This is a genomic window from Micromonospora sp. NPDC005194 (genome assembly GCF_040608335.1).
Classification (GTDB): domain Bacteria; phylum Actinomycetota; class Actinomycetes; order Mycobacteriales; family Micromonosporaceae; genus Micromonospora.
The window spans coordinates 1-226517 of record NZ_JBEXIA010000003.1; the positions used below are offsets into that span (position 1 = coordinate 1).

Genomic DNA, 226517 nt, shown 5'->3' on the forward strand with positions numbered 1-226517 from the left:
CGGACCCGGGGGCGAGCCCACGGTCGTTCGGGGGTCTGCAACGACCCGGCCCGGCCGGCCATTCCCCCGCCGGTTGAGCGGGCGGGGCGGCTGGCCGTGGTCCTGCGATCGTCAGGGTATGTAACGACCCCCGGCCCGCCACGATTCCGCCTCACGGATGCGACCGGTCACACCCCGACGCCGCCCGGAAACGGACATCTCGCCCGGTCGACGCGATGGACACAGTCGACGGGGTGCGTCCGGGCGGTGATCGACTCGGGATCGCCGATGTCGGGGTGTCCGGGACGGGTCGATACCCCGACATCGCCGACCTCGTGTTGATCACGCCGAGACGGGTATCCGGCCCGAGCGCCGGGGCCAGCGCTGATCGTCAGGCGGACATATCGGGCCTCTGCAACCGACAAATGCCTAGAATCGCGACAAAAAGCCTAGAGGAGGTCAGCATGACCACAGCGATGGAGATGCCCCGAGTCCAGGAGTGTGTGGTCGCGGCGTGTGCGTACAACCAGGGCGGTGACTGCCACGCCTTCGCAATCACCATCGGCAGCATGGACCACGCGCACTGCCACACCTTCGTCGAGTCGCCCGTGCGGGGCGGGGTGGACGGCCTCACCGCCCAGGTGGGCGCCTGCCAGCGTTCCGACTGTCGGCACAACGAGCAGTTGGAGTGCCACGCGTCGTCGATCAAGGTCGGCCCGGACAACGACATGGCCGACTGCATGACGTACGCCGGTCGCTGACCCGCGAAGCGGGCTCAGGGCAGGTCGTTGGCCTGCCGGATGACCGTCACGAGGTCGTCGATGATGCCGGTGAGGGCGAAGTCCTTCGGGGTGAAGACCCGGGCCACCCCGGCGGCCCGCAGGGTGTCGGCGTCGCCGGCGGGGATGATGCCGCCCACCACCACCGGCAGGTCCGCCCGGCCGGCGGCACGCAGCCCGTCGAGGACGGCGGGTACGGCGGCCAGGTGCGAGCCGGACAGCACGGAGAGCCCGACCAGGTCGACGTCCTCCTCGACGGCGGCGGCCACGATCTGCCCGGCGGTCAGCCGGATGCCCTGGTAGACGACCTCGAAGCCGGCGTCGCGGGCGCGTACCGCGATCTGCTCCGCGCCGTTGGAGTGCCCGTCCAGGCCGGGCTTGCCGACCAGCAGCCGCAGCCGGCCGCTGCCCAGCTCGCGGGCGGTGGCGGTGACGCGCTCCCGCACCGCCGCGAGGCCCGGGTCGCCGCCGCTGCCGGTGGCGCCGGCCAGGCCGGTGGGTGCCCGGTACTCGCCGAAGACCTGGCGGAGCGCGCCGGCCCACTCCCCGGTGGTCACCCCGACGCGCACGCATTCCAGGGTGGCCGGCATGAGGTTGGCGGTGGTCGCGGCGTCCGCGCGGAGCCGGGCCAGCGCCGCGTCCACGGCGTCGTCGTCCCGACCGGCACGCCATTCGCGTACGGAGGCGACGGCGGCCGCCTCGACCGCGGGGTCGACCTGTTCGACGGCCTCGGCGCCGGCCGCGGTCAGCGGAGAGGGCTCGGTCTCGGCGTACCGGTTGACGCCGACCACCACGTCGGCGCCGGACTCCATCCGGCGGCGGCGTTCGGCCAGCGAGGCGACCAGCGCGCTCTTGAGGTAGCCGGTCTCCACGGCGGCGACCACGCCGCCCAGCTCCAGCACCTTGTCCAGCTCGACGCGCGCTCCGGTGACGATCTCGTCGACGAGTGCGGTCATCACGTGCGACCCGGCGAAGAGGTCGGGATATTCGAGCAGGTCCGACTCGTACGCCAGGACCTGCTGCATCCGCAGCGACCACTGCTGGTCCCAGGGGCGGGGCAGGCCGAGCGCCTCGTTCCAGGCGGGCAGTTGCACGGCGCGGGCGCGGGCGTCGCGGGACATCGTCACGCCGAGCATCTCCAGCACGATGCGCTGGATGTTGTTCTCCGGCTGCGCCTCGGTGAGGCCGAGCGAGTTGACCTGCACCCCGTAGCGGAACCGTCGCTGCCGGGCCTCGGTCACCCCGTACCGGTCCCGGGTGATCTCGTCCCAGAGCACGCCGAACACGCGCATCTTGGCGATCTCCTCGACGAAGCGCACCCCGGCGTTGACGAAGAACGAGACGCGCTGCACCACGTCACCCATCCGCTCGGCGGGCACCTGGCCGGAGTCGCGGACCGCGTCGAGGACGGCGACGGCGGTGGCCAGGGCGAAACCAACCTCCTGTACGGGCGTGGCGCCGGCTTCTTGGAGGTGGTACGAGCAGATGTTGACCGGGTTCCACCGGGGCATCTCCCGCAGCGTGTACGCCACCACGTCGGCGGTGAGCCGCAGGGAGGCCGCCGGCGGGAAGATGTACGTCCCCCGGGACAGGTACTCCTTGATGATGTCGTTCTGGGTGGTGCCGGCGCAGCGGGCCAGCTCCGCGTCCTGTTCGAGGCCGACGGTGCCGTAGAGGGCCAGCAGCCACATCGCCGGGGCGTTGATGGTCATCGAGGTGTTCATCTCGGCGAGCGGGATGCCGTCGAAGAGCGCCCGCATGTCCCCGAGGTGGGCCACCGGCACGCCGACCCGGCCGACCTCACCGGCGGCGAGTTCGTGGTCCGGGTCGTACCCCGTCTGGGTGGGCAGGTCGAAGGCGACCGACAGGCCGGTCTGCCCCTTGGCGAGGTTGCGGCGGAAGAGCGCGTTGGTGGCGGCGGCCGAGGAGTGGCCGGCGTACGTGCGCATCACCCACGGGCGGTCCCGCTCGGGCAACCGGCTCGCAGATGGGGTCTCATCCATGGCCGGAGTCTAAGTTACCGTTCAGTAAAACGGGTTGTGGAAAACCACACAGGTCCATGTCGCGGACGACCGGGTCCGAAGCGCTCGCGGTGGCGCTGACCGCCACACCCCGGGCAGCAGGGTGTGGCGGTCAGGACGCACACTGGACAGCATGGATGACGAGCTGGCCATCTCCGTCCGAGGGCTGCGCAAGGCGTACGGCGACAACGTGGCGGTGGCGGGCGTGGATCTCGACGTCCACCGCGGTGAGGTGTTCGCGTTGCTCGGCCCGAACGGCGCCGGCAAGACCACCACCGTCGAGATCCTGGAGGGCTACCGGCGCCGCGATGCCGGCGAGGTGGCCGTGCTCGGCGCGGACCCGGCCCATGCCGACGCCGGCTGGCGCTCCCGCGTCGGCATCGTGCTGCAGGGCACCGGCGAGTTCGACGAGCTGACCGTGGCCGAGGTGGTCCGGCACTTCTCCGGCTTCTATCCGGACGCCGACGACCCGGACAAGGTCATCGAGCGGGTCGGGCTGGCCGGCAAGGCGAAGGCTCGTACGCACACCCTCTCCGGGGGGCAGAAGCGCCGCCTAGATGTGGCGCTGGGCATCATCGGCCGCCCCGAACTGCTCTTTCTCGACGAGCCGACCACCGGTTTCGACCCGGAGGCCCGCCGCGAGTTCTGGGAGCTGATCCGCGACCTCGCCGCGGCCGGCACCACAATCGTGCTCACCACCCACTATCTGGACGAGGCGGAGGCGCTCGCCGACCGGGTCGGTGTGATCGCTGGCGGCCGGCTGGTCGAGGTGGCCGCCCCGAACCGGCTGGGCAACCGGCAGGAGGCTCTGGCCACGGTCTCCTGGCGTACCCCGGAAGGGACGCTGGAAAGCGCGCAGAGCGCGACGCCGACGGCCCTCGTGGCCGACCTGGCCGCGCGCTACGGCGGCGAGGTCCCCGGGCTCACCGTGACCCGGCCGACCCTGGAGGACGTCTACCTCACGATGATCGGACACTCGCGATGACGACCACGACGAGAACGGCTACCCCGCCTGCCGCGCGCTCAGGCCACCGGCCGAGCGCTGGCGCGCTCGCACTGCGGCAGGGCCGGCTGGAGATCACGCAGTTCCTGCGCAGCCGGGAGTCCGTGGTCTTCACGATGGGCTTCCCCATCATCATGATCCTGATCTTCGCGTCGATCTTCCACGGGACGATCGGCGGCGGGGTCAAGTTCACCCAGTACTTCATCACCGGCATGATCGCGACCGGCCTGATGACGGTGAGCTTCCAGAACCTCGGCATCTGGATCCCGATCGAGCGGGACCGGGGGGTGCTCAAGCGCTACCGGGGCACACCGATGCCGAAGTGGGTCTGGTTCGCCGGCAAAGTGATCATGGTGGTGGCGATCGGCATCGCCGAGACGGCGCTGCTGCTGGCGGTAGCGGTGGCGCTGTTCGACCTCGACCTGCCCGGCACCGCCGCGAAGTGGTTCACCTTCGGCTGGGTCGCGATGCTCGGGGTGACCGCGTGCACCCTGTGTGGCATCGCCATCTCGTCGCTGGCCCGCACGGCCCGCAGCGGCTCGGCGGTGGTCACCCCGGTCGCCCTGGTGCTCCAGTTCATCTCCGGGGTGTTCTTCGTCTTCACCGACCTGCCGACCTGGATGCAGCAGGTGGCGGCGCTGTTCCCGCTCAAGTGGATGTGCCAGGGGCTGCGCGCGGTCTTCCTGCCCGAGAGCTTCGGCGCCCAGGAGCCGGGTGGGTCGTTCGAGCTGGGCCGGGTGGCGCTGGTGCTCGCCCTGTGGTGCGTGATCGGCCTGGTGCTCTGCCTGACCACCTTCCGCTGGACCACCAAGCGCGACGGCTGAGCGGTCGACCGGGGCGGGCAGCCGCCCCGGTCGTCGCGACTCAGTACGTGTAGAAACCCTTGCCGGTCTTGCGGCCCAGGTCGCCGGCGGTGACCATGCGCTGGAGCAGCTCCGGCGGGAAGAACTTCTCGTCCGCCGTGTCGGTGTAGATGTTCTTCGAGGCGTGCAGCAGCACGTCCACGCCGGTCAGGTCGGTGGTGGCCAGCGGGCCCATCGCGTGCCCGAAGCCCAACCGGCAGGCGGTGTCCAGATCCTCCGCCGACACCACGCCGGACTCGACCAGCTTGACCGCCTCCACCACCAGGGCGGAGATCAGCCGCGTGGTGACGAAGCCGGCGATGTCCCGGTTGACCACCACGACCGTCTTGCCGATCTCCTCGGCGAAGGCCCGCACGGTGGCCAGCGTGTCGTCGCTGGTCTTGTAGCCGCGCACCAGCTCACAGAGCTGCATCATCGGCACCGGTGAGAAGAAGTGGGTGCCGACGACGGCCTCGGGCCGCTCGGTGACCGCGGCGATCTGGGTGACCGGAATGGCCGACGTGTTGGTGGCGAGCACCGCGTCGGACTTGCAGATCTTGTCCAGCGCACGGAACACCTCGTGCTTGATCTCCAGCCGCTCGAAGACCGCCTCGACCACGATGTCCGCGTCCGCCGCCGCCTCCAGGTCGGTGGTCGGGGTGATCCGCGCCAGCGTCGCCTCGACGTCGGACGCCTCGATCTTGCCCTTCTCGGCGAACTTCTCCAGCGACTTCCGGATGCCGCCGAGCCCCCGGGTGGTGGCCGCGTCGTCCAGGTCGCGCAGCGTCACCTGCCAGCCCGCCTGCGCCGCCACCTGGGCGATGCCGGAGCCCATCAGCCCGGCCCCGACGACCGCGAGTCGACCCGCCATCTGCTTCTCCCTCGCTGCGATTGAGTGCCTGCCTGCACCCTAGTCTGCGAGCCTGAACGATGACTAAGTGCTCCGGAGGGGCGGTGTCGGGGCGCCAGCCGCCGCGCCCGTGTGACGGATGCACGACTCGCCAGAGCGAACAAACTTCCGGTTGGGTGCATCGAACCCTATGACAACGCAACAGACGGACACAGCCAGGAGCTCATGATGCGCGCAACGTCCATGGTCGGAACCCTCACCTGCCTCCTGCTCGCAGCGGCGTGCTCGTCACCCGCACACCAGGGCGGCAACGCTGCGCCCGCAGGCTCGCCTGAGCCGACGACCAGCGCGGCCACCACCGGCACGCCCACCCCGTCCACCCCGTCCAGCCCGCCCCCGTCGTCCCCGTCGTCCGCCCGACCGCCAAGCGACCCGACCCGCGCGGCGTCGCTCGTCCTGGGCCCGGACGGCATCGGCTCGCTGAAGCTCGGCATGACCCGTCAGCAGGCCACCGGGACGGGACAGCTGCGGGCCTTCGGGAACAACGGGGGCGACTGCGCGCCGGCGCACCTGCGGGCCGCCCCGAGCGAGGACGGGGTCGTCCTCCTCTCGCCGACCCTGGGAATCGCCACCATCGACGCGTACGAGGGAATCAGGACGCCCGAGGGAGCGCGCATCGGCATGTCGAGCGCCGAGATGCTGCGGATCTACCCGACGTGGAAGGCAGCCGACGGAGACGCGACGAACGGTCGCGGCGTCGCGAAGACCCCCGGCAACAGCAAGGCCGTCTACCGCATCGGGACGAGGAACGGCAAGGTCACCCAGCTGACCCTCCAGTACGCGAACCAGAACTGCTACGAGTAGACGGACCCGAAACGGCCGGCCTGCGGCGCCAGCGCGCTGGACAACCGCAGGCCGGCCAGGATCTCGTCGGTCAGGTCCTCGTCACCGACCTGCTTGATCTGCAGGTAGACGCCACAGCCGCGCTGCGGCACGGCCAACACCACCTCGCTGAACGACACCGAAGCGCCACACGATGTCCACCGTCGTACCAACGCCCTGTCGCCCCCCACGTTCACGGTCCGGTCGGGCTGCCGGACGCAGGAGGGGTGGCCGGGTAACGCCGGTTCCGGGTCGCCGGCGAGCAGGGCCCTGCTCGCGCCGACGAACACACCGGCCATCCCACTCGCCGGGTCCGGCCAGACGGCGAGGTTCGGGGCGACCACGAGACCCGGCGCCTGGCCAGCGGGAAGGCGCAGTACCGAAGGGTCCCAGCCGGCGTCCTTCACCTGGCCGGCCCAGCTCGCCGGCACCGCCACCGAAAGGGCACCGGAGGCGTCGTCCACGCGAACCCACCCGGACCGTGCCGGCAGCGTGGAACTGGAACCAGTCATCGCCAGCAGCGCGGTCAGTGCGACCCCGACGCCGACGACCCGCCCCACCTGCCGCACGAACCGGCCACGGCCCGCGTCCCGCTCCAACGACGCGATGACCCGGTGCAGCTCCTCGCGCATCACGGCAGCGGACGCCCAGCGTTGCCGCGGGTCGGGATGCAGCGCGCGGCGCACCAGGTCGTCCACTTCGGAGGGAATTCCGGGCCGAAGCTCGGATGGCCGGAGCAGGGTGCGCCCGGCCCGGCCCGAACGGCTACCGGTCGACCGTGCCGGCTCGGGCGGGCGGCCGGTCACCATGTGGTAGGTCGTCGCGCCGATCGCGTACACGTCGGCGCGGATGTCCAGACCACCACCGGCGGTGGCCTGCTCGGGTGGCATGTAGCCGGGTGTGCCAGCCGCGATGGTGAAGCCGGACGCGTTGGCGAGCGCCTTGGCCAGACCGAGGTCGGCGACGAGCACCCGATCCCGGTCCGCAGCCGGCTGGAACAACACATTGGACGGCTTGAGATCCCGGTGCAGCACGCCGGCCTCGTGCAGCACCGTGACGGCGCTGGCGATGTCGGCCGCGATGAGCAGGGCCTCCCGTACCGGCAGCGGCCCCGAGACGAGCCGATCGGCGAGGGTGCCACCAGCCGCGTACGGCATCACCAGGTACGGCCGTCCGTCCGGCAGCTCACCGACGTCGAGCACACGCACGAGCAGACTGGAATCCGTCCGCCGCATGATCCGCGCTTCCTGCTCGAACCGCTCCCGCAGATCAGCGTGGTACGACCAGTTGTCCGCCAGCACCTTGATCGCTACGGAAGCGTCCAGAGCATCGTCGGCGCCGAGCCACACGGTGGCGAACGCTCCGGAACCGATACGCCGTACAACGCGGTATCGACCGATCTTGCCGGGTACTGACACGCCCGTATTATGGCCGACAAGACGCTGAGGAACGGGGCCTGAGCTTGTCAGACGATCTTGCTATCGAGGATCTCGCCGGTCGTGCCGCAAGGGGCGACGCCGCCGCACTGGACATGTTGCTGGTCAGGATCGGCCCGCAGGTCATGCGGCAGTGCCTGCGCCTCCTTCCCTGCCGGCAGGATGCCGAAGAGGCGTGCCAGGATGCCCTCCTGCAGGTCGCCCGCAAGATCGACAGCTTCGCGGGCCGGTCGAAGTTCTCCACCTGGCTGCACATCGTCACGGCCAACTGCGCCCGGCAGACGTACCGCAGCCTCAAGCGCCGGGCCGACGAGCAGTCCACGCCACAGCTCCCGCTCGACGCCGCCGACCCGCGCACCACAAGCGTGATCGCGGGTTCCCGACTCGACCTGCTGGACGCGCTGGAACGACTGGAGGCGCACCGACCCGAACTGGTCGCCCCGCTGGTGCTGCGTGACCTGTGCCAGTTGACCTACGACCAGATCGCCGACCATCTCGCCATTCCGGTCGGCACCCTGAAGTCACGTATCCACGACGCACGACGGCACGTGCGTGCCTCGCTGCAGGCCACCTGACACCGCGCGACCCACAGCGTTCGCGGGTGCCGACCCGGTGGGACGCCGGCCAGGGCGTCAGATCTCCAGCGACGGCTCGTCCGGCGCGGTGCCCCGCTCCACCGCCACACCGAGCGCGCGCAGGTCGGCCACGAAATCCGGGTACCCCCGGTCGACGTGGTGCACGTGGGAGACCTCCGTGGGCCCGTCCGCGCAGAGGCCGGCGATGATCAGCCCGGCGCCGGCGCGGATGTCGGTGGCCCGTACCGGCGCTCCGGACAGCCGCTCCCGCCCCCGGACCACCGCGTGGTGCCCGTCGGTCTTGATGTCCGCGCCGAGCCGCATCATCTCGTTGGCGAACATGAACCGGCCGTCGAAGATGTTCTCCGTGATCAGGGAGGCGCCGTCGCTGACCGCGGCCAGCCCGATCGCCATGGGCAGCAGGTCGGTGGCGAAGCCGGGGTACGGCAGCGTCACCACGTCCACCGCGCGGGGCCGGTCGTCCATGCGTACCCGGAAGCCGTCACCGTGCGTCTCGACCAGGCCGCCGGCCGCGACGACCTTGTCCAGCGCGACCTCCAGGTAGGCCGGGTCCAGCCCGGTCACCGTCACGTCGCCGCGCGTCATCGCGGCGCCGAAGGCCCAGGTGCCGGCGACGATCCGGTCCCCCACTGTGGCGTGCCGCACCGGACGCAGGCCGGCCACGCCGGTGATCCGCAGGGTGGATGTGCCGGCGCCGGAGATCCGCGCGCCCATCTGGTTGAGCATCGTGCAGATGTCGACGATCTCCGGCTCCCGGGCCGCGTTGTCGATCGTCGTGGTGCCCTGGGCCAGGACCGCCGCCATCACCAGGTTCTCGGTCGCGCCCACGCTGGGGAAGTCCAGCACGATGTCCGCGCCGCGCAGCCCGTGCGGGGCCTCGGCGATCACGAAGCCGTGCTCGCCGGAGATCTCCGCGCCCATCCGGGTCAGCCCGGAGATGTGCATGTCCAGGCCGCGCGAGCCGATCGCGTCGCCGCCGGGGTGGGCCACCCGCACGTACCCCCGACGGGCCAGCAGGGGGCCCAGCACGCAGATCGACGCGCGCAGCCGTCGGACCAGGTCGTAGTCGGCCTCCGCGCCGGGTTGCGCGGGTACGTCGATGGTCACCGAGCGGGACCGGGCGACCCCGCCGCGGGCCACCATGGGGTCAACGGGGTCGTCCGGGTCGAACTGGACGTCGCAGCCCAGCCGCCGCAGCACCTCCCCCATGATCGCGATGTCGGTGATCCGGGGAACATTGGTGATCACACTGCGGCCGGGGGCGAGCAGCGCGGCGGCCATCAACTTCAGCGCCGAGTTCTTGGCGCCGACGACGTGCACGGTGCCCGCCAGCCGGGCGGCACCGCAGACCCGGATGACGTCGACGTCGTTGACCGCCGGATCGCCGGCGTCGCCGGGACCCACCACCGCGGGCCAGCCGGCTGTCGCGTCCGGCCGTGCGGGGATCGTCAGGTCCGGTATCCGTAGGCTGTGCGTCATGGCCGTCCACCTCACGCGCATCTACACCAAGGCCGGCGACGCCGGCATGACCAGGCTGAGCAACAACGAGCAGGTCCCGAAGACCGATCCACGCATCGCCGCGTACGCGGATGTCGACGAGTGCAACGCGGCGATCGGTGTCGCGCTCGCTCTCGGCCAGCTCGACGAGGAACTGCGGGGCGTGCTGGCGTCGGTGCAGAACGACCTGTTCGACGTCGGCGCCGACCTGTCCACCCCGGTCGAGCCGGAGCCGAAGTACCCGCCGCTGCGGGTGACCGAGGAGTACGTCGAGCGCCTGGAGGGCTGGTGCGACGAGTACAACGCACGCCTGAGCAAGCTCGACTCCTTCATCCTCCCCGGCGGCACCGCGGGCGCGGCGCTGCTGCACGTGGCGCGGACCATCGCCCGGCGTGCCGAGCGGGCGGCGTGGGCGCTGGTCAGCCACGATCCGGACCGGACCAGCCCGCTCCCGGCAAAGTATCTCAACCGGCTCTCCGATCTGCTCTTTATCCTGTCAAGAACGGCAAATCCGGCGGGAGATGTGCTATGGGTGCCCGGCGGCAAGCGCTGAGGTCGGGCGCTGCGCGCGACGTCGAGGTGTGACTTCCCAATCTGATCGCCACCACGCCTCGCCGAGCCGACTCCTCAGCCCGGCCGCCCGACCAGCGCCTTGATCAACTCCGCTTCCTTGAAGTCGGGGTGTCCCGGCCACCAGGACACCCCCGACATCAGGAAAGTCGAGCCGATCAACCCGCGAGGCAGGACCCGTCTGCATCGGTAACGGCAGCTGACAGAAGCCCGCGCCAAAACGACGGACAGTGCCCGACGAAGGGTTTCCGGGGGAGCCCGCCCGGCGCAGGGATCAAGCCTGACCGCCCGGAGCCGGGCGGGCTCCCCCGGAAACCCCAAGGGCGACCACGGACGAGCCTCAGGCAGCCGGCCAGTCCTGGGAGGCCATACGCGGCGAGACCGCCCCCGGAGGGGCGGCCTCGAGCCAGGAGAGGAAACCGGTCACGGTCGACCGCGCCATGGCGATCTCCACCGGTGCGTGGTGACTCGTACAGCGGAGGATCACCCAGTCGGCTGGCATGGAGAGCCGTTCCTGCCCTTCGGGCAATCGGCGGCGCTCGACCGCGAGATCCTTGCGGGAGAGGACCCGCTTGGGACGGAGCGCGAAGCTGAACATTCGATACCAGCGCAGCTCGTCACCGGCGAACCGACCGAAGCCGGGTGACCAGCCACGCCCGTCGAGCACGGTGGTGACCCGGACGCTGAGCCGGATGATGCCACCGCTGCAGGTCACGACGGCCCGCCGGACGAAGAGCACGAGAAGCGCGACGAGGATGACGGCGACGCCGATCCCGATGCCTTCGACGATCTCCATCCGCGGGGTGACTCAGCGGCTCTGCGCGGAAACCGGGGTCGCGCTCTCGGCCAGCACGGTGACGCCCTCGGCGCTCACCGAGAGGAAGCCACCGGCCACGTCGTAGGAGACCTGCTGACCCCCGGCCAGCTTGATGCGGACCTGGCCGGGCTCGGCGAGCTGGCCGAGCAGCGGCGCGTGCCCCGGCAGGACACCGAGCTCACCCTCGGTGGTCCGGGCGACGACCATCTCGGCCTCACCGGACCAGACCTTCTCCTCGACGGCGACGAGCTCGACGTGAAGCTGCTGTGCCACGCTGTCTCCTTGCTGCGGCGACGGATTGCCGAAAGTCTAGTCGTGACGCCGAGCCACCCCCAACGCGGGTGGGGAGAGCTGCGCCACGCCTACTTCGTCTTGTTCTGGAATTCGGGGTGCTCGAGCAGGAACGGGTCCAGTTGTTCATTGTGCAGGGCGGTGAAGAAGTCCGGGACGCCTGCCTGGAACTGCTCACCCTTGTAGGTCTTGCCCTCGAAGACCGGACCGCCGGGGAGCTTGATCATCTGGATGGTGTTCGGGCGGATGTTCTTCAGGGCCAGCCCGAAGTCGACCACGCTGTTGCCCCGACCGTTGAAGATCAGCGACTGACCGGCGGCGCGAAGCACCTTGTCGAGCTTGATCGGGTTGGCGACCACGTCGGCGCTGAACGCCTGGCCGACCATCGCCTTGACGAACTGCTGCTGGTGGCGCTGCCGGCCGTAGTCGGCGTCCGGCACACCGTTCTTCGGGTAGCGCTGCCGGACGTAGTCCAGCGCCTGCCACCCGCTGAGGTGGTGGTTGCCCTTCTTGTAGATCGCCTGCGGGCCGACGTAGCCCTCGCCGCGCGTGTTGCCGGGCCGGGGCTTGCCGTCCGGCTGCTTGTGCTCGGACTTCACGTCCCGCTCGACGTACATGTCGACGCCGCCCATCGCGTCGACGATCTTCTGGAAGCCGGTGAAGTTGATGATCGCCCCGGCGTCGAACCGCTTGATGCCGGTCACGTTCTGCACGGTGGTGGCCAGCAACTCGAAGCCGCGCGCCGCGTCGGGGTTGCCGTCGGGCACCCGGCTGCCGAACGACATCGCCGCGTTGATCTTCGTCGTCTCGCCGGAGAAGTTGGCCTTCTTGAACGCCGGGATGTCGACGTAGAGGTCACGCGGCAGCGAGAAGAGGTAGGCCCGGTCCATCGACGCGGGCACGTGCAGCACCATGATCGAGTCGGCCAGCGGCGCCGCCGTCGGCGTACGCGGGTCGATGCCGACCAGCAGGAGGTTGAGCGGGCCCTTGATCTCGCTCTTCTTCTCCTTGGCGCCGGCCGCCTGGTCACCGAAGAGGTCGGCCTTGCCGACGGCGCCCTCGTAGCGGGCCATCAGCACCTCGGTGCCGACCAGCACCCCGCCGCTGAGCATGGTCAGCACCAGGCCGAACACGGTGCACACCTTGGCCCAGCGCGGCACGCCCCGCCAGATGGACGACTTGCGGCCACTCTTGCCGGCCTTACCCACGCGCATCTCCGTTCGTTACGCCCACGAAGAGGAGACGGGCGCACGTCGTCGAAAGGTTGCAGAAGTCAGCGCTCGTTCAGGTGAACGCGCGGACCGACCGTATCTCGCGCGCCGCCGGAGCGACGACCACGAGTAACGGACCGCGACGATGGTAAGGCGTCAAGATGAACAAAAGACTGCCCCGACATTGCCGGGGCAGTCTTTTGCGGTACGGATGAGCGGGCTGTCAGCCCTTCATCAGCTCCTCAGCCTTGCGCTCCAGGTCCTCGAGACCGCCGCACATGAAGAACGCCTGCTCGGGGAAGTGGTCGTACTCACCCTCGCTGATCTTGCGGAACGCCTCGATGGTCTCCTTGATCGGGACCGTCGAGCCCGGCACGCCGGTGAACTGCTCCGCCGCGTAGGTGTTCTGCGAGAGGAAGCGCTCGATCCGCCGCGCGCGCTGCACGGTGATCTTGTCTTCCTCGGAGAGCTCCTCGATACCGAGGATGGCGATGATGTCCTGCAGGTCGCGGTAGCGCTGCAGGATCCGCTTCACCTCGGTGGCGACCTGGAAGTGCTCCTGGCCGACGAACTCCGGGGCGAGGATCCGGGACGAGGACGCCAGCGGGTCCACGGCCGGGTAGATGCCCTTGTCGGAGATCGACCGCTCCAGGTTGGTGGTCGCGTCCAGGTGGGCGAACGTGGTGGCCGGAGCGGGGTCGGTGTAGTCGTCCGCCGGCACGTAGATCGCCTGCATGGAGGTGATGGCCTGGCCCCGGACGGAGGTGATCCGCTCCTGGAGCTCGCCCATCTCGTCGGCCAGGGTCGGCTGGTAACCCACGGCGCTCGGCATGCGGCCGAGCAGCGTGGAGACCTCGGAACCGGCCTGCGTGAAGCGGAAGATGTTGTCGATGAAGAGCAGCACCTCCTGCTTCTTCACGTCCCGGAAGTACTCCGCCATGGTCAGCGCGGAGAGCGCCACCCGCAGCCGGGTGCCCGGCGGCTCGTCCATCTGGCCGTAGACCAGCGCGGTCTTGTCGATGACGCCGGACTCGGTCATCTCGGCGATGAGGTCGTTGCCCTCACGGGTGCGCTCACCCACGCCGGCGAACACCGAGGTACCACCGAAGTTGCGGGCGACACGGGTGATCATCTCCTGGATGAGCACCGTCTTGCCCACACCCGCGCCGCCGAACAGGCCGATCTTGCCGCCCTTGACGTACGGGGCGAGCAGGTCGATGACCTTGATGCCGGTCTCCAGCATCTCGGTCTTCGGCTCCAGGTCGGCGAAGGCCGGGGCCTTGCGGTGGATGCCCCACCGGTCGTCGGCCTGGATCGTCTCACCCTCGGTGAGGTTGAGGCACTCGCCGATCGCGTTGAAGACGTGGCCCTTGACGGCGTCGCCCACCGGAACGGTGATCGGCTCGCCGCGGTCGGTCACCTCCGCGCCGCGGACCAGGCCGTCGGTCGGCTGCATCGAGATCGCGCGGACCAGGTTGTCACCCAGGTGCTGGGCGACCTCCAGGGTCAGCGTCTTCTCACCGCCGGACAGGTTCACGTTGACGTTGAGCGCGTTGAACAGGGCCGGCATGGCGTCGCGCGGGAACTCGGCGTCGACGACCGGGCCGATGACCCGGACCACGCGACCCGTGGCCGTCTTGGTCTCTACTGGGGCAGTCATCACACTTCACTTCCCGACGCGGCCAGCGCGTTCGCGCCGCCGACGATCTCGCTGATCTCCTGGGTGATCCCGGCCTGGCGGGCCGAGTTCATCTCACGCGTGTACTTGTCGATCATGTCTTCGGCGTTGTCGGTAGCGCTCTTCATCGCCCGCCGACGCGACGCCGACTCACTCGCCGCCGACTCGATCAACGCCGCGTAGATCCGCGTGTTGATGTACCTCGGCAGGAGCGCGTCGAGCAGCGCCTCCGCCTCCGGCTCGAACTCGTACGCCGGCAGCAGCCCCTCGGAGCGCGGCCGGTCCTCCACCTGCATCGGACCGATCACCTTGGTGACCGGGGTCTGCGTCATCAGCGAGTGGAACTCCGTGTAGACGATGTGCAGCTCGTCGACGCCGAGCACCCCGTCCGCTCCGGAACCGCCGTCGACGTCGTCCGCACCGGCGGTGAACGCCTTGATCAGCGTCTCACCCACGGTACGGGCGTCCTCGAACGACGGCTGCTCGCTGAACCCCGTCCAGTTCGCCTCGATCGGCCGGTCGCGGAACCGGTAGAACCCGACACCCTTACGCCCGATGACGTAGAGCACCGGCTCCTTGCCGTCCGCCTTCAACCGTGCGATCAGCGACTCGGCCATCCTGATCGCGTTGGAGCTGTAACCGCCGGCCAGGCCACGGTCACTGGTGACCAGCAGGACGCCCGCCCGCCGCACCCGCTCGCGCGGGGTGAGCAGCGGGTGGTCGATCCGCGCGTTGGACGCCAGCGCCGTGAGCACACTGGTGATGGCCTGGGCGTACGGCAGGGACGCCTGCACCCGGGCCTGGGCCTTGGCGATCCGGCTCGTCGCCACGAGCTCCATCGCCTTGGTGATCTTCTTCATCGACTTCGCCGAGCGGATCCGTTGACGAAGAACGCGTACCTGGGCCGCCATCGGATCAGCTCTCGGCCGGGCGGTCGGTCGTGCCGTCGCGGAAGCGGGTGACCGTCTCGCGGTTCTCGTCACCCTCCAGCGGCGCGGCCGGCGCGTCGTTGACCTTGCGCTCGTCCTCCTTGCCGAGGAAGACCTGCTTGAACTCGGTGATCGCCGCGTCCAGGGAGCTGACGATGTCGTCGCCCCACTGGTTGTCGGCGATACCGGCCAGCACGCCCTCGTGCTTGTGCCGCAGGTACTGGAGGAACTCGGCCTCGAAGCGCCGGATCTCACCCACCGGGATGTCGTCCAGCTTGCCCTCGACGCCGGCCCAGACCGAGACGACCTCGTCCTGCACCGGGTACGGCGAGTAGTTCGGCTGCTTGAGCAGCTCGACCAGCCGGACACCACGGTCGAGCTGGGCCCGGGAGGCCCGGTCCAGGTCGGAGGCGAAGGCGGCGAACGCCTCCAGCTCGCGGTACTGGGCCAGGTTGAGCCGCAGCGAACCGGCGACCTTGCGCATCGGCTTCACCTGCGCGGCGCCACCGACCCGGGAGACCGAGGTGCCGACGTTGATCGCCGGACGGACGCCCTGGTTGAACAGGTCGGTCTCCAGGAAGATCTGGCCGTCGGTGATCGAGATGACGTTGGTCGGGATGAAGGCCGAGATGTCGTTGGCCTTCGTCTCGATGATCGGCAGGCCGGTCATCGAGCCGCCACCCAGCTCGTCGGAGAGCTTCGCGCAGCGCTCCAGCAGGCGCGAGTGCAGGTAGAAGACGTCACCCGGGTACGCCTCACGGCCCGGCGGGCGACGCAGCAGCAGCGACACGGCCCGGTACGCCTCGGCCTGCTTGCTCAGGTCGTCGAAGACGATCAGGACGTGCTTGCCGCCGTACATCCAGTGCTGCCCGATGGATGAGCCGGTGTACGGGGCCAGGTACTTGAAGCCGGCCGGGTCGGAGGCCGGCGAGGCGACGATGGTCGTGTACTCCATCGCGCCCGCCTCCTCCAGCTGCCCCTTGATCGAGGCGATCGTGGAGGCCTTCTGGCCGATGGCGACGTAGATGCAGCGGACCTGCTTCTTCGGGTCGCCGGTGCGCCAGTTGTCCCGCTGGTTGAGGATGGCGTCCAGGGCGACCGTGGTCTTGCCGGTCTTGCGGTCACCGATGATCAGCTGACGCTGACCCCGACCGATCGGGGTCATCGCGTCGATGGCCTTGATGCCGGTCTGCAGCGGCTCGAACACCGACTGGCGGGCCATCACGTTCGGAGCCTGCAGCTCCAGCTCGCGGAAGCCCTCGTTGGCGATGTCACCGAGCCCGTCGATGGGCTGGCCGAGCGCGTCGACCACACGGCCGAGGAAGGCGTCGCCGACCGGAACGGAGAGAACCCGCTCGGTGCGCTTGACGCGCTGCCCCTCCTCCAACTTGGCGGAGTCACCGAGAACGACGACACCGATTTCCCGGACGTCGAGGTTCAACGCCACGCCGAGCGTGCCGTCCTCGAACTCCAGGAGCTCGTTGGTCATGGTCGAGGGCAGGCCCTCGACGTGGGCGATACCGTCACCGGTGTCGGCGACGGTGCCGACCTCCTCGCGGGAGACGTCGGACGAGTAGGAAGAGACGTAGCGCTCCAGGGCGCCGCGGATCTCCTCCGTCGAGATGGTCAGCTCGGCCATCCTCTGCTTCCTTAAAATTCAGGGGCCCGGGATACCTAGTACCAACCGGTCCGAATGGCGTCTGTCAATCCGGGCGCTGAGCGGCGAAGCCACCCCAACGCTGGGCGGCGGAGCCGCTCAGCCGCTGGGCGGCGAAGCCGATCAGCGCTTCGCGAGCGCGTTGCGGGTCTCGTTGAGGCGGCGCAGGATCGTGCCGTCGTACAGGTCGGAGCCGACCCGCACGCTCACGCCACCCAGGACGTGGGGGTCCACCGTCTGCTTGACGGAGACCTCTCGACCGTATATCGCGGCGAGGCTCGCACCCAGTCGGCGCTCGTCGGAGTCACTCAAGGGGGCGGCGACGGTCACGTAGGCCACCTGCCGGTCCCGCCGCTCGGCGGCGAGCTCCACCAGCCGGGTGAGCGCCCCGATGAAGGAGCGTCCGCCGAACCCGCTCAGCGCCACCTCGACGAGGCGGACGGTGACCGGGTGGGCCTTGTCGGCGAGCAGCTCACGGGCCAGGGTGGCCCGCCGCTCGACCGGGGCGGCCGGGTCGGCCAACGCGTTGTTCAGCGCCGACTGACCCGTCACGACCTGACCGAAGCGGAACAGCTCGTCCTCGACCTCGCCCAGCTCGCCGGCGGAGTCGGCGCTGGCCAGCAGCGCCTCCACCCCCAGGCGCTCGGCGCCGTCGAGCAGCTCCGACGGTGCCGACCAACGGCCGGACACCAGCACCACGAGCAGGTCGAGCGCGTCCGCGCCGATCCGCCCACCCAGCATGTCGCCGAGCAGAGCGCCGCGGTCCGTGCCGGAACGAGCCGGCTCGGACAGCGCGCGGCGCAGCCGCGGCTCACGCCGCAGCAGGGTCGCCACGGAGAGGATGGCGTCGGCGGTGGAGGCCACCGCCGACGGCTCCGCGCCGCGGACGTACGCGTCGAGGCGCTCGGCCGCGACCTTGTACGACTCCCGGCTGGCGGCCTGCATCAGCGGGCCCCCGTGCTCTCGAGGCCGCTCAGGAACCGGTCGACGGTGCCCTTGCGTCGCGCCTCGTCGGCCAGCGACTCACCGACGATCTTGCTGGCCAGGTCCACCGCGATGGTGCCGACCTCCGCGCGCAGCTCGCGCACGATGGTGGCCCGCTCGGCGGCGAGTGCGTCCTTGCCCGCCTGGATGACCCGGTCGGACTCTTCCCGCGCCTTGGCGAGGATGTCCTGCCGGATCCCCTCGGCGTCGGCCCGCGCGTCGTCACGGATCTTCGCGGCGTCGGTGCGGGCCTCAGCGAGCTGGGCCCGGTACTGCTCGAGCAGCTGGTTCGCCTCGGCCTGGGCGGCCTCGGCGCGCTTGATGCCGCCCTCGATCGCGTCGACCCGAGCCTGGAACGTCTGCTCCATCCGCGGGAAGACGAACTTCATCAGCACGAAGCAGAGCACGGCGAAGGCGATCGTGCCGACCACGATCTCCTGCCCGATCGGAATGATCGGGTTGTGGCTGGACTCACCACCCTCAGCGGCAAGGTTGAACATGGTGACCTCCCGGTCGAGGGGCGGGTACTACTTGGCCCAGATGAAGCCGAAGGCGATGCCGAACAGCGCGAGCGCCTCGATGACGGCGAAGCCGATCCAGACGTACGGCAGGGTCATCCGGGACGACTCCGGCTGCCGGGCGGTCGACTGGATGTAGGCGGCGAAGACCAGGCCGACGCCGATGCCCGGGCCGATGGCCGCGAGACCGTAGCCGATGGCGGCGGTGCTGCCATTTACCGCGGCGAGAACGTCCATTAGTGGTTCCTCCTGGTTATCACGCGTGACTCTCACGCGGGACGACAACGGTTGGTGCGTGGATCAGTGCTCTTCGGCGAGCGCGCCCTGGATGTAGCTGGCGCTCAGCACCGTGAAGACGTAGGCCTGCAGGACGATGACCAGTGCCTCGAGCAGGGTCAGCGCCACGGTCATCACCCAGGAGACCACCGAGACCGGTGCCAGCCAGGCGTTGGCGTTGAGCATCGCGAAGCCGCCGAGCGTGAAGACCAGCAGGAGCATGTGGCCGGCGAACATGTTCGCGAAGAGACGGACGGCCAGCGAGAACGGCCGGATGATGAAGGTCGAGAACGCCTCGATCGGAATCAGCAGCGGCAGGATGTACCAGGGTGCCGGCGGAATCAGGGCGTGCTTGAAGTATTTGCCGAACCCGTGGTGCCGGATGCCGATGTAGTTGAACAGCACGTAGCTGATCACCGCGAGGATCGCCGGGAAGGCGATGTGCGAGTTCGGTGAGATCTGGAACAACGGGATGATCGCGAACGCGTTCGTCACCAGCACGAAGCAGAACAGCGTGGTGAAGTACGGAGCGAACCGCACACCCTGGTGACCGATCATGTCGACCGAGATGTTGTTGCGCACGAAGCCGTAGATCGACTCGGCGAACCACTGCTTCTTGGTCGGGACCAGCTTCGGGTTCCGGTAGGTAGCCAGGAAGAAGATGATCAGCACACCGACCGCGATCCAGATCATCAAGGTGAACTTGGTGACCCAGTACGAGTCGTGTGCACCCCAGGGCAGGATGCTGGGCAGGTAGAAGTCCTCCACACTGGGTGGGAATTCCGCCTGGCCCGCTGCCAGGACGTTCGCCTGTCCGAACACCGCGTCCCTTCCTAAGTAGGCGTGCCGAGTCGGCGGATGACCAGGATGACTCCCCCGGCCATGCCGAGCACGAAGCCGATCCCGGTGGCGACGCCACCGGTGTCGAGCCACTGGTCGACCAGCCAGCCGATGAAACCCCACACGAGCATGCCTCCGACGAGGTAGCTGAGCGCGGTCCAACCCTGACCGGCGCCGGACGGATAGTCGTCCGGTTCACCGGCGGGGCGGGGGGTTTGGTCATCAGCCATGACGGGGCGAACGATATCAGCCGGGAAGACGAGGCTGTGCCTCACCCCCCGCACAACCATCGTTGTGTGGGCATCTCGTGGGCGCCGTCGTCTGTGGGCACGCTACTCCCCTTCCGCCCGTCGGAAAATGACCGGAGGCCGACACATTGCGGCGCGTCCGCTAGTTGGGACGGCGGGCCGGCCGATCGCCGGGTCAGTCCCGTGGCCGGCGGGCGTACACCCTGGTCAGCCACCAGAGGTGCACCGCTGTCCACACTGCCACCCCGGCGACGATGCCGAGGCAAAGAGGAATCAACCCGGGCCAGCCGGTTGCGGCCACCGCCACCAGCACGACACCCAACAGGGTGAACTTCAGCACGTACAGACCCACGCCGAGCGGCAGCAGCAACTGCGGGTTGACCTGGTCGGCCCGGGCCAGCACCACCGTGGTCAGCGTGTAGCTGAGCACCGTGACGCCCACCCCGACCGCCGCGCCGAACGCCGCCGTCGCGCCGCCGGTCACCGCACCGACGACAGCCGCGACCACGGCCAGCGCCAGCGACGCGCCCAGCAGCACCGGCAGGTGCCGCAACCGCCACCGCCGGTCGGCGGCGGGCTCGAGCACCCCGGGCTCAGCCACGGGGGTACGCCGGGAAGGCCGCGGCCAGCTCGGCCACCTCGGCGCCGAGCCGGGTCAGCGCGTCGGCGCCACCCGGTGCGCCCGGGTCCGTGCGCACCGCGCGGGCGATCAGGGCAGCCACCTGCCGCAGCTCACCCTCGCGCATCCCCTGGGTGGTGACGCTCGGCGTGCCCACCCGGATGCCGGAGGCCACCAGCGGCGGCTGCGGGTCGTACGGGATGGCGTTCTTGTTGAGCGTGATCGCGGCGGCGTCGCACCGGGCCTCGGCCTCCGCGCCGGTCACCCCCAGCTCCCGCAGGTCGATCAGGGCCAGGTGGGTGTCGGTGCCGCCGGACACCGGGCGCATCCCCTCGTCGGCCAGCCCGGCCGCGAGGGCCTGGGCGTTGCTGACCACCTGGCGGGCGTACGTCTGGAACTCGGGCTGGGCGGCCTCGCGCAGCGCGACCGCCTTGGCCGCCACCGCGTGCATGAGCGGGCCGCCCTGGGTGAACGGGAAGACCGCCTTGTCGATCCGCTGGGCCAGCGACTCGCGGCAGAGGATCATGCCGCCGCGCGGGCCGCGGAGCACCTTGTGGGTGGTCGCGCAGACGACGTCGGCGTACGGCACCGGGGACGGAATGGCCCGGCCGGCGACCAGGCCGATGAAGTGCGCGGCGTCGACCATCAGGTACGCGCCGACCTCGTCTGCGATCTCCCGGAACCGGGCGAAGTCGATCAGCCGGGGGTACGCGGTCGCGCCACAGATGATCAGCTTGGGCCGGTGCGCCCGGGCCAGGTCGCGTACCTCGTCGTAGTCGATCAGCTCGGTGTCCGGGCGGACCGGGTAACCGACCGGGTGGAACCACTTGCCGGAGAAGTTCACCCGGCTGCCGTGGGTGAGGTGCCCGCCGTGCGGCAGGTCCATCGCCAGCACCGTGTCCCCCGGCTGCACCAGCGCGGCGTACGCGGCCAGGTTGGCGCTCGCCCCCGAGTGCGGCTGGAGGTTGGCGTGCTCGGCCCCGAACAGCTCCTTGGCGCGGGCGATGCCGATCTCCTCGGCCCGGTCCACCTCGGCGCAGCCGCCGTAGTAGCGCCGGCCCGGGTAGCCCTCGGCGTACTTGTTGGTCAGCGTCGAGCCGAGCGCGGCCAGCACCGCCGGCGAGGTCAGGTTCTCGCTGGCGATGAGCTGCAGGCCACCGCGCAACCGGTCCAGCTCGCCGAGGACCACCCCGGCGATCTCCGGATCAGTGGCCCTGAGCTGCGCGAAATCCGGCCCCCAGAAGGTGCTCGTCTCGGTCTCCACAGCGAACGAGTCTAGGGGGCCGCAGACTGGGAGTCGTGAGATGCCTCGTCACCGGAGCCACCGGATACATCGGCGGGCGGCTGACACCGCTGCTGCTCGCCGACGGGCACACCGTGCGCTGCCTCGCCCGCAAGGCGGTGCGGCTGCGCGACGTGCCCTGGGCCGCGGCGGCCGAGATCGTCGAGGGCGACCTGAGCCGCCCGGAGACGCTGCCCGCCGCGTTCGCCGACGTCGACGTCGCGTACTTCCTGGTGCACTCGCTGGGCCGAGCGGACTTCGAGGCCGCCGACCGGGAGGCGGCGACCAACTTCGCGACTGCCGCCCGCGCGGCCGGCGTACGCCGGATCGTGTATCTGGGCGGCCCGGAGCCGGCGGCCGACGCCGAGGTCCCCTCCCCGCACCTGCGGTCCCGGGCCGAGGTGGGTCGGATCCTGCTGGCCAGCGGGGTGCCCACGGCGGTGCTCCGCGCCGCGGTGATCATCGGGTCCGGCTCGGCGTCGTTCGAGATGCTGCGCTACCTGACCGAGCGGCTGCCCGCCATGGTCACCCCCCGGTGGGTCCGCAACCGGATCCAGCCGATCGCGGTCCGCGACGTGCTGCGCTACCTGGCCGGCTGCACCACGCTGCCGCCCGAGGTCAGTCGCGGCTTCGACATCGGCGGGCCGGACGTGCTCACCTTCCGCGACATGATGCAGCGCTACGCCCGGGTGGCCGGCCTGCGCCGGCGGATCATCGTGCCGGTCCGCCCGCTCACCCCGTCGCTGTCCTCGCACTGGGTCGGGCTGATCACCCCGGTGCCGAACACGATCGCCCGCCCACTGGTGGAGAGCCTGATCCACGAGGCCGTGGCACACGAACACGACATCGCCCGGTACGTGCCCGACCCACCGGACGGCCTCACCGGCTTCGCCGACGCGGTGGCGTTGGCGCTGGCCAAGGTGCGCGACGCCCAGGTGGAGACCCGCTGGTCCACCGCGAGCGGTCCGGACGCGCCGGCCGAGCCGCTGCCCACCGACCCGGACTGGTCCGGTGGCACCGCGTACACCGACGTCCGGGAGCGCACGGTGGACGCGTCACCGGCGGCGCTCTGGCGGGTCATCGAGGGCGTCGGCGGCGAGCACGGCTGGTACTCGTTCCCCCTCGCCTGGTCGGTACGCGGCTGGCTGGACCGGCTGGTCGGCGGGGTGGGGCTGCGGCGGGGCCGGCGTGACCCGCACCGCCTCCAGGTCGGCGAGGCGCTGGACTTCTGGCGGGTGGAGGAGATCGTCCCGGGCGAGCTGCTGCGGCTGCGCGCGGAGATGCGACTGCCCGGCCGCGCCTGGCTGGAGATGCGGGCGCTGCCGGTCGACAACGGACGCAGCCGCTACCAGCAGCGCGCGGTCTTCCTGCCCCGCGGGCTGGCCGGACACGCCTACTGGGGGTCGGTGGCCCCGTTCCACGCCGTGGTCTTCGGCGGCATGGCCCGCAACATCGCCCGCAACGCCGAACAGGCCTCCTGACCACCCCGCCTCGGACGGGTCAGTTGCCGGTGCGGGCCCCGGTGACCTGGAACGCGGCGCGCTCGCTGGGCGGGACGAAGTCGCGTACCGGCTGGTCGCGGAGGGCGGCGCCGAGCACCTCCCCCACCGCGGTCGCCATCCGGGCCTGCACCGCCTGACCGACCGCGTCCCGCGGGTCGTCGGGGTTGGCCGCCATCGAGGCGACCGCCAACTGCGGGGTGAAGGCCACCACCGTCTCCGTCTCGTACCGCTCGGAGCTGCCGGTCTTGCCGGCCACCGGGCGGCCCAGCTGGGAACGCAGGTCGGGCGCGGTGGCGCCGTCGCACCGCCCGTACATCGACTGGTCGCCCACGGGGCAGCGGGCCGCGTCCGCCGCCGCCCGCGCCACGTCGGTGTCGAGCACCTGTCGACAGTCCGGCTTGGCGGCGTCCACCGGCCGGCCGGCCGAGTCGCTGATCGAGACCACCGGCAGCGGCGCGCACCAGGTCCCCTCGGCCGCCACCGTGGCGTACGCCGTCGCCAGGTCCAGCGGGGTCGTCGCGGCCACGCCCAGGGTGAACGGGCCCCAGTCCTTCGCGCCGTAGCGGGCCAGCCGCTCGTCGGAGTCGGCCCGCAGCACGATGCCCAGCCGCTCGGCCATCTCCACCACCCGGTCGGCGCCGACCCGCTCGGTCAGCCACGCGAAGTACGTGTTCACCGACCGGCCGAACGCGGTCCACATGGTGCGGGGGCCGTTCATCGACGAGGGACTGGCGTTCGACGGGCACCAGCGGCCGTCGCAGCTTCCCGCCCCCGTCACCGGGAACCGGGTGAGCAGTTGGGTCGGCGCCGTGAACTCGGTCGACAGCGGCAGGCCGGACTCCAGCGCGGCCAGCATGGCGAAGAGCTTGAACGTCGAGCCGCCCTGGTAGCCCTCGATGGCCCCGCCGCCGGCGACGAGCTGGTTGACCGTGTTCGGATGGTTCTTCTGCCCGACCGGGTTGGCCGCGACGCTGTAGGTGCGGTTCACCGACATCGCCAGCACCCGGCCGGTGCCGGGCTGCACCACGGCGGTGGGCACCGCCCGCGCGTCGGTCAGGCGGTAGATCTTCAGCACCTGCTCGGTGGTGGCCCGCTGCACCGCCGGGTCCAGCGACGAGACGATGGAGAAGCCGCCCCGGCGCAACGTGCGTCGCCGCTCGTCGGCACTCGACCCGAACGCCGACTGGCTGCTCCACCAGCGGGTGAACCAGTCGCAGAAGAAGCCCCAGTCGTTGTGCCCGTCGGGCACCCCCGTGCAGTCGTTCGGCGTCTCGCTGGGTCGCAGTTGCAACGGCTCGGCCTGCGCCGCCGCCGCCGCGTCGGCCGGCACCTGACCGGTCTCGACCAGCCGCTCGAGCACGTACGTCCGTCGGCCCAGGGCGCTGTCGGCGTCCCCGTTGATCGGGTCGTCGCTGTCCGGCGAGCGGACCAGCCCGGCCAGCAGCGCGGCCTGGGCCAGGGTCAACTCGGCCGGCGAGCGGGAGAAGTAGCGCTTGCTGGCCGCCCCGATCCCGTACGCCCCGGCCCCGAAGTAGGCGATGTTGAGATAGCGGGTGAGGATGTCCTCCTTGCTCAGCTCCCGCTCCAGCGCCAGCGCGTACCGCATCTCCTGGAGCTTGCGGGCGGTGGTGACCTCGGTGGCCGCCTGGCGCTGCCGCTCGGTCAGCCGGGGGTCGCTGCTGAGCACGTTGCGGACGTACTGCATGGTCAGGGTGGAGGCGCCCTGCCGGGTCCTGCCGTCACGCTTGTTCACCGTGAAGGCGCGCACCACACCGCGCAGGTCCACCCCGCTGTGCTGGTAGAACCGGACGTCCTCGGCGGCCACGATGGCCTGCCGCATCACCGGGGCGACCTCACGCAGCGGAACGTCCACCCGGTCCTCCTGGTAGAAGGACGTGATCAGGGTGGTGCCGTCGTTGGCGTAGAGGTTGGAGCGCTGGGCGGTGGGCGGCGTGCGCAGCGTGCTGGGCAGCTCCGAGTAGGGCGTGGACAGGGCGCTGAAGCCAATTCCGAAGACCAGGGCCGCGGGTAGGGCGGCTCCGGCCAGCACCAGTCCGGCCAGCACGCCGGCGATCACCACGGTCAGCAGTTTGTCGAGTCGGGCCCGGATCATCAGCTCTCCCCGCAGGAGCCGGTCACGCTAGGACCCGTTCAGAATGACCCGGGACACCCCTTTCGCCCCTGGTTTTCCCCAAACCCGGAGGAAACTCGCAGGTCGCTCAGGGCAGCAGCGCGGCGGCCAGCGGGTGGACCGTCTCCTCGATCTCGTCCGCGACCCGGGTGAAGCACTGGTCGCCGCGACCCCAGGGATCGTCGAGATCGTCGGTGGGCAGCGCGGAGGCGCCCAGCCGGTTGTCGTGCGCCGCCGCCACCAGGGCCACGCCCCGGGCGTACACCGCCTCCGGGGTGGCTTCGGCCGCCGGCAACGCGGCGGCGTCCACCGCGGCGAGCAGCCGGCCGAACTCACCCAGCACGAAGGTGCGGGCCGCCGCGTCCGGACGGAGCGCGACCACGTACTCCTGCTGGTCGGCCGTGGCCGTCAGGACCAGGTCGGCGGCGTCGATGTGGTCCGAGCGCAGCTTGCGCGCCGCGAACCCCTCGACGGCGCCGCCACGGTCGATGACCTGTCGCGCCGCCGGCGGGTTCATCTCCTCGCCCGCGTGCCAGCCGCCGGTGCCGGCGCTGTGGCTGTGCACCAGCTCCTCGGCGGCGGCCGGGTCCTGCGCACGCCGGGCCAACCGCTCCCGCACCGCGAGGGCGAGCAGTCGCTCGGCCATCGGCGAACGACAGATGTTGCCCATGCAGACGTGCAGGACGGTGAACGGGGGCACTCAGGCCCCCTGGACGTCGAGAAGATCCGGGACGACGTCGCGCAGCTTCTCCAGCGGGATCGCGCCGGCCCGCAGCAACTGCGGCACCTCGCCGGTCAGGTCCACGATCGTGCTCGGCACCGGATCCGGGCAGGGCCCGGCCTCCAGGTACGCGCGCACCGAGTAGCTGAGCTGGTCACGTGCCTCCTCGGCGGTCACCGCCGCCGGCTGGCCGGTCTTGTTGGCCGAGGAGACCGCCATCGGGCCGGTCTCCCGCAGCACCTCCAGGGCCACCGGGTGCAGCGGCATCCGCACCGCCACCGTGCCCGTCTTGTCGCCCAGGTCCCACTGGAGGCTCGGCGAGTGCTCGACCACGATGGTCAGCGCACCCGGCCAGAACGCCTCCACCAGGTCCCGTGCTGCCGTGGGCAGCGAGAAGACCAACCCGTCCAGGGTGTGGCGCGAACCGATCAACACCGGCGGCGGCATCTGCCGGCCCCGGCCCTTCGCGTCCAGCAGCGCCTTGACCGCGTAGGGCGTGAACGCGTCCGCGCCGATCCCGTAGACGGTGTCCGTCGGGAGGACGACCAGCTCGCCGTTCTTGACCGCCTCGATGGCCGCAGCGATGCCGCGGTCCCGATCGGCGGGCGATCGACAGTCGTAGAGCATCACGAGGAGTCAGTCTGCCACGCCGGCCCGGGCGCGGTGTGCTGGCCGTCCGCCCGTCGGGACGCGGTGGCGTAGCGAGGGCGGCCGGTGAGGTCCAGATGCTCCGTGACGTCCGCGAACCGGCCGTCGGAGGCGAACAACGCCGGGACCGCCACGTCGTGCGTGTCGTCGTGCTCGACCCCGATGACGCCGCCGGGGCGCAGCAGCGCCGCCGCCCGGATGATCACCGGTCGGATCACCGCCAGACCGTCCATGCCGCCGAAGACCGCCTCCGCCGGATCGTGCGCGGCCACCTCCGGCGGCACCACCACCTCCACCGGCACGTACGGCGGGTTGCAGAGCAGCACGTCCACCCGCCCCACCAGGTGCGCCAGCAGGTCCGGCGCCGTCACGTCGGCCTCGACCACCTCGATCGGCCGGTCGCCCGCGGCGGCCCGCTCGGCCGCGTTGCGGCGCAGCCACGCCAACGCCGCCGCGGACCGCTCGACCGCGATCACCCGCGCCCCGGGCAGCTCCTGCGCCACCGCCAGGGCGATCGCGCCGGTGCCGCTGCACAGATCCACGATCAGCGGCTCGGGTCTGCTCCGGCCCTGCTCGACACCCCAGCCCGCCAGCAGCTCCGTCTCCGGGCGGGGCACGAAGACGCCCGGACCGACCGCCAGCTCCAGATGCCGGAATCCGGCCCGACCGGTCAGGTGCTGCAACGGCTCCCGACCGGCGCGGCGGCCGACCAGCTCGTCGAGCCGGGCCAGCTGGGCGTCGTCCAGGTCGTCGGCGAGCGCCAGCCGACCCCGGGGCACCCCCAGCACGTACGCCGCCAGCAGCTCGGCCTCCACGCGCGCCGGGCCCACCCCGGCGGCGGCGAGCGCCCGCGCCGCGCGGGCGACCGCGGCGGACGGACGGGTACGTCCTGTCCCTTCGGGGGGGTGTTGCGGCAGAGTGGTCACGCGACAATCATGAGGCGTCACGGACGACGCGACGAACGGGTGCGGCAAGACGCACACGGCAGGAGGTTGTGGGTGGGCTGGCTCGACCGGGTCGATGACCAGGTTGACACCCTCACGCAGGCGCGGGCTTTGCAAGAAGCAAGTCGCTCGGCGGAGTCGTACGCGTTGCTGGAGCGGGTGATCGGCACCACCACCGACCCGGCCGCCCGTGCGGACGCCCTGGTGCAGCGCCTCTCCGCGCTGATCAATCTCGGTCGGACGGCGGAGTTCACCCGGGCGATCGAGGAGGCGTCGGCGGCCGTTCGCGATCTCGCCGAGCCCTACCTGCACGGGCACCTCAACGCGCTGGCCGCGCTCGCCGCGCACCATCAGGGCGCGCTGGACCGCTGCGTCACCCACCTCGTCAAGGCCGCCCGGGCGCTCGGCGCCGTGGAGGACCCGGACCGGGACACCGCGTGGGGCTGGCACGACCTCGCGATGGCCTACAGCTACCTCAGCTTCCACGGCTACGCCCTGGGCGCGATCGAACGCGCGCGGCAGCTCGGGTTGACCGCCGGCATCCCGGAGGAGACGTTCGCCGCACCGGGCATCCGGCTGCGCAACGCGGTGGCACTGGACCACAACGGGGACAGCGACGGCTGCCTGCGGGTGCTGCGGGACGTCGCGGCCGATCTGGCCCGGTTCGTCCGCAGTGGGCGGGCCGGCCGGCTGCGCCCGAGCAGCCTCGCCGCGTACGGATACTCGGCGGCACGTCAGGCCGCGCTCGGCGACCCGCTGGAGCCGACCGGCGAGACCCAGCCGTCCCACCTGCTCAGCCACGGCGGGGACAGCGCCCGGGCGCGGGACATGCGACAGCTCGGCATGGTCTGCCTGGCCGTCGCGGATGGTCGGCCCATCGAGGCGGTCGCCCGGCTGGACACCATCCGGGTGTCCACCGAGACGCTCGGCGCGGCCGAGCCGGCCCGGCTGCGCAGCATCGCGCTGGCCCGCGCTGGCGACCACCCGGCGGCGCACCGGGCGGACCGGCTGGCGTTCCGGCTCGCCGCGCAACGCAACGACCGGCTGCGCGACGTCTACATCGACGGCATCGCCGCCCGGATCGACCACGAGGAGATGCGTCGGGAGGCGGCCCGGTACGAGGGCGAGGCGCTGACCGACCCGCTCACCGGGCTACCCAACCGGCGCAGGCTGGAGCGGTACATCACCGCTGTGGTCACCCGGGGCGAGCGGGTGGTCATCGGCGTCTGCGACCTGGACGGCTTCAAGGCGGTCAACACCCGCCACGGGCACCACTCCGGCGACCTGGTGCTGCAACGCATCGCCGGGGTGATCAACCGGGTGATGCGCCGGGGTGACTTCGTGGCCCGCTACGGCGGGGACGAGTTCGTGGTGGTGCTCCCGGAGACCGGCATGACCGAGGCCGCCGAGGTGGCCCGCCGGATCGAGGCGGCGGTGCGCAACGAGGACTGGGAGTCCCTGGTGCCGGGCACCCCGGTCGGGGTGAGCATCGGCTTCGCGGAGGTCTCCGGCGGCGGCGGGCTGCGCGACGCGCTCAGCGTCGCATTCGAGCAGGCCGACCGGGAGATGCTGCGCGCGAAGTCACGCCCCCGCGCGAGCTGACCCCCCTTACGGGGTCGATCAAGGACTTGTGGTCCCCCACAAAAGGCCCACGACGCGACAATCTCCCCACCACAACTCCATGATCGACCGGGGTCGCGGCCGCGCAGGCCGGCGGTACGGTCAGCGGCGCGTCAGTTCGGTGTCGCCGGCCAGCCGGGCGGCGCGGTCGGCCTCGGCCAGGGCGTCCAGCACCCCGTCCAGGTCGCCGGCGAGCGCCAGATCCAGGTTGTAGGCGGTGTAGCCGATCCGGTGGTCGGTGATCCGGTTCTGCGGGAAGTTGTACGTGCGGATCCGCTCCGAGCGGTCCACGGTGCGTACCTGCGCCTTGCGGGCGTCCGAGGCGGCGGCGTCGGCCTGCTCCTGGGCGGCGGCGAGCAGCCGGGCCCGCAGGATCCGCATCGCCTGCTCCCGGTTCTGCAACTGGGACTTCTCGTTCTGGCAGGAGACGACGATGCCAGTCGGCAGGTGGGTGATCCGTACCGCCGAGTCGGTGGTGTTCACCGACTGGCCGCCCGGCCCGGACGACCGGAACACGTCGATGCGCAGCTCGTTGGCGTCGATGGTGACGTCGACGTCCTCGGCCTCGGGGAGCACCAGCACCCCGGCCGCGCTGGTGTGGATCCGGCCCTGCGACTCGGTGACCGGGACGCGCTGCACCCGGTGCACGCCGCCCTCCCACTTGAGCCGCGACCAGACGCCGTTCCCACCCTCGGGCACGCCCTTGGTCTTGATCGACAGCGACACGTCCTTGACGCCGCCGAGATCCGAGTCCTGCGCGTCGATCACCTCGGTGATCCAGCCGTGCCGCTCGGCGTACCGGGTGTACATCCGCAGCAGGTCGCCGGCGAACAGCGCCGACTCCTCGCCGCCCTCACCGGCCTTGATCTCGACGATCACGTCCTTGGCGTCGTGCGGGTCACGCGGGATGAGCAGCTCGGCGAGGCGCTCCTCCAGCACCGGCAGGGACGCCGCGATCGCCTCGGTCTCGGCCGCGAACGAGGGATCCTCGGCGGCCAGCTCGCGGGCCGCGGCCAGGTCGGCGCGCGCCTGCTCCAGCTCACCGGCGGCCTTGTGCAGCGGCACCAGCTCGGCGTACCGGCGGCCCACCCGGCGCGCGGTGGCCTGGTCGGCGTGGATGGCCGGGTCGGCCAGCCGCTTCTCCAGCTCCGCGTACTCGTCGAGGAGGCCGGCCAGACGCTCGCTGCTCATGCTGCGGATGCTCCTTCGACGGTGCGACACCGGGCCGGCCCCGAGAGCCGACCGCGCGTGGAAACAGGCGAAACGCGGACGGCGCCCGCGTCCGGTGGAAAACCGGACGCGGGCGCCGAACGGGGAGTTACTTGGCCTTCTTGGCCTGAACCTTGGCGTACTTCTGCTGGAACTTCGCGACCCGGCCGGCGGTGTCGAGAACGCGCTGCTTACCGGTGTAGAACGGGTGGCAGGCGCTGCAGGTCTCGACGTGGATCGCCCCGCCCTTGGCGGTGCTGCGGGTCGTGAACGTGTTGCCACAGGAGCAGCTGACCTCGGTGGTCACGTACTCCGGGTGGATGTTTGCCTTCATCTCGCCTCGGTCCTCTCGTTGGTGGTCGCCGGGTCGCCGTCATCGCTCGTCGCGCCGTACGCGACGGGCTCGGGCGTGAACCGGAACCGGTGGCCGATTGACCAGTGTGCCATGGGCCGGAGCCGACCCGGTAAGCGGGCCGCACACCTCGTCCGGCATCGTCAACACGTGCCTCCCCGTCCGCATTCCCACCGCCCGACAGGGCATTCGCCCACCCGGCGGACCACCGCCGGGGTACCCCGCCGGGGGTACGCACGCCGAGCCGAAGGTGCGCCGCCGATGACCCGCCTGATCGCCACCCGGGGACTGCCCGCCTCGGGCAAGACGACGTTCGCCCGCACGCTTCAGCCGTCCGTCGTCCGGGTCAACCGGGACGACCTGCGCCGGATGCTGCACGGCGAGCGGCTCTTCACCCAGTGGGCCGAGGCCCAGGTGACCGTCGTACAGCGGGCCCAGGTCGAGGCGCTGCTGCGGGCCCGGGCGGACGTCTGCGTGGACGACACCAACCTGCGCTCGCGGACGCTGCGCGACTGGGCCGAGCTGGCCGCCCGCCACGGCGCGGATTTCGAGGTGCACGACTTCACCGACGTGCCGCTTGCCGAATGCCTGCGCCGGGACGCCGCCCGCCCGGCTGCCGAACAGGTCGGGGCCGAGGCCATCCGTCGGCTGCACGAGCGGTACCTCGAGGGGCGGACCCTGCCGTTGCCGGTGCCGCAGGCCCGCACCGGGCGCCCCGCCGTCGTGCACCCGCCGTCGACCGAGCCACCCGAGATCGTCCTGGTGGACATCGACGGCACCGTCGCGCTGGCCGTGTCCCGCAGCCCGTACGACATGACCCGGGTGGGCGAGGACGAGCCGAACACGGCGGTGATCGCGGCGGTCCGGGCGATGCACGCCGCCGGGTACGGGGTGGTCTTCTGCTCGGGGCGGGACGCCTCCGCCCGCGCGGCCACCGAGGCGTGGCTGGCCCGGCACGTCCGGGTCCCCTACCTCGGCCTGCACCTGCGGGCCGTCGGCGACTCCCGGAAGGACTCGATCGTGAAGCGGGAGATCTACGACCGGGAGATCCGGGACCGTTACCGGGTGGCCGGCGTCTTCGACGACCGCGTCCAGGTGGTGCAGATGTGGCGAGCCCTCGGCCTGACCGTCTTCCAGGTGGCCGACGGCGACTTCTGAGCGCGAGCAGGGCCCTTCGGCGGGGAAGGGCCCTGCTAGGCGCTCACCGGATGAGCGAGATGGTGGCTTCGGCGCGGATGGTGTTGACGGTGACGCTCAGGCGTACGGGTGCGCCGGGGCGCAACGCGGTCAGGGTGCCGGTGGCGGGGTCGAAGCGGGCGGTGTGCCACGGGCGCACACCGGCCGCCGAGCCGATGTGCAGGTTCGGCGAGGCGGTCCAGTCGGCGCTGACGGGAGCGGCCACCGGGACCGTACGGCCGCCGGGCTGGGTGAGCGTGGCGGTGACCGCCGCCGGGGCGCCGACCGCGACGCTGGCCGGTGCGGCGAGCGTCAGCCGGTCGGTGTGCGCGTGGAACTCCGCGTCCACCCAGCGGGGCCCCTCGGCGAACGGGTCGCGACGGGCCCGGTCGGCCTCGGCCGGGGTGACCGGGTCCACACCGAACTCCGTCCAGCCGGTGAAGCCGCCCTGGTCGGCGGGGGTCGACGGCGTCTTGCCCGAGTTGCCGTTGATCACGTAGGGCACCCCGTCGACCCGGTCGGCGTGGAAGGTGCCGACGTGCCCGCCCACGAACAGCGCGCCCTTGCCGGTGCGGTGCTGGAAGTCGGCCAGCCACTGTTCCAGCAGCGCCGCCTCCTTGCGGTCGCCGAGCTGGCTGGCCTGCGCCGGGCTCGGGTCACGCGCCGGGTGGTGGTGCAGGACGACGACCGAGCCGACGCGCGGGTCGGCGGCCGCCGCGTCCAGCGTCTCGCGCAGCATCCGCACCTGGTCGAAGCCGCCACCACGCAGCGTCCCGCTGGACGAGTTCAGCGTGACGAACCGGGTGCCGGCGTGGTCGAACACCCGCGAGGTGGCGCCGAACGCGGCCTCGAAGTTGCTGATCGGGGCGCCCATGATCTCGTGGTTGCCGGGGACGTAGTACCAGGGCAGCGCGTCGCTCAGCTCCTCGTCGAGGATGCGCCGGGCCAGCGCGAAGTCGGCCGGATAGGCGGTGTCCACGAAGTCACCGTTGATCAGCAGGAAGTCCGGCCGGGCGGCCTTCACCTCGCGCAGCGTCCGCCGGGCCTGGGCGACCAGGTCGCTGTCCGGGTCGGCGGCGACGAACTGGGCGTCGGAGAGCACCGCGAACCGCCAGGGCGCGCCGTCCACCGTGCCGTCGCGGACCACCACCCGGTCGGTGCGCGGGGCCGCCGCCGGCACGTCGACCGTCGGCGGCACCTTCGCCACCAGGTCATCGATGATCACTTCGCTGGTGTACTGCGCGGCGGCGTTGGTCTCGGCCACGTAGAAGCGGCGCACCCGTACCGGGTACTGCACCCCGGCCGGCACCGCGAACTCCACGTACCGCCAGCCGGTCCAGGTGATCAGCGGGCCGCGCAGCACGTGCTGGGTGTCCTGCGCGTCGTGCAGGTGCAGGCTCGGCCACTCGCCGGTGCCGTTGCCGTGGATCCACATGCCGAAGGCCTGCGGCTGGCCGGGCACCTCGATCCAGGCCGGCGGGTCGGCGTACGCGGCCCGGGTGCCGGTGGACTGGCTGAAGTCGTACGACATCTTCAGGCCGGTGCCGGTGTGACCTGGCGCCGGCGCGACCGAGCCGCTGGCGCGGGCCTGGCTGAACCGCCAGGACGCCGCGTCGTCGAAGCCGGCGACCGGCACGTCGGTCAGCCCGACCGTGACCGGCAGGACGGTGCTCGTCCGTCCGACGCGGACGGTCACCAGGGCGGAGCCGGTGTCGCGCAGCGCGGTGACGGTGAGGTTGCCGTCCCGGCTCGGGGCGATCCGCAGCAGGTCGTGGTCGTAGTCGAGGGTGAGGTCCGCCGGCTCGATCGGCGCGGTGTTGCCCTCGGCGTCGTAGCCGACCACCCCGACCAGGGCGTTGCCGTCCTGGCCGGTCAGCCCGATCCGTGGCACCGTGGTGCCGAGCCGGGTCAGCGGGCCCAGGACGGTGAGGCCCAGCGAGCCCGTCGCCCGACCCCGTGCGGCGGTGACCGTGCTGGCTCCCGGCGTGCCGGCGTGGAAGACCCCGTCACGGTCGATGCGGCCCCGGGCCGCCGGGGTGGCCCGCCAGGTGGGCGCACCTGCGGCCGGGCCGTACGTCTCGTCGTAGCCGGCCGCAGTGAGGGTGCGGGTCAGCCCGGGGAAGACCCGGTCGGGCCGGCCACCGCGCACCGGCGAGACGCCCGGGGCGGCGGTGGGATCGCTGGACGTCTCGACCCAGTAGCCGGTGAGCCGGCCGCTGCCCTTCGGCGCGTAGATGGCCAGGCCGTTGGGCACCGCCCGTTCGCTGCCGTCGGAGGGGCCGTTCTCCACCTGCACGGCCGACGCGCCCGGCTCCCGGGCCAGCAGCGTCGACGATCCGCCACCGTCGAGGTTGAGCGCGTCCCGGGCGCCCAGCTCGGCCATCATCCGGCCCATCTCGGTCTGCGTCACGCCGCGGCTGTCGACCTGCCGGCCGTCCACGGTCAGCATGATCATTTTCTGGCCGTCGGCGCTGAACCCGACCGCCGTACGCGGGGCGAGGGTCGCATCGGCGATGCTCTGCACGACGCCGTCGCGGACCAGGACGTTGCCACCTCCGACCGCCGCGTGCAGGGCGCTCCCGTCGGACGACTTCGGCCGCCAGGTCACCGGGACCGGGTCACCGACGTGCACCCCGCCCAGCGCGTCCGCGCCGGCGTCGCGGCCGAGCAGCACCGTGCTGCCGGCGACGACCGGGCCGCTGCCGGCCACGCCGGCCACCGCGGCCACCCGGCCGCCGGTCACTGTCACCTCGACCACCCGGGCCGCGCCCTCCACGGCACGCTGCCGGGAGTACGTCCCCCACAGCTCGGTGAACGCGCCGATGCCGTCGGCCTGCACCATGTTGTTGAACTGGGTCAGCGCCACCGGCCCGGTGGGCAGGGTGGCGCTGCCGTCGAAGTTCACCTCGACCACGCGACCGATTCCGGTGGCGGTGACCGCCACGGCGTTGCGGTGACCGCCGACCGCCGACTGGATCAGCTCGCCGTCGCGGATGCCGACGCCCTGCGCGGCCCCGGAGTTGTTGATGTCGAAGAAGTCGCCGTTGACCGCGGCGACCGCCCGCGAGTCGTCCACCGCCTTGCGCAGCGGCTCGGCCCGGCTGACCGCGCCGGAGTTGACGTAGTCGACCGTGGACCCGCCGGCCAGGTCGGTGGTGAGCGCGTCGGCGCGCAGCCAACCATCGGCGTCGTACCTGTCGAAGGAGGTGAGCTGCACGCCCGGCGCGACCGGACGGGTGGCCTTCGTGGTCTCCAGGCCGCCGGCCGGCTCCAGTCCGCCAGCGGCGGCGGTCGGGGCGGTCGCGGCGGTCGGGTCGGCGGCGAGGCTGACCGAGTCGGCCGGGTGGGACGACGCGGCCGGTGCGTCCTCGGCGGCGGTGGCCGGGAGCGCGGGCGGCGACGCCACGGGCCGGGTGGCCACCGACGGTGCGGGCGGCGCGGCGGTGGCCGGCGGCGACACGGCCAGGGCGAGCAGCGGCGTCAGCAGCAGGACACCGGTGCGACGGGCGGATCGTCTGCGGGTACGCATGGACGACAGTCAACCCGGCAGTGAATAGAAGTTTCAAGACCTGTCGACTGAACCGAAGGAAAATTCCGCCAACCCCGGCTCCTGGCTCCCCGCCGAACCCCCTCTGGTGGCGTGCGAGCAGGGCCGGCCGCTCCCTCTCGTTCCCCTTTGCTCTGCTTCAACGGACGCAACACAAAGCGCCCCGAAGTGTTGCGCCGGTTGAAGCAGAGCAAAGGACGATGGGCGGACACGACGAAGGGGCACGGCCGCGATGGCCGTGCCCCTTCGTCGTCGGTCAACCGGGAACGGTTACTCCCCCGGCGTCGACTTCGCGATCTGCATCAGGAACTCGATGTTGGTGCGGGACTGCTTGAGCCGGTCCAGCAGGAGATCCATCGCCGCCTGCGAGTCCAGCGAGTGCAGCACCTTGCGGAGCTTGTGGATGATGGCCAGCTCCTCGGGCGCGAGCAGGACCTCTTCCTTCCGGGTGCCGGACGGGTTGATGTCGATGGCCGGGAAGGTGCGCTTGTCGGCGATCTTCCGGTCCAGCTTCAACTCGGCGTTGCCGGTGCCCTTGAACTCCTCGAAGATGACCGTGTCCGCCATGGACCCGGTCTCCACCAGCGCCGTGGCGATGATGGTCAGCGACCCGCCGTTCTCGATGTTGCGGGCCGCGCCGAGGAAGCGCTTCGGCGGGTAGAGCGCGGTGGAGTCGATACCACCCGACATGATCCGGCCGCTGGCCGGCGCCGCCAGGTTGTACGACCGACCGAGCCGGGTCACCGAGTCGAGCAGCACGACGACGTCGTGACCCAGCTCGACCAGGCGCTTGGCCCGCTCGATGGCCAGCTCCGCCACCGTCGTGTGGTCCTGCGGCGGACGGTCGAACGTGGCCGCGATGACCTCGCCCTTGATCGACCGCTGCATGTCGGTGACCTCTTCGGGCCGCTCGTCGACCAGCACCACCATGAGGTGGCACTCCGGGTTGTTCCGGGTGATCGCGTTCGCGATCGCCTGGAGCACCATCGTCTTACCCGCCTTCGGCGGCGACTGGATGAGCGCCCGCTGGCCCTTGCCGATCGGCATGACCAGGTCGATGACCCGGGTGGTCAGGATGTGCGGCTCGGTCTCCAGCCGCAGGCGCTCCTGCGGGTAGAGCGGCGTGAGCTTGTAGAACTCCGGCCGCCGCCGCGCCTCGTCCGGCTCCATCCCGTTGATCGTGTCCAGCCGCATCAGCGGGTTGTACTTGTCCCGCCGCTGGTCACCGGTGTTGCCGACCTCGCGGGCCGCACGCACCGCGCCGGTGATCGCGTCACCGCGGCGCAGACCGTACTTCTTGATCTGGGACATCGAGACGTACACGTCGTTCGGGCCGGCCAGGTAACCGGTCGTCCGCACGAAGGCGTAGTTGTCGAGCACGTCGATGATGCCGGCCACGGGGACGAGCACGTCGTCCTCGCCGACCTGCGGCTCACGGCCACCGGTGTCACCACCGGTCTCCGCCCGCTCGCCACGGCCACGCCGACGGTCCCGGAAGCGGCTGCGCCGGCCACGCCGACCGCCGCCCTCACCGTCGTCGTCGTCGTTGTCCCGCTCGACACGCTGGCCGCGGTCGTTGCGGTCGGCGCGCTCCGAACGGTCGGTGCGCTCGGTGCGCTCGCCCCGGTCGTTGCGGTCGCCCCGCTCGGCGCGCTCGCCCCGATCGTTGCGGTCGGCCCGCTCACCACGCTCGCCCCGATCGTTGCGCTCGGCCCGCTCACCGCGATCGTTGCGCTCACCGCGATCGTTGCGGTCACCCCGGTCGTTGCGCTCGGCCCGCTCACCGCGATCGTTGCGCTCACCGCGATCGTTGCGGTCACCCCGGTCGTTGCGCTCGGCCCGCTCGCCACGGTCGGCGCGCTCGCCCCGATCGTTGCGCTCGCCCCGATCGTTGCGCTCGGCCCGCTCGCCACGGTCGGCGCGCTCGGCACGGTCGCTGCGCTCGGCACGGTCGCGGCGGTTCTCGCCACGGTCGGACCGCTCGCCGGCCTCCACCTCGTCGGTGCGGGCCTCAGCGGAACGGACCTCAGAGGAACGGACCTCGGAGGAACGCGCCTCCGCGGCGCGCGGCTCAGAGGTGCCGGCCTCGGCGGTACGGGACTCGGCCGGGGCGGTCCGGCTGCGCCGGGTACGGCCACGGCCCTCGGTCGCGGCAGCCGGCTCGGCCGGCGTCTGGTCGGTGCTGCGGCTCTCGGCCGCCGGGCGATCCACGGTCTCCCGCACCTCCTCACGGGCCGGAGCGGCCGCAGCCGCGACCTCGGCTCGCGGTCGAGGGGTCCCGGCGGCGTTGCCGCCCTGCCGCTCGGAGATCGCGGCGATCAGCTCACCCTTGCGCATGCGAGCCGTGCCGGAGATGCCGAGCGACGCAGCCAGGCTCTGCAGCTCTGGCAGCAGCATCGCCGACAGACCGGTGCCGCTGCGCCGACGACGGGCGGGAGCGGCAGCGGTGGCATCGCCAGCGACGTTGGAAACATCCGACGTCACGTCGGTGGTGTCGCTCAATGGATTCCTTCCCTCGATAAGGCCGGGACTGCCCGGAGTCGGAGCTCAGGTGGCCGGGCGGCCTCGGTGCACCCGCCTCGCAAGGACGCGTCGCGGGAGTCTGTGACACAGCAGCCGGTGGTTTCCCGACCCACCAAACGTCGGTGAGCAGGTCTCGCCGTCTGCGGCGACCTGTGGAAACTGCGGTGCGGCGTGGGCCTTGGCAGGGGTGACGGGCTGACCGCCGAGAGCTTCGGGGGTGCGCCGCCCCGCAGGAGATCGCGTGCTTCGCGGCTGTGCTAGGTCTAGAGCGTAATCAACTCTTCCGACCTGCGGCAACAGGGTCCCGCTCGGCGTGTCCAAGTCTACCCCGGGCGACCCGGGCGCCGCTGACGTCTATCGGTAACTGCCAGATCTGCCAGTCTGTTCCCGGGTCGAGGCTCGGCGGAGGCGCGCTGAGCGCCAGCACGCTCGGCCCGGCCCCACTGACCACAGCCGCCACACCCGCCGCTCGCAACTCGCTGACCAGGGCCGATGTGCCCGGCATCCCGGCTGCCCGGTAATCCTGGTGGAGGCGGTCGACGGTGGCCGGCAGCAACAGCGCCGGGTCGGTGGTGAGCGCGTGCACCAGCAGCGCCGCCCGCCCCGCGGTCAACGCGGCGTCGGCGTGGGGCACGGTGGCCGGCAGCGCCGCCCGCGCGGTAGCGGTCAGGCCGCGCTCGGCCGGCACGAAAACCGTGGGTCGTACGCCGGCCGCGACCGGCAGGGACACCGCGCGAGCGCCGCCCGGCTCGGACCAGGCCACCGTGAAACCGCCGAGCAGACACGGAGCGACGTTGTCCGGATGGCCCTCGATGTCGGCGGCCAGCCGGAGCACGCCGGGCTCGTCCAGCCGGTGCTCGCCGTCGGCGACCAGGGCACGGGCCAGCAGCACCCCGGCGACGATGGCGGCCGACGACGAGCCCAGGCCGCGCGCCTGCGGGATCCGATTGACGCACTCGACGCTCAGGCCGGCGGGCTGCGCGCCGAGAACGTCGAAGGTGGCACGCATGGCCCGCACCACCAGGTGCCGATCGTCGTCCGGCAGCTCACCGGCGCCCTGGCCGGTGACCGTCACCCGGACCCCGGCGGCCGCGACCTCGGCGGCCAGGTCGTCGTAGAGCCCGAGGGCGAGCCCCAGCGCGTCGAAGCCCGGACCGAGGTTGGCACTGGTCGCGGGGACCCGGACCCGGACCGGCCCGGCGGTGAAGTTCGTCGGCACGCGCTCATGCTAGGGCGTGTGTCAAAGTCCTCGGTCGAGCCGAGGCGGAGTCCAGGCGGCGGTCCGGCAAGGCGGAGATTGGCTCGGATACCGGTGTCGTATCCGGGCCGATCTCCAACGCGGCCGGCCGCGGGTCTCAGCCGGCTGGGTCGCCGACCGGCTCGGCGACCGGGTTTGTCAGCGACAGCCGGCGGGTGGCGATCCGCCAGCCGACCGCGTACACGAGGGTGACCAGTCCGCAGCCGGCCAGCACCACCCGTTCGTCCACCACGTCCACCACCAGGGCCACCGCCAGTTGGCTCACCGAGATGGCCAGCGTCGCGAGCATCATGTCGGTGGCGAAGACACGCCCGCGCAGCCGGTCCGGCACCTCGCCCTGAAGGGCGAAGTTCGACATCACCCAGTTGCTGCCGCCCGCGAAGTGCGCCACGAAGACCAGCAGCAGCACCAGCGGGAACCAGCGCACCACCGACGTACCCAGGTAGGCCAGGCCGTAGAGCGACATGGACAGCGCGAGCCCGGGCAGCAGCCAGGACCGGTTGGTCAACACCCGCCGCATCAGGATCGGGCCGACCAGGGCGCCGGCTCCGCGGACCGCGAAGAGCAGGCCGGCACCCAGCGAACCGACCCCGTAGACGCCTGCGAGCAGCGGAAACACGGTCAGCACGCCGTTGCCCAGGCCGACCGCCGACTTGACCGTGACCAGCGCCAGCACCCGCGGCCGGTGCCCGATGTAGCCGAGCGCCTCGCGGACCGCCGACCAGGTCCGCTGCGCCGGCAGCTCCGGGTCGCGGGCCGCCTGCAACGGCCGGCGGATCCGGGTGGCGAGGCCCGCGGCCAGCGCCAGGCCGACCGCCGCCACCCAGAAGCAGGCGTACGGGCCGGCAGCCGAGCTGAGCACACCGCCCAGCGAGGCGCCCACCACAGTCATGGTGCCCCAGGCCGAGCCGGCCACGGCGTTACCGGCGGCCAGCTCGTGCGGCTCCAGCACGTTGGGGAGCGCGGCCTGGGCGGCCGGCGAGTAGAACGCCTTGGCGACCGCGACGGCACCGATCGCCACCAGCGCCAACCACGCCGTACCGCGGTCGCGCACGCCGAGGAGCAGCAGCACGCCGGCCAGCGCGGCCACGTTCGCGGTGATCATGATCTTCCGCCGGTCGAAGCGGTCGGCGATCGTGCCGGTGTACGGCAGCAGCAGCGCCACGATGCCGGTGTCCACCGCCAGCACCAGGGCACCCCAGACCCCGCTGCCGGTCAGCTGCGGCAGCAGCACCAGCAGCGGCACCATGACGAACCAGTCAGCACCGAAGACCACCAGCTCGGCGAGGAAGAGATTGCGAAAGCTCCGATTGCCGGTAAGGACCGCGAGGGTGGACGCCACGGAGCGGGACCCTACCCGGTCGGTGCGGGGGCTACACCGGGTCCCAGCAGCGCCGAGACGGTGACGAAGGTGTAGCCACGCGCCCGCAGCCCGGCGATCATGTCGGGGAGGCCGTGCAGCGCGACCAGACGTCTCCGGTCACCGACGTCGTGCCCGAGCACGATGGTCCCCGGCCGGACGGTGGCCACGATCCGCCGGGCGTGGCCGACCGGGTCGTCGGGAAACTCCCGCTCCACCATCTGCAACGACCAGAGCACCAGCCGGTAGTTCAACCGGGATGCCGCGTGCAGCACCGCACCACCCAGGTGGCCGTACGGCGGGCGGACCAGCCTCGGCGGCCTGCCGGTCACCTCGGCGATCGCGTCGTGGCTGCGGTGCAGGTCGTCGTACGCCGCGGCGGCGTCCAGCCGGGCGAGGTCCCGGTGCGCCCAGCTGTGGTTGCCCACCTCGTGCTCGCCGAGCCTGTCGCGTACGAGGTCGGCGTGTTTCCTGGCCTGGGCGCCGACCAGGAAGAACGTCGCGGGCACCCGGTGCTGGGCGAGGGTGTCCAGCACCATGGGCGTCCACTGTGGCGCCGGCCCGTCGTCGAAGGTGAGCGCGACCAGCCGCTGCGTGGTCGGCCCCGACCAGATGACCGGCACCGCGCCGGAGCCGACGTTCTGCGGCCCGTTGCCGACCGTGGCGCTGGCCGGGCCGCCGGCGAGCGGCAGCCGCCGATGGGTGAGCCAGGCGTCGGTGGCGCCCGCCCCGGCGGCCGCCCCGGTCACCACCAGAGCCCCCCGGCGCAGCAGATCGCGCCGGGACCACCCGTGCGCGCTCTCGGTCATCCACCCGCCCCGCTCGCCGACACCTCACCATGCCTACCTGGAGTATGCAAGATGTAACGCAAAGTGCAGCACCCGTCGGCCGATCGGAGTGTCCGCGGCGGCGCAGCAGAACGCCCCCGGCAGGCGAGCCTGCCGGGGGCGTTCCGGGTTGTCGTCCGACTACTCGGTCGGCTCGGACGGGGGCAGCGGCGAGGTGCGGCTGCGGGGCAGCCGCAGCACCTCGAACTGGTCCGTGCCGTCCACCAGCGCGCCCGATGGGGCGGGGCGTGCCGCCGCCGGCTGCGTGCCGTCGGCCGGCGTCGACACCGGTGCGCCCGTCGGCACGGCCACCTGGTTCGGGCCGTCCGGCTCGACGCCCTCCGACCCGGTCGGCCCGGTCACCGCCGGGTCACCGGATCGCCGCCGACGACGACGCTCCCGCAGCGACTCCTTGGTGCGCTCCACCATCGTGTAGAGCGTCGGCACCAGGATCAGCGTCAACAGCGTCGAGCTGAGCAGGCCACCGATCACCACGACCGCCAGGGGCTGCGAGATGAAGCCGCCCTCGCCGGTCAACCCGAGGGCCATCGGCAGCAACGCGAAGATCGTCGCGACCGCGGTCATCAGGATCGGGCGCAGCCGACGCCGGCCACCCTCGACCACCGCCTCCCGGATCCCCATGCCCTGCGCCCGGTACTGGTTGATCAGATCGAGCAGCACGATCGCGTTGGTCACCACGATGCCGACGAGCATCAGCACACCGATCAGCGCCGGCACGCCCAGCGGCGTCCCGGTGGCCAGCAGCAGACCGATCGCGCCGGTCGACGCGAACGGGATGGAGATCAGCAGGATCAACGCCTGGGTGAGGCTCCGGAACGTGGCCACCATGATCAGGAACACGATCGCGATGGCGGCCAGCACCGCCAGGCCCAGGTCGCCGAAGGCATCCGCCTGATCGGCGCTGACCCCACCGATGGTGAAGCTCGCCCCCGGCACGTCGATGCCGTCGAGCCGCTTCTGCAGCTCCTTGGTGGTCGCACCCAGGTTCGAGCCGGTCGCGGCGCCGGTCACCGAGACGCTGCGCTCACCGTCGATCCGCGTGACCTGCTGCGGCCCCTCGGCCTGGGTGACGTCCGCGATGTCGTCCAGCTTCACCGGCCCGACCGGAAGGGCCCGCAGCTCCTCCAGCGACACCGGGGCGGCGGCGCTCAGCCGCAGCACCACGTTCTGCTGGCGGCCGTCGAGCGCCACCTGCCCCAGCGGAGCGCCACGGAACGCCTGCGACACGAGCTGACCCACGGCGGCCTCGGTGAGGCCGACCCGGCCGGCGGCGACCCGGTCGACGGTCACGTCGACCCTCGGCACCCGCTCGGCGAGGCTCGTGGTGACGTCCTCGACGTCCGGGACACCGGCCATCGCCGTCCGGGCCGCCTCGGCGGCGCGGGTCAGCACCTCCGGGTCACTGGCCTGGACGACCACCTCCAGCTGGCTGGTCGACGCGTCCTGGCCACCGCCGAAGCTGACCTCACCCAGGCTGGTGCCGATCTTGTCAAACTCCCGGCGCAGCTCCTCACGGACCTGCTTGGCGTCGGTGTCGCCGTCGAGAGCCAACGACCAGCTCGCAACGTTGTTGCCCCCGCCGCCCGCCCACGGGTTGTCGCCGCCACCGGCGGTCACCTGGTAGGTCTCGACCCCGCCGACCCTCCCGAGGACCGCCTCGACCTGCTTCGCCGCCGCGTCGGTGGCGGCCAGGCCACTGCCGGCCGGCAGCTCCTGCCGGAAGCTGAGCGTGTCCTGACCGGAGTCGTCCAGGAAGTTCGTCTCCAGCTTCTGCGCCAACCCGAAGGTGCCGAAGAGCACCAGCAGGCCGAGCCCGACGGTGATCCAGCGGGTCGACCGCTTGCGGGTGGCGAACCCGATCACCGGCAGGTACGCCCGCTGCAACGGGCTGCGCAGCTCCTTCTCCTCGGCGTCGCGGCGCACCGCGTCGTCGTCGACGGTGCCGCCGCGCGGCTTGAGGAACCAGTACGCCAGCACCGGGATCACCGTCAGCGAGACGAGCAGCGAGGCGAGCAGCGCCACCGTCACCGTGATCGCGAACGGCGCGAAGAGCTGCCCGACGAACCCGCCGACCAGCGCGATCGGCGCGAACACCGCCACCGTCGTGAGCGTGGACGCGGTCACCGCGCCAGCCACCTCGCGGACGCCGGTGATGATCGCCTGGCGCTTCTCCTCGCCGTACTCCAGGTGTCGTTTGATGTTCTCCAACACCACGATCGAGTCGTCCACCACCCGGCCGACCGCGATGGTCAACGCGCCGAGGGTGAGCAGGTTGAGCGAGTAGTCGCCGATCCACAGGGCGAGCAGCGCCACCAGCACGGAGAGCGGGATGGAGACCGCGGTGACCACTGTCGAACGCACCGACAGCAGGAAGACCAGGATGACGATGACCGCCATCAGCAGGCCCAGCAGGCCCTCGGTGGTCAACGACTTGATCGACTTCTCCACGAACGGCGCCTGGTCGAAGACCACCGTCAGCTCCGCGCCGGACGCGTCCTTCAGCTCGGCCAGCCGGTCCTGGATCTCGTGGGAGATCTCCACCGCGTTGCCGTCCGGCGCCGCGGTGACGGCGATGCCGAGGCTGTCCTTGCCGTTGGTCCGGGTGATCGCGGTCGCCGGGGCGAGCTGCTGCTCGACCGTCGCCACGTCACCGAGACGAACCGGTGCCGCGCCGGGCGCGATGATGATGCCGCGCAGGTCGTCCAAAGTCGCGACCGGCGTCCCGACCTGCACCGGAAGGGCCAGGCCGCCGTCGGTCACCGCACCGGCCGGCACCGACACGCCGTTGGTCTTCAACGCCGCGCCGATCGCGGTCGGCTGGACCTTCGCCGCCGCCAGCTTCGCCGGATCCGGGGTGACCACCACGACGTCGTCGCGGGTCCCGGTCACCTCGACCGTGCGGACTCCCTCGATGCCCTCCAGCTCCGGCACCACCGTCGCGCGCAGCTTCTCGGCGAGCGCCCGCTCGTCGGCGCCGCCGGCCGCGGCCAGCACCACCGCCGGCAGGTCGTCGGTGCTCCCCGCGATGACCTGCGGGTCGACGCTCTCCGGCAGCTGGGCGTCGATCCGGCTCAGCGCGGTCTGCATCTTGTTGACCACGTCGTCCAGGTCGGTGCCGAACTCGTACTGCACCTGGATCGTGGCCGACCCCTCGCGGGACGTGGAGGTGACCTTGTCCAGCCCGGGGAGGCCCTGCAGGGCGTTCTCGATCGGCTCGGTCACCTGCGACTCGACGATCTCGGGACCGGCACCGGGGTAGGGCGCCACGATGAACGCGGCCGGGAACTCGAGCGACGGCAGCAGTTGCTGCTTCAGCGACGGCACGGCGAACGCTCCGAACGCCGTAATCACCACCGCGATGAGGGCGACCAGCCCTCGGTTGGCGAGGCTGAATCTGGCGAGCAGCGACATCGGCCTGGCTCACTCCTGAAAGAGAATGCGGGCGGGGATAGGTGAAAGTGTGCCGGACTCGATCACCTGGACCCCCGCCGCCCCCAGGGGCGGCCCACCGCCGTGGGCTGTGCCGCTCTCAGGCCAGGTCGAGGGCGCGGGCCGCGGCCAGCGGATCGTTGCCGATGGTCACCGGGGCGGGCGCGGTGGAGATCGCCCACTCCGGGTCCTTCAACCCGTGACCGGTCACCGTGCAGACCACCGTCGAGCCGGCCGGAACCACGCCCGCCGCGGCCTGCTGGAGCAGGCCTGCCACGCTGGCCGCGCTGCCGAGCTCGACGAAGACCCCCACCTCGCGGGCGAGCAGCCGGTACGCGGAGAGGATCTCCCGGTCGGTCACCGCCGCGATCAGGCCACCGGAGGCGTCCCGGGCGTCGAGCGCCTTGGTCCAGCTCGCCGGGTTGCCGATCCGGATGGCGGTGGCGATTGTCGACGGCTCCGGCACCACCTGGCCGGTCACGATCGGCGCCGCACCGGACGCCTGGAAGCCGTACATCTTCGGCGCCCGCGTGGTGGCGCCGGCGGCGTGCTCCTCCGAATATCCCATCCAGTACGCGGAGATGTTGCCGGCGTTACCGACGGGCAGGCAGTGGATGTCGGGGGCGTCGCCGAGCGCCTCGACGATCTCGAAGGCGGCGGTCTTCTGGCCGTGCAGCCGGTCGATGTTGACCGAGTTGACAAGCGCGACCGGGTGATCCTGGGCCAGCTTGGCGGCGAGCGCGAGGCAGTCGTCGAAGTTGCCGCTGACCTGGAGCAGCTTCGCCCCGTGCACAAGCGCCTGGGCCAGCTTGCCCAGCGCGATCTTGCCCTGCGGGACCAGCACCGCGCAGGTCAGCCCGGCCCGTGCCGCATACGCCGCGGCGGAGGCGCTGGTGTTGCCGGTGGAGGCGCAGATGATCGCCTTGTTGCCGGCCTCGACCGCCTTGGAGACCGCGAGGGTCATCCCCCGGTCCTTGAAGGAGCCGGTCGGGTTGGCGCCCTCCACCTTCAGGTAGACGTCGCAGCCGAGCCGGGCCGAGAGCACGGGCGCCGGCAGCAGCGGAGTGTCCCCCTCGTGCAACGTGACGACCGGCGTGGCCGCGGTGACCGGCAGCCGATCCCGGTACGCCTCGATCAGACCCCGCCACATGTCGCTCTCCTCGCCTCTACCCCTGCACCGACCCGAGCATCAGGCCACCCTGGACCACCCTGCCGCAGCCATCGATGGCACACCCCGGGTTACCCACCTGGCGGGACGGGCGAGCCGCCCCGGTGGCTCAACGACTCAGGCGCCGCCCTCGACCCGCAGCACACTCGTCACCGACCGGACGATGTCCAGGCCGCGCAGCTCGGCCACTGTCGCGGCGAGCGCGGCGTCCGGCGCCACGTGGGTGACGATGACCAGCTCGGCGTCGCCGTCCCGGCCGGGCGCCCCGCCCGCCGAGCCCTGTCGTACGGTCGCGATCGACACGTCGTGCCGGGCGAAGACGCCCGCCACCGCGGCCAGCACACCGGGACGGTCGGCCACGTCCAGGCTCACGTGGTAGCGGGTCAGCGCCTCGCCCATCGGCCGCACCGCCAGGGCCGCGTACGCGCTCTCGCTGGCCGCGCGCACCCCGGCGAGCCGGTTGCGGGACACCGCCACCACGTCGCCGAGCACGGCGCTGGCGGTCGGCGCGCCACCCGCGCCCCGGCCGTAGAACATCAGTTGCCCGGCCGCGTCCGCCTCGACGAAGACCGCGTTGAACGCGTCGCCGACGCTGGCCAGCGGGTGACTGCGCGGAATCATCGCCGGGTGGACGCGGACACTGACCGTCTCCTGACCGGCCGCGTCGACGCCCCGCGCCGCGATGCAGAGCAGCTTGATCGTGCAGCCCATCGCCTGGGCGCTGGCCATGTCCGCGGCGGTCACGTCGGTGATGCCCTCGCGGTGCACGTCGGCGGCGCCGACCCGGGTGTGGAACGCCAGCGAGGCGAGGATGGCCGCCTTCGCCGCCGCGTCGAAGCCCTCGACGTCGGCGGTCGGGTCGGCCTCCGCGTACCCCAGGGCGGTGGCCTGCTCCAGAGCCTCCGCGAACCCGGCGCCGGTCGCGTCCATCGCGGAGAGGATGAAGTTGGTGGTGCCGTTGACGATGCCGGTGACCCGGTTGATCCGATCACCGTGCAGCGACTCGCGCAGCGGGCGCAGCAGCGGGATCGCGCCGGCCACCGACGCCTCGTAGTAGAGGTCTCCACCGCCCTCGGCCGCCGCCTCGTGCAGGGCCACCCCGTCCTCGGCGAGCAGCGCCTTGTTGGCGGTGACCACGCTCTTGCCGGCACGCAGCGCCTCGACCAGCCAGCCCCGGGCCGGCTCGATGCCGCCGACCACCTCGATCACCACGTCGACGTCGTCCCGTTTGATCAGGCCGAGCGCGTCGGTGGTGAACAGGGCCTCGTCGACCGGCAGGTCACCGCGGTCGCGGCCGAGCCGGCGGACGGCGATACCGGCGATCTCCAGTGGAGCGCCGATGCGGGCGGCCAGGTCGGCCGACTGCTCGTGCAGCAGCCGGACCACCTCCTGGCCGACCGTGCCGCAGCCGAGCAGTGCCAAGCGCACAGGTGACGTCATCCCACATCCAATGCCAGCAGATCGTCTTCGGTCTCCCGCCGGACGATCAGACGCGCCTGGCCGTCACGCACCGCCACGACCGGCGGTCGGGGTACGTGGTTGTAGTTGCTGGCCATGCTCCGGCAGTAGGCGCCGGTGCCGGGCACTGCGACAAGATCTCCGGGCTGCACGTCGGCGGGCAGGAATTCATCCTTCACCACGATGTCCCCGGACTCACAGTGCTTTCCCACCACGCGGGCGAGCAACGGCTGGGCGCTCGACGCCCGGGAGGCCAGCGTCGCCGAGTAGGACGCGTCGTAGAGCGCGGTGCGGATGTTGTCGCTCATCCCGCCGTCGACGCTGACGTACGTGCGGATGCCGTCGAGGTCCTTGACCGTGCCGACCTCGTAGAGGGTGAACACGGCCGGCCCGACGATGGCCCGTCCCGGCTCGATCGACAGGTGCGGCACGGCCAGGTTCTCCGCCGCGCACTCCGAGTCGACGATCTTGCGCAGCCGCTTGGCCAGGTCCTGTGGGGTGGCCGGGTCGTCCTGGGTCGTGTACGCGATGCCGAACCCACCGCCCAGGTCCAGCTCGGGCAGCTCCACCCCGCGCGCGTCGCGGATCTGCGCCTGCAGGGCGAGCACCCGGCGGGCCGAGACCTCGAAGCCGCTGGCGTCGAAGATCTGCGAGCCGATGTGCGAGTGCAGACCGCGCAGCTCCAGCACACCCTCGTCGAGGATCTTGAACGCGGCCGCGGCGGCCATTCCGCCGGCCAGCGAGAAGCCGAACTTCTGGTCCTCGTGGGCGGTGGCGATGAACTCGTGGGTGTGCGCCTCGACGCCGACCGTGACCCGGACCAGCACCCGGGGCCGGACCCCGCGCTCGCGGGCCAGCGCGGTCAGCCGGTCGATCTCGGTGAACGAGTCGACGATGATCCGCCCCACCCCGGCGTCCAGCGCCCGGGACAGCTCGGCCGCCGACTTGTTGTTGCCGTGGAAGCCGATCCGCTCCGGCGGCATCCCCGCCGAGAGCGCGGTGGCCAGCTCGCCGCCGGTGCAGACGTCCAGGTACAGGCCCTCCTCGGCGATCATCCGGACCACCGCGCGGCAGAGGAACGCCTTGCCCGCGTAGAAGACGTCCTCGGTCGGGAAGGCCGCCCGGAAGTCGCGGCAGCGCGAGCGCAGGTCGGCCTCGTCGAGGACGTACACCGGGGTGCCGAACTCGGCCGCGATGTCGCGGACGCTCAGGCCCGCGACGGCGACCGCGCCGTCCGCGCCGCGCGTCACGCTGCGCGGCCACAGCGCCGGCACGAGGGCGTTGACGTCGGCCGGGGTACGCAGCCAGGCCGGCCCCTGGTTGCTGATGTCCGCGTGCAGCGCACCAGCCTCATGAGCCCTCATGTCACATCCTCTCGGGTGCGGAGACGCCGAGCAGGTGCAGGCCGTTGGCGATCACGGTGCGGGTGGCGTTGTTGAGCCAGAGCCGGGCGCGGTGCAGGTCGGTGACCTCCTCGTCGCCCATCGGCAGCACCCGGCAGTTGTCGTAGAACCGGTGGAAGGACGCCGCGACGCTCTCCTCCAGGTAGCGGGCCACCCGGTGCGGCTCGCGCAGCTCCGCCGCGGTGGCCACCACCGCCGGGAACTCGGCGAGCGCCTTGAGTAGCTCGTTCTCCTTCTCGTGGTCGAGCAGCTCGGGGCGGAACGCGTCGGCGTCACCCGGAACCACCAGCCCCACCTCGGCGGCGTTGCGGGCCACGCCCGCCGTCCGGGCGGCGACGTACTGCACGTAGTAGACCGGGTTGTCGCGGCTCGCCCGGGTCCACAGCTCGATGTCGATGTCGATGGGCGAGTCGCTGGAGTAGCGGGCCAGCGCGTACCGGGAGGCGTCCACGCCGATGGCGTCGACCAGGTCCTCCAGGGTGATCACGGTGCCGGCCCGCTTGCTCATCCGCATCGGGGCGCCGTCGCGCAGCAGGTTGACCAGCTGGCCGATGAGGATCTCCAGGTTGCGCTCCGGGTCGTCGCCGAAGCACGCCGCCATCGCCTTCATCCGGCCGATGTAGCCGTGGTGGTCGGCGCCCAGCATGATCACGACCCGCTCGAAGCCGCGCTCCCGCTTGTCCAGGTAGTAGGCGCAGTCCGCGGCGAAGTACGTCCACTCGCCGTTGGACTTGCGCAGCACCCGGTCCTTGTCGTCACCGAAGTCGGTGGTGCGCAGCCAGGTCGCGCCCTCGGACTCGTAGACCCGGCCCTGCTCGCGCAGCCGGGCCAGCGCGAGGTCCAGCTCGCCCCGGTCGTGCAGGTCCTTCTCGTTGAAGTAGGTGTCGAACTCCACCCCGAAGTCGCGCAGCGACGAGCGGATCTCGTCGAACATCAGCGCGACGCCCTCGACCCGGAACACCTCCTGGGCGGCGGCGTCGTCCAGGCCGAGCACCTCGGGCCGGCGGGCCTGCACCTCGGCGGCGATCTCGGCGATGTACGCGCCGCCGTAGCCGTCCTCCGGCGCGGGCTCGCCCTTGGCGGCGGCGAGCAGCGAGCGGGCGAACCTGTCGATCTGCGAACCGGCGTCGTTGAAGTAGTACTCCGTGCCGACGTCGGCGCCGGTGGCCCGCAGCAGCCGGCTCAGCGCGTCACCGACGGCCGCCCAGCGGACCCCGCCGATGTGCACCGGGCCGGTCGGGTTCGCCGAGACGAACTCCAAGTTGATCTTCTCGCCGGCGAGCCGGTCGCTGCGGCCGTACTCCGCGCCGGCCTCGACGATCACCCGGGCGAGCTGGCCGGCGGCGGCGGCGTCCAGCCGGATGTTCAGAAAGCCCGGCCCGGCGATCTCCACCGACTTGATCCCCGGCGCCCGGCCCAGCTCGTCGGCCAGGGCGGTGGCCAGCTCGCGCGGCGGGACGCCCACCTTCTTGCTCAACTGCAGAGCGAGCGTGGAGGCGTAGTCGCCGTGCTCGGGGTTGCGCGGTCGCTCCACCACCGTGCGCTCCGGCAGCGCGGCGTGATCCAGACCACGGTCGGTGAAGACGGCGTGGGCGGCGGTGAGGACGACCGAGGCTAGTTCTGCAGGAGTCACCCAACCATGTTATCGGGGGTAGACTCGGGCACTCGGCGGCTCCCCTGCGCGTCATCCGGCCCGCCACCTCCCCTGACCGACCGACTTGACGAGGCACGATGAGCATCAGCACCCCGGGTGGCCCTGAGCGCCGCCCGACCGTGGTCAGCACCGGCAAGAAGCCGGCCGCGGGCCGGCCGGCGTCCGGCGCCAAGGCCGGTTCCGGCAAGCCGGCGGGCTCCCCCCGGGCGGGTGGCAAGGGCCCCCGCAAGCCCGTCAGCCCGGTCAAGGTGAGTCAGGGCCGGGCCTGGGGCCCGATCGCGCTCTTCGTCGCCGTCGGCGTCCTCGCGGCCGGCATCATCGGCTACGGCGCCTGGGCGTCGTTCCAGGGCTCCAAGCCGTGGGACAAGAAGGCCAACGCCATCGACGGCATCGTCAACATCCGCAAGACCGACAAGACGAGCCTCGACTACGAGTCCCACAAGTCGGGCCCGCTGACCTACAAGTACTCGCCGCCGGTGGGCGGGGTGCACAACGCGGCCTGGCAGAACTGCATGGGTGACGTCTACGACGCCCCGATCGCCAACGAGCACGCGGTGCACAGCCTGGAGCACGGCGCGGTGTGGATCACCTACCGCCCGGACCTGCCGAAGGACCAGGTCGACAAGCTCGCCGGCAAGGTGCGTGGCGTCGAGAAGATGCTGATGAGCCCGTACGAGGGTCTGGACAAGCCGATCTCGCTCCAGGCGTGGGGCTACCAGCTCAAGGTCGACAACGCCGACGACAAGCGGATCGACGAGTTCATCAAGGACCTGCGGGTGAACGCCTCCGTCGAGGGCCCGACCGCGCTGTGCAACACGGGTATCACCGCCACCGGCACCACGCCGCGTGACCTCCAGCAGCAGCCCCCGACCCAGTAAGGACGGCGATGACAGCCCCCGCTACCACCGACACCGAGCACGACGACGTCGTGGCCGCCCCGGACGAGGGCGGCCCGGCACCGGCGCGGCGCTACGGCGTCGCGGCGCTCGCCATCATGGTGGTGGTGGGCCTGCTGCTCGGGTACGCCGGCGGCCTGCTCACCCCTCGCCTCACCCGGCCCGGTGACTCCTCGGTCGAGGCGGGTTTCGCGCGGGACATGACCACCCACCACGCCCAGGCCGTGGAGATGAGTCTGATCGCGTACCGGTCGGCGACGCTGCCCGAGGTGCGGCAGATCGCCGTCGACATCGCCACCGGTCAGCAGGGCGAGATCGGCGCCATGCAGACCTGGCTGCGCGAGTGGCAGCTGAGCCCGACCGGGTCGCAGCCGCCGATGTCGTGGATGTCCGACGGGGCCGCGGTCAAGGACGGGCTGATGCCGGGCATGGCCACCCCGCAGCAGATGGCCTCGTTGCGCGACGCCAAGGGCATCGAGGTGGACCGGCAGTTCCTGGCCCTGATGTACAACCACCACCTCGGCGGGATCCACATGATCGACGCGGCGCTCGCGGAGACCGACAACGCCGAGGTGGTACGCGTGGCCCAGACCATGAAGGCCACCCAGCAGTCCGAGCTGAACAACCTCCGGCAGCTCCAGGCGCAGGCCAAGGGCTGATCCTCCGCACGGGACACCGGGCCCGCGTTCCCGCCACTCATCGGCGGGACGCGGGCCCGCGTCATGTCCGGCACCGGACCGCCCCGTCCTGGGCACGGCGGGCACCCGCCTCTCGACCCGCATGATCCACACCAGGTCGGCGAGGTGGCGGTATCCAGGCGTTCGGACACCGCCACATCGGCGACCTGGCGCCGGACGCGACGAGTCGAAGGCGACCGGCGCCGCGCCCGCCGGCCGTACCCGCAGCTCCCGCACCCCTGTCGACCCACACTCGCCCCTTGTGGGCGTTTTGCGTCAGACAGGCGATTACGTTGCTTAGAGAGTTTTCTCCGCACATATCGTGACCAGTTGTGATTCGTGCTCGTTGCCCAAGACGTGGGGGTTGCACTCAGAGACGCACGGCGCTCGGTCACCAGTTGGTGCCGACGCCACACCATCGGCGGTGACGGGGCGGTGGCAGCCGTCCGTCGCGGACAGCGGCAGGGCGAGCCGGGAACGCTCAGCCGCGAACAGGAACTCGAACTGATCGACACACTCCGGGGCGTTCACCCCGACGAGTTCGGCCTGGACGAGGAGCTGTGGACGCGGCAGAGCCTCACCACGCTCATCCAGCGCCGGTTCGACCTCCCGCTGGACGCGGGAGCGGTCGGGGCGTACCTGCGGGCCTGGGGGTTGGGTCCGCGGGAACCGCGCGAGCGGGCCTGCGGGCTCTGCGTCAGCGCGGTCGAGCGCTGGGTACGCAGCGAGTACCCGGCGATCACCCGGACGGCCCAGGAGCATCTGGCCGAGGTCTACTGGATCGGCCGGGTGCGGCTGCGGGGCACGATGCCGGCGGCCGACGTGATCTCCGCCGTGTCGTCCCGGGGCCGGGTGCGCTTCATGATCACCACACCGACTGTCGACCCGCCGCTCCCCCGCGACTTCGTGCTGCGGCTCAGCGGCGAGGAGCAGCGCACGGTGCACCTGATCGTGGACGGGTCCTGGCCGCGCAACGAGTGGCCGCGCCGGCTGCCCCGACGGATCGTCCTGCACCCGCTGCCCAGTTGCGGGCGGGCGATCGCGGCCTGAGCACCGGGTGGGCCGGTCACCGACACGACCGGCTCACCCGATACCGATTCGGCGTACGCCCAGGAGGTTTGCTAGTCTTCTCCAGTCGCTGAGCCCCCGTAGCTCAGGGGATAGAGCACCGCCCTCCGGAGGCGGGGGCGCAGGTTCGAATCCTGCCGGGGGCACAAGCTTTCGCGCTCCATGTCCGCTGAGAAGCGCGGACCTGGGGCGCTTGTCATTTCTGCTCCGGGGCCGAGCCCCGGACCCCACGCCCCGGCGCCGGCTCGCGTCGAACCCCCACCGGCGACGCGCGGTGGATCAAGAACGGCGCCTGCGGGGTTCTCGCCGCCACGGCGGCCCGCCGCCGCCCAACCGACGGCCGGGTAGACAATCGGGCGACGGCGGACGGCACATGATCAGGTGCCGACGTACGCCGCCAGGTGCTCGCCGGTGAGGGTGGAGCGGGCGGCGACGAGATCGGCCGGGGTGCCCTCGAAGACGATCCGGCCGCCGTCGTGGCCGGCGCCCGGGCCGAGGTCGATGATCCAGTCGGCGTGCGCCATGACCGCCTGGTGATGCTCGACGACGATCACCGACTTGCCGGAGTCGACCAGTCGGTCCAGCAGGCCGAGCAGTTGCTCGACGTCGGCGAGGTGCAGGCCGGTGGTCGGCTCGTCCAGGACGTACACGCCGCCTTTCTCGGCCATCCGGGTGGCCAGCTTGAGCCGCTGCCGCTCGCCGCCGGACAGGGTGGTCAGCGGCTGGCCGAGGCTGAGGTAGCCGAGCCCGACGTCGACGAGCCGGTCGAGGATGGCGTGCGCGGCGGGCGTACGCGCCTCACCCGCGGAGAAGAACGCCTCGGCCTCGCGCACCGACATGGCGAGCACCTCGCTGATGTCACGGCCGCCGAACCGGTACTCCAGAACCGACGCCTGGAACCGCCTCCCCTCGCACTCCTCGCAGGTGGCGGCGACACCGGCCATCATCCCCAGGTCGGTGTAGATGACGCCGGCGCCGTTGCAGCCGGGGCAGGCCCCCTCGGAGTTGGCGCTGAACAGGGCCGGCTTCACACCGTTGGCCTTCGCGAACGCCTTGCGGATCGGGTCGAGCAGGCCCGTGTACGTCGCCGGGTTGCTCCGGCGGGAGCCGCGGATCGCGCTCTGGTCGACCGACACCACCCCGTCGCGGTCGGACACCGAGCCGTGGATCAGCGAACTCTTTCCCGAACCGGCCACACCGGTCACCACCACGAGCACGCCGAGCGGGATGTCGACGTCGACGTCGCGCAGGTTGTGGGTGTTCGCGCCCCGCACCTTCAGCACACCCGACGGCGTCCGTACGGATGTCTTCAGGCGTGCCCGGTCGTCCAGGTGCCGCCCGGTCAGCGTGTCGCTGGCGCGCAGCCCGTCGACGGTGCCCTCGAACACCACCTCGCCTCCGGCGGTGCCGGCGCCCGGCCCGAGATCGACGACGTGGTCGGCGATGGCGATCGCCTCCGGCTTGTGCTCCACCACCAGGACGGTGTTGCCCTTGTCCCGCAGGCGCAGCAGCAGGCCGTTCATCCGCGCGATGTCGTGCGGGTGCAGCCCGATCGTCGGTTCGTCGAAGACGTACGTGACGTCGGTGAGCGACGACCCGAGGTGGCGGATCATCTTGGTGCGCTGCGCCTCGCCACCGGAGAGCGTGCCCGAGGGCCGGTCGAGCGACAGGTAGCCCAACCCGATCTCCTCGAACGAGTCGAGGAGGTGTTGCAGCCCGGTGAGCAGCGGCGCCACCGACGGCTCCCTGATGCCCCGGACCCAGGCCGCCAGGTCGCTGATCTGCATCGCGCAGACGTCGGCGATGTTCTTGCCCTCGATCTTCGACGACCGGGCCTCCGCGCTGAGCCGGGTGCCGCCGCAGTCGGGGCAGGTCGTGAACGTCACCGCACGGTCGACGAAGGCGCGGATGTGCGGTTGCAGCGTGTCGATGTCCTTGGCGAGGAACGACTTCTGGATCTGCGGGATGAGGCCGACGTACGTCAGGTTGATGCCGTCGACCTTGATCTTGGTCGGCTCCCGGTGGAGCAGGTCCTGCAACTCCTTCTTCGTGTATTTGCGGATCGGCTTGTCCGGGTCGAAGTAGCCGCAGCCCCGGAAGATCCGGCCGTACCAGCCCTCCATGCTGTAGCCGGGGATCGTGATCGCGCCCTCGTTGAGCGACCTGCTGTCGTCGTACAGCGCCGACAGGTCGAAGTCGGTGACCGCGCCCATGCCCTCGCAGCGCGGACACATGCCGCCGAGACGGTTGAAGGTCGCCTTCTCGGTCTTCGTCCGGCCCGCGCCGCGCTCCACCGTGATCGCGCCGGTCGCCCGGACCGAGGGGACGTTGAAGGAGAACGCGTTCGGCGAGCCGATGTGCGGCTGCCCGAGCCGGCTGAAGAGGATGCGCAGCATCGCGTTGGCGTCGGTGGCGGTGCCGACCGTGGAGCGGGCGTTCGCGCCCATCCGCTCCTGGTCGACGATGATCGCGGTGGTCAGCCCGTCCAGCACGTCGACCTCGGGCCGGGTCAGCGTCGGCATGAAGCCCTGCACGAAGGCGCTGTAGGTCTCGTTGATCATCCGCTGCGACTCGGCCGCGATGGTGCCGAACACCAGCGAGCTCTTGCCGGAGCCGGAGACCCCGGTGAACACCGTCAGTCGGCGCTTCGGAAGCTCGACCGTGACGTCCTTGAGGTTGTTCACGCGCGCGCCCTGCACCCGGATCAGGTCGTGCCGGTCGGCGACGTGCGCCGCGGGCGGGTCCGTGGCCTTGCTCATGGTGTCTCCATCTTCTCGGGCGGGCGGGGCCCCGGGGTCACGGCCGACGCGGCTCGCCGCGCCGACCCGACCCGACCCGTGGCAGTCACGCTAGGGGTGGCGGCGTGACCTGCGCTTCTCGATTCCTGACCGGTCTGGTCACCTGCTTCGCCGTGCACGACGGCAGCCCGGCCGTCGCGAGCGCCGCCTCCCGCCGGTAGGTGCTGGGCGGCACACCGACCAGCTCGGTGAAGCGGGTGCTGAAGGTGCCGAGCGACGAGCAGCCGACCGCGAAACAGACATCGGTGACGCTCAGGTCGCCGCGACGCAGCAGCGCCATGGCGCGCTCCACGCGCCGGGTCATGAGATAGCTGTACGGAGATTCGCCGTAGGCGAGCCGGAACTCCCGACTGAGGTGCCCGGCCGACATGTGGACGCCCCGGGCGAGCGCCTCGACGTCCAACGGCTGCGCGTACTCCCGGTCGATGCGGTCGCGGACGCGGCGCAGCCGCGCGAGATCGCTCAGGCGCTGACTCTCGGCGGATCGGCTGGTCACCTGGAAAATCGTGCCACAGACCCCCGACGACATGGACCGTCGAGGACCGCGCGCCTCCGATGATCGTGCTCGATCAAGGAAACGGCGCGTACCGTCAGCCGGTCTCGCGGCGGGCGCGGGCCCGGCGCTTGCCCTCGTGCATGGCCTGCACCCGGGCCACCGGGATGGTCCGGCCCTCCGCGACGAGGTCGGCGGGGAGCGCCTGCGGCGCCGGCATCAGCGCGACCCACGGGTCGGTCCCGTCGACCAGTGGCGGCACCGTCCGGATGGTGAAGTCCGCCGGGGTCACCTCGGTCAGGTCGGACCAGTCGACCGGGAAGGAGACCGGCATTCCGGGCCGCAGTCGCGGGCTGTACGCGGCCACGACCGTCGCTCCGCCGGCTCGGGTGGCGTCCACGAAGACCTTCCCGCCGCGGTCTTCCTTGATGTACGCCGTGGTGGCCAGCGCCGGGTCCAGCCGCTCGGCGCGGACGGCGAGCGCCCGGGTGGCGGCGGCCAACTCCTCGGCGGTGGGGTCACCAGTCACCGGGACGAAGACGTGCACGCCCTTGGCGCCGCTGGTCTTGACGGCCCCGGCGAGGCCGGCGTCGGCGAGCGCCTGGCGGACCAGCAGGGCGGCGACGACGGCCGCGCGGAACCCGTCGCCCTCGGGCGGGTCCAGGTCGAGCACCAGGTGCGTCGGTCGGTGCAGATCCGCCACGGTGGCCAGCGTCGGGTGGTACTCGACGGCCCGCTGGTTGGCGAACCAGAGCAGGGTGCGCCGGTCGTCGCAGAGGGCGTACGAGATCTCCCGGTGCGACGCCTCGGCCCAGACCGGCACCCGGCGGACCCACTCCGGGGTGTAGCGGGGCAGGTTCTTCTGCATGAACGGCGGCTGGCCGGGGCGGACCCGGATCACCGACAGCGGACGGTCCCGCAGCTGCCCGATGATCGGCTCCCGGACCGCGTCGAGGTAATCGACCAGGTCGCGTTTGGTCGCGTCGTCCCGGTCGGACAGCGGCTGGTCCAGGTTGGTCAGGGCCACGCCGTCGCGGGTCTCGTCAGCCTCACTCACCCGATCACCCTCCCGGCCCCGGCGTCGTCGGTCAACCGGACGCGGCGCTTGGACACCGAACGATTCCGCTGCCCGCCGTCGTCGACCGGCGCTCCGACGTCGGGCCGCTGGCCGGCCGGGCGGCGGGGCAGCGTGCCCAGCGCCACCAGCAACGCGGCGAGCACCAGAGCGGCGGCCACGGCGTACGCGACCCGGTAGCCACCGGCCAGCGCCACCGCCTCGGCCCGACCGGCGGCCCGGAGGCCGTCGCTGCGGGCCGCGGCCAGGGTCGCCAGCGCGGCCAGGCCGACCGCCCCGCCGACCTGCTGGGTGGTGTTGGCCAACCCGGACGCCAGCCCGGCGTCGGCGTCGGTCGCGCCAACCATGGCCAGCGTGGTGACCGCCGGCAGGGTCAGGCCGCCGGCCACGCCGAAGACCACCAGCGCGGGGAGTACGTCGGCGAGGTAGCGACCGTCGGCGGGCAACCGGGCGAGCAGCAGGAAGCCGATGATCGCGAGGCTCAACCCGACCAGCAGCACGCTCCGGGCGCCCCACCGGCCGATCAGCCGACCGGCCAGGCCGAGCGACACCACCGCGATCACCACCGGGGTGGGCAGGAAGGCCCAGCCGGTGGTCGCCGCGTCCAGCCCGAGCACGAGTTGCAGCTCGACGGCGAGCAGGAACTGGAAGCCGAAGTACGCGGCGACCATGAGGAACTGCACCGCGTTGGCCGCGACCAGGCCCGGCACGCGCAGCACCCGCGCCGGCAGCAGCGGAGTCGCCGCCACCCGTTGGCGTACGGCGAAGCCGCCGAGCAGCAGCGCCGCGAGCACCGCCGCACCGAGGGTCCGCGGGCTGGTCCAGCCGTGCTCACCGGTCCCCACGATGCCCAGCACGGCGGCCATCAGGCCGGCGGTGGCCAGCAGGGCGCCGGGCACGTCGAGGCCGGCCCGCAGGCCGATGCCCCGTTCGGCGGGGAGTTGGCGGACGGCGGCGAGCAGGATCGCCGCCCCGATCGGCAGGTTCACCAGGAAGATCGAACGCCAACCGGCCAACTCGGTGAGCACCCCGCCGGCGACCGTGCCGATCGTGGCGCCGGCCGCCCCGGTGAAGCTGAAGACGGCGATGGCGCGGGCCCGCTCGACCGACTCGGGATAGAGCCGGACGATCATCCCGAGGCTGACCGCCATGGCGAGCGCGCCGCCGACGCCCTGGCCGAACCGCGCGCCGACGAGCAGGGCCGGTCCGGTGGCCGTCGCGCAGGCCAGCGAGGCCAGGGTGAACAGCACGACGCCGGCCAGGAAGACCCGACGCCGGCCGAGCAGGTCGCCGAGGCGGCCGGCGAGCAGCAGCAGCCCGCCGAACGCCACCAGGTAGGCGTTGACCACCCAGGCCAGTCCGGCGGCGGTGAAGCCCAGGTCGCGTTGCACGGAGGGCAGGGCCACCGACACGACACTGCCGTCCAGGATGATCATCAGGCTGCCGGCGCAGAGCACGAGCAGGGCCGGCCAGCGGGCCGGGACGGTACGGTCCATCGGATGCCTCCTTGGTGCACGGTTTGTTACCGAGGTCATCGTCTGTGACCATGAGCCGGAGCGGAAGGAGGCACTGTGATGTCCCAGAGGAACAGCGATGTGTCCGCGCAGGTCGAGGCGGAGTTCACCTGCGCCGCCGGGAACGTGCCGTTCACCCCCGGGCAGGCTCGGGCGTGCACCGTCCGCGAGGTGCTGGACCGGGTCGGCGGCAAGTGGAGCATCGGCATCCTGGTGGCCGCGTCGAACGGCCCGGTGCGCTTCACCGAGCTGGAGCGGCACATCGAGGGCATCAGCCGCCGGATGCTCACCCTGACCCTGCGCAACCTGGAGCGCGACGGCCTGCTGCACCGCACGGTCTATCCGACCGTTCCGCCGAAGGTGGAGTACACGGCCACGCCGATGGCGCTGGAGCTGTACGAGTCGCTGGTGGCGCTGACCAGTTGGGCCGAACGGCACCGCCGGGCCATCGCCGAGGCGCGGACCAGGTACGACGCCGAGCGCGCCGGCTAAACCAGACCCCGGTGTGGGGAACGCCACCACGTTCTTCTGACCGATCGGTCAGGGTCTGACCGATCGGTCAGGCATGCTGGTTCACGGAGGTGGACCGGTGATGGCCAGAGCGGTGTCCGAGACGCACGGCGAGATCCTCGCCGCGGCGGCGCGACGGTTCGCGGTGACCGGCTACCGGGGCACCTCGTTGCAGGACATCGCCCGCGAGGTCGGCTGCTCCAAGGCCACCGTGCTCTACCACTTCGCCAACAAGGAAGCCCTGCTCGCCGAGCTGATGGCACCCGCGATCGGCGTGCTGCGCGACCTCGACGACCAGCTCACCGGCCGGACCGGCGCGGCCGCCCAGGAGGTCGCCGCGGCGGGCTTCGTCGACCTCGCGGTCCGGTTCCGGCGGGAGATCGCGGTGCTGCGCGGTGAATTCCCCGAGCTGCTGTGCCAGCCGGCGTTCGCGCACATCCAGGAGATCTCCGACCGGCTGCGCGACGCGTTGGCCGGGCACTCCGATCGTCCGGGCGCCCGGATCGCCGCGCTGGTGCTGCTGGCCGGCATCTCCGAGGCGTGCGCCGAGTTCGCCGACATCCCCGACGACGAACTGCGCGCCGCCCTGCTCGCCCTCGTCCGGCGGGCCGTCGAACCCGTCGACGCACCCCTGACCCATCCACCCACGACCGAGGACAAGGACTCCTGATGGCCACCCTGCTCTACCGGCTCGGCCGGGGCGCGTTTCGCCGGCGACGGCTCGTCGTCGCGCTCTGGCTCGTCGTACTCGTCGGCGCCGGTCTGGCCGCGGCGACCCTGCGCGGCCCGACGGCGAGCAACTTCACCATGCCCGGCACCGAGAGCCAGCGCGCTCTCGACCTGCTCGCCGAGCAGTTCCCGGCGGCCAGCGGCGCGACCGGCACCATCGCGGTCAAGGCACCCGGAGACGGCCAACTCGGCACCCCACAGGGCCAGGCCGTGGTGCAGGAGCTGGTCCAGCAGGCCGGGACGCTGCCCGGCGTGGTCGGCGCGGTCAACCCGCTCCAGGTCGGCGCGGTCTCGCCCGACGGGCGGTACGCGCTGGTCCAGGTCCAGTTCGCCACCGGCGCGGACGAGGTGACCGACGACCAGAAGGCCGCGTACGAGCAGGTCGGCGCGGCGGCGAAGGCACAGGGTTGGCAGGTCGCCCCGGGCGGCGAGGTGCTGGGCGGGGAGCCGGAGATCGGCTCGACCGAGGCGCTCGGCGTCGTGGTCGCCGCGATCGTCCTGATCATCACCTTCGGCTCGCTGGTGGCCGCCGGGATGACCATGCTCAACGCGCTGATCGGCGTGGGCGCCGGCATGGCCGGGCTGTTCGCGCTGAGTGGCGTCGTCCAGTTGACCAGCACGGCGCCGATCCTGGCGCTGATGCTCGGCCTCGCCGTGGGCATCGACTACTCGCTGTTCATCACCTCCCGGCACCGGCAGAACCTGCTCGACGGTCTGCCCCCGGACGAGGCCGTCGGCCGGGCCGTGGGCACCGCCGGCTCCGCCGTTGTCTTCGCGGGCGCCACCGTCGTCATCGCGCTCGCCGGACTGGCCGTGGTGGACATCCCGTTCCTCACCGTGATGGGTCTCGCCGCCGCCGGCACCGTCACCGTGGCCGTGCTCGTCGCCATCACCCTCCAGCCGGCGCTGCTCGGCTTCGCCGGACGCCGGGTTCTCCCCCGCCGGCTGCGCGCCGTCCCCACCGACGAGACGGCCGCCACCGCCAGCGGAGCGGCCAACGAGACGAACGCGGCCACCGAGGACCGGTCCCGCTTCGGCTTCCGCTGGGCGCGGTTCGTCACCCGGTTCCGCGTACCTGTCATCCTGGTCGGCCTGCTCGGCCTGGGGCTGCTCGCGCTGCCCACGCCGGACATGCGGCTGGCGCTGCCGGACGCCTCGACGGCGGCCGTCGGCTCGCCGGCCCGGGTGTCGAACGACCTGATCACCGAGGGCTTCGGCGCGGGCTTCACCGGTCGACTGGCGGTCGTCGTCGCCGGTGACTCGCCGCAGGCCACCTCGGCCGCCGTACCGCAGGTCACCGCGCTGCTCCAGCGCACCGAGAACGTCCTCGCGGTGGCGCCCGCCCAACTCAGCCCGGACGGCCGGACGGCGCTGCTCGGCGTGGTGCCGAAGACCGGCCCGACCGACGAGGCCACCGAGACGGTGGTGCACGACATCCGGGACTCGGTGAGCGGGATCCGCGACGCGGACGTGCTGCTCACCGGCGTCACCGCGATCGGCATCGACGTCTCCGAGAAGCTCTCCGACGCGCTGCCGGTCTACCTGCTGCTGGTGGTCGGGCTCTCGGTCCTGCTGCTGATGCTGGTGTTCCGTTCGCTGCTGGTGCCGGTCAAGGCCGCGCTGGGCTTCCTGCTCACCGTCGCCGCCACGTTCGGCATCACGGTGGCGGTGTTCCAGCAGGGGCACCTCGCCGACCTGGTGGGCCTGGACACGCCCGGTCCGCTGATCAGCTTCCTGCCGATCCTGCTCATCGGCATCCTGTTCGGGCTCGCGATGGACTACGAGGTGTTCCTGGTGTCCCGGATGCGCGAGGACTTCGTGCACGGCGAGACCGCCCGCCAGGCCACGATCAGCGGCATGGGGCACGGCGCCCGCGTGGTCACCGCCGCCGCGTTGATCATGATCTCGGTGTTCGGGGGCTTCGTCTTCCTCGATGACCCGGTGATCAAGTCGATGGGCTTCGCGCTGGCCATCGGCGTGGCCATCGACGCCTTCGTGGTCCGCATGACCATCGTCCCGGCCGTGATGTCCCTGCTCGGTGACCGCGCCTGGTGGCTGCCCCGCTGGCTCTCCCGCGCCCTGCCGAACGTCGACATCGAGGGCGAGGGGCTCCGTACCCACCTGACGACCCAGACCCCCACCCGGGTCTGATCCGTCCCGACCACGAAAGGTGCGGCGCCCGCTCGGGCGCCGCACCTTTCGGCACTGCTCACACGCCGGCCGGGTACGTCTCCATCTCACCGGGCACGGCGGGGACCGCCAGCGGGTGCAGGGCAGTCGTCTCGTCGCACCAGATGAAGGCGTCGTAGCGTTCGCCCAGCCGGGTCGGCACGTAGTTGCCCCAGGACTCGAAGGACGGGTCGTAGACCACCCCGATCGCCCGGTGATCCACGGGTTCGGTGACCCAGCCCGGCTGGTCGTCGCCGCCGAAGACGAGCACCGCCCGCTCCGGCATCAGCTCGTGCAACCGCCGCTCCACCGAACCCTCCCGCGCCGGCGGCACCACCATCGCCTCGGCGGGCGAACCCCACCGGGGAGCGGCGATCACCGTGCCCCGGTAGGTGCCGAACCCGACCAACGCCACCGCGTCGTCGCCGTGCCGCTCGCGGGCCAACTGACCAATGTTGACCATGCCGTCCGCGGCCATGTCGGTGGCCCGCGCGTCGCCCACGTGCGTGTTGTGCGCCCAGACGATCCCGCGGGCGTCCGGGCCGTAGCGTTGCAGCAGCCGGTCCAGGGTGTCCTGCATGTGGGTGTCACGGATGTTCCACGAGTCCGGGCCGCCGGCCACCATCGCCCGGTAGTAACGCTCCGCGCCGGCCACCACCTCCGCGTTCTGCCAGGCCGAGAAGCGGTCCGGGCCGTCCGACATGGCCTGTTCCCGGGTACGCGCCAGCAGCCGGACGACCTCCTCCTCGCAGCGGGCCGAGACGAAGCGGCTGGCCGCGCCGTACTCCTCGACCCGCTTGCCGTACGGCTCGAAGCACCGGTACGCGTCCTGCGCCGCCTCCAACGAGGTCGGGTCCTCCTCCCCCAGGTAGTCGAAGATCGCCTGCATCGACTCCCAGAGGCTGTAGACGTCGAGCCCGTGGAAGCCCGCCCGCCCGTCCTCCGGCCGCTCCAGGTTCCACGCTCGCAGCCAGCGGCAGAAGCGCGCCACCTCGGCGTTCGCCCACATCCAGGTCGGCCACCGCTCGAAGCCCTCCAGCGCCAACTGTGGATCGTGGGCCCCGCCCGGCGCGGCGGTGACCGAGCGGTGCACCCGGTCGCAGTCCGGCCAGTCGCCCTCCACGGCCACGAACGAGAAGCCGCACTCCGCGATCAGCCGACGGGTGAGCTGCTCGCGCAGCCGGTAGTAGTCGTAGCTGCCGTGGGTGGACTCGCCGATCATCACCACCCGGGCGTCCCGGACGCGCTCCAGCAACGGGTCGAAGTCGCTCGGCGCGCCGAGCCGCTGAACCAGCATGGCAGCGGCTACCCGGCGGTCGCGCCGGCAAACCGTCGGCGCGTCGCCCACCGACACGCCGTGCGCGTGTACGGGGGCGGCGAGCGGGTAGCCGACCGGCATGACCGTCACCGGCGTGCAGTTGCAGGAGTACCTGGCCGGGCTCGACTACCCGGTCTCCCGCGAGGACCTCGTCCGTTGGGGGCAGGAGAACGGGGCCAGCACGGCCCTGTTGCAGATGTTGCAGGCGTTGCCGGCCGAACAGTTCGAGTCCCCGGCCGAGCTGAGCGAGGCGCTGATCACCCTCGCCTGACCGGCCGGTCACCGCGCGTGCAGCAGCCGGAACAGCACCAGCCACTGCTCCGGCCAGACGTACCCCACGGGGGTGTCCGACGCGATCCGCGTCGCGCGCAGGGCGGCCGCGACCCGGGCCGGCGGGTGGTGCCGGCGCAGGGTCGCGGCGAGCGAGCCGCCGACGCCCTCGAAACCCCACCCCACGAGCCTTCGGTACGCCGGCAGAGCCGCCACCGGCAGCAGCGGCTCCGGCCGCCGTTCGATGCGCAGGATCCCGGCGTCGACCGCCGGCACCGGCCGGAACGCGGTACGCGGCACCCGCCCCGCCAGCCGCCACCCGAACTCCGGCCAGGTCGAGACGGTGAGCCGGGTCCACCGGCCGTAGTCGCCACTGCGCCGGCGCGCGTACTCCAGCTGGGTGAGCAGGGTCGCGGACCGCAACCGGGGCGCGGCCAGGCACCACCGCACCACGGCGGAGGTCAGCGACCACGGGATGTTGCCGACCACCGCGAACGGTTCCGGTGGCGGCTCGGCGGCCAGGAAGTCCGCCTGCCGGTGCTCCACGTTGGACAGCTCCGCGCAGACGGCGGCCAACGCGCCGCGGACGGCCGGGTCCACCTCGTACGCCGTCAGCCGCCCACACCGGGCCGCGAGCGGACGGGTGAGCTGCCCCCGGCCCGCGCCGACCTCCAGCAGGAGCCCGGCCGGATCGGGGTCGGCGGCGCGGATGACCCGCTGGACGGCCGCACGGTCGACGAGAAAGTTCTGGCTGAGTACGCGACGGGACCGGTCGCGTTCGGTTGATCGAAACGGGCGAGGCGCCACGGGTCGTCGTCCTGTCTGTCGCCGCTCGGCGACGGGCTGGACAGGCAGCCGGAATTGCCGGACCTGTCCGAGTGGATCGGGACTCGGACGGCCCTGGACGATGCGCGGGTACGCGATGACGAGGCGACAGCCTCGTGCCGTGGCGAAGGATCAGCGGCGGCGGGGCGACAGCCCCAGCGCACCGCGAAGTGGACCGATCAGCGGCAGGTCACGTCCCAGCCCGTCAGGGCCGGACGCCGGACACGCGGACGGGACACCAGCAGGGCACCCCAGGCGGCCGACGTACCGACCCCCTCGATCAGGGCATGCGTGAACATGCCCACCACCCTACCGACCCCCACCCCAACCCCCCACCCATTTCCCCCCGCCCCCGCCCCGCCCGGCCTCCCCGCCGGCTCCCCGCCGACTTGCCGCGGTCTCCCCGCCGGCTTGCCGCGGTGATCAAGAGGTTTGGGTCACGCGGCACGGCGTGTCGTGACGCAAACCTCTTGATCACGAGGGTGTGGGGTGGGTGGGGTTACTGGAGGGGGATGGTGCGGGATTCGGCGCGGGCGGTTTCGGCGGCGGCGAGGATCGTGACGACCTCGCGGCCGAAGCGGACGTCGCAGCGGTGGTCGCGGGTGCCGGTGCGCACCTGCTCGACGAGCTGGTCGATCGCGACACCGAACGCCGTGGCAGCGTCGTTCTCGCCGACCGGGACGGTCTCGATCCCGTTCTCGCCGTAGAACACGAACTCCCGGGCCATCGCCTCACGCGGGGAATCCAGGGACAGCGAGGCGCTGCTGGTGGCGCCGCCCTCGTGGGTGAGCAGCAGGTGCACCATCCCGCTCGGTCCGTCCATCGCCGCCACCTGGGTCACCCGCCCCAGCACCGGCAGGAGGATGGAGAGCGCGTGCGGGGCGATGTCCCAGAGCGCGCCGTGCTCGCGACGCCACAGGGAGCCGCCGTACGGGCTGCCCTCCTGGAAGATCGACGCGAAGGCGGTGGTGCGGCCGTGCTGCCAGCCTCCGGCGGCGGCGGTCGCGGCGAGGAACGCGGTGACGTTGGGCTGGAACCGCTGGGTGAAGAACACGACCGAGGCGACCCCGGACGCCTCGGCGGCGGCGACCACCCGGTCGGCGTCCTCGACGGAGAGCGCCAGTGGCTTGTCCAGCAGCAGGTGACGGCCGGCGGTGGCGGCACGGACCGCGATGTCGGCCTGAATGTCCGGCGGCAGCGCGACAGCGATCGCTTCGCACTGTTCGATCAGCGCGTCGACCTCGGCGTAGGCGGGCACCCCGTACCGCTCGGCCAGCGCGGACGCCCGCTCGGGGTTACGCCCCCACACGCCGACCAGTTCCGCGTCCGGGTGTGCGTGCAGCGCCTTACCGTGCGTCTCGATCGCCCAGTGACCGGTACCGAACAAGCCGAACCGCAGCACGTGTACCTCCGCTGTTTCCCCCGCACCGTGACGACGCCACGGACGTGATCCACGCTAGTCGCCCCACCCGGCTCACCGGCGGCGGGTCGCCAACCACAGCAGCCCAACGCCCCTGTGACCAACGAACGACGCGCCCCAAGGCGGTCGGTCACGGGCCGCCGACCGCGGACGGCGCCCCATTCGTGGGGCAGCTCTACAGGGGCCGCGTGCACCTCGGTCGGCGACTCGCCGCGGGCGCGGCGGCCAGGCAGCGTGACCCGGGTACTACGACGGTTAGTAGGCTGTGCCGGTGACCGAGGCAACGACCAGGTTTGGCCGATGACGAGCGCGGCCGCCGACTCGCCGGTGGACGGGCTCCTCGCGACGGCGTCGATCGTGCTGTCGCTGCTCGTCGCCGTATGGGCGCTGGTCGCGGCGGTACGCCACCGGCCACCGGACCGGGTGCAGTTCACCGGTCTGGCCGTACTGGAGGTGGCGCTGCTCGCGTTGGGAGTGCTGGCCCTGGTCGCGGTCGGTGGCGGCGACCGGCCGGGCGAGCCCGGCGCGTTCTACGGCTACCTGGCCACGCTGGTCTGCCTGCCGCCGCTGGCCTGGGTGCTGGCCCGGATGGAGCCGACCCGCTGGGGGTCGGCGATCGTCTGCGCGGTCTGCCTGGTCGCGCCGGTCGTGGTGGTCCGGTTGCAGCAGACCTGGGAGGTCCTCGGTGGTTGAGACACGACCGGCCCGACGCGCCACGAACGCCGGTCCAGGCCGGTTGCTGATCGCGGTCTACCTGCTCTTCGCCATCGCGGCGACCAGCCGGGCGAGTCTGCAGATCGCCACCAAGTTCGACGAGGCGCCGGTGGCGTACCTGCTCTCCGCCCTGGCCGCGCTCATCTACATCGTGGCCGCGGTGGGTCTGGCCCGGGCCGGGCACACCGGCCGACGGGTGGCGCTGGCCTGCTGCTCGGTGGAGTTGGTCGGGGTCGTCGCCGTCGGCATCCTCAGCGTGGTCGACAAGGACCTGTTCCCCGACGAGACGGTGTGGTCGCAGTTCGGCAGCGGGTACGGCTACATCCCGCTGGTGCTGCCGGTGCTCGGCCTGTTCTGGCTCTGGCGCACCCGCCGCGACCCGGCCTGACCGGCCGGGCCGCGTGACGAGGGCGCGCGGGTCAGGCCCGGGGGCCGCCGGCGACGTAGATGACCTGGCCGGAGACGAAGCCGGCCCCCTCACTGGTCAGGAACGAGATGGTGTGCGCGACGTCCTCCGGGCGCCCCGGGCGGCGGACCGGGATCTCGGCGGCGGCGTGCTTCTGAAGGTCCTCGAAGTCGACCTTCATCCGGGCGGCGGTGGCCGCGGTCATGTCGGTGACGATGAAGCCCGGCGCGACCGCGTTGACGGTCACCCCGAACGGCCCCAGCTCGATGGCGAGCGTCTTGGTGAAGCCCTGTAGGCCCGCCTTGGCGGCGGCGTAGTTCGCCTGGCCCCGGTTGCCCAGGGCGGACGTGCTGGAGAGGTTGACGATCCGCCCCCACTTGCGGTCCACCATGTGCTTCTGGGTGGCCTGGCTGAACAGGAACGCACCGCGCAGGTGCACGCCCATGACCGTGTCCCAGTCGGCGTTGGTCATCTTGAACAGCAGGTTGTCGCGAAGCACACCGGCGTTGTTGACCAGCACGGTGGGCGCGCCCAACTCGGCGGCGACCCGCTCGACGGCGGCCTCGACCTGGTCCCGGTCGGACACGTCGGCGCCCACGCCGAGCGCACGGCCGCCCGCGCCGACGATGGCGTCAACCGTCTCCTTGGTGGCGGCCTCGTCGATGTCGACCACGGCGACGGCCATCCCGTCGGCGGCCAACCGCCGGGCGGTGGCCGCGCCGATACCGCGCGCGGCTCCGGTGACGATGGCGACGCGGGGCTCCTCCGACATGATTACCTCCCGGTAACGTGGGGTCGATCGGAGGAGCTTAACGTCAGAACCCCCGACCCCGGCATAGGCGAATCCACCGGTATCCGTGCCCGGAGACCTTCACCGCGCCGAGCTTGCCCAACTCGCCGTAGCCACGGTCGGCGAGCACGTCGATCGGCAGGTCGGCCTCCGGTTCGAGGCTGCTCAGGTCCACCTCGACGTCATCGGTGCCCAGGTTGTGCACGAAGACCATCGTCCCGGTCGGCCCGTCCGCCCGGTGCGCCAGCACCCCGGCCGGCATCGCCACGTCGATGTGGGTGGTCGAGCCGGAACCGATCTCCGGGGCCTCCCGCAGCGTACGGATCATGCGCTCGAACCAGGCGAGCAGCGACTTCGAGTCGCTGCGCTGGGCGGTGACGTTGACGTTCTGGTAGCCGAACTCACCCTTGTCGATGACCGGGCGGACCAGCTTCTCCGGGTCCGCGGTGGAGAAGCCGGCGTTCGGCTGGTACGACCACTGCATCGGGGTACGGATCGCCTCCCGGCCGGGCAGCGACAGGTCCTCGCCCATCCCGATCTCCTCGCCGTAGCGCAGCACCGGCGTGCCGCGCATCGAGAACTGCAGGGCGTACGCCAGCTCGATGCGCCGCCGGTCGTTGCCGAGCATCGGGGCGAGCCGGCGACGGATGCCCCGGTCGTAGATGCGCATGTTCTCGTCCGGGCCGAACTGCTCGTACACCTGGTTGCGCTGTTCGGTCGTCAACCGGGACAGGTCGATCTCGTCGTGGTTGCGCAGGAAGGTGGCCCACTGCCCACCGACGGGCAGCTTCGGGGTGTCGCGCAACGCCTCGATCAGCGACTCCGGGTCCTGCCGGGCCAGGGCGAGCATGAGTCGGCCGTTGAGCATGAAGTCGAAGAGCATGTGGATGCGGTTGCCGGAGCCGCTGGTGTCGCCGAAGAACGTCGGCAGTTGGTCGGGTTCGACGTTCGCCTCGGCCAGCAGGACGGCGTCGCCGCGCCGCCACTGCACGTGCTGGCGCATCTCGGTGAGGAACTCGAAGTCCTTCGGCGAGTTCGGGTTGCCCGGCTCGGTCAGCTCGATGATGAACGGCACGGCGTCCATCCGGAAACCGGAGACGCCGAGCTGGAGCCAGAACGACATGATCTTCTTGACCTCGGCCCGGACCTGCGGGTTGGCGAAGTTGAGGTCCGGCTGGAACTTGTAGAACCGGTGGTAGAACCACGCCTTGGCGGTCCGGTCGTAGCTCCAGGTCTCCTTCTGTTCGCCGGGGAAGACCATGCCCTGGTGCCGGTCGTCCGGCTCGGTGTCGGACCAGACGAACCAGTCGCGGTACGGCGAATCCGGCGACGAGCGGGCGGACTGGAACCACGGGTGCTCGTCGGAGGTGTGGTTGACCACCAGGTCGATGATCACGCGGATGCCCCGGTTCTGCGCCTGGTGCAGCAGCTCGGCGAAGTCACCGAGGGTGCCGAAGCGCGGGTCCACGTTGTAGAAGTCGGTGACGTCGTAGCCGTCGTCGCGGTTGGGCGACGGGTGGATCGGGTGCAGCCACAGGCAGGTCACGCCGAGCCGGGCCAGATAGTCCAGCCTTCCGATCAGCCCACGGATGTCACCGACCCCGTCGCCGTCCGAGTCGGCGTACGTGTCGATGTCGAGGCAGTAGACGACGGCTTCGGAATACCAACGGTCACCCATGCCGGAGGAACATCTCCGGTCGATCACCACGGCAAACCCGGTCGGCCAACCCGGGCGGCGGGGTCGAGCGCGGTTGGTTACCGTGCCGGTCATGGAGATCGACCTCGTACCGCCGAGCGAACCGCTGGACTGGGCCCGGGGCGCCTGGCTGCACCCGCCGGTCCGCGCCGAGGAGGGCCCGGCCGGCGAGCTGGTCGTCGAGGCCGGGGCGGAGACGGACTTCTGGCGGCGGACCAGCTACGGCTTCGTCCACGACAACGGGCCCGCCCTGCTGGCGCCGCTGCCGGTCGGCGCCGCCATGGAGGTGAGCTTCATCCTCGACTTCTCGGCGCAGTTCGACCAGGCCGGCGTGCTGGTCCGGGTCGACGAGGGGACGTGGGTCAAGGCGGGCGTCGAGGTCAGCGACGGCGAGTCCCAGCTCGGCGCGGTGGCGACCCGGGAGTTCTCCGACTGGTCGGTGTCCCCGGTCCCGGGGTGGACCGGCCAGGAGGTGACCGTGCGGGTCAGCCGGGCCGGCGACGCGCTGACCGTACGGGCCCGGGTCGCGGATGCGGCCTGGCGACTGGTCCGCCTCGCTCCGTTGGACCCGGCGGCCGAAGCGATGGCCGGCCCGTTCTGCTGCGCGCCGACGCGCGCCGGCCTCACCGTGGTGTTCACCGGCTGGCGGCAGGGCCCGGCCGACACCGCGCTGCACCCGGAGGGCTGACCCGGCCGGCGTGGCAGGGCTCACGCGCAGGTGTGTGCCGCCGGTCGCTGGGTATGACCTTCCGATCCCCGGTAGCCGGATCGGAAGGACGACCAATGGCGTACGCCCAGACTGGTGACCCGTCCGAGTTCACCGGCCTGACCGGGTGGGTGGCCTCGGTGATCGAGGCGACGGGCCCGGTCGGCGTGGCGCTGCTGGTCGCGTTGGAGAGCATCGTCCCGCCGATCCCGAGCGAGATCGTGCTGGCCATGGCCGGTTTCCTGGCCCACGAGGGTCGGTTCAACGTCGTGCTCGTGGTGCTGGCCGCGACGGTCGGCTCGCTCGTCGGCGCGCTGGTGCTCTACTGGCTCGGCGCGGCACTGAGCGAGGAGCGGCTCAAGCGCTGGCTGGACCGCATCCCGCTGGTGGACCGCGACGACTTGGAGAAGGCCGACCGCTGGTTCGAGCGGCACGGTCGGTGGGCGGTGCTGATCGGCCGGGTGGTGCCTGTGGTCCGCAGCCTGGTCTCCGTCCCGGCCGGGGCCAACCGGATGCCACTTGGCGAGTTCGTCCTGCTGACCACGATCGGCAGCGGGGTGTGGAACGCGCTCATCGTCGGCGCCGGCTACGCGCTCGGCAGCCGCTGGCAGGACGTCGGGCGGTACAGCGACTGGTTCAATTACGCGATCATCGCGGTCTTCGCCGTCATGCTGGTCAGCTGGGTGATCCGTAAGGTCCGCCGGCGCCGGGAGCGCGACGACCGGCGGTCGGTGACCGCCGGTCGCTGATCCGCGTCGCGCTCAGTTGAACTGCGCGCTGATCGACGTGAACTCCCACGTGTTCTGCGCGATGCCGGAGCAGTTGGAGACGACTCCCCCGCCCGGGCACGGCCGGTCCCGGTTGACCGACCAGAATGTGAACCGGCTCAGCCCGCGCGCCTTCGCCCAGTCCCGGATCTGGGTCCAGGTGGCCGGCGAGGTCAGCTCCTGCTGGTCGGAGAGCCCGTTCATCCCGGAGATGCCCATGTGGGCGTACGCCGTCGCGTCGGACCAGCCGAAGGCCGTCTTCAGCGTGTTCTTCAGCCCCTCGGCCGCGTTGACAGTGCTCTGGTACATGTTGGCTCCGCCGCCGAAGTCGAACGGCATGATGGTGAAGGTGTCGATGTTGGCGCCCAGCGCGGCGGCCTGGTTGATCAGGCGGGTGCCGTAGTACGACGGGCCGGTGGTCGACGTGCCGAACGTGATGATCGTCTTCAGGCCCGGGTTGTTCTGCTTGACGATCTTCAGCGCGCCGAGGATCCGGTCCTGTACGACCTCGTTCTCGAACTCGTCGCTGTTCTCGATGTCGATGTCAATCGCCTTGAGCCCGAACGCGTTGATCACCTGCTGGTACGCGCCGGCCAGGGCGCTGGCCGAGGAGCAGTTCGGGCCGAGCTTGTTGCCGCTCCAGCCGCCGATGGACGGGATCACGTCGCCGCCGGCCGCCCGGATGGCCGCGATGGTGCTGGCGTGCGCGCCGCCGGTGAGCGGGCCGCTGCCGTCCCAGGCCGGGGTGCAGCCGCCACCGGAGAGCACGAACGCGATGGTGAACCACTTCACGCCGGTCGCCGACATGACGGTCGCCGGGGCGGGCGGGTCACCCCAGCCCGGGTAGAGGTAGGGCGCGACGGCCATCGAACCGCCGCCACCGGTGCAGCCGGTGGTGCTCGCGGCGACCGCCGCCGACCGCGCCGACTCCCCCGCCGAGTTGTACGCGGCGACCGTGTAGCTGTGCGCCGAGCAGGCGGCCAGGCCGGAGACGGTCGTCGAGGTGCCGGTGACGGTGGCGCGCACCGTCGAGCCCTCGTACACCCGGTAGCCGGTCACCGTGCCACCGACCGCGTTCCAGGCCAGCGAGACCGCCGAGGCGGTAGTGCCGGTGACCCGCAGGCCGCCGGGCGTGCCGGGGGCTCCCGGTGGGGTGGTGGGGCCGCCCGAGCAGGACGCGCCGTTGACCGTGCAGTTGGTGGGGTCACCGGTGCCGGCGACGATGAAGCCGAACGACGTGCTCGCGCCGGCGGCCAACGCGCCGTTCCAGGACTGGTTGCGGGCGGTCACGTGCTGACCCGAGCTGGTCACCAGGGCGTCCCAGGCCGACCCGACCGTGCTGCCGGCCGGCAGGTCGAACTGCACGTCCCAGGAGGTGATCGCCGTGGACGTGTTGTTGGTGACGGTGAACTTCGCCTCGTACCCGCTGCTCCAGCTGCTGGTGCGGGCGAAGGCGGCGGTGGCGGCCGACGCGGCCGGCGGGGCCACGACGGTGGCCGCCACCAGTGCGGCGGCCAGCGCGACGGCGAACGTCGCCACGCGGGGGGATCGGAGTTTCACGGTGGCCTCCAGGGACCGGTGTGGTGGGGGATGTCGCCCGTCGTCGAGCGGCGCTCGGTCGTGCGGGCGGGTGGTGCCGATGCCCTGCGCGGCCGGGTGGTGTGCGGGCCGCGCAGGTGGTGCGCCGACGCCGGTACGGGCGTCGGCGCCGCTCAGGGCAGGGTGTCCAGGTGCGGGGCCACCGTGCGGGCGAAACCGTTGCCGTTGCTGACGTCCCAGTTCACCGACCAGGTCATCGCTCCCCGGATGCCGGGGTAGGTGCGCGGCGGCCGGAAGCTGCCGCAGTTGGTGCCCCGGGCCAGACAGTCCAGCGCGGCGTTGACCACGCTGGGCGCGACGATGCCGCCACCGGCCGCGCCCGGTCCGGCGGGCAGGCCGAGGCCGACCTGGTCGGGGCGCAACCCGGCCTCCAGTTGGATGCAGGCCAGCGCGACGATGAAGTTCACAGTGCCCTGGGCGTACGCGGCGTTCTGGTCGCAGCCGAGCATCGCCCCGGAGTTGTAGAACTGGGTGTTGACGACTGTGAGGATGTCCTTGATGTCGAGCGCCAGCTTGAAGTAGCCGCCGGCCGGGTTCTGCATGTCGATGGTCTGCGGCGCCATCGCGATGATCAGACCCGACCCGACCTTGGCCCGCAGCGCGCGCAGCGCCTGCGCCATGTACGTCGGGTTGAGCCCGTTCTCCAGGTCGATGTCGATCCCGTCGAAGCCGTAGCGGGCGATCAGCGCGGCGGCCGTGTCGGCGAAGACGGTGGCCGAGGCGGCGTCGTTGACCGTGACCCGCCCGGCCTCGCCGCCGACGGAGAGGATGACCCGTTGGCCGCGGCTGTGCAGGGTACGCACATCGGCGGTGAAGTCCGCGTCGGTGTACCCGCCCAGCGCGGCGGCGAGCCCGGGGTCGATGCCGAAGGTGAGCGCGCCGGGCGTCGTGGTCGCCTCGGCGAAGGCGACGGCGACCAGGTCGTACTCGATGGGGACGTCGCGCAGCCGCAGCTCGACGGCGGGGTTGTCGAAGTTGTGCCAGTAGCCGGTGAGCAGGTGCTTCGGCAGCCCGCCGGTGGGCGGTGGGGTCGTCGGGGGTGGGGTCGTCGGGGGTGCGGTGGTCGGCGGCGCCGTGGTCGGCGGAGGCGTGGTCGGTGGGGTGCCGCCGCCGCAGGGCGCCCCGTTCAGCTGGCAGCCGCTCGGCGAGCCGGAGCCGCTGGCCAGGAAGCCGAAGGAGACCGAGGCGCCCGGGGCGATGGTGCCGTTCCAGGACCGGTTGGTGAAGGTGTGCCGCTGCCCGGCGGAGGTGAGCAGAGCGTCCCAGTAGCTGCCCAGGGTGGTGCCGGCCGGCAGGTCGAAGGCGAGGCTCCACCCATTGATGGTCGAGCCTCCGCCGTTGGTGATGGTGTACTTCCCCTCCCAGCCGGAGCCCCACTCGGCGGTCTTGACGAAGCTGGCGGTGGCGCCGGCCGCGAGCGCGGGCAGCGCGACCCAGACCGCGCCGAGCGTCGCGGCGAGCGCGGTGACCAGGGACAGGACAAGGGATCTGGCAGGCTTCATGCGGCCCTCCGCGCCCGACTGGGCATCCATGGACGTCAACGTTGCCGCTAATTATTAAGACAGTTAACTGTTCCTGTCCAGGGGGTGCCGGGCAACGGGAGGGCCCCGGCGGTCACCAGGGCCCTCCCCGGGCCGTCAGCGGTGGGAGTTGTCGGCGGGCGACGGGGCGGCCTGGGGACGGCGCAGCACCGCCTGCTCCAGCGCCGACCAGGCGGTCGTCGTCACCAGATAGATCACTGCCGCGAGCGGCAGCACCAGCGCCACCAGCACGGTCGTGAACGGCAGCAGGGGCAGCAGCCGGCCGAGCGTGGCGGCGCCCGGCCCCTCGGTGGGCGTACCGGCCACCGTGCCGACCGCCGCCGACGCCCGGCGTGCCCGCCGCGACGACCACCAGGCCAGCACCAGCAGCGCGACAAGCAGGACGACGAAGAGCGGCCCGGCCGCCCCGGCCAACCCGTCGCTCACGTGATGGCCCAACGGCACCCCGGCCAGCCGTTCGTCCAGCAGCCCCGTGCCGCCCTCGTCGGTGGCGAACAGCCGGTACAGCACCAGCAGGAACGGCGCCTGGAGCAGCAACGGCAGGCAGCCGGCGACCGGGTTCGCGCCGGCCGAGCGGTACAGCGCGAACACCTCGCGCTGGAGGGTCGCCGGGTCCTCGGCGTACCGCTGCTGGAGATCGCGCACCCGGGGGGCGAGCGCCGCGCGGCGCCGTTCCCCGCGGACCTGCGCGACGGTCAGCGGTGCGATGAGCAACCGGACGGCGATGGTGAGCAGCACGATGGCGACGACTGTCGCCGTGCCATCGGCCAACGGTTCGAGCAGATCGGTGAGCCAGGACAACGCGGTGCCGGCGGCGCCGACGACGTCGTGCAGTGGTGCGAAGGCGAGCATGGGAAACCCCTCGGTCCGATTCCGGTGGGTCCTCCCCGGCGGTGGCCGCCGGCACGAAGGACCGGTGACGGTGGGATCGGCCGCGCGGCGGTGTGGCGCTACGCGGCGAAGGGGCGTCCGGGTGCGCGGGGGCGAGGTCGTCCGGCGGCGTCCGGGTCGATCTGGCGGGGAACCCGGCGACCTCGGGCGCGGGCGCGTAGCCCGGCCCAGCGTCGTGCGACGCCCGTTGCCCCCGCGTGGGCGGGCACGTGCGCGGCGAGCAGCGCGGCGAACAGGACCAGGGCGGTCAGGGCGGCCCCCGCCAGCAGGTCGGCCGGGCGGTCCGCCAGCATGGTGAGCTGGGCGAACGCGGACATCCACGCGACCCAGAGGAAGCCCAGCGGCACCGGCACGGGGCTCAGCATAGGACCGGCTGTCACGCCGCCCGGCCGAATCGAGATCGCCCCGACCGGCTGATCCGCGCGGCACCACGCGCCAGTTGTGGCCGACACGCGCGGGCAGCGCGCCGTCCCACGTTTCCGGGCGTTGCCACTGTGGGTAACCAAGCGGCCGACCGACGCGGACGGACCCGCGAGAGGCAGAAACGGACGGTGGTGTCGCGATGACGGGCCAGCTGGCGGAGGCACCCGGCGGGACGACCGCGGGGACCGATGTGCTCACCGTGGGTGTCGAGGAGGAGTTTCTGCTCGTCGACCCGCACACCGGAGCCGCGGTGCCCGCAGTGGACCTGGTGCTGGAGCAGGTGCCGGCGGAACTGCGCGGTCAGGTGGAGCGCGAGTTCCAGACCAGCCAGATCGAGATCGGCAGTCCACCCGGCCTTGAGCTGTCCTCGATCCGGCACTCCCTCGGCGTACTGCGTAAGGCCCTCGCCGACGCGGCCGAGCGGGCCGGCGTACGACTGCTGGCCATCGGCACCGGCCCGGTGGACGGCCCGGTGCCGCCGGTGGTCGACAAGCCCCGCTTCGACCGGATGATCGAACGTTTCCGGCTGCTCGTTCCCGGCCCCGGCAACAACGGCATGCACGTGCACGTGGGCGTCCCCGATCCGGAGACCGGCGTGCAGGTGCTCAACCACGTCCGGCCGTGGCTGCCGATGCTGCACGCCATCACCACCAACTCGCCGTTCGCCGGCGGCGAGGACACCGGCTACGCGAGCTGGCGCTCGGTGGAGTGGGAGCGCTGGCCGTCGGTGGCGCCGACGCCCTGGTTGGAGTCGCACGAGCACTACCAGCGGCTGATCCGTCAGTTGATCTCCAGCGGGGTGATGCTCGACGAGGGGATGCTCTACTGGTACGCCCGGCTGTCGGCGAAGTACCCGACCGTGGAGCTGCGGATCGGCGACGTCTGCCCGACGGTGGACGATGCGGTGCTGGTCGCCGCGCTGGTCCGGGCACTCGTGGCCACCGCCATGGCCGACGTCGAGGCCGGCCGGCCGGCCCTGCGCACGGACCACCACCTGCTGGTCGGCGCGCACTGGAGGGCCGCCCACGACGGCCTGGAGGGCGACGGCGTCGACGTCACCACCGGCGAGCTGCGCCCGGCCTGGGAGCTGCTGGACCGGTTCGTGGAGCGGGTGCGGCCGGCGTTGGAGCAGCACGGCGACTGGGCGGAGGTGTCCGACCTGTTGGGCGGGCTGCGCCGCCACGGCACCGGCGCGGCCCGGCAGCGTGCCGTGTACGCCCGTACCGGACGGCTCGTCGACGTGGTGCAGGACGTGGCGCGACAGACCCGCGGCTGAACACGCCCGTGACAGGATGATCCCGTGGCGCAACGACTGATCGTCATCGGCGGGGATGCCGCCGGCATGTCGGCGGCATCCCAGGCGCGACGCCGCCGCGGTCGTGACGACCTGGAGATCGTGGTCTTCGAGCGCGGTCACTTCACCTCCTACTCGTCGTGCGGCATCCCGTACTGGATCAGCGGGGTGGTGTCCGGCCCGGAGGAGCTGATCACGCGGACGCCGGAGACGTTCCGCACGCAGTTCGCCATGGACGTGCGGATGCGGCACGAGGTGACGGCCATCGACCTCGAACGGCGCGAGGTGGTCGCCCGGGACCTGGAGGGCGGCGGCGAGGTCCGCGAGCGCTTCGACGACCTGGTGTACGCCGCGGGCGCGGTGCCGGTGCAGCCACCGTGGGCGGACACCGACGCGGGCGGCGTGTTCGGGATGCAGACCCTCGACGACGGCGCGGCCCTGCGCGCCTGGCTGGACGCCGAGCCGCAGCCGCGCCGGGCCGTGGTGATCGGTGGCGGGTACATCGGCGTCGAGATGGCCGAGGCGCTGATCGAGCGCGGCCTCGCGGTGACCCTGATCGAGGCGAGCGAACAGCCCATGGCGACGGTCGACGGCGACATGGCCGAACTGGTCGCCGAGGCCATGCGCGGCCTCGGCGTCACGATCCGCACCAGCCTGCGGGTGACCGGCCTGGAGCAGCGGGACGGCCGGGTGTCCGCCGTGGTCACGGCCGAGGGGCCGATGCCGACCGACGTGGTCGTCCTGGGTCTGGGCGTACGCGCGAACACCGCGCTCGCCACGGCTGCCGGCTTTCCGATCGGGCCGACGGGTGGCATCCGGGTGGACCGCCGGATGCGGGTGCCGGGGCTGCCCGGGGTCTGGGCCGCGGGCGACGCCGTCGAGACGCTGCACCGGGTCAGCGGAATGCCGGTGCACGTGCCGCTGGGCACGCACGCCAACAAGCAGGGCCGGGCGGCCGGCATCAACATCGGCGGCGGGTACGCGACCTTCCCGGGCGTGATCGGCACGGCGGTGACCAAGGTCTGCGACCTGGAGGTGGGTCGCACGGGCCTGCGCGAGTCCGAGGCCGAGGCGGCCGGCTTCGAGTTCGTCTCGGTGGTCGCCGAGTCGACCAACCGGGCCGGCTACTACCCCGGCGCGCGGATGATGACCGTCAAGCTGATCGCCGAGCGACCCAGCGGCCGGCTGCTCGGCGCGCAGATCGTCGGCTGGTCCGAGGCGGCCAAACGGATCGACACGTTGGCCGTGGCACTGTGGAACGGCATGACGGTGGATGACATGACCGCGCTCGACCTCGGCTACGCTCCGCCGTACGCGCCGGTCTGGGATCCGGTGCTGATCGCCGCCCGAAAGGCGGTCGACGCGCTCGCCGCTCTCGACCGCTGACCCGCGCCCGCCGTGGAGGACCACCCCGTGACCCAGACTCCGACCAGGTCGGCCGCCCGCCGACGCCCGACCATGGTCGATGTCGCCCGGCACGCCGGGGTCAGCCTGAAGACGGTCTCCCGGGTGGTCAACGACGAGCCGGTGGGGCAGGAGCTGCTCGGCCGTGTGCTGGCCGCCATCGCCGAGCTGGGTTTCCGGCGCAACGACATCGCGCGCAACCTGCGCTCGCGGCAGCTCAACGCCACCGTCGGGCTGCTGATCGAGGAGATCGCCAACCCGTTCTACGCCACCATCGCGAGCGTCGCCGCCGAGATCGCCGCCGCGCACGGCACCATGTTGATCACCGCTTCCTCGGAGGAGGACCCGGAGCGGGAACGCGCCGTCCTCCAGGACTTCACCCAGCGTCGGGTCGACGGGCTGCTGGTGGTGCCGGCCGGTCCCGACCACTCGTTCCTGCGCCGCGAGGTCGAGCTGGGCATGCCGGTGGTCTTCCTGGACCGGCCGCCGCAGGGACTGGTCGCGGACGCCGTGCTGCTGGACAACCGAGGTGGCGGCCGGGCCGGGGTCGGCGCACTGCTCGACGAGGGGCACCGGCGGGTGGGTCTCCTGCTCGGCGCGCCGAGCGTCCCCACCATGCGTGAGCGGCTGGTCGGCGCGCGGGCCGCGCTGGCGGCGGCCGGAGTCGAGCCGGACGACTCGCTGGTCCGCGACCGCCTGATCGCTCCCGAGGACGCCGGCCGGGCGGTCGCCGCGCTGCTCGACCTTCCCGACCCGCCCACCGCGTTCTTCTGCGGCAACAACCGGCTCACCGTCGGCGCCCTCGCCGAGCTGCACCGCCGGGGCAGCGACGCGGCGTTGGTCGGCTTCGACGACTTCGAGCTGGCCCACCTGATGCCCCGGCCGTTGACGGTCGTCGGGTACGACACGCGGGAGCTGGCCCGCGTGGCGACGGAGCGCCTGTTCGAGCGGATCGCCGGAGACGACTCCCCACCGTCGACGACGGTCCTCCCCACCCGCCTCCTACACCGAGGCCTCTCCTAACCAACCCACCCCCGAGGCGATCATGGACTTGTGGTGCCTCGCGTATGCCGCGAAGTGGTGGTAAACGCCCACCACAAGTCCATGATCGCCCCGGGCAGGGCAGCGGGTCAGGTTGCCGTGGTCAGGAGGGCTTCGACTTCTGCTCGGGTCGGAGGGCTGGCGCCTCGGCGGGCGCAGGTCAGCGCGGCCACCGTGGCCGCCTGGCTTAGCACCGTCGTCCACTGCGACTCGGTCACGGCGGCGAGCCGGTCGGCCGGCCGGTCACCGAGCGCGTCGATGTCGGCCAGCGCGGCCAGCAGGCCACCGGTGAACGAGTCGCCGGCGCCGACGGTGTCGACCACTGTGGTGCGTACCGCCGGTTGTTCGTGCAGTGAACCGTTCGGGGCGAGCAACCACGCGCCCTCGCCGCCCCGGGTGACCACCGCACAGGACACCCCGGCCTCGCGCCATTCGGCAAGCACGTCGCTTACCGAGCGGTCCGGGTAGAGCCAGGTCAGATCCTCGTCGCTGGCCTTGACCAGGTGCGCGAGGCGGATCTGGCGGCGTGTCCTCTCCTGCTCCGCGGCCCGGTCCGTGACGATGCTCGGGCGGAGGTTGAGGTCGATCGAGATGGTCAACCCGTCACGGTCGCGTTCGCGGGAGAGCAGGCCCTCCAGCACCTGCGCGCCGGGCGCGAGCGCCAGCGCCAGCGACCCGGTGTGCAGGGCCGTCGCCGACGAGCCGGCCAGGTCGGGCAGCTCCTGCGGGGTCCACTGCCAGTCCGCCGCGCCGTCGAGTCGGAACTCGTAGCTGGCCTGCCCGGTGGTGTTCAGGGTGGCGACCGCCACCGAGGTGGGCTCCTCGGCGCGGACCGCCCACCGCAGGTCCACCCGGTTGGCCGCCAGGTACTCGGCGATCTGCCGGCCGTACTCGTCGGGGCCGATCCGGGCCAGCAGCCGCACCGGCTCGTCGAGCCGCGCCAGGGTGACCGCCACGTTCGCCGGGGACCCACCCGGCACCGCCCGCTGCCCCTCGGCGGTGACCACCAGGTCGATGAGGGCCTCGCCCGCCACCACGATCATGCGGTCACCGCGCCGGGGGCGAGCGGGCCGGGACCACCGAGCGCGCCGGCCGAGCGGGACAGCAGCACCGCCTGGTACGCGTGGTAGACGTCCGGCCGGCCGTGCCAGACCGTGTCGGTGGGCAGGTTCCGCTCGTCCAGCTCGTGCCGCCAGCCGGTGCCGTCGATCAGGTAGCGGCGCGCGTACGCCCAGAAGACCCGGTACCAGTCGGCGTAGACCGCGTCCCCGGTGCGGCGGTGCAGGGTGATCGCCGCGCCGATGGCCTCGGCCAGCACCCAGTGCATCCGGGAGCGGACCACCGGCCGGTCGTCCCAGTCGATCGTGTAGACGAAGCCGTCGGCGCCGTCGACCGCCCAGCCGCGCCGCACGGCGGCCGCGAAGAGGGTACGGGCGTCGGCGAGCAGCCAGCCCGGCGGCTGCGGCAGGACCGCCTCCAGCTCCAGCAGCAGCCGGGCCCACTCCAGCCAGTGACCCATCGTCGAGCCGTACGGCCGGAACGGGTCGGCGGGCTGGTCCCGGTTGTAGTCGAGCAGGGGCGTCCAGTCGGCCGTGAAGTGCTCGGGCAGCCGCCAGTCGTGCCGGGCGGCCTCGGTGTGCACCAGGTGGGTGGCGATCCGCAGGGCCCGGTCGGTCCAGCTCGCGTCGCCGGTGGCGGCGGCAGCGGCGAGGAACGCCTCGACCATGTGCATGCTGCTGTTGGCGCCGCGGTAGTCCTCGGTGACCGTCCAGTCCCGGTTCCACGATTCGCGGACCGCGCCCGCGTCGTCGTCCCAGAACCGGTCCCGCACCACGGCGAGCACGTCGGCGAGCAGGCGGTCCGCGCCGGGTCGCCCGGCCCGGGCGGCGCTGGACGCGGCGAGCAGCACGAACGCGTGGTCGTAGCCGGCCTTGCGCTCGTCGGTCGGCGTGCCCTGCTGGTCCACGGCACCGAACCAGCCGCCGTACCGGTCGTCGCGCAGCAGCGTGCTGAGCGCGGCGACGCCGTGGTCGACGAGGGCAGCGGCATCCGGGTCGCCGTTGCGGTGGGCGAGCGCGGCCACGTGGGTCATCCGGCAGGTGATCCACGTGTAGACAGGTTCGCCACGGTCCGGGGTGCGGTCGTCGGTGAGCCACCAGAACCCGCCCTCGGGGCGGACCGCGCGACGGGCGGTGTCGAGCAGCGTGTGGGTCTGGTCGGCGAGGAACCCGTCCAGGTCGGGCAGGTCGGGCGACCCTGCCGGGGCAGGGGTCGTTTCGGTGTCGGAGCGGGGCACGTCGGTCATCTCAGCTGGTCACCGTCGAGGAGCGAAGGGGCATACGGCAAGGATCGGCGGACGAACCGGGTCCGCGCCGGAAAACCCGCTTACGGTACGCCGGGAGCCGGCCGTCCGACCGCGGTGCGACACGGAGGGAATCATGAGGGGCCATTATCCCTTTTTGTCCGTTGACATCGTTGTCACTCATCAACCCTGCTCCGGCGGCCGGGCCACTGTCAACTTCCGGTGCGCTGCGGCTAGTAGTAGTTGTCGATCGGCTGGCGCGCCTCGTCGAACAGCGCCGGCCCCTCGTAGCGGACCTGAGGCAGCGCCGGGGTGGTGGCCGGCTTGACCTCCTCGAACTGCTCGCCGGACAGGGCGTACACCACCCGGCCGAGGCCGGACCGGTCGATCGCTGTCGCGCACATCGGGCAGGGCTGGCAACTGGTGAACATGGTGGTGCGGGCGGCCACGTCGCGCGAGAGTTCCCGAGCGGCCCAACGGGCCAGCTTCAGTTCCGGATGAGCCGTGATGTCCGCGTCCGAGACCACGGTGTTGTGATCCTCGATCAGAACGGTGCCGTCGGCGTCGACAAGCAACGAGCCGAACGGCCGTTCGCCGGAGGCCCCCGCCTGGCTGGCGAGTTCGACGGCGCGGCGGAGAAAGGTCTCGTCCTCGGGTGTCATCGGTCCTCCTGAGATGAGTGGTACGCGGCCACGGCCGCAAGGGTCCGCCAGGCACGTTCGGGCTCGGGACCGGTGCCCGGGGCGAAGTTCGGTACGGTCACGCCAATCCGCACGGGTCCCACGCTAGCCACAGTGGACCCGGCACGCGAACACCGTGGTGGCACGGTGGATGCCACGGGAGGCTGGGTGGATCTGCCGAAGGGACTGGGCTGGATACGGGGGTCAGCGGTCGGCCGGGCCTGGCTGGCCACACTTCCGACGCTGCTGGCGCAGTGCGCCGAGCGGTGGTCGCTGCGACTCGGCCCGCCCTTCCGGTACGCGTACGCCTCCCTGGCGCTCCCCGCCGACCTGCCCGACGGCACGGCGGCGGTGCTCAAGCTTCAGTTCCCGACCGAGGACAGCCAGCACGAGGCCGACGCGCTGGCCCACTGGGACGGCGACGGCGCGGTCCGGCTGCTCGCACACGACCCGCAACGGCACGCCCTGCTGGTGGAACGCTGCCAACCCGGCACGCCGCTGTACAAGCTGCCGCTGGACCGCGCACTGGACGCGGCGACCCACGTGCTGCCCCGGCTCTGGCGGCCGGCCGGCACGCCATTCACTCCGCTCGCCGAGGAGGCCGCCGGCTGGCTCGACCGGATTCCCCGGAGTTGGGAACGGACCGGCCGGCCGTACGAGCGGCGGCTGCTCGATGCGGCGTGCGCCCTGCTCGTCGACCTGGCGTCGAGCCAGGGCGAGCAGGTGCTCGTCAACCAGGACCTGCACGCCGGCAACGTGCTCGCCGCCGAGCGGGAGCCCTGGCTGGTCATCGACCCGAAGCCGCTGAGCGGCGAGCGGGAGTTCTCGGTCGTGCCGCTCGTGCGCGGTCCGGAGCTGGGCCACTCGCCGGCCGCCGTCCGGCACCGGCTGCACCGGCTCAGCACCGACCTCGGGCTGGACGCCGAGCGGGTCCGGGATTGGACGATCGGCCACACGATGGCCTGGAGCATCGACGGCGAGGTCGTCTTTCCGCACCAGATCGAGGTGGTCCGCTGGCTGCTCGACGGCGAGTGACGCCCGGCCGGCGGCCACGCTGGCCCCGCATCCCGCGATCAAGCGCGGGCGGCGGCCGGTCAGCCGGCCTGGCAGGTGCGGCACCAGTAGAGGTTGCGGCCGGCCAGTTCCCCGCGACTGACCTCGGTGCCGCAGATGTGGCAGGGCGCGCCGGGGCGGCGGTAGACGTACACCTCGCCGCCGTGGCGGTCGACCCGCGGCGGGCGGCCCATCGCCTCCGGCAGGTGCGCGTCGCGCACGGTGTCGATCCGCCCCTGCCGGAGGGCGAGGCGCATCAGCTCGACCAGGTCGACCCAGAGCGCGTCCCAGCCGGCGCGGGTCAGGTTGCGGCCCGGCATCGTCGGCGACAACCCGGCCCGGAACAGCGCCTCGGTCACGAAGATCAGCCCGGTGCCGGCCACCACCGACTGGTCCAGCAGCAGCGCCGCGAGGGGCGTGGGGCTGCGGGAGATCCGGGCGTACGCCCGCTCGGGGTCGGCGTCGGCGCGCAGCGGATCCGGCCCCAGGCGCTCGCGCAGGGCGGTGACCTCGGGCGGGGTGAACAGCTCGCAGGCGGTCGGCCCGCGCAGGTCGAGCCAGTGCCGGTCGCTGGCCAGCCGCAGTCGTACCTGGCCGACAGGCTCGGGCGGCTCCCCCGGCCCGTCGGTGAACTTCCCGTACAGGCCGAGGTGCACGTGCAGGGTCAGCTCGCCGGCGTAGTGGTGCAGGAGGTGCTTGCCGTACGCCTCGGTGCTCTCCAGCACCGTGCCGGACAGCCGGGCCGCGCCCTCGGCGAAGCGGCCCTGCGGGCTGGCGGCGTGCAGCTTGTCCCCGGCGAACAGCTCGGCGTGCCGGGCCGCCAGGCGATGAATCGTGTGTCCCTCTGGCACGGGACCCAAGGATAGTCAGCGGCAGCCGGCCGGGCCGAATGAGCAGTGCGGTCACGTCAGCCCAGGCACTGCTCCTTGACGTCGGCCACGAACGACGCCCAGGCGCGCGGAGGGAAGACCAGGGCGGCCCCGGACGGGGCCTTGCTGTCGCGTACGGCAACGACGCCGGGGAGGTTGTCGGCCACCTCGACGCAGTTGCCGCCGCTCCCGCCGCTGCGGGTGCTCTTGCGCCAGGTGGCACCGGCCAGGTCAGTCATGATGCTCCTCGATGATCGAAGTGATCATTTTCTCTGATTCTGCCTCAGTCGACGCCAGCGTCTCCAGATCAGACCAGACATGTTCGAAGGCGGCCACCTCGGCTGGCTTGTCGAGATAGAGCGCTCCGGTGATGTTCTCCAGGTAGACGGTGGTCGGCTCGGTCGACGCCCTCCCGAACGCCTTCGGGAAGCCCAGCAGGACGAACGTGCCCGTCTCGCTGGCCAGCGGCGGACCGGCGGCGAGCGGCAGCACCCGCAGGCTGACGTTCGGCAGCAGTGCCGCGTCGAGCAGGTGGCGCAACTGCCCCACCATCGCCCGCCGGTCGGGGATCGTGCGCCGCAGCACCGCTTCGCTCAGGACGACCCGCAGGACAGGCGCGGTGGGCAGCCGACGGACGAGGATGCCCTGCCGTTGCAACCGGACCTCGACCAGCTTCTCCCGATCCTGGGCGCTCATGGTCGGGTTCTTGCGGCGGAAAAGCTCGCTGGCGTATTCGCGGGTTTGCAGGAGGCCGGGGATCAACTCCGCGTCATATTGGCGCAGGGTCGAAGCCGACGATTCCAGGCCGACGTACAGCGAGAACCACGACGGGACGACATCGCCGTACGAATGCCACCACCCTTTGGCACGAGTTTCCTTCGCGAGCGCGGCGACGATCTCCCGCATATCGTCGGGCACCCGGTAGAGAGCGCACATCGCTCGGGCGTCCACCACGCGCACCGGGACCAGCCCCTTCTCGATGCGCCACACCTTCTGCCGCGAGCAGTCCAGCGCCGCGGCCGCGGCGTCCAGAGTCACCGAGGCGTCCTCGCGGAGCTGGGTGAGCAGCCGGCCGAGCTGTCGCCGAGGGACCGTGGACCCGCCTGTTTCATCCGTCATGCAACATCACCGCACCCTTCCTGCAACACCGATTGTTTCGCCCCGCACACATTTCTTTTCCATTCCTCGTGCGTCAATACGGCTTGAGAGTAGGACGGGGTGGAGTTGTTGCACAAGGGGGCCAGCGTGGAACAGGCTGTCACGTATCGGGGCCTCGAAAAGAACGCCGGGAATGGCGTCGGCAACAATTCGGCGGAAGGATGCCGCGGTGCGCGTGTCGTACAACGAATACCTCTTGGTCACCGCGCTGACCCTCGCCCGTCGGCATCGCCCGGTCTGGAGCTGGAGGCGCTGGCGCAGGGTGTGCCGCTGCGGCGCGGAGCTGCCCTGCCGGGCCCGCCACCGCATCCCGATCAACCGTGGGCACTGGCCGACGTGACCGAGCTCAGGCCCGGCGACCTCCTGCTGATCGGGGCGGCCTGCTCGGTGCAGTTCTCCGGCGACCGCGAGCTGCGGCTGCGACTGGTGAGCGTGGACGCGCGCCCCACGTACCACGGGTGGGTCTGGCTGACCGGCTACGTGCTGGACGCCAAGGGCCTGGCCGTCGACAAGCGGGAGCTGTACGTGCAGCGGGCCGGGCTGCGGGTGCTCCGCGCCGCCCCGGTGCCGGGCAGGTCGGTCCGCGCGTGATGGGCGTACCCGGAATTGGTGTCAGGAAACGCCCAACGGGGTAGTTGAGGGCGGTACCGCGTGGGTGCCACCCGTTTCGTCGGCCACCACGCATTCATCAGGAGGTGTGTAGTGGTCAGGATTCCTTCGCTGTCCCGCCGGTCCGAGCCGGCGCCGACGCGGGACGAGAACCTCGACGGGCGCGTCGACGGCAACGACACCCCGGTCGCCGACCGGGACAGCAGCACTGCGGTCACCGACACCGGCCGGTCCGACGACGTCACCGGCCGACCGGTGGCAACCGACCGGGACGCCGACCAGACGACGTACCGCAGCACGACGGCGACCGGCGACCAGGTCGGCGAGGCCGAGCGGCGTGCCGCGGAGCGCGCGGCCGTGGCCCGGGCCGCCACCGCACGCCCGGTTGAGGGCGACTCCCGGCCCGACGCGGTCCGGTCGGACGGCCCGACCCGGGCGAGCAGCGCCGCGGCGACCGCCCCGACCATCGAGCGTGCCACCGACCTCGACCGCGACCGCACGACCCGACGCCCCGAGAGCGACACGGACCTCGACCGGACGACCCCGCGACCCGACCCGACGGACCGCGTCGCGACCGACCGCCCGGTCGACCCCACCCCCGGCCACACCGAGCCGGAGCCGCCGGTGACGCGCGGCCCGAAGCCACGGGCCAGCCTGCTCGCCACCCTCGGCCTGATCGTCTCCGTCGCCGGTGCGCTGTTCGTGCTGACCGGCACCCTGGCCGGGTACGGCATCGGGCTCGGCGCGTTCGGCGCGGTGCTCTCGGTGCTCGGCCTGATGGCCACCCGCCGCCGGCACGTCGCCGGCAAGACCGACGCCCTGTTCGGTGTGCTCATCGGCCTCGCGGCGGTGGTGATCGGCGTGCTGGCGATGACCGGTCAGTTCGACTGGCCGACCACCGACGGCGACTGGGTGCAGCGCTTCCGCGAGTGGCTTGACTCACAGTTTGTCGACCGTTTCTAGCGGGCACTTTTCGGCTCGCCGGTGATGCACCGGCGCGGCCGGCGGTTCGCCGGCAGCCCGCAGGTGGTTCACCGATCGGGCAACACCCTTTCAGGGGCGGCGATTCGCCGCCCCTGAAGTGTGTCCGGGGTCCGCACAGGCCGTCTCCAAGAGGGGACAGCGCGCGCACCCGCGCCTCCCTCCGCTCCCTCTCTTGAGCCCCTCTCCGCCTCCTTCTTTCTCTTCCTCCTCGCTCCTGCCTTCCGGCTCACCTTCCTCCTCCTTTCGTCCTTTGCTCTGCTTCACCCCAGGCAACACGTTGCGTCCGATTACCGGACGGCAGGTGTTGCCTCCGCTGAAGCAGAGCAAAGGATGCGCCCACTGCCCCCGCAGCCGGCCCGCACGTTGACCCGCAGACGGACGGTGTCACGCACACGGACGGTGTCGTCGCACAGGCCACGTCGGGTGACGCGGAGCACCAGTCAGCCCTGACCGGCCTATCTACGCAACGAATCGCGGCCGCGCAGGCCTCACACGCAACGGATCTGCGGTCTGCGCAAGTTCTGGTGGTGGATCCTGCCGGTCGCGCCGCATACCGTTGAGCAACGGCGCCAGCCCGTGGGCCACGGTGGCCGGGCGCGCCCGACCCCTGGGAGCAGGACAATGACGATGGACGCCACCAGCCAGCGCCTGTTGATGTGCCGGCCGACGTACTTCGCCGTCGACTACGCGATCAACCCGTGGATGGACCCGAGCGCTCCGGTCGACGCCGCGCTGGCCGTCCGACAGTGGGAGCAGCTGCGCCAGACGTACCTTGACCTGGGCCACACCGTCGAGGAGATCACTCCGGTGCCCGGCCTGCCCGACATGGTCTTCGCCGCCAACGGCGGCACCGTGATCGACGGCAAGGCGATGGCCGTGCAGTTCCGCGACCCGCAGCGCGCCGACGAGGCGCCGGCCTACCGGGCCTGGTTCGAGGCCGCCGGCTTCGAGATGTACGACCCGAAGCACGTCAACGAGGGCGAGGGCGACGTCCTGCTGGCCGGTGACCACCTGCTCGCCGGCACCGGCTTCCGCACGGCGCACGCCTCGCACGCCCAGTTGCAGGAGGTCTTCGGCTACCCGGTGATCACCATGCAGCTCGTCGACCCGCGCTTCTACCACCTGGACACCGCGCTGACCGTGCTCGACGAGCGGACCGTGGCGTACCTGCCGGAGGCGTTCTCCCCCGGCAGCCAGGCCGTGCTGCGCCGGCTCTTCCCCGACGCGGTGCACGCCACCATGGCCGACGCCGAGGTGCTGGGCCTGAACGCGGTCAGCGACGGACGGCACGTCGTGCTGCCCGCGCAGGCCACCGACCTGGCCGCCAAGCTGCGCGACCGGGGCTACGAGACCATCGGTGTCGACCTGTCCGAGCTGCTCAAGGCCGGCGGCGGACCGAAGTGCTGCACGCTGCGACTCCGTCAGGGAAAGGCAAGCAAGTGATCGTGGATGACATCCTGCGTACGCCGGGAGCGGTCCGGGACGCCGAGCGCTGGACGGCGCACAACTACCACCCGCTGCCGGTGGTCATCTCGTCCGCCGAGGGCGCCTGGCTCACCGACGTGGACGGCCGCCGCTACCTGGACTGCCTGGCCGGCTACTCGGCGCTGAACTTCGGCCACCGGCACCCGCAGCTCATCGCCGCCGCGCACGCGCAACTGGATCGGCTGACGCTGACCAGCCGCGCGTTCATCCACGACCAGTTCGCCGACTTCTGCCGGGAACTGGCCGAGCTGTGCGGCAAGGACCTCGTGCTGCCGATGAACACCGGCGCGGAGGCGGTGGAGACCGGGATCAAGGTGGCCCGCAAGTGGGGCTACCAGGTCAAGGGCGTCACCCCGGGCCAGGCCAACATCGTGGTCGCCGAGGGCAACTTCCACGGCCGGACGACCACCATCGTGAGCTTCTCCACCGACGAGGACGCCCGCGCCGACTTCGGGCCGTACACCCCGGGCTTCACTGTCGTGCCGTACGGCGACCTGGAGGCGCTGACCGCCGCGATCGACGAGAACACCGTGGCCGTGCTGCTGGAGCCGATCCAGGGCGAGCAGGGCGTGGTGGTGCCGCCGGAGGGCTACCTGCCGGGCGTACGCCAGGTCTGCACCGAGCGGAACGTGCTCTTCATCGCCGACGAGATCCAGTCGGGTCTGGGGCGTACCGGCCGGACGTTCGCCTGTGACCACGAGGGCGTCGTGCCGGACATGTACCTGCTCGGCAAGGCGCTCGGCGGCGGCATCGTGCCCGTCTCCGCGGTGGCCGCGAACGCCGACGTGCTCGGCGTGCTCAAGCCCGGCCAGCACGGCTCCACCTTCGGCGGCAACCCCCTCGCGTGCGCGGTGGCGATCGAGGTCGTCCGGCTGCTGGCCACCGGCGAGTTCCAGCGCCGCTCGGCCGAGCTGGGCGAGCGGCTCCGGGCCGGCCTGGAAGGGCTGGTCGGCAAGGGCCTCGTCGAGGTACGCGTACGCGGCCTGTGGGCCGGTCTGGACATCGACCCGGCCCTGATGAGCGGCCGGGAGGCCTGCGAGCGCCTCGCCCAGCGCGGCATCCTCGCCAAGGACACCCACGGCTCCACCATTCGGCTCGCCCCACCCCTGGTCATCACCGAAGAAGAGATCGACCTCGCGGTGGCGCAGCTCGCGGAGGTACTGACCGCCTGACCCTCGTGTTGATCATGAAGTTGTTGCCCGCTGCCGCGGCGTGTCGTGGCAATAACTTCATGATCAACCGGGGTCGGCGCGCTGGGCGGCACTGGGCGGAGGGCGGGCGCCGGGAAACCCCCGGCGCCCGCCTTTGCGTTAGGGGCGGGGTAGGCGCATCGCCATCGTGGGGGCCTCGGCCATCACCGAGGTGGGGGTGAACGGGGCGCCCGTTGGCAACTCCTCGGCACGGCCGATCTGCACGCCGGGGTACAGCTCGATCATGTCGTTCTCGCCCAGCACCCGGGACTGCTGCGGGGCCAGGGGGATCCGGTCCGCCTCGTTCATCGACCCGGCCGGCCGGATGCCGGAGCCGTTGGTGCTGACGTCGGTCACGATGACCTCACCGACCCGCAGCTCGAAACGGACATGACCTCGGCTGATCCACCGCCGGGCCTCGTCGTTGAGCCACTGCCCGAGCATGATCCCGCCCTCCTGCTCGGGTGCCCGGCCGGCCACCACCGGCTGCTCCTCGCTCAGTACGAACCGCCGTCGCACCAGGCCACCCACGCGCACGGCCAACACCTCCGTACGCGGACGCGGGCCGCCGTCGCCGAGCCGCGCGCCGTGCCGCGGGCAGGTCGGCACGCCGTTGCGCAGCGAGGGCGGCGGCTGCGCGGCCGGGCTGCGGTCCGCTCCGCCGGCCAGGTCGGCGAACGCGCCACCCCCGGCGCCACCACCGCCGAACAGCGCGCAGCCCGACTCGGGGCAGCGCCACTGCCGGGCCAGCAGCTTCGCCCCGGTCGGCGAACGCTTGCCGGCCACCGGGGCGTGCCCGCCGCCGACGTGCGCGATGAACACCGGCCCACCGGCGCCCGGCACCGGGGCGACCACCCGGCCGGGCTGCTCGACCAGCCACGGGAACCGCCCGCGCAGCCCGTCGAAGCGCACCCGGCTGAGCACCGGAAGGCCGAGCAGGTCGGCGACCTCCAGCATCCGGTCCCCCGGGTTGTCGAGCACCTCGACGAGCCCGTCGTCGGCCCAGCGGCGAACCACCATCCGCTCGTTCGAGGTCAGGTCGGCGTCGGAGAGCAGCGCCCGGTGCACCACGGCGTACACCTGGACGCTGTCCTCCTCCAGCTCGCGGGAGAGCGCGTCGATGACCATGCCGAGGCGCAGCAGGCTCGCCGGCCGGCCACCGTCGATGTCCTGGTAGCGGATGATCTCGGCCAGGTCGAGCACCGCGCGGGCCAGCGACGGGTCGGTGCAGACCCGCCCCTCGATGGCGTCCAGAACCTTGCTGATCTCGAATCTCATGCCGCACTCCGGACGATGTCGTCAATCCGCCGGGCCAGCTCGATGTCCCGGTGGGTTACCCCGCCGGCCGAGTGCGTGACACAGCGGAAGGTCAGGGTCCGCCATCGGATGTCGATGTCGGGATGGTGGTCGAGCTCCTCGGCCACCGCCGCCACCCGGTCCACGACCGCGATGGCGTCCGGGAAACTGCCGAGCTGGACGGTGCGGCCGATGCCGGTCGGGTCACCCGACCAGTCGGCCAACCCGCCCAGCTCTTTCCGCACCGCGTCCGCGGTGAGCAGGTCTGCCATGACCAGACCCTACCGGTGGCGCGTCCAGCGAGCCGTAAGCGCCACCGCCAGTTGACGCACGCAGACGCCGGCGGGGCGGCATCACCCGATGCCGCCCCGCCTGTCGATCTCACGTCAGCCGCTCTGTTCAGCCGCGCAGCGGCCGGCCCACCTCGTGCAGGTGGCCGAGCGCCTGCCGGTACGACTCGATCAGCCCGGTCTCCGCGTACGGGATGCCCTGCTCGACGCAGTAGGCGCGGACGATCGGCTGCGCCCGGCGCAGGTTCGCCCGGGGCATGTTCGGGAACAGGTGGTGCTCGATCTGGTAGTTGAGCCCGCCCAGCGCGGTGTCGACCAGCCGGCTGCCCCGCACGTTGCGTGAGGTCAGCACCTGCTTGCGCAGGAAGTCCAGCTCGTCCTCGGCGGTCGGCATCGGCATGCCCTTGTGGTTCGGCGCGAACGCGCAGCCCATGTAGAGGCCCCACAGCCCCTGGTGCACGGCGGCGAAGAGCAGCGCCTTGCCCGGCGACATGACCGCCAGCAGCAGCGCCACGTAGCCGGCGGTGTGCGCGAGGAGGAGCCCCGCCTCGACCGCGCGGTGCCGCATCGGGGTCGCGTACCGGCCACTCTGCTCGCGGCCGATGATCGCCCGGATGCTCGCCACGTGCAGGCTCAGACCCTCGAGGAAGAGCAGCGGGAAGAAGAGGTACGCCTGCCGGCTGGCCATCCAGCGGTGTGCGCCCCGGGTCTCCAGCGCCTGTTCGGGAGTCCACGCCAGGGCGCCCGCGCCGACGTCCGGGTCCTCGTCCTCGTGGTTCGGGTTGGCGTGGTGCCGGTTGTGCTTGTCGACCCACCAGCCGTAGCTGATCCCCACCGCCGCGTTGCCGGCGACCAGCCCGACGACCTGGCTGGGACCGCGTCGACGGAACATCTGGCGGTGCCCGGCGTCGTGACCGAGGAACGCGACCTGGGTGGTGGCCACCGCCATCACGGCCGCGAGCGCCACCTGCCACCAGGAGTCGCCGACCAGGAACACGGCGACCCAACCGGCCACGAAGGCGCCGAGGGTGAGCACGAGGCGGGCAACGTAAGAGGCAGGTCGCCGCTCCAGCAGGCCGGCCTGACTGATCCGTCGGGACAACTGTGCGTAATCACTACCCCGCCGTCGTACCGGCGGTTCCGCCACCGCTCCGAGCGCCATTGGTGCTCCTGTTCCGCTTGCGCCCGAACCAGGATGGTTCGGGGTCAATGTCAGTCTCCCCGCATCGGTTGCGGTGAGTAACCCTGACAACCCCCGGATGGGGGGTAGGGCGGGCCCTACCCCCGGCCTCGGTTCAGCCCAGCCGGGCCACTGCGGCGCGCAGTCGGGCCAGGTCACGACGCCGCCGCTCGTAGCTGGCGGCCAGCCCGATCAGCGCCAGCCCGCCGGCGCCCAGGTAGATCCACCGGGGCAGCAGGTCCCAGCCACGGGCGATCTCGTGCAGCGCCAGGACGGCCAGCACCGCACCGCCGAGCAACACCGGGGCCTGCCAGCGGCGGCTGGCGCCGGCCAGCACCGCGCCCAGCGCCGCCGCGCCGAGCAGCAACCGTCGCCACGGCTGCGGATCCGGCCCGGCCATTACCGACACCAGGCTCGGCAGCAGCGCCGCGACCAGCCCCGGGCCGAGCGCCGGCCAACTCGTCAGCCCCGGCCGGGTACGCAACGCCAGCAGGCCCGCGCCGAGGGCGAGCCCCGCGGCCGGCAGGGTGTACGCCTCCAGCACGGTCACCCCGCCGGCGGCGAGCAGCACCCACGCACCGAGCAACTCGCTGCCCGCGGCGATGGCGGCGAACCGCCACCGTCGACCGGCCGGCTCCCCCCGGCGCAGCAGCCGCAGCGCGACGGCCGCACCCCACAGCACGCAGACGGTCGCGAGCTGCTGCGCCACCTCGACGGTGAGCGCCGCAGCCACCCCCGCCACCGCCTGCGCGGCGGCATCCAGCACGCGCCCGACCGGTGCCCGCCGCCGGCTGGACGTGGCCGCGGCGGCGAGGACCAGCACGGCCACCCCCAGCAGCGGGTACGCCGCCGCCCGCAACCCCAGCCCGTTGGCGAGCGGAGCTGTCACCGCCAGCGCGCACGCCGCTCCCACGGCGGCGACGCTTCCGACGACGCGCACCTCGACCATCCGCGCTCCGACGGCGACGACCACCGCCGTCACCAGAAGCGTGCCCTCGGCCGCGAGCGTGCCGGACCTGGTGGCCAGGAGCACCGCCACGCCCGCCGCGGCCAACACCGCTCCCACCGGCACGGCGATCGACGCGAGCCCCGGACGGGGCGCCACCAGGGCGGCGAGCAGCAGCGTGGACACCCCGACGAGCAGGGTGGCGGCCGGCAGCACCGGCCAGGGCACACCGATCGCGACGAGCAGCACCGGCAGCGCGGCGGCGGCGAACGGCAGGCCGGCCAGCAGCGCTGGGCGCACCCGCCGACCGGCCAGCGCCGCGGCCACCGCCAACCCGACAAGCGCCAGCCCGGTGGGGAACAGCCCCCGATCGGCGGTCGCGGTCGGCGCCCCGGACCAGACCGGTTCCCAGATGCCGTACGGAAAGACCAGCGCGATGAGGATCGTCGGCAGCGCGGCCAGCACCGCGACCCCCGCCAGCACGGCACCCGACGCCCTCAGCAGACCCCCGATCGCCGACGGCCCCCCGACAGCCGTCTGCTTTGCGGGATCGTCCGGCTCGTCGCCGAGCGCCGGCAGGCCCCAGCGGGCGACGAGCGCGACGCCCAGCGCCGCCAGCGCGGCGTACAGCGTCACGGGTTCGTTCCCCGCCGCCACCAGTGGCGCGACCCCGGCCGCGAGCACCGCGACCACGGCGCCCGGCACCGCGTACTCGATCAGGTCGACCCGGTGGCGACGCACCGCGAGCGTCGCGACCAGCGACAGCCCGGCGGCGATCAGCGCGGCCCGGGCCTGCCACCAGGGCTGCGCGCCGGCCGCGAAGAGCGCCACCGCGGCGATGGCGGGCAGCGCCAGGTGCGCGGCCAGCAGACCGACACCCGCCACCCATCGGTACGGCCCGTCGGCCGTCCGCACCGCCAGCGCCACCCCGAGCACGGTGCTGATGCCCAGCACCACCACGACGCCGAGCGGATCGGCCAGGGCCACCAGCAGCGCGTGCCCGATCAGAACGGCGCCGCCGGCCGCCCAGCCGAGCAGGGTGGCCGGTCGGGTCGTCGGGCGGGCCAGTACGGCGAGCACCAGGGCTACCCCGCCGGCCAGGTCCACGGCCACCACCGTCGCCCACGACGCTGTCCAGCCGATGGGCACGGCGAGCAGCACCACCACCGCGCCGGCCGTAGCCAGCCCCGCCCACCCGCGGCGGGGCAGCAACGACGCGGCCGCGCCCAGCGCCAGCGCCACGGCGGGCGCCACCTGCCAACCCCAGCTCAGATCCGGCCCCCACCCGGCCCCGTGCCAGGGCGGCAGCGACCGGGCGGCGGCGGCCACCGCCAACACACCGGCGATCGCCACGGCGACCTGCGCCGCACCGGCCGCGACCAGCAGCGCGCCGGCGCGCGGCCCGGGACGCCAGCCGGTCGGCAACAGCCGTACCGCCCCGGCCAGGACGAGCGCGACCGTCGCCACCGCGAGCAGCAGCAACGACGGCCGCAGCTCACCCACCGGGCGCAGCAGCGCGGCGGCGAGCACCGGCATCAGCAGGCCGGCGGCCACCGCCCGCGACGCCGTGCCGCCGACCAGCAACGCCGCGACGAGCCCGGTCACCGCGACCAGCAGCATCGGCACGCCGGCCAGCAACGGCGACCCCGCCGACCGCCCCAGCACCAACGGCACCAACGCACACGCGCCCGCGCCGACCAGCGCGCCGACGTGACCCAGCCCGGCGAGCACCCGACCGGCGAGCCGGCGTGCGTCGTCCCCATCGCGCAGCGCGACCAGCACCGCCAGATTCAGCACGGCCACCCCGAGCAGCACCAGCACCCAGCCGTCCGCGCCGGGCTCGGCCTGCGCCGCGAGCAACGGCAGCACCGGTTGCGCGACCACGAGGCCGGCGAACCAGGGCCCGGTCAACCCGCTCAACCGGCCGTACGCCACGAAGACCGCCGCGCTGGCCCCCCCGACCAGCGCGGCGTATCGGGTGCCCGGCCATCCGGCCACCTGGCCCAGGTTCACCGACCAGGCGGCGTACCCGTCCAGCAACACCAGCAGCAGCCCCACCGCGGCGAACGTCTCCGCCGTACCCCGCAACCCCCGGCGGACCGCCAGCAGCGGGCCGGCCAGGACGAGCGCCGTGACCGCCGCCAGGATCAGCGCCCGGCCACCGACCCCCACGGACGCCCAGGCCACCGCCGTGAAGACCACGGCCGCGGTGCCGAGCAGAAGTCCACCGAGGACGAACAGCAACCCCTGGACCGTCCGGGTCGAGGTCTCCGCCGCGCCGGGCCGCGCGTGCTCCCCCGCGCCACCGGGCGACGCCGACGCGACGACCTGCGCCGGCCCGACGACCGGTGCCCCCGCCGCCAGCCCCGCGCGGACGACCGCCGCCAGCTCGGCCCGCCGCCGCGAGGTGGCCGCCAACAGACCAGCCAACTCGGTGTACGTCCGGCGGGCCCGCTCCACCTCCGGACCGAGCCGATCCACCTCCCGCCCCAGTCGGACCACCTCGGCCGCGACCGGGTCCGGCGGGCGGCGGCAGCCGGCGCAACCGGCGGTCAGGTCGGCCGGGGCGCCGCAGGCGGGGCAGGGATAGCGGGTGTCGTCCACCCGGTCATCATCGAAAACCGACGGCGGACGGCCCAGAGTGCGCGTACCTAGGGTCGGGTGTGGTCGTGCACCCAGGCCGCGTACCCGGGATCACCACTGTCCACCCGCGACACCAGGATCTCCGGGACCTCGTACGGGTGGCTGGCCCGGATCTGGTCCACCAGCGCGGCCAACCGATCCGGCGCGGTCTTGAACTGCACGGACCACTCGGTGCTCGTCTCCACCCCGGAGCGCCACCAGTAGGTGCTGTCCACCTGACCGCCGACCTGGGCACAGGCGGCGAGCCGCCCGGCGACGGCCGCGGCCGCCAGCACGTCCGCAACCGAACGCGCATCCACCACCGTCGTCACCACGCAGATCTGGTCCACGAGCGCACCCTACGCGGCGCTGTCCCGATTGGCCGCGATCCACGTGTCAATCTGCGCCCACCAGTCGAAGAGCCAGTCGATGCGTTGCTGCCGGTCGGTCGGCACCTCCTCCGGGGGCACCGACCAGAACCGCATCACGATCTGCTTGTCCATGGGCAGCTCCCGCCACACGTCGGCGACGGTGCGCATCCGGTCGAGTCCGGTGTGGGCGACGAAGATGACCCCGGCGTCCGGGGCGGCGTCCAACGCGGCGAGCACCCCACCGGGCTGCGGGGCGAGCACGTGGCGCATCCGTTCCGCGCGCTGCGCCATCCGTTCCAGGCCGAGGGACCGCAGCCGGGCGATGGCCCGCAGTCGGCGCTTGGGGGTGAAGTTGCCGCCCTCCGGGAAGATCACGAAGGCGTCGTTGTCGTCAAGGCCGGTGGCGAGGTGCCCGACCTGGCGTACCGTCTCCTCGCCGCGCTCCGGTGTGGGCGCGATGAACCGGTTGGGCAGGCGGTTGAGCAGCACGTCGATCGCCGGATCCCACTGGAGACTGTCCTTGAGCACGATCCGCGGCTCCCGGTTGAACCAGTTGACCAGACCGTGGATCAGGATGAACGAGTCACCCGGCCCGGCGTGCCGGCAGAGCACCAGCTCGGGCCGACCGGGCAGCGCGGTGTCCGGGTCCGTGCCGACCACGTCGATGTGCAGCCGCAGCGACCAGCGGGCCTGCCAGAACAGCACCCGCAGGAACCAGCCGGCCAGCACGTAGTGCGCGCGCTGGAAGGCCGGGGACCGGCTGCGCCAGCCGAACCCGGACGCCAGCCACAGGACGAACAGCGCGAGCAGCGCGGCAGCGTCCCAGACCAGGTAGACGCAGCCGATCCAGAGCAGACGCAGGGGGCGTAGCCGGCCCGGGACCAGCGGCGAGACGGCCGCCGCGAGCAGCGCCCAGACCGGCAGCGTGGTCACCACGGCGATCGCGAGCAGCACCACGCCGGGGGCGATCAGCAGCCGCCGCAGCCACCTGGGGGGCAGCGGCATCAGCGCTCCACGTGGGTGGCGAGGTAGCGGCGCGAAGCGGTGTACGCCCGGCTGATCCGCCGTCCCACCGCCGCGATGTCCCGGTACGCCCACGGCGTGTCGTCGCGTGGGTTCAGCCCACCGGTCGGCAGGACGTGCACCTCCACCCCCTCGGGCAGCGCGGCCATCTCGCGGAAGAAGCGGTGCCGGCGGGATATCTCGAACGCGACCTGGGCGATCTCCCACGGTCGCCGGGGTGGCGTCAGCTCCCGTTCGATCCGGCCCACCTGGAGGACGAAGATCTGGCCGGCGCCCGCGGCCACCGCCTCGCCGATCGGGATGGAGTTGACGATGCCGCCGTCGACGTAGTGCGCGCCGTCAATCTCGGTGGGCGGGAGCAGGCCCGGCACCGAGGCCGACGCCAGCACGGCCGGCACCACCGGGCCGCTGGAGAACCAGTGCTCGGCGGCCCGCTCGATGTGCGCGGCGCAGCAGCGGAACGGCACCCGCAGGTCGGCGAAGGTGGTGTCGGCGCCCAGTTCGGATTCCAGCAGCCGGCGCAGCGGCCGGGGCGAGTGCAGGTGGGTGCGGGCGGCGAAGCGGCGCAGTTGCCGGGCGACCGAGTCGCCGTACACCTCGCTGGCCTCGGGTGAGGCCCAGAGCCGCACCAGCCGGTCGGTCACCGCCTCGGACGGGTCGGCGGCGACCAGCGCGCCGTTGACCGCGCCGATCGAGGTGCCGAGCACCATGTCGGGTTGGATGCCAGCGCGGAACAGGGCCCGCAACATGCCCACCTCGACTGCGCCGAGCACCCCTCCGCCACCGAGAACGAACGCCACCGGTCCCCCCGCCATGTCCTCATCCTGGCACGCGCCCGCCGCCACCAGTCGGCCGCCGCCCACCGGGCGGTGGGCGCACCCCGCCCGCCGTCCGCCACCATCGGGCACATCGGCCGTTGACAGGCAGGACACATTCGCGCAACCTGATACGGCTCCCACCCCCGAGGGCAGGTGCGATCCGTGAAGGCAGCGCTGCATCCGGGCCGATTGCTGGCCCGCAGGTACCGACTCATCGACCAGATCGGCTCCGGCGGCATGTCGGTGATCTGGCGGGCGCGGGACGAGGTGCTCGACCGCGTCGTGGCGCTCAAGGTGCTCGCGCCGTCACTCGCCGCCGACGCGCGGTTCCGCGACATGGTGCGGGAGGAGGCGCGCGCCGCCGCCCAGTTGGTGCACCCGCACGTGACGGCGGTGCACGACTACGGCGAGACGGTCGACCCGGACGGGACCATCACCTCGTTCGTGGTGATGGAGCTGCTCAGCGGCGAGGAGCTGGAGCTGCGGCTCACCGAGGGCCCGCTGCCGTGGCCGGAGGCGGTCGAGCTGGGCGCCCAGGTCGCGGACGCGCTGGCCGCCGCGCACCGGCTGGGCATCGTGCACCGCGACATCACCCCGGCCAACGTCATGATGACCGCGATGGGGGTGAAGGTCCTCGACTTCGGCATCGCCACCCGGATCGGCGCCCCGGACGAGGACGAGGACGGCGGCACCTTCGGCACCCCGGCGTACGTGGCCCCGGAACGGCTCCATGGCGCACCCGCCCAGCCGGCCACCGACGTCTACTCGCTCGGCGTGCTGCTGCACGAGGCGTTGACCGGCCGGGTGCCCTACCCGGCGGACACCTGGGAGCAGCTCAGCGCCGCGCTGGCCGGCGGCCCGGCGCCGACCCTGGCCGACGTGCCGGAGCTGCCCGCGGCGGTGGCCCGGATCTGCCTGCGGAGCCTCTCCCGGGACCCGGCGGACCGGCCGACGGCCCGGCAGCTCGCCACCGAGCTGCGCGGCCACCACCCGCCGCCCGACCCACCGACCGCCACGATCCGGGTGCCCACCCTGGCCCTGCCGCCGTCGACGACGACCCCGCCGCTGAGCGCCGCGGGGACGGCGCACGCGGGCGACGCGACGGCACCGCTGGCGGACGAGGTGACGGCGCTGTCCGGTGCGGGGCCCGGCCGGTCCCGCCGGCGGGTGGCGCTGCTGCTCCTGATCCCGGTGTTGCTGGCCGTCGGTGTGGCGCTGGCCGGTGCGGCACTGCTGCCCGACCGGCAGCCGGATCGCCGGGCCCAGCCGTCGGCCGGCCCGGCGACGCCCGTGCCGCCCGACCCGCCGACCGACCCGCCGGCCACCGAGCCGTCCCGGCCGACCCCGGCACCGTCGTCGCCACCGGCCACCCGCGCGCCCACCGGCGAGCCGGGCACCCTCGTGGAGGCCGCCAACCGTGTCGACGGGCTGATCGACGCCGGCCTACGCGACGGGGAGATCCGCGACGATGTCGGCCTCGACCTGCGCAACGAGCTGCGCAACCTGCTGGCCGCCGCCGGCTCCGGCCGGGACGAGCTGGCCCGACCGGTGGCCCGGCTGCGCGAGAAGGTCACGGTCCGGCTGGGCGAGGGGGCGATCAGCCCGGCGTACGCGCAGCGGCTGGACGCCGCCATCGCCGAGCTGGGCGCGGCCCGGGTCTGACCCGGGGCGACACCGTCAACGGACCGCGACGGGGGCCGTCTCGCGGGCAGCGGGCCGCCCGAGGGCGAAGCGCCGGTAGACGTCCTCATAGCCGTACGCCATCCGCTCGACCGAGAAGTTCTCGGCGACGTGCGCCACACAGTCCAGCGGGTCCAGCTCCCGAACGGCCAGCAGTGCGGCGGGCAGCTCGGCGGGCTGCCGACAGACCAGCCCGGTGATCCCGGGTCGAACCAGTTCGGGCACCGCGCCCCGGTCGAGCGCGACCACCGGCGTACCCGTCGCCATCGCCTCCACCATCACCATGCCGAACGGCTCCTCCCACTGGATCGGCATGATCAGGCAACGGGCGTCGACGAGCATCCGCAGGGTCTCGGCGCGGTCGGCGTTGAGCACGACGGACACGTCCTCGTCGACCAGCGGCGCGACCACCTGCTCGAAGTAGCGCCGCTCAGCCGGCTCGTTGCACTTGCCGGCCAGCAGCAGCGGCAGGCCGGCCTCCCGGCAGGCGCGGATGGCGATGTCCGGGCCCTTGTCCGGGCTGAACCGGGCCAACCACAGCACCGGCCCTGGGCCGGGCGCGGTCTTGCGCGGGAAGCCACGCAGGTCCAGTGCGTTGTGCACGGTGCCGGCCCAGGGCAGGCTCGGGTTGAGTCGGCGCTGCGCGTGCGAGATGGCCACCAGGGCGACGTCCTCGCCGGCCTCGCCGAGCACGTCGCCGTACTCCCCCACCGGGTTGCCGTGCACCGTCGCCACCGTCGGCACGGACCGGCGGCCGGCCACGAGCGGGCCGATCGTGGTGTGGTCGTGGATCACGTCGAAGTCGGCCGGCGTGATCATGCGGTTCACCCGGGCCAGGTGCGCAAGCTCCGGCAGCGACTCGCCGAGCCGCTCGTACTGGACCTCGGCGACGGTGGAGACGAAGCCGCTGGCGTCGGTGCCGTGCTGCTCGCCGGCACCGAACAGCGTCACCGCGTGGCCGTGCGCGGACAACTCGTCCACCAGGCAGGCCACCACCTGCTCCAGGCCGCCGTAACCGGGCGGCGGCACGGACAGCCATGGCGGGACCACCATCGCTATGCGCAACGGCCGCTGCGGCGAGCGGTCGGCGGGCGGGTGGTTCACGGCCACGAGTCCTCCCCGTTGATCCCCGATCGGGTATCGCCGTCGGTCGGCATGGTCCGCGCCGGTTTCCCCACCCGACCTCCGGTAAACCGGACAAGACGGGCGCCTACCCGCCGACCAGGAGTTGGTCGTGCACGGCTCGTACGCCCGGCGCCGACCACGCCACCCGATCCACCTGGTCCCGTTCCCACCACGAGCGGACCACCCCGGCGAGGACCAGCGTGTCGCCGTCCACCTCCACCGTCACCCGCTCGGCGCCGAGCGTGCGCGCCAGGGCACGTCGGACGTCCTGCCGCAGCCGCTCGCCGGCCGGTGGCGCGGACGGCCGCACCTCGACCAGGTTGGTGATTCCCCGTACCCCGTCCAGCCGGCGCAGCTCCCCCTCGGCGGCCCGGCGCTGCCACCCGAACTCGACCTCGCCGCGCAGCATCAACCAGCCGTTGGCGACGGTGACGTCCAGCCGTTCGGCGGGCACGAAACTGTCCCACTCCAGGGCCCGGGCCGCGGCGAGGGCGATATCGCCGTCGGTACGCCCCGGTGTCCCCGGCAGGCGTACCTCGATCTCGTCGGCCACCACGCGTACCCCCCGCACCCGTTGGGCGCAGCGGGTCGCCGCCCACGCACGGGCCGCGCCGTCCACGAAACCGGTCAGGGTGACCACTCCCTGGTCGACGGCCACCCCGATCTCGTTCGGTCGCAGCCGCGGATCCCAGGCCAGCTCGGCCAGGACCTCGCGCTGGATCCACTCGTCGTCGTCGACATCCACCCTGCTCACGGCCCACCCCCCGTACGCTCGCCGGCTCGCCTGCCGACCGTGCCGCTCGCACGGGTGACGGCGGTTCACCCCAAGAGGGTGAACCGCCGTCCGGGCGGAAAAAAGCGGCGGGTGACGGAGCCGACCCCCTCGGCCCCGCCACCCGCCGCCGGAGGGAGGAGGCAGGTTCAGTTGTCGGTCAGGACGTCTCGGCGAGCGTCACGGTCGCCGTCTTCTCGGCGCCGTTGCGCTTGAAGTGCACCTCGACCCGGTCGCCGACCTTGCCGGCCTGCACCGCGCCGACCAGGTCGTCGGAGTCGTTGATCACCTTGTCGCCGAAGCGGGTGACCACGTCGCCGCGCTGCAGGCCGGCCTTCTCGGCGGCGCTGCCCGCGGTGACCGAGGCGATCAGCGCGCCGCCGCCCTCGGCCTGGTTGACGCCGACCCCGAGCGACGGGTGGCTGACCTTCTCGCCGCGCTGGAGCTTGCCGGCGACGTCCTTGGCCTTGTTGCTGGGGATGGCGAAGCCGACGCCGATGTTGCCGGTGCTCTGCCCGGAGGTGGCGATGGCGGTGTTGACGCCGATCACCTCACCCCGGGTGTTGACCAGCGCGCCACCGGAGTTGCCGGGGTTGATCGGCGCGTCGGTCTGCAGCAGCCCGGAGATCGAGCTGACCGCCTGGCTCTGCTGGTTCGGGTCCTGCTGCTGGCCCTCGCCGGCCCGGATGGTGCGGTCCCGGGCGCTGAGGATGCCCGCGGTCACCGAGCCCTGGAGGCCGAGCGGGCTGCCCAGGGCGAGCACCTGGTCGCCGACCTGCATGGCGTCGCTGTCGCCGAACGTGGCCGGCTTGAGGTCGCTCACCCCGTTGGCCTTGACCACGGCCAGGTCGGTCTTCGGGTCGGTGCCGACGATCTTCGCCTGGGCGTTCTTGCCGTCGGCGAAGACGACCTGCACGGTGTCCCCGCTGGCGGAGGCGACCACGTGGTTGTTGGTGAGCACGTAACCGTCGGCGCTGAGCACCACGCCGGAGCCCTCGCCGCTGTCGGTGGCGATGGAGACGACGCTGTCCTGTACGGACGCGGCGATCTTCGGCAGGTCGGCGCTGTTGAGCACGGGAGCCGCGGAGTAGGTGCGGGTGACGCCGCCGTTGTCGCCGTCGAGGGCGAGCGCGAGCGCCCCACCGGCGACGCCGGAGCCGAGCATCAGGGCGAACACCGCGACGCCGGCGCCGGCGAACTTGGCGATCCGGCCCGGCCGGGGCCCGGCGCCGGGCGGCGTGGCCTGCGGACCCCAGGGCGGCACGGGCTGCCCCGGCTGGTGCTGCGGGTGCTGCTGGTGCTGGGCGTGCTGGGGGTAGGCCGCGCCCGGCTGGCCCCCGCCGGCCCAGCCGGACTGCTGGCCCGCGTGCCAGCCGGCGCCCGGGTACTGGCCGGCGGCCGGCTGCGGGTAACCGGAGTAGCCGGGCTGGCCCGGGTAGCCAGGCTGGCCGGAGTGGCCGGGCGCCGGGTGGCCGGAGACCGGGTACGGCGGCGCGGATCCACCGGCGGCGGCCGGCGTCTCGTACCCCGTGGGCTGGCCCACGGTCGGCGGCTCGTACCCGGTCGGTTGCCCGGTGTGGGGGGCGGACCCGATCGGTCCGTCGGGAGCGGCGGACACGGCCGGAGTGGCGACGGTGGGCGCGGTGTCCCCGTCGGTCGAGACGACCGGAACGGGGGTGGTCGGAGAGTCGGACTGCGCGCGCGCGTCGCGCGGCAGCTCGGCGGTGGGGTGCGACGGCTCGGCGTCGGTGGGGGCCGGCCGGCGCTGCGGGTCGGACTCGAACTCGGTCATGGGACTACCTTCTCCCCCGGCACTGCAACCAACCTGGAACCGTCCTGGAAGTTGGCTGAAAGTCACTCGCCCGGGTCGTCGCCCTTGGGCACCTGCGGCAGCCGGACCCGGAAGGTGGCTCCGCCACCGGGTGTCTCGAGCACCTCGACCGAGCCGTGGTGGGCGGCCACCAGCGCCGCCACGATGGCCAGGCCGAGGCCGGTGCCGGTGTTGCCGTCGGCCCGTCGGGTCCGGGCCGCGTCGGCCCGGTAGAACCGCTCGAAGACCCGCTCGGACTGTTCCCGGGAGAGACCGGGGCCGGTGTCTACCACCTCCACGACGGCGAGGTTGCCCGGCTCGGCGCGCAGGCGCACGCTGACGTCGGCTTCCGGCGGGGTGTGGGTCAGCGCGTTGGTCACCAGGTTGCCGATGATCTGCCGCAGCCGCGCGTCGTCGGCGTAGACGACGAGCGGGCCGGAACCGGGCTCGATCTCCAGCTCGATCCGCCGGTCCGGGGCGATCGCGCGCGCCGCCTGCACGGCGTCGGAGGCCAGCACCGGCAGCTCCACCGGGGCCAGCGAGAGCGGGCGTTCCCGGTCCAGCCGGGCGAGCAGCAGCAGGTCCTCCACCAGCAGACCCATCCGGGCGGCCTCGTCCTCGATGCGGCGCAGCAGCCCGGCGGTCTGCTCCGGCGCGCGGGCCGCGCCCTGGCGGTACAGCTCGGCGAAGCCACGGATGGTGGTCAGCGGGGTGCGCAGCTCGTGCGAGGCGTCCGCCACGAACTGCCGCATCCGCTCCTCGGAGCGTCGGGCCCGCGCCTCGGACGCCTGGGCGGCGGCGGCCGCGTCCCGGGCGGTGCTCTCCGCCGAGCGGGCCGCCGTCTCCGAGGCCGCCCGGGCGGTGAACGCCGCCTCGATCTGGGTGAGCATCGCGTTCAGCGCGCGGGAGAGCCGGCCCAGCTCGGAGGTGGGATGCTCGTGGCCCTCTTCGGGGTCGGGCACCCGGCGGGTCAGGTCGCCGCCGGCGATGGCGGCGGCGGTCCGTTCGATCTCCACGAGGGGCTTGAGGCTGGTCCGCACGATCGCCGCGCCGACCGACGCGAGCAGGATCAGCACCGCCCCGCCGACCAGCAGGTCGATCCAGGCCAGCCGCTTGACGGCGAGGTCGACGTCGGTCAGGTGCTCGCCGATCGCCGCCATCTGACCGCTGGGTAGCTCCGTGTAGAGCATCCGCCAGCGCACCGAGCTGTCCCGGGCGCGAACGGTGAACGGATCACCGTGGCTCTGCTCCTGCGTCTGGAACCCGGCGGCGTCGCTCGGCCACGGCGGCAGATCGCTCACCGAGAAGCGAGAATCGTCGTAGACGGAGATCTGCACCTTGCCGGTGGTCGGGCTGGTCAACACCACCAGGTAGTCGCTCGGCAGCGAGACACCTGTCGACTTCGGCGTGATGGACTGAATCCGGTTGGCCGAGTCCCGCAGTTCGAGGTCGATCTGGCCGACCAGATAGCTGTGCAGGAAGTACGCGGTCGAGACACTGATCACCACCAGGGCACCGGAGACCAGCGCGAGCACCGAGGCGACCAGCTTCACCCGCAGCGGTACGCCCCGCAGCCGCCCCTTGGCCTGCTGGACCGCGTTCACGCCGCCGGCTTGCGCAGCACGTACCCCACGCCGCGGAGGGTGTGGATCAGCCGAGGCTGGGTGGTGTCGACCTTGCGCCGCAGGTAGGAGATGTAGGACTCGACGATGTTGTCGTCACCACGGAAGTCGTAGTTCCAGACGTGGTCGAGGATCTGCGCCTTGGACAGCACCCGGTTGGCATTGAGCATCAAATAGCGCAGCAGCTTGAACTCGGTCGGCGAGAGCTGCACCCGCTGCCCGGCCCGGTGCACCTCGTGGGTCTCCTCGTCCAGCTCCAGGTCGGCGAAGGTGAGCCGGGACGGGGCCTGCTCGCCGGTGGTGGTGCGGCGCAGCACGGCGCGAATCCGGGCGGTCAACTCCTCCAGGCTGAACGGCTTGGTGACGTAGTCGTCGCCGCCCAGGGTGAGCCCGCGGATCTTGTCGTCGGTGGCGTCCCGGGCGGTCAGGAACACCACCGGGGTACGCGTGCCGCCCTCGCGCAGCATCCGGATGACCTCGAAGCCGTCCAGGTCCGGCAGCATGACGTCGAGCACGACCAGGTCGGGCCGGTGGTCCTTGGCGGCGTTGAGGGCCGCGCTGCCGCTGGTCGCGGTGGCCACGTCGAAGCCCGCGAAGCGCAGGCTCGCGGAGAGGAGTTCGAGGATGTTGGGGTCGTCCTCGACGACGAGAAGTCGCGCCTCGGTCTGGGTAGCGGGCATGGGCCCAATCATCGGTGACCTCACTGCACCGGCGCTGGACGCTCGCTGGAAAAAACCTGTGAGTCGCCGGGGCGGGCGGGCGGACGTCAGCGCAGCAGCCGGCGCAGCCCGTCCAGGGCGCCGTCGAGCAGCCGGATCGCCGTGCGCAGTTGAGTGTCGCTGAACTGCCGCGCCCGCGCCAGACGGCTCACCTCGGCGGTGAACGAGGCCAGCCGCTGATCGAACTCGTCGAGCAGGGCGGCGCGCGGCACGTCGGCCGACGGGGGCCGGTACGGCGACGCGGGCGGCTCCCACCGCGTACGCCGGGTCTGCCGGGTGGCCTCGCTCAGCTCCCGCTTGAGGTCGCGCGTCGAGCCGCGCACCTCGCTGCGGATCTCGCCGGCCAGGGTGGAGAGATCCGCCACCGAGGCCGCGATGTCCGCTTCCAACGCGGTCAGCTCACCGGCGCGCTGGCGCAGCTCGGCGAGGCCGGCGTCGGTGATGGCGTACGTCTTGCGGCCCCCGGCGGCGGTGTGGCTCACCAGCCCCTCGGCCTCCAGCCGTTGCAGTCGGGGGTAGATGGTGCCGGCGCTGGGCGCGTAGAGCCCGAGGAACCGGTCCTCCAGGAGGCGGATCAGCTCGTAGCCGTGCTTGGGGCCGTCGTCGAGGAGCTTGAGCAGGTAGAGCCGGAGCCGCCCGTGGCTGAACACGGCGGTCACGGCAACTCCTCCTCGTCGGCGGTCACCGGTCGGGCGAGGAGCGAAATGCTCCCCGACGTCGCGGAGGCCCAGAGCTTACCTTCGCCGGCGCCGAGCACCCCCTCGCTGCTCGGAAGCGGGAATCGCGAGTTGCGCACCTGCGGGAAGCCGCTGGTGATCCGACCGGAGGCGGTGTTCAGCCGGACGGCGAGGTCGCTGTCCTCGCGGACCCGGACGGTGATGCTGCCCGAGATGGTGGTGAGCCGGATCTCGCTGCGTCGGGGGTTGTCCAGGTCGCAGGTGATGGCGCCGGAGACGGTCTGCGCCCGTACCCGGTCGGCGGCGCTGTCGGCGAGGGTCACCTCCCCGGAGACGGTCTCCAGGGTGAGGTCACCGCGCACGCCGAGCGCCTCCACCGGCCCGGAGGTGATCTTCGCGGAGGTGCTGCCGCGCAGGCCCATCAGGGTGATCTGGCCGGAGACGACGTGGGCCGTGGTCTGCCGCCGCAGACCGGAGGCGACCAGCGACCCGGAGACCAGGTCCAGGTCGGCGAGGACATCGGCGGGCACGGCGACGGAGACGTCCACCCGCGGATAGCGGTGGATCATCTGGAACCACCGCAGGACCTCCGACCAGCCGTGGCCGCGTTCCTGACGGATGGTGAGCCGGCCGTCGGAGTGGTCGATCAGGACGGGCCGACGGCCGACCTGGGTGACGTCGATCCGGGTCGGGCCGTCGGTGGCGACCACGTTGAGTCGTCCACTGATCAGGCGGACGTCCAGCCGGGTGACCGGGCCGTCCACGGTGAGCCGCTGCGGGCTGCCGACCGTCCATCCGGCCATGACGTCCTCCCCTCGGCGACGCGCCCACGCGCGCCGACGAGGAAACCCTAACGCGATACATCGCGACACACAAGACTGTCGCGAGTCGTCACCGCGACCCTGACCACGGCGCCAGCCACCAGCCCCGGCCTTCCAACGACGAGGGGAAGGGATGCTCCGGTCGCCTCCTTTGCTCTGCTTCAACCCAGGCAACACAAGCGGGCCGCAAGTGTTGCGTGGGTTGAAGCAGAGCAAAGGGCGATCCGACCTACTCCGGCGCCGGAATCGGCGCGTGTTCAAGCGATGAATCCTCCTCTCAGGCCGCCAGGTCCAGGTCCCGGCCGGCAGGCACCTGCGGCACGGAACCCGCCGGGGTCATGGTGGGGACCGGCCGCAGCCGGGTCCGCGTCGGGACAACCGGCATCAGGTGTACGGCAGACTCGGCGGCCCGGGCCAGCAACCGCCGGTCGGCGTCGCCAGCCGGGTGCAGCGCGGCGGCGATCGTCACCGACACCACCAGTTGCCGCGCCGCGACCACCCGAGCGACCGAGCGCAGCAGGGTGTCCGCGCCGAGGAAGGCGGCGACCGTCGTGACCGCGCCGGTGGCGGCGCACCGGTACCCGAGCCGCAGCGGCACCACCGGGCTGCCCGCGTCGATGGCGGCCTGGAACATCGCGGGCCGGAAGCCGCCCCCGGGGCGGCACCCGTCCGCGCCGTCCCCGGCACACCAGGTCGTACCCTCGGGAAACACCGCGACCGACCGGCCGGCGCGCAGCGTGTCGGCGAGCCGGCGCACGGTTGCCGGCAGCGCCCGCGGCCGGGACCGGTCCACGAAGACCGTGCCCGCCGCCGCGGCGAGCAGCCCGACCACCGGCCAGGACCGGATCTCCCGCTTCGCCACCATGCGGGTGGGCGCGACCGCCAGGACGGCGAGGATGTCCAGCCACGAGACGTGGTTGGCGACCAGCAGCGCGCGCCGCCGGGGCAGCCGACCCCGGATCACCAGCCGGACGCCGAACGCGCGAACGGTGCCGCGGGCCCAGCCGCGCAGCACCGCCTGCCGCTCACGTGCCGGCAGCACGGGCAGCAGCACCGCCACTCCCACCCCGGCCAGCAGCATCCCGCTCGCCGCGACCAACCGGAGCACCCGGCGAACCACCGGCACCGTGGGCACCTCGCCGGCCGCCGGCAGGCAGTCGTCGTCGCAGCCCGAGAAGGGCCGCCACAGGTCCCGCGCTCCGAGGGTCACCGCTGGTCCCCGCCCAGGAAGTGCCGCAGGTAGCGCGGGTTCATCCGGTCCAGGGAGAAGAGCACGTAGAAGTCCGCGCACCCGAAGTCGGGGTCGTACGCGGGCTCACCGCAGATCCACGCGCTGAGCCGCAGGTAACCACGCAGCAGCGGCGGCGCCGCCACCCGAGCGGCCGGGTCGGTGGCGCAGGCCGGGGCAGCCGGGGCGGCGGCCGGCTCGGCGAACCACGGGCGCAGTGGGCGCACCCGCAACGGCGGGGGCGACAGGTGCCGGGCCTGGGCCTGGGCCCACACCCCGGCGACCGTCCGACCACCGTCGTCGACCGGCACCGAGGCGCAGCCGCCGAGCCAGCGGGAGCCGCGCAGGTGCAGGTAGCGGGTGAGCCCCGCCCACATCAGGTTGATCACCGCACCGGAGCGGTGGTCCGGGTGCACGCAGGACCGACCCGTCTCGACGAGGTCGTCGCGCAGTGGGTCCAGCGCGCCGAGGTCGAACTCGTCGTCGGCGTACCGCCGGCCGGTACGCCCCGGCGGCAACAACCGGTACGTGCCGACCACCTGCCCGGTGCTGTCCTCGCGGACGATGAGGTGGTCGCAGTGGACGTCGAAGGGGTCCACGTCCAACCCGGCGCCGCCGGGTGCGAGGGTGGCACCCAACTCGGTGGCGAACACCTCGTGACGCAGGCGTTGCGCGGCCGCGACCTGGGTGGGGTCGTCGGCGATCAGCAGGGTGTATCCGCTGGTCGTCAGGGGTGCGCCAGCGACATGCAGAACGGCCATGGGATCTGTGTAGGTGCCCCGGGTTGCCATCGGATCGCACCACTGGTGTCGATCGGATGAACGCCGGCCGGCGGATGCCTCCGACCCGGTCCGTGCGAGGCTGCCCAGCGGGCCGGCGACGGCGCCGCCCCACGCCACACGGAGGTCGCCCATGCGCATCGAGTCCCGCTACAACGGGCCCACCGGCTCGGGCAACGGCGGCTGGAGCGCCGGCCTCTTCGCCGCCGCCGCCGGTGGATCCGGACCGGTGGAGGTGACGCTGCGTCGGCCACCGCCGCTGGAGACGGCGCTGAGCCTGGTCGACGGCGAGGTCCGGGACCCGGCCGGCGAACTGGTGGCCGAGGTCCGCCCCGCCGGTGTCGTGGACGCCGTCGTGCCGCCGGTCGACCGGGAGACGGCGGTGCAGGCGTCGACCCGCTACCCCGGGTTCGTCGAGCATCCGTACCCCGAGTGTTTTGTCTGCGGTCCGAGCCGGAACGACGGGTTGCGGATCTTCCCCGGCCGGTTGCCGGACGGCCGGACCGCCGCGCCGTTCCGCGCACCCGAGCAGGTCAGCGATGCCACGGTCTGGGCCGCGCTGGACTGCCCCGGCGGCTGGACCGTGCTCGCGCCGGGCCGCCCGTACCTGCTCGGCCGGATCGCCGCGGTGGTCACCGCCCGGCCGGCGCCGGGCGACGAGTGCGTGGTGACCGGCGCGCTGATCGGTGTCGACGGCCGCAAGGCGCTTGTGCACACCAGCCTGTACGGCCCCGGCGGCGCGCTGCTCGGCTCGGCCCGGGCCACCTGGATCGCCCGCTGAGGACCCGCCGTCGTCCGCAGGGAGGAGACGACTCCACCCCAAGGGGGACCACGCCGTAGGGACCGAGCCTGATTGACCTTGTTGCTCGGTACCGTCACGCTGTGCCACGGCGTACCTCGACGCCACACGGGAGGAGAACGATGACTGACGGGCAGCGAAGCCCCACCAGCGACGGTCAGATCGTGGTGTCCGGTCTGACGAAGCAGTACAAGAACGTGCGGGCGGTGAACAACCTGTCCTTCACCGTGGCACCGGGGCGGGTGACCGGCTTCCTCGGCCCGAACGGCGCCGGTAAGACCACCACGCTGCGCATGCTGCTCAACCTGGTCACGCCGACCGGGGGCACCGCCACCATCAGCGGGCAGCGCTACGCCGATCTCGCCGACCCGCTGCGGCACGTCGGCGCGATCCTGGAGGCGTCCAGCGCGCACAAGGGCCGCACCGGCATCAACCACCTGCGGGTGATCTGCGCGGCGGCCGGCCTGCCCAAGTCCCGGGCCGACGAGGCGCTGGAGCTGGTCGGGTTGACCCCGGCGGCGAAGCGCAAGTTCAAGGGCTACTCGCTGGGCATGAAGCAGCGGCTCGGTATCGCCGCCGCGATGCTCGGTGACCCGCGGGTGCTGATCCTCGACGAGCCGGCCAACGGGCTGGACCCGGAGGGCATCCGGTGGATGCGCGGGTTCCTCAAGAACCTCGCCCACGAGGGCCGCACGGTGCTGGTCTCCAGCCACCTGCTGTCGGAGATGCAGCTGCTCGCCGACGACGTGGTGATCATCGCGGCGGGCCAGCTGGTCCGGCAGGGTCCGGTCGAGCAGGTGCTCGGGTCGATGGCGCAGGGCGCCCGGGTCCGGGTCCGCACCCCGCAGGCCGAGGCGCTGACCACCGCGTTGAAGGCGCAGTCGGCCACGGTCGACACCGACGAGCAGGGCATCCTGCTGGTCTCCGGGGTGGACGCCCCGACGATCGGCCGGGCCGCCCTGGCCGCCGGTGTGGAACTGCACGAACTGACCACCGAACGGCCCGACCTGGAACGGGTCTTCCTGGAGCTGACGGCCGGAAAGGCGGGCATCCGATGAACCTCGTCCGATCCGAGTTGCTCAAGATCCGTACCACCAACACCTGGTGGGTCTTCGCGCTGATCAGCCTGCCGCTGTGGGCGCTCACGCTGCTCATCAACTGGTTGCAGGCCGACGCGTTGACCAGCAACAACCTCGGCGAGGTGTCGGGCGAGCAGGCGGACCAGATCGCTGCGGCGGCCACCCCGGACGCGCTCTCGTCGAACCTGTTCACCACCGGGCAGTTCTTCGGCCTGCTGATCGTGATGCTGCTCGGCATCATCGTGGTGACGAGCGAGTTCTTCCACCAGACGGTCACCACCACGTTCCTGACCAACCCGCACCGCACCGCGGTGATGATCGCCAAGCTGGTCGCGGCGGGTGTGCTGGCGCTGCTGTTCTGGCTGGTCACCACCGTGTTCAACCTGATCGCCGGCTCGGCGGTGCTGAACGCCGTCGGGGTGGACTCACAGTTGGGCAACGACGCGGCCTGGCGGGCGATCGGGTTGAACCTGCTCGCGTACCTGCTCTGGGCGGTGTTCGGCGTCGGCATCGGCGTGCTGATCCGCAGCCAGATCGGCGCCACCGTGACCGGCATCCTGCTCTACCTGGGCGGCTCGATCGGCGCCATCCTGGTGATCACCATCCTGGCCAACCGGTGGGGTGACTGGATCAACAACCTGCAACTGCTGGTGCCGTCGCTGGCCTCGTCGCTGATGGTCACCGGGGCGGACATCCCGGGTAACCCGCCGCGCTGGGCGGGCGCCGCCGTGCTCATCGGGTACGCGGTGGTCACCGGCGTGGTCGGCACCCTGCTGATGCGTCGGCGCGACATCTCCTGACCGACGCGAGTTCCGGGGTGGCGGCGGCACGGCCGCCACCCCGGGCCGGCTCCGGCCCCGCCGGGCTGCCGGCACCTCACCCGCCCGGGCAGCCCCGGCCGCCGCTGATCGGAATGCACTGGGTGACCACCGGGTCGGGCTCCTGGTCGGCGGGAATGTGCCCGGTCAGCCCACTGGTGGTCAGGCTGGCGACCAGGGCGACCGCCACGTACAGCAGCACCGTCCCGCCGAGCGCCCCGGCGAAGTGCCGACGCCAGAGGGCCTCCCCCGCCAACCCGGCCAGCAGCAGGCCGAGCACCGGAAGCACCGCGTTGAGCACGAGCCCGGTCGTCAGCAGGGCGTCCGTGGTCGCGCCGAACGCCTGCGCCTCGTCCGCGGTCGGCGTGTACGGCCTGGCCAAGCGCCGGATCAGGCCCACCAGCAGCAGGAACGGCACCCCGTAGAGCCAGGCGAAGAAGAGCCCGCCGAGGCCGAGCCGCTTCACGAGCGACCCAGGTACACGGCGGCGCAGACCCCGACACTGAGCACCGCAGCCGTGGTGCCGGCGAGCACCGCCGAGGGGACGAGTCGGACGACCAGCGCGGTCACCAGCGCCGTCACGACCAGCAGCCCGAGGACCACCGGCGTGCCCCACACCAGAGCGACGAACACCAGCGACTCGCCCGGCGACAGGCAGCTGAACCAGGCCGCGCAGTCGTCGTGCGGCGCGCTCGGCACGCTCGTCGTGCCCACCGCCATGGCCGCGATCGCGGTGACGTACCAACCGGACGCCACCGCCATGCTCCGGCCGTAGCGCCCCCGTACCCCGTCATGATCCATGCGCCCGATCGTCGCGGACGGCGTTGGCCCGGGACATCCGTACCGGTACTCAATCTGGCGGTACCAGCCGTACCAGCCGGCGACGGGTCGCGCAGGGGTTGGTGAACTTCTGGCATCTTCTGTGAAACCGGCCACCCGACCGAGGCGGAAATGCCGCCGGGATCCTTACGGCGTAGCCTGGGAGTCGTCCTGTCCGTGGTCCATCAACTGGACGCGACGGACACCGCGTGACACATAAACCCGCGTGAAAGAGGCGATTACCGGCCGTGTCGACCCAGCAGACTTCGCAGGAGAACCCACTGGCGGGTTTCGGCCCGAACGAGTGGATCGTCGAGGAGATGTACCAGCGGTACCTCGCCGACCCAACGAGCGTCGATTCGGCCTGGCACGACTTCTTCGCCGACTACCGGCCGGCGCCCGGCGCCGGCACACCGCGCAGGGCTGAGACGTCGGGCAAGCCCGCCGCCGCGCCCGAGCCGGACGGCCAGCCGGAGCCGGCGGCCACGGTCAGCCAGCCCAGCGCCCCGGCGAAGCCGACCGCCGCCGCCAGCAAGACGGCCGCGGCGCCGTCGGCACCGGCCAAGGCCGCGCCCGCGAAGGCCACCCCGGAGAAGGCCGCACCGGCCAAGCCGGCCGCGAAGGCGGCCGCGCCGAGCGCCGACGGCCCGCAGACCACCCCGCTGCGGGGTGTCGCCGCGAAGATCGTGCAGAACATGGACGCCTCGCTGAGCGTGCCCACCGCGACCAGCGTCCGCGCGGTCCCGGCGAAGCTGCTGGTCGACAACCGCATCGTGATCAACAACCACCTCGCCCGGGGGCGCGGTGGCAAGGTCAGCTTCACCCACCTGGTCGGCTACGCGATGGTCCGCGCGCTGGTCCAGCACCCGGAGATGAACAACTCCTTCGCCGAGGCCAACGGCAAGCCGGCCGTGGTCCGCCCGGCGCACGTCAACCTCGGCATCGCGATCGACCTGGCCAAGCCGGACGGCAGCCGCAACCTGGTGGTCCCCTCCATCAAGGGCTGCGAGCAGATGGACTTCCGGCAGTTCTGGCAGGCGTACGAGGACGTGGTCCGGCGGGCGCGGCGCAACGAGCTGACCATGGAGGACTACTCCGGCACCACGATCTCGCTGACCAACCCGGGCGGCATCGGCACGGTGCACTCCATGCCGCGGCTCATGCAGGGGCAGAGCGCGATCATCGGCGTGGGCGCGATGGAGTACCCGGCCCCCTACCAGGGCATGTCCGAGGCGACTCTCGCCGAGCTGGCGGTCAGCAAGGTCATCACGCTGACCAGCACGTACGACCACCGCATCATCCAGGGCGCGCAGTCCGGCGAGTTCCTCAAGGTCATGCACGAGCTGATCCTGGGCGAGCACAGCTTCTACGACGAGATCTTCACCTCGCTGCGCATCCCGTACGAGCCGGTGCGCTGGGTGCGCGACGTGGCCGTCAACTCCGAGGGTCAGATCAACAAGACCGCCCGGGTGCACGAGCTGATCCACGCGTACCGCGTGCGCGGTCACCTGATGGCCGACACCGACCCGCTGGAATTCCACATCCGCAAGCACCCCGACCTGGACGTCCTCCAGCACGGGCTGACCCTGTGGGACCTGGACCGCGAGTTCCCGGTCAACGGCTTCGCCGGCCGCCAGCGGATGAAGCTGCGCGAGATCCTCGGCGTGCTGCGCGACTCGTACTGCCGGCGCGTCGGCATCGAGTACATGCACATCCAGGACCCGGAGGAGCGGCGCTGGATCCAGGAGCGGATCGAGCGCAAGTACGAGAAGCCGTCCCCCGACGAGCAGAAGCACGTGCTCAACCGGCTCAACGCCGCCGAGGCGTTCGAGACCTTCCTGCAGACCAAGTACGTCGGCCAGAAGCGCTTCTCGCTGGAGGGTGGCGAGTCGCTGATTCCGCTGCTGGGCGAGGTGCTCGAGTCCTCCGCCGAGAGCGGGCTGGACGAGGTCGTCATCGGCATGGCCCACCGGGGCCGGCTCAACGTGCTGGCCAACATCGTCGGCAAGCCGTACGAGAAGATCTTCTCGGAGTTCGAGGGTCACCTCGACCCGCGCTCGACGCAGGGCTCCGGCGACGTGAAGTACCACCTGGGTCAGAACGGCAAGTTCACCACCCCGGACGGCGAGCACGTCGTCAAGGTGTCCCTGGTGGCGAACCCGTCGCACCTGGAGGCCGTCGACCCCGTGCTGGAGGGCATCGTCCGGGCCAAGCAGGACCGGATCGACCTCAAGCTGGAGGGCTACACCGTGCTGCCGCTGGCGGTGCACGGCGACGCCGCGTTCGCCGGGCAGGGTGTGGTCGCCGAGACGCTCAACCTGTCGCAGCTGCGCGGCTACCGCACCGGCGGCACCGTGCACGTGGTGGTCAACAACCAGGTCGGCTTCACCACCGCCCCGGAGTACAGCCGGTCCAGCCTCTACAGCACCGACGTGGCCCGGATGATCCAGGCGCCGATCTTCCACGTGAACGGCGACGACCCGGAGGCCGTGGTCCGAGTGGCCCGGCTGGCCTTCGAGTACCGGCAGGCGTTCAACAAGGACGTCGTGATCGACATGGTCTGCTACCGCCGGCGCGGCCACAACGAGGGCGACGACCCGTCGATGTCCAACCCTCAGATGTACAAGATCATTGACTCGAAGCGTTCGGTGCGCAAGCTCTACACCGAGGAGCTGATCGGTCGCGGCGACATCACCGTGGAGGACGCGGAGGAGCTGCTGCGCGACTACCAGGCGCAACTGGAGAAGGTCTTCAAGGCCACCCGGGACGCCGCCGCCACGCCGCGCCAGCTCAACCGCCCCCGCCACGAGGAGGAGCCGGAGCCGGCGGTCGACACCGCCACCGACGCCGCCGTGGTGAAGGCGATCGGCGAGGCCCACGTCAACCTGCCCGAGGGCTTCACTCCGCACAAGCGGATCCAGCAGCTGCTCGACCGGCGGGCCAAGATGTCCGTCGAGGGCAACATCGACTGGGGCTTCGGCGAGATCATCGCGTTCGGGGCGCTGCTGCACGACGGGGTCACCGTCCGGCTCGCCGGGCAGGACTCGCGGCGCGGCACCTTCGTCCAGCGGCACGCGTCGGTGGTCGACCACCGCACCGGCGACGACTACCTGCCGTTGAAGTCGCTCACCGGCGACGGCGAGCGCTCCCGGTTCTTCGTGCACGACTCGCTGCTGAGCGAGTACGCGGCGATGGGCTTCGAGTACGGGTACTCGGTGGAGAACGTCAACGCGCTGGTCGCCTGGGAGGCCCAGTTCGGTGACTTCGTCAACGGCGCCCAGTCGGTGATCGACGAGTTCATCTCCTCCGGTGAGGTGAAGTGGGGTCAGCGCTCCGCGGTGACCCTGCTGCTGCCGCACGGCCACGAGGGCCAGGGCCCGGACCACACCTCCGGTCGCCCGGAGCGGTTCCTGCAGATGTGCGCCGAGGACAACATGCGGGTGTCCATTCCGACGACCCCGGCGAACTACTTCCACCTGCTGCGACGCCAGGCCCTGTCGCCGAAGCGCAAGCCGCTCGTGGTGTTCACGCCGAAGTCGCTGCTGCGGCACAAGCTCTGCGTCTCGTCGGTGGAGGACTTCACCACCGGCACCTTCCAGCCGGTGCTGCGCGACACCGCCGCCCCGGCACCGGAGTCGGTGAAGCGGGTGCTGCTCTGCTCGGGCAAGGTTTACTACGACCTGTTCCAGGCCCGGCAGGAGCGCGGCATCACCGACACGGCGATCATCCGGATCGAGCAGCTGTACCCGCTGCCGGTGGAGGAGATCCGGGCCGCCCTGGCGCAGTTCCCGAACGCGGAGGACTTCGCCTGGGTGCAGGAGGAGCCGGCCAACCAGGGCGCCTGGTCGTTCGTGGCGCTCAACCTGCTGGAGCACCTCACCGACGTCCGGCTGCGGCGGATCTCCCGCCCGGCCGCGGCGGCCCCGGCGGTCGGCTCGGCCAAGACCCACGAGGTCGAGCAGACCGCGCTCATCGAGGCGGCACTCCCCCGCCCGTGACCTGACCGCGCCACGCGAGCCGGGGCAGGGCCGTTTTCCCACGGTCCTGCCCCGGCTCGCGTCGGTCCATCCGAACCACCGACCCGCCCGGCCCGCGCCGGGCCGAGCACGAGGACGTACGCCGTGTACTTCACCGACCGTGGCATCGAGGAGCTGGTCGAGCGCCGGGGCGACGAGCAGGTGACCCTGGAGTGGCTGGGCGAGCGCCTGCGCGACTTCGTCGACCTCAACCCCGAGTTCGAGACCCCGATCGAGCGCCTGGCCACCTACCTGGCCCGCCTGGACGACCCCGACGACGAGTGACCCTCGGCGGTTGACCCGTCTCTCTGTGTGATGTGCACTGGTGGGGCGGCGTGCGCGGGTCTCCTCGACCCTCACCGGACGCCACCCCGGCGCCAGGAGACGACCATGAAACACCAGCCCGGCAACCCGCCGCAGGACACCGCGACCGTACGCCACCTGCGCCTCGGCATCGGCTCGGTCGGCTTGGCCCTGCCCGTCGCACTGGTGGTCGGCCACATGGTCGCCAGCCGTCGCGTCGTCGTCCTCGACTCGCTCAGCGCCTATTACCACACCGAGATGCGCAACATCTTCGTCGGCGCACTGTGCGCGATCGGGGTGTTCCTGATCGCCTACCGCTACCGCTGGCCGGACGACCTGTTAGGCACGATCGCCGGGACGCTCGCGATCCTGGTGGCCCTGTTTCCGGTACACGGGCCGACCGGAGGCGACAGCCGGCTGGTCGGTCTGGTGCACCAGGCCGCCGCCGGGTCGCTGTTCGTCCTGCTCGCCGCCTTCTGCCTGTTCCTGTTCACCCGACCCGACCGTGCTGGGGTGCCGCCCCGACGCGCCGCCAACCGCTGCTACCGCGCGTGCGGCCTGCTCATCCTGGCGGCGATCGCCGGCGCGCTGGCGAGCGGGGCGCTGCCCACCGACGTCCGCCACGCCCTCCAGCCGCTGCTGTGGTGCGAGACCCTCGCCGTGGCCGCCTTCGGCACCGCCTGGGTCGTCAAGAGCGACGCGATCTTCCGGATGGCCGGGCTGCCCGACGCGCCACCGTCCGCCGAGACGATCGGGCCGACGTCCGCGACAGCCGCGTCCTGAGCGGACGGGACTCGCCCTGACCCCCGACAGGAACAGGTCCGGGAGCGCAACCTCCAGCGGACACTCCGGCTGGCCCGCCAGGTCGATGTGCTGACGAGCGGTGACCGACGACGACCACCACGATCTTGTAGCGTGGGGCCGTGGCGCGCAGCGTGTATCTGACCAGCGTCGGTTCGGGCGGGGGCAAGTCGACCATCGCCCTCGGGCTGGCCGAGTTGCTGTCCCGCCAGGTCGGGCGGATCGGTGTGTTCCGGCCGCTGGTGGCCGACACCGGCCCGGACCCGATCCTCGCGCTGCTGAGCGAGCGGTACCGCGTCGAGGTGCCGCTCGCCGAGCTGGCCGGATCCACCTACGCCGAGGCGGCCAGGCTGGTCGCCGACGGCCGACGGGAAGAGCTGATCTCCGCTGTCGTCCAGCGGTACCGGGCGGTGGAGCGGCAGTGCCCGGCGGTGGTCGTGGTGGGCAGTGACTTCGACGAGCCGGGCGACCCGGCGCACCCCCGCGAGCTGGCCTTCAACGCCCGGCTGGCCACCGAGTTCGGCAGCGTGGTGGTGCCGGTGGTGGACGGCTACGAGCAGGAGCCGACGGCCGTCGCGGCGGCCATGCGCGGGGCGTACCACGATGTGGCCGACCTGGGCGCGACGGTGCTGGCGGTGATCGCCAACCGGGTGTCCGAGCCGATGACGCTGCCGGAGCTGCCCGTGCCGGCGTACGCCATCCCGGAGGTGCCGAGCGTGTCGGCGCCGACGGTGGCCGAGGTGGCGGCGGCGCTCGGCGCCACCCTGCTGGACGGGGACGACGCGGCGCTCGGCCGGGACGTGCTGGACTTCGTGGTCGGCGCGGCACACGTGCCGACCCTGCTGGGCCACCTCACCGAGGGCGCTCTGGTGATCACCCCCGGGGACCGGGCCGACCTGCTCGTCGCCGCCAGCGCCGCGCACGTGGCCGGGCAGGTGTCGGTGGCCGGGCTCGTGCTCACCCTCGGCGAGCAACCCGACCCCCGGGTGATGCGGCTGGTGGAGGGCCTCAACACCGGCCTGGCCGTGCTCTCCGTCAACAGCGACAGCTACGACACGGTGGCCGCGTCCAGCCGGATCGAGGGGCGGCCCAGCGTGGCCAACCCCCGCAAGGTGGAGGCCGCGCTCGGCGCGTTCGAACGCTGCGTGGACACCGACGACCTGGCCCGCCGGCTGCGGGTCAGCCGGTCGACGCGGGTCACCCCGCTGATGTTCGAGAACGAGCTGATCGACCGGGCCCGCTCGAAGCCCCGGCACCTGGTGCTGCCCGAGGGCGCCGAGGAGCGCATCCTGCGGGCGGCGGAGATCCTGCTGCGCCGGGGCGTGGCCGACCTGACGCTGCTCGGCCGCCCGGACGACATCGCCCGGCGCACCCGCGAGTTGGGCATCGATCTCGGCGACGCGCGGCTCGTCGACCCGGCCACCAGCGGGTGGCGCGACGAGTTCACGGCCGAGTACGCGCGGCTGCGCGCCCACCGGGGCGTCACCGCCGAGCTGGCGCACGACATCGTGGCCCAGCCCAACTACTTCGGGACGCTCATGGTGAACGCCGGGTACGCCGACGGCATGGTCTCGGGGGCCACGCACACCACCGCCGCCACCATCCTGCCCGCGTTCGAGATCATCCGTACCGTGCCGGAGGTCTCGGTGGCCTCCAGCGTCTTCTTCATGCTGCTCGCCGACCGGGTGCTGGTCTACGGCGACTGTGCGGTCAACCGCGACCCGGACGCCGCCCAGCTCGCCGACATCGCGATCTCGTCGGCCGACACCGCCGCCCGCTTCGGCATCGAACCCCGGGTGGCCATGCTGTCGTACTCCACCGGCAGCTCCGGCGCGGGCGAAGACGTGGAGAAGGTCGCCGCGGCCACCGCGCTGGTCCGGGAGCGTCGGCCCGACCTGCTGGTCGAGGGGCCGATCCAGTACGACGCGGCGATCGACCCCGCCGTGGCGGCGACGAAGCTGCCCGACAGCCCGGTCGCCGGCCAGGCCACGGTCTTCATCTTCCCGGACCTCAACACGGGCAACAACACGTACAAGGCGGTGCAGCGCTCGGCCGGGGCGGTCGCCGTCGGCCCGGTCATGCAGGGCCTGCGCCGGCCGGTGAACGACCTTTCCCGCGGCGCGACCGTGCCGGACATCGTCAACACGGTGGCGATCACCGCCATCCAGGCGGCCGCCGAGGAGGCGTCATGAGTCGGGTGCTGGTGCTCAACTGCGGGTCGTCGTCGGTGAAGTGGCGCCACTACGACGGGGACCGGCCCCTCGACCAGGGCACCGTCGAGCGGGTCGGTGAGCCCGGCGGCGGCCCGGCGGACCACGCCAGCGCCGTCCGGCAGATCCTGGCCGGTCTGGACCTGAACGGGCTCACCGCGGTCGGGCACCGGGTGGTGCACGGCGGACGGAAGTTCACCACCCCGGTCCTCATCGACGACGCGGTGCTGGCCGCGATCAAGGATCTGGTGCCGCTCGCCCCGCTGCACAACCCGGCCAACCTGGCCGGCATCGAGGTGACCCGGGCGGCGCTGCCGGACGTCCCGCAGGTCGCCGTCTTCGACACGGCGTTCCACCACACCCTGCCGGAGGCCGCCGCGACCTACGCGATCGACCTGGACACCGCGCAGCGGTACGGCATCCGCCGGTACGGCTTCCACGGCACCTCGCACGCGTACGTCTCCCGGCGTACCGCCGAGCTGCTGGGCCGCCCGTACGAGCAGCTCAACACCATCACCCTGCACCTGGGCAACGGGGCCAGCGCCTGCGCGGTCGCGAACGGCCGCAGCGTCGCCACCTCGATGGGGATGTCGCCCCTCCAGGGGCTGGTGATGGGCACACGCAGCGGCGACCTCGACCCGACCGTGATCTTCCACCTGCGGCGGGAGGGCGGGCTGTCGGTCGACGACATCGACGACCTGCTCAACCACCGCAGCGGGCTGCTGGGGTTGACCGGCGTCAACGACATGCGCGAGGTGCTGCAGCGCAGGGCGGCCGGGGACCGGGCAGCCGCGCTGGCCTTCGACGTGTACTGCCGGCGGATCACCGGGTACGTCGGCGCGTACTACGCGCTGCTCGGCCACGTGGACGCGATCGCGTTCACCGCCGGCGTGGGCGAGCACGCCGCGGCCGTCCGGGCCGCCGCGCTGGCCGGGCTGGCCCGGCTCGGCATCACCGTCGACGAGGCGCGCAACAACGGTGACGGCGACCGGCTGATCTCGCCGGACGACGCCGAGGTGAGCGTCTGTGTCATCCGCACCGATGAGGAACGGGAGATCGCCCGACAGACCCGGGATGTGGTCGGGGCGCACTGAAGCCCCCCGACCCGCCCGGTCAGCGCACTGCCGCGCCGGCTGGTCAGCGCATCGCCAGCCAGGCGACGAGGGCCACCAGCAGTACGACGACCACCGCCGCACCGACGATGAGCGGCAGGCGGGACGGCGCGTCGGCCGGGCCGGCGGCCTCCGGCGTCTGGGTGAAGGCGCGGAACGCCTCGGTGTTGCCGCTGGGGTCGGTGTAGTTCTCAGCCATGTCGGTGACCCTAGCGAAGCCGGTCGCCGAGCGCCGCCCCCGCCTCCGCCGTCCCACCGGGTCGAACCGGCCGGCGGAGGCGACCCGACCGGGTGGCGAGCAGAGCCGGGCCGGACGGCGGGGCCGCCGGACGTGCCCGGGCACCTACGGTGAAACGGTGGGGGCGGGACGGCTGGTCGCCGTACTGGTGACAGCGCTGCTGGCCGGTTGCGCGCCGGCCACCGCCGTGGCGGGCGGCTCCACCGGGCCGCCGTCCGCGCGCCGAGCGCCCGAGGGGTCGTACGTCGTCGGCGTGCGTACGCTCACCCTCGATCCGCGCTCGGCGCGCCCCCTGCCGGTGACCATCTGGTATCCGGCCGGGACCGACGGGGTGGCCGCCGGCCGCTTCCCGGTGGTGATCTACAGCCACGGGCTGCACAGTCGACCCGAGCTGCACGCCGGGCTGACCACCCGCTGGGCGGCGGCCGGTTTCGTGGTGGCGGCGCCCGCGTACCCGCACACCAGCGCGGGTGCCGCGCACTTCACCCGGGCCGACGTGCGCAACCAGCCCGCCGACGGTTGGCGGCTGATCCGGCACCTGGGCCGCCTCGACGGCGACCCGGGTGATCCGCTCGCCGGCCACCTGGACCTCACGTCGATCGCCGCCGCCGGTCACTCGGCGGGCGGCTTCACCACCTCCGGCATGTTCACCGAGGGCCACCCGGCCCGGCTGCGCGGGGGCATCGTGATCGCCGGCGGCGGGCTGCCGGGCAGCTTCGCCGGACCGACCGCACCGGTGCTCTTCGTGCACGGCACGGCCGACCCGGTGGTGCCGGTGACGGTCGGCCGGGCGGCGTACGCGCGTACCCCGGGACCGGCGGTGTTCGTCAGTGTGCTCGGCCAGGACCATGGCGCGTACCTCACGCCGGGCAACCCCGGATTCTCCGCCGTCCTCGCCACCACCACCGACTTCCTGCGCTGGACCCTCTACGGCGACCGGACCGCCGGCGCCCGCCTGCCCACCGACGCGCGCACGCCCGGCACCCACTACGAGTCCCGCCTCACCTAGCGGCGGTGGCGGTGGCCGCACACGACAAGCGCTTGCTGCCCACTGAGGCCCTCCCCCGTGCACTCGCAAGTGCCGCTAGGGTGCCCCGGTGGACGACCTCGCGCGCCGCCAGTTGGCGAGCATCGCCGAAGTGGTCGAGGTGGCCGGATCGGCCGGCATTCCGGTGTGGTTGCGTGGCGGCTGGGCGATGGACTTCCAGCTCGGCCAGGTGTCCCGACCGCACGTCGACGTCGACTGGTACTGCTGGCGCGAGGACGCGGCCCGGCTGGCAGCCCTGCTGCTGGCCCGGGGCTGGCGACCCGATCCTCGGATGCCGGTGGAGCTACAGCTCGACCTGTTCGCCGCCGACGTGGAGGTGAGCTTCGCGTACCTGGGTCGCGACGACGCCGGTCGACCGACGGTGGGTGCCGGGTCCTGGGCCGGCACGCCACTGCCGGTCGGGATGCTGGACGCACCACCCGGCCGGCTCGGCCCGTTGACCGTGCCGACGATCTCGGTGCCGGCCCAGATCGAGTTCAAGCAGATGTACCCGGTGTGGATGCCGGAGCGGCCCCGCCGTCCGAAGGACGCGGACGACCTGGCTCGACTGCGGGCTGGGCCCCGTCGAGAAGGTCCTCGTACACCCCGACCTTGAAGCCGATCAGGTCCAGGCACTGGGTGAACCTGCCGATCTGGCTGGTGACGCGCTCCCGGTGCTCGCGCAGGAGGGCGAGACGTTCCTCCTCGTTGCCGGCGCCCTCCCGGACGAGGTCGGTGTACCGGCGGAGCGCGGGCAACGGCATGCCCGAGGCGCGGAGAATGATGCAGACGGTCAGCCAGTCGACGTCGTCCTGGCTGTAGACACGACGCCCACCGGGCCCACGGCGTACGGGATCGACGAAGACGCCCTCCTGCTCGTAGAAGCGGAGGGCGTGCACGCTCAAGCCGGTGCGTTCGGCGACCTGCCCGATGCTCAGACTCACGGTGTCCTCGGCCATGTCGAGCAGGGTAACGAGGCTTGACCTAGAGCCGACTCCAGCTCCTAGGGTCCCCCGTGATCGTTACGACATCGCCAAGGGAGCATCGGCATGCGCTATCGCACACTCGGCGGCACCGGCATCGAGGTGAGCACCCACTGCCTCGGGACCATGATGTTCGGCGCCGTCGGAAACCCGGACCACGACGACTGCGTCCGCATCGTCCACGCGGCCCTGGACCAGGGCATCAACTGTGTCGACACCGCCGACATGTACGGCCGGGGCGAGTCCGAGCAGATCGTGGGCAAGGCGCTGCGGGGGCGTCGGGACGACGTCGTCCTCGCCACCAAGGTGCACTTTCCGATGGGTGAGGGGCCCAACCAGGGTGGCAACTCGCGGCGCTGGATCCTCAAGGCGGTCGAGGGGAGCCTGCGGCGCCTGGGCACCGACTGGATCGACCTCTACCAGGTCCACCGCCCCGACCCCTCGACCGACATCGAGGAGACGCTCTCGGTGCTCACCGACCTGGTGCGCGAGGGAAAGATCCGCGCCTTCGGGTGCTCGACGTTCCCCGCTGAGGAGATCGTCGAGGCGCACCAGGTCTCCGAGCGTCGCGGCCTCGGGCGGCTGCGCACCGAGCAGCCGCCGTACTCGATCCTGGCCCGCGGGGTCGAGGCGTCGACCCTGCCGGTCTGTCAGCGCTACGGCATGGGGGTGCTGGTCTGGAGTCCGCTCGCCTTCGGGTTCCTCAGCGGGAAGTACCGCAGGGACCGGCCCGTCGACCTGTCGACCGGGCGTGCCGTGCTCCGGCCGGCGCAGTTCGATCCCACGCTCGCCGAGAACGCCGCCAAGCTCGACATCGTCGAGCAGCTCGTCGACCTCGCGGCGGGCATCGGCTGCACGCTCCCACAGCTCGCCATCGCCTTCACCGTGGCCCATCCGGCGGTCACCTCGGCGATCATCGGACCGCGGACCATGGCGCACCTGGAGGACCTGCTCAAGGGCGCCACGCTCACCCTGGACGACGCGACCCTCGACCGGATCGACGAGATCGTGCCGCCCGGAACCAACCGGTACGACCCCAACGCCGCCTTCCCGCCACGCTCCCTGACCGACACCGCCCGGCGACGGCGCCCGCTCCCCGAACGCGCCGCGGCCTGAGCGAACCGGTCACGGCGTGGCCCGAGCGAGCCGGTCACGCCGCGGCCTGAGCGAACCGGTCACGCCGCGGCCACCGCGCGTCGAACCGCGCCGAGCCGGTCGGCGCGGCAGGGCACAATTGGCTTCATGTCGCGTCGCGTCACCTCCACGCTGCTGGCCAGCGTCCTGCTCATGGCCAGCCTGGTCGGCTGCTCCGCCGACGCCCGCAAGACCGAGAGCTGGCGGGCGCCGGCCGAGCCACCGCCCGCCGCCACGCCGACGCCGCAGGTACCCGCCGGGACCGCACCGAAAAGCGCCTTCGGCGTCGGCGTACGCCAGCTCAAGCTGAACCGCGACGGCCGCGCGCTGCCGGTGACGCTCTGGTATCCGGCGGCCGGGGAGGCCGGCGGCGCGGTCAAGCGGTCCGCGGCGGCGGCACAGGGCCGGTTTCCGGTGGTGATGTTCAGCCACGGCCTCACCGGGCGGCCGGAGGACTACGCCACCCTGCTGACCCGCTGGGCGGCGGCGGGCTTCGTGGTGGCCGCGCCGACCTTCCCGCACACCTCCCGGGGCAGCGACGGCAACATCCTCGACGTGCTCAACCAGCCGGCCGACGTGTCGTACGCGCTGACCCAGGTGCTGGCGCTCGACGGCAAGGCCGGCGACGGGCTGCGCGGCCGGCTGGCCACCGACCGGGTCGCCGCGGCCGGGCACTCGGCCGGCGGGGTGACCACCATCGGCCTCTTCACCGCCAGCCGGGACGAGCGGCTGGACGCCGGGGTGGTGTTCGCCGGCACGGCCGTCGGCGTGGGTACGGCGTTCGCAGGGGCGACCGCGCCGCAGCTGTTCGTGCACGGCGAGCTGGACGAGGTGGTCGACTACGCGGCGGGCAAGGCGGCGTACGACAAGGTGCCCTGGCCGAAGGCGCTGCTCAGCCTGCCCAAGGGCGACCACGGGCGGGCGTTGCTCAGCGACGCCGCGACGCTGCGGGTCGTCTCGGACACGTCCGTCGAGTTCCTGCGCTGGTCGCTGTACGGCGACGCGGAGGCCAAGAAGCGCATCCCCACCGACGCGACGCGCGGCGACATCGCCACCTTCGACGATCACCTCTGAGATCCCGACCGCTCCGACCGCTCAAGATCGCGCATTAACCAGGAAATAGTGGCCTCCCACGACGCGGAGGCCACTATTTCCATGATGTTGCGCGATCTTGGGGCGGGGCGGGGCGGGGCGGGGCGGGGCTGGGCCGGCCGGGCGGCGTCCGGCGGGGGCACGACGTGCGTCAGGCGGTGTGGTCGATGACGATCTTGCCGAAGGTGTCGCCGGAGTGCAGGCGGGCGAAGGCGTCCTCGACCCGGCTGAACGGGACCACGGTGTCGATCACCGGGCGGACCTCGTTCTCGGCGCAGAACGCCAGCAGCTCGTACAGCTCCTCCGGCGTGCCCATCGAGGTCCCCAGGATCTCCAGCTGCATGGCGAAGACCCGGCGGAGGTTGACCGACGGCTGGTGCCCGGCGGTGGCGCCGGAGACCACGATCCGGGCCATCGGCGCGGCCGACTTCAACGAGTGGTCGAACGTCGCCGCGCCGACCGTCTCGATCACCACGTCGACCCGCTCCGGCAGCCGGGCACCGGACTCCAGGGCAGTCGCCCCGAGGGCAGTGATCCGCTCCCGCTTGGCGGCGTCACGGCTGGTCGCGTACACCCGCTTGCCCATCGCGACAGCGAGCGCGACGGCCGCGGTCGCGACGCCGCCGCCCGCGCCCTGCACCAGCACACTGTCGGCGTCCGCGACGCGGCCCTTGGTGGTCAGCATCCGCCACGCGGTCAGCCAGGCCGTGGGCAGGCACGCCGCGTCGGTCGCCGCCATGCCGTCGGGCAGTGGGATCAGGTTCGACCGGGGTACGGCGACCCGCTCGGCGAGGGTCCCGGCGAAGTGCTCGGACAGGATCGAAACCCCGCGCGGGTCACCCGGGGTGACAACGACCGGGTAGACGACCATCTCGTTGCCATCGGCGTCCACGCCGACCGCGTCGCAGCCGAGGATCATCGGCAGCTGGGCCTCGGTGAGACCGACGCCGCGCAGCGACCAGAGGTCGTGGTGGTTGAGCGAGGTGGCCCGTACCTGCACGGTCACCCAGTCGTCCTCCGGGTGGGTCGGCTCGGGCCGCTCACCGACGGTGAGGGCGGCGAGCGGATCGGCATCGTCGAAGCGGGAGGCGAAGGCGGCACGCATGATCGGCACGGTAACAAGCTGAGCGCCCGTTAAGAAGGGCCCCGCCTACCGGCGGGCGACTCCGTCGCGGCGGGCCGCTTCGGCGACGGCCTCGGCGACGGCCGGGGCGACGCGCGGGTCGAGCGGCGACGGGACGATCGCGTCGGCGGTGAGCGACTCGGCCACCACGCCGGCGATGGCGTCCGCGGCGGCGACCTTCATCCCCTCGGTGATCCGGGTGGCCCGCGCGTCCAACGCGCCCCGGAACACCCCGGGGAAGGCCAGCACGTTGTTGATCTGGTTGGGAAAGTCGCTGCGGCCGGTGGCGACCACCGCGACGTGCCGGGTGGCCACCTCGGGGTGCACCTCCGGGGTCGGGTTGGCCAGCGCGAACACGATCCCGCCGGGTGCCATCTGGGCGACGGCCGCCTCGGGGATCTGCCCGCCGGAGACGCCGATCAGCACGTCCGCACCACGCAGCGCCTCGGTGATGTCGCCCTGGCGGCCGTCGGCGTTGGTGCTCGCCGCCAACTCGGCCTTGGTGCCGGTCAACTCGGTGCGGTGCCGGCCGATGATCCCCTTGGAGTCGCAGACCACCACCTGGTCGGGGTTGACCCCACCGGCGACCAGCATCTTCGTCACGGCCACGCCGGCCGCGCCCGCGCCACTCACCGCCACCCGCAGGTCACCGAGCTTGCGGTTGAGCAGGGTGGCGGCGTTGCGCAGCGCGGCGAGCACCACGATGGCGGTGCCGTGCTGGTCGTCGTGGAAGACCGGGATGTCCAGCGCCTCGTCGAGTCGGCGCTCCACCTCGAAGCAGCGCGGCGCGCTGATGTCCTCCAGGTTGATCCCGCCGAACGACGGGGCCAGTGCCCGCACCACCGCGACGATCTCGTCCACGTCCTGGGTGTCCAGGCAGACCGGAACCGCGTCCACCCCCGCGAACTGCTTGAACAGCACCGCCTTGCCCTCCATCACCGGCAGCGCGGCGCGCGGGCCGATGTTGCCGAGCCCGAGCACCGCCGAACCATCGGTGACCACCGCGACGGCGTGCGACGCCCAGGTGTAGTCGTCGGCCAGGTCGGGGTCGGCGGCGATCGCCTCACACACCCGGGCCACACCCGGGGTGTACGCGAGGGAGAGGTCCTCGCGGCTGGTGAGCGGGACCGTCGAGGCGACGGCCATCTTGCCGCCCAGGTGCAGTTGGAAGACGGGATCAGCAGGGTCCACGGTGGACGAAGACATGATGGTGACTCCAGGATCTGTCGAGCAGACGGGGCGGCCGGCCCGGCCGCGAGGTGGGCGGCGAGCAGTGGCACGCGGTGCGGGGGGTCACCCGGGCACTTTCCGAGCATAGTGTCGGTACCGTCACTCGGATGTGAGCAGGGTCATAACGTCCGACGGTGCACCCGTCCGGGGCGGGGCCAGTAGCGGAACAGCACCCTCCCGCGCACGTCGGCCACCCCGTACGCCCGGGAGTCGTCGGTGACCAGATCGTTGTCGCCGCGCAGCCACCAGCCGCCGTCCTGCGGTCGTACCGCCCGCTTCACGACCAGCAGCTCGGGACGCGTCCGGAAGACGGCGACCACCACGTCACCGGGTCGGATCGGGCGCCCCCCCGAGCGGACCAGCACCGCGTCGCCGTGCCGCAGCGTCGGCGCCATGGACGGGCCCGTCACCGAAACGGGCGTCAGCGGCCCGCGCAGGTGCGGTGCCTCCGCCGGGTGATCGGCTCGCACTGGTTTCACCTCCACCCGGTTCGGGGAGCATTCCCAGGAGTAATGTCGCCTTTGATCATCGCAAACTTCCCATGGAGGATCCCGATGCGACTTCCACGCATCCTTGCGCCCCGCGTCACCGCGAGCGCTCACTGCGACCTGCCGTGCGGCGTCTACGACCCGGCCCAGGCCCGGATCGAGGCCGAGTCGGTCAAAATGATCTGCGAGAAGTACCAGGCGAACACCGACCCGGAGTTCCGCACCCGGGCGGTCATCATCAAGGAGCAGCGCGCCGAGCTGGTCAAGCACCACCTGTGGGTGCTCTGGACCGACTACTTCAAGGCGCCGCACTTCGAGAAGTACCCGAACCTGCACACCCTGTTCAACGAGGCCACCAAGCTCGCCGGCGCCGGTGGCGTCAAGGGCAGCCTCGACCCGGCCACCGCCGACAAGCTCCTCGCGAAGATCGACGAGATCGCGAAGATCTTCTGGGAGACCAAGAAGGCGTGACCAACGCGGTCATCCCGACGATCCGGCCGGTACGTCCCGAGGACGTGCCGGCCGTCGTCGCCATGGTGCACGAGTTGGCGGAGTACGAACGCGCTCCCGACCAGTGCCACCTCACCACCGAGCAGCTCACCTCGGCGCTGTTCGCGACTGCTCCGGCGCTCTTCGGCCACGTCGCGGTCGACGAGCGCGACCAGCCGGTCGGCTTCGCCCTGTGGTTTCTCAACTTCTCCACCTGGGCTGGCGTGCACGGCATCTACCTGGAGGATCTCTACGTATCCCCGGCCGCCCGGGGCACCGGCGCGGGCCGGCTGCTGCTCGCCACGCTCGCCGACATCTGCGTACGACGGGGTTACCGGCGGCTGGAGTGGTGGATGATCGAGTGGAATCCGGCTGCCGGTTTCTACGCCTCCATCGGCGCCGAGCAGATGAGCGAGTGGGTCCCCTACCGGCTCAGCGGTGACGCGTTGCGCGACCTGGCCGCTCAGGCGGAGGCCGCCGACACGCGCCCGAACGACTGACCGGGTAGAGTCCCCGACCGGGGGGATGAGGCGTGACTCAACTGACCGGCCAGCCAGCGACCGACGACGACGTGGTGCACCTCACGGTGCCCGCCGACGGCGGTTACCTCGGCGTGCTCCGCACCGCCACCGCCGGCCTCGCGGCCCGGTTGCAGTTCGCGCTCGACGAGATCGAGGATCTGCGGATCGCCGTCGACGAGGCGTGCGCCATGCTGCTCGCCATCGCCACCCGCGACGCCGAGTTGGAGTGCCGGTTCTCGGTCACCAACGACGCGCTGACCGTCGAGGTGACCGTGCCGACCGTACGCGGGGCAACGTTGCCGGCCGAGTCGTCCTTCGCCTGGAAGGTGCTCACCGCCCTGACCACGTCGGCGTCCGCCACGGCCACCGACGGCCGGGCGACGATCTCGTTGCTCACCCGCCGCTCCGGCGGCTACTGACCGACGCACCCCGCCGACCCCGTACAGCCGGGGCCGCGGGCGAATCCGTTGCTCTCCGCCCGTGCGGCGGGGTCACTCGAAGCCGAGGGCCTTCGTCGTGGGCGGGCTGACGAGCAGCCAGCCGACGCCCAGGCCGAGCGCCATCAGCGGTACGCCCAGCCAGCCCAGCCCGGCCTGGATCATGAACCAGCCGATCGGCAGCAGCATGAGCTGAAGGACGATCGCGGGGGCCCGCGCGCCGGCCTGTCGGCGCAGCAGCGCGCGGCCCAACGCCCAGAGCGCGACGGCCGCCCCGACGGCGAACGCGGTCACCAGCAACGCCGACGCCAGGTCGGTGGTGGTGGCGGTGAGGTCGGCCCAGACCAGCCAGACCGCGATCAGCCCGACGGCGACCGCCTCCGCCCAGAGCAGCCGCACCGCCCAGCGGAGTGTGACGGGAACCGGGGCCGAGTCGATGGTCACGCGCGCCACGATACCCGGGCTATCGAGAGGTACAGTGCCGCCCATGCGGGCCGTCCTGGTGGTCAATCCGAAGGCCACCACCACCAGCGAACGCAGCCGGGACGTGCTTGTCCGGGCGCTGCGCAGCGAAGTCGACCTCAGTGTGCGCTACACCCGTCGCCGGGGGCACGCCATGGCGCTGGCCCGGGAGGCCGCCGTGGAGGGGGTCGATCTCGTCGTCACCCTGGGTGGTGACGGCACTGTGAACGAGGTGGTGAACGGCCTGATGGCGGCCGAACCGCCGGCCGGCGTCGAGGGCGCCTCGATGGCGGAGCGACTGCCCGCGTTGGCCACCGTTCCGGGCGGTTCGACAAACGTGTTCGCCCGCGCGTTGGGCCTGCCCCGGGAATGGCCGGAGGCGACCAGCATGATCCTCGAAGGGTTGCGCCTGGGCCGGCACCGCACGGTCGGGCTGGGCCGCGCGGACGACCGCTACTTCACCTTCTGCGCCGGGTTCGGCCTGGACGCTGCGGTGATCCACCGGGTGGAGCAGGCGCGGCGGAAGGGGCGGGTCTCGACTCCGGGGCTCTACCTGCGCTCGATCATGAACCAGTACTTCTTCGCCTCGGACCGGCGGCATCCGGCGATCAGCCTGGAGCGACCGGGTGAGCCGGCGGAGGACGAGCTGGCCACCGTCATCATCCAGAACACCGCTCCGTGGACGTACCTGGGCGACCGCGAGGTCAACCCGAACCCGGAGGCGTCGTTCGATCTCGGCCTCGACGTGCTGGCACTGCGTCAGCTCCGGGTGGCTAGCACAACACGGACAGTCACCCAGTTCCTGTCCCGGCGGCCGGATCCGAGCGGTCGTCAGGTGTTACGACTCCATGACACAGCGGAGTTCACCCTGCTCTCCAGCCGCCCGCAGGCGTTCCAGCTGGACGGCGACTATCTTGGCGAGCGGGAGAAAGTCAGATTCGCATCCATTCCGGCCGCACTCAGAGTAATCTGCTAGGTCTCGGGTACTGCCCTTGGTCGACGCGGCGCCGCAACCGCGCCGGCAGGTGCCGCCACACCGAGGGGCAGGTGCCGGAAATGTCAGCAATGTCACGCGGACTGTACTATATTGATCCTCGGCTGTGGCACGGCGGGTAACCAGGAACGCACTGGAACCCGGACAAATGGGTTGTGGGCTTGCTCACCGCTTGGAGTTTTTCCGAGCGTCACCCTTGACATCACGAGCGTTCGTGAAAGTATTCACAAGCGAACTTGAGTTACCGGGACATTGCCTGGATATGCTCGTCAGGTTGAGCTGTTCCAGCAGGTCTCCGAGGCTAACCGCCTGCTCACGCACTGCCGAATGGTCAGACGCGAACGGTCACCTTAGGCACTGCTGATGCATATAGGAAAAGCACTACCCGCAATAAATTGCCACCCATCCAGAATGAGGAGTGTTGCCGCCATGGACTGGCGTCACCATGCTGTCTGCCGCGACGAGGACCCGGAACTGTTCTTCCCGATTGGGACGTCCGGACCGGCTCTCCTGCAGGTCGAGCAGGCCAAGGCCGTCTGCCGGCGCTGCTCCGTGACCGACCAGTGCCTGCAGTGGGCGCTCGAGTCCGGTCAGGACGCCGGCGTCTGGGGCGGGATGAGCGAGGAGGAGCGGCGCGCTGTGAAGCGGCGCGGCGGCCTCCGGGTGCTGCGCGCTCACTCCGCCTGATCCCCAACGACACAGCTGCACGCCCCGGCAGGTCCGCCTGCCGGGGCGTACTGCTGTCCCGTGCCCGCGAACCCACCTGAGCCGCCGTCCGAGCCGTAGGGTCTGAGCCGCCTGAGCCGCCAGCGGCAGAGCCGCCCGAGCCGCTGAGCCGTCAACCCGTCGGCGCCAGCGCGCCCCGGTCGTCGACCCGGCGTAGCACCAGCTCGGCCAACTCCGGCGCATCCGTGAGCGGGGCCGCCACCGCCACCGCACCGGCCGCCCGAGCCGAGTCGGCCACCGCGTCGTGGAACAGGCCCGGCGCGAGGAAGTACGCGGACACCGCCACCCGGCGCGCGCCGGCCGCCCGCAGCCGGGCCACGGCCACACCGGTCGCCGGTGGGGCAGCCGAGGCGTACGACACCCGGCAGGGCACCCCGAACTCCGCGCCGAGCGCGTCCGCCACCCGGCCCACCGAACCGCGCGCCCGGGCGTCCCGGGTGCCCGCGGCGGCCAGCACCAGCGCGTCGAAGCGCCCCGGGCCAACCTCGACGAGCCGACGGCGCAGCCCCGCCAGCAACGCCGGCGACACCGTTCCGTCCGCCGGACCGAGCACGTCGGTCACCCGTACCGCCAGTGGGGGCCCGGCCTCCGTCGCGGCGGCGACGGCCGCCGGAATGTCCACCCGGTGGTGGTACGCGGCGGTCAGCAGCAGTGGCACGACCACCGCACGGGGATGCCCGGCCTCGGCCAGCCTGCGCAGCACCTCGGTCGGTCCCGGCTCGGTGTGGTCCAGCCAGCTCGCCCACACCGACAGGCCGGGCCGGGCGGCCGACACCGCCCGGGCCAGCGCCCGGGTGGCCTCGGCCGCTCGTGGATCCCGGCTGCCGTGTGCGACAAGCACCACCGGGGCCGCCCCGCCGGCCGCAACCGGGCCGGTCGGGGTCGTCGGTGACGGGGTCAGACGTGCAGCCCGCACTCGGTCTTCTCGAACATGGCCCACCGCCCGGCCCGCGGGTCCTCGCCGGCCTTCGTCCGTCGGGTGCACGGCCAGCAGCCGATCGAGCCGTAGCCCTGCTTGAACAGCTCGTTGACCGGGACGTTCCAGCGGGCGATGTAGGCGTCCACGTCCGCCTGCGACCAGGCCGCGATCGGGTTGACCTTGACCTTGCCGCGCCGCGCGTCGAACGTCACCACAGGCGTGTTGGCACGGGTCGGCGACTCGTCCCGGCGCAGGCCGGCGGCCCAGGCGTCGTACCCGGACAGCGCCCGCTCCAGCGGCTCCACCTTGCGCAGCTGGCAGCAGTCGTCCGGCGACTTGTTGAACAGTCGCGGACCGTACTGGCCGTCCTGCTGCCCCACGGTGAGCCGGGGCCGGATCGACCGGACGTTCACCGGCAGCGTCCGGGCCACCTCGTCGCGCACCCGCAGTGTCTCCGGGAAGTGCAGACCGGTGTCGAGGAAGACCACGTCCACCCCCGGGGCGACCCGGGACACCAGGTGGGCCAGGACGGCGTCGGCCATCGAGCTGGTGACGCAGAAGCGGTCACCAAAGGTCTGCGCCGCCCAGCGGGCGATCTCCAGGGCGGGGGCGCCCTCCAGGTCCTGAGCCGCCTGCTCGGCCAGCGTCCGCAGCTCGTCCGGGCTGCGCCCGGCCGGGTCGGTCGAGGTCTGAGCGCCCGGACCGACCAGGCGCAGGCTCGCGGCGGAGACGAGACTCATCGGGTCACCGCCTGCGAGAGCAGCCCGGTGAACTTCACCGAGAAGACCCGTGCGCAGGCGTGGCACTCCCAGGCGCCGTGCCCCGCCTCGTGCGGCCGTAGGTCCTCCTCGCCGCAGTACGGGCAGTACAGGGGTGCCGCTCGGTTCTCGCTGCTCATCGCAGTTCCTCCTCGTCGACTCTGATCACCCAGTTGGCGAACGTCTCGCCCTCGCTCCGCCCGGCCAGGTAGCGACGGGCCAGCCGTTCCACGTACTCCGGAAGCTCGTCGGCGGTGGTCTTCAGACCGCGCAGCTTGCGGCCGAAACCAGCCTTCTGCCCCTGCGCCATGCCCAGGCCACCGCCCAGGTGCACCTGGAAGCCCTCTACCTGGCGGCCGTCCGGGCCGACCACCAGCTGGCCCTTGAGCCCGATGTCGGCCACCTGGGTGCGGGCGCAGGCGTTCGGGCAGCCGTTGATGTGGATCGAGATGTCCGCGTCGAAGTCGCGCAGCCGCTGCTCCAGCCGGGCCACCAGCTCCTCGCCGCGGGCCTTCGTCTCGACGATGGCGAGCTTGCAGTACTCGATGCCGGTGCACGCCATCGTGCCGCGTCGCCAGGCCGACGGCCGGGCCTCCAGCCCGATCCCGCGAAGCGCGTCGACAAGCGACTCCGTCCGCTCCGACGGCACGTCGAGCACCAGCAGCTTCTGGTACGGGGTGAGCCGCACCCGGTCGCTGCCGTGCGCCTCGACCACGTCGGCCAGCTGGGCGAGCTGCCCACCGGAGACCCGCCCGACCACCGGGGCGGCCCCCACGTAGTGCCGCCCGTCGGCCTGCTCGTGCACGCCCACGTGGTCGACCGGCTTCGCCGGCAGCTCCGGGGCGGGACCGTCGAGCAGCGTACGGCCCAGGTACTCCTTCTCCAGGACCTCCCGGAAACGCTCCACGCCCCAGTCGGCCACCAGGAACTTCAGCCGGGCCCGGTTACGCAGCCGGCGGTAGCCGTAGTCGCGGAAGATCCCGACCACGCCGGCCCACACGTCCGGCACCTCGGCCAGCGGCACCCAGACGCCGAGCCGCTGGGCGAGCATCGGGTTGGTGGAGAGCCCGCCACCGACCCAGACGTCGAAGCCCGGCCCGTGCTCGGGGTGGTCGACGCCGAGGAAGGCGATGTCGTTCGACTCGTACGGGGTGTCGACCAGCCAGGAGATGGAGGTCTTGAACTTGCGGGGCAGGTTGGAGAACTGCTTGTCCCCCACGTACCGGGAGACGATCTCGTCGATCGCCGGGGTCGGGTCGACCAGCTCGTCGCGGGCCACCCCGGCGACCGGGCTGCCCAGCACGATCCGTGGGCAGTCGCCGCAGGCCTCGGTCGTCTGCAGGCCGACCGACTCCAGCCGACGCCAGATCTCCGGCATGTCCTCGACGCGGATCCAGTGGTACTGGATGTTCTGCCGGTCGGTGATGTCGGCGGTGTCCCTGGCGAACTCCCGGGAGATGTCCGCGATCACCCGCAACTGGGCCAGGCTGAGCTGGCCGCCGTCGATGCGGACCCGGAGCATGAAGAACTCGTCCTCCAGCTCGTGCGGCTCCAGCACGGCGGTGCGCCCGCCGTCGATGCCCGCCTTGCGCTGGGTGTAGAGGCCCCACCAGCGGAAACGGCCGCGCAGATCCTGCGGGTCGATGGAGGCGAAGCCGCGGTGCGCGTAGATGTTCTCGATGCGGGCCCGGACGTTGAGCGGGTCGTCGTCCTTCTTGATCCGCTCGTTGGGGTTGAGGGGCTCGCGGTGGCCGAGCGCCCACTGACCCTCACCCCGGGGCCGGCGTGGCGCCCGGGCCGGGCGGGCCGTCGGGTCCTCGGAACGGGCCGGGATGCTGCTGACCGCCATCGCGGCGTCCTCCGTTGTCTGCTGTGCCTCAGGCTACGCGGGGCGCGGCGGCCGGCCCGCATAGCGGGCGGGACAACGGTGTCTTCAGACAGCCGGCGCGGAGCGCGCCCGAGACGGATTGGTCGGGCGTCGTCAGTAGGCCGGACAGATCGCGCTGCGCACGCGGCCGTAATCAACGTGGCGACGAGCCACGAAGCGGCGGACGACTGCGGCGGTCATAGGCCCATGCTGCCACACCCCATGGGGGCCGGCCAATGTCCGCGTGCTGGATCCCACATCACGGGCCCGCCTGGTCGTGGCAGGCTCGAACCGTGGGCGGATTGTCCGAGTCGACCGGGGCGGCGTGGGAACACCTGCGTCGCCTGCCGGTCTGGCTCGCCCCGGCGCTGCTCACCCTGGCGGTGACGGTGACCGGGCTGGGCTCCGCCCAGCTCTGGCGCGACGAGCTGGCGACCTGGAGCGCGGCCACCCGGTCGCCCCGCGACCTGGCCCGCCTGGCCGGCACCATCGACGCCGCCACCGGGCCGTACTACCTGCTGATGCACGGCTGGACCAGAGTCTTCGGCGACTCCACCATCGCCCTGCGGGTACCGGCCGTGTTGGCGATGACCGCGGCCGCCGGGTTGCTCGCCGTGCTCGGCGCGCGACTCGTCGACCGGCGTGCCGGCCTCTTCGCGGGGCTGCTGTTCGCGGTGCTCCCCGGCACCTCCCGCTACGGCCAGGAGGCCCGCCCGTACGCGCTGGCCACCATGCTCGCGGTGCTCGCCACCCTGCAGCTGGTGACCGCGTTGCGTCGACCGAGCTGGGCCCGTTGGGCCGGTTACGCCGTCGCCGTCGCCGCGCTCGGGCTCATCCATCTGATCGCGCTCACCCTGCTCGCCGCGCATGCGCTGGTCGTCGTCATCACCTGGTGGCGTGGCCCGGCCGCCGCCGGCATCGCCTCGCCGGTCGCCGGGACCACGCCGACCCACCACACCGCGCCGGTCCACCACACCACCCCGACCCACGACAGCGCGCCGGTCCACGACAATGCGCCGGTCCACGACAATGCGCCGGTCCACGACAATGCGCCGGCCGGCCGGCCCGGCGGCCGGGACGGGCGGATTTGGCGGTGGGTGATCGCCCTGGTGCCGGCCGCGCTGGTGGTGACCCCGTTGCTGCTGCGCGCCCGCGCCCAGCGCTCCCAGCAGTTGAGCTGGGTCGATCCGGCCCGGCTGGACGACCTGAGCGCGCTGCCCGGCGGCGTGGCCCAGAGCAGCATGGTGGGCGGTCTGCTGGTCGGGGTCGCCGCTCTGGGCGCTGCCCGGCTCGGGCGGCGCGCCCTGCTGCCGGTGAGCGCGATGCTGCTGCCCGTGCTGCTGCTCTTCGCCGTCGGCACGGTCGTACCCCTGTGGGTTCCTCGGTACCTGGTCTTCGTGGTGCCGTTCGCGTGTCTGCTGGCGGGCTCGGCGCTGGCCGCCGTGGCCCCACCGGCCGCTCTCGTCGTGGTGGTCCTGGCCGCGCTGCTCGGCCTACCCGACCAGGCCGCGCTGCGCCGGACCCACGAGTGGCCGCGCAGCGCGCCGGTGGACTACGCGGGCGCGGCTCAGGTGATCGCCGACGGCCAACGCCCGGGGGACGCGGTGGTCTACTCGCCCCGGCACAGTTGGCTCTTCCTCGACCTCGGCATCGAATACCACCTCGGCGACCCCCCACGGGATGTGCTGGTCACCGAGGACGAGGTCCGCCGGGGCGACCTGTGGGCCGCCGAGTGCCCGCAACCGGCACAGTGCCTGGCCGGTACGACACGAGTGTGGCTCGTCGTCTCCGGCCGGCACGCCGAGCCGCTGGCCGCCGTGCCCGGCGCCAAGGGCGACGCGCTGCGCACCGACTTCACCGTCACGCAGGTCTGGCAGCGTGCCGGCCTGACCGTCGCGCTGCTGACCAGCCGCCCCGATCGCTGACCCACCGGCCCAGCCCGGTCGTCGCCTCGGGCCGATGCCGCCCAGGGTCGGGGGGCTCGGCGCGACAGCCTGGACCCCGCCAGCCGCCAGCCGCCAGCCGTCGGCCGTCAGCCGCCACACCTCAGTAGGCGATATACCTGTGAGTCATTTTTATGACTCACAGGTATAGGGCTCCAAACGACATGACTGCCCGGCCGCGCCGCGCCGGCAAGCCGGGACGGTAAACGCGCCACCAACGCCGGACCGCGAACGCGTCACCAACGCCAGAGCCCCAGCGGCCGACGGAGGCGTAACCGGGCGGGGGGTCAGGCTTGTGAGCGGCCTTCCGGGGCGTTGCGGGCCAGCGGGACGACGAGCAGCGCCTCGGTGCCGCCCTTGGCGCCCGCGCGCAGCTCGATGGTGCCGCGCAGCTCGCCGGTGACCAGGGCCCGCACGATCTGGAGACCGAGTCGGCTGCCGCGCTCGGCGTCGAACTCGGGTGGCAGCCCGCGCCCGTTGTCAGTCACCGAGACGTGCAGCATCTTGCGGAACCGGTGCGCCGACACCACCACCTCCGGTCGCGCCGACGGATCAACCTCGGCGACGACGGCCGGCACCACGCCCGAGGTCGGCGGCACGGGTGCGTCGTCCGTCTCGTCGGCTGGGGGGAAGCCGTGTTCGACGGCGTTGAGCAGCAGTTCGTTGAGGACCATCACCAGCGACGTGGCGATCTCCGCGGGCAGTACGCCGAAGCTGCCCTTGCGGCGCATGCCGACGCTCACCTCGGTCGCCGCGACCTCGGTCGCCGCGCTGGCGACCCGGTCGACGATGCCGTCGAACTCGACCGCCTCGTCGCTGGACATCGAGAGCGTCTCGTGCACGAGAGCGATCGAAGCGACCCGGCGGACGGACTCCTCCAGGGCGACCCGGGCCTCCGGCATGGCCACCCGGCGGGCCTGCAACCGCAGCAGGGCGGCCACCGTCTGGAGGTTGTTCTTCACCCGGTGATGGATTTCCCGGATGGTGGCGTCCTTGGTGATCAGTGCCCGGTCGCGACGACGGACCTCGGTGATGTCGCGCACCAGCACGAGCGCGCCGATCGGCACCCCGGCCGGCATCAGCGGCAGGGCGCGGGTGAGCATCGTGGCCCCGCGTGCGTCGATCTCCCGCCGGGGCGGCGCCTCGCCGCGCAACGCCGCCAGGATGCCGTTCGCCGCCTCGGTGCCGTCCAGCGGGTCGCCCGCCAGCCGGCGGTGCAGCGCGGCCAGATCCTCCCCCACCAGGTGGGAGGCGTAGCCCAACCGGCGGTACGCGGACTGCGCGTTCGGGCTCGCGTAGGTGACCTTGCCACCGGCGTCCAGCCGGACCAGGCCGTCGCCGACGCGGGGGGCGGAGGTGGTCTCGCCCGGGTGCCGCGGTGGCGGGAAGGTGCCGTCCGCGATCATCTGGGCCAGGTCGTCGGCCGTGGTCAGATAGTTGAGTTCCAGCTGGCTGGGCGTACGCGCGGTGGAGAGGTTGGTGTCGCGGCCGACCACCGCGATCACTTCGCCGGCCTCGCCGTCGGCGGTGCGTAGCCGGACCGGGATCGCCTCGTGTCGGGCCGGCACGTCGCCGTACCAGACCGGGTCGCCCTCCCGCCAGATCCGCCCCTGGGAGTAGGCGACCCCCAGGTGGGCCACCTCCGAGCCGCCGATGATCCGGCCCACCTGGTCGTCCTGGTACGCGGTGGGCGCGGTCGTCGGGCGGACCTGGGCGACACAGAGGAACGTGCCCTCGGCGTCGACCGGCACCCAGAGCAGCAGGTCGGCGAAGGACAGATCGGAGAGCAGCTGCCAGTCGCCGGCGATCCGGTGCAGGTGGTCGATGTCGGCCGGACGGAGATGGGTGTGCTCCTCGGCGAGGTCGCGCAGCGTGGACACGGTGACCAGGGTGCCACGCCGCGCGGCGCCTCACATCGTCGCGGTGACCTTCTTCAGGCCGCGCGGCGCGTCCGGGTCCTCGCCACGGGTCAGGGCCAACGCCAGCGCCAGCCGCTGCAACGGCAGGATGTCCAGCAGTGGCGCGTACCGCTCGTCGACCTCGGGGACGGCGAGCCGGGTGGCGCCCGGCACGTCGGCGGAGCCGACGACCACCACGTCGGCGCGGCGCTCGCCGAGGCGGGGCAGCACCTCGCCCATCGACCGGCCACCCGGACCGGAGCCGACGACGGCGAGCACCGGGACCTCCGGGTCGGTCATCGCGAGCGGGCCGTGCAGCAGGTCGGCGCCGGAGAAGGCGAGCGCCGGCAGGTACGAGGTCTCCATCAGCTTCAGCGCGGCCTCGCGGGCGGTCGGGTAGGCGTACCCACGGCCGGTGGTGACCAGTTGGCGGGCGAAGCGGTAGCGCGGCGCGAGCTGGGCCGGGGTGTCGTCGGCGAGCGTCCTGGTGGCCAGGTCGGGCAGCGCGGCGAGCGCCTCCCGCTCGGCCGCCGGGAGCACGCCGTCGCCGGCCCGGATCCCCTCGACCAGCATGAGCAGGGCGAGCAGTTCGGCGGTGTACGTCTTCGTCGCCGCCACCGCCCGCTCGTGCCCGGCGGCGATGTCGATGCTCAACTCGGCCGTCTCGGCCAGCGGGGAGCCGGGGGCGTTGGTCACCGCGAGGGTGAGCGCGCCGGAGGCCCGCGCGGCGCGCAGCACCTCGGCGAGGTCGGGTGAGCCACCGCTCTGGCTGACCCCGACGACGAGCGCGTCGGACAGGTCGGGGCGGGCGCCGAACAGGGTGACCACGCTCGGCGAGGCGAGCCCGGCGGGCAGGCCGAGCCGGATCTCGGTCAGGTACGCGCCGTAGAGGGCCGCGTGGTCGGACGTGCCCCGGGCGGTGAAGACCACGTGTCGCGGTCGACGCTCGGCCACGACAGCCGCCACCCGGGCGATCGCCGCGGCGTTGGCGCTGTCGAGCAGGCGCGCGTAGCCGGCGGGCTGCTCGTCGATGTCGGCCGCCATTCCGGACCCTGCACGTGTCACGAACGCTCCCCTCTTGCGCGATTGCCGCGCGTTTCCTGCTCAGTCTTGCACGTTAGAGTTGACAGCAGCAATTGTTCGAGCAGCAGTGCGCAGTTGATCACTTGATCATCTCAATATCAACTACGCTGGGCCCCGCTGTCTGTAGCTGCGACGAGAGGACACCGTGCCAGAGGGAAGGGACGAGCCCGCGCTCTCCGCGACGGAGGAGCTGGCCCTGGCCCGGCTGGCACTGGACGAGGGTGACCTCCACCATGCCGCCGGCCACCTGGCCGGCGCGCTGGCGCGGGCACCCACCCTGCCTGAGGTGCACGAGACGCTGGCCCGCCTCGCTGCGGCCGACGGAGGAGGGCTCGACCTCTTCCCGATCAACCACCACACCTTCGTGGGCGCGGTCGTCGCCCGCGCCCACCTGCTGGCCGCCGCCGGTCGCCCCGCCGAGGGTCTGGAGCTGCTGGCGGCGGCGACCGGTCACACCCCCGGCACCCAGTGGGCGGGCGTGCCGTGGGTGACCGCCTCCGAGCTGGCCGAACGGCTGGAACCGGAACACATCGCCCGCGTCCTCATGCAGGTCTGCGCGGCGCTGACCGACCCGGTGCCGAGGGCCGGGCGGAACGCCCTCACGCCGTACCTCACGCTGGCCCGCAACGCCGCCACCGTGCACCCCGAGCACGGTCTCCTGCTGGGCGCGGCGTCCGCGCTGGCCCGACGGCTCGGCGAGGTCGCGCTGGCGATCCGCTGGGCCAGCCGAGGAGTACGGTGCCAGCCGTCGAAGATGGGCGAGGTCTGGCTCGGGTACGCGTACCGCAGCGCGGGTCGGACCCGCGACGCCCTCGCGGCGCTCGGCCGGGCGGTCGACCTGGACCCCGACGACCTGGCCATCTACGCCGACATCGCCGGCACCCTGGCCGAGACCGGCCGACTCGACGAGGCGTTGGAGTGGACCGAGCGGGCGCTGGCCCGGGACCCGTCGTTCGACTGCGCGGTGCACACCGCCCACCGGCTGCGGCACCTGCGCGACGGCGACCTGTCCCACCTGGTCGCGCTCGCCGACTTCATCCGTGACCACCCGGACGACAGCCACGAGCACGGCGATCTGGCCCAGTGCTGCCGGGGACGGCCCTGGCTCGGGCAACTGACGCCGGCCGGCGGCCCCCTGGTCGACGCGCTCCGCCGGGCGGTCGCCGACGACGACAACGGCATCGGCGGCGCCGTACGCCTCGCGGCGGCAGCCCCACCGAGCGCCCTACGGACGGCGACGGCGGTGGCGCCCGGACTGCGGATCGAGGTCGCCGACGCCGCGGAGCCGGACCCGCGCGAGCCCCGACGCCCGTCCGCGCAGCGGCTGTGGCATTTCGCGGAGAACGTGCCGACGCCGGCGCTGCCGGTGCCCTCGGCGGCGGCGGTCGAACGGATCGGACAGGTGGCCCACCCGGCGTGGCCGCACCCGCCAGCGGCCTACGACGCGGCGGTGGGCCTGGCCGGCCTCGACGTCGACGACCTGCTCGGGCTGCTGGTGCACCCGCCCGCGGCACCGGCGAGCGGGCTGGGACGACTGCTGGCCGCCCAGGATCCGTCGATCTGGGTCCGCGGGGTGCAGGTCTGGGCCTGTCTGGGGCTGCTGCACCAGCGCACCGACGAGCCCTGGGCGGACTCGACCCGGCGCCGGGTGCTGGTGGACCTGGTCTGGGGTGTGGAGGACTGGGTCACCGAGGCGGCGCTGTTCGCCCTGATCACCGCCGCCTGGGTGGACCCGGCGGTGCGGCCGGACGTGGCCCGCGTGGTGGCGGACCGGTTGGCCGACGCGGCGGCGGTGGCCCAGGCCCGGCCGGTGCCGATCGCGGTCTCGCTGGCCCACCTCGCGCTGGCCGCCCCCGCCCTGGACCCGGACACCGCGGCACTGGCCACCCGGATGCTCGGCGAGCTGGCCCCCCGAATCCCCCGCCCCCGCAACCCGCTGCGCCGCCTCTGGCAACGGCTGACCCGCCGCTCCTGACCCGCGCGCCGCGCCCTCCCCACCGGGGGACGACGCGGCGCGCGGGTGCCGGGTGGGCTCAGGCGACCGGGGCCTTGCCGAGGGCGACCTCGGCCTCCTCCTCCGGGGTGGCCTGCGGCGGCGCCTCGTTGGCGGTGCGCAGCGGGATCTCCTTGATGAACCAGGCGAGCACCGGGATCACGATGGTGAACAGCACAGCCCAGAGGAACACGTGCGAGATCGCGTCCGAGAGGCCGGTGAGGACCAGCTCACGCGTCTGGGCGGGCAGCTGCTTGAGCTTCTCCAGGTCCATCCCGCCCTCGCCGCCGCCGCTGAACGCCTTGCCGGCGGCGGAGCCGGCGAGCTGGTTGGCGAAGATCGCGCCGAAGAGCGAGACACCGAACGAGCCGCCGATCGACCGGAAGAAGGTGGCCGCGCCGCTCGCCGCCCCCAGGTCCTTCTGCTCCACGCTGTTCTGCGCGATCAGCATGGAGGTCTGCATGAGGAAGCCCATGCCGACGCCCAGCACGACCATGTAGAGCGAGGACTGCAGCTTGCTGGTGTCGAGGGCGAGCATGGAGAGCAGCGCCATGCCCCCGGTCATCACCACGCCGCCGATGATCGGGTACGCCCGGTACCTACCGTTCTTGGTGATCGCCCGGCCGATGACCAGCGAGACCACCAGCATGCCGAACATCAACGGCAGCAACAGCAGGCCGCTGTTGGTGGCCGAGGCCCCCTGCACGGTCTGCTGGTAGAGCGGCAGGAAGTTCATCGCGCCGAACATCGCGAAGCCGAGCAGGAAGCCGATCACCGAGATCAGCGCGAAGTTGCGGTTGGCGAACAGCGCCAGCGGCAGGATCGGCTCCGGAACCCGGCGCTCCACGAGGCCGAACGCCACCAGCGCGACCAGCGCCAGCACGGCCAGGCCGAGGATCTGCGGCGAGACCCAGTCGTACTCGTTGCCGCCCCAGGTGGTGATCAGCACGATCGCGGTGATGCCGACCGAGAGCAGGCCGGCGCCGAGCCAGTCGATCCGGTGCTCGGTGCGGTACTTCGGCAGGTGCATCGTGGTGATCAGCACGAGCAGCGCGATGCCACCCAGCGGCAGGTTCACGTAGAACGCCCAGCGCCAGGAGAGGTTGTCGGTGATGAAGCCGCCGACCAGCGGGCCGGCCACCATGGCGATGGCCATGATGCCAGCGATCATGCCCTGGTAGCGCCCGCGCTCACGCGGCGGCACCAGATCGCCGATGATCGCCATCACGCCGACCATCAGGCCGCCGGCGCCCAGGCCCTGCACGGCGCGGAAGGCGATCAGCTCCATCATGCCCTTGTCGACACCGCCGAACATCGCCGAGCCGGCCATGCCGCAGAGCGCCGATCCGATCAGGAAGATGACCACCGAGGTCAGGAAGACCGTCTTGCGACCGTAGAGGTCGCCGAGCTTGCCCCAGATCGGCGTGGAGACAGTCGTGCCGAGGATGTACGCCGTGACGATCCACGTGAAGTGGCCGGCACCGCCGAACTCGAAGGTGATCCGCGGCAGCGCGGTGCTCACGATCATGTTGTCGAGCATCGCGAGCATCATCGCGATCATCAGCCCGAACAGCACGACCCGTACGTTGGGTCGTGCGCCGGCCTGGGTTGCCTGTGTCATGGGTAAGCTCCCCCCAAAGATTGCCTTACTTACTTGCCGCCCGGCTAGTCACCTTACTAGCCGCACGGTAAGTTGGGTACCAACTGACGGTCAAGTGAATTGGGGGGCGTAGGTGAGGGAGAGCACAGGCGGCACCCGAGAGCGGATCAAGGCCGTCGCGTTGGAGCTCTTCACCGAGCAGGGCTACGAGAAGACCTCGCTGCGGGAGATCGCCGAACGCCTCAACGTCACCAAGGCGGCGCTCTACTACCACTTCAAGAGCAAGGACGACATCGTCGCCAGCTTCGTGGAGGATCGGCTGGATCAGATGGACGCGCTGACCGCCTGGGCCGACTCACAGCCCGCGACCCTGGCCACCCGCCGCGCTCTCATCTCCCGCTACGCCGACACGATGTTCGGCGGCGACATGCCGTCGGTGATGCGCTTCTTCGAGCAGAACCAGACAGTGCTCAAGAGCCTCTCCTCCGGCCAGCAGATGCGTGGCCGGATGATGCGGCTCGCCAGCGCCCTCTGCCGGGGCGACGACTCCCCCGCCGCCCAACTGCGCGCCACCCTGTCCCTGTTCGCCGTGCACACCAGCTGGTTCGCCGTGCGGGCGCCGGGCATCACCGACGCCGAACGCCGCCGGCTGGCGCTGGAGGTGGCCGACGAGTTGCTGGCCGCGATCGGCGCGGAGCCCGACGAGGACGCGGCCTTGGCCAGCGGTCGGGGCTGACGAGCCGGCCTCAGGTGCGGGGCAGCTCCAGCCGCAGGCCCAGCAGGGCCACGCCCTCCACCGGCGACCAGTCCTTCTCCGGCATGCGGACGAACCCGAGGCGCTCGTAGAGCCGGTGGGCCGAAACGGCCATCCCCGCGCGGACGCAGATGACGACCGCCGTACAGCCCAGCTCGGCCGCCCGGTCGACGCACGCCTGGGCCAGCGCCGCGCCCACACCCCGACCCTGGGCGGCCGGGTCGACCGCCAGCATGCGGAACTCCGCCTCGCCCGGCCCGGACAGCTCGGCGAACGGAGTGCCCGGCAGCACGAAGGTGACCGAGCCGCGCACCGCGCCGGTCGCCTCGTCCACCGCGACCAGCACCTCGCCGCTGGCGGCCCGGGTCGAGACGTCGGCCAGCACCGCCCCGTACCCGTGCTCGCCCTTGAGCTGACCGTCCGCCTCGTACGCGGCCACTGTCAGCCGGGCGACCGCCGGGAAGTCGGCGCTGTCGGCGAGCCGGACCAGCAGCCCGCTCAACCGATCACCGCGATCAAGTCGCCGTCCTGCACGACGTCGCCCTCGTGCACGGCGAGCTGCTGGACCACGCCATCGGCCTCGGCGACGACCGGGATCTCCATCTTCATCGACTCGAGGATCACCAGAGTGTCGCCCTCGGACACGGTGTCGCCCGCCGACGCGACGACCTTCCAGACGTTCGCCACCATCTCGGCGCGGATCTCCTCGGCCATGTCCACGGCCCTCCCTTTTTCGCGATGTGCCTGCCGACGTATCCAATCACGCGAGGGTGGGACGCGGGAGCGGAGCGGTGCGGCCCGCCGGCCGGGGCGGCCCCGGGGGAAGGCACCGGGTGCCGAGCGCACTACCATCAGCGGGTCGGACCCGACGCCGGGCGGCCGGTGGGTGCACCGGCGCGAGGCCGCGCGCAGCACGGATCCGACCCATCACGAGGAGGTCAGCATGGCGAAGAAGTCCCGCAAGAAGAAGGCCCGCAAGAAGAGCGCCGCCAACCACGGCAAGCGTCCCAACTCCTGAACGCGCCGACGGGCGATGCGCCCGTCACCGGTCAGTCCGACCCGGCGCAGGCCGGGTACGCCGGTGGCCCGGGTCGAAGATCGACCCGGGCCACCGGTGTTTCGCCGTTTCGGTACGCCGACGCTCAGTCGGCCAGCTCACGGGAATCGCTGGTCTCGAAGACCACCAGCTCGGTGAGCTTGACCCGCAGCCGCTCGCGCAGCTGATCGGGTGCGGTCTCGTTGCCGCAGCAACGGGCGACCAGTGCCCGCACCTCCTGTTCGAGCCCGTACTCGCGCAGGCACGGCCCGCACTCGTCGAGGTGGTGCCGGATCAGCGAGCGCCGCTCGTCGGCGCACTCGAGATCCAGGTAGAGGTAGACCTCCGCGAGCACCTCGCGGCAGTCCGTCTCGTGCGGCTTTCCACAGCTCACGTCACACCTCCCGGCCGGCAGCGGCAGCGGCAGAGCCCTTCGCGGACCGGGCGGGGCTGAAGCCCCGCTCCGCGGCGTACTGCTCGAGCAGCTTGCGCAGATTACGACGGCCGCGGTGCAGACGCGACATCACGGTGCCGATCGGCGTGCCCATGATGTCGGCGACCTCCTTGTAGGAGAAGCCCTCCACGTCGGTCAGGTAGACGGCCAGGCGGAACTCCTCCGGCAACTGCTGGAGGGCCTCCTTCACGTCGCTGTCCGGCAGCCGGTCCAGAGCCTCGGTCTCGGCCGAGCGCAGCCCGCTGGAGGTGTGCGACTCGGCCTCGGCGAGCTGCCAGTCGGTGATCTCCTCCGTGGGCGCCTGGATCGGTTGGCGCTGCCGCTTGCGGTAGGAGTTGATGTAGGTGTTGGTCAGGATCCGGTAGAGCCAGGCCTTCAGGTTCGTGCCCTGCTCGAACTGGTGGAAGGCCGCGTACGCCTTCAGGTAGGTCTCCTGGACCAGGTCTTCGGCATCCGCCGGGTTGCGCGTCATGCGCAGCCCAGCAGCGTAGAGCTGATCGACGAATGGCATCGCGTCCCGCTCGAACCGGGCCCTGCGCTCGTCCGTCTTCTCGGTGGTCAACCGCACATCCCCTCGCGTCGGATGCTTTCCCGCCGAGGATACGCGCACGGACCTGCCCACAGATTCACTTCCGGCTGGTGTGCCCGTGCTCACCGCACCCACCCCGCCCGGTCCCGCTGTCACGGGCCAGTCCGGACCATCCAGCAGCCGCTGTAGCTGCCGGGCGTCCCGCTCGTCCCGTTCCAGGCTTCGTGTCTCGGTCGGCACCGGTCACCCCCCTCGCAGAAAAGTCGTCCGGGGTTAGTAACGCGAGATGACCGGTGGGGCATTCCGCCCGGCTCTCCCGTTCCTGGTCCCGGCCCCGGTGGCACCGGCGCTGGGACCAGGAAGGGCCTGGGAGGACTGGCGCCGTCCGTCCGAATCGGGCCGGCGGCACCAACGGATGCAACGACCCGTGGCCGGCGGCGGAAACGGTCGGACGGTTCAGTCGGCCGTCCAGCGGTGCCGGCGCAGCCAGTCCCGCACCACGTCCGCGGTGCCGGCCGGATCCCGCCGTAGGTCGTGCGTCTCACCCGGCCGGGTCACGACCTGCACGCCCGGCCCCGACGCCGGCACCCCGAACGGGTCCCGGTCGCCGTTGACCACCAGCGTCGGCAGGCCGGTGGCCAGTTCGGCGGCCCGGGAGCGTTCCGGCCGGCCGGGCGGGTGCAGCGGGAAGGCCAGCGCGACGACGCCGGCGGCGCCCACCGCGCGGGCCGTCCGGCAGGCCACCCGCGCGCCGCTGGAACGACCTCCGACCAGCAACGTGGGCACCTCGTCGTGGCGAGCGCGCAGCGCGGCGAGCACTGCCGCCCACGCCTCGTCGAGGTGCCCGGCGGGGGCCGGCGCGCGACGGCCGGCGACCCGGTACGGCTGGGTCACCCGGATCACCGTCAGGCCGGCCTCGACCGCCGTGTCCCGTACCGCGAGCAGGTCGGGCGCGTCGACGCTGCCGCCCGCCCCGTGCCCGAGCACCAGCAGGGCGGTCGCCGACGGGGCCGGCAGGTCGGTGTCGATCCGCGCCGGACCGCGGGGCGTGTTGATCTCTTCGCTGGGCAGCACCGACCCATTCTGCGCCGCCCTCGCCGATCACCGGGATGGTTCGCCCCCGGCGGTCAGCTCAGCGGCACCAGGGTGAGCAGGCGGTCGCGTACCGGAGGGCCGGCGTCGTCGGCCGCGTCCGGATCGGGCTCCACCTCGCCGCGCCAGGCGACCAGCATCGCCCGCCGCTCGCGGGGTGTGGTCGCGCCCCACACGCCGTGGCAGTCGCCGACCTCCAGCGCCCACGCCAGGCAGGAACCCTGCACGTCACAACTGCGGCACAGCGCGACGGCGGCGTCCGCCGGTTCGTTCGGCGCCGGAAAGAACGTCTCCGGATCGACGCTCTGGCACGTCCCTCTGGTGCGCCACGCGTCGTCCTGTCGGCGTTCTCGCAAGGCCCGCAGCAGCCGCGGATCTCTCCGTGCCGCAGCCACCTCGTGCGGACGGGGCATACGCGCCCGTGTCATTCCACCCACCTCCCCCGTGGGACCGGCAAGATCGGTGGATGTCGTCCGCCCCGTGCGAATCGACAGCCACTACCGGCGCTGTGTTGTATCGCACTTCCGGACACCGGGACAAGGGGCTACGGAGAACATGGCTGAACGGCCAGGCGACGAATCGAGCAGAACCCTGGCAAATCGGTGCCCGACGATGCCTGTCATCTTCAGAACAGGGTCAGCTCCGATGGGGCCGGCAGCGGCCGAACGGACACTCGGGCGGTCAACTCCGGGCCGTCGTTGCGGACGTCACCCACCGCCGGCCCGACCGGGCGGATCTCCAACCCGGCCAGCCGATCGGGCGACGCGGGCGCGAGCAGGCGTTCGGGCTCGTCGCACGGCCCCAGCCAGGACGACCACTGATCGGGCGGCAGCAGCACCGGCATCCGGTCGTGCACCTCGGCCAGCTCGCCGAGCGCCGCGGTGGTCAGCACGCTGAAGGTGAGCCGACTCTCGGCGCCGGACTCCCAGACCGACCAGATGCCGGCCAGGGCGAGCACCGAGCCGTCGGCCGGGGTCATGAAGTACGCCTGCCGGCCGCCGTCGGGCTGGCGGACCCACTCGTACCAGCCGTCGGCCGGGACCAGGCAGCGGCGGCGGGTGAACGCGCCGGCGTACGCCCGACTGGTGGCCACCGTCTCGGCCCGCGCGTTGATCATGCGGGCGGCGCCGGCGGCGGAACGGGACCAGTGCGGCAGAAACCCCCAGCGGGCGACACAGAGGCTGCGATGCCCTTCCGGGGTGAGCCGGACCAGCGGCACGCGATCGGTGGGCGCGACGTTGTGATCCGGCCGGATCGCGCCGTCGGTGTCGTCGGACGACTCGAACAGCGCGCTCAACTCGCCGGAGCCACGGGTCGTCGCGTACCTGCCGCACATGCGCTCACGCTAACCCGCCGGGGGCCCGGCCTGCTGTCCCGCCAACCGGGAGTACGACCGCCGGTCGGCGTCACTCACCGGCCGACACGGCAGAATGTAACCGTGGGGAATCTGACCGCGACCCGGCCGCCGCAGCCGTGGAGCGCACCGACCGCGTCCGACCCGGTGTCGGCGACACTGCGCCTGCCCGGCTCCAAGTCGATGACCGCCCGCGCCCTGGTGCTCAGCGCCGTGGCCGCCGGGCCGTCGACCCTGGCCGAGCCGCTGCGCGCCCGTGACACCGAGCTGATGGCCGCCGGCCTGCGCGCGATGGGCACCTACGTGTCGATCAACGACGACGAGCGTTGGCTGGTCCGGCCGCACCCGCTGGTCGGCCCCGCCCACGTGGACGTGGGGCTGGCCGGCACCGTGATGCGGTTCCTGCCGCCGGTGGCGGGGCTGACCGACGGGCAGGTCACCTTCGACGGCGACCCGCACGCCCGCACCCGCCCGCTCGGCCCGCTGGTCGACGCGCTGCGCTCGCTGGGCGTCCGGATCGACGCCACCGGGACGGGCAGCCTCCCGCTGACCGTGCTCGGCACCGGTGGGGTCACCGGCGGCGAGGTGGTGATCGACGCGTCCGCGTCCAGCCAGCTGGTCTCCGGTCTGCTGCTGGCCGCCCCGCGCTTCGACCGGGGCCTCGTGGTGCGCCACGTCGGTGCGCCGGTGCCCTCCGCGCCGCACCTGCGGATGACCGTGCAGATGCTGCGGGCCGCCGGCGCCGCCGTCGACGACACCACCCCCGACGTCTGGACCGTCGAGCCCGGCCCGCTCACCGGGCGTGGCTGGGAGATCGAGCCGGACCTCTCCGGCGCGGTGCCGTTCTTCGCCGCCGCCCTGGTCACCGGTGGTGAGGTGACCCTGCAGGGTTGGCCGCACAGCAGCGCCCAGCCGGTCGAGCAACTCCGCTCGCTGCTGCAGCGGATGGGCGGCGAGGTCACCCTCTCCACCAACGGGCTGACCGTGCGCGGCACCGGGGTGGTGCACGGCCTGACCGCCGATCTGTCCGACGTCAGCGAGCTGACCCCCGCGCTGACCGCGCTGGCCATGCTTGCCGACTCGCCGTCGGTCTTCACCGGTGTCGGGCACATCCGCGGCCACGAGACCGACCGGCTGGCCGCGCTGGCGCGGGAGTTCGCCGCCCTCGGGGCCGACATCACCGAGACACCGGACGGGCTGGAGATCCGGCCTCGCCCGCTGCGCGGCGGGATGTTCCGCACCTACCACGACCACCGGATGGCCCACGCCGCCGCGGTGGCCGGGCTCGCCGTTCCGGGCATCGAGGTGGACGACGTGGGGTGTACCTCCAAGACCATGCCCGAGTTCCCGGCACTATGGTCAGCGATGGTGACCGGCAAGAACTGACGCGAGAAGGGGACAGGTCCTGGCGACCAAACGGCGGGAGTACGACGAGGACGACGTACGCGTCCGACCCGGAAAGTCGTCGCGCCCGCGTACGCGCACCCGCCCGCAGCACGCCGACGCGGTGGACGGCTTCGTCATCGCCGTCGACCGGGGGCGCTACCAGTGCGTGCTGGCCGGGGCCGAACGCGGCGTGGTGGGGGCCGAGCTGCCCACGGTGACCGCGATGCGGGCCCGGGAGCTGGGCCGCAAGTCGGTGGTCGTGGGTGACCGCGTCAGCCTGGTCGGCGACACCTCCGGCGCGGAGGGTGCTCTCGCCCGGATCGTCCGGATCGCCGTGCGCCGCTCGGTGCTGCGCCGCACCGCCGACGACGACGAGACCACCGCCGAGGGTCGGCTGGAACGGGTGGTGGTGGCGAACGCCGACCAGTTGGTGATCGTCAGCGCGTTGGCCGATCCGCCGCCGCGCACCGGGTTCATCGACCGCTGCCTGGTGGCCGCGTACGACGCGGACGTCGAGCCGCTGCTCTGCCTCACGAAGGCCGACCTGGCCGGGCCGGAGGAGGTGCTGGGCTACTACACCGAGCTGGAGCTGCCGTACGTGCTCAACCGCCCCGACTCCGACCTCGCCGCGCTCCGTGCGCTGCTGAGCGGCAAGGTGTCGGTACTGGTCGGGCACTCCGGGGTGGGCAAGTCGACGCTTGTCAACCGCCTCGTCCCGGAGGCGCTGCGCGCGGTCGGCGTGGTCAGCGCGATCGGCCGGGGCCGGCACACCTCGACCAGCGCCGTGGCGCTGCGGCTGCCACCGGTGCCGGGCGTCGACACCGACCCGGGCTGGATCATCGACACCCCCGGTATCCGCAGCTTCGGGCTGGCGCACGTCTCCGCCGACAGCCTGCTGCACGGCTTCCCGGACCTGGTCGAGGGCACCGTCGACTGCCCGCCCAACTGTCAGCACACGGCCGACGAGACCGACTGCGCGCTGGACGCCTGGGTGGCCGCCGGCAAGGCCGACCCGCGCCGGCTGGCGTCGTACCGCCGGTTGCTCGCCTCGCGGGCCGGCGAGGGCGACGCGCGCGGCGACAGCGACCAGCGCGGGCCCGGCGAGGGTGACCGGCGCGGGCCCGACGAGTGACCCGCGAGGCGTCGGCTAGGTTGCCGGCATGACCGGCTACGCCGACGACCTCGCCCTCGCCCACCTGCTCGCCGACCGGGCCGACGCCATCGCCATGACCCGGTTCCGGGCGCTCGACCTGCGGGTGGAGACGAAGCCCGACCTGACCCCGGTCTCCGACGCGGACACGGCCGTGGAACGGGAGATCCGCGCGCTGCTGGCCGAGCACCGGCCCGCCGACGGGCTGCTCGGCGAGGAGTACGGCGCCGAGCCGGCCACCGATCCGAACGGCCGGCGGTGGATCGTCGACCCGATCGACGGCACCAAGAACTTCGTCCGTGGGGTGCCGATCTGGGCCAGCCTGATCGCGCTGTACGACGGCGACCGACCGGCCGTCGGCGTGGTGTCGGCGCCGGCGTTGGACCGACGCTGGTGGGCGAGCGCCGGCGCGGGCGCGTACGCCGGGCGGGGCCCGGCCGCGGGCGACCGGATCGGGGTCTCGGCGGTGCGCCGGGTCGCCGACGCGAGCGTCTGCTACTCGTCCCTGACCGGGTGGGAGGACGCCGGGCGCCTCGACGCGATGCTCGACCTGCTGCGGGCCGGTTGGCGCAGCCGGGCGTACGGCGACTTCTACGGCTACATGCTGTTGGCCGAGGGCGCACTGGACGTGATGGCCGAGCCGGAGTTGTCGCTGTGGGACGTGGCGGCGCTGGTGCCGATCATCACGGAGGCGGGTGGGACGGTCACGGATCTGAGCGGTCGACCGTCCCCGACCGGCGAGCCGGGCACCGAGAGCAGCGTGGTGGCCACCAACGGTGTGCTGCACGCCGACATCCTCGCCCGGCTGGATCGACCAGCCGAGCGCTGACCCCCGGCAACCTCTATCCTCGCCAGGTGGTCTCCTCCGGCTGGTGCTTCCTCGCGGCGATGATCGTCGCGTACGGCTTCGCCAACCTGCTCCAGTCGGTGGCCGCGGCGCGCACCACCGTCCACCACACCTTCGATCCGGGTCTGCTGCTGCGACTGGCCGGGCACCGGACGTACCTGGTGGGGCTGAGCTGCCAGATCGGCGGGTTCGTGCTCGCCTTCCTGGCCCGGCGGGACCTGCCCCTGTTCCTGGTGCAGGCGAGCGTTGCGGCCGGGCTCGGGGTGACCGCCATCATCGGCGTGCTGGTGCTGAAGTGGCGGTTGCCGGTGGCGGAGGTGGCCCTGCTGGCGCTGCTCTTCGCCGGGATCACCGCGCTGGTGCTGGCCGCGCGGCCGGCGCCGTCGAAGCAGCTCGGCACCGCCGGCTCGGTGGCCCTGCTGGTGGCGCTCGGGGTCATCGCGGTGCTCGGTTTCTTCGCCGTCCGACTGCACGGGGCGCCCGGGTCGGTGGCCCTGGGCTCGCTGGCCGGGCTGGCGTTCTCCTCGGCGGCCGTCGCGGCCCGGCCGCTGGCCTCCGCGCCGTCGGCCGAGGCGTTCCTCGCCAACCCGCTGTTCTACCTGCTGATCGCCCACTCGATCGTCGGCCAACTGCTGCTCGGCCTGGCCATGCAGCGCGGTTCGACGACCGCTGCGGTCGCCGCCATGGACGCCGCCGGAGCGGTGCCGGCGGCGATCGTCGGCCTGCTGCTGCTCAACGACAAGATCTGGCCGGGTCGGGAGTGGCTGGCCGCCACCGGTTTCCTGGTCACCCTGGCCGCCGTGATCGGCCTGACCCGCTACGCGCAGCCGCAGCAGCACCGCTCGGTGGCGCACCGCCACGACCGGGCCATGGTCGGCGCCGGCCGGCCCGTCTGACCGCAAACCCACGCCGCACCGAAGGGAGCGGCGTGGGTTTCTCGGCTCAGGCTTCGACGGGCTTGCGGCGGCTCACCACCCGCTCGTAGAGACGTTCCAACGCCCCGGCGGTCCGCTCCCACGTGTAGCTGCTGCGGACCCGGTCCACGGCGGCGTGACCGTAGGCGAACCGGCCGGCGTTGTCGGCGAGCAGCCGGCGCAGGGAGACCCCGAGCGTCCGCACGTCGCCGGGAGGCACCAGACGGCCGGTTACCTCGTCGACCACCGCGTCCGCCAGGCCGCCCATCGCGTAACCGACCACCGGCACCCCGCAGGCCATGGCCTCCAGGGAGACCCGTCCCGCCGAGGAGTAGTGCGGCGTGCAGGCCACCACGTCGGCCGACCGGTACCAGGTGGCCATCTGGTCGTGCGGCACCGCCCCGACCAGGCGCACCTGCTCGGCCACCCCGGCCCGCTCGGCCAGCTCGCGGAGGCGACGCGCCTCCGCGTGGTTGGCCAGCTGGCCGGCCGGTGGGCCACCGGCGATCACCAGTTCGGCGTCGCCGACCAGCCGCATCGCCCGGATCAGGTCGTCCTGGCCATGCCCCGGGGACAGTCCGCCGACGGAGAGGATCCGGGCCCGCTGTTCGCGCGGGGCCGCCTCACCGTCGGGGTGGAACTGCGCGGTGTCCACCCCGGCCGGCACCATCGCCACGGAGGTACGTTGCAGACCCATCCGGGTCAGCTCGTCCACCTCGTCGTTGCACTGGGCGACGGCGATGTCCACCGCCCGGGTCAGCGCCCGCTCCAGCGGGATCCGCTCCCCCGGGCCGTCGTACTCGCCGCCCAGGTGGCGCAGCTGCTCCACACCGAGCGAATGAAAGGTCTGCACGACCGGGATGTCGGTCTCCCGGACGGCGTGCGCGGCGGCCAGGCCACCGATCCAGTAGTGCCCGTGCACCACCTCGGGGCGCCAGGCGCCGCCCCACTCGTCGGTCAGCCAGCGCCCGAACTCGGTGACGTGCGGGATCAGACCGGCGGTGGGCAGGGCGGTCGCCGGGCCGACGGGCACCCGGTGCACCCGGTAGCCGCCGACGTCCACAGTCGCCGGCAGGTCCGGGTCGTCCCGGCGCTCGTAGATGCGGACATCGTGGCCTCTGCCAGCCAGCTCGGCGGCGACCCGCGCGATGTGTTGTTGGGTGCCGACCGGCGGGCCGTCGGCGTGCCGGTACGAGCTGGTGTGCGCGCAGACGAGGCCGACGCGCATGGGTCACCTCCCTGCGATCTTTTCCTCGGCGGTCCCGGTCAGAGCGTCCCATTAACCTCGGAGCCCCGAGCCGAAACCTGGCAGATCGGGAACAGTCACCGCGAGTGCCGCCGACACTTGCGCCACGGCAACCACATGAGCCCCGATTCGACGACGTATCGGACGGATCGCCGATGATCGTCGGGCGGCTGCTGGTATGACCGGGCCCGCCCGGGGGTACCGCTGGAGAATGCCGCTGACCCGCACCCTCGACGATTCGACCGTGGTGATCACCGGCGCGTCCAGCGGGATCGGCACCGCCACCGCGTACGCGCTGGCTCGCCGGGGCGCCGCCGTGGTGCTCGCCGCCCGCAGCGAGCCCGCGCTGCGACAGGTCGCCCAGCGCTGCCGGGAGCTGGGCGGCCGGGCGGTGGCCGTCCCGACCGACGTGACCGACCTGGAGTCGGTGCAGCGGCTGGCCGACCGCGCGGTGGGCGAATTCGGCCGCATCGACGCCTGGGTGAACAACGCCGCGGTGAGCGCGGTGGGCCTGTTCGACGAGATCCCCGTCGCCGAGTTCCGGCGCGTGCTGGAGGTCAACCTGCTGGGCACGGTGCACGGCATCAAGGCCGCGTTGCCGTACCTCGGCGCGGCCGGCGGCGGCGTGCTGGTCAACAACGCGTCGGTGCTGGCCGAGGTGGCGATGCCCTACCAGTCGGCGTACAACGCGGCCAAGCACGGCATCCGCGGGCTGACCGACACCGTCCGGCAGGAGCTGCGGGTCACCGGTCGGGGGCAGATCTCCGTCTGCGCCGTGCTGCCGGCCACCATCGACACCCCCTTCTTCCGGCACGCGGCCAACCACAGCGGTCGCGAGCTGGTGCCACCCCCGCCGATCTACCCGCCGGAGGTGGTCGCCGAGACGATCGTGCGGTTGCTGCGCCGGCCGCGTCGCGAGGCGTACGCCGGTGGCGCCGCGCGGCTGCTCGGCCTGCAGTGGCGGCTGGCGCCGGCGCTGGTCGAGCGCACCCTCGGCTGGTACGTCCACCGCACCCAGTTCGGTCCGGGTGCGCGGCTGGACAGCACCGGAAACGTGTTCCACGCCGACGGGCAGGCCAGCCGCGGCGGTGGCTGGCACGGTCGGCGGCGTCAGCTGGTGCGGATGACCGCCGCGTTCGGTCTCGCCGCGGCCGGCACCGCCGTCGGCACGATGGCCATGAACCGCCGCTCCCGGTCGGATCACTGATGGCTGGCGTCGATCGACCGGACGCGCCGTTCGTCCGCGGGCCACGCCCCGAGGCGACCATCCCGGTGGACGAGCGCTGCCGGGTGGAGGTCGACGAGTCGTCCCCGGTCATCCGGTTGAGCGGGGTGCTCGACACCGCCGAGGCCGACCGGGTCCACGACGCGTTGCTCGCACGGCTCAGCGACCGGCCCGGCCCGGTGGTCGCCGACGTGACCGGGCTGCGGGTCACCGACCCGGCCGGACGGAGCGTCTTCGCCGAGGTCCGCCGGGAGATCGCCGACTGGCCGGCCGCGGACCTGCTGCTGTGCGACCCGGCGGTCTCCGGGCCCGGTCGCCCCGACGCCGTCCTGGCGGGTGTGCCGGCCTGGCCCACCCTCGACGCCGCGCTGGCCGCGGTCGCCGCGGCGCTGGCGGCGGTGCTGACCGCCGAGCTGCCGCCGACCGCGGAGTCCGCCCGGCAGGCCCGCGAGCTGGTCGCCACCGGTTGTGCGCGCTGGGGCATGCCGGCCCTGACCGAGCCGGCGCAGATCGCGGTCACCGAGATGGTCAACAACGTGGTCACGCACGCCCGGACCCCGATGAGCGTCCGGTTGGCGCCGCAGGACCACACCCTGCGCCTGGCGGTTCGGGACCACTCGTCGCGCCGGCCCACGTTCGCCGGTCTGTCCCCGCCGAACCGGGTGGGTGGCCGGGGTCTGCTGCTGATCGACACCGTGGCCCGCCGGTGGGGCACCAGCATGGTGCCGGACGGCAAGGTCGTCTGGTGCGTGCTGCATCCGGACGACGAGGCGGCGCACGGCTGACGGGCTTCCCGCACCCGGTGTCCGGTTCGCCGCCGCATGACCGGCGGTGCTCCGGTTACGGCGGGAGGGCAGCGGGTAGTGATCAGACATGCGCGACAACGAGTACCCGACCCCCGTGTCCGACACCGAGGCGGAGGGGCTGCCCGACACCGCCGATGACGACTCGAGCGCCAACGACGACGTGCTCACCGGGCGCGAGGCGGACGGCCCGGAGCCGGCCCAGCTGCCCGGCGACCGGACGCCGGTGGCGGTGGACCGCTTCGGGACGACCGCCGAGGAGCAACTGGACGGGGAGTCGTTGGACTACAAGCTCGACCGAGAGGTCTACGAGCGCCCGGTGGACGACCCCCTGGCCGGCCCGGTCGACCCGAAGATCGCCTTCGAGGCGGAGAACGAGGCCGCCGCGGCGGAGGCCCAGCTGGACGCCGACGTGATGGACCCGGGGCCCACCTCGGATCCCAACTCGCCGGTCTCCCTCTACGACCACGGCCAGCTCGGCACGGTCGCCGACGCCACCGTGGGCCGGCTCGTGGAACCGGACGAGGGGGCGCACACCGACCAGGAGACCGACTCCGTGGCGTACGACGCCGGGTCGGCGGGCGGCGGGGCGACCGCGGAGGAGCTGGCCATCCACGAGACCGAGCCGCCGCGCTCGGTCTGAGCCGATCAGTCGTCCAGGCCACGCTCGATCGCGTAACGGGTCAACTCGACCCGGTTGTGCAGCTGCAGCTTGCCCAGCGTGTTCTGCACGTGGTTCTGCACGGTGCGGTGGGACAGGCCGAGCCGCTGCGCGATCTGCTTGTACGACATTCCCTTGGCCACCAGGCGCAGCACCTCCGTCTCCCGGTCGGTGAGGCGGGGCATTCCCGGCTCCGCGTCCCCGCTCGTGCCCTGTCCCGGCCCGGCGGCCATCCGCCGGTACTCCCCCAGCACCAACCCCGCCAGGCCGGGCGTGAAGACCGGGTCACCGGCGGCGGTGCGGCGGACCGCGTCGAGGAACGCGGCGGGCGCCGTCGACTTCACCAGGTAGCCGGTGGCGCCCGCCTTGACCGCGTCGAGCACGCCCTGCTCCTCGCCGCTGGCGCTGAGCATCAGCACCCGGACCTCGGGCAGCGCGGCGCGCAGCCCGACGACCACCTCGACCCCGGAGATGTCCGGTAGTTGCAGGTCGAGGACCACCACGTCGGGTCGGGCGGCGGCGGCGACCCGGATCGCCTGCCGCCCCTCGCCGCTGGTCGCCACCACCAGGAAGCCAGCCTCGGCCAGATCTCGGGCCACGCCCTCGCGCCACATCGGATGGTCGTCGACCACCATCACCCGCACCGCCGTCACCGCTGCACCCTCGGCACGATCAGCTCGATCTCGGTGCCCGCGTCGGGGGTCGACATGATCCGGACCGTACCCCCGAGGTCGGTCACCCGACCGCGGATCGACTGGGCCACGCCGAGCCGCCCCTGCGCGGCGGCCTCGACCAGTCTGCCGTCCGGGATGCCCGGCCCCTCGTCGCGGATCGACACGGTCACGGTCTCCCCCTCATCCTCGATCAACACCCAGGCCCGCCCGCCGGCGTGGCGGCCCACGTTGTCCAGGGCCGCGCCGGCCGCCGCCGCCAACTCGCCGGCCACCTGCCGGGGCAGGGTCACCGGCGTGGCGGGGGCCGAGAGCGACACCGCCGCCGAGGCGTACCGGCCGAGCAGGCTCCGCAGGTCCACCACTTCCGCCCCGGCGGCGGCCGGTGCGATGCCCGTGATCAGTGCCCGCAGGGCGGCCTCCTGCTCACCGGCGAGCCGGGCCAGTTCGCCGGCCTCGCCGGGCAGGTGCGCGCCGCGCCGCTGCACCAGCGCCAGCACCTGGAGCACCGAGTCGTGGATGTCGCGTGCCAGTCGTTCCCGCTCCCGGGTGGCCGCCTCCAGCTCCACCGCGTGTTGCAGGCGTTCCTCGGCGGTCACGGCGAGCCGGGCGACATGGCCGACCACCACCCCGGCGAGCAGCAGCAGGATCACCCCGGTGAAGGAGGACTGGCTGATCCGTTCCCGGGTGGCCACGTCCGCGCCGGCCACCAGCAGCGCGGCCACCGTGCCCCGCCGCCGGCCGCCGGAGACGGCCCAGGCCAGCACCGGGCCGGCCATCCAGGCAACCCCCAGGGTGGGTACGCCGTGGGCGAGCGCCTCCCGTCCGATCACCCAGGGGGTGGACAGCACGATGGCGACCACCACCCCGAGGTCGGCCAGCAGCAGCGGCCAGCGGCGCCAGGCGGGCCGGGCGTACCCGACGGCGGTCGCCCCGGTCCAGAGGATCATCGCCAGGATCAGGGCGCCGACGGCGAACGGGTGGTCGTACCGGTCGGCGTCGCGCACGGCGAGCGCGCAGACATACCCGAGGGAGGCCACCCGGAACACCGTGAGCGCCCGCCAGAGCGGCACCTCGAAACCACCCGGCGGCGACGGCATGGCGGTCAGGATGCCACAGCCGGGCCGACGGCGCGGGGTCACGGAGTGCGCCTCACGTAACCCTGACGTACGGTTGAAAAGCCGCGAATACTCCGAGATCCGCTGTCGGGACGGGCCATGACGAATGCAGATCCGCACGCACCGCGTACGGTTGTGCCCATCGAACCCTCCCTCCTGATCGCCGAGGCCTTCGAGCAGGCCCAGGTGACCGAGATTCGACACTCGGTCACCTCTTGCGCGCACGCCTCCGGCCTCGACGGCCAACGGCTGGACGACTTCGTGCTGGCGGTCAACGAGTTGATCACCAACGCGGTGCGGCACGGCGGTGGGCGCGGGTGGCTGCGGCTCTGGCGGGAGCCCAGCGCGCTGTTCTGCGAGGTGGCGGACCACGGGCAGGGCATCACCCCGCAGCGGCTGGGCGACCGGAGTCGGCCCGCCCCGGACACGGCCGGCGGGTGGGGTCTCTGGCTGGCCCGGGAGCTGACCGACGCCATGGAGATCGCCACCAGCGCCGCCGGCACCACCGTCCGCATCACCGCCACCCTCGCCGCCACCGACCGCACCCAGCGCTGAGACCGGGCCGGGGCGCGGGCGGGCTCAGCCGAAGAGGGCCGAGACCGATTCCCCGTTGTGGATCCGGCGCATGGCCTCGGCCAGGGCGGGAGCCACCGAGAGGACCTGGAGTTTCCCGACCCGCTTCGCGGCCGGAATGGGGACCGTGTTGGTGCAGACGATCTCCAACACGCCGTCCTGCTCGCTGAGCCGCCGCAGTGCGTCGCCGGAGAACAGGCCGTGCGTGCAGGCCAGCCGGATCGAGCGCACCTTCAGGCCACGCAGGTGCTCCATCAGCTCGACCACCGTGCTGCCCTTGGCGATCTCGTCGTCCAGCACGATGACGTCCCGATCGGCGACCTCGCCGATCACCGCGCTGATCTTGACCAGGTCGTCGCTGAACCGCTGCTTCGCACCGGCCGCCACCGGCGTGCCGAGCAGCCGGGCGAAGGCGGCGGCCTCCTTGGCGTTGCCCAGATCGGGCGAGACCACCACGGTGTTGCTGAGGTCGTAGCGCCGGAAGTGGGTGGCCAACTCGCGCAGCGCGTGCAGATGATCCACCGGGACGCTGAAGAAGCCGTGCACCTGCGGCGAGTGCAGGGTCATCGCGAGCACCCGGTCCGCCCCCGCCGAGGTGAGCAGGTCGGCGACGAGCCGGGCGCCGATCGAGATCCGCGGCGCGTCCTTCTTGTCCGAGCGGGCGTACGCGTAGTGCGGCAGCACCACAGTGATCCGGCCGGCGGACGCGCCCCGCGCCGCGTCGATCATCAACAACAGCTCGACGAGGTTCTCCTGCACCGGGGGCACCAGCGGCTGGATCAGGAAGACGTCCCGCTCCCGGCAGTTGGCCTGCAACTGCACTTCCAGGCAGTCGTTGGCGAACCGGGAGACCCGCACCGGATGCAGCGGCACCCCCAGGTGGGCGCAGATCTCGGCAGCCAGGTCGGGATGGGCGGTTCCACTGAAAACGGCGATGTCGCGCACGTTCGCACATCGTAGGCGACGAGGAGGCCAACGTGACGGCGGTCGCTCCGCGCCGCCGCTTTGGGTACGGTGCTGCCGTGACCCCCGAGTACGTCGCCGCCATCGACCAGGGCACCACCTCCTCGCGGTGCATCGTCTTCGACTCCACCGACGCGGCCGGGCTCGCTGCGCGATCCGAGAGGATGACGAGATGCCGTACCTGGTCCTGACGATCATGGCGAGCCTCGGTCTGGCCGGCATGGCGTACGCGGCCGTCCGTTTCTGGCGGGACCTCGGCCTGCTGCGGCGGGGCGTCCGGGTGCCGGGCGAGGTGGTGGAGCTCCGTCCGGTCACCTTCGGCCACGGCCCGCGCACCTACTACCCCGTCGTTCGGTACCAGACCGTCGACCGTTCCGTGGTCACCGCGACGCCGGGGCGTTGGCGGCAGACCCCGCTGTCGACGGCGCCCGGGCCGGTCACCGTGGTGCACGAGCCCTCCCGTCCGACCCGGATCCTGGTCGAGTCGCCGGCTCTGGGGGGAACGTCCTCAGTGGTCGTGCCGTTCGTCTCGCTGTTCGGCGTGAGCGCGACCGTGCTGGCCGTCGGCATCGTGGTCTTCTCGGTCCTGAGCTGATCCGCCCTCCACAGTGGTTGGCTGCGGTGGGTACCGTCGGCCGCGCAGGCAGACGACAGCGGGAGGGGCACGATGACCGGGCCGATCGGCACCACACCAACTCCGGGCGTGATGGCGCAGCTGGCGGCGCGGATGCGGGAGCAGTTGGGCCGCGGCGAGGAGCTGCGCGGCCGGTTGACCGGCCTGACCGGTCACGCGGAGAGCGAGAACGGGTTGGTGCGGGTCACCTGCACGGCCGAGGATCCCGCCCAGGAGCTGCACATCGATCCGCGGGCGCTGCGGATGCCCGCAGCCGAGCTGGCGGAGCTGATCTCCGGCCTCCTTCGGGCGGCGCGGGCCGACCTCCAGCGGGCCACCGCCGAGGTGATGCGCGAGTTCGGTGGTCCGGCCGGGCCCGCGGCGGTCCTGCACGACCCGGCGGCGGCGCAGGCCAAGCTGGCGCAGCTCAACGACATGGTCAGCGGGCCGATCCGGGAGAGCACGGAGATGTTGGAACGCCTGCGGCGTCAACTGGGGGTCTGACCCGAGCCGGCCCGGAGCGGGTCAGCGGCCCTGCCGCGCCCGCTTCGCGGCCGCCCGCACGAACACGACGGCGAGCGCCACCATCACCGCCAACAGGACCGAGCCCACCATCAGCGGGGCGATGAGCCAACTCATCAGGTTGACGGTGGCCCGCTCGCCGTTGGCCCAGCCGTCGACCTGCTCCCCCGCGCGCGGGGAGCCGCCGCCCACCGGGCCGGTGACCACCCGGCCGTCGGCCATGCTCCAGGTGCCGCGGCACCGCTCGGTCGCCTTCGGACCGCCGAGGTCGCACGACTCGACCTGGATGCTCACCCGCTCGGCGCCGATCAGATTGCGGCCGAGGCCGACGGGCAACACCAGGAGGACCAGGACCATGAGGATCGGCACCAGGACCCGCTGCCAGCGCGGCCGGCGGGCCATCCGGGTCACGTAGTCATCGGGGGGCGTCGACGCGGACCGTCCGGATGCCATGGGCCGCAGGCTACCAGCGACGGGCACCCCCGCCCATCCATGATCCTGTTAGGCTGTCCGCGCTCCGGCACCATGAACATCGATCACGTACACGGGGAGAGTCGATGATCGAGGTTGATCCGCCGGCGATCCGTGCGCTCGGCGACACGATCGAACGTCAGGTCGGGCCGCCCCTGGACGCCTGCGCCGAGCTGCTGACGTCCGCCCGCGCCATCGAACACAGCAACTTCACCTCGGTGGTGCCGCAACTCGCGGTCGCCTACGTCGGCGCCGTCGAGTTCGTCGAGGAGCAACTGCGCACCAAGCGCGAGCACCTCACCGAGGTCCGGTCCCGGTTGGTCCGCACCGCGGACAACTGGGAGGCCGCGGAGACCGCCAGCACCATCGTCCCCCGCTGAAGACGCCGGAGACCGACATGGCAGACCCTACCTACCCCGCGGCAGCCGCGAAGATCGCGCTGGTGGAGATCAGCCTGGCCGCCGCGGTCATCCCCGCCGCCTGGCCCATCGCCCAGATCGTCTACTTCAACCAGTGCGACCCAGAGACGATCATGCGCAAGGGCGGCGACTGGCTCGCCATGTACGACCAACTCGGCACCGCCCACGACAACCTCGACGACGCCGTCGCGACCCTGACACCGGCCCAGTGGAGCGGCCAGGACCGCGACGCGTTCGGGGTGCACATCAACGCCTACGGCGCGCAGGTCGTCGGCACCCAGGTGCTGGCGATCACCGTGGGCGTCACCATGCTCTGCGTCGGCGCCGCCCTGCTCTGCCTCGTCGTGGCGTACGCGGTGGTGTCCACCATCCTGGCGGTCTTCGCCACCTTCATCGCGGCGGCCTCGGCGACCGTCGTCGGAGCGCCCGCCGCGGCGTCCGCCGAGGCGACGGCGACCTCGTTCGCCGCCTCGGCGCTCAGCTTTCTGAAGGGGATCGAGGCGATGGCCGAGGCGATCGCCACCGGCGGAGCGGCGGCCATCGCGGGCGCCGCCTCGTTCGACGTCGGCACCCAGCTCGGCACCGGCGACACCGAGGTGCTCAAGGATCTGGTCCAGGCCACCGTCGACGGGCTCGACAACGTGGCCGCCGGGTTCCTGTCGAAGTGGGAGCGCGACTTCGTCGGCTACGGCATCCACAGCGGCGCCCGGCACGCCGTGGGTTCACCGACCGGGCCGGGCTACCTCATCTACGGCGGTGGGACCCAGGTCGCGCCGGCCGGTTCGGACGGCGACGGGGACACCGTCTGGGGCACCTCGGGCGTGGTGGACAACCTGTGGGCACGGCTGTTCGGGGGCGACGCCTGGAACCACTGAGCGAGCCGGGACGACACCCGTCCCGGCGCCGCGTTCACTCCCAGCGGTTGCCGGTGAGCTTCTCGTAGACCTCGACGTAGCGGGCGCGGGTCGCCTCGACGACCTCGGCGGGCACGTCCGGCGCCGGAGGCAGCTTGTTCCAACCGCTGCCGGTGGCCCAGTCCCGGACGTACTGCTTGTCGTAGGAGAACTGCACCCGGCCCGGCTGGTACGACTCGGCCGGCCAGAACCGCGACGAGTCGGAGGTGAGCAGCTCGTCGGCGAGCACCAGGGTGCCGTCCGGCGCCCAGCCCAGCTCGATCTTGGTGTCGGCGACCAGGATGCCCCGGTCGGCGGCCAGCTCGGCGCCACGCCGGTAGACGTCGATGGTGATCTGTCGCAGCCGCTCGGCGGTCGCCTCGCCCACCTTGTCCACCACGTCGGTGTACGTGATCGGCTCGTCGTGCTCGCCCGCCGGCGCCTTGCTCGACGGCGTGAAGATCGGCTCGGGCAGGATCGACGCCTCGCCGAGCCCGCGCGGCAGCGGTACGCCGGAGACCGCGCCGGTGCGCTCGTACTCCCGCAGGCCGCCGCCGGTGAGGTAACCCCGGGCGACGCACTCGACCGGGACCATGTCCAGCCGCTGGCAGCGGATGGCCCGCCCGGCGAACTCGGCCGGCACGTCGGTGGCCGAGATGACGTGGTTCGGCACCAGGTCGGCGAGCTGCTCGAACCACCACAGCGAGAGGGCGGTGAGCAGTCGACCCTTGTCCGGGATCGGTGTCGGGAGGGCCACGTCGTAGATCGAGATGCGGTCCGACGCGACCAGGATCAGGTCGTCGCCGTCGGCGTACACGTCCCGGACCTTGCCCGAGTGCAGAAGTTCCACGCGCCCTAGTACACCACGCGGCGACGCCGGGCCCGTTCCGGCACCCGTACCGCCCTCGGGCTGCCGGGTGACCGGACGGACGTTGACACCCTCCTGCGCCGCCTGCGTGAATGGTCCGACCCGTCCGTACGTGCCAGGAGACCCCGTGCCCGTTGTCCGTCCCCCGATCGCCCGTTTCGGCGCCGACCCGGGCCGACGTCGAGTGCTCACCGCGCTGCTCGGCGCTCCCCTGCTGGCCACCGGTGGGCTGGCCGGATGCAGCGATGGCGCCGACACCTCGACCCAGGACGGGCCGATCGAGCTGTCGGTCTTCTGGTGGGGCGGGACGAAGCGGGCCGAGTTGACGGAAAAGGTCCTTCGGCTGTATTCGCAGCGCAACCCGCGGGTCAGCTTCCGGATCACCTGGCAGGGCGCCGACGGTTACTACGAGCGGCTGGCCACCCAGGCGGCCGGCGGCAACGTCCCGGACCTGATCCAGCTCGACGACGCCATGCTGACCGAGTACACCGAACGCCAGATCGCCCTCGACCTCACCGAAGCGACCGCCGATCACCGGTTGGACCTGCGTGGCCTGCCGGAGGGTCTGATCCGCTACGGCACCGTGGACGGGCGGACGATGGCGGTGGCCGCCGGGCAGACTCTCGCGGCCGTGGTCTTCAACCGTGACCTGCTGCGCGAGCTGCGGGTGCCCGAGCCGCGCGGCGGGATGTCCTGGGTGGACTACCTCGCCTGGGCGCAGCAGGTCACCGAGGCGAGCGACGGCCAGGTGGCCGGCACGATGGACGCGTCCGGCGACTACCGCGCCCTCTGGCTCTGGCTACGGTCCCAGGGCGGCGAGTTCTACCGCGGGCGGCAGCTCGGCTTTGGCGCCGAGGAGCTGATCGCCTGGTTCGAGCTGTGGCAGCGCGCCCGCACCGGGCGGGCCACGCCGGGCGCGGCCCTCGTCGACCAGGCCGACAGCGGGGAGCCGGCCCGGCAGTTGGTGGTCACCGGGTTGACCGCCGCGTCCTTCGCCTGGTCCCACCAGCTGCCGGAGCTGCAACGACTCACCGATTCCGAGCTGGGTGTGGTGGGCTTCCCCGGCCCGCCGGGCGCCCAGTGGGCGCGGGCGTCGATGTACTGGGCGGGGTTCCGGGGCACCCGCCACGCGGACACGGTGGCTGACGTGATCAACTTTCTGACCACGAACGGGGAGGCGGGCACCGTCCTCGGCCACGAGCGGGGCCTCAACGCCAGCCTCGCCGTCCGCCGCTACACCGAGGGCAGCATCACCGACCCGGCTCAGCAGCGCGCCGCCGCGTTCGGCGCCAGCATCGCCGACCAGTTGGGGCCGGCCCCCGCGCCACCGCCGAAGGGCCATCCCAAGGTGCGTTCCCTGCTGGTCACCGCGGCGGAGAGCCTCCGCGCCCGGCGTGCCGGCACGCGGGCGGCGACCTCACGTTTCCTCGCCCAGGCCAACGCCGCCCTGGCGGCCTGACCCACCGGCGGCCCACCGCCGCCAGCCACGCCCGCCGTCCGCCCCGGCCCGCCGCCGTCGACCGGTGGTCGTCGGCGGCCGGCCGGATGGGCCACGGTCAGCGCGGGGGGCCACCGCGTCGGCTGCGCGTCAGACGCAGCACCAGGAACACGATGATCGCCACCACCACGAGGCAGCAGAGCAGACCGAGGAAACCGAAGCCGCCGCCACGGGAGCGCCGCCGGGCGGCCTCCACCACCAACTCGCCGGTCCCCGTGGACGCCCAGGCCGCGACCGGCACGAAGACCGCCAGGACGACCGCACCGAGGACCGCGCTGAGCCGGCCCCACCACTTCCCGAATGAAGACATGCGCCCATCCTCGCCGAACGACGCAACCTCAGCACGTCGGTCCACGCCGAATTCACGCCGTTCGGGCGGCCGGAGCAGACCCGCCGCCCTTCTGCACCCTGCCCCTCGTCGGCAGCGCCCACCGGCCGACCCCCCACGCGCACCGCACCCGGCCGGGAAACAGAAAACCCGGCCCCATCATCTGGGGCCGGGTTCCGGTGTGCACTTTCCGTGGTAGCGGGGACAGGATTTGAACCTGCGACCTCTGGGTTATGAGCCCAGCGAGCTACCGAGCTGCTCCACCCCGCGTCGACTGGTTAACCCTAACCCATCCGCCCCGACGATGATCAGCGGGGGCCTCGACGGCCCGGGACACGGGTCCCGGAGATGGCGAAAGCCCGCCTCCGGAGATCCGGAGACGGGCTTTCAGTCGTAGCGGGGACAGGATTTGAACCTGCGACCTCTGGGTTATGAGCCCAGCGAGCTACCGAGCTGCTCCACCCCGCGTCGGCTCGTTAACCGTAGCGCACCGACCCGGGGCACCGCAAAACGACTCCGATACCGCCGTCAGCCGAGCCATTTCTCGATTGCCGCCACCGCCCGCCGGCTGTCGGCGTCGACCTGCGCGCGCTCGGCGGCGGTGTACTCCCAACCCTGCTCCCAGAGCACCGTCACCACGTCGTCGACCCGGACCGCCCGGACCAGTCGCACCTCGTACGCGCCCGGATCGCCCATGCCCTGCGGGTACGGGGCCCGCAGCTCGAACAGCACCGACTCGTCGCCGTACTCCCCCGGGTCCAGCAGTCGCTGCCGCCAGGTCCTGGTGTCGTCGGGCATCCTCTGCTCCGGGCAGGCGCGGACGGCCTGCCGCAGCTCCCGCAGCGCGTCGTCGGCGCGGCCGGAACGGTAGATCGTGATGCTGTGCGGGTAACTGCCGTCCGGCACGCTCCCCGTCGGGGTCTCCGGTCGCTTGTAGGCCATCGACCGGGCGCGGCGCTGCACCACGGCCGAGTCGCTGGGATACCGGGTCCCGCACAGCGCCGGCAGGACCGGGCCCGGCGCGGTCGATTCCAGGCCCGTCCGGTTGGCGGCCGCCAGGACGAAGAAGGCGCGGTCCGGGATCGAGGTCGGTGGGTGGGCGGTCGCCGCGCCGGTGGGCTCGGCCGAGGGCGTACCGCTCGGCGTGGCGCGCGACGGCGTCGGGGACGAGGGCGCCGTGGATGCCGACGGCGGCGCGGACGGCGACGGGGAGGGTGGAAGAGCCGACCCGGTGGGCAGCTGGGAGGCCGGCGTGCCGGCCGGTGGTGGCAGCGGCGCGGACCCGTCGGCGGAGAACGCCAGCCGCCCCCCGACGGCCACCCCGCCGAGCAGCACCGCCACCGCCAGCGCACTGCCGGCCACCCGGACCCGGGCCCGCCGGTCGGCGTGCCGACGGACCAGCTCGGGGTGGGCCACCTCGACACCGTCGGCCACGACGGTGAGCGACCGGTACAGGTCGGAGAGTTCAGCTGACATCGTTCGCCTCCAGCTCCTCGATGTGGACGTCGGGCAGCAGTCCGCCGGGCGGTGCTGCGGTAGAACTCGTCGAAGCTCTGTGCGTCCCTCACGCCTGCCCCCTTGTCCGCGCCCCGTTGCATCAAGGACGGCGGGAGGCGGTCGTGGGTTGCGGTTCAGCGGGACAAAGCGTGTCGGAGAGGCGACAGGCCGGCATAACGTACGGACGCGACGGAGCCCCCGCCGCCAGGACCGGACAGGTCCGACGACGAGGGCTCCGTGGTGCTCCTCGGGCGGCCGGTCAGCCGCCCGTGCCGGCGCTCGGGGTGGCGGTCGGCGCCGGCGACGCACCGCCGCTCGGCGCGCCGGTCGGGTTGGCGCCCTGCTGCGCCTGCTGGAACGCGGTGAGCGCCTCGTCCAACGCCTTGAGCGCGCGACCGTACCGCTCGAAGTCGCCGGAGGTCTGCGCGGCGCGAACCTCGGTGATGGCGGCCTGCACCCGGTCCGCGGCGGTGGCCAGCTCGCCGGCCGGCGGCGGAGTCGTGCTGCCCGGCGTCGGCGTCGCGCTCGGCGACGGGTTGGTCGGGTTACCACCCGTGGTCGGCGGCGGCGAGGTGCCCTGCCCGGCCTTTTTACCCTGCTCGACCAACTGCTTGATGCCGTCGTTGATGTTGTCGGCGAGCGCCACGAACGAGCCGCCGTCACCGTAGGAGAGCAGCACCTTCTGCAACAGCGGGTACGCGTCCTGCTGGTTGCTCTTCACGTAGACCGGCTCGACGTAGAGCATGCCGTCGGCGAAGGGCAGCGAGAGCAGGTTGCCGTACTGCACCTGCGCCTGGTTGCTGGAGAGCAGGTTGAGCTGCTGGCGGATGTTCGCGTTGTTGGTCATCTGCTGGTGCACCTGCACCGGCCCGGAGATCCGGGTCTGGTCCGGCAGCTCCAGCACCTCCAGCCGCGGCTTCCCGTCGACGTACGACCCGGAGATCAGCGCGGCCAGGTTCTGCCGGCCGTTCGGGGTGACCGCCGAGGTGAGCTGGAACCGCGGGCCCTCCTGGCCCGGGAACTGGGTGAACAGGTAGTACGGCGGCTGCTTCTGGCCGCTGTCCGGCGCGTCCGGCACGTTCGGCACCTGCCAGAAGTCCTGCGCGGAGTAGAAGTCACCCGGGTTGGTCACGTGGAACTTGGTGAGCAGGTTGCGCTGCACCTTGAACATGTCGGCCGGGTAGCGCAGGTGCTCCGTCAGCTCGACCGGGATGTCCGCCTTCGGCTTGATCAGGTCCCCGCCGAACGCCTTGTTCCACGCCTTGAGCACCGGGTCGGTGTCGTCGTACTCGTAGAGCGTCACGGTGCCGTCGTACGCGTCGACGGTGGCCTTCACCGAGTTGCGCATGTAGTTGACGTTCTCCCGGGCCAGCTGGAAGGTGCCCCGGTTGGTCAGCTCGTCGGTCGTCTCGACCTGGAGGTTGACCCGCTCGGCGTACGGGTAGGTCGCCGCCGTCGTGTAGCCGTCGACGATCCACTGCACCCGGCCGTCGACCACCGCCGGGTACGGGTCGCCGTCCAGGGTGAGGAACGGCGCGACCTTCTCCACCCGGTCCCGCGGGTTGCGCACGTACAGCAGCTTGGAGTCCTTGTTGACCGCCTCGGAGAGCAGGAAGTTCGACTCCTGCTCCTTGATGGCGTACAGCAGCCGCCGGGTGAACGAGCCGATCTTGACGCCGCCCTCGCCGGTGTAGGTGTAGGACTCGCCGCCACCCTCGCCGACCGGCCTGTCGAACTCGGCCTTCTTGTTCGGGTCGGACTGGCCGACGATCGCGTAGTCGTCGGGCGCCATCCGCTCGCCGTAGTAGATGCGGGGCTGCTTGGCCGGGATCTGCTCGGTCTGCGAGGAGCACGCCTCCTGGGTCCGCTCGCCGAGGAAACCCGAGACGAAGAACGGCTGCCCGCCGCACACCACCTGGTTCGCCGGGGCGGCCACCAGGCCGTACCCGTGGGTGTAGACGGTGTGCCGGTTGATCCAGGTGTTCTGCTGGTCGGTCAGCTCGCCGTAGTTGATCTCCCGGACGCCGACGACGTAGTCGGAGGTCTTGCCGTTCACCCCGTACCGGTCGATGTCCAGCTTGGGGCCGAAGTCGTAGAAGCCCCGCACCTGCTGGAGCTGGGTGTACGTCTCGCTGACCAGCTGCGGGTCGAGCAGCCGCACGTTCGACACGACGGACGTGTCGGTGGCCAGGTTCGCCGGTGGCTTGAGGTTGCTCGCCGCGTACGCGGTGGTGTCGGTGGCGCCCAGCCCGAACGCCGCCCGCGTCGCGTCGATGCTGCGCTGGATGTACGGCGCCTCCTTGTCCTTGGCGCTCGGCTTCACCTCGAAGGTCTGCACCGCCCAGGGGTAGATGCCGCCGATCGCCACGGCGGAGACGCCGAGCAGAGCGAGCGAGATGCCCGGCCACACCAGGTTCCGCATCCAGGCGTTGGAGAACACGATGATCGCGATCGCCACGACGATCGAGATGTACGCCAGGATCTCCTTCGCCGGCAGCAACGCGTTGACGTCGGCGTAGCCGGCGCCGTACAACTTGGCGCCCTCGTTGTACTCCAGCAGCATCGCCCGGCGGTCCAGCACGTACGCCAGGGCCTTGAGCAGCACGAACACCGCGACCAGGGTGCTCAGGTGAGCGCGGGCCGCGTTGCTCATCCGGTCGCCGATGCCCTGCAGGCGGACCCCGCCGAAGAGGTAGTGCACCGCCAGCGCGCCGATCAGGGCCAGCACCACGGCGGTGAAGCCGACACCGAGCAGGTAGCGCCAGAACGGCAGCTGGAAGACGTAGAAGCCGATGTCCACCCCGAACTCCGGGTCCTTGACCCCGAAGTCACCACCGTTGCGAAAGAGCAGCCACTGGTTCCACCGGCTCTGCGCGGACAGGCCGGCGAAGAGCCCGACCACGGCGGCGGTCAGCGCGATCCAGGTGCCGAGGCGCGGGCTGAGCACCATCCGGTAACGCTCCAGGGTGGCCTGCTCCACCGAGTGCGGCCGCAGCCGCGGACGCAGCCGGTGGGCCAGCCACAGGTTGCCGCCGACGACCAGCGCCATGCCGAGCCCGATGACGAGGAACAGCATCAGCCGGGTGACCAGCACACCGGTGAAGACCTCGGTGTAGCGGACCTCGTCGAACCAGAGCCAGTCCGTCCAGGCCTGGACACCCCAGCCGAGCAGGGTGAAGAGCACGAACACCCCGACCAGGACAGCGATGGTGACGCGGCCGCGCCGGCTCATCCTCGGCAGGGGGCTGCTGCTACGCATTACCACGGTTGGCTCCGCACGCTCGATGTGATCGGCTCCGATCAGGCACCCAGAGTACGGGGTGTTTCTGAACGTGTCGGGGCACGGTCACACCGGTCAGCAGCGGGTCGGCTGACCACCCGCGCGCAACGTCTCCAGAGCGGTAAGCGCCTCGTCCAGCGAGCCCACCTTCAGCAACGGCAGGTCGGGCTGCGGATTGCGGACCGCCTCGGCGCAGTTGTCCGCCGGCACCAGGAAGACCTTGGCCCCCGCACGCTTCGCGCCCACCAGCTTCTGGGCGATCCCGCCGATCGGGCCGACCGTGCCCTCGTCGTCGATGGTGCCGGTGCCCGCGATGACCTTTCCGCCGGTGAGGTCGGCCGGCGTCAGCTTGTCCACGATGCCCAGCGCGAACATCAGGCCGGCGCTCGGGCCACCAATGTCCCCCAGGTCGATGCCGAGCGTGAACGGATGCGGCTGCTGCTGGTCGATCTCGACGCCGATCCGCGGCCGGCCGTCCTGCTCGCGGCTCGTCACCGTCGCGGTGGACGCCGTGCCGTCGCGCGTGTAACCGATGCTCAGGGCCGTACCGGCCGGCTTGGCCCGGATCAGCTCGGTGACCTTGGCGGCCACCGGCACCGGCTTACCGTCGACCGAGGTGACCACGTCGCCGACCCGGAGCGCGCCGGCGGACGGGCCGTCCGCGGCCACCGTCTTGATCACCACCTGCACGGGGAAGCCCAGCTCACGCAGCGCGGCGGTCTCGGCGCTGGTCTGCGACACCTTGAAGTCCTCGGCGTTGCGCTGCTCGACCTGCTCCGTCGACTCCCCCGGCGGGTAGACCAGCTCGCGCGGCACCACGGCCTCGTCGTGGGAGAACCAGCCGGCGATCGCCGAGCGGAGCCGCACCGTGGGCTGCACCCCCACCGTCGTCAGCCGGAGCTGGCCGGCGGAGGTGGAGGTCTCCCGGCCGGTGACCTGGATGACCTCCTTACCGTCGGCCGTGCCGAGGGTGTTGACCGTCGGGCCCGGGCCGAGCACCACGTACGGGATCGGCACCCGGAGCACCCCGATGCTCAGCAGGGCGGTGAACAGGGCACCGAGCAGGACCGTCAGGCCACGACGTCTCATGCGCCAGAGCGTACCGATTGCTCCGGGCCCACCCGACGGATGCGCCGCGCGACTTCGCCCTCAGCGCAACGCCAGCGGCGGCTACCTGGGGCGCGGCCCGCGTACCGTAGACGTCGTGCCTGATATTCCGTTCGGTTTCGCGCTCCCGGGTGGGCAACCACCAGACCCCAACGATCCCGCGCAGATGCAGCAGTTCATGTCGCAGTTGCAGCACCTGCTCTCCGCGCCGGGCAGCGGGCCGGTCAACTGGGACCTGGCCCGGCAGGTGGCGGCCAGCCAGCTCGCCGCCGCCGGCGACCCGGCGGTGTCGCCGTACGAGCGCAACGCGGTAGAGGAGGCGTTGCGCCTGGCCGACCTGTGGTTGGAGCCGGCCTCGTCCTGGCCGTCGGGCATCCAGTCCCCGGTCGCCTGGAACCGCAATGAGTGGATCTTCAAGACGCTCGACGTGTGGCGCAAGCTCTGCGACCCGGTGGCCAACCGCATGGTCGGCGCGATGGGCGACCTGGTGCCGCCGGAGGCGCGCGCCCAGCTCGGCCCGATGCAGTCGATGGTGGCCACCCTCGGTGGCGCGCTCTTCGGCGGTCAGCTGGGGCAGGCCCTCGGCTCGCTCGCCGCGGAGGTGCTCTCCGCCGGTGACATCGGGCTGCCGCTCGGCCCGGCTGGCACGGCCGCGCTGATCCCGGCCAACATCCGCGCGTACGGCGAGGGCCTGGAGCTGCCCGAGGACGAGGTCCGCCTCTACGTGGCGCTGCGCGAGGCCGCCCACCAGCGGCTGTTCCAGCACGTCCCGTGGTTGCGCGGGCACGTGCTCAGCGCCGTGGAGATGTACGCCTCGGGCATCCGGGTCAACCGCGAGGCGATCGAGGAGGCGATGGGCCGGGTCGACCCGACCGACCCGGAGTCGATGCAGGCGATCGCCCTGGAAGGCATCTTCACCCCGGAGGACAGCCCGGCGCAGAAGGCCTCGCTGGCCCGGTTGGAGACCGCGCTGGCCCTGGTCGAGGGCTGGGTGTGCCACGTCGTGGACAGCGCGGCCAGTGACCGCCTGCCCAACGTCGTCCGGTTGGGCGAGGCGTTCCGCCGCCGCCGGGCCGCCGGCGGCCCCGCCGAGCAGACCTTCGCCGCGCTCGTCGGCCTGGAGCTGCGCCCGCGCCGGCTGCGCGAGGCGGCGGCCCTGTGGGCGGCGCTCACCCAGCACCGCGGCATCGAAGGCCGGGACGCCGTCTGGGGCCACCCGGACCTGCTCCCGTCGGACGACGACTTCGCCGACCCGGTGGCCTTCGCGATGAACGACACGGACCTGAGCGAGCTGGACAGCTTCGACTTCACCGCGCCTGGTGGGGTGGAGGAGAAGGCCCCGGGCCAGTCCGACGACACCGAGGGCGACACCAACACCGACGGCGACACCAAGGCCTGACGCGCGAGCCCGGGTGCCCGCGCCACTCGGCGGCGGGCACCCGGCACGCGTCCGCGCCGCGTCACCGTTGCGGCGGGGCGCAGGATTGCCTGGTCAGGCGGGGCGACCCGAGCCCGACAGCAGCGCGCGGGTGGCCTCCCAACCCTCGAAGGCCGGGTCCAGGGTGGCGAGGTCGGCCGGTCCGCGCTGGCGGCGCCAGCCGGCCGTGACGGCGACGTCCCCGGGCGCGGGAGCACCGGCTCGGGCGTCCGCCGGCGTCGCCGTGTCCAGGTCGAGCGGGGGCAACCACTCCGGCACGGGCAGTCGTACGGCCACTCCGAGCAGACCCGGCCCACCCCCCTCCACCGGCGCCACGGCGACCGACCGGGTGGTGAGCGGGCGCAGCAGCTTGCCGACGGTCAGCGCGGGCAGGTCGGGCACGTCAGCGCAGAGCACGGCCGCCTGGTCGTAGCCGTCCAACGCGGCGAACACTGCGTTCGGCGTCGGCTCGGCCACCTCGTGGACGGCGGTACCGGGCCAGACCAGCGCGTCCGCCAGTGGACGGTCGGCCGGGGTCACCGCGACGGCGACGTCCACCTCGTTGAGGGTGGCGACCAGGTCGACGACGTCCTCGGCGAGCGCCGCCCGCCACTGCACCCGGTCGATCCCGGGCGGCGACCAGCGCACCGGCCCGAGCATCACCACCACCACCCGCCGCGCCATGACCCGACCCTAACGCCCCGGCCCGCCCCCTCGCCCGGCGCGGCCAGCCCGCACGGCTGATGATCGGCACCAGGTCGGCGATGTTGCGCTGTCCTGTCGTGGAGATGCCCCCACCTCGCCGACCTGGTGCCGATCAAGGGCACGGGCAGGGTGCGATCAGGTGGGGACGGGGGCACAGGACGCGGCGGCGACGCCCTCAAGGTAGCCGCGGGCGCGCTCCGACTTGGGGTAGCGGCCGACCAGCGCCCAGAAGCGAGCGTTGTGACTGGGCACGATGAGGTGCGTCAGCTCGTGCAGCAGCACGTAGTCGATCACCCAGTCGGGCATGTCCTGGACGCGGTGCGAGATGCGGATGCTGCGGTCGGCGGGCGTGCAGGAGCCCCAGCGGCCGTTCTGGTTGGTGACCCAGCGGACACTGGCGGGCACCGCCTTCGCGCCGTACCCGCCGAGGTATTGGTCGATCAGCCGGTTGGCCCGGGCGACCAGTTCGTCGTCCGAGCGGGCGAGCCGGCCCTCGCGGGCGGCGAGTCGCGCCAACATACGGTCGACCCACTCGCTCTCCTCGGCCCGGGAGAACTGGTCCGGGATGAGGACGACCACCCGCTCACCGTCACGGTACGCAGACACCGTGCGTCGCCGACGCTGGCTGCGCCGCACCTCGACGACCGGCTTACGCGTCCCCGCCATCACTGGCCCGCGCAGCCTCGGCTACGTGTCACGAAGGAAAGCTAATGCGTACTGACCAGGAGTCCGCAAGAGTCAACCGCACGACACGCGCCCAAAAAATGGTGTTTGGTCGCCCCGCGTCCCGAAAATTTCTTGGGCCGGTCGTCGCCGGGACGTCTCGTCACCCACCGTGTACGTCGACGGCGCGGCAGCGCGCGGGCTCCCTCCACCGTAGGTGATCACCGTGCTCGGCGCTGCCGCGGGGGCACTCGCACGGGTGGCTGTGAGGGTTTGGTCGGCGTGTCCCCGCCAAACTGACTTATCCGACCTAATTCGCCATGCACACTCTCGACGTCGACTTGCTCACAGGCCGATGCACAGCTGACATGGAACTGCCCAGACCTGGGTAGGGTCCGCGGACCAGCGGTCACGAGGGTGGCCGTGGAGTGAGACCCAGCGCCGGCGCCCCGTGTGGCCCGCCGCCGGGCACCCCGCCGGGACCGTATTGACCGGCGGACGAGACGAGGAGGGCTACCGTGGCCGACCAGGCCCAGACCTACAACGGTTACTGCGTGAAGTGCAAGGAGAAGCGGGACTTCGAGGGGCACGTCGAGGTCTCGAAGACCGGAATGAACATGGCCAAGGGCAAGTGTCCGGTTTGCGGCACAACAGTGAACCGGATTCTCGGCAAGGCCAAGGTCTAACCGTACGGATCGACGGGGGGCGGGACGGCCGTGGTGGCCGTCCCGCCCCCCGTCGCGGTCCTTAAGAAGGGCCCCCGCGAACGTCGGCCAGGCTGTCGGGTGACCGACAACAACGCCCAGTGGCCTGTGGATAACCCGCCAGATCCTGTGGACAAGGCTGGATACAGCCCCGGCCACCTGTGGACAACGATCGACCGAGCGCAGGGAAGCGGTCACGATTCGTCACCATGAGTCGTACCGCGCTGCCCCGCCCCACGCTCCTTCCCGGCCTCAGCCGGCTCTGGCGGGATCGGCACACCCTCCAGATCGGTGTCGGCCCGGGGCCCGCCGTGCTGGTGGAGCTGGCCAACCCGCGTACCGCTGCCCTGCTCGATCTGCTGGACGGCACCCGCAGCGAACGGGACGTGCTGACCCAGGCGCTCGCGGCCCAGGTCTCCACCGACGACGCGCGTACGCTGCTGGACGCCCTGCGCGCGGCGGGTCTGCTGGTGCCGGCGCACAGCCTGCTCCCCCGCGACCTGGCCGGTCCGGTCCGGGCCCGGCTCGCCGCCGAGGCCGGAGCGTTGGCCCTGGGCGCGGCTCGGCTGCCCGGCACTCCCGCCCAGGTTCTGCGTCGCCGGCGGGCGGCCCGGGTGCTGCTCACCGGTGCCGGTGCGCTCGGCGGGCCACTGGCGGTGGCGCTGGCCCAGGCCGGCGTCGGACAGGTGATTCCGCACGTCACCGGCCCGGTGCGGCCGATCGACCTGGTCGGGACGGGCATCCCCGCCACCGAGCTGGGCCGGCCGCTGGCCCCGGCGATCCGGGCGGCGGTCGACCGTGTCGCGCCGGGCACCGGCACCCACCCGGTCCGGGCCGTCCGGGTGGATCTGCTGATCCAGCTCGGCACGGACCGTCCGCCCGCGCTGCTCGCCGCCGGTCTCGCCCAGCGCCGTCAGCCGCACCTGCTGGTGACCCTGCGCGAAGGCGTACCGGTCATCGGGCCGTTGGTCCGTCCACCCGCCGGGCCCTGTCTGCGCTGCGTCGAGCTGCATCGCGCCGACCGCGACCCGGCCTGGCCGGGGCTCGCCGCCCAGCTCGCCACGGCCGAGCCGGTGGCCGCCGGCGCGACCGGCACCCTGCTCGCGGCCATCGGGTACGCGGTGGCGGAGGCCCTGGCGCACCTCGACGGCGGCCACCCCGAGACACTGGGCGGCGCCATGGAGATCACCGGAGCGGGCCGGTTCCGCCGCCGAGGTTGGCCGCCGCACCCGGCGTGCGGGTGTTCGCCGACTCGGGTGTACGCACCAGCCCGGCCGCACAGCAGCAGCGGAGCCCTCCGGTCGGTAACAATGGCGAAGTGACCGACATCCCGCGCCGGGCCGTGTCCCGGACCGCCAAGCTCGCCGCTCTGCCGCTCGGCTTCGCCGGCCGGACCGTCCTCGGCATGGGTAAGCGTGTCACCGGGCTCGCCTCCGACGTGATCTCCGCGGAGATCCAGCAGCGCACCGCCGAGCAGCTGTTCAGCGTGTTGGGCCAGCTCAAGGGCGGGGCGATGAAGTTCGGCCAGGCGTTGTCGGTCTTCGAGGCGGCCCTGCCGGAGGAGATCGCCGCGCCGTACCGGCAGGCACTGACCAAACTTCAGGAGGCCGCGCCGCCGCTGCCGGCCGCGAGCGTGCACAAGGTGCTCGCCGAGCAGCTCGGCCCCGACTGGCGCGACCGGTTCGTCGAGTTCAACGACACCCCGGCGGCGGCGGCCAGCATCGGGCAGGTGCACCGGGCTCGGTGGCGCGAGCCGGGTTACGGCCCGTCCGGCGAGCCGAACAGCCGCGACGTGGCGGTCAAGATCCAGTACCCGGGGGCCGGTGACGCGCTCCTCACCGACCTCAAGCAGCTCTCCCGGCTGGGCGGGATGTTCCGGGCGATCCAGCCCGGCCTCGACGTCAAGCCGCTCCTCGTCGAGCTGCGTGAGCGGATCACCGAGGAGCTGGACTACGAGCTCGAGGCCGAGTCGCAGCGCACCTTCGCCGCCGCGTACGCCGACGATCCGGAGATCTTCATCCCGGAGGTGGTCTCCGCGTCGCCCCGGGTGCTGGTCACCGAATGGGTGACCGGCACCCCGCTGGCAGACATCATCTTCGACGGCACCGAGGAGCAGCGGGACGAGGCCGGCCGGCTCATGGCCACGTTGCACCTCTCCGCGCCCCAGCGGGCCGGCCTTCTGCACGCCGACCCGCACCCGGGAAACTTCCGGCTGCTGGCCGACGGCCGGCTCGGGGTGATCGACTTCGGTGCGGTGGCCCGGATGCCCGAGGGCACGCCGGAGCCGATCGGCCGCATCGCCGGGCGGGCCCTGCGCGGCGACGCGGACGGGGTGGTGGCGGGACTGCGGGACGAGGGGTTCATCGGTTCCACCGACGAGATCGACGCCGAGGGTGTCCTCGACTTCCTCCGCCCGATGCTGGAGCCCATCGCGGCCGACGGGTTCCGCTTCACCCGGGCCTGGCTACGGGCCGAGGCGGCCCGGCTGGCCAGCCCTCGCTCCCCCACCTACCAGCTGAGCAGGAAGCTCAACCTGCCCCCGTCGTACCTGCTCATCCACCGGGTGACGCTCGGCTCGATCGGGGTGCTCTGCCAGTTGGAGGCGAAGGCGCCGTACCGCAGCATCCTGGAGCGCTGGCTGCCGGGCTTCGCGCCGGTCGCCTGAGGATGTGAGGAAGGGCGGGTGCCGGTCGGCACCCGCCCTTCTGCGTGGGGTGGTACTAGAGAACGCCCAGGTCGCGCGCCGACTGGTTGCGGCCGTTCATGGCGACGGTACGGGCGGATCGGGTTGCCTCAGTGCTCGTGGTGGTACGACCGGCCTGAGGCCGGCGCATTCGAGCCCTGGTCAACGCTTCGTGGAGTAGTTGCATCTCGAAGGCTCCACTCGGAACGTTCAACATCGTTTTCTCACTCACTGCCGGTGTGCCACCGGCGTAGTTGGTACGGGTCGGGAACATGTCAGGCTGCCAGCCGGACCGCGCCACGCACCTCGGACAGCCCAGTGGCTGCCAGGCGCGCCTCGGCCTCGACCCGGAGCTCCGCGTCACGAGCGACGTCCTCCTTGCGCGGACGGCCACGGGGCCGCTTGCGCGGGACGACCGCGCCACGCTCGAAGATCTCGCCGCCCCAGACGCCCCACGGCTCCGCTCGCTCCACCGCCCCGGCCAGGCACTCGACGCGCAGCGGGCAGTCCCCGCAGAGCGACTTGGCCAGCTCGAGCTCGGCAGGCGAGTCGGAGAACCACAGGTCGGGGTCGAACTTCCGGCAGGGCAGGTTCGCCTCCAGCTCGACGCTCACATCGAGGGGGGCCAACGCCAGACTCATCTCCCGGTCACCTCTCTCTCACTTCGATCTCGTGGATCGCATTCCGACGTACTTCGGCGGGGCAAAAAACTGAGGCCGCGGATCCCGGTAGCGGGTTCCGCGGCCTCGAGGTGAGCCGGTGTCTGAGGATCAGACCGGTCTACCTCGAGGTGGAACGCCGCGGACATCCGTGCGCTTCTTGGCGCCATCGATGCCCATGCCCGTGAAGCCACTGGTCCCCTCGACTCCGGCGATCGGCGCAACGGTCAAGTTCAGCTCGGCCTGAACCTGGTGCACCTGCGGAACCGACGGTCGTGCGGCCGCAAGGGCCACCCAGACAGCCGACAGCGGAGCGGGGACAGACGGCATCGCCGTCAGACGCTCATAGGTGAAGATCTCCACGGTGGCCACCTCCCTCACGTTCCTCGAATCGACTGGACCAACCCCCGTGAGCAGCCGGAATGGCGCCGCTCGCGTGGTGTGTTCTGAGGCTATTCCTCGCCCGGGGGCGAGGGCAAACGAATTTACGACGAGATTTCGAAAGTTTTCTCCGGGCAGACGTCGTCCACCCCCGCGCCCTGCACGAGCGCCAGCACCGACTCCCCGTAGAGGCCCAGTTTGCGGGGCCCGATGCCGGCGATGGCGATCAACTCTTCCGGCCGGCCGGGACGCCGCTCGGCCAGCGCGGTCAACGTGGCGTCGGTGAACACCACGTACGCCGGGACCTTCTGCGCGCCGGCCACCCGCTGCCGCCACTCGCGCAGGCGTTCGTGCAGCTCATCGTCGATGTCGGAGGGACAGGTGGGGCACCGACCCAGTTTGCGGTCGGGGCCGGCGAGCAGGGTCGCGCCGCAGATCCGACAGGACACGATCTGCGTCCGGCGCCGTTCGGGGCGGCGCGCGGGACCGGTGGAGGCGCCCGCCCGCTCGGTGCCGCCGGAGCGGTCCAGCTGGGGCAGGAACCGCGACGGCCGCCGGGCACGGCCGCCCGACGAGCGCGCGGCGGCGTACGACAGCCAGAGCCACTGCCGCGCGCGGGTGATGCCGACGTAGAGCAGCCGGCGCTCCTCCTCGACCTGCTCGACGGTCTTGGCGTACGTGGTGGGCAGGGTGCCCTCGGCGAGGCCGACCAGGAAGACCGCGTCCCACTCCAGCCCCTTGGCCGAGTGCAGCGACGCCAGCGTGACCCCGTCCACCGTCGGCACGTGCTGCTGGGCGGCCCGGCGGGCCAGTTCCTCGGTGAAGTCGGTGAGGGTGACCGGGCGCTCCACCGACGCCGCCTCGCCGATCGGCACCACCTCGGGGGTGGCCGCGTACTCCTCGGCGAGCTGGACCAGCGCGGACAGGGCCTCCCAGCGCTCGCGGGCGGCGCCACCGGCCGGGGGCGCGTCCGGGGCCCAGCCGACCGCGGTGAGCGCCTCGACCACGGCGGTCGGCAACGGGGTCTCCCCGGGGATCGAGCGGGTGGCCGACCGCAGGGCGACCATCGCCTGGCGCACCTCGGTCCGCTCGAAGAACCGCTCCGCGCCCTGCACCACGTACGGCACGGCGGCCTCGGTGAGCGCCTTCTCGTACGCTTCGGACTGCGCGTTGACGCGGAACAGCACGGCGATCTCCTTCGCCGGGGTGCCCGCGTCGATCAGTGACCGGCAGCGCGCGGCCACCGCGTTCGCCTCGGCCGGCTCGTCGGTGAAGATCCGCAGGTCGGGTTCCGGTCCCGGGGGGCGCTGCCCGCTCAACTCCAACCGCAGCCGCGCCTCGGCGCCGCGGGCCTGGGAGATCACCGCGTTGGCCAGCCCGACGACCTGCGGGGTGGAGCGGTAGTCGCGGACCAGCCGGACCACTGTGGCGTTGCGGTGCCGGCGCGGAAAGTCGACCAGGTACGACGAGGTCGCCCCGGTGAACGAGTAGATCGTCTGGCTGGCGTCGCCGACCACGGTCAGGTCGTCCCGGCCGCCCAGCCAGGCGTCCAGCAACCGCTGCTGGAGCGGGTTGACGTCCTGGTACTCGTCGACCACGAAGTGCCGGTACTGACCGCGGACCTGCTCGGCGACGTCCCGGTGCTCCTCGATGCCCCACACCGCGGCGCGCAGCATGTCCTCGAAGTCGATCACCCCGTTGGAGCGCTTGAGCTGCTCGTACGCGGTGAACACCTCGGCCACCTTCGCCGGTTCGTGCGGTGTGTCCCGCAGTGCCCGGGCCGCCGACACCACGTAGTCCCCCGGCTCGACCAGCGACGACTTGGCCCACTCGATCTCGCCGGCCAGGTCCCGCGCGGCGGCCCGGTCGGTACGCAGGCCGACCCGGGCGGCGGCGAGGGTGACCAGCCGCACCTTGCTGTCCAGCAGCTCGGGCATGGCCCGGCCGGCCAGCAGTCGGGGAGCGAAGTAGCGCACCTGCCGCAGCGCGGCGGAGTGGAATGTCCGCGCCTGGACCCCGTGCGCCCCGAGCAGAGTGAGACGGTGTCGCATCTCGGCGGCGGCTCGGGCGGTGAAGGTGACGGCGAGCACGTGCCGGGGGGAGATCTCCCCGGAGAGCGCCCGGTGGGCGATCCGGGAGGTGATCGCGCGGGTCTTGCCGGTGCCGGCGCCGGCGAGGATGCAGACCGGGCCGGCGGGTGCGGTCACCGCGGAGCGCTGCTCCGGGTCCAGCCCGGCAAGTACGCCTTCCGACGCTGAGTGAACCACCACAACCAGGAATCATCTCAGCTCCGCCGGACGTTGTAGCGGACAGCCTCGGCTTGATCCGCAAGCCGGCGGTCAGAGGAGTTGGAGGATCCGACCATGCTGACGATGTATTCCACCCCCTGGTGCGGCTACTGCCACCGGCTGAAGTCGCAGCTCGACCGGGAGGGCATCGGGTACGAGGTGGTCGACATCGAGCGGGATCCGGAGGCCGCGGAGTTCGTGATGAGCGTCAACGGCGGCAACCAGACGGTGCCGACGCTGCGCTTCGCCGACGGCAGCGCCCTGACCAACCCCTCGATCACGCAGGTCAAGCAGCACCTGGCGACCCTCAGCGCCTGACCGGCCGGGTCACCTCTCGACGAACGGCCGCCCGGATCCGGGCGGCCGTTCGTCGTGTCCGACATCCGTCACCGTTCGTCGTGTCCGACCTTCGTCACCGCCGGGGCGGTCGCCGGGGTCCGGTGGCCACCGGCGCGTCGATGTCGGCGTCGACCGGGCGGCGCGGGGAGGGGAGGGTCGGGCGGGTCGGCGGTGTGGGCCCACGGCCGCCGGCCGGCGCGCTCAGGTGCCGGCCCCGCCAGAGGTAGACGCCGGCGGCCAGCGTGGCCACCCCGACCAGCAGGAACAAAGCCCGGTAGTCCAGGACGCCGACCAGCAGGGCACCGGCGCCGATGGAGAGCGCCTGCGGGCCGCTGACCAGCGCCTGGGTGGCCGCCGCGACCCGTCCGACCAGCCCGGGCGGCGTACGTCGCTGGATCAGCGTGTGCAGGCCCACCATCGTCAACGGCAGCGAGACGCCGGCCAGCAGCACCGCCACGATCCCGAGCCGCAGATCGGGGTACGCGAGCGCGAGCGCGGCCGGCGAGAAGAAGGCCACCCCGGCGGCCAGCGTGCCGATCTCACCGAGTCGGCGGACCAGCGCCGGTGAGCAGAGCCCACCGAACAGCCCGCCGACGCCCTGCACCATGACCAGCACGCCCACGAAGGCGGCGTCCCGATCCAACCCCTGGTCGACGTAGGCGAAGATGAGCGATTCGCTGAAACCCATCACCAGCGATCCGAGCCCGTAGCCGAGCAGGGCCCGGCGCAGCGCCGGCTCACCGGTCAGATGCCGCAGGCCGGCGCCCAGCTCGGCGGGCCACCGCAGCCGCACGGTCGGCGGCGTGAGCGCCGGGCTCGGCACCGCGGTCACCACCGCGGCCGCGGTCACGAAGCCGACCATGCCGATCCCGGCCAGCGCCCACCCGCCGAGCGCCGCGTAGAGCGCCGCGCCGGCCAGCGGGCCGACCAGCCGCAGCCCCTGGCGTACGGTCTGCAGCACGCCGTTCGCCTCCGCGAGCAGCTCCACCGGCACCAACTGCCGGATCAACCCGCTGAGCGCCGCGCCGAGCGTGATGGACGACAGGCCGTAGAGGGCCGCCACCAGGTAGACGAGCCAGACGTCGCCCGCGTCGCGGACGGTGAACAACGGAGCGAGCAGCAGCGCGGTGACCACGTTCGCGGTCACGAAGAAGGGCCGGCGCGGGTACCGGTCGACGAACCAACCGACCAGCGGCGCCAACGTCATCGGGGCGATGACGGCGAAGATGATGCCGCCGGCGAGCCCGTTGGAGCCGGTCAGGTCCTTGACCCAGATGGCGAGCGCGAGCAGCAGGATCGACTCGGCGGTCATGCTGGCCAGCAGGCCGCCGAACAGCAGGCGGAAGTCGGGTCGGCGCAGGACGGTGCGCATGGGTTCCCTCCGGCGGGATGGCGTGCCCGGCTGGGCGGTCGACGGGGCTGGGACCCGGGGTCCGTCGTCGTCCGGCGTATCCGTGGTCCATTTTTCGACAAGACACGCCCCCGCCGGAACCTCCGACGCCGGTCGCGCCGTCCATACTGACCGTGGGGGGCGAATTTCATACAGTTACCGTCGCGTCTGCGGCGGTCGACGGGAAAGAGGACACTGTGCCTCCTGCCGCACCCAGCCCGATCATGCGTCGCCGACGGTTGGGCATCGAACTGCGCAGCCTGCGCGAAGCCGCGGGCCTCACCGGTGACCAGGTTATCGAACGGATCGGTTGGGCGTCCGCGTCCAAACTGTCCCGCATGGAGAACGGCCGCAGCCGACCGGACCCGCAGGATGTCGGCGTTCTGCTCGACCTCTACGGGGCCGACACCGCGTCGCGCGAGGAGTTGCTCGCCATTGCCGGTGAGGCCGGCGACATGCGCGGCTGGTTGAAGAACTTTCCGGTGATGACGCAGCAGCAGCGCAGTTGGGCCGAGCTGGAGGCGGGCTGCGCGGAGATCTCCGAGTACAACCCGGTTCTGGTGCCGGGTCTGCTGCAGACCGCCGGGTACGCGAAGGTCCGGATCGTCTCGGCCCGCCAGGTGAGCGAGGGCGCCGGCGAACCGGAGCCGACCGACGAGCCGGAGACCGAGGTGCAGGCCCGGTTGGCCCGCCAGTTGCTGCTGACCCGCGAGCCGCACGCGCCGAGCTACACCGCGGTGCTGGAGGAGGCGGCCCTCGGCCGCCGGGCCGGCCCGCCCGAGGTGCTGCACGAGCAGCTGCACCAGCTGTGCGAGCTTGCCCTGCTGCCCAACGTGACTCTGCACCTGCTTCTGCGGGACACCCAGATCGGCGATTGGTACCTTCCGCCGACCGCCTTCTCCCTCTATCGGTTCGCCGATCCGCTCGATCCGGAGACATTGGCCATCGAAGGGGGGTTCACCGACGTCATGTCGACCGAGGCAATCACGCTAAATCGCTATAAAGTGGTGTTCGAGTGGCTATGCACGGCGGCACTAGACGCCTCGGACACCCTCTCCTGGCTGATCGAGGCGACGGGACGGCTGACCGGGGCGACGCCCCCATCCACAGTGGCGTTCGGGCCGGCAACGGCGCCGACCCAACGCCGCCGGGCCTCGGGGCGACTGACGGATCGGTGATCCACGGGGGACCCTCCGTCGGGGCGTGCGGCACCACTCGTCCCATCGGATCGGTTCACATCAGGAGCAGAGCCATGAACGACATCCACAACACGCCGTCCGTCTCCGCCAGCTCGTTGGCGGACGCCCCGTGGCGTACCAGCACCCGCAGCCAGACCTCCAACTGCGTGGAGGTCGCCCCCCTGGGCACCGGCCCGTCGGCTGTCGCGCTGCGCGACAGCAAGGACCGGGGCGGCCCGGTGCTGCTGTTCAACCGGGCCGGGTGGCTCGGTTTCATCGCCGGGGCCAAGACGGGCCAGTTCGATCTGAACTGATCCTCCTGACCGGGGCGGGGCCGTTGGCATGGTGCCGGCGGCCCCGTCGCCATGTTCGGCGGCAACCCCGCTGACCAGGCATCCGCCGATCGGACGAGGCTCGGAAACAATAGGCGCGTTTCACTTGCTGGGATGAACACGGGGCGTAACATGACCCACGAGAACGTGGAACTTCCACACTGGCTCATTCGTCGCGGTTCATCCGGAGACCCTTATGCGGTTCCTGATCGTTCGCACCGACATCCGCACCGTCGCCGACGGGGACATCGCCGCCGCCTGGGCGGACGGCCATGGCCTCCGCGACGAGACGACCACGCCGGAACCGCGCCGGCAGACCGTGCACGCCGAGGACCGGGACGCCGCGCTGCTGCTGGCCCGGGCCCTGTCGACGGTCGGCGCGGTGCGAGCCGGCAAGCAACGGGTCAAGGTCCTGCCACTCGGCGAGCCGCTGCCCGTCTTCCGGCGCAGACCCGGCCGCACCGGCACCTGACCCCAGACGTCCGTCGTGGTCGGCTCGGCTCCCCCGCCGCGTCCATCGCTCCCACCGACCACGACGGCCCGTGTTCCCGGCCCGTGACCGCCGCGGCAACGGCGGCCACGGGCCGGGACCGTGCTCAGTGGTCGGCGTCCACCCAGCCGTCCAGCCAGCGATGGATGAGGAACAACGCGATCGACGACGGCGGCGGCAGGATCAGCCGAGCCCCGTCCCCCACGTCCACGGCCCTTCCCGCACACGCGGCCCCGATCTCCTCGCGGCTGAACCACCTGGCGTACGCGATCTCGGACGGGTCGACCTGCACCGGATCCGCCGGGTCGGCGGTGGCCAGGAAGCCCAGCATCAGCGAGCCCGGGAACGGCCAGGCCTGGCTGCCGACGTACCTGATCCGCTCGACGGAGATGCCCACCTCCTCGCGGACCTCGCGCAGCACGGCGGCCTCCGCGGACTCCCCCGGCTCGACGTATCCGGCCAGGCAGGAGTAGCGCCGACCACCCGGGGTGCCCGGCCAGCCGGCGTTGTTGCCGAGCAGGCAGCGGCCCTCGGGACCGTCGACGCCGTCGTGCACCAGCACGATCATCGCCGGGTCGGTACGCGGCCAGATCCGCGCACCGTTGCGATCCACCCGGGACCAGCCGGCCTCGTCCATCACGGTCGGCGCGCCGGTCGCCGTCGAGTAGCCGTGCCGGGTGTGCCAGTTGAGCAGCGCGAGCGCCGTGGTGAAGATGCCGGCCTCCCGATCCCCGAGCAGGTGGCCCACCTCCCGCAGGTTGACCGCCCGGGTGCCCGGCACCGTCGGCAGCGGCGTGTCGAGCGCGAAGACCGGCACCCCGTCCGGCTCGACACCGAGGAACATCGCCGTCGACTCGGCGCCGGCCGGCACGTCGGCCGCGCCGAACAGCACCAGCGCGGGAGGCGACACGTCGGTACGGGCGAGCGTCCGCCCGTCGTTGGTCGAGTCGAGCAGCAGGATCCGGCCGCGCAGCCACGCCTCGGTCAGCCACTGCGCGTCGCCCCGCCGATGCGCGGCGCGATCCAGCGTGGACCGCGCCAGCGGCGGCGCCGTCTCCCCGCTCACGTCAGCGCTCCGCCGCTGGCGGACACCCGGACCGACGGGCCGTGGCGGTGCCTCACGGCTGCACCGGTTCGGTGCGGACCGGCGTCAGCGCGGCCAGCCCGGGGGTGATCCGCTCGGCGTCGCCGAGCACGACCACCGCCGCCCGGGCGGGCGCGAGGTAGTGGGCGGCAGCCCGCGCCACGTCGTCGACGGTCGCCTGCGCCAGGCGGGCCGCGTACTCCGCGAGGAACTCCAGCCGCAGCCCGTTCCCGGCGTACGCGCTGGTCAGCGCGGCCAGACCGGCCTGGGTGGACATGCCGAGCTGGAGGGTGCCCAGGGCGTACTGGCGGGCCTGCTCCAACTCCTCCGGCTTCGGCGGCAGCGACGCCAGCCGGCCCAGCTCGTACGTGGTCTCCAGCAGCGCCGGGCCGGTGACCTCGGTGGCCACCTCGGCGCCGGCGACCAGAACCGACCCGGCCACCGAGTGCTCGATCACCGAGTGCGGGCCGTACGTGTAGCCCTTGTCCTCGCGGATGTTCTCCACCCAGCGGGACGAGAAGTAGCCCCCGAAGATCAGGTTGGCCAGTTGCAGCGGCGCGTGGTCGGGGTCGGTGCGCGGCACGGCGGGCAGCGCGACCCGCAGCGAGGACTGCACCGAGCCGGGTCGGTCGACAAGCAGCAGCGGCCCTGGCTCCAGCGGCGGGGTGGCCGGCAGGGTGGCCGTACGCCCGGCGCCGGCCCACCCACCGAGCGCCCGCTCGACCGCGTCCAGGGCCTTCTCCGGCTGCACGTCGCCGACCACCACCAGCTGCGCCCCGGCGGGGTGCACCCGCTCGGCGTGCAGGCTGCGCAGGGCCGCCGGTCGGACGGCACGGATCTGGCCCGGCTCCGGGGTCTGCGTGGCGTACGGGTGTCGCCCGTAGATCCGCTTCAGCAGCGCCTCCCGGGCCAGGTGCGCCGGCTGGCTCTGGGCAACCTGGATCCGGTCGATCAGCCGGTCCCGCTCGGCGGCCACCTCGTCGCTGGGGTAGCTGGCGCCGGTCAGCACCTCGGCCAGCAGCTCCAGCATCCGGTCCAGGCCGGTGACCAGGCCGGCGCCGGAGAGCATCAGCCGGTCCGGGTCGACGCCCGCGGACAGCCCGCCGCCCACCTTCTGCAGCTCGGCGGCCAACTGCACGCTGGTCATCGACTCGGTGCCGGAGAGCATGGTCTGCGAGAGCATCGCGCCGCGCGCGAGGTGGGCGCGGCCGAACGGTACCCAGAGCCGCAGCTCGACCAGGGGCACCGCCGGCCGGCGTACGGCGATCACGGTGAGCCCGTTGCGCAGCGTGCGCTCGGCCTGCTTGGGCACCTTGAGCTTGCGGGTGGGGCCGAGCGGGGGCAGCGTACGCGGCCCGGCGGTGGCGGTGGTGGTCATCGGGCACCTCCGGGGATGACCTCGACCGCGGCGCGGCGCTCCGGGCGCAGGGTGGCCGCGGCGGCCCGGACCTGCTCCTCGGTGACGTCGCCGACCAGTCGGGGCAGGTCGTTGAGCAGGCCCGGCTCGCCGCGTTGCTGTTCCAGGACCGCCATCCGCAGCGCCCGGCCGAGCACCGCGTCGGTGTCGCGCAGCAGGTGGGTGGCCATCCGGGCCTGGGTGCGGGCCAGCTCGCCGTCGGTCAGCCCGTCGGTGGCCAGCCGGTCCAGTTCCTCGTCGACGGTGCGCAGCACCTTGTCCACGTCGCCGCCCGGTGGCAGGTGCGCCTGGAGCAGCAGCGCGGTGGGGTCGCGGACGTCGAACGGGTCGCCCATGAAGCCGAGGTAGCCGCCGAGGCTGGTCACCGTGCGGTCACGCTGGACCAGTCGTTCGACCAGCCGGGACGCGTCGCCGTCGGTGAGCACCTCGGCCAGCACCACGTACGGCAGGTAGTTGGCGAAGTCGCCGACCGGGTCGGGCACCCGCCACGCGCCGGCCACCGCCGGCAACGGCGCCAGGGCGTCGGTGTACGAGCTGCGTCGCTCGGCGGTCAGGTCGGGCTCGGTGAAGTCGGGCCGCCGCGGCGCGGGACGGGCCGGGACGTCGCCGAAGTGCCGGGTGACCAGCTCGGTCGCCTCGGCCACGTCGATGTCGCCGCTGACGGCGAGCACCGCGTTGCCGCTGGCGTAGTAGCGGCGGAAGAAGTCGGCGGCGTCGGCGACGGTGGCCGACTCCAGGTCGTCGAACGAGCCGTAGCCGTCGTGCGCGTTCGGGAACGTGTCGAACATGACCGGGGGCAGGGTCAGCCAGGGAAAGCCGCCGTACGGCCGGCTGAGCACGTTGACCCGGATCTCCTCCTTGACCACGTCGACCTGGTTGCGCAGGTTCTCCTCGGTCAGCCGGGGCCCGCGCATCCGGTCCGCCTCCAGGAACAGCGCGCGCTCCAGCGCGTTGCTCGGCAGCGTCTCGAAGTAGTCGGTGTAGTCCAGGTGGGTGGAGCCGTTGAACGTGCCGCCGGCACCCTGCACGTGCCGGAAGTGGGCCAGTTTCTCCAGGTTCTCCGAGCCCTGGAACATCAGATGCTCGAAGAGGTGGGCGAAGCCCGTACGCCCCTCCGGCTCGGAGCGGATGCCGACGTCGTAGACCACCGCCACCCCGATCACCGGGGCACTGCGATCGGGGGTCAGGACCACCCGCAGGCCGTTGTCGAGGGTGAACCGCTCGACCGGATACTTCGTCGCTGGAATTCTGGATCTCCGCGCCGCCACGGGATCGACCCTAGCGCGTCGGCATCCCCGCCACCGGCGACCTCCACGGAGCCACCGCCACCGGGTTGGCCAGCCGGGGCGGGACCTCGACGCCGACCCGCTCGGCCTCCCCGCGGCGCAACCAGCCGGAGCGGACGAACCCGTCGACGTACGACAATCCGTGTCGCGCGATTGGCCTAGCAAGACGGTAGGAAATACCGACATAACTGAGACGCCCCTTCCCGGCATGTGGATGGGTCTTGACGCTGACCCCGGCCTGACCCACTCTTCCTACCAACTAAGTAGGAATACTGCGGATTGGATGGACGATGAGACGGCTCCCCCTACGCCGGTTGGTCACCCTGACCACCCTCGCCGCCCTCGGCGCGGCGACCCTGGGCAGCACGGCCGCGTGCGGCGACGACAGCGAGGGCGCGGGGGGCAGTTCCGGCCCGGTGACCCTGCGGCTCGGCTACTTCCCCAACATCACCCACGCGCCGGCCGTCGTCGGCGTGGAGAAGGGCATCTTCGCCGAGAAGCTCGGCGTCGACGTCAAGCTCGAACCGAAGACCTTCAACGCCGGCCCGGCCGCCATCGAGGCCGTCTTCTCCGGCGCGCTGGACGCGACCTACATCGGCCCGAACCCCACCGTGAACGCGTTCTCCAAGTCCAAGGGCGAGGCCGTCCGGGTCGTCTCCGGCGCCGCCTCCGGAGGCGTGGCGCTGGTGGTCAAGCCGGGCATCAACGGCCCGCAGGACCTCAAGGGCAAGAAGGTCGCCACCCCGCAGCTCGGCAACACCCAGGACGTGGCGGTCCGCTACTGGCTCAAGCAGCAGGGGCTGACCACCACCAAGGAGGGTGGCGGCGACGTCAAGATCGTGCCGCAGGAGAACGCCCAGACGGTGGAGACCTTCAACAGCGGCGCGATCGACGCCGCCTGGGTGCCCGAGCCGTTCGTCTCCCGGCTGGTCAACGCCGGCGGCAAGGTGCTCGTCGACGAGCGCGACCTGTGGCCGGACAAGAAGTTCGTCATCACCAACCTGCTGGTCAGCACGAAGTTCCTCAAGGCACACCCGGACGTGGTGCAGAAGCTGGTCGACGGCCAGGTGGCCGCGAACGAGTTCGTCAACACCAAGCCGGACGAGGCCCAGCAGGCCATCTCCGACGCCATCGGCAAGATCACCGGCAAGCCGCTGGACCTCAAGCTGATCAAGCAGGCGTGGCCGACGTTGGAGTTCACCAACGACCCGATCCCCACCTCGCTCAAGGCCGGGCTCGACCACGCCGTCGAGGTCAAGCTGACCGAGCCGGTGGACCTCAAGGGCCTGTACGACCTCACGTACCTCAACAAGGCGCTCAAGGCGCAGGGCAAGCCCGAGGTCGTCCAGCCATGACGTCGACCACGACGACGCCGCAGAGCGCGACCACCGCGGTCGCGCTCTCCGGCGTGACCAAGGTGTACGGACGCGGGTCGAGCGCCGTACTGGCCCTGGACGGGGTCTCCCTGGACGTAGCGCCGGGCGAGTTCGTCTGCCTCGTCGGCGCGTCCGGCTGCGGCAAGAGCACCCTGCTCAACCTGGTCGCCGGCCTGGACCGGCCCAGCGGCGGGCAGATCGGCATCGCCGGCGGCGCCAATCCGGGGCTGATGTTCCAGGAGCCGGCGCTCTTCCCCTGGCTGACGGTCGACGCGAACGTCGAGGTGCCGCTGAAGCTGCGCGGGCTGCCCCGCGCCGAGCGCCGCGAACGGGTGGCCGACCTGCTGCGCACGGTGCACCTGGCCGAGTTCGGTCGCAAGCGGCCACACGAACTGTCCGGCGGCATGCGTCAGCGGGTCGCGCTGGCCCGCACGCTGGCCCTGGACACGCCGGTGCTGCTGATGGACGAGCCGTTCGGTGCGCTGGACGCCATGACCCGCGACATCCTGCACGACGAGCTGGAACGGATCTGGTCCGAGCGCCGACTCTCGGTGCTCTTCGTCACGCACAACGTCCGCGAGGCCGCCCGGCTGGCCGACCGGATCATCCTGCTCTCCAGCCGCCCCGGCCGGATCATCTACTCCACCGAGGTGGACATCCCACGGCCACGGCGGATCGACTCCCCCGAGGTCGCCGCGATCGCCGCCGAGGTCACCGAACGGCTCCGTACGGAGGTGGGCCGCCATGGCCAGTGACACCCTCACCAGCACGGCGCGCAGCGACGCGGAGATCTCCGGCCTGGACGCGCTGGAGATCGCCGGTCGGGATAAGGAGGTGTCCCGCGGCACCCGGCTCTGGGCGGCCACCTGGCCCAAGCTGGCCGCGCTGGCCATCGTCATCGTGGCCTGGCAGGTGGTGGTCTGGTCGGGCTGGAAGCCGCCGTACTCCCTGCCCGGCCCGCTGGTCGTCGGTCGCGAGCTGGTGACCCAGGCCCAGGGTCCGCAGCTCTGGGAGGGCCTGGCCACCACGCTGCGGCGGGCCGCCGTCGGCTATGTCTTCTCGGTCGCGGTCGGCCTGCTGCTGGGCCTGGCGGTGGCCCGCTCCACGGTGCTGCGGGCCGCCATCGGCTCGATGATCACCGCGTTGCAGACCATGCCGTCGATCGCCTGGTTCCCGCTGGCCATCCTGCTGTTCGAGCTGAGCGAGAAGGCGATCTTCTTCGTGGTGGTGCTCGGCGCCGCGCCGTCCATCGCCAACGGGGTGATCTCCGGTGTGGACTACGTGCCACCGCTGCTGCTGCGCGCCGGTCGCAACCTGGGCGCGCGGGGGCTCAACCTCTACCGGTACGTGATCGCGCCGGCCGCCCTGCCGGCGATCGTCGCGGGCCTCAAGCAGGGTTGGGCGTTCTCCTGGCGGAGTCTGATGGCCGGCGAGCTGATCGTCGTCGGCATCTCGCAGACCTCGCTGGGTGCCCAGCTCACCTACTCGCGGGAGCTGTCCGACGCGCCGTGGCTGCTCTCCACGATGATCGTCATCCTGGTGCTGGGCCTGGCCGTGGACGCGGCGTTCGGCGCGGCCGACAAGGCGATCCGCCGTCGCTGGGGCGTACTGGACCAGGCTGGTCAGTGACGTGTACGTCTCCGCGCGCAGCGACTACGCGCTCCGGGCGATGCTCGCCGTCACCGCCGCCGTACGCGGCGGCGACGCGGGCGGTGGTGGCGCGGGCGAGCTGGTGAAGGCCGGCAGCCTGGCCGAGGTGCAGGAGATCCCGCTCAGCTTCCTGCAGGGCATCCTGCTCGACCTGCGCCGGGCCGGTCTGCTGCACAGCCATCGGGGCGCCGAGGGCGGATACGCGCTGACCCGGCCACCTGAGGAGATCACCGTCGGGGATGTGCTGCGCGCGGTCGGCGGCTCGCTGACCACCGTACGCGGACTGCCGGCCGAACGCGCCGGCTACCACGGGGTGGCTGCCGGGCTCACCGACGTCTGGCTGGCGGTGCACGGGGCGATCGCCACCGTCGTCGACAGCACCAGCCTCGCCGACCTGCTGAGCCGCACCCCGACCGACCGGGCGTCCACGACGTCCTGACCACCGGGGCGGCGTGGTCGGGTCGGTGCCCCGCCGACCCGACCACACCTCGTACCGATCCTGACCGGGCCTGCCCCTCCGCCGGCACCGGTCGGCCGGTCGCTGCTCAGCCCCGGTGCTCGACCGTCGGGCCGGGGCCCGGATCGCCGGGACTGCGCAGCTCCACCAGACCGGCGGGAGCATTGTCCGCCGGGGTGGCATGCCAGGGCGCGAAGGCCGCGACCATAGCGAGCAGCAACCCGGCGAGCCCGACCGCGGCCACCAGGATCAGTTCGCGCAGCGCCCCCGAGCCGGCTTCGCCCGCCATGGTCACCCCTCCCGCGCCGGGCCCCCCGCCCGGCTCCCCCCGATGGCCAGCTTCGACCACACCGGGCCGGGACACAGTCGGCCAGCCGACCAAGCCGCGGCTGATATTCGACTCGGGCCAGCGGCCGGGCGGTGCGGGTCATCGACCGCCACGACGGTCGAGGAGGCCGATCCGGGGCGCGACCCGGACCACCCCGCACACAAACCGACCCGCCCAGCCGAAGCGGGACGGGTCGGTGACGTGCGTGGAGGATCAGACGGTACGCGGGCGGCGCGGGCGACGGGACCGGCCCGACGCGCGGTGCGCCGGGCGGGCGCCGCCGTCCGTGGCCGAGCCACCGGCTACGCGTCCCCGGCTGACCGCCACCGGCGGCGCGACGATGGTCACCGGCACACCGGACGGCTCACGGGCACCGGTCACCCGGGCCAACGAACCGTCGCCCGGGCGCACCTGGACCGACTCCGGCCGGATGCCGGCGGTGGCCATCAGCCGGGACACGTCCCGGCGCTGCTCGGGCAGGACCAGGGTGACCACGCTGCCGGACTCGCCGGCGCGGGCCGTCCGACCACCGCGGTGCAGGTAGTCCTTCGCCTCGGCCGGCGGGTCCACGTTGACGACCATGTCGAGGCCGTCGACGTGGATGCCCCGGGCCGCCACGTCCGTGGCGACCAGGGCGGTCACCTGGCCGTTGCGGAACTGCTCCAGGATGCGGGTGCGCTGCGGCTGGGACTTGCCACCGTGCAGCGCGGCGGCGCGTACACCCTTGGAGAGCAACTGGCGCGCGAGCCGGTCGGCGCGGTGCTTGGTGCCCATGAAGAGGATGGTGCGACCGTCACGGGCGGCGATCCGGGTCAACGCGTCGGGCTTGTCGACCGCGTCGACGTGCAGCACGTGGTGGGTCATCGCGGTGACCGTGGCAGTGCCCGGGTCGACCGAGTGGGTCACCGGGCTGCTGAGGAAGCGGCGGACCAGCCGGTCCACGCCGCCGTCCAGGGTGGCGGAGAAGAGCATCCGCTGACCCTGCGGGGCGACCTGCTCCAGGAGCTTGGTCACCTGCGGCAGGAAGCCCATGTCGGCCATCTGGTCGGCCTCGTCCAGCACGGTGATCTCGACCTGGTCGAGCCGGGCGTCGCCGCGGTTGATCAGGTCGTGCAGCCGGCCGGGGGTCGCCACGACCACCTCGGCGCCGGCACGCAGCGCGTCCGCCTGCCGCTGCAACGACAACCCGCCGACGACTGTGGCGCAGCGCAGGCCGACGGCCCGGGCGTACGGCGCCAGCGCGGTGGTCACCTGCTGCGCCAACTCCCGGGTCGGCACCAGCACCAGGGCCAGCGGGCGACCCGGCCGGGCCTTGCGGCCGGCGGTGCGAGACAGCAGGGGAAGCCCGAAGGCGAGCGTCTTACCCGAGCCGGTACGACCCCGGCCGAGCACGTCCCGACCTGCGAGCGAGTCCGGAAGCGTCGCCGTCTGGATCGGGAACGGCTCGGTGATGCCCTGCGCGGTCAGCGCGGTGAGCAGCGCCGGCGCCAAGCCGGTAAGAGCGAAAGACGGAATAACAGTGGTCACGCAGGAGCCTTCCTCGACGCGGAACGTGTCGAGGGAGGGCGCCGAAGTCGGCGCTGTCAACCGGCGGCGCAAGGCAGCCAGGACTCACAAGCACGAACCGATTGGAGTACGGGCCGGCCCGCCGCCGGGCCGCCGCCTGCGTACGCAGGCGGGGCGGGGCGGGCCGGTCCCGTCACCGTCACACCCGGAGGGCGCGACAGGTAATGCTGACCGATCCGAAGATCAGATCGGGCGGATGTTCTCCGCCTGCGGGCCCTTCTGGCCCTGGGTCACCTCGAACTCGACCCGCTGGTTCTCGTCCAGGCTCCGGTAGCCGGAGGACTGGATCGCCGAGAAGTGGGCGAAGACGTCAGCGCCGCCGCCGTCCGGGGTGATGAAGCCGAAGCCCTTGTCAGCGTTGAACCACTTCACGGTGCCAATAGCCATGTGTTTCGTCTCCTTGACGGAACGTCGGACACACACTTGTTGTGTGCCCGAAGAGGAGCGCTCCGCGCGGGGATGCGCGAATCGCCTGTCGCTTCTGGTCGCCCCGCCCGGAGAGCTCCGGACACAACAAAGAGCGCCTGGGGCCACAATTCCCGCCAGGCGCACACAGAGTCTCTGGTAACCAAAACTGCAACCCGGATAAGCTACCACAGCTTCCCCCGTCATGGTCAAGCTTGGGCGGAATCTTCGGGCAACTGGGCGATCAAGGCTGTGAGGCCAGTCACATCGAGCAGGTCGGCGGGCCGGACGGTCACCCCGTGCCGGACGTAGTGGAACGCCGCGCCCACCCGGTCGACCGGCACGCCGGCCAGCTCCGCCCAGGCCAGCCGGTACACGGCCAGCTGCACGGCGGCCACCTCGGCGGCCGGCCCGGTGGGCTGCGCCCCGGTCTTCCAGTCGACCACGTCGAACCGGCCACCCGGCCGGGCGAAGACCGCGTCCATCCGGCCCCGCACCACCACTCCGGCGATCACCGTGGCGAACGGCACCTCCACCTCCACCGGCGACCGGTCGGCCCACTCGCTGGCCAGGAAGCGCTCCTGAAGCTCGACCAGAGCCTCGTCGGGTGCGGCGTCGGCGTCAGCCGCGCCCGGCAGCTCGTCCAGGTCCAGCAGGCGGTCGGCGCCGAAGCGCTGCTCCAACCAGGCGTGGAAGGCGGTACCCCGGCGGGCGTACGGGTTGGGCTCAGTCGGCACCGGGCGACGCAGCGTACGGGCCAGCGCCGCCGGATCGCGCCGCAGCGCGACCAGCTGGGTGACGCTCAGCGCCCCGGGCAGAGCCACCTCGACCGCACCGGAGAGCCGGGTCAGCTCGGCGCGCTCCGCCAACAACAGGTCCGCCTCGCGCTGCCAGCGCGCCACCTCCGGATCCACCTCGGGCTCGACCGGCTCGACCGGCTCGGCTTCGGACCCGATCGGCGTTCCCGACCCGGCGAGCACCGGCCCGGGGAGCACCGGCCCGGGGAGCACCGGCCCGGGGAGCACCGGCCCGGGGAGCACCGGCCCGGGGAGCACCGGCCCGGGGAGCACCGGCCCGGGGAGCGCCGACGCCGGGCCGTCGGTCATCAGGCGGCGCACCAGCCCGGCCGCCTCGGCCAGCGCGGGTCGGCGGCCACCCAGCGGGTCGGCCGGCCACTCCGCGCGCAGCACCACCTCGGCCGTCGGGTTCGTGGCGTCCGGAGTGGGCTCCGGCGCCCACGCGTCGACCAGGTGCCCCGGGCCGCCGTCCAGGCAGGCGTCGTACACCTCGCGCAGGAAGACCGACGGACCCCGCGGCCGCTTCGTGCCCTCCCCCCACCAGTACCCGGAGCACAGCAGCAGCCGGCGCGGGCGAGTGACCGCCACGTACGTCAGGCGGCGCTCCTCCCGCTCGTCGTGGGCCCGCCAGGCGTCGGTGAAGTCGGCCACCGCCCGGGCCACGGCCCGCTGGTCGGCCGCCTCGTCGAGCGCCAGCTCGGGCAACCCGTCGGCGTCGCCGCGCAGCGGGAACGGCAGCACACCGAGCCCGCCCAGCCAGTGGTCGGAGTTGCGCACCGGCCCGGGCCACGACCCACGGCACAGCCCGGCCACCGCCACCACGTCCCACTCCAGACCCTTCGCGGCGTGCGCGGTCACCACCTGCACCGCGCCCTCCACGACCTCGACCTCGCCCGGGGCGAGACCGCGCTCCTCGTCCTCGGCGGCGGCCAGGTAGGACAGGAAGCCGGACAGCGTCGCGCCGGGCGTCTCTCCGCTGAAACGGGCCGCCACGTCACCCAGGGCGTCCAGGTGTCCCCGGGCCAGGCCGGCGTCGCCGGCGCCGTCGCGGCCGGCGCGCACCGCGACCTCCACGTCCAGGCCGATGGTCCGCTCGATGTCCGCGATCAGATCCGGCAGGGCCTGGTCCAGGCGGTAGCGCAACAGCGCCAACTCCATGCCGTACGCCCGCAGCCGCGCGAACCCCTCCGCCGAGTACGCCTGCGCCGGGCCGAGGTCGGCCAGCGCCTCCACCAGGGTCGCCTCGTCCAGCAGGTCGGGGGTGATGTCCGAGGTGTCGTCGGCGGCCACCTGGCGTCGGGCGTTGGCGATGGCCCGGGCCCGCCGGTGCAGCGCCACCAGGTCACGCGGCCCGATCCGCCAGCGGGCGCCGGTGAGCAGCCGCAGCAGCGCGGCCCCGTCGGTCGGGTCGGCCAGCACGCGCAGGGTGCACACCACGTCGCGGACCTCGGGAGTGTCCAGCAGACCGCCGAGGCCCACCACCTCCACCGGCAGGCCGCGCTCGCGCAACGCCGACTCGATCGCCGGGATCTGGCTGCGGACCCGGACCAGCACCGCGGTCGTCGGCCGCTGCGCCACCGGGATGTGCTCCGGTGCCGCGCCGGGCATCCGGGCCGCGCCGCGCCAGGCGGCGAGCACACTGTCGGCGATCCACGCCGCCTCGTCGGCGTACGTGGGCAGCAGCGCGCAGTGCACCGTGCCACCGGCCGCCCCGCCGGGGCTGCGGTGCGGAATCGGGTCGCGGACGGTCAGCGCGGAACGCAGCTCCGGCACCCGGGCGCCGGCCGCGCGCAACGGCGTGGACAGGGCGTTCGCCACCCGGAGGATCTCCGGACGGTTACGCCAGCTGGTGGTGAGCCCGAGCGCCGGGGCCGGCTGACCGTCGGCGCGGGCGAACTCAGTGGGGAACCGGTCGAGGGTGCCCGCGCTGGCGCCCCGCCAGCCGTAGATGGACTGGCACGGGTCACCCACCGCCGTCACCGGGTGCCCGCCACCGAACAGCGCGTTGAGCAGCACCACCTGCGCGTGGCTCGTGTCCTGGTACTCGTCGAGCAGCACCACCCGGAAACGGTCCCGCTCGATCTCGCCAACCCCGGGGTGATCCCGGGCCACCCGCGCCGCCCGGGCGAGCTGGTCGGCGAAGTCCATCGCCTCGAAGTCCAGCTTGCGCCGGGCGTACGCCCGCACCAGCGGCAGCAGGCGCAGCCGGGTCTGTTGCAGGGCGAGCGCCTTGCGCACGTCGGCGTACACCCGGCCCGGCCGCGACTGCACCTCGGCGAAGAACCGGCCGGTCCAGGCGGCCAGTTGGTCCGGTGCGACCAGGTGCTCGTCCAGCTCACCGGCGAGGGCCAGCACCGCGTCGGTGATGGTGCTCGGCATCCGGTCCACCTCGGACATGTCACCGTCGTAGTTGCGCACCAGCAGGTCGACCAACTGCCAGCGGGACGCCTCGGTGAGCAGTCGGGTGGACGGCTCGTAGCCGGCCCGCAGACCGTGCTCGGTGACGATCCGCCCGGCGTACGAGTGGTAGGTGGAGACGGTGGGCTCACCGGCGAGCGGGTCGTCCAGCGGGTCGCGACCCTGCCGGCCGAGGCGGCGGATCAGCTGGTCGAGCCGGGTGCGGACCCGGTGGGCCAGTTCGCCGGCGGCCTTACGGGTGAAGGTCAGCCCGAGGATCTGCTCCGGGCGCACGTACGAGTTGGCCACCAGCCAGACCACCCGCGCGGCCATCGTCTCGGTCTTGCCGGACCCGGCCCCCGCCACCACCAGCAGCGGCTCCACCGGAGCGGCGATGATCGCGGCCTGCTCCCGGGTGGGCGCCGGGAGCCGCAGCAGTTTGGCCAGCTCCACCGGGGTGTACCGGGGCCCGGAGTCCGCCAGCCGGGGCGTCGGCGCGGGGCCCGCGCCGAACAGGGTGGGCTGGGTCATGGGTTCTCCGGACGTCGGACGGTCGGCGGCTCGACCACCTGGCGCCCCTGCCCGGAGACCGGGCAGCTGGTGCGCACCGGGCAGACCCGGCACTTCGAGTTGGCCACCGCGGCGAACGTGGCGGCTGCCATCGTATCGGCGGTCCGCCGGACCAGCGCCGTCGCCCAGCCGGCCGCCGGGCCCTCGCCCGCCGCCGGCTGATTCTGCTCCCGGGCATCCTTCGCGGACGTGCCGAGCTGCACCAGCGCCGCGCCGCCGGACTCGTCGCCGAACTCGGTGAACGCGCCCGCCTCCACCGCCGCCTGGTACGCGCCGAGCTGCGGGTGCTCGGCCAGTTCGGAGCCGGTCACCGCGGTCGACTTGCCGGTCTTGAGGTCGATCACCACCAGCCGGCCGGCCTCGTCGACCTCCAGCCGGTCGACCCGCCCGGTCAGGTCGACCGGTCGCTGCGGATCGTCCAGGCGGACCGCGAACTCGTGTTCGATGGCGAGCAGCCGGCGCGGGTTGGTGGCGAGCCAGCGCAGCAGCTTGTCGATCATCGCCTCGGCGCGCTCCCGCTCGGGGCCGGCCATCCATCGGGCGGCCAACTCGATCGCGTCGAACCGGGCGGCCACGTAGTCGAGCAGGGCGCCCCGGTCGGCGCTGGCGTCCTCGGCGAGCATCGCGGCGGCGTGCACCAGATTGCCCACCCCCTGCGCGGTGCTGGTCGGACCGCTGCCGCCGTGCCGTTCCAGGAGCCAGCGCAGGCTGCACCGCAGCGCGCTCTCCATCGCCGACGGGGTGACCCGCACCGGCGCCCCCTCGTCGACCAGCGGCCGGTCGTCGGAGAGCGCCCGCAGCCCCCACCAGTCGTCCGGGTGCGCGCCGGGCACACCCGCGGCGGCGAGCCGCGCCAGCTCGGCCGCCGCGGCGCGCCGCCGGGCCGCCGGTGCGGCCGGGTCGGTGATGGCGGTACGCAGTTCGGCGACCAGCGCCGGCAGGGTGAGCGCCCGGGGCGGCCGGGTGACCGGCAGCGCGCCGGGCTGGTCCGGCTCGTCGTCGTCCGCGCCCTCAGCGCCGTCGTTCCCGGCCGCCGGGGCTGCCACCCGAGCCGGTCCGCCGTTGCCGACCACGCCGCCACCGGTCCCGCCACCGGTCCCGCCGTCACCAGTCACGCCGCCGGTCGCGCCGCCACCTGTCACGGCCTCGGCGGAGGGGGTGTCGTCCGGTGAACCGGCGGCGGGGCCGCCGCTCGGGGGGCCGGTGCGCGGGCCGGGCGTGCTCGGCGGCGCGGGCGGCGGGCCGGGCGTGCTCGGCGGCGTGCTCGGGCCCAGTTCGTGCAGGAAGCGGCTGGGCTGCTCCTCGTGGTCGTCGCCGCCGACCGCCGCCGACGCCACGGCGCTGACCAGCAGACGGTGGCGGGCACGGCTGATGGCGACGTGGAAGAGCCGGCGCTCCTCGTCCAGCAGCGCCGAGGTCTGGCCCACCACGGTCGCCGCCCGGGCGCCGCCAACAGACCGGCCGGCCAGCACGTCGACCAGCCGTTCGGAGCCGAGCAGGCTGCCGCGCAGGCGCAGGTCCGGCCAGATGCCCTCCTGCACGCCGGCGATAGCGACCAGGTCCCACTCCAGGCCCTTTGCGGCGTGCGCGGTGAGCAGTCGTACCGCCGCGCCCCGGTCGGCGGTCGGCGCGATGGTGTCCGCCGGCAGGTCCTGGGCGAGCACGTGGTCGAGGAAGACCTCGGTGCGGGCGCCGGGCAGCCGGTCGGTGAAGCGGGCCGCCGCGTCGAAGAGCACCAGCACGGCGTCGAGGTCCCGGTCGGCAGCTTCGGCTCGCCGGCGTCGGGCCAGGTCGCCCTCGCCGGCCGCCGGCCGCCCCTGGGCGATCGCGCCGGCCCAGCGCTCGGCCAGCCCGCTGGCGTCCCAGACCTCCCAGAGCACGGTCTCGGCGGTCGCGCCGGGTTGGGCCGCGGCGTCCCGGGCGGTGGCGAGCAGCCCGGCCACCGCCTGCGCCGGCTCCGCCCACCGCCGGTCGATGCCGGCCAGGTCCGTCGGATCGCGCAGCGCCTCGACGATCAGCTCCCCGGACGGACGGCGGTCGCCCCCGGCCAGCGCCAGGGCGCGCAGGCCCTGACGCAGCCGTCGTTCGGCCAGCGGGTCCGCCCCGCCCAGCGGCGAGTGCAGCAGCGCGACGGCCGCCTCCTCGTCCAGCCGGTCCGGTTCCAGTGCGCAACGCAGCAGGAGCAGCAGCGGCGCCACCGCGGGTTGCAGGTGCAGGGGCAGGTCCTCGCCGTGCACCACGGTCGGGACGCCGGCGGCGTGCAGAGCGCGTTGCAGGGTGGGCAACTGCAACGCGGTGGATCGCACCAGCACCGCCATCCGCGACCACGGGACGCCGTCGAGCAGGTGCGCGGCGCGCAGCGCGTGGGCCAGCCAGGCGGCCTCGCTGGTCGCCGACCGGAACGTGTGCACCTCGACCACACCGGCCGGGGCGTCCGGCAGTGGGCGCAGCCGGCGGTGCGCCATCGGACCGCGCAGCCGGCGGCCCAGCCGGGCCATCGTGGCGAGCAGGACCGGGCCGGCCCGGTACGACGTGCTCAGCAGCACCTGCGCGGCCGGTGCGCCGGAGGCCGTCCGGAAACGGTGCCCGAACGTGGTCACGCCGGCCGGGTCCGCGCCACGGAAGGCGTACGTGGAGGAGTCGGGGTCGGCGAACGCGACGAGCGACTTGCCCCCTCCGGCGATGACCGAGAGCAGTTCGTGCTGGGCGGGGTCGGTGTCGGCCAGTTCGTCGACGTACACGTGGGCGAGGCGGCGGCGCTCGGCGGCCAGCAGCTCCTCGTCGTCGCGCAGCAGACCGGTGGCGGCCCGGACCAGCTCGGCCGGGTCGTACGCGATCGAGCCCCGGTTGCTGACGTCGCGCAGCGCGAGCACCGCGACGTACTCCCGCAGGAAGCGGGCGGCGGCCGGCCAGTCGGCGCGGCCGAGCTTCTCGCCCAACCGGGCCAGGTCGACCGGACCCACCCCGCGCTCGGCGGCGCGCATGAGCAGGTCGCGCAACTGACCGGCGAAGGCCCGGGTCCGCAGTGCCGGGCGCAGGTCGGTGGGCCAGCCGACCGGGTCGTCCTCGGGCTCCTCGCCCACCACGTCCAGCAGCTCGCGGATGATCAGATCCTGCTCGGGGCCGGTGAGCAGCCGGGGCGACGGCTCGCCACGTTCGGCGGCGGCCCGGCGCAGCAGCCCGAAGGCGTACGCCGGGAAAGTGCGCACCAGCGGCTCGCGCAGCACGCGGTAGCCGTCCTGTGCGACCCGGGCCTCGATGCGCTGGCGCAGCGTGGTGGCGCCGCGGCGACCGAAGGTCAGCACCAGGATCCGCTCGGGATCGACCCCCTCGGCGACCCGGGCGGCGACCGCCTCGACGAGGGTGCTGGTCTTGCCGGTGCCGGGACCGCCGAGCACCAGCATCGGCCCGTCGGTGTGCGCGACGACCTCCTGCTGGACGGGATCGACACGCCAGCGGAGGCTCGCCGGCCCGGGTGTGCCGGCGGCCTCGACCTCACCGGCGACCGCACCGTCGCCACTCGGCACGGCGACGCCGCCGTCCGACGCGTCCCCGTCCCCCCGCGCCGGCCCCCCGGGCCGCCGCACCAACCGGTACGCCTGCATCCCCAAATCCCATCACCCCCCTACGACACCAACCCCACCCCACCCGCGCCGGTCATGGAGGTGGCGGCACGACACGCCGACGGCCCTGCCGCCACCCTCATGACCGACCGGGTGGGACCCGGAGTCAGGGTAGGTGGGACTCCAGTGCTTTCAGGGCTTCGGGGACCGTGGCGACCACGGTCAGCAGGTTGCGCCCGGCGGGTTTGAGGAAGTGTTGGTCGGTGAGGGTGGTGAGCCAGTCGAGCAGGGGCCGGTAGAAGCCGTCGGTGTCGATCAGCACCATCGGCTTGGTGTGCAGGGCGAGGGTGGCGGTGGTCCAGACCTCGAACAGCTCATCCAGTGTGCCCAGGCCGCCCGGCAGGGCGAGGAACGCGTCCGACCTGTCGATCATCAGGGTCTTGCGGTCGGCCATCGAGTCGGTCACCAGCAGTTCGTCCGAGGCCAGGTCGGCGACCTCCAGATCGACGAGCGCCTGCGGGATGACGCCCACGGTGTACCCGCCGGCGGCCCGCGCGCCGTCGGCCACCGCGCCCATCATGCCGACGCAACCACCGCCGCTGACCAGCGTGTGCCCGCGCCGGGCCAGCTCCGCGCCGGTCTCCGTGGCGAGGTCGAGCCAGCGTTGGTCCAGGGTGCGGGACGAGGCGCAGAAGACGCAGACCGCCGCCATCAGCCCTCCCGAGGCCGGTCGGGGGCCTGCTCGGCGGCGGCCTGCTGGTCGGCGCCGGTACGCGCCACCGCCTCGTCGCGGACCGCCTCCTGCTCGACCGAGAGCGCCGCCTCGGCCTCGACGATGTGGCGGACGGCCGCGTTGACGTCGTCGGTGAGGCAGATCAGATCCAGGTCGACCGGGCCGATCTTGCCGCTGGCGGCCATCGTGTCGCGCAGCCAGTCGAGCAGCCCCTGCCAGTAGGCGACCCCCATCAGCACGACCGGGAACCGGGTGACCTTGCCGGTCTGCACCAGGGTGAGCGCCTCGAACAGCTCGTCCATGGTGCCGAACCCGCCGGGGAGCACCACGAACGCCTGCGCGTACTTGACGAACATGGTCTTGCGGGCGAAGAAGTAGCGGAAGTCGATGGCCAGGTCGACCCAGTCGTTGATGCCCTGCTCGAACGGCAGCTCGATGCCGAGCCCGACGGAGAGCCCGCCGGCCTCGGTGGCGCCCCGGTTGGCGGCCTCCATCACTCCCGGGCCACCCCCGGTGATCACCGCGTAACCGGCCCGCGCGAGCGCGCCGCCCATCTCCTCGGCCAGCCGGCACTCGGCCGTGTCCGGGCCGCTGCGGGCCGAACCGAAGACGCTGACCGCCGGCGGCAGGTCGGCGAGGGTGTCGAAGCCCTCGACGAACTCGGAGAGGATGCGCAGTGCCCGCCAGGCGTCCCTGGTCTTCCAGTCTTCGCGCCCGCGCGAGTCCAGCAGCCGCTGGTCGGCGGTGCTGCTCGGGATCGCCCCCCGGCGCAGCGTGACGGCGCCCCGGTGCCGCTCCTGCCCCGGGCCGCGGCCGGCCTCCCGCCCGTTGTTCTGGCTCATGAAGCAACCGTAGTGGAGCCGCACACGCCGGGTGTGCGGGGCGCGGACGCCGAGAAATAGTTCGCGATCATGGGCAACTATTTGGCTTCCCCGTACGTCTTACTATTCACATACCGGGTATGCCCGGGCGCGCGCCTTCGGGGGAGGAGACAGCGTGATCAGCAACAGCGAGATGATCCGGATCCGTCGACTGATGCAGCGACGGATCCACGACGTGGTGGCCGAGCGCCGCCGCGCCCGTGACCTCGACCCCGCCCTGTCGCCCGCCGCCACCGGATCCGGAGCCGATCAAGAGGTTCGCGCCGCCGACAACGGGCCAGGCTGACGCGAACCTCTTGATCGCCGGAAACAGGGCCGACCGGCCAGCCCGGAACGGGCCCGACCAGGTCAGGCCGGGGCGAGCCAGCGGTGCAGCGTCGCCGCGCCGTCACGGATCTTGCTGATCTCGACGTGCTCGTCGGGGTGGTGGGCGAGGTTCGGGTCGCCCGGGCCGAAGTTCAGCGCGGGGATCCCCATGGCCGCGAACCGGGCCACGTCCGTCCAGCCCAGCTTGCCGATCGGCGCGGCGCCGACCGCGGCCAGGAACTCCTTCGCCGGGGCCGCCTCCAGCCCCGGGGCGGCACCCGCAGCGGTGTCGGTCACCCGCACCTCGAAGCCGGCGAACACCTCACGCAGGTGCGCCTCCGCCTCGGCGGGGGTGCGGTCCGGGGCGAACCGGTAGTTGACCTCGATCTCGCAGTGGTCCGGGACCACGTTGCCGGCCACGCCACCGTTGATCCGTACCGCGTTCATGCCCTCGCGGTAGTCGCAGCCGTCGATGGTGACCCGGCGTGCCTCGTACGTCTGGAGACGGCGCAGCACCTCACCGGCAGCGTGGATCGCGTTCACGCCGTGCCAGGAGCGCGCCGAGTGGGCGCGGACGCCGGTCGTGGTGACCACCGACCGCATGGTGCCCTGGCAGCCCGCCTCGACGATGCCGTACGTCGGCTCCAGCAGCACCGCGAAGTCCGCCTCCAGCCACTCCGGGAACGCCTGGGCGACGAGGTTGAGCCCGTTGTAGCGCGACTCGATCTCCTCGGCCTCGTAGAAGAGGTACGTCACGTCGTAGCGCGGGTCGGGCAGCGTCACGGCCAGGTGCAGGGCGTACGCGACGCCGGACTTCATGTCGGAGGTTCCGCAGCCGTACATCAGGTCGCCGCGCATGGTCGACGGGAAGTTGTTGTTCAGCGGCACGGTGTCCAGGTGACCGGCGAGCACGACGCGCTGCGACCGGCCGAGGTCGGTGCGGGCCATCACGGTGTTGCCGTGTCGGTGCGTGGACAGGTGCGGTACGCCCCGCAGCACCTCCTCGACGAAGTCGGCGATCGCCTTCTCGTTGAGGGACACGGACTCTATGTCGACCAGTACGCGGGTCAGCTGCACCGGATCGGCGAGGACCTCGGGGGTCAGCGGGTTCTGCATGGATCGCACGGTACCTTCAGGTCTGTCAGCGCGAGGAGCGAGCCGAGGCCGGCCTGGCCGCGACCGAGAGGTGCAACAGTGACGTCCGCAGATTCCGCCTGGGGCATCGGCCTGGCCACCGTCACCGCCGACGGGCAGGTGCTCGACACCTGGTATCCGACCGGCAAGCTGGGCCTGGGTGAGCTGCCGCTGGTCGCCGGCGAGGGCGAGTCGGACGTGCTGGACCTGCCGCCGGGCACGCTGGGCGACCGGTCGCTGCCCGGTCTGCGTACCGTCCAGGTGGTCACCGTGATCGGCTCGCTGGACGACCCGATCAAGGACGCCTCCGACGCGTACCTCCGGTTGCACCTGCTCTCCCACCGCCTGGTGCGGCCCAACCAGATCAACCTCGACGGCATCTTCGGCAAGCTCGCCAACGTGGCCTGGACGTCCGCCGGACCGTGCCCGCCGGAGCGGGTGGACGAGCTGCGGGTGATCGAGCGGGCGGCGGGTCGCCACCTGTCGGTGTACGGGGTGGACAAGTTCCCCCGGATGACCGACTACGTGGTGCCCTCCGGTGTGCGGATCGCCGACGCGGACCGGGTCCGGCTCGGCGCCCACCTGGCCGCCGGCACCACAGTGATGCACGAGGGCTTCGTCAACTTCAACGCCGGCACCGCGGGCACCTCGATGGTCGAGGGGCGGATCGTGCAGGGCGTGCTGGTCGGCGACGGCTCCGACATCGGCGGTGGCGCCTCGATCATGGGCACCCTCTCCGGTGGCGGCACCGAGAAGGTCAGCATCGGCGAGCGCAGCCTGGTCGGCGCGAACGCCGGCGTCGGGATCTCGCTCGGCGACGACTGCGTGGTCGAGGCCGGCTGCTACATCACCGCCGCGTCGAAGATCACCCTCCCGGACGGCCGCGTGGTCAAGGCCCGGGAGCTGTCCGGCGTCGACGGCCTGCTGTTCTGGCGCAACTCGGTGACGGGCGCGCTGGAGGCCCGCCCGCGCACCGGCCGGGGCATCGAACTGAACGCCGCCCTGCACGCCAACGACTGACGGCCCCGCCGGGTCCGCGGCGCTCGACCGCGGACCCGACGGGGTACGCCTCAGCGCAACCGGTACGCCTGGATGATCCGTTCGGTCACCGTGTTGCCGGCGGCGTCCCGAGCGGTGGCCCGCAGGGACACGTGGCCGGGTGCCGCCGGATGCCGGACGGTGGCCGTCCAGCCGTGGCCGCCGTGCCGGACCCGGGCGGGTCGCCAGGTCCGACCGCCGTCGTAGGAGACGTCCACCCGCAGCCCGGTCACGCGCGATCCGGGGGCACCGGGCTGTGGCTGTGGCTGCACCGGGATGACCAGGCTCCGGCCGGCCGCGGCTGCGTTGTTCCGGTCCAGCGGAGGCGTGAACCGGATCGCCGACACCGGCAGTGGCCGGTAGTCGTCGCCGGGCACGTGCCCGGACCGGAACGTCCACGCCGCCCCGACCTCGGTGCTCAGGTCGGTGAAGCTGCGCTTCGTCGACACCTCCAGCTGGTAGTCCGCGACGCCGGGCGGCACCGTGAACTGGCCGTACCCCGGCTCGGTCAGCTCGTCGACCAGGACGCCGTTGCGGTACAGGGCGGTTCGGCCGGCGTCCGTGATCGACCGGCCGGCGTGGCCGTCGGCGTCGCCGTGCAGCGGGAGGTTCACCAGGATCTCGTCACCGAGGCGGGTGACGCCCTGGCCCGGCCAGCGCGGCGCGGGGAAGGACGGCCCGTACGGCGCGCTGTTCCAGGTCTCCCTGACGTGCCGGCCCGCCCGGTACGCCTTCGGTTCGGCCTCCAGCACCGCCTTGGTGTCGAGCCACCCCTCCTCCGTGGGCACGCCGAACGTCAGCTCGGAGGACCAGCGCAGCCCGTTGGTGTTGTAGTGCTCGACGCGGTGCCCGGGCACCGCAGTGGGCAGGACCGTCGCCCAGCCGCCCAGGTCCGGTTCGAGGTGCGGGAAGACCACCCGCTCGGAGACCATGCCGGGATAGCCGCCCCGGAACTCGTGGGTGACCGTGGCCAGGTCCCGAGCGCGGTAGGTCTTGTCGAAGCCGGTCGGCATGCGGCCGGGGAACTTCTCGCTGAGCGCGTACAGGTAGGGGCTGCTGGCCACCTCCGGCTTCCGCCACTGGCTGCTCACCGTGCCGAAGAACCGTGCGCCGGAGACCACCCGACCGAGGTGCCCGGTGGCCAGCCCGGTGAAGTCCAACCCGAGCAGACCGAAGCCGTACGAGCCGCCGTCCTCGGTGAGGAAGTTCGCGCCGATGTCCACCAGATCCGGGACGGCGGTCCGCTCCGGAATGGTCGTCCGCACCGGCCGTGCCCTGCGGGCGTCGACGGTGACTGTGGTGTCACCGTCGAACACCAGCTCCGGCTGGACCAGTTGGGCCGTGCCGACGTCCCCGCTGAAGACGATGCTGGCCACCGCGTAGCGACCCTTGGGTACGCGGACCTCGACGCTGCCGTCCGGGTCGTACAGGTCGCGGCTGTCGAGGGTGTCCAGCCGGATCAGCGTGGTGATGAACCCCTCGGCGGGCGCGCCGCTGTCGTCGAGGTGCCGGACGGTGAGCTGATAGCTCTCCACCTCCCGGTTCACCGCGACCGGGGTGACCGCCACCGCGGTGCCGGAGCGGGCCACGATGCGGCCGGTCCAGTAGCCGTCCGTGCCGATCCGGGTGTCCACGGTGACCGTGGTGCCCGCGGTGCCGCCGGCGGGCACGGTGACCTGACCCGCCCCGAGGGAGAACATGCCGGCCGGAGCCGGTTGGCCGTCCGGGCCGGTCACCTCCAGGGTCAGGTCAAGGGTGAGTGGGGCCGGGCCGTCGTTGTGCCAGTCGACCTGCCGGGCGATCGGGGTGTCGTCGTCGTGCGGCCAGGCCGGCTGACCGAAGGAGACGCTGACCGGGGTGCTGGTCACCCGCTGGGTGATCGCGCGGGCCACGTCGACCCGGCCGGCTCCCTGCTGAAAGGCGGTCTGCTCCGGGTGCGGCTTCGCCGAGGCCATCAGGGTCGCCTTGAGCTGGGCCGCCGCCCAACCCGTGTGCTGCTGGGCGAGCAGCGCCACCGCGCCGGTGACGTGCGGCGCGGCCATCGAGGTGCCGGAGAGCGCGAGGTATCCCTCCCCCACCGGCTCGCCGATCTGCGCGCCCTTGGCACGGGCGGCGACGATGTCGACCCCCGGGGCGGTCAGGTCCGGCTTCAGTCCGCCGTCGCCCACCCGGGGGCCACGGCTGGAGAAGTCGGCCAGCGCGTCGTCGCGGTCCACCGCGCCGACGGTGAGCGCCGCTTCGGCGCTGCCCGGCGAGCCGACCGAGCCGTCCGTGCCGTCGTTGCCGGCGGAGAGGACGAAGAGCGCGCCGGTCTGCGCGGTCAGTGACTCGACCGCCGCCTCCAACGGGTCGACGTCGGGTGTGTCGGTGCCGCCCAGGCTCATGTTGATCACGTCGGCGTGCTGGTCGACGGCCGCCCACTGCATCCCGGCCAGGATCGCCGAGTCCATGCAGCCCTGCTCCTCGCAGACCTTGCCGTTGAGCAGCGTGGCGTCCGGGGCGACACCGTGGTACTTGCCACCGGAGGCGGCGCCACTGCCCGCGATGATCGAGGCGACGTGCGTGCCGTGGCCGACCGTGTCGTCGGTGTCGGCGGCCTCGGTGAAGTTCCGTGCCTCGGCGATCCGACCGCTCAGGTCGGGGTGGCTGGCGTCGATCCCGGTGTCCAGCACCGCCACGCGGACACCCCGGCCGGTGAAGCCGGCCGCGTACGCGGCCGGGGCACCGATCTGCGGCACGCTGTGGTCGAGGGTGACCTGCCGACGACCGTCGAGCCAGATCCGGTCGGCACCCCCCGCCGTGCCGACCCGGGCACCGGCGCCGGTGAGCGCCGCCCAGACCGTGGTGGCCTGCTGCTTGTCGGCGGTCGCGGCGAACCCGCCGATGGCCGGCAACTCCGCCGTGACGGTCAGGCCGACGGGCGCCGCGACGCGTTTCCGGGCGCCCGCGTCGGCGGCGACCAGCACCGGCAGGTCGTTCCGGCGCGCGTCGTCGTAGCCGGCGGCGATCAGCCCGGTCACGTCGAACAACCGCCGGTCGACCCGGCCGGCAAGAACCAGGGGCAGGGCGTCCTGCGGCAGCACCGTGAGGTGGCCACGGTCGCGGGTGGTGACGAACCGCTGGTGCGTACGCCCCGGACCGGGGCGCACGGAGGCGGACCCGGAGTCGGTGACGCTGACCCGGTCTCCGGTGAGCAGGGTGACGGTGGTCGTGGACGCGGCGCGCGGGGCGGCGCCGATGGTGGCGCTGGTGGTGGCGCTGGTGGCCGTGGTGGTGCTGGCGGGTGGTTGGGCCGCGGCGATCACCGGAGTGCCCAGCACGAGGGCTGCGGCGGCGATGGCGGCGATCGTTCTGCTGCGTCGATGCAACGGATCCTCCTTGATGGAGCGTGGTAACCAGAAGAGACGCATTGACCATCGCCAGTATTACATACCGAGTATGCATAAAAGAGGGCTAAAATATAACGGACCTGCCAACTGATGGCAGGTCAGCGGGGCATCATCGACCGGGTGACCTCCATGAAGGACAAGATGCTCGCGGGTGAGCCCTACCTCGCCGACGATCCCGAGCTCATCGCCGACCTGGACCGGGCCGCCCGGTTGATGGAACGCTTCAACACCAGCCTCGCGGCGGATCGGGCGGCGCGGCTCGCGGTGCTGCGCGACCTGCTCTGCGAGCTGGGCGACGGCACCTGGATCCGTCCACCGTTCTACTGCGACTACGGCTGGCAGATCCGGATCGGGCCCCGCAGCTTCGTCAACTACAACGCGGTCTTCCTCGACGTCGCGGCGATCACCATCGGCGCGGACGTCCAGGTCGGACCGAACGTGCAGCTCCTCACGCCGACCCACCCGGTGGAACCCTGCCCGCGCCGCGACAAGTGGGAGGCCGCCAAACCGATCACCATCGGCGACAATGTGTGGCTCGGCGGCGGCGCGATCGTGCTCGCGGGAGTGACGATCGGCGCGAACACAGTCGTCGGCGCGGGAGCGGTGGTGACCCGCGACCTACCCGCCAACGTGGTCGCGGTCGGCAACCCGGCCCGACCCGTCCGCGAACTCGACTAGGAGAACAGCAGGGCGACGGGGTCGACGGCGACATCGCCAACCGGTTCAACCGCATCCCGAAGTACGTCCCCTCGCGAGGCAACCCGGATCTGGGCTGACGGCGGTCTCGCTCAGGCCACCGGCGGGTCGGGCAGGCGGATCACCAGGTCGGCCCGGTCGGCCGTGGGGGTGACGCGGGCCGCGTTGGCCTCGTCGCTGCCCAACGCCCAGGCCCGTGCCTGCTCCGGTGACCGCCCGTACGCCTCGTGTCGAGCGGTCAACCGGCGCTGGCGCAGCTCGACGTCCAGATCGAGGAACCACACCTCGTGCAGCAGCGTCCGGACCTCCTGCCACGGAAAGTCCGGCACCAGCAGGTAGTTGCCCTCGGTGACCACCAGGCGGACCGACGGCGGCACCTCGATCGCCCCGGCCACCGGCTCCTCGATCTCACGGCGGAACTCCGGCGCGTAGACCGAGGTCGGCTCCAGCCGGCGCAACCGGCGCAGCAGTGAGACGTACCCGTTGGCGTCGAAGGTGTCGATCGCGCCCTTGCGGTCGGCGCGGCCCAACCGGACCAGCTGCGACTGGGCCAGGTGGAAGCCGTCCATCGGCACCAGCCGGGCACTCGGCCCGACCTCGGCGACGATCCGCTCGGCCAGGGTGGACTTGCCGGCGCCGGGCGCCCCGGTGATGCCGAGCAGTTGCCGCGGGCCGGCGTCGGCCAGTGACCGCGCCCGCGCCACCAGCTCCTCGACGGCCAGCACCCGGGCCTGCGGCATCAGCCCAGCACCGGATCGCTGATCGTGAACCGGGCCTGCACCGCCGCCTGCACGGTCTGCGGCCGCGGGTCCAGCTCCAGCTCGGGCGCCCCGCCGCCAGCGCCGCCCCCGGCGTCGAAGGCAGCGCGGGCGAACATCGGCCGGTCCCCCGGACCGGCGTCGGCCAGCTCGATCAGCGCGGTGACGCGGGCGCCGAGGGCCTCGGCGTACTCCCGGGCGCGCAGCAGTGCGTCGCCGATCGCGGCGTGCCGCGCCTCGCGGTGCGCGGGGCTGTCCGGGCGCAGCTCCCACCAGGGGCCGGCCACCTCGACCTGGTCCTGGTCGGCCAGCCGGAGCATCAGCTCACCCAGAGCGGTGAAATCAGTGACGGTGACCGTCGTGGTGACGCTGCCGAGCCAGCCCACGACGCGCTCACCCGAGCGCTTGGTCTGCGGCCGGACCCACAGGTCGCCGGCCTCCCGTCGGGCCACCGCCGGCTCGGCGCCGTCCAGCAGCACCCGGACGGCGGCGGCCCGCTCGGCGAGCTGCGTCAGCGTCGCCTCCCGATCCCGACCGCGGGCCGTCACGGTGACCGCGAACCGCGCCAACTCGGGCGGCACCTCCCGGGTCGCCTCGCCGCGCACCTGCACAACCGGGCCGTCCGTCGCCATGCCTGCCAGCCTAGTCAGCCACCGGCAGCCACGCCGGGTAGGAGACGACGTCCGGGCCGATCCGGCATCCCGTCAGGTGGCCACCGGCGTCGCCCAGCCCGCGCAGCCAGGCCACCTCGACGGCATGGTCGCCGTCGGCCGGGAACTCGCGGTCCGCCGGCGCGAACCGGCGGCCCCGCAACGCCGACCGCGCCGCGCCGGCCTGCGCGTACCCGGCGGCGAGCGCCGACGCGTCGCCAGCACGCAGCGCGCCGGCCAACTCGTCCAGCAGCACCCGAACCTCGTCCAGCTCGTGCAGGACCCGTTCGCGGTTGCCGAGCAGCATGTTCGCCGTCCGCTCGGCAGGTGTGCCGGCGACCCGGGTGCCGTCGGAGAAGCTGCCCGCGGCCAGCGCCAGCACGGCGTCGCGCAGCGGCGACCGCTGCACCGCCCCGGCCAACGCGCCGGCCAACAGGTGCGGCACGTGCGACGCGAGCGCGGCCACCGAGTCGTGCGCCGGCGCGGACATCGGCACCACCCGGGCACCGAACAGCTCCACCAGCAGCCCGGTCAGCCAGCGGAAGGCGACAGTCGCGACACCCGTCGCCGGGCAGAGCACCCAGGCGGCACCGGTGAGCAGCGTCGGGGAGGCCGCCGTCAGGCCGGCGGACTCCGCGCCCGCCATCGGGTGCCCGGGTACGAAACGGTCGGTGAGCCCCAGCCGGTCGGCGGCCGCAGCCACCTCGACCTTGGTGCTGCCGACGTCGGTCAGCACACAACCCGGCGCGGTCAGGTCGGCCACCTGGGCCAGAGTCCGGGGCAGGGTGGGCAGCGGACCGCAGAGGAAGACCACGTCCCGGCCGGCGACGGCCTGCTCGATCGTGGCCGGGGCCGACACGCCGCGCGAGCGGGCCTGTTCCCGCGTCACCGGGTCGGGATCCCAGCCGGTCACGTCGAGGCCGGCGTCGGCGAGGCGCAGCAGCAGCGAACCACCGATCAGGCCGGTGCCGAGCACTGCCGCCCGGACGTTGGCGTACCGTCCGGTGCCGCCGTCGGTCATCGCCGGCCGCCCGGGGTCAGGCCCGCAGCCGGCCGGCGACCGCTGCGACGTGCTCGTCGGACTCGGTCAGCGCCACCCGGACGTACCGCTGGGCGGAGGGGCCGTAGAAGACACCGGCCGCGACCAGGATGCCGCGCCGGGCCAGCCAGTCGACCGTCTGCCAGCAGTCCTCGTCGCGGGTGAGCCAGAGGTAGAGGCCGGCCTCCGAGTGCTCGACCGTGAAGCCGGCGCCGGTGAACGCGGCGGTCAGCACCTCGCGCCGGGCGCGGTAGCGCTCCCGCTGCTCGGCGGCGTGCCGCTCGTCCTGGAGGGCGGCCACCATCGCGGCCTGCACCGGCGCGGGCACGATCATGCCGGCGTGCTTGCGGACCTTCAACAGCTCGGCGACGAGAGCCGGATCGCCGGCCACGAACCCGGCCCGGTAGCCGGCGAGGTTGGACCGCTTGGAGAGCGAGTGCACGGCGAGCACTCCGGTGTAGTCGCCGCCGCAGACCTGCGGGGACAGCACCGAGACCGGCTCGGCCGACCAGCCCAACGGCAGGTAGCACTCGTCGCTGGCGACCACCGCGCCGCGTTCCCGGGCCCAGTCGACGACCTTGCGCAGGTGCGCCGCGGGCAGCACCCGCCCGGTCGGGTTACCGGGCGAGTTGACCCACACCAGCCGGACGCGCGAGGTCGGCCCGACCGCGGTGAGCGAGTCGGCGCGGACCACGGTGGCGCCGGCCAGCCGGGCCCCGTCCTCGTAGGTGGGGTACGCGATCGACGGCACGACCACCACGTCGCCGGGGCCGATGCCGAGCAGGGTGGGCAGCCAGGCGACCAGCTCCTTGGAGCCGATGGTCGGCAGGACGCCGAGACCGTCGACGCCAGCTCCACAGGCCCGGGCGACCCACGCCGCGATCGCGTCGCGCAGGGCCGGGGTGCCGGCGGTCAGCGGGTAACCCGGGGCGTCGGACGCGTCCGCCAACGCCTGACGGATCACCGCCGGAACCGGGTCGACCGGCGTGCCCATGGAGAGGTTGATCAGGCCCTCCGGATGCGCCGCGGCCAGCGTGGCCGCGGCGTCCAGGGTGTCCCAGGTGAACTCGGGCAGCCGTGCCGAGACCGGCGCGGGCCGGTTCAGTGGCCCTCGCCGCGCGGCGGCTGCGCGGCGACGAAGGTGGCGTCCTTCTCCACCTTGCCGATCTTCGAGGCGCCCCCGGGCGAGCCCAGGTCCTCGAAGAACTCGTAGTTCGCGCCGGTGTAGTCCTTCCACTGCTCCGGGACGTCGTCCTCGTAGAAGATCGCCTCCACCGGGCAGACAGGCTCACAGGCACCACAGTCGACGCACTCGTCGGGGTGGATGTAGAGCATCCGGTTGCCCTCGTAAATGCAGTCGACCGGGCATTCCTCGATGCATGCCTTGTCGAGCACATCCACGCACGGCTCGGCGATGATGTAGGTCACCGGTCTTCTCCTCCGCAAGACGCGCCGCGATCTCCCGCGACGGTAAGAGCCTAGTATCTCGCCGGGGAGGGGGTCGATCGTGCTCCGACAGCAGGATGTGGGACACCGGATCGTGGTCCGCCGGATTGTGGGGATTCGCGAAGGCCGCCCGCTGTTTTCCGATGCCCTCGGCGAGCTGGTGGAGTTGAGCGAGACTCATCTCACCCTCGCCACGGCGCAGGGCCCGCTGCGGGTACCGGTCGCGCAGGTGCACCGGGCCAAGCGGGTGCCGCCGACCCGCCGGCCGACCGCCGCGGCGGTGGTGGCGCTCGAACGGGCCGCCGACGAGGCCTGGCCGGCGCCGACGCGCGGCCGGCTCGGCGACTGGCTGCTGCGCTCGGCCGAGGGTTGGACCGGCCGGGCCAACTCGGCACTGCCGATCGGCGATCCGGACCGACCGCTGGCGGCCGCGGTGGACGCGGTCGAGCGCTGGTACGCCGACCAGGGTCAGCCCGCGATGATCAACACGCCGTTGCCGCTCGCCGCGCCGGTCGGCGCCGAGCTGGACGAGCGCGGCTGGGACAGCCGCCCACCGACACTCGTACAGACCGCGCCGCTGCCCCTGGCGACGCCCGCCCACGGCGTCCCGGCCGCCGGGGCCGGCGGGCCACAGGGCGCGGTCATCGAGGTGACGACCGCGCCGAGCGACGAGTGGCTGGCCATCGCCGCCGGCCGCAAGGGCGGGCTGCCGGAGGCCGCACGCCACGTGCTCACCGCCGTGGACCAGGTCCGCTTCGTCCACGCGTACGTCGACGGCACGCTGGTGGCGATCGGGCGGGGCGCGGTGACCGGTCCGGGGCGTTGGTTGGGGCTCAGCCTCATCGAGGTGCTGCCGGCGTCACGTCGGCAGGGGCTGGCCCGGCGCGTGATCGACACGCTGGTCGCGTGGGGCGCCACGGCCGGCGCGACACACGCGTTCCTCCAGGTGGAGCAGCACAACGCCGCGGCGGTGGCGCTCTACCGGACGCTCGGCTTCACCACCCACCACACCTACCTGACCCGGGTGGCCCCGCGCTGACCCGCGCCAGGCCCGCGGCGCGGTCCGTTCAGCGGCGGACCACGCGGCGGGGCTTGGCCGCCTTGACCTCGGCGTACCGCTTGAGCTGCTGCGAGCGGTGGTCGAGACCGAGGGCGGTCGCCACCAGGTAACCGATCATGGTCCCGAGGCCGGTGGCGAGCAGGTAGAGCCAGATCTGGGCGAAGAACGTGCCCGCGCCGCCGGCGAACGGGTTGTGGCCCACCAGCAGTGGCCCGACCAGCACGGTCAGGGCCATGGCCACCAGCACCACGACCGCCACGTCGCCCGCCCACACGGCCAGCGGCCGCACGCGTCCCCAGCGGAAGGCGACCACGGCCAGCGTCAACCCGATCACCACGAACATCGCCAGCGACACCCGGTCGGCCGCCGCGTCGTCACCGTCGAAAGCGAACCGGGTGATCAGCCGGGCGACCACGTTGACCGCGAACAGTCCTCCCGCGAGCACCCCGATGGCCCGCCACCGTCTGTCCATCGCACGACCTCCTGCCGTACGCCCCGTTTGCGGGGCCGCATCCCTGGCAGGAATATCTACCACTCGTACCTGTGTGGCGTCACCAGCGGCCGAGAGTGGGCGGCGGGGCGAGGATCTGCCGGAAACCCATCACGGCGAACGTCATCGCGCCGGCCACGATCATCGCCAGGCCGACCCAGTTGTCGCCGGCCAGCAGCAGGTCGCCCTCGGTGGTGCGGATGGCGGCCACCGCCATCAGGGCGAACCACGGCACCGCCGGCAGCGCCACCGCCCAGCGACGGCCGACCACCTCGTGCGCGAACCAGCTCAGCACGATGTTGGCGCCGACGGCGAGCAGCGCCGAGACCCCGATGAGCTGCCCGCCGACCCGGAGGGTGGCGAGCAGCAGCTCCAGCACACCGGTCACGACCCCCGCCACCATCACGACGACCGCGCCGGTCAGCCGCAGACCCAGGTCCAGCAGTCGCGGCGGTGGCCCCGCCTCGGGCGGGGTGTCCTGGTCGTTCACGACCGACATCGGCGCGGCGGGGAGCGTCACCGGAGACCGGCCGCCGCGACCGGGGACCGGTCCGCGGGGGCCTCTCCGGGCAGCCCGGCGAAGAGGTCGTCCTCCCAGCCGTACGGGCCGACGCCCGGCCCCTTCGCACCGACCGCGAGGGTGAAGAACTCCACGCCCATGAACTCGCCCCCGAAGTTGCCGGCGATCGAGTAGAGCCAGGAGGTGGCCGGGATCTGGGTGGCGTGCGCCCGCATCGCCGCCTCCTTGGCCGCGTGCTGGTCGGTGCCGTCGATCCGGGCGGCGATCTGGTCGTCCGGGGTGCCGAAGGGCAGCTCGGCCAGATCCTGGATGCCAGCGAACGGATTGTCCGAGGATTCGGCGAAGTGCGCCATGCCGGCCTCCAGCACACTGAGCGGCATGGCCGTCCAGTAGACCTTCGCCGGGGCGCAGCCCTCGGCCGCGGCCAACTCGACGGCGCGCATCGCCACCCGGTGCGCCTGGATGTGGTCGGGGTGGCCGTAGAAGCCGTTCGGGTCGTACGTGATCAGCACCTGGGGGCGTACCTCCCGCATGATCTCCACCAGGTGCCCGGCGGCCTCGTCGAGGTCGGCCTGCCAGAAGGCGCGGGGGTGGTCGTTCGTCGCGAGGCCCATCATTCCCGAGTCGCGGTAGCGGCCGGCGCCGCCGAGGAAACGGTGGTCGCTGACGCCGAGCGCGGCGCAGGCGGCGGCCAGCTCGGCGATCCGGTACCCGCCGAGCTGGTCGGCCTCGGCGGCGGCGAGCTGCGCGAGCGCCGGTACGTGGATCTCGCCCTCCTCGCCGAGGGTGCAGGTCACCAGCGTGACGTGTGCGCCGGCGGCGGCGTAGTGGGCCATGGTCGAGCCGGTGCCGATCGACTCGTCGTCGGGGTGCGCGTGGACCAGCAGCAGGCGGCGGTCGGGCAACGTCGTCACGACGGTCACTCTAACCGGCGGTCCTCCCTCGGGGGTCGTCGACGCGTCCGCCCAGGTCGGCCACATCACGCCCGGCGCGGCTCTACGATTTGGCCTGTGGACTTTCCGGAGCTGGCCGCCCGTACCCGCCGGTTCAGCCACGGCGCGCCGCGCGCTGTCTCCGTGGCCGAAGACGGCTCCCGGGTGATCTTCCTGCGCTCAGCGGGCCCGGAAGATCCGGCGGACGCGCTCTGGCTGCTGGACGTGGCGACCGGCGAGGAACGCCTGGTGGCCGATCCGGCGACCCTGCTGGGCACCGAGGGTGACGTGCGGGCGCTCTCCCCGGGCGAGCGGGCGCTGCGTGAACGGCTGCGCCTCACTGCCGCCGGCATCGGCTCGTACGCGCTGGACGCCGCCGGCCGGGTGGCGGTGTTCGCGCTGGCCGGTCGGCTGTTCCGGGCCGATCTGGTGCACGGTGACGTGGTGGAGGTGGCCGCCGTCGGTCCGGTGCTGGATCCTCGACCGGATCCGACCGGGGAACGCCTGGCGTACGTGACCGACGCCGCCGGTGGAGTGCGCCGGGGTGAGCTGCGCGTCATCGAGGCGGATGGCACGGACACCCTGCTGGCTGGCGAGGACGCCGGGGTGAGCTGGGGTCTGGCCGAGCACATCGCGGCCGAGGAGTTCGGCCGGTACCGGGGCTACTGGTGGGCCCCGGACGGGCGGATGGTGCTCGCCGCCCGGGTGGACGAGTCCCGGCTGGACCGCTGGCACCTGCACGACCCGGCCGAGCCGGCCAGCCCGCCGACGGCCGTCGCGTACCCCCGGGCCGGCGGCCCGAACGCCGAGGTCAGCCTGCACCTGCTGGACCTGGACGACGGCTGGGTCGACGTGCACTGGGACCGGGAGACCTACCCGTACCTGACCGGGGTGAGCTGGGGCGAGGCCAGCCCGCTGATCACCGTGCTGCGCCGCTCGCAGCAGCACGGGCTGGTGCTCGCGGTGGACCCGCGCACCGGTGAGACGCAAGTGCACGCCGAGCTGGCCGATCCGCGCTGGGTGGAGCCGATCGCCGGCACGCCGGCACACCTGCCGGACGGCCGGGTGCTGGTCGGCGGCGAGCTGGCCCACGACGGGTACGACGCCCGCTGCCTGTTCGCCGACGGCACCCTGCTCACTCCCCCGTCGCTGTACGTGCGACGGGTGGTGGGTCGACTGCCGGCCGTCAGCGGTCCCGCCGACCTGCTGGTCGAGGCGAGTGACGGGGAGCCGAGCGAACGGCACCTGTTCCGGGTCCGTACGACCATCGGGGGCGGGGTGGACGCCCGGCGGCTCACCACCGACTCGGGCTGGCACACGGCGGCCGTCGGCGGGGACGTCCTGGTGGTGGGAAGCGCCTCGCTGGACCACGCCGGGGTGCGGTGGACGGTGTCGCGCGGCGGGCAGGAGCTGGCCGAGCTGCGGTCACTGGCCGCCAACCCGCCGTACTCTCCGCTGCCCCTGCTGGAGCGGGTGACCGACCGGCGGCTGCCGGCGGCGGTGCTCTACCCCGACAACCATGTGACGGGCCGGCGGCTGCCGGTGCTGCTGGACATCTACGGCGGTCCGGGACACCAGGAGGTGGTGGCGGCCCGGGCCGCGTGGCTGGAGCGGCAGTGGTGGGCCGACGCCGGGTTCGCGGTGGTCACCATCGACAACCGGGGTACGCCGGGCGTGGCGCCATCGTTCGAGAAGGCGATCCACCGGCGGGTCGCCGACGTGATCCTGGCCGACCAGATCGACGCGCTGACCGCGCTCGCCGGCAAGCACCCGGACCTGGACCTGGGTCGGGTGGGGGTGCGCGGTTGGTCATTCGGCGGGTGGCTGGCCGGGTTGGCGGTGTTGCGCCACCCGGAGCTGTTCAAGTGCGGCATCGCGGGCGCCCCGGTGACCGACTGGGCGCTGTACGACACCGCGTACACCGAGCGTTATCTCGGCCTGCCGGAGGACGGCATGGACGTGTACGCGCACCACTCGCTCATCGAGTTGGCGGCGGAGCCGGTCACCGGCCCGGACCAGGCCCGCCCGTTGCTGCTGGTGCACGGTCTGGCCGACGACAACGTGGTGGCCGCGCACACGCTCCGGCTCTCCGCGGCCCTGCTGAGCACCGGCCGCCCGCACGCCGTGCTGCCGCTGACCGGCGCCACCCACATGGCCGCGAACGGCACCGCCGAGCGGCTGCTTCCGTTGGAACTCGACTTCCTCCGCACCCACCTGCGCTGAGCGGCATTCGGTAAGTGATTTCGGCAGGTGGGGTCCCCTGCCGCATGCCATGCTGGCCGAAGCATGAGCCGACCGGGCGATTCCCCGGGGCGGCACCGCTTTCCCTTATGCCGAAAGGACTCCACCATGGTGGGGATTGCGCAGAAACCGTCGACCGCCGCCGTTCAGGAAGGCGAGTTGCCGGTCACGCACTTTCGTACGGCGACGGTGAACGGGATCGACATCTTCTATCGCGAGGCCGGACCGGCCGACGGCCCCGCGGTCCTGCTGCTGCACGGATTCCCCACGGCGTCCTCGCAGTTCCGCCACCTGATCCCGCTGCTCGCGGACCGGTACCGGGTGATCGCGCCGGACTTCCCGGGTTTTGGCCACAGCGCCAGCCCGGACCGGTCGACGTTCGACTACACCTTCGCCAACTTCGCCGATCTGATGGACGGCCTCCTCGGCCAGCTCGGCGTGGATCGCTACGCGCTCTACTGCTTCGACTACGGGGCGCCGACCGGGTTCCGGCTGGCCCTCAAGGGGCCCGAGCGGGTCGGCGCGCTCATCGTGCAGAACGGCAACGCGTACGAGGAGGGCCTGAGCGATTTCTGGGATCCGATCAAGGCCTACTGGGCGGAGAAGACCGACGAGCGCCGCCAGGCCATCGCCTTCATCCTCGACCCCGACACGGTCAAGTTGCAGTACACGCAGGGGGTGCACGACCTCAGCCGACTCGACCCCGACCGGTGGACCCACGACGCCACCCAGCTCGCCCGCCCCGGCAACGCGGACATCCAACTGGATCTGTTCTACGACTACGGCAGCAACGTCACGCTGTATCCGGAATTCCAAGCCTTCTTCCGCGACCATCAGCCACCGACGCTGATCATCTGGGGCCAGAACGACTCGATCTTCCCACCCGAGGGTGCCCACCCCTATCGGCGCGACCTGCCGTCGGCCGAGTTCCACCTGCTCGACACCGGCCACTTCCTGCTGGAAGACAAGCTCGACGTCGCTGCGCCGATGATCCGCGACTTTCTCGACCGATCCATCGGTCGTTCCTGAACGGGAGCGGCGGCGTCGTCATCGACCGGCGTGCGCCGCAGGCCCTTGGGGCTGGGGCCTACGCCGCCGCGGGCCGGGTCCGGTGCGCTGGGCCGGCGCGGTGCTGACGGACGCCAGCGCTTGGAAGGCCCTCGCCTACTGCTTCGCCCGGCTGCCCCTGATGGCCGCGGCCGCCTACCTCGGCGGAGTCCTCATCGCCGGCGGGCTGCTGGGCATCACCTATCCCGTGTGGATGCACCGGTTTCCGCAAGATCCGCCCTGGGGCGGTCCCTGGGGTCTGGCCGCGCAGGGGTTGGCCGCGCTGCTGGTGTTTCCGTGGTACTTCCGGCTCATCGTGTGGCTGGACCGGCGGTTGGTGGGGGCGCTGCTGGAGCCGGGCCCGGAGCGAGCCCGGATAGCGGCGCTGGAGGCCAGCCGGGCCGCGCTGCGGGCGGACGCCGCAGCGCTGCTGCGGCGGGTGGAGCGGGACCTGCACGACGGTACGCAGGCCCGGCTGGTCGCGCTGGGCGTGGCGCTGTCGCGCATCGAGCGGCGAGCCGGCGAGCCGGAGCTGCGGACGATGGTGGCGCAAGCCCAGGGCGCGGTGGTGGAGGCGCTTTCCGAGCTGCGGGACATCGTGCGGGGCATTCACCCACCCGCGCTGGACGCTGGCCTCAGCACCGCGATCGAGACCCTGGCCGCGCGCAGCGCGGTGCCCGTCGTCGTGCACGTGGACCTGCCCCAGCGGCCACCGCCCGAGACGGAGTCGGCGCTCTACTTCAGCGCCGCCGAACTGCTCACCAACGTGGCGAAGCACGCTGCGGCCAGCCGGATCCGGCTGGACCTTCGCACGCTGGGTGGCATGCTGCGCGTGACTGTCACCGACGACGGGGGCGGTGGGGCGAGGCCCGGGGGCGAGGGTACGGGTCTGGCCGGGCTGATCCGGCGGGCCGAGTCGCTCGACGGCGCGCTGTGGGTAGACAGTCCGTCGGGTGGGCCGACGACCATCACCGTGGAGTTGCCATGCGAGTAGTGATCGCCGAGGACAACCCGTTACTGCGCGACGGGATCAGGTTGCTGCTGACCGATCACGGAATCACCGTCGTGTCGACGGTGGACAACGGCGACGACCTGCGGGCGGCGGTCAGGGAGCACCGGCCGGACACGGCGGTGGTCGACGTGCGGATGCCACCGACCTTCACCGACGAAGGCTTGCGGGCGGCATTGGCGATCCGTACGGCCCACCCGGACATCGGCGTGCTGGTCTTCTCACAGTGGGTGGAGACCCGGTACGCGCGGCAACTGATCGCCGAGCACCCCGAGCGGGTCGGGTACCTGTTGAAGGACCGCATCGTCAGCACCGACGACTTCGTCGACGCGCTGCGCAGGGTGGCCGCGGGCGGGACAGCACTGGACCCGGAGGTGGTGCGGCAGTTGCTGGCGGCGCCGGCGGTGGACGCGGGCGTCGCCCGCCTCAGCGAGCGGGAACGAGAGGTCCTGGGGATGTTGGCCGAGGGCCGTTCCAACGCTGCCATCTGCGAGTCGCTCCATCTCGCCCCGCGCAGCGTGGAGAAGCATGTGACAGCCATCTTCACCAAGCTGGACCTACCCCAGGCGCGGACCGACCACCGGCGAGTGCTCGCCGTGCTGCGCTATCTGAACGCGGGGCGCTGAGGCTTCCCGCACTCTGGCTGGCCCGGCCTGCCGATGTGCTGTTGAGCGGTATACCTCAGAGGTATGAATATGACTCTGAGGTATACCGCTCAATAGGGCACCCGACCCGACGGAGGTGACCGACGGTCACCGCCGACGGCTGACACGTGTGCCATGCCGCTGCTCTGGCCGCCACAGCCGGGACGGTATTGGCCGTCATGCTCACAGCACTCCGAGGTTGATGGCGAGCTGGGTAATCGTGGCTGGGGCGGCCGGGTCGTCCGTCTGGAGGTAGGCGCGCGCCGCGTCGATCAGGTGCGCGGCGCGGTGCTCGACCGGCAGCCACCGCCACCCGTTCCTACCGATCGTCTTCTCGTGCCGGGCGACCGCCTCCGGCCCGTCGCCCAACTTCACGGCGGCGGCGACCCGCGCCACCTCGACGGCCGCCGGCCCGAACGCCGTCCGGTAATGGTCGTGCCCGTCGCCCACCTGGTCGCCCAGCTCGGCAGCCTCGTCCAGCAGGCGTCCGGCCATCCGGTCGTCACCCGCCCTGGCCGCGATCAGGGCGGCCTGCACGAGCAGCGATCCACGCAGCGACAGTTCTTCCGGCGTGCCAGCGGCGATCTGGGAAGCGGCGGCCAGCATCACCGGCCCTACCCGCGCCGACCCCCGCAACACCTGGCCGAGCTGCACCGCCGCGCAGGCCAGCAACACCCGATCACCGGCGGCGGCGGACATCGCCCGGTCAACGGCCAACCAGGCGAGGCTCCCCTCCCCCAGCTTGACCAGCAACGCCGCCGCCACCCGGTACACCTCCACCACCGCTGCCCGCCCGGCGTCCGGGTGCTGACCGTGGGCGCGGTGAACCTCGGTCACCACCGTGGGCAGCAGCTCGATCAGACGTGGGTACCGGGCGTGCTGGTAGGTCGTCCACGCGTGCCGCACCTCCGAGCCAACCGATCGGGCGGCATCACCGCGCGGTCCGCCTGACGACCAAAAGCCATTGGGTACGCGGACAGCGCGGCCCGAATCCGCGCGACGCCTTCGCTGCGCTCGGCAATCTCGGCAGGCTGAACATCACGACCAAGCAGCGCTGCGGGATCGACCCTCAGCACTCCCGCGATCTCCCGGATGGTCGACAGTCGCTCCAGGGAGCGGACCCCGCGCTCGACCTTGTCCACCCAGCTCTTCGACTTTCCCAATCGATCCGCGAACGACTGCTGCGACAACCTGCGCCGCACCCGCAGGTAGGCGACGCGTCGGCCGATCGGCACCGGGTCACGGCTCACCGCGCCACCGCCGATCCGGCACCGCCCGAGTCGTCTCCTGCACCGGTATCCGCTCAGCCTCGGCCCGCGCGAGCAACCGGCGTTTGGCGTCTTCCCGCTCGGCGGCGTCGATCTGCTCGCCCCGGCTGACCGGCTCGTCGTCAGAACTGGGCATCATCACCTCCGCTGCTGGGCGCACCGGCAGGCCCTGCCGTCGCGTGCCATCCACAGTGACGCCTAACTGTCGTCGGACGCGACGGCACAGGATGCGGCATACCGGTCACATTGACGGCGACATTCAGACGACACAGCGGTATTGTGGCGAACATGAATGCCCCGAACACCGCCCTACGCGCGGTCCGCACCGGGATGCGCATGAGCCAGGACGACTTCGCCCGCGCGCTTCAGGCCGCCGGCCGCCGCGTCGGCGAGCCGAACGACGCCAACAAGAGACTCGTCCAGCGCTGGGAGTCCGGCGCGATCGCCGCACCACGGCCCGTCTATGCCCGCGCCCTGGAGGTCGTCACCGGTCTGCCGGTCTCGCTGCTCGGCTTCGCTGCGATACCCGACGGCCATGCAGTCGATGACCAACACGGTGGCCACGATCTGACCTCGCCCATGTCCAAACTGGCCACGCCAACGCCCAAGCCACTCGCAGTCCACCCGTCGTACGAGGGTGTCTGGCTCAGCCGCTACCAGTTCCATTCCAGCGGCCGGGGAGAATCATTCGCCGGGCAGCACTTCGTGGTCGTGCTCCAGCACGGCGACCGACTGACCGTGCGCAGCCTGCCCGGCTCAGCAGCATCGTCGCTGTCAATGGATCTCACCATCGACGGTGCGGTGGTCACCGGCACCTGGGTGGAGCAGACCGATCCCGCCGGCTACTACCGGGGAGCCCGGTACCACGGCGCAATCCAGCTCCTGGTGGAGCCCACCGGCCGACGGATGGCCGGCAAATGGGTCGGGTTCGGCAAGGACATGGACGTCAACACCGGGCCATGGGAGCTGACCTTCCGGGATGCTTCCACGTCGAAGGCAACGCTCGACCAGTACAACACGTCGCCCGAGTAGGCCCGCCGATGGGAATCGGCCGTCCGGTACGGCCCTCGGTGTGCCGACAGTGAGACCGCCGATTCAAAGGAAGCCCCGCATGAGCAACCCCCGCGAAACTTTCCTACGACTGGTGAACGGCGTCTGCGACGGTCCGTACGAGGACTTGGCCGACTTGTATGCCGAGCAGACCCACGTCACGCACCCGTTCCACCCACTCGACCCGCCGCCGCTACGCAGCCGCGGCGAACTGCACGAGCACTTCACCGCGCCGCCACCGGCCGGCCGGACGCTGAACCGCAATCCGGTCGACATCACGATTCATGACACCGCCGACCCGGAGGTGATCGTCGCCGAGTTCGCCTATCAGGGGCGAGTCGAGGAGACAGGCGAGGCGTTCACCGTGCCATGCGTGTTTGTCATGCGCATCCGCGACGGGCTCATCATCGAGTCGCGGGACTACATCGACCACATCGCCAGCGCGCGGGCCTGGGGTCAACTCGACAGCCTGCTAGTCGCACTTCGCCCGCAGGGAAGCACCACCGTTGACGGCGCCACCCGGCCCTGATGCTCATACGACATCACGCGCACTGATCTGCCCCGCACCTACCAATCGCGATCGGGCGCTGCCGGATCGGATCAGTGAGCCGACCGGCGGAAACGGCGAGGGCCCCCACCCGACGACGCTGTCGGGAGGGGACCCTGCCTGCCTGCGATACGACCTACGGCTTGACGTACGCGTTCACGAACGCCGGGTAGCCGAAGACGCTGGAGATGAAGACCCCGCCGGCCTTGGACCCGTGCACGTTGTAGGCCACGTCGACGAAGAGCGGCACCACGGGCGCGTGCTCCTTCATGATCCGCTCGTCGAGCTTGGCCCACTCCGGGCCCTGGTCGGCGGCGGGCATCGCCTGGATGCGGTCCATCTCGGCGTTGATCGCCGGGTCGTTGAAGTAGGACTGGTTGC

Annotated in this window: 216 protein-coding genes, 3 tRNA genes and 2 pseudogenes (1 of these 221 running past the window's edge); 89 read left to right on the forward strand and 132 right to left on the reverse strand. The window is 72.5% G+C overall.

Annotation, left to right across the window (positions count from 1 at the left end; all coding sequences use genetic code 11):
* The first annotated feature begins 443 nt into the window (after positions 1-443).
* The gene (locus ABZU53_RS03035; protein ID WP_355063537.1) at positions 444-740 is read left to right on the forward strand and encodes a DUF1540 domain-containing protein; all 297 of its coding nucleotides are present in this window, start codon (positions 444-446) and stop codon (positions 738-740) included.
* A gap of 14 nt (positions 741-754) precedes the next feature.
* Here ABZU53_RS03035 and ABZU53_RS03040 read toward each other — a convergent pair whose 3' ends face one another.
* A complete protein-coding gene (locus tag ABZU53_RS03040; protein ID WP_355063539.1) occupies positions 755-2761 on the reverse strand; it encodes a protein meaA in 2007 nt (668 codons plus the stop codon).
* Positions 2762-2912: 151 nt separating this feature from the next.
* On the opposite strand from ABZU53_RS03040, the gene ABZU53_RS03045 reads away from it, so the two are divergent.
* Positions 2913-3764: an ABC transporter ATP-binding protein gene (locus ABZU53_RS03045; RefSeq protein ID WP_355063541.1), complete on the forward strand. Its 852-nt coding sequence runs from the start codon at positions 2913-2915 to the stop codon at positions 3762-3764.
* Entirely contained in the window at positions 3761-4606 is an 846-nt protein-coding gene (locus ABZU53_RS03050; RefSeq protein ID WP_355063543.1) for an ABC transporter permease, read from the forward strand. The genes ABZU53_RS03045 and ABZU53_RS03050 overlap by 4 nt, the downstream gene beginning before the upstream one ends.
* 40 nt (positions 4607-4646) lie before the next feature.
* Here ABZU53_RS03050 and ABZU53_RS03055 read toward each other — a convergent pair whose 3' ends face one another.
* Positions 4647-5495 carry a 3-hydroxyacyl-CoA dehydrogenase family protein gene (locus ABZU53_RS03055; protein ID WP_354863111.1) on the reverse strand — a complete coding sequence of 283 codons (849 nt, stop codon included), beginning with the start codon at positions 5493-5495 and terminating at the stop codon, positions 4647-4649.
* A gap of 207 nt (positions 5496-5702) precedes the next feature.
* Between ABZU53_RS03055 and ABZU53_RS03060 the strand changes: the two genes are divergently transcribed.
* Positions 5703-6338 (forward strand): hypothetical protein, encoded by a 636-nt coding sequence (locus ABZU53_RS03060; protein WP_355063545.1) that lies wholly within the window; start codon positions 5703-5705, stop codon positions 6336-6338.
* Here ABZU53_RS03060 and ABZU53_RS03065 read toward each other — a convergent pair.
* Positions 6329-7774: a serine/threonine-protein kinase gene (locus tag ABZU53_RS03065; protein ID WP_355063547.1), complete on the reverse strand. Its 1446-nt coding sequence runs from the start codon at positions 7772-7774 to the stop codon at positions 6329-6331. The genes ABZU53_RS03060 and ABZU53_RS03065 overlap by 10 nt on opposite strands.
* A 113-nt stretch (positions 7775-7887) precedes the next feature.
* Between ABZU53_RS03065 and ABZU53_RS03070 the strand changes: the two genes are divergently transcribed.
* On the forward strand, positions 7888-8367 hold the full coding sequence (locus tag ABZU53_RS03070) for an RNA polymerase sigma factor (protein WP_355063549.1): 480 nt from the start codon (positions 7888-7890) through the stop codon (positions 8365-8367).
* Positions 8368-8424: 57 nt separating this feature from the next.
* Here the strand turns inward: ABZU53_RS03070 and murA are convergent, their stop codons facing one another.
* Positions 8425-9867: a UDP-N-acetylglucosamine 1-carboxyvinyltransferase gene (murA, locus tag ABZU53_RS03075; protein WP_355063551.1), complete on the reverse strand. Its 1443-nt coding sequence runs from the start codon at positions 9865-9867 to the stop codon at positions 8425-8427.
* Between murA and ABZU53_RS03080 the strand changes: the two genes are divergently transcribed.
* Complete coding sequence (locus ABZU53_RS03080) at positions 9866-10438, forward strand: cob(I)yrinic acid a,c-diamide adenosyltransferase (protein ID WP_354862458.1); 573 nt, start codon at positions 9866-9868, stop codon at positions 10436-10438. The genes murA and ABZU53_RS03080 overlap by 2 nt on opposite strands.
* A 357-nt stretch (positions 10439-10795) precedes the next feature.
* On the opposite strand, the gene ABZU53_RS03085 is transcribed toward ABZU53_RS03080, so the two are convergent.
* The 13 genes from ABZU53_RS03085 to glyA all read right to left on the reverse strand — a co-directional run bounded on the left by ABZU53_RS03085 (position 10796) and on the right by glyA (position 21787).
* Positions 10796-11251 carry a DUF2550 domain-containing protein gene (locus tag ABZU53_RS03085; protein WP_354862460.1) on the reverse strand — a complete coding sequence of 152 codons (456 nt, stop codon included), beginning with the start codon at positions 11249-11251 and terminating at the stop codon, positions 10796-10798.
* A 12-nt stretch (positions 11252-11263) separates the two neighbouring features.
* Positions 11264-11545, reverse strand: coding sequence for a F0F1 ATP synthase subunit epsilon (locus tag ABZU53_RS03090; protein ID WP_354862462.1), 282 nt, complete (start codon positions 11543-11545; stop codon positions 11264-11266).
* Positions 11546-11634: 89 nt separating this feature from the next.
* On the reverse strand, positions 11635-12777 hold the full coding sequence (locus ABZU53_RS03095) for an LCP family protein (protein ID WP_354862464.1): 1143 nt from the start codon (positions 12775-12777) through the stop codon (positions 11635-11637).
* 220 nt (positions 12778-12997) lie between these two features.
* Positions 12998-14434, reverse strand: a complete 1437-nt coding sequence (atpD, locus tag ABZU53_RS03100; RefSeq protein WP_354862466.1) for a F0F1 ATP synthase subunit beta — start codon at positions 14432-14434, stop codon at positions 12998-13000.
* A complete protein-coding gene (locus ABZU53_RS03105) occupies positions 14434-15363 on the reverse strand; it encodes a F0F1 ATP synthase subunit gamma (protein WP_354862468.1) in 930 nt (309 codons plus the stop codon). Before ABZU53_RS03105 ends, atpD begins: the two co-directional genes overlap by 1 nt.
* Before the next feature lie 4 nt (positions 15364-15367).
* Positions 15368-17020 (reverse strand): F0F1 ATP synthase subunit alpha, encoded by a 1653-nt coding sequence (atpA, locus tag ABZU53_RS03110; RefSeq protein WP_354862470.1) that lies wholly within the window; start codon positions 17018-17020, stop codon positions 15368-15370.
* A gap of 141 nt (positions 17021-17161) precedes the next feature.
* Positions 17162-17983, reverse strand: coding sequence for a F0F1 ATP synthase subunit delta (locus ABZU53_RS03115; protein WP_355063553.1), 822 nt, complete (start codon positions 17981-17983; stop codon positions 17162-17164).
* Positions 17983-18522 carry a F0F1 ATP synthase subunit B gene (locus ABZU53_RS03120; protein ID WP_354861498.1) on the reverse strand — a complete coding sequence of 180 codons (540 nt, stop codon included), beginning with the start codon at positions 18520-18522 and terminating at the stop codon, positions 17983-17985. Before ABZU53_RS03120 ends, ABZU53_RS03115 begins: the two co-directional genes overlap by 1 nt.
* A 27-nt stretch (positions 18523-18549) precedes the next feature.
* On the reverse strand, positions 18550-18777 hold the full coding sequence (locus ABZU53_RS03125; protein ID WP_007464523.1) for an ATP synthase F0 subunit C: 228 nt from the start codon (positions 18775-18777) through the stop codon (positions 18550-18552).
* A gap of 63 nt (positions 18778-18840) precedes the next feature.
* Entirely contained in the window at positions 18841-19638 is a 798-nt protein-coding gene (atpB, locus tag ABZU53_RS03130) for a F0F1 ATP synthase subunit A (RefSeq protein WP_007464525.1), read from the reverse strand.
* An 11-nt stretch (positions 19639-19649) separates the two neighbouring features.
* The gene (locus ABZU53_RS03135; RefSeq protein ID WP_266245732.1) at positions 19650-19886 is read right to left on the reverse strand and encodes an AtpZ/AtpI family protein; all 237 of its coding nucleotides are present in this window, start codon (positions 19884-19886) and stop codon (positions 19650-19652) included.
* Positions 19887-20079: 193 nt separating this feature from the next.
* Positions 20080-20505 (reverse strand): hypothetical protein, encoded by a 426-nt coding sequence (locus ABZU53_RS03140; protein WP_354861496.1) that lies wholly within the window; start codon positions 20503-20505, stop codon positions 20080-20082.
* Positions 20498-21787: a serine hydroxymethyltransferase gene (glyA, locus tag ABZU53_RS03145; protein WP_354861494.1), complete on the reverse strand. Its 1290-nt coding sequence runs from the start codon at positions 21785-21787 to the stop codon at positions 20498-20500. The genes ABZU53_RS03140 and glyA overlap by 8 nt, the downstream gene beginning before the upstream one ends.
* A gap of 35 nt (positions 21788-21822) precedes the next feature.
* Here glyA and ABZU53_RS03150 point away from each other — a divergent pair, with 35 nt between their 5' ends.
* Positions 21823-23286, forward strand: a complete 1464-nt coding sequence (locus tag ABZU53_RS03150; RefSeq protein WP_355063555.1) for an SDR family oxidoreductase — start codon at positions 21823-21825, stop codon at positions 23284-23286.
* A gap of 19 nt (positions 23287-23305) precedes the next feature.
* On the opposite strand, the gene ABZU53_RS03155 is transcribed toward ABZU53_RS03150, so the two are convergent.
* The 4 genes from ABZU53_RS03155 to prmC form a co-directional block, all read right to left on the reverse strand.
* The gene (locus ABZU53_RS03155) at positions 23306-25420 is read right to left on the reverse strand and encodes a transglycosylase domain-containing protein (RefSeq protein ID WP_355063557.1); all 2115 of its coding nucleotides are present in this window, start codon (positions 25418-25420) and stop codon (positions 23306-23308) included.
* A gap of 106 nt (positions 25421-25526) precedes the next feature.
* Positions 25527-26138: a phosphotyrosine protein phosphatase gene (locus tag ABZU53_RS03160; protein ID WP_354861489.1), complete on the reverse strand. Its 612-nt coding sequence runs from the start codon at positions 26136-26138 to the stop codon at positions 25527-25529.
* Positions 26139-26786, reverse strand: a complete 648-nt coding sequence (locus ABZU53_RS03165) for an L-threonylcarbamoyladenylate synthase (protein WP_234588740.1) — start codon at positions 26784-26786, stop codon at positions 26139-26141.
* Positions 26786-27733: a peptide chain release factor N(5)-glutamine methyltransferase gene (gene prmC, locus ABZU53_RS03170; RefSeq protein ID WP_355063559.1), complete on the reverse strand. Its 948-nt coding sequence runs from the start codon at positions 27731-27733 to the stop codon at positions 26786-26788. The genes ABZU53_RS03165 and prmC overlap by 1 nt, the downstream gene beginning before the upstream one ends.
* Before the next feature lie 72 nt (positions 27734-27805).
* On the opposite strand from prmC, the gene ABZU53_RS03175 reads away from it, so the two are divergent.
* Complete coding sequence (locus ABZU53_RS03175) at positions 27806-29353, forward strand: GGDEF domain-containing protein (RefSeq protein ID WP_355063560.1); 1548 nt, start codon at positions 27806-27808, stop codon at positions 29351-29353.
* Positions 29354-29473: 120 nt separating this feature from the next.
* Here ABZU53_RS03175 and prfA read toward each other — a convergent pair whose 3' ends face one another.
* Together prfA and rpmE are read right to left on the reverse strand one after the other, a co-directional pair.
* Complete coding sequence (gene prfA / locus ABZU53_RS03180; protein ID WP_354861485.1) at positions 29474-30562, reverse strand: peptide chain release factor 1; 1089 nt, start codon at positions 30560-30562, stop codon at positions 29474-29476.
* A 127-nt stretch (positions 30563-30689) separates the two neighbouring features.
* On the reverse strand, positions 30690-30914 hold the full coding sequence (gene rpmE, locus ABZU53_RS03185; protein ID WP_007464546.1) for a 50S ribosomal protein L31: 225 nt from the start codon (positions 30912-30914) through the stop codon (positions 30690-30692).
* A 279-nt stretch (positions 30915-31193) separates the two neighbouring features.
* Here rpmE and ABZU53_RS03190 point away from each other — a divergent pair, with 279 nt between their 5' ends.
* Complete coding sequence (locus tag ABZU53_RS03190) at positions 31194-32090, forward strand: AAA family ATPase (RefSeq protein ID WP_355063562.1); 897 nt, start codon at positions 31194-31196, stop codon at positions 32088-32090.
* A gap of 43 nt (positions 32091-32133) precedes the next feature.
* Here ABZU53_RS03190 and ABZU53_RS03195 read toward each other — a convergent pair whose 3' ends face one another.
* The 10 genes from ABZU53_RS03195 to argS all read right to left on the reverse strand — a co-directional run bounded on the left by ABZU53_RS03195 (position 32134) and on the right by argS (position 50735).
* Positions 32134-35637 (reverse strand): phosphodiester glycosidase family protein, encoded by a 3504-nt coding sequence (locus ABZU53_RS03195; RefSeq protein ID WP_355063563.1) that lies wholly within the window; start codon positions 35635-35637, stop codon positions 32134-32136.
* A 288-nt stretch (positions 35638-35925) separates the two neighbouring features.
* Positions 35926-38157, reverse strand: coding sequence for a transcription termination factor Rho (rho, locus tag ABZU53_RS03200; RefSeq protein ID WP_355063565.1), 2232 nt, complete (start codon positions 38155-38157; stop codon positions 35926-35928).
* Positions 38158-38452: 295 nt separating this feature from the next.
* On the reverse strand, positions 38453-39397 hold the full coding sequence (thrB, locus tag ABZU53_RS03205; RefSeq protein WP_354859306.1) for a homoserine kinase: 945 nt from the start codon (positions 39395-39397) through the stop codon (positions 38453-38455).
* A 136-nt stretch (positions 39398-39533) separates the two neighbouring features.
* A complete protein-coding gene (locus ABZU53_RS03210) occupies positions 39534-40778 on the reverse strand; it encodes an MFS transporter (RefSeq protein ID WP_354859303.1) in 1245 nt (414 codons plus the stop codon).
* An 11-nt stretch (positions 40779-40789) separates the two neighbouring features.
* Positions 40790-41605 (reverse strand): polysaccharide deacetylase family protein, encoded by an 816-nt coding sequence (locus ABZU53_RS03215; RefSeq protein WP_355063566.1) that lies wholly within the window; start codon positions 41603-41605, stop codon positions 40790-40792.
* A 159-nt stretch (positions 41606-41764) separates the two neighbouring features.
* Positions 41765-45055, reverse strand: a complete 3291-nt coding sequence (locus tag ABZU53_RS03220; protein WP_355063568.1) for an efflux RND transporter permease subunit — start codon at positions 45053-45055, stop codon at positions 41765-41767.
* 118 nt (positions 45056-45173) lie between these two features.
* Positions 45174-46223: a threonine synthase gene (gene thrC / locus ABZU53_RS03225; RefSeq protein WP_355063569.1), complete on the reverse strand. Its 1050-nt coding sequence runs from the start codon at positions 46221-46223 to the stop codon at positions 45174-45176.
* A 135-nt stretch (positions 46224-46358) separates the two neighbouring features.
* A complete protein-coding gene (locus ABZU53_RS03230) occupies positions 46359-47669 on the reverse strand; it encodes a homoserine dehydrogenase (protein WP_355063788.1) in 1311 nt (436 codons plus the stop codon).
* Between the two features lie 8 nt (positions 47670-47677).
* Positions 47678-49063 carry a diaminopimelate decarboxylase gene (gene lysA, locus ABZU53_RS03235; protein WP_355063571.1) on the reverse strand — a complete coding sequence of 462 codons (1386 nt, stop codon included), beginning with the start codon at positions 49061-49063 and terminating at the stop codon, positions 47678-47680.
* 1 nt (position 49064) lies between these two features.
* Positions 49065-50735: an arginine--tRNA ligase gene (argS, locus tag ABZU53_RS03240; RefSeq protein ID WP_355063573.1), complete on the reverse strand. Its 1671-nt coding sequence runs from the start codon at positions 50733-50735 to the stop codon at positions 49065-49067.
* Positions 50736-50833: 98 nt separating this feature from the next.
* On the opposite strand from argS, the gene ABZU53_RS03245 reads away from it, so the two are divergent.
* From ABZU53_RS03245 to ABZU53_RS03260, 4 genes are all read left to right on the forward strand, one after another.
* Positions 50834-51634, forward strand: coding sequence for a DUF3105 domain-containing protein (locus ABZU53_RS03245; protein ID WP_354859289.1), 801 nt, complete (start codon positions 50834-50836; stop codon positions 51632-51634).
* An 8-nt stretch (positions 51635-51642) separates the two neighbouring features.
* Positions 51643-52311 (forward strand): DUF305 domain-containing protein, encoded by a 669-nt coding sequence (locus ABZU53_RS03250; protein WP_355063575.1) that lies wholly within the window; start codon positions 51643-51645, stop codon positions 52309-52311.
* A 375-nt stretch (positions 52312-52686) separates the two neighbouring features.
* Entirely contained in the window at positions 52687-53379 is a 693-nt protein-coding gene (locus tag ABZU53_RS03255) for a winged helix-turn-helix domain-containing protein (protein WP_266245768.1), read from the forward strand.
* 92 nt (positions 53380-53471) lie between these two features.
* Positions 53472-53543, forward strand: a tRNA-Arg gene (locus ABZU53_RS03260).
* Positions 53544-53774: 231 nt separating this feature from the next.
* Here ABZU53_RS03260 and ABZU53_RS03265 read toward each other — a convergent pair.
* From ABZU53_RS03265 to ABZU53_RS03280, 4 genes are all read right to left on the reverse strand, one after another.
* Positions 53775-56156, reverse strand: a complete 2382-nt coding sequence (locus ABZU53_RS03265; protein ID WP_355063576.1) for an excinuclease ABC subunit UvrA — start codon at positions 56154-56156, stop codon at positions 53775-53777.
* An 85-nt stretch (positions 56157-56241) separates the two neighbouring features.
* On the reverse strand, positions 56242-56691 hold the full coding sequence (locus tag ABZU53_RS03270) for a helix-turn-helix transcriptional regulator (RefSeq protein WP_234585913.1): 450 nt from the start codon (positions 56689-56691) through the stop codon (positions 56242-56244).
* Between the two features lie 94 nt (positions 56692-56785).
* The gene (locus tag ABZU53_RS03275) at positions 56786-57745 is read right to left on the reverse strand and encodes an ATP-dependent DNA ligase (RefSeq protein ID WP_355063578.1); all 960 of its coding nucleotides are present in this window, start codon (positions 57743-57745) and stop codon (positions 56786-56788) included.
* Positions 57742-59259, reverse strand: a complete 1518-nt coding sequence (locus tag ABZU53_RS03280; protein WP_355063580.1) for an MFS transporter — start codon at positions 59257-59259, stop codon at positions 57742-57744. The genes ABZU53_RS03275 and ABZU53_RS03280 overlap by 4 nt, the downstream gene beginning before the upstream one ends.
* A gap of 75 nt (positions 59260-59334) precedes the next feature.
* On the opposite strand from ABZU53_RS03280, the gene ABZU53_RS03285 reads away from it, so the two are divergent.
* The 3 genes from ABZU53_RS03285 to ABZU53_RS03295 all read left to right on the forward strand — a co-directional run bounded on the left by ABZU53_RS03285 (position 59335) and on the right by ABZU53_RS03295 (position 62667).
* Positions 59335-59769, forward strand: a complete 435-nt coding sequence (locus tag ABZU53_RS03285) for a helix-turn-helix domain-containing protein (protein ID WP_354859241.1) — start codon at positions 59335-59337, stop codon at positions 59767-59769.
* 100 nt (positions 59770-59869) lie between these two features.
* On the forward strand, positions 59870-60457 hold the full coding sequence (locus ABZU53_RS03290) for a helix-turn-helix domain-containing protein (RefSeq protein WP_354859238.1): 588 nt from the start codon (positions 59870-59872) through the stop codon (positions 60455-60457).
* Positions 60457-62667, forward strand: coding sequence for an MMPL family transporter (locus ABZU53_RS03295; RefSeq protein ID WP_355063582.1), 2211 nt, complete (start codon positions 60457-60459; stop codon positions 62665-62667). The genes ABZU53_RS03290 and ABZU53_RS03295 overlap by 1 nt, the downstream gene beginning before the upstream one ends.
* 58 nt (positions 62668-62725) lie before the next feature.
* Here ABZU53_RS03295 and ABZU53_RS03300 read toward each other — a convergent pair whose 3' ends face one another.
* Positions 62726-63982 (reverse strand): erythromycin esterase family protein, encoded by a 1257-nt coding sequence (locus tag ABZU53_RS03300; protein WP_354860477.1) that lies wholly within the window; start codon positions 63980-63982, stop codon positions 62726-62728.
* A gap of 100 nt (positions 63983-64082) precedes the next feature.
* On the opposite strand from ABZU53_RS03300, the gene ABZU53_RS03305 reads away from it, so the two are divergent.
* Positions 64083-64274 (forward strand): DUF2795 domain-containing protein, encoded by a 192-nt coding sequence (locus tag ABZU53_RS03305; RefSeq protein ID WP_354860441.1) that lies wholly within the window; start codon positions 64083-64085, stop codon positions 64272-64274.
* Between the two features lie 8 nt (positions 64275-64282).
* Here ABZU53_RS03305 and erm read toward each other — a convergent pair whose 3' ends face one another.
* Positions 64283-65080, reverse strand: coding sequence for an ErmE/ErmH/ErmO/ErmR family 23S rRNA (adenine(2058)-N(6))-methyltransferase (gene erm, locus ABZU53_RS03310; RefSeq protein ID WP_355063584.1), 798 nt, complete (start codon positions 65078-65080; stop codon positions 64283-64285).
* Between the two features lie 517 nt (positions 65081-65597).
* Positions 65598-66500, reverse strand: a complete 903-nt coding sequence (locus tag ABZU53_RS03315) for a Gfo/Idh/MocA family oxidoreductase (protein ID WP_354860444.1) — start codon at positions 66498-66500, stop codon at positions 65598-65600.
* Positions 66501-66783: 283 nt separating this feature from the next.
* Here ABZU53_RS03315 and ABZU53_RS03320 point away from each other — a divergent pair.
* Positions 66784-67211: pseudogene (locus ABZU53_RS03320) on the forward strand (hypothetical protein).
* Positions 67204-67620, forward strand: coding sequence for a hypothetical protein (locus ABZU53_RS03325; protein WP_354860446.1), 417 nt, complete (start codon positions 67204-67206; stop codon positions 67618-67620). The pseudogene ABZU53_RS03320 and the gene ABZU53_RS03325 overlap by 8 nt, the downstream one beginning before the upstream one ends.
* Positions 67621-67651: 31 nt before the next feature.
* On the opposite strand, the gene fabG is transcribed toward ABZU53_RS03325, so the two are convergent.
* Positions 67652-68410, reverse strand: a complete 759-nt coding sequence (gene fabG / locus ABZU53_RS03330; protein ID WP_355063586.1) for a 3-oxoacyl-ACP reductase FabG — start codon at positions 68408-68410, stop codon at positions 67652-67654.
* Positions 68411-68453: 43 nt separating this feature from the next.
* Entirely contained in the window at positions 68454-70106 is a 1653-nt protein-coding gene (locus tag ABZU53_RS03335; protein WP_355063588.1) for an alpha-amylase family protein, read from the reverse strand.
* A 91-nt stretch (positions 70107-70197) separates the two neighbouring features.
* Between ABZU53_RS03335 and ABZU53_RS03340 the strand changes: the two genes are divergently transcribed.
* Complete coding sequence (locus tag ABZU53_RS03340) at positions 70198-70812, forward strand: DUF1349 domain-containing protein (RefSeq protein ID WP_354860448.1); 615 nt, start codon at positions 70198-70200, stop codon at positions 70810-70812.
* 95 nt (positions 70813-70907) lie between these two features.
* Positions 70908-71579, forward strand: a complete 672-nt coding sequence (locus ABZU53_RS03345; protein WP_355063590.1) for a DedA family protein — start codon at positions 70908-70910, stop codon at positions 71577-71579.
* 12 nt (positions 71580-71591) lie between these two features.
* On the opposite strand, the gene ABZU53_RS03350 is transcribed toward ABZU53_RS03345, so the two are convergent.
* From ABZU53_RS03350 to ABZU53_RS03365, 4 genes are all read right to left on the reverse strand, one after another.
* Positions 71592-73157, reverse strand: coding sequence for a cellulose binding domain-containing protein (locus ABZU53_RS03350; protein ID WP_354860451.1), 1566 nt, complete (start codon positions 73155-73157; stop codon positions 71592-71594).
* A 152-nt stretch (positions 73158-73309) separates the two neighbouring features.
* Entirely contained in the window at positions 73310-74698 is a 1389-nt protein-coding gene (locus ABZU53_RS03355) for a cellulose binding domain-containing protein (protein ID WP_355063592.1), read from the reverse strand.
* Between the two features lie 135 nt (positions 74699-74833).
* Positions 74834-75589: a membrane protein insertase YidC gene (gene yidC / locus ABZU53_RS03360; RefSeq protein ID WP_354860453.1), complete on the reverse strand. Its 756-nt coding sequence runs from the start codon at positions 75587-75589 to the stop codon at positions 74834-74836.
* Positions 75590-75687: 98 nt separating this feature from the next.
* Positions 75688-75981, reverse strand: a complete 294-nt coding sequence (locus ABZU53_RS03365; RefSeq protein WP_354860455.1) for a DUF6412 domain-containing protein — start codon at positions 75979-75981, stop codon at positions 75688-75690.
* Positions 75982-76190: 209 nt separating this feature from the next.
* Between ABZU53_RS03365 and ABZU53_RS03370 the strand changes: the two genes are divergently transcribed.
* The 3 genes from ABZU53_RS03370 (at position 76191) to ABZU53_RS03380 (ending at position 79772) form a co-directional block, all read left to right on the forward strand.
* Entirely contained in the window at positions 76191-77327 is a 1137-nt protein-coding gene (locus tag ABZU53_RS03370) for a glutamate--cysteine ligase (protein ID WP_355063594.1), read from the forward strand.
* A 24-nt stretch (positions 77328-77351) separates the two neighbouring features.
* Positions 77352-78731 (forward strand): FAD-dependent oxidoreductase, encoded by a 1380-nt coding sequence (locus tag ABZU53_RS03375; protein ID WP_355063596.1) that lies wholly within the window; start codon positions 77352-77354, stop codon positions 78729-78731.
* 72 nt (positions 78732-78803) lie between these two features.
* Entirely contained in the window at positions 78804-79772 is a 969-nt protein-coding gene (locus ABZU53_RS03380; protein WP_354860480.1) for a LacI family DNA-binding transcriptional regulator, read from the forward strand.
* A 107-nt stretch (positions 79773-79879) separates the two neighbouring features.
* Here ABZU53_RS03380 and ABZU53_RS03385 read toward each other — a convergent pair whose 3' ends face one another.
* The 3 genes from ABZU53_RS03385 to ABZU53_RS03395 form a co-directional block, all read right to left on the reverse strand.
* Positions 79880-80833, reverse strand: coding sequence for a carbohydrate kinase (locus ABZU53_RS03385; RefSeq protein ID WP_354860459.1), 954 nt, complete (start codon positions 80831-80833; stop codon positions 79880-79882).
* Positions 80830-82095 (reverse strand): AGE family epimerase/isomerase, encoded by a 1266-nt coding sequence (locus ABZU53_RS03390; RefSeq protein ID WP_355063597.1) that lies wholly within the window; start codon positions 82093-82095, stop codon positions 80830-80832. The genes ABZU53_RS03385 and ABZU53_RS03390 overlap by 4 nt, the downstream gene beginning before the upstream one ends.
* A gap of 230 nt (positions 82096-82325) precedes the next feature.
* Complete coding sequence (locus tag ABZU53_RS03395; RefSeq protein WP_355063599.1) at positions 82326-82754, reverse strand: nucleoside deaminase; 429 nt, start codon at positions 82752-82754, stop codon at positions 82326-82328.
* A 186-nt stretch (positions 82755-82940) separates the two neighbouring features.
* Here ABZU53_RS03395 and ABZU53_RS03400 point away from each other — a divergent pair, with 186 nt between their 5' ends.
* The gene (locus tag ABZU53_RS03400) at positions 82941-83807 is read left to right on the forward strand and encodes an aminoglycoside phosphotransferase family protein (protein WP_355063601.1); all 867 of its coding nucleotides are present in this window, start codon (positions 82941-82943) and stop codon (positions 83805-83807) included.
* Positions 83808-83866: 59 nt separating this feature from the next.
* Here the strand turns inward: ABZU53_RS03400 and ABZU53_RS03405 are convergent, their stop codons facing one another.
* The 3 genes from ABZU53_RS03405 to ABZU53_RS03415 are packed head-to-tail and all read right to left on the reverse strand — an operon-like array spanning position 83867 to position 85813.
* Complete coding sequence (locus ABZU53_RS03405) at positions 83867-84676, reverse strand: DNA-formamidopyrimidine glycosylase family protein (RefSeq protein WP_354860464.1); 810 nt, start codon at positions 84674-84676, stop codon at positions 83867-83869.
* Positions 84677-84732: 56 nt separating this feature from the next.
* Positions 84733-84933, reverse strand: a complete 201-nt coding sequence (locus ABZU53_RS03410) for a DUF397 domain-containing protein (protein ID WP_355063603.1) — start codon at positions 84931-84933, stop codon at positions 84733-84735.
* Positions 84926-85813 (reverse strand): helix-turn-helix transcriptional regulator, encoded by an 888-nt coding sequence (locus ABZU53_RS03415; protein WP_355063605.1) that lies wholly within the window; start codon positions 85811-85813, stop codon positions 84926-84928. Before ABZU53_RS03415 ends, ABZU53_RS03410 begins: the two co-directional genes overlap by 8 nt.
* 208 nt (positions 85814-86021) lie before the next feature.
* Between ABZU53_RS03415 and ABZU53_RS03420 the strand changes: the two genes are divergently transcribed.
* The 5 genes from ABZU53_RS03420 (at position 86022) to rocD (ending at position 90102) form a co-directional block, all read left to right on the forward strand.
* On the forward strand, positions 86022-86192 hold the full coding sequence (locus ABZU53_RS03420; protein WP_355063607.1) for a hypothetical protein: 171 nt from the start codon (positions 86022-86024) through the stop codon (positions 86190-86192).
* Positions 86189-86443, forward strand: coding sequence for a hypothetical protein (locus ABZU53_RS03425; protein ID WP_354860471.1), 255 nt, complete (start codon positions 86189-86191; stop codon positions 86441-86443). The genes ABZU53_RS03420 and ABZU53_RS03425 overlap by 4 nt, the downstream gene beginning before the upstream one ends.
* A 111-nt stretch (positions 86444-86554) precedes the next feature.
* On the forward strand, positions 86555-87424 hold the full coding sequence (locus ABZU53_RS03430; protein ID WP_355063609.1) for a sulfite exporter TauE/SafE family protein: 870 nt from the start codon (positions 86555-86557) through the stop codon (positions 87422-87424).
* A 648-nt stretch (positions 87425-88072) separates the two neighbouring features.
* Positions 88073-88888, forward strand: coding sequence for a dimethylargininase (ddaH, locus tag ABZU53_RS03435; protein WP_354860482.1), 816 nt, complete (start codon positions 88073-88075; stop codon positions 88886-88888).
* Positions 88888-90102, forward strand: a complete 1215-nt coding sequence (rocD, locus tag ABZU53_RS03440) for an ornithine--oxo-acid transaminase (RefSeq protein ID WP_355063790.1) — start codon at positions 88888-88890, stop codon at positions 90100-90102. Before ddaH ends, rocD begins: the two co-directional genes overlap by 1 nt.
* A gap of 138 nt (positions 90103-90240) precedes the next feature.
* Here the strand turns inward: rocD and ABZU53_RS03445 are convergent, their stop codons facing one another.
* From ABZU53_RS03445 to ABZU53_RS03475, 7 genes are all read right to left on the reverse strand, one after another.
* Complete coding sequence (locus tag ABZU53_RS03445) at positions 90241-91398, reverse strand: FHA domain-containing protein (protein WP_355063611.1); 1158 nt, start codon at positions 91396-91398, stop codon at positions 90241-90243.
* The gene (locus ABZU53_RS03450; protein ID WP_354860475.1) at positions 91395-91688 is read right to left on the reverse strand and encodes a 4a-hydroxytetrahydrobiopterin dehydratase; all 294 of its coding nucleotides are present in this window, start codon (positions 91686-91688) and stop codon (positions 91395-91397) included. The genes ABZU53_RS03445 and ABZU53_RS03450 overlap by 4 nt, the downstream gene beginning before the upstream one ends.
* A 127-nt stretch (positions 91689-91815) precedes the next feature.
* A complete protein-coding gene (locus tag ABZU53_RS03455; RefSeq protein WP_354862674.1) occupies positions 91816-92868 on the reverse strand; it encodes an acyl-CoA desaturase in 1053 nt (350 codons plus the stop codon).
* A gap of 133 nt (positions 92869-93001) precedes the next feature.
* Positions 93002-96436: a hypothetical protein gene (locus tag ABZU53_RS03460; protein ID WP_355063613.1), complete on the reverse strand. Its 3435-nt coding sequence runs from the start codon at positions 96434-96436 to the stop codon at positions 93002-93004.
* A 47-nt stretch (positions 96437-96483) separates the two neighbouring features.
* The gene (cutA, locus tag ABZU53_RS03465) at positions 96484-96804 is read right to left on the reverse strand and encodes a divalent-cation tolerance protein CutA (RefSeq protein WP_234590601.1); all 321 of its coding nucleotides are present in this window, start codon (positions 96802-96804) and stop codon (positions 96484-96486) included.
* Between the two features lie 9 nt (positions 96805-96813).
* A complete protein-coding gene (locus tag ABZU53_RS03470; RefSeq protein ID WP_355063615.1) occupies positions 96814-97830 on the reverse strand; it encodes a 1-acyl-sn-glycerol-3-phosphate acyltransferase in 1017 nt (338 codons plus the stop codon).
* Positions 97830-98663 carry a patatin-like phospholipase family protein gene (locus ABZU53_RS03475; protein WP_354862678.1) on the reverse strand — a complete coding sequence of 278 codons (834 nt, stop codon included), beginning with the start codon at positions 98661-98663 and terminating at the stop codon, positions 97830-97832. The genes ABZU53_RS03470 and ABZU53_RS03475 overlap by 1 nt, the downstream gene beginning before the upstream one ends.
* Positions 98664-98828: 165 nt before the next feature.
* Here ABZU53_RS03475 and ABZU53_RS03480 point away from each other — a divergent pair, with 165 nt between their 5' ends.
* On the forward strand, positions 98829-100328 hold the full coding sequence (locus tag ABZU53_RS03480) for a serine/threonine-protein kinase (RefSeq protein ID WP_355063617.1): 1500 nt from the start codon (positions 98829-98831) through the stop codon (positions 100326-100328).
* Positions 100329-100343: 15 nt separating this feature from the next.
* Here the strand turns inward: ABZU53_RS03480 and ABZU53_RS03485 are convergent, their stop codons facing one another.
* The 9 genes from ABZU53_RS03485 to ABZU53_RS03525 all read right to left on the reverse strand — a co-directional run bounded on the left by ABZU53_RS03485 (position 100344) and on the right by ABZU53_RS03525 (position 109881).
* Positions 100344-101399, reverse strand: coding sequence for a glycosyltransferase family 4 protein (locus ABZU53_RS03485; RefSeq protein ID WP_354862680.1), 1056 nt, complete (start codon positions 101397-101399; stop codon positions 100344-100346).
* A gap of 157 nt (positions 101400-101556) precedes the next feature.
* Entirely contained in the window at positions 101557-102216 is a 660-nt protein-coding gene (locus tag ABZU53_RS03490; protein ID WP_354862682.1) for a BON domain-containing protein, read from the reverse strand.
* Positions 102217-102403: 187 nt separating this feature from the next.
* Positions 102404-104035 carry a trypsin-like peptidase domain-containing protein gene (locus ABZU53_RS03495; RefSeq protein ID WP_355063618.1) on the reverse strand — a complete coding sequence of 544 codons (1632 nt, stop codon included), beginning with the start codon at positions 104033-104035 and terminating at the stop codon, positions 102404-102406.
* Between the two features lie 62 nt (positions 104036-104097).
* Complete coding sequence (locus ABZU53_RS03500) at positions 104098-105657, reverse strand: HAMP domain-containing sensor histidine kinase (RefSeq protein ID WP_355063620.1); 1560 nt, start codon at positions 105655-105657, stop codon at positions 104098-104100.
* Entirely contained in the window at positions 105654-106355 is a 702-nt protein-coding gene (locus ABZU53_RS03505; protein WP_030336721.1) for a response regulator transcription factor, read from the reverse strand. Before ABZU53_RS03505 ends, ABZU53_RS03500 begins: the two co-directional genes overlap by 4 nt.
* Before the next feature lie 86 nt (positions 106356-106441).
* A complete protein-coding gene (locus ABZU53_RS03510; RefSeq protein WP_355063622.1) occupies positions 106442-107053 on the reverse strand; it encodes a PadR family transcriptional regulator in 612 nt (203 codons plus the stop codon).
* Positions 107050-107874 (reverse strand): DUF4097 family beta strand repeat-containing protein, encoded by an 825-nt coding sequence (locus tag ABZU53_RS03515; protein ID WP_355063624.1) that lies wholly within the window; start codon positions 107872-107874, stop codon positions 107050-107052. The genes ABZU53_RS03510 and ABZU53_RS03515 overlap by 4 nt, the downstream gene beginning before the upstream one ends.
* A 295-nt stretch (positions 107875-108169) precedes the next feature.
* Positions 108170-109102 carry a lysophospholipid acyltransferase family protein gene (locus tag ABZU53_RS03520; RefSeq protein WP_355063625.1) on the reverse strand — a complete coding sequence of 311 codons (933 nt, stop codon included), beginning with the start codon at positions 109100-109102 and terminating at the stop codon, positions 108170-108172.
* On the reverse strand, positions 109099-109881 hold the full coding sequence (locus ABZU53_RS03525) for a GNAT family N-acyltransferase (RefSeq protein WP_355063627.1): 783 nt from the start codon (positions 109879-109881) through the stop codon (positions 109099-109101). Before ABZU53_RS03525 ends, ABZU53_RS03520 begins: the two co-directional genes overlap by 4 nt.
* A 151-nt stretch (positions 109882-110032) precedes the next feature.
* Here ABZU53_RS03525 and ABZU53_RS03530 point away from each other — a divergent pair, with 151 nt between their 5' ends.
* The 3 genes from ABZU53_RS03530 to ABZU53_RS03540 all read left to right on the forward strand — a co-directional run bounded on the left by ABZU53_RS03530 (position 110033) and on the right by ABZU53_RS03540 (position 112577).
* Positions 110033-110680: a hypothetical protein gene (locus ABZU53_RS03530; protein ID WP_354858512.1), complete on the forward strand. Its 648-nt coding sequence runs from the start codon at positions 110033-110035 to the stop codon at positions 110678-110680.
* Positions 110681-110820: 140 nt separating this feature from the next.
* Positions 110821-111756 (forward strand): ABC transporter ATP-binding protein, encoded by a 936-nt coding sequence (locus ABZU53_RS03535; RefSeq protein ID WP_355063629.1) that lies wholly within the window; start codon positions 110821-110823, stop codon positions 111754-111756.
* Positions 111753-112577, forward strand: coding sequence for an ABC transporter permease (locus ABZU53_RS03540; RefSeq protein WP_355063631.1), 825 nt, complete (start codon positions 111753-111755; stop codon positions 112575-112577). Before ABZU53_RS03535 ends, ABZU53_RS03540 begins: the two co-directional genes overlap by 4 nt.
* 76 nt (positions 112578-112653) lie before the next feature.
* On the opposite strand, the gene ABZU53_RS03545 is transcribed toward ABZU53_RS03540, so the two are convergent.
* Both ABZU53_RS03545 and ABZU53_RS03550 read right to left on the reverse strand, forming a co-directional pair.
* Positions 112654-113061, reverse strand: a complete 408-nt coding sequence (locus tag ABZU53_RS03545) for a hypothetical protein (protein ID WP_354858505.1) — start codon at positions 113059-113061, stop codon at positions 112654-112656.
* Complete coding sequence (locus tag ABZU53_RS03550) at positions 113058-113396, reverse strand: hypothetical protein (RefSeq protein ID WP_355063633.1); 339 nt, start codon at positions 113394-113396, stop codon at positions 113058-113060. Before ABZU53_RS03550 ends, ABZU53_RS03545 begins: the two co-directional genes overlap by 4 nt.
* Before the next feature lie 266 nt (positions 113397-113662).
* Between ABZU53_RS03550 and ABZU53_RS03555 the strand changes: the two genes are divergently transcribed.
* From ABZU53_RS03555 to ABZU53_RS03575, 5 genes are all read left to right on the forward strand, one after another.
* A complete protein-coding gene (locus tag ABZU53_RS03555; protein WP_355063635.1) occupies positions 113663-117412 on the forward strand; it encodes a multifunctional oxoglutarate decarboxylase/oxoglutarate dehydrogenase thiamine pyrophosphate-binding subunit/dihydrolipoyllysine-residue succinyltransferase subunit in 3750 nt (1249 codons plus the stop codon).
* A 123-nt stretch (positions 117413-117535) separates the two neighbouring features.
* Positions 117536-117715 (forward strand): DUF6104 family protein, encoded by a 180-nt coding sequence (locus tag ABZU53_RS03560; RefSeq protein WP_355063637.1) that lies wholly within the window; start codon positions 117536-117538, stop codon positions 117713-117715.
* A gap of 105 nt (positions 117716-117820) precedes the next feature.
* Positions 117821-118516 carry a DUF998 domain-containing protein gene (locus ABZU53_RS03565; RefSeq protein WP_355063639.1) on the forward strand — a complete coding sequence of 232 codons (696 nt, stop codon included), beginning with the start codon at positions 117821-117823 and terminating at the stop codon, positions 118514-118516.
* Between the two features lie 140 nt (positions 118517-118656).
* A complete protein-coding gene (gene pta / locus ABZU53_RS03570) occupies positions 118657-120726 on the forward strand; it encodes a phosphate acetyltransferase (protein ID WP_355063641.1) in 2070 nt (689 codons plus the stop codon).
* Complete coding sequence (locus ABZU53_RS03575) at positions 120723-121838, forward strand: acetate kinase (protein ID WP_355063642.1); 1116 nt, start codon at positions 120723-120725, stop codon at positions 121836-121838. The genes pta and ABZU53_RS03575 overlap by 4 nt, the downstream gene beginning before the upstream one ends.
* A gap of 43 nt (positions 121839-121881) precedes the next feature.
* Here the strand turns inward: ABZU53_RS03575 and ABZU53_RS03580 are convergent, their stop codons facing one another.
* Positions 121882-122055: a hypothetical protein gene (locus ABZU53_RS03580; protein ID WP_234588635.1), complete on the reverse strand. Its 174-nt coding sequence runs from the start codon at positions 122053-122055 to the stop codon at positions 121882-121884.
* A 157-nt stretch (positions 122056-122212) separates the two neighbouring features.
* On the opposite strand from ABZU53_RS03580, the gene ABZU53_RS03585 reads away from it, so the two are divergent.
* Complete coding sequence (locus tag ABZU53_RS03585) at positions 122213-123103, forward strand: alpha/beta hydrolase (protein ID WP_354858493.1); 891 nt, start codon at positions 122213-122215, stop codon at positions 123101-123103.
* Positions 123104-123191: 88 nt separating this feature from the next.
* On the forward strand, positions 123192-123737 hold the full coding sequence (locus tag ABZU53_RS03590; protein WP_355063644.1) for an aminoglycoside adenylyltransferase: 546 nt from the start codon (positions 123192-123194) through the stop codon (positions 123735-123737).
* On the opposite strand, the gene ABZU53_RS03595 is transcribed toward ABZU53_RS03590, so the two are convergent.
* Entirely contained in the window at positions 123619-124080 is a 462-nt protein-coding gene (locus ABZU53_RS03595; protein ID WP_355063646.1) for a MerR family transcriptional regulator, read from the reverse strand. The two genes, ABZU53_RS03590 and ABZU53_RS03595, sit on opposite strands and share 119 nt — an antisense overlap.
* Positions 124081-124170: 90 nt before the next feature.
* Between ABZU53_RS03595 and ABZU53_RS03600 the strand changes: the two genes are divergently transcribed.
* Positions 124171-125220, forward strand: coding sequence for an aldo/keto reductase (locus tag ABZU53_RS03600; RefSeq protein WP_355063648.1), 1050 nt, complete (start codon positions 124171-124173; stop codon positions 125218-125220).
* A 126-nt stretch (positions 125221-125346) separates the two neighbouring features.
* Positions 125347-126312: a chlorophyllase gene (locus ABZU53_RS03605; protein ID WP_355063649.1), complete on the forward strand. Its 966-nt coding sequence runs from the start codon at positions 125347-125349 to the stop codon at positions 126310-126312.
* Between the two features lie 169 nt (positions 126313-126481).
* Here the strand turns inward: ABZU53_RS03605 and ABZU53_RS03610 are convergent, their stop codons facing one another.
* The 3 genes from ABZU53_RS03610 to ABZU53_RS03620 form a co-directional block, all read right to left on the reverse strand.
* Complete coding sequence (locus ABZU53_RS03610; protein ID WP_354858483.1) at positions 126482-127444, reverse strand: zinc-binding dehydrogenase; 963 nt, start codon at positions 127442-127444, stop codon at positions 126482-126484.
* Positions 127445-127480: 36 nt separating this feature from the next.
* Positions 127481-128659, reverse strand: coding sequence for an NADP-dependent malic enzyme (locus ABZU53_RS03615; RefSeq protein ID WP_355063651.1), 1179 nt, complete (start codon positions 128657-128659; stop codon positions 127481-127483).
* 143 nt (positions 128660-128802) lie between these two features.
* Complete coding sequence (locus ABZU53_RS03620) at positions 128803-129153, reverse strand: S26 family signal peptidase (protein ID WP_354858479.1); 351 nt, start codon at positions 129151-129153, stop codon at positions 128803-128805.
* Between the two features lie 84 nt (positions 129154-129237).
* Between ABZU53_RS03620 and sodN the strand changes: the two genes are divergently transcribed.
* The 3 genes from sodN to ABZU53_RS03635 all read left to right on the forward strand — a co-directional run bounded on the left by sodN (position 129238) and on the right by ABZU53_RS03635 (position 130600).
* Entirely contained in the window at positions 129238-129642 is a 405-nt protein-coding gene (sodN, locus tag ABZU53_RS03625) for a superoxide dismutase, Ni (protein ID WP_007464694.1), read from the forward strand.
* Positions 129643-129704: 62 nt separating this feature from the next.
* Entirely contained in the window at positions 129705-130160 is a 456-nt protein-coding gene (locus ABZU53_RS03630) for a GNAT family N-acetyltransferase (protein WP_354858530.1), read from the forward strand.
* A 32-nt stretch (positions 130161-130192) separates the two neighbouring features.
* Positions 130193-130600 (forward strand): ATP-binding protein, encoded by a 408-nt coding sequence (locus tag ABZU53_RS03635; RefSeq protein ID WP_266245852.1) that lies wholly within the window; start codon positions 130193-130195, stop codon positions 130598-130600.
* A gap of 72 nt (positions 130601-130672) precedes the next feature.
* On the opposite strand, the gene ABZU53_RS03640 is transcribed toward ABZU53_RS03635, so the two are convergent.
* A complete protein-coding gene (locus ABZU53_RS03640) occupies positions 130673-131062 on the reverse strand; it encodes a hypothetical protein (RefSeq protein WP_234588649.1) in 390 nt (129 codons plus the stop codon).
* A gap of 43 nt (positions 131063-131105) precedes the next feature.
* Between ABZU53_RS03640 and ABZU53_RS03645 the strand changes: the two genes are divergently transcribed.
* Both ABZU53_RS03645 and ABZU53_RS03650 read left to right on the forward strand, forming a co-directional pair.
* Positions 131106-132056, forward strand: coding sequence for a diacylglycerol kinase family protein (locus ABZU53_RS03645; RefSeq protein WP_354858476.1), 951 nt, complete (start codon positions 131106-131108; stop codon positions 132054-132056).
* A gap of 447 nt (positions 132057-132503) precedes the next feature.
* The gene (locus ABZU53_RS03650) at positions 132504-132761 is read left to right on the forward strand and encodes a WhiB family transcriptional regulator (RefSeq protein ID WP_007072794.1); all 258 of its coding nucleotides are present in this window, start codon (positions 132504-132506) and stop codon (positions 132759-132761) included.
* Positions 132762-132912: 151 nt separating this feature from the next.
* On the opposite strand, the gene ABZU53_RS03655 is transcribed toward ABZU53_RS03650, so the two are convergent.
* The 4 genes from ABZU53_RS03655 to ABZU53_RS03670 are packed head-to-tail and all read right to left on the reverse strand — an operon-like array spanning position 132913 to position 136326.
* Positions 132913-133701 carry a CbiX/SirB N-terminal domain-containing protein gene (locus tag ABZU53_RS03655; protein WP_355063792.1) on the reverse strand — a complete coding sequence of 263 codons (789 nt, stop codon included), beginning with the start codon at positions 133699-133701 and terminating at the stop codon, positions 132913-132915.
* The gene (locus ABZU53_RS03660; protein WP_355063653.1) at positions 133698-134459 is read right to left on the reverse strand and encodes a phosphoadenylyl-sulfate reductase; all 762 of its coding nucleotides are present in this window, start codon (positions 134457-134459) and stop codon (positions 133698-133700) included. Before ABZU53_RS03660 ends, ABZU53_RS03655 begins: the two co-directional genes overlap by 4 nt.
* Positions 134456-134617 (reverse strand): hypothetical protein, encoded by a 162-nt coding sequence (locus tag ABZU53_RS03665; protein WP_354858473.1) that lies wholly within the window; start codon positions 134615-134617, stop codon positions 134456-134458. Before ABZU53_RS03665 ends, ABZU53_RS03660 begins: the two co-directional genes overlap by 4 nt.
* On the reverse strand, positions 134614-136326 hold the full coding sequence (locus ABZU53_RS03670) for a nitrite/sulfite reductase (protein WP_355063655.1): 1713 nt from the start codon (positions 136324-136326) through the stop codon (positions 134614-134616). The genes ABZU53_RS03665 and ABZU53_RS03670 overlap by 4 nt, the downstream gene beginning before the upstream one ends.
* A 311-nt stretch (positions 136327-136637) precedes the next feature.
* Here ABZU53_RS03670 and ABZU53_RS03675 point away from each other — a divergent pair, with 311 nt between their 5' ends.
* The gene (locus ABZU53_RS03675; protein ID WP_355063657.1) at positions 136638-138269 is read left to right on the forward strand and encodes a glycosyltransferase family 39 protein; all 1632 of its coding nucleotides are present in this window, start codon (positions 136638-136640) and stop codon (positions 138267-138269) included.
* Between the two features lie 305 nt (positions 138270-138574).
* Here ABZU53_RS03675 and ABZU53_RS03680 read toward each other — a convergent pair whose 3' ends face one another.
* Together ABZU53_RS03680 and ABZU53_RS03685 are read right to left on the reverse strand one after the other, a co-directional pair.
* Positions 138575-140167 (reverse strand): histidine kinase N-terminal domain-containing protein, encoded by a 1593-nt coding sequence (locus tag ABZU53_RS03680; RefSeq protein WP_355063659.1) that lies wholly within the window; start codon positions 140165-140167, stop codon positions 138575-138577.
* Positions 140168-140197: 30 nt separating this feature from the next.
* Complete coding sequence (locus ABZU53_RS03685; RefSeq protein ID WP_355063794.1) at positions 140198-141229, reverse strand: SIS domain-containing protein; 1032 nt, start codon at positions 141227-141229, stop codon at positions 140198-140200.
* A 184-nt stretch (positions 141230-141413) separates the two neighbouring features.
* On the opposite strand from ABZU53_RS03685, the gene ABZU53_RS03690 reads away from it, so the two are divergent.
* The gene (locus tag ABZU53_RS03690) at positions 141414-143243 is read left to right on the forward strand and encodes a tetratricopeptide repeat protein (RefSeq protein ID WP_355063661.1); all 1830 of its coding nucleotides are present in this window, start codon (positions 141414-141416) and stop codon (positions 143241-143243) included.
* 58 nt (positions 143244-143301) lie between these two features.
* On the opposite strand, the gene ABZU53_RS03695 is transcribed toward ABZU53_RS03690, so the two are convergent.
* Positions 143302-144882: an MDR family MFS transporter gene (locus ABZU53_RS03695; protein ID WP_355063663.1), complete on the reverse strand. Its 1581-nt coding sequence runs from the start codon at positions 144880-144882 to the stop codon at positions 143302-143304.
* A gap of 112 nt (positions 144883-144994) precedes the next feature.
* Here ABZU53_RS03695 and ABZU53_RS03700 point away from each other — a divergent pair, with 112 nt between their 5' ends.
* Entirely contained in the window at positions 144995-145597 is a 603-nt protein-coding gene (locus tag ABZU53_RS03700; RefSeq protein WP_355063665.1) for a helix-turn-helix domain-containing protein, read from the forward strand.
* A 10-nt stretch (positions 145598-145607) separates the two neighbouring features.
* On the opposite strand, the gene ABZU53_RS03705 is transcribed toward ABZU53_RS03700, so the two are convergent.
* Both ABZU53_RS03705 and ABZU53_RS03710 read right to left on the reverse strand, forming a co-directional pair.
* Positions 145608-146117 carry a GNAT family N-acetyltransferase gene (locus tag ABZU53_RS03705; protein ID WP_355063667.1) on the reverse strand — a complete coding sequence of 170 codons (510 nt, stop codon included), beginning with the start codon at positions 146115-146117 and terminating at the stop codon, positions 145608-145610.
* Positions 146114-146335, reverse strand: a complete 222-nt coding sequence (locus ABZU53_RS03710; protein ID WP_007464729.1) for a biotin/lipoyl-binding carrier protein — start codon at positions 146333-146335, stop codon at positions 146114-146116. Before ABZU53_RS03710 ends, ABZU53_RS03705 begins: the two co-directional genes overlap by 4 nt.
* A 166-nt stretch (positions 146336-146501) precedes the next feature.
* Here ABZU53_RS03710 and ABZU53_RS03715 point away from each other — a divergent pair, with 166 nt between their 5' ends.
* On the forward strand, positions 146502-146633 hold the full coding sequence (locus ABZU53_RS03715) for a hypothetical protein (protein ID WP_255787660.1): 132 nt from the start codon (positions 146502-146504) through the stop codon (positions 146631-146633).
* A gap of 124 nt (positions 146634-146757) precedes the next feature.
* Here ABZU53_RS03715 and rsrA read toward each other — a convergent pair whose 3' ends face one another.
* From rsrA to ABZU53_RS03740, 5 genes are all read right to left on the reverse strand, one after another.
* Positions 146758-147045: a mycothiol system anti-sigma-R factor gene (gene rsrA / locus ABZU53_RS03720; protein WP_007464731.1), complete on the reverse strand. Its 288-nt coding sequence runs from the start codon at positions 147043-147045 to the stop codon at positions 146758-146760.
* 1 nt (position 147046) lies between these two features.
* Positions 147047-147874, reverse strand: a complete 828-nt coding sequence (locus ABZU53_RS03725) for a sigma-70 family RNA polymerase sigma factor (RefSeq protein ID WP_354861333.1) — start codon at positions 147872-147874, stop codon at positions 147047-147049.
* A gap of 216 nt (positions 147875-148090) precedes the next feature.
* The gene (locus tag ABZU53_RS03730) at positions 148091-148708 is read right to left on the reverse strand and encodes an alpha/beta family hydrolase (RefSeq protein ID WP_355063669.1); all 618 of its coding nucleotides are present in this window, start codon (positions 148706-148708) and stop codon (positions 148091-148093) included.
* A 53-nt stretch (positions 148709-148761) separates the two neighbouring features.
* Positions 148762-149154 carry a WhiB family transcriptional regulator gene (locus ABZU53_RS03735; RefSeq protein ID WP_007464737.1) on the reverse strand — a complete coding sequence of 131 codons (393 nt, stop codon included), beginning with the start codon at positions 149152-149154 and terminating at the stop codon, positions 148762-148764.
* Between the two features lie 197 nt (positions 149155-149351).
* Positions 149352-150062 (reverse strand): SOS response-associated peptidase, encoded by a 711-nt coding sequence (locus ABZU53_RS03740; protein ID WP_355063671.1) that lies wholly within the window; start codon positions 150060-150062, stop codon positions 149352-149354.
* A 102-nt stretch (positions 150063-150164) separates the two neighbouring features.
* Here ABZU53_RS03740 and aroA point away from each other — a divergent pair, with 102 nt between their 5' ends.
* From aroA to ABZU53_RS03760, 4 genes are all read left to right on the forward strand, one after another.
* Positions 150165-151466: a 3-phosphoshikimate 1-carboxyvinyltransferase gene (gene aroA, locus ABZU53_RS03745; RefSeq protein WP_355063673.1), complete on the forward strand. Its 1302-nt coding sequence runs from the start codon at positions 150165-150167 to the stop codon at positions 151464-151466.
* 121 nt (positions 151467-151587) lie between these two features.
* The gene (gene rsgA, locus ABZU53_RS03750) at positions 151588-152598 is read left to right on the forward strand and encodes a ribosome small subunit-dependent GTPase A (RefSeq protein WP_354861340.1); all 1011 of its coding nucleotides are present in this window, start codon (positions 151588-151590) and stop codon (positions 152596-152598) included.
* 28 nt (positions 152599-152626) lie between these two features.
* Positions 152627-153445 (forward strand): histidinol-phosphatase, encoded by an 819-nt coding sequence (gene hisN, locus ABZU53_RS03755; RefSeq protein ID WP_355063675.1) that lies wholly within the window; start codon positions 152627-152629, stop codon positions 153443-153445.
* A 26-nt stretch (positions 153446-153471) separates the two neighbouring features.
* On the forward strand, positions 153472-154359 hold the full coding sequence (locus ABZU53_RS03760) for a hypothetical protein (RefSeq protein WP_355063677.1): 888 nt from the start codon (positions 153472-153474) through the stop codon (positions 154357-154359).
* Positions 154360-154405: 46 nt separating this feature from the next.
* Here the strand turns inward: ABZU53_RS03760 and ABZU53_RS03765 are convergent, their stop codons facing one another.
* Positions 154406-155605: a glycosyltransferase gene (locus ABZU53_RS03765; RefSeq protein ID WP_354861345.1), complete on the reverse strand. Its 1200-nt coding sequence runs from the start codon at positions 155603-155605 to the stop codon at positions 154406-154408.
* A gap of 229 nt (positions 155606-155834) precedes the next feature.
* Here ABZU53_RS03765 and ABZU53_RS03770 point away from each other — a divergent pair, with 229 nt between their 5' ends.
* The 3 genes from ABZU53_RS03770 to ABZU53_RS03780 all read left to right on the forward strand — a co-directional run bounded on the left by ABZU53_RS03770 (position 155835) and on the right by ABZU53_RS03780 (position 158294).
* Complete coding sequence (locus ABZU53_RS03770) at positions 155835-156830, forward strand: SDR family oxidoreductase (protein ID WP_355063678.1); 996 nt, start codon at positions 155835-155837, stop codon at positions 156828-156830.
* Positions 156830-157633, forward strand: coding sequence for an ATP-binding protein (locus tag ABZU53_RS03775; RefSeq protein WP_354861348.1), 804 nt, complete (start codon positions 156830-156832; stop codon positions 157631-157633). The genes ABZU53_RS03770 and ABZU53_RS03775 overlap by 1 nt, the downstream gene beginning before the upstream one ends.
* An 88-nt stretch (positions 157634-157721) precedes the next feature.
* A complete protein-coding gene (locus ABZU53_RS03780; RefSeq protein ID WP_354861350.1) occupies positions 157722-158294 on the forward strand; it encodes a DUF5709 domain-containing protein in 573 nt (190 codons plus the stop codon).
* 5 nt (positions 158295-158299) lie between these two features.
* Here the strand turns inward: ABZU53_RS03780 and ABZU53_RS03785 are convergent, their stop codons facing one another.
* A complete protein-coding gene (locus ABZU53_RS03785; protein WP_354861371.1) occupies positions 158300-158947 on the reverse strand; it encodes a response regulator transcription factor in 648 nt (215 codons plus the stop codon).
* Between the two features lie 14 nt (positions 158948-158961).
* Entirely contained in the window at positions 158962-160083 is a 1122-nt protein-coding gene (locus tag ABZU53_RS03790) for a DUF5931 domain-containing protein (RefSeq protein WP_355063680.1), read from the reverse strand.
* Between the two features lie 117 nt (positions 160084-160200).
* On the opposite strand from ABZU53_RS03790, the gene ABZU53_RS03795 reads away from it, so the two are divergent.
* Positions 160201-160656 (forward strand): ATP-binding protein, encoded by a 456-nt coding sequence (locus tag ABZU53_RS03795; protein ID WP_354861354.1) that lies wholly within the window; start codon positions 160201-160203, stop codon positions 160654-160656.
* A 24-nt stretch (positions 160657-160680) separates the two neighbouring features.
* Here ABZU53_RS03795 and ABZU53_RS03800 read toward each other — a convergent pair whose 3' ends face one another.
* Positions 160681-161619, reverse strand: coding sequence for a ribose-phosphate pyrophosphokinase (locus ABZU53_RS03800; protein WP_354861355.1), 939 nt, complete (start codon positions 161617-161619; stop codon positions 160681-160683).
* Between the two features lie 77 nt (positions 161620-161696).
* Here ABZU53_RS03800 and ABZU53_RS03805 point away from each other — a divergent pair, with 77 nt between their 5' ends.
* From ABZU53_RS03805 to ABZU53_RS03815, 3 genes are all read left to right on the forward strand, one after another.
* On the forward strand, positions 161697-161828 hold the full coding sequence (locus ABZU53_RS03805) for a hypothetical protein (RefSeq protein WP_355063682.1): 132 nt from the start codon (positions 161697-161699) through the stop codon (positions 161826-161828).
* Positions 161810-162232, forward strand: coding sequence for a DUF3592 domain-containing protein (locus ABZU53_RS03810; RefSeq protein WP_354861357.1), 423 nt, complete (start codon positions 161810-161812; stop codon positions 162230-162232). The genes ABZU53_RS03805 and ABZU53_RS03810 overlap by 19 nt, the downstream gene beginning before the upstream one ends.
* Before the next feature lie 72 nt (positions 162233-162304).
* A complete protein-coding gene (locus ABZU53_RS03815; protein WP_355063684.1) occupies positions 162305-162754 on the forward strand; it encodes a YbaB/EbfC family nucleoid-associated protein in 450 nt (149 codons plus the stop codon).
* 21 nt (positions 162755-162775) lie between these two features.
* On the opposite strand, the gene ABZU53_RS03820 is transcribed toward ABZU53_RS03815, so the two are convergent.
* Complete coding sequence (locus ABZU53_RS03820; RefSeq protein ID WP_354861361.1) at positions 162776-163225, reverse strand: hypothetical protein; 450 nt, start codon at positions 163223-163225, stop codon at positions 162776-162778.
* A gap of 104 nt (positions 163226-163329) precedes the next feature.
* Here ABZU53_RS03820 and ABZU53_RS03825 point away from each other — a divergent pair, with 104 nt between their 5' ends.
* A complete protein-coding gene (locus tag ABZU53_RS03825) occupies positions 163330-163623 on the forward strand; it encodes a hypothetical protein (protein ID WP_354861363.1) in 294 nt (97 codons plus the stop codon).
* A gap of 17 nt (positions 163624-163640) precedes the next feature.
* Positions 163641-164537: a hypothetical protein gene (locus tag ABZU53_RS03830; protein WP_355063686.1), complete on the forward strand. Its 897-nt coding sequence runs from the start codon at positions 163641-163643 to the stop codon at positions 164535-164537.
* A gap of 34 nt (positions 164538-164571) precedes the next feature.
* On the opposite strand, the gene ABZU53_RS03835 is transcribed toward ABZU53_RS03830, so the two are convergent.
* Positions 164572-165405: a phosphoribosylaminoimidazolesuccinocarboxamide synthase gene (locus ABZU53_RS03835; RefSeq protein ID WP_354861367.1), complete on the reverse strand. Its 834-nt coding sequence runs from the start codon at positions 165403-165405 to the stop codon at positions 164572-164574.
* Between the two features lie 145 nt (positions 165406-165550).
* On the opposite strand from ABZU53_RS03835, the gene ABZU53_RS03840 reads away from it, so the two are divergent.
* On the forward strand, positions 165551-166882 hold the full coding sequence (locus ABZU53_RS03840) for an extracellular solute-binding protein (RefSeq protein WP_354861369.1): 1332 nt from the start codon (positions 165551-165553) through the stop codon (positions 166880-166882).
* Positions 166883-166979: 97 nt separating this feature from the next.
* Here the strand turns inward: ABZU53_RS03840 and ABZU53_RS03845 are convergent, their stop codons facing one another.
* The 6 genes from ABZU53_RS03845 to ABZU53_RS03870 all read right to left on the reverse strand — a co-directional run bounded on the left by ABZU53_RS03845 (position 166980) and on the right by ABZU53_RS03870 (position 173115).
* Positions 166980-167231, reverse strand: coding sequence for a hypothetical protein (locus ABZU53_RS03845; protein ID WP_354862718.1), 252 nt, complete (start codon positions 167229-167231; stop codon positions 166980-166982).
* Between the two features lie 211 nt (positions 167232-167442).
* A tRNA-Met gene (locus ABZU53_RS03850) sits at positions 167443-167519 on the reverse strand.
* Positions 167520-167643: 124 nt separating this feature from the next.
* A tRNA-Met gene (locus tag ABZU53_RS03855) sits at positions 167644-167717 on the reverse strand.
* A 60-nt stretch (positions 167718-167777) separates the two neighbouring features.
* Positions 167778-168725, reverse strand: a complete 948-nt coding sequence (locus ABZU53_RS03860; protein WP_355063688.1) for a hypothetical protein — start codon at positions 168723-168725, stop codon at positions 167778-167780.
* A gap of 280 nt (positions 168726-169005) precedes the next feature.
* Positions 169006-172005, reverse strand: coding sequence for a UPF0182 family protein (locus ABZU53_RS03865; RefSeq protein ID WP_355063690.1), 3000 nt, complete (start codon positions 172003-172005; stop codon positions 169006-169008).
* A 96-nt stretch (positions 172006-172101) separates the two neighbouring features.
* A complete protein-coding gene (locus ABZU53_RS03870) occupies positions 172102-173115 on the reverse strand; it encodes a PDZ domain-containing protein (RefSeq protein ID WP_355063692.1) in 1014 nt (337 codons plus the stop codon).
* Between the two features lie 115 nt (positions 173116-173230).
* Between ABZU53_RS03870 and ABZU53_RS03875 the strand changes: the two genes are divergently transcribed.
* Positions 173231-174532 carry a zinc-dependent metalloprotease gene (locus tag ABZU53_RS03875; protein WP_355063694.1) on the forward strand — a complete coding sequence of 434 codons (1302 nt, stop codon included), beginning with the start codon at positions 173231-173233 and terminating at the stop codon, positions 174530-174532.
* A gap of 93 nt (positions 174533-174625) precedes the next feature.
* Here ABZU53_RS03875 and ABZU53_RS03880 read toward each other — a convergent pair whose 3' ends face one another.
* The gene (locus ABZU53_RS03880; RefSeq protein ID WP_354862709.1) at positions 174626-175234 is read right to left on the reverse strand and encodes a hypothetical protein; all 609 of its coding nucleotides are present in this window, start codon (positions 175232-175234) and stop codon (positions 174626-174628) included.
* 156 nt (positions 175235-175390) lie between these two features.
* Entirely contained in the window at positions 175391-175921 is a 531-nt protein-coding gene (locus tag ABZU53_RS03885) for a M48 family metallopeptidase (RefSeq protein ID WP_354862708.1), read from the reverse strand.
* A 515-nt stretch (positions 175922-176436) separates the two neighbouring features.
* On the opposite strand from ABZU53_RS03885, the gene ABZU53_RS03890 reads away from it, so the two are divergent.
* From ABZU53_RS03890 to ABZU53_RS03900, 3 genes are all read left to right on the forward strand, one after another.
* Complete coding sequence (locus ABZU53_RS03890) at positions 176437-176604, forward strand: DUF5679 domain-containing protein (protein WP_007464795.1); 168 nt, start codon at positions 176437-176439, stop codon at positions 176602-176604.
* A 227-nt stretch (positions 176605-176831) separates the two neighbouring features.
* Positions 176832-177944, forward strand: a complete 1113-nt coding sequence (locus tag ABZU53_RS03895; protein ID WP_355063696.1) for a hypothetical protein — start codon at positions 176832-176834, stop codon at positions 177942-177944.
* Complete coding sequence (locus tag ABZU53_RS03900) at positions 177941-179287, forward strand: AarF/ABC1/UbiB kinase family protein (protein WP_355063697.1); 1347 nt, start codon at positions 177941-177943, stop codon at positions 179285-179287. Before ABZU53_RS03895 ends, ABZU53_RS03900 begins: the two co-directional genes overlap by 4 nt.
* A 293-nt stretch (positions 179288-179580) precedes the next feature.
* On the opposite strand, the gene ABZU53_RS03905 is transcribed toward ABZU53_RS03900, so the two are convergent.
* From ABZU53_RS03905 to ABZU53_RS03915, 3 genes are all read right to left on the reverse strand, one after another.
* A complete protein-coding gene (locus ABZU53_RS03905; RefSeq protein ID WP_354861543.1) occupies positions 179581-179946 on the reverse strand; it encodes a WhiB family transcriptional regulator in 366 nt (121 codons plus the stop codon).
* 129 nt (positions 179947-180075) lie between these two features.
* Positions 180076-180327: a hypothetical protein gene (locus tag ABZU53_RS03910; protein ID WP_354861542.1), complete on the reverse strand. Its 252-nt coding sequence runs from the start codon at positions 180325-180327 to the stop codon at positions 180076-180078.
* A 122-nt stretch (positions 180328-180449) separates the two neighbouring features.
* Positions 180450-182615: an ATP-dependent DNA helicase UvrD2 gene (locus tag ABZU53_RS03915; RefSeq protein ID WP_355063699.1), complete on the reverse strand. Its 2166-nt coding sequence runs from the start codon at positions 182613-182615 to the stop codon at positions 180450-180452.
* Positions 182616-182708: 93 nt separating this feature from the next.
* On the opposite strand from ABZU53_RS03915, the gene ABZU53_RS03920 reads away from it, so the two are divergent.
* On the forward strand, positions 182709-182951 hold the full coding sequence (locus tag ABZU53_RS03920; protein ID WP_355063701.1) for a mycoredoxin: 243 nt from the start codon (positions 182709-182711) through the stop codon (positions 182949-182951).
* Positions 182952-183045: 94 nt separating this feature from the next.
* On the opposite strand, the gene ABZU53_RS03925 is transcribed toward ABZU53_RS03920, so the two are convergent.
* Positions 183046-184344, reverse strand: coding sequence for an MFS transporter (locus tag ABZU53_RS03925; RefSeq protein ID WP_355063703.1), 1299 nt, complete (start codon positions 184342-184344; stop codon positions 183046-183048).
* Positions 184345-184559: 215 nt separating this feature from the next.
* Between ABZU53_RS03925 and ABZU53_RS03930 the strand changes: the two genes are divergently transcribed.
* The 3 genes from ABZU53_RS03930 (at position 184560) to ABZU53_RS03940 (ending at position 186344) form a co-directional block, all read left to right on the forward strand.
* Positions 184560-185540: a helix-turn-helix transcriptional regulator gene (locus ABZU53_RS03930; protein ID WP_354861536.1), complete on the forward strand. Its 981-nt coding sequence runs from the start codon at positions 184560-184562 to the stop codon at positions 185538-185540.
* A gap of 74 nt (positions 185541-185614) precedes the next feature.
* Complete coding sequence (locus ABZU53_RS03935; RefSeq protein ID WP_354861535.1) at positions 185615-185854, forward strand: DUF397 domain-containing protein; 240 nt, start codon at positions 185615-185617, stop codon at positions 185852-185854.
* 214 nt (positions 185855-186068) lie between these two features.
* On the forward strand, positions 186069-186344 hold the full coding sequence (locus ABZU53_RS03940; protein WP_354861533.1) for a hypothetical protein: 276 nt from the start codon (positions 186069-186071) through the stop codon (positions 186342-186344).
* A gap of 124 nt (positions 186345-186468) precedes the next feature.
* Here ABZU53_RS03940 and nudC read toward each other — a convergent pair whose 3' ends face one another.
* The 3 genes from nudC to ABZU53_RS03955 are packed head-to-tail and all read right to left on the reverse strand — an operon-like array spanning position 186469 to position 190131.
* Positions 186469-187428, reverse strand: coding sequence for an NAD(+) diphosphatase (gene nudC / locus ABZU53_RS03945; protein WP_355063705.1), 960 nt, complete (start codon positions 187426-187428; stop codon positions 186469-186471).
* A 52-nt stretch (positions 187429-187480) separates the two neighbouring features.
* Positions 187481-188824: a pitrilysin family protein gene (locus ABZU53_RS03950; RefSeq protein ID WP_355063707.1), complete on the reverse strand. Its 1344-nt coding sequence runs from the start codon at positions 188822-188824 to the stop codon at positions 187481-187483.
* Positions 188821-190131, reverse strand: coding sequence for a pitrilysin family protein (locus ABZU53_RS03955; RefSeq protein ID WP_354861529.1), 1311 nt, complete (start codon positions 190129-190131; stop codon positions 188821-188823). The genes ABZU53_RS03950 and ABZU53_RS03955 overlap by 4 nt, the downstream gene beginning before the upstream one ends.
* A 308-nt stretch (positions 190132-190439) precedes the next feature.
* On the opposite strand from ABZU53_RS03955, the gene ABZU53_RS03960 reads away from it, so the two are divergent.
* Genes ABZU53_RS03960 through ABZU53_RS03975 form a run of 4 tightly spaced genes read left to right on the forward strand, consistent with a single transcriptional unit; the run spans position 190440 to position 193614 of the window.
* The gene (locus ABZU53_RS03960) at positions 190440-191504 is read left to right on the forward strand and encodes an ABC transporter substrate-binding protein (protein WP_355063709.1); all 1065 of its coding nucleotides are present in this window, start codon (positions 190440-190442) and stop codon (positions 191502-191504) included.
* On the forward strand, positions 191501-192280 hold the full coding sequence (locus tag ABZU53_RS03965) for an ABC transporter ATP-binding protein (RefSeq protein ID WP_354861525.1): 780 nt from the start codon (positions 191501-191503) through the stop codon (positions 192278-192280). The genes ABZU53_RS03960 and ABZU53_RS03965 overlap by 4 nt, the downstream gene beginning before the upstream one ends.
* Entirely contained in the window at positions 192270-193154 is an 885-nt protein-coding gene (locus ABZU53_RS03970) for an ABC transporter permease (RefSeq protein ID WP_355063711.1), read from the forward strand. The genes ABZU53_RS03965 and ABZU53_RS03970 overlap by 11 nt, the downstream gene beginning before the upstream one ends.
* Position 193155: 1 nt before the next feature.
* Positions 193156-193614, forward strand: coding sequence for an Rrf2 family transcriptional regulator (locus tag ABZU53_RS03975; RefSeq protein ID WP_354861522.1), 459 nt, complete (start codon positions 193156-193158; stop codon positions 193612-193614).
* 106 nt (positions 193615-193720) lie between these two features.
* Here ABZU53_RS03975 and ABZU53_RS03980 read toward each other — a convergent pair whose 3' ends face one another.
* The 7 genes from ABZU53_RS03980 to ABZU53_RS04010 all read right to left on the reverse strand — a co-directional run bounded on the left by ABZU53_RS03980 (position 193721) and on the right by ABZU53_RS04010 (position 204833).
* Positions 193721-193921 carry a hypothetical protein gene (locus ABZU53_RS03980; protein WP_354861521.1) on the reverse strand — a complete coding sequence of 67 codons (201 nt, stop codon included), beginning with the start codon at positions 193919-193921 and terminating at the stop codon, positions 193721-193723.
* A gap of 252 nt (positions 193922-194173) precedes the next feature.
* The gene (locus tag ABZU53_RS03985; RefSeq protein ID WP_354861519.1) at positions 194174-195487 is read right to left on the reverse strand and encodes a DEAD/DEAH box helicase; all 1314 of its coding nucleotides are present in this window, start codon (positions 195485-195487) and stop codon (positions 194174-194176) included.
* Between the two features lie 222 nt (positions 195488-195709).
* Positions 195710-195913 carry a cold-shock protein gene (locus ABZU53_RS03990; protein ID WP_101369720.1) on the reverse strand — a complete coding sequence of 68 codons (204 nt, stop codon included), beginning with the start codon at positions 195911-195913 and terminating at the stop codon, positions 195710-195712.
* A gap of 227 nt (positions 195914-196140) precedes the next feature.
* Complete coding sequence (locus ABZU53_RS03995) at positions 196141-199656, reverse strand: UvrD-helicase domain-containing protein (RefSeq protein ID WP_355063712.1); 3516 nt, start codon at positions 199654-199656, stop codon at positions 196141-196143.
* Positions 199653-203300, reverse strand: coding sequence for an ATP-dependent DNA helicase (locus ABZU53_RS04000; RefSeq protein ID WP_355063714.1), 3648 nt, complete (start codon positions 203298-203300; stop codon positions 199653-199655). Before ABZU53_RS04000 ends, ABZU53_RS03995 begins: the two co-directional genes overlap by 4 nt.
* Before the next feature lie 124 nt (positions 203301-203424).
* Entirely contained in the window at positions 203425-203970 is a 546-nt protein-coding gene (locus tag ABZU53_RS04005) for a TIGR00730 family Rossman fold protein (RefSeq protein WP_354861502.1), read from the reverse strand.
* The gene (locus ABZU53_RS04010; protein WP_354861504.1) at positions 203970-204833 is read right to left on the reverse strand and encodes a TIGR00730 family Rossman fold protein; all 864 of its coding nucleotides are present in this window, start codon (positions 204831-204833) and stop codon (positions 203970-203972) included. Before ABZU53_RS04010 ends, ABZU53_RS04005 begins: the two co-directional genes overlap by 1 nt.
* A gap of 154 nt (positions 204834-204987) precedes the next feature.
* Between ABZU53_RS04010 and ABZU53_RS04015 the strand changes: the two genes are divergently transcribed.
* A complete protein-coding gene (locus tag ABZU53_RS04015) occupies positions 204988-205158 on the forward strand; it encodes a hypothetical protein (protein ID WP_354861505.1) in 171 nt (56 codons plus the stop codon).
* Positions 205159-205220: 62 nt separating this feature from the next.
* On the opposite strand, the gene dapE is transcribed toward ABZU53_RS04015, so the two are convergent.
* On the reverse strand, positions 205221-206294 hold the full coding sequence (gene dapE / locus ABZU53_RS04020) for a succinyl-diaminopimelate desuccinylase (RefSeq protein ID WP_354861507.1): 1074 nt from the start codon (positions 206292-206294) through the stop codon (positions 205221-205223).
* Between the two features lie 78 nt (positions 206295-206372).
* Between dapE and dapD the strand changes: the two genes are divergently transcribed.
* Complete coding sequence (gene dapD / locus ABZU53_RS04025; protein WP_355063716.1) at positions 206373-207332, forward strand: 2,3,4,5-tetrahydropyridine-2,6-dicarboxylate N-succinyltransferase; 960 nt, start codon at positions 206373-206375, stop codon at positions 207330-207332.
* Positions 207333-207382: 50 nt separating this feature from the next.
* On the opposite strand, the gene ABZU53_RS04030 is transcribed toward dapD, so the two are convergent.
* Positions 207383-210718 carry a S8 family serine peptidase gene (locus ABZU53_RS04030; RefSeq protein ID WP_355063718.1) on the reverse strand — a complete coding sequence of 1112 codons (3336 nt, stop codon included), beginning with the start codon at positions 210716-210718 and terminating at the stop codon, positions 207383-207385.
* Positions 210719-210859: 141 nt separating this feature from the next.
* Between ABZU53_RS04030 and ABZU53_RS04035 the strand changes: the two genes are divergently transcribed.
* On the forward strand, positions 210860-211417 hold the full coding sequence (locus tag ABZU53_RS04035; RefSeq protein ID WP_355063720.1) for a sugar O-acetyltransferase: 558 nt from the start codon (positions 210860-210862) through the stop codon (positions 211415-211417).
* A 110-nt stretch (positions 211418-211527) separates the two neighbouring features.
* Here ABZU53_RS04035 and ABZU53_RS04040 read toward each other — a convergent pair whose 3' ends face one another.
* The 5 genes from ABZU53_RS04040 to fdxA are packed head-to-tail and all read right to left on the reverse strand — an operon-like array spanning position 211528 to position 215310.
* Positions 211528-212175 (reverse strand): nucleoside/nucleotide kinase family protein, encoded by a 648-nt coding sequence (locus ABZU53_RS04040; protein WP_355063722.1) that lies wholly within the window; start codon positions 212173-212175, stop codon positions 211528-211530.
* Positions 212175-212825, reverse strand: a complete 651-nt coding sequence (locus tag ABZU53_RS04045; RefSeq protein ID WP_355063724.1) for an SIMPL domain-containing protein — start codon at positions 212823-212825, stop codon at positions 212175-212177. Before ABZU53_RS04045 ends, ABZU53_RS04040 begins: the two co-directional genes overlap by 1 nt.
* A 10-nt stretch (positions 212826-212835) precedes the next feature.
* On the reverse strand, positions 212836-213864 hold the full coding sequence (locus ABZU53_RS04050) for a prephenate dehydrogenase/arogenate dehydrogenase family protein (RefSeq protein ID WP_355063726.1): 1029 nt from the start codon (positions 213862-213864) through the stop codon (positions 212836-212838).
* Positions 213865-213880: 16 nt separating this feature from the next.
* Positions 213881-214987 carry a succinyldiaminopimelate transaminase gene (gene dapC / locus ABZU53_RS04055; protein ID WP_355063796.1) on the reverse strand — a complete coding sequence of 369 codons (1107 nt, stop codon included), beginning with the start codon at positions 214985-214987 and terminating at the stop codon, positions 213881-213883.
* Complete coding sequence (gene fdxA, locus ABZU53_RS04060) at positions 214984-215310, reverse strand: ferredoxin (protein ID WP_007464872.1); 327 nt, start codon at positions 215308-215310, stop codon at positions 214984-214986. Before fdxA ends, dapC begins: the two co-directional genes overlap by 4 nt.
* Before the next feature lie 79 nt (positions 215311-215389).
* Here fdxA and ABZU53_RS04065 point away from each other — a divergent pair, with 79 nt between their 5' ends.
* Positions 215390-216367: a GNAT family N-acetyltransferase gene (locus ABZU53_RS04065; protein WP_355063728.1), complete on the forward strand. Its 978-nt coding sequence runs from the start codon at positions 215390-215392 to the stop codon at positions 216365-216367.
* A gap of 28 nt (positions 216368-216395) precedes the next feature.
* On the opposite strand, the gene ABZU53_RS04070 is transcribed toward ABZU53_RS04065, so the two are convergent.
* From ABZU53_RS04070 to mshB, 3 genes are all read right to left on the reverse strand, one after another.
* On the reverse strand, positions 216396-216860 hold the full coding sequence (locus tag ABZU53_RS04070; protein WP_355063730.1) for a hypothetical protein: 465 nt from the start codon (positions 216858-216860) through the stop codon (positions 216396-216398).
* A gap of 79 nt (positions 216861-216939) precedes the next feature.
* Entirely contained in the window at positions 216940-217377 is a 438-nt protein-coding gene (locus tag ABZU53_RS04075) for a hypothetical protein (protein ID WP_354857025.1), read from the reverse strand.
* A gap of 17 nt (positions 217378-217394) precedes the next feature.
* A complete protein-coding gene (gene mshB, locus ABZU53_RS04080) occupies positions 217395-218321 on the reverse strand; it encodes an N-acetyl-1-D-myo-inositol-2-amino-2-deoxy-alpha-D-glucopyranoside deacetylase (RefSeq protein ID WP_354857026.1) in 927 nt (308 codons plus the stop codon).
* Positions 218322-218408: 87 nt separating this feature from the next.
* Between mshB and ABZU53_RS04085 the strand changes: the two genes are divergently transcribed.
* The 5 genes and pseudogenes from ABZU53_RS04085 to ABZU53_RS04105 all read left to right on the forward strand — a co-directional run bounded on the left by ABZU53_RS04085 (position 218409) and on the right by ABZU53_RS04105 (position 223253).
* A complete protein-coding gene (locus tag ABZU53_RS04085) occupies positions 218409-220553 on the forward strand; it encodes a prolyl oligopeptidase family serine peptidase (RefSeq protein ID WP_354857028.1) in 2145 nt (714 codons plus the stop codon).
* Positions 220554-220679: 126 nt separating this feature from the next.
* Positions 220680-221600, forward strand: a complete 921-nt coding sequence (locus ABZU53_RS04090; RefSeq protein ID WP_355063732.1) for an alpha/beta hydrolase — start codon at positions 220680-220682, stop codon at positions 221598-221600.
* 55 nt (positions 221601-221655) lie between these two features.
* A pseudogene (locus ABZU53_RS04095) lies at positions 221656-222231 on the forward strand (sensor domain-containing protein); the annotation flags it as partial.
* A gap of 153 nt (positions 222232-222384) precedes the next feature.
* Entirely contained in the window at positions 222385-222612 is a 228-nt protein-coding gene (locus ABZU53_RS04100) for an ATP-binding protein (protein ID WP_355063798.1), read from the forward strand.
* Positions 222603-223253, forward strand: a complete 651-nt coding sequence (locus ABZU53_RS04105; protein ID WP_355063734.1) for a response regulator transcription factor — start codon at positions 222603-222605, stop codon at positions 223251-223253. Before ABZU53_RS04100 ends, ABZU53_RS04105 begins: the two co-directional genes overlap by 10 nt.
* Before the next feature lie 201 nt (positions 223254-223454).
* Here ABZU53_RS04105 and ABZU53_RS04110 read toward each other — a convergent pair whose 3' ends face one another.
* From ABZU53_RS04110 to ABZU53_RS04120, 3 genes are read right to left on the reverse strand one after another with little or no spacing between them, the layout of a single operon-like run.
* Positions 223455-224177, reverse strand: a complete 723-nt coding sequence (locus ABZU53_RS04110; protein ID WP_355063736.1) for a hypothetical protein — start codon at positions 224175-224177, stop codon at positions 223455-223457.
* The gene (locus tag ABZU53_RS04115) at positions 224129-224521 is read right to left on the reverse strand and encodes a helix-turn-helix domain-containing protein (protein ID WP_355063738.1); all 393 of its coding nucleotides are present in this window, start codon (positions 224519-224521) and stop codon (positions 224129-224131) included. Before ABZU53_RS04115 ends, ABZU53_RS04110 begins: the two co-directional genes overlap by 49 nt.
* A complete protein-coding gene (locus tag ABZU53_RS04120) occupies positions 224511-224675 on the reverse strand; it encodes a hypothetical protein (RefSeq protein WP_354857039.1) in 165 nt (54 codons plus the stop codon). The genes ABZU53_RS04115 and ABZU53_RS04120 overlap by 11 nt, the downstream gene beginning before the upstream one ends.
* 143 nt (positions 224676-224818) lie before the next feature.
* Between ABZU53_RS04120 and ABZU53_RS04125 the strand changes: the two genes are divergently transcribed.
* Both ABZU53_RS04125 and ABZU53_RS04130 read left to right on the forward strand, forming a co-directional pair.
* On the forward strand, positions 224819-225571 hold the full coding sequence (locus ABZU53_RS04125) for an XRE family transcriptional regulator (RefSeq protein WP_355063740.1): 753 nt from the start codon (positions 224819-224821) through the stop codon (positions 225569-225571).
* 79 nt (positions 225572-225650) lie between these two features.
* Positions 225651-226118 carry a nuclear transport factor 2 family protein gene (locus tag ABZU53_RS04130; protein ID WP_354857040.1) on the forward strand — a complete coding sequence of 156 codons (468 nt, stop codon included), beginning with the start codon at positions 225651-225653 and terminating at the stop codon, positions 226116-226118.
* Between the two features lie 154 nt (positions 226119-226272).
* Here the strand turns inward: ABZU53_RS04130 and ABZU53_RS04135 are convergent, their stop codons facing one another.
* On the reverse strand, positions 226273-226517 hold the 3' end of the coding sequence (locus ABZU53_RS04135; RefSeq protein ID WP_355063742.1) for an ABC transporter substrate-binding protein. 1498 nt of this gene lie beyond the right edge of the window; the window shows 245 of its 1743 coding nt (coding positions 1499-1743); the start codon falls outside the window, past its right edge — the gene reads right to left on this strand; the stop codon is at positions 226273-226275.

Coding starts and splice junctions, on each gene's coding strand:
- ABZU53_RS03295 (WP_355063582.1), top strand. CDS start 60,457: ATGGCCACCCTGCTCTACCGGCTCGGCCGGGGCGCGTTTCGCCGGCGA.
- ABZU53_RS03370 (WP_355063594.1), top strand. CDS start 76,191: ATGACGGGCCAGCTGGCGGAGGCACCCGGCGGGACGACCGCGGGGACC.
- atpD (WP_354862466.1), bottom strand. CDS start 14,434: ATGACTGCCCCAGTAGAGACCAAGACGGCCACGGGTCGCGTGGTCCGG.
- ABZU53_RS03250 (WP_355063575.1), top strand. CDS start 51,643: ATGACAGCCCCCGCTACCACCGACACCGAGCACGACGACGTCGTGGCC.
- ABZU53_RS03385 (WP_354860459.1), bottom strand. CDS start 80,833: ATGATCGTGGTGGCGGGCGAGGCCCTCATCGACCTGGTGGTCACCGCC.
- ABZU53_RS03870 (WP_355063692.1), bottom strand. CDS start 173,115: ATGAGACGTCGTGGCCTGACGGTCCTGCTCGGTGCCCTGTTCACCGCC.
- ABZU53_RS03645 (WP_354858476.1), top strand. CDS start 131,106: ATGCGGGCCGTCCTGGTGGTCAATCCGAAGGCCACCACCACCAGCGAA.
- ABZU53_RS03155 (WP_355063557.1), bottom strand. CDS start 25,420: ATGATCCGGGCCCGACTCGACAAACTGCTGACCGTGGTGATCGCCGGC.
- ABZU53_RS03885 (WP_354862708.1), bottom strand. CDS start 175,921: ATGGCGGGGACGCGTAAGCCGGTCGTCGAGGTGCGGCGCAGCCAGCGT.
- ABZU53_RS03165 (WP_234588740.1), bottom strand. CDS start 26,786: ATGCTCTACGACTGTCGATCGCCCGCCGATCGGGACCGCGGCATCGCT.
- ABZU53_RS03995 (WP_355063712.1), bottom strand. CDS start 199,656: ATGACCCAGCCCACCCTGTTCGGCGCGGGCCCCGCGCCGACGCCCCGG.
- ABZU53_RS03895 (WP_355063696.1), top strand. CDS start 176,832: ATGAGTCGTACCGCGCTGCCCCGCCCCACGCTCCTTCCCGGCCTCAGC.
- ABZU53_RS03740 (WP_355063671.1), bottom strand. CDS start 150,062: ATGTGCGGCAGGTACGCGACGACCCGTGGCTCCGGCGAGTTGAGCGCG.
- ABZU53_RS03540 (WP_355063631.1), top strand. CDS start 111,753: ATGAACCTCGTCCGATCCGAGTTGCTCAAGATCCGTACCACCAACACC.
- ABZU53_RS03530 (WP_354858512.1), top strand. CDS start 110,033: ATGCGCATCGAGTCCCGCTACAACGGGCCCACCGGCTCGGGCAACGGC.
- ABZU53_RS04050 (WP_355063726.1), bottom strand. CDS start 213,864: ATGACCGACGGCGGCACCGGACGGTACGCCAACGTCCGGGCGGCAGTG.
- ABZU53_RS03115 (WP_355063553.1), bottom strand. CDS start 17,983: ATGCAGGCCGCCAGCCGGGAGTCGTACAAGGTCGCGGCCGAGCGCCTC.
- ABZU53_RS03245 (WP_354859289.1), top strand. CDS start 50,834: ATGAGCATCAGCACCCCGGGTGGCCCTGAGCGCCGCCCGACCGTGGTC.
- ABZU53_RS03820 (WP_354861361.1), bottom strand. CDS start 163,225: ATGGCATCCGGACGGTCCGCGTCGACGCCCCCCGATGACTACGTGACC.
- ABZU53_RS04105 (WP_355063734.1), top strand. CDS start 222,603: ATGCGAGTAGTGATCGCCGAGGACAACCCGTTACTGCGCGACGGGATC.
- ABZU53_RS03940 (WP_354861533.1), top strand. CDS start 186,069: ATGCGGTTCCTGATCGTTCGCACCGACATCCGCACCGTCGCCGACGGG.
- ABZU53_RS03105 (WP_354862468.1), bottom strand. CDS start 15,363: ATGGCGGCCCAGGTACGCGTTCTTCGTCAACGGATCCGCTCGGCGAAG.
- fabG (WP_355063586.1), bottom strand. CDS start 68,410: ATGTCGGAGGAGCCCCGCGTCGCCATCGTCACCGGAGCCGCGCGCGGT.
- atpA (WP_354862470.1), bottom strand. CDS start 17,020: ATGGCCGAGCTGACCATCTCGACGGAGGAGATCCGCGGCGCCCTGGAG.
- ABZU53_RS04120 (WP_354857039.1), bottom strand. CDS start 224,675: ATGCCCAGTTCTGACGACGAGCCGGTCAGCCGGGGCGAGCAGATCGAC.
- ABZU53_RS03445 (WP_355063611.1), bottom strand. CDS start 91,398: ATGAGATTCGAGATCAGCAAGGTTCTGGACGCCATCGAGGGGCGGGTC.
- ABZU53_RS03950 (WP_355063707.1), bottom strand. CDS start 188,824: ATGACCACCACCGCCACCGCCGGGCCGCGTACGCTGCCCCCGCTCGGC.
- sodN (WP_007464694.1), top strand. CDS start 129,238: ATGCGACTTCCACGCATCCTTGCGCCCCGCGTCACCGCGAGCGCTCAC.
- ABZU53_RS03060 (WP_355063545.1), top strand. CDS start 5,703: ATGCGCGCAACGTCCATGGTCGGAACCCTCACCTGCCTCCTGCTCGCA.
- ABZU53_RS03085 (WP_354862460.1), bottom strand. CDS start 11,251: ATGGAGATCGTCGAAGGCATCGGGATCGGCGTCGCCGTCATCCTCGTC.
- ABZU53_RS03670 (WP_355063655.1), bottom strand. CDS start 136,326: ATGGCGGTCAGCAGCATCCCGGCCCGTTCCGAGGACCCGACGGCCCGC.
- ABZU53_RS03615 (WP_355063651.1), bottom strand. CDS start 128,659: ATGTCTTCGTCCACCGTGGACCCTGCTGATCCCGTCTTCCAACTGCAC.
- ABZU53_RS03455 (WP_354862674.1), bottom strand. CDS start 92,868: ATGGCGCTCGGAGCGGTGGCGGAACCGCCGGTACGACGGCGGGGTAGT.
- ABZU53_RS04045 (WP_355063724.1), bottom strand. CDS start 212,825: ATGGCGACGGACGGCCCGGTTGTGCAGGTGCGCGGCGAGGCGACCCGG.
- ABZU53_RS03265 (WP_355063576.1), bottom strand. CDS start 56,156: ATGAGCAAGGCCACGGACCCGCCCGCGGCGCACGTCGCCGACCGGCAC.
- ABZU53_RS03660 (WP_355063653.1), bottom strand. CDS start 134,459: ATGAGTCTCGTCTCCGCCGCGAGCCTGCGCCTGGTCGGTCCGGGCGCT.
- ABZU53_RS03695 (WP_355063663.1), bottom strand. CDS start 144,882: ATGACACAGGCAACCCAGGCCGGCGCACGACCCAACGTACGGGTCGTG.
- hisN (WP_355063675.1), top strand. CDS start 152,627: ATGACCGGCTACGCCGACGACCTCGCCCTCGCCCACCTGCTCGCCGAC.
- ABZU53_RS03970 (WP_355063711.1), top strand. CDS start 192,270: ATGGCCAGTGACACCCTCACCAGCACGGCGCGCAGCGACGCGGAGATC.
- ABZU53_RS03305 (WP_354860441.1), top strand. CDS start 64,083: ATGACCGTCACCGGCGTGCAGTTGCAGGAGTACCTGGCCGGGCTCGAC.
- ABZU53_RS03120 (WP_354861498.1), bottom strand. CDS start 18,522: ATGTTCAACCTTGCCGCTGAGGGTGGTGAGTCCAGCCACAACCCGATC.
- ABZU53_RS04090 (WP_355063732.1), top strand. CDS start 220,680: ATGGTGGGGATTGCGCAGAAACCGTCGACCGCCGCCGTTCAGGAAGGC.
- ABZU53_RS03810 (WP_354861357.1), top strand. CDS start 161,810: ATGCCGTACCTGGTCCTGACGATCATGGCGAGCCTCGGTCTGGCCGGC.
- ABZU53_RS03340 (WP_354860448.1), top strand. CDS start 70,198: ATGGAGATCGACCTCGTACCGCCGAGCGAACCGCTGGACTGGGCCCGG.
- ABZU53_RS03355 (WP_355063592.1), bottom strand. CDS start 74,698: ATGAAGCCTGCCAGATCCCTTGTCCTGTCCCTGGTCACCGCGCTCGCC.
- prfA (WP_354861485.1), bottom strand. CDS start 30,562: ATGAGCAGCGAGCGTCTGGCCGGCCTCCTCGACGAGTACGCGGAGCTG.
- ABZU53_RS03495 (WP_355063618.1), bottom strand. CDS start 104,035: ATGACCGAGTTCGAGTCCGACCCGCAGCGCCGGCCGGCCCCCACCGAC.
- ABZU53_RS03825 (WP_354861363.1), top strand. CDS start 163,330: ATGATCGAGGTTGATCCGCCGGCGATCCGTGCGCTCGGCGACACGATC.
- ABZU53_RS03195 (WP_355063563.1), bottom strand. CDS start 35,637: ATGCGTACCCGCAGACGATCCGCCCGTCGCACCGGTGTCCTGCTGCTG.
- ABZU53_RS03785 (WP_354861371.1), bottom strand. CDS start 158,947: ATGGTGGTCGACGACCATCCGATGTGGCGCGAGGGCGTGGCCCGAGAT.
- ABZU53_RS04010 (WP_354861504.1), bottom strand. CDS start 204,833: ATGAGCCAGAACAACGGGCGGGAGGCCGGCCGCGGCCCGGGGCAGGAG.
- ABZU53_RS03595 (WP_355063646.1), bottom strand. CDS start 124,080: ATGGCCGAGGACACCGTGAGTCTGAGCATCGGGCAGGTCGCCGAACGC.
- ABZU53_RS03450 (WP_354860475.1), bottom strand. CDS start 91,688: ATGGCAGACCTGCTCACCGCGGACGCGGTGCGGAAAGAGCTGGGCGGG.
- ABZU53_RS03215 (WP_355063566.1), bottom strand. CDS start 41,605: ATGACCGAGAGCGCGCACGGGTGGTCCCGGCGCGATCTGCTGCGCCGG.
- ABZU53_RS03920 (WP_355063701.1), top strand. CDS start 182,709: ATGCTGACGATGTATTCCACCCCCTGGTGCGGCTACTGCCACCGGCTG.
- ABZU53_RS03045 (WP_355063541.1), top strand. CDS start 2,913: ATGGATGACGAGCTGGCCATCTCCGTCCGAGGGCTGCGCAAGGCGTAC.
- ABZU53_RS03485 (WP_354862680.1), bottom strand. CDS start 101,399: ATGGTGGTCCCGCCATGGCTGTCCGTGCCGCCGCCCGGTTACGGCGGC.
- ABZU53_RS04040 (WP_355063722.1), bottom strand. CDS start 212,175: ATGCCGCAGGCCCGGGTGCTGGCCGTCGAGGAGCTGGTGGCGCGGGCG.
- ddaH (WP_354860482.1), top strand. CDS start 88,073: ATGGACGCCACCAGCCAGCGCCTGTTGATGTGCCGGCCGACGTACTTC.
- ABZU53_RS03410 (WP_355063603.1), bottom strand. CDS start 84,933: ATGACTGACCTGGCCGGTGCCACCTGGCGCAAGAGCACCCGCAGCGGC.
- ABZU53_RS03935 (WP_354861535.1), top strand. CDS start 185,615: ATGAACGACATCCACAACACGCCGTCCGTCTCCGCCAGCTCGTTGGCG.
- ABZU53_RS03280 (WP_355063580.1), bottom strand. CDS start 59,259: ATGGACCGTACCGTCCCGGCCCGCTGGCCGGCCCTGCTCGTGCTCTGC.
- thrC (WP_355063569.1), bottom strand. CDS start 46,223: ATGTGGCGGGGTCTGATCGAGGCGTACCGGGATCGGCTGCCGGTCACC.
- ABZU53_RS03980 (WP_354861521.1), bottom strand. CDS start 193,921: ATGGCGGGCGAAGCCGGCTCGGGGGCGCTGCGCGAACTGATCCTGGTG.
- ABZU53_RS03630 (WP_354858530.1), top strand. CDS start 129,705: ATGGTGCACGAGTTGGCGGAGTACGAACGCGCTCCCGACCAGTGCCAC.
- ABZU53_RS03470 (WP_355063615.1), bottom strand. CDS start 97,830: ATGCCGCTGCCCCCCAGGTGGCTGCGGCGGCTGCTGATCGCCCCCGGC.
- ABZU53_RS03775 (WP_354861348.1), top strand. CDS start 156,830: ATGGCTGGCGTCGATCGACCGGACGCGCCGTTCGTCCGCGGGCCACGC.
- dapE (WP_354861507.1), bottom strand. CDS start 206,294: ATGCAGAACCCGCTGACCCCCGAGGTCCTCGCCGATCCGGTGCAGCTG.
- ABZU53_RS03565 (WP_355063639.1), top strand. CDS start 117,821: ATGAAACACCAGCCCGGCAACCCGCCGCAGGACACCGCGACCGTACGC.
- ABZU53_RS03860 (WP_355063688.1), bottom strand. CDS start 168,725: ATGTCAGCTGAACTCTCCGACCTGTACCGGTCGCTCACCGTCGTGGCC.
- ABZU53_RS03055 (WP_354863111.1), bottom strand. CDS start 5,495: ATGGCGGGTCGACTCGCGGTCGTCGGGGCCGGGCTGATGGGCTCCGGC.
- ABZU53_RS03095 (WP_354862464.1), bottom strand. CDS start 12,777: ATGCGCGTGGGTAAGGCCGGCAAGAGTGGCCGCAAGTCGTCCATCTGG.
- ABZU53_RS03505 (WP_030336721.1), bottom strand. CDS start 106,355: ATGCCCGCTACCCAGACCGAGGCGCGACTTCTCGTCGTCGAGGACGAC.
- yidC (WP_354860453.1), bottom strand. CDS start 75,589: ATGCTCGCCTTCGCACCACTGCACGACGTCGTCGGCGCCGCCGGCACC.
- ABZU53_RS03780 (WP_354861350.1), top strand. CDS start 157,722: ATGCGCGACAACGAGTACCCGACCCCCGTGTCCGACACCGAGGCGGAG.
- ABZU53_RS03830 (WP_355063686.1), top strand. CDS start 163,641: ATGGCAGACCCTACCTACCCCGCGGCAGCCGCGAAGATCGCGCTGGTG.
- ABZU53_RS03415 (WP_355063605.1), bottom strand. CDS start 85,813: ATGACGGATGAAACAGGCGGGTCCACGGTCCCTCGGCGACAGCTCGGC.
- ABZU53_RS03475 (WP_354862678.1), bottom strand. CDS start 98,663: ATGGCGGGGGGACCGGTGGCGTTCGTTCTCGGTGGCGGAGGGGTGCTC.
- ABZU53_RS03665 (WP_354858473.1), bottom strand. CDS start 134,617: ATGAGCAGCGAGAACCGAGCGGCACCCCTGTACTGCCCGTACTGCGGC.
- ABZU53_RS03220 (WP_355063568.1), bottom strand. CDS start 45,055: ATGTCGCTGCTCGCCAGATTCAGCCTCGCCAACCGAGGGCTGGTCGCC.
- ABZU53_RS03685 (WP_355063794.1), bottom strand. CDS start 141,229: ATGGCGGCCGACATCGACGAGCAGCCCGCCGGCTACGCGCGCCTGCTC.
- ABZU53_RS03925 (WP_355063703.1), bottom strand. CDS start 184,344: ATGCGCACCGTCCTGCGCCGACCCGACTTCCGCCTGCTGTTCGGCGGC.
- ABZU53_RS03575 (WP_355063642.1), top strand. CDS start 120,723: ATGAGTCGGGTGCTGGTGCTCAACTGCGGGTCGTCGTCGGTGAAGTGG.
- ABZU53_RS03990 (WP_101369720.1), bottom strand. CDS start 195,913: ATGGCTATTGGCACCGTGAAGTGGTTCAACGCTGACAAGGGCTTCGGC.
- ABZU53_RS03390 (WP_355063597.1), bottom strand. CDS start 82,095: ATGACCGACGTGCCCCGCTCCGACACCGAAACGACCCCTGCCCCGGCA.
- ABZU53_RS04000 (WP_355063714.1), bottom strand. CDS start 203,300: ATGCAGGCGTACCGGTTGGTGCGGCGGCCCGGGGGGCCGGCGCGGGGG.
- ABZU53_RS03960 (WP_355063709.1), top strand. CDS start 190,440: ATGAGACGGCTCCCCCTACGCCGGTTGGTCACCCTGACCACCCTCGCC.
- ABZU53_RS03815 (WP_355063684.1), top strand. CDS start 162,305: ATGACCGGGCCGATCGGCACCACACCAACTCCGGGCGTGATGGCGCAG.
- ABZU53_RS03865 (WP_355063690.1), bottom strand. CDS start 172,005: ATGCGTAGCAGCAGCCCCCTGCCGAGGATGAGCCGGCGCGGCCGCGTC.
- ABZU53_RS03070 (WP_355063549.1), top strand. CDS start 7,888: ATGTTGCTGGTCAGGATCGGCCCGCAGGTCATGCGGCAGTGCCTGCGC.
- ABZU53_RS03300 (WP_354860477.1), bottom strand. CDS start 63,982: ATGCTGGTTCAGCGGCTCGGCGCGCCGAGCGACTTCGACCCGTTGCTG.
- ABZU53_RS03345 (WP_355063590.1), top strand. CDS start 70,908: ATGGCGTACGCCCAGACTGGTGACCCGTCCGAGTTCACCGGCCTGACC.
- ABZU53_RS03580 (WP_234588635.1), bottom strand. CDS start 122,055: ATGGCTGAGAACTACACCGACCCCAGCGGCAACACCGAGGCGTTCCGC.
- ABZU53_RS03125 (WP_007464523.1), bottom strand. CDS start 18,777: ATGGACGTTCTCGCCGCGGTAAATGGCAGCACCGCCGCCATCGGCTAC.
- lysA (WP_355063571.1), bottom strand. CDS start 49,063: ATGAGGGCTCATGAGGCTGGTGCGCTGCACGCGGACATCAGCAACCAG.
- ABZU53_RS03605 (WP_355063649.1), top strand. CDS start 125,347: ATGTCGCGTCGCGTCACCTCCACGCTGCTGGCCAGCGTCCTGCTCATG.
- ABZU53_RS04070 (WP_355063730.1), bottom strand. CDS start 216,860: ATGGACAGACGGTGGCGGGCCATCGGGGTGCTCGCGGGAGGACTGTTC.
- ABZU53_RS04130 (WP_354857040.1), top strand. CDS start 225,651: ATGAGCAACCCCCGCGAAACTTTCCTACGACTGGTGAACGGCGTCTGC.
- ABZU53_RS03080 (WP_354862458.1), top strand. CDS start 9,866: ATGGCCGTCCACCTCACGCGCATCTACACCAAGGCCGGCGACGCCGGC.
- ABZU53_RS03905 (WP_354861543.1), bottom strand. CDS start 179,946: ATGAGTCTGGCGTTGGCCCCCCTCGATGTGAGCGTCGAGCTGGAGGCG.
- ABZU53_RS03600 (WP_355063648.1), top strand. CDS start 124,171: ATGCGCTATCGCACACTCGGCGGCACCGGCATCGAGGTGAGCACCCAC.
- ABZU53_RS03290 (WP_354859238.1), top strand. CDS start 59,870: ATGGCCAGAGCGGTGTCCGAGACGCACGGCGAGATCCTCGCCGCGGCG.
- ABZU53_RS04005 (WP_354861502.1), bottom strand. CDS start 203,970: ATGGCGGCGGTCTGCGTCTTCTGCGCCTCGTCCCGCACCCTGGACCAA.
- ABZU53_RS03525 (WP_355063627.1), bottom strand. CDS start 109,881: ATGGCCGTTCTGCATGTCGCTGGCGCACCCCTGACGACCAGCGGATAC.
- ABZU53_RS03050 (WP_355063543.1), top strand. CDS start 3,761: ATGACGACCACGACGAGAACGGCTACCCCGCCTGCCGCGCGCTCAGGC.
- murA (WP_355063551.1), bottom strand. CDS start 9,867: ATGACGCACAGCCTACGGATACCGGACCTGACGATCCCCGCACGGCCG.
- ABZU53_RS03395 (WP_355063599.1), bottom strand. CDS start 82,754: ATGACACCCGAGGACGAGACCTTTCTCCGCCGCGCCGTCGAACTCGCC.
- ABZU53_RS03795 (WP_354861354.1), top strand. CDS start 160,201: ATGACGAATGCAGATCCGCACGCACCGCGTACGGTTGTGCCCATCGAA.
- ABZU53_RS03335 (WP_355063588.1), bottom strand. CDS start 70,106: ATGGGTGACCGTTGGTATTCCGAAGCCGTCGTCTACTGCCTCGACATC.
- ABZU53_RS03845 (WP_354862718.1), bottom strand. CDS start 167,231: ATGTCTTCATTCGGGAAGTGGTGGGGCCGGCTCAGCGCGGTCCTCGGT.
- ABZU53_RS03550 (WP_355063633.1), bottom strand. CDS start 113,396: ATGGATCATGACGGGGTACGGGGGCGCTACGGCCGGAGCATGGCGGTG.
- ABZU53_RS03770 (WP_355063678.1), top strand. CDS start 155,835: ATGCCGCTGACCCGCACCCTCGACGATTCGACCGTGGTGATCACCGGC.
- ABZU53_RS03035 (WP_355063537.1), top strand. CDS start 444: ATGACCACAGCGATGGAGATGCCCCGAGTCCAGGAGTGTGTGGTCGCG.
- ABZU53_RS04075 (WP_354857025.1), bottom strand. CDS start 217,377: ATGTCGGTCGTGAACGACCAGGACACCCCGCCCGAGGCGGGGCCACCG.
- rpmE (WP_007464546.1), bottom strand. CDS start 30,914: ATGAAGGCAAACATCCACCCGGAGTACGTGACCACCGAGGTCAGCTGC.
- ABZU53_RS03040 (WP_355063539.1), bottom strand. CDS start 2,761: ATGGATGAGACCCCATCTGCGAGCCGGTTGCCCGAGCGGGACCGCCCG.
- ABZU53_RS03765 (WP_354861345.1), bottom strand. CDS start 155,605: ATGCGCGTCGGCCTCGTCTGCGCGCACACCAGCTCGTACCGGCACGCC.
- ABZU53_RS03965 (WP_354861525.1), top strand. CDS start 191,501: ATGACGTCGACCACGACGACGCCGCAGAGCGCGACCACCGCGGTCGCG.
- ABZU53_RS03380 (WP_354860480.1), top strand. CDS start 78,804: ATGGTCGATGTCGCCCGGCACGCCGGGGTCAGCCTGAAGACGGTCTCC.
- ABZU53_RS03135 (WP_266245732.1), bottom strand. CDS start 19,886: ATGGCTGATGACCAAACCCCCCGCCCCGCCGGTGAACCGGACGACTAT.
- ABZU53_RS03880 (WP_354862709.1), bottom strand. CDS start 175,234: ATGGCGCGGCGGGTGGTGGTGGTGATGCTCGGGCCGGTGCGCTGGTCG.
- ABZU53_RS03190 (WP_355063562.1), top strand. CDS start 31,194: ATGACCCGCCTGATCGCCACCCGGGGACTGCCCGCCTCGGGCAAGACG.
- ABZU53_RS03535 (WP_355063629.1), top strand. CDS start 110,821: ATGACTGACGGGCAGCGAAGCCCCACCAGCGACGGTCAGATCGTGGTG.
- ABZU53_RS03790 (WP_355063680.1), bottom strand. CDS start 160,083: ATGCCGTCGCCGCCGGGTGGTTTCGAGGTGCCGCTCTGGCGGGCGCTC.
- ABZU53_RS03650 (WP_007072794.1), top strand. CDS start 132,504: ATGGACTGGCGTCACCATGCTGTCTGCCGCGACGAGGACCCGGAACTG.
- ABZU53_RS03735 (WP_007464737.1), bottom strand. CDS start 149,154: ATGACACGGGCGCGTATGCCCCGTCCGCACGAGGTGGCTGCGGCACGG.
- ABZU53_RS03515 (WP_355063624.1), bottom strand. CDS start 107,874: ATGGCCGGATGGACGGTCGGCAGCCCGCAGCGGCTCACCGTGGACGGC.